We start from the raw sequence: 210,525 nt of genomic DNA, 5'->3' as shown, positions 1-210,525 counted from the left end.
CCGCGCCGACCGGTACGGACGGCAGGGGCGGGGGCATGGCCGGCGGCCTCGGCGGGTCGTGGGGCGGCGGGGGCGGCACCACGGCCACTCCGCGTCCGCCACTGCGGCCGGACGGCGGCTTCGGGGCCGGCCGGCCACCGCGCCGCGTCTCGATCAGGCTCACGGCCCGCTCGGGCAGCCACGCGGACGCGGTACCGCTGTCGTCGGAGCCGGAACCGAAGAGATGGGGTGCCAGCTGGGCCTGGAGGTCGGCCGGGTTGGGGCGGGCCGTCGCGTCCATCTGCATACAGGACTCGATCAGCGGGCGCAGCTCGTCGGGGAGGCCTTCGAGGTCCGGGCCCTCCCGCAGCAGCATGAAGACGGTCTCGACGGGGTTCGCGCCGTGGAAGGGCGCGTGGCCCGTGGCGGCGAAGACGAGCATCGAGCCGAGCGAGAAGACATCGCTCGCGCCGGTGACGCTGCGGGAGTCCTTGGCCTGCTCGGGTGACATGTAGGCGGGGGTGCCGACGGCGACGTTCGTCATGGTCAGGCGCGTGTTCGAGACACCGGAGGCGATACCGAAGTCGATGACGCGCGGCCCGTCCTCGACGACGAGGACGTTCGACGGCTTCAGGTCGCGGTGGACGAGACCGGCGCCGTGGATGGACTGCAGCGCCTCGGCGACACCCGCGGCGAGCCAGCGGACCGCCTGGGCCGGCATCGGCCCGCACTCGGTCACTATCTCTTCGAGGGAGGGCGCGGGTACGTACGCGGTGGCCAGCCAGGGCACGGCCGCGCGGGCGTCGGCGTCGACCACGGCCGCCGTGTAGAAGCCTGAGACGGCACGGGCCGCCTCGACCTCGCGCGAGAAGCGGACGCGGAACAGCTGGTCCTCGGCGAGCTCGGTCCTGACCGTCTTGATCGCCACGCGCCGGCCCGAGGCCGAACGCGCGAGATAGACCAGCCCCATGCCGCCGGCGCCCAGCCGTCCCAGCACCTCGAACGGCCCGATCCGCCGCGGATCGTGCTGTGTCAGCTGATCCACCACTTGCCTGCCACCTCCCCGTACGCGGCCGCGCTTCCAGCCACCGCTCCAGCCGCAGCGTCGCCACTGCGCAGCGTCTCACCACCGAACCGCTCCGGCGGCACGCACCCCGATTCTTCCTGTCCTGCGCTCCGGTTGCGAACCCGGGACCCATTCGGGATGTCTCCCGCCATTCCCGGGCAAAAAGCCCGGGTCTGCCTTGCTTTTCAACGTCGGCCGGGGCTTTTCGGTGCCTTTCAGAGCTTCCCGCACGGGTTTCAGCCCTGGAGCATCGCCCATTTCAGCGGCGCAGAAACCTGAATTTCCGCGCTGGGGCACGCCTCGTCCCCCATCGTGGACGCCTCATCCCCCGTCCCGGCGCTGCAGCAGCGCGAACGACGCCCCCTGATTGTCACTGACGACGGCGACCCGCCCGTACGAGGTGTCGAACGGCGGGGCCTGGACACGGCCGCCGAGCCGCACCACCGCGCCGAGCGCGGCCTCGCAGTCCTGGACCCCGAAGTGCACGAGGAAGTGGGGCGGCATCTCCGCGGGATAGACGTCGGAGATGTGTGCGCGGCCGAATTCACGGGTGGCGCCCGGCCCGAAGAGGGCCTCGCGGAACAGGCCGGGATAGAAGGCGTCGGCGGTGGCGGTGTCCCGGCAGTACAGCTCGACCCAGCTGAAGGTGCCGGTTCCGCGGCTGCTGCCGAAGCCGGGGTGCGTACCGGCCTGCCAGAGCCCGAAGACCGCGCCCTCGGGGTCGGCGGCTAGGGCCCCGACACCGTACGGGCCCACCGGCACGGGTGTCGTGACGATCTGGCCGCCTCCCTTGCGGATGCAGTCGGCCATGTCGTGGGCGTCCGGGGTGGCGAAGTAGACCGCCCACACGGTGGGCATACGGCCGTCCCGCTTCGGCACGAGCGCGGCAACGGGCTCCCCACCGAGCCACGCCCGCACGGCCCCGGCGTAGGGCCCGTCGTCCCACCGCCGCGCCTCGGCGGACGCCGACCGCCCATACCTGGAGTCCCCCGACGGCTCCCCCACCCCACGGCCGCCGGACCCCTGCCCACCCGCGGGGGGCTGCTGCCCGTCCGGGGCAGCCTGCCGCCCTTCCGAGGGAGGCTCCAACCCGCCCGCAGGGGGCTGGTGCCCGTCCGCGGGAGCCTGGCGCCCATCCGAGGGAGGCCTCTGCCCATCCTCGGGAGCCTGCCGCCCGTCCGGGGGAGGCTTCCGCTCGCCCGTAGGGGACCGCTGGCCCTCAGCGGGAGGCCACTGCTCGCCCGCAGGGGCCCCTTGCCCGTCGTCGGCGGACCGTTCCTGCCGCTCCGCCGGAAGGCGCTGCTCGCCGTCGGGAGACAGCCGCCCGCCCCCGGCGGGCCGTCCCGGCCCCTCCGCGGGAGGGCGCTGCCCGCCCTCGGGGGACAGCCGCCCGCCCTCGGAGGACGGGGGCGTGCCCGCAGAGGACGGGGGCCCGCCCTCGGAGGACAGCCGTCCGTCCTCGGTGGGGGCGTACGGTTCGAAGGTCCAGCCGAAGAGTCCGCCGTAGAAGCGCTTGCCCGCCTCGACGTCCGGGAGCTGGGCGTCGATCCAGCAGGGGACGCCCTCGGCGAACGCGGCAGAGTCAGATCCAGCCATGCGGCCAAGCTAACGGCGTTCCACTCATCCCGCAGAGCGGGCGGCTCCACCGCCCCGCAGTCCCGTGCACCCCATTTGCAGTCGGCCGAATCGCGCTCCGATCACCCCTCGGTAAGCTGACGGCATGACAGGACAAGTGCGTACCGTCGACGGCCGTGTGGCCGGTCGGCGCGGGCAGGCGACGCGGCAGAAGCTGCTCGACTGCCTCAGCGAGATGCTCAGCTCCTCGCCCTACCGCGACGTCAAAGTCATCGACGTCGCCCGGAAGGCGGGCACTTCACCGGCGACCTTCTACCAGTACTTCCCGGACGTCGAAGGCGCCGTCCTGGAGATCGCCGAGCAAATGGCGGCCGAGGGCGCCGGGTTGACGGAGCTCCTCGAAGGACGCTCCTGGGTCGGCAAGGCGGGGTGGCAGACCGCGCAGGAACTCGTGGACGGGTTCCTCGAGTTCTGGCGCAAAAACGATGCCATCCTCCGGGTCGTCGACCTGGGCGCCGCCGAGGGCGACAAACGCTTCTACAAGATCCGTATGAAGATCCTCAACTCCGTGAACAACTCCCTCACGGACACGGTCAAGGAGCTCCAGGCCAAGGGCAAGGTCGACAAGGACGTCAGCCCCGCGGCCATGGCGGGCTCCCTCGTGGCGATGCTCGCGGCGGTGGCCTCGCACCAGAAGGGCTTCCAGACGTGGGGCGTCAAGCAGGCTGAACTGAAGCCGAACCTGGCCCTGTTGGTGCACCTGGGCGTGACGGGCAAGAAGCCGACCAAGTAGTTCACGCGTTTCCCGCCGCCCCGCCGTTCCCAGGCACACGTCCTGTCACACAGGCGGCAGTCCACCCCGGTGGACTGCCGCCTGTCGCACTCCCGGCCCCGCTCCCGGCCCCGCTCCTGGACCCAGCCCGGACCGGTCACCTCCGTACCACGATCCGGAACAGCCGGATCTCCCGCTCCACCCGTGCCTGGTACGTCGCGTACGGCGGCCAGAACTCCAGCAGCGCCCGCCACACCGCGTCCCGTTCCGCGCCGGCCAGCAGGCGGGCGGTCACCGGGATGTCCCTGCCCTTCCAGTTGATCTCCGCGTCCGGGTGGGCGAGCAGATTGGCGGTCCAGGCGGGATGGTCCGTACGCCCGAAGTTGGACCCGACGAGAATCCAGCTACCGACCGCACCCTCGCTCCCGTCCCCTCCCCTGCCCCCGCCCTCGACCGCGCCCTCACCCGTACGCCCCTCCGGCATACAGGCCAGCGGCGTACGCCTGGGCAGCCCGCTTCTCGCGCCCCGCGCCGTGAGGATGACGCCGGGCAGCATCTGGGCGCTGAGCAGCACCTTTCCGCGCGTGAGCCGGTGCACCGCACGGTCCAGCGCCGGAACGACATGCGGTGCGATCTTGGCGAAACCCCGGGTCGAGGACACCTTCTGCACCAGCCGCACCCCAGGACGCCGACGGGAGGGAAGCGTGGTCATCGGACCGCCACCTCCCCGCCGCCGCCGAAGAGCCGCGCCTCCTCCGCCGCGTACGCGCGCAGCCGGTGCACCGGCCCGAAGAGCAGTTCGTCGCCGGCCGCCCGCTTGAAGTACAGGTGCGCCTCGTGCTCCCAGGTGAACCCGATCCCGCCGTGCAGCTGAATCGCCTCTGAGGCGCAGACGCGCAGCGCCTCCAGTGCCTGCGCGAGCGCGAGCCCGCCGACCCTCTCCGTCCCCTCGACGGTCGCCCAAGCCGCGTAGTAGGCGGCGGAGCGCGCGCCCTGGACCTGTACGTACAGGTCGGCCAGCCGGTGCTTCACCGCCTGGAACGATCCGATCGCGCGCCCGAACTGCTCGCGCTGCTTGACGTACTCCACGGTCCGTTCCAGTACGCGGTCGGCGCCGCCGACGGCCTCGGCTGCGAGGACGGCGGCGGCCGAGTCCCCCACGGCGGCGAGAACACCGCCGAGATCGACGCCGCCTCCGTCCCCGTCCCCCAGTAACTCGGCCTCGACATCCCGCAATTGGATGCGGCTCTGCGACCGGGTCTCGTCGAGCGAGGTCTGCCGTACGCGGGTCGCCCCGCCCCGGACGAGGAAGAAGAGGGTGCGAGAGCGGGCGAAGCCTCCGGTGTGCGCGGCGACGACCAGCAGCTCCGCGCTGTGCCCGTCCAGCACCTGGTCGGCCTGCCCGTACAGCCGCCACCCGCCGTCGGCCTGCCGCGCCTGTACGCCTCCGGCCCGCCCGCCGCCCGCCCAGTCACCGCGGTTGCCGCCGGTCAGCCCGAGTGCGGTGGTCAGTGCCGCCCCCGGCACGACGAGGGCCGCGGTGAGTTCACCGGAGGCGATACGGGGCAGCAGCGCGGCGCGCTGGCCCGCGCTGCCGAGGGCGCGTACGAGGGGCGCGCTCAGGACGGCGGTGGCGAGGAGGGGGGAGGGGGCGAGGGCCCGTCCCATCTCCTCGGCGGCCAGGGCGAGTTCGGTCGTCGTGCAGCCCACTCCCCCGTACTGCTCGGGGAGCGCGAGGCCGGGCAGGCCGAGTTGCTGGGCGAGGGCTTCCCAGAGGCCGGGATCCCAGCCGTCCGCGGTCCGTACGGCGGCTCTGACCTCCTCCGGTCCACAGCGTTTGAGGAGCAGCTCACGGAGGGTGCGGCGGATCTCGTCCTGTTCCGCGGTGAAGGTGGCGTCCATCGGCGGGCTCCTCCCCGGGCCGGCTGTCCGGCGCCCGGATCCCTGATCTGATGGGCCGTCATGTTAGAGCGGCGACCGGCAGATGCACAGGGCCGCGACGGCACCACACCTCCCGCGCCACCGCGGATCTGATGTACCGTCAGATTCCATGAGTCCGTGCCCGTCAGGGAACCGCAAGGTGGCCGTCGTCGGCGTGGCCCTCTCCGACTGCGGCCGGGTGGACGAGACGACGCCGTACGCGCTGCACGCCCAGGCCGCCCGCCGCGCCCTGGCCGACTCGGGCCTCGACCGGTCGGTGATCGACGGCTTCGCCTCGGCGGGCCTCGGCACGCTCGCACCCGTCGAGGTCGCGGAGTATCTGGGCCTGCGTCCGACCTGGGTCGACTCGACGTCCGTCGGCGGATCGACGTGGGAGGTCATGGCGGCGCACGCGGCCGACGCGATCGCGGCGGGCCGGGCGAACGCGGTCCTGCTGGCGTACGGGTCCACGGCCCGCGCGGACATCAGGGCGGGCCGCCGTACCGGCGACCTCTCCTTCGGCGCCCGGGGGCCGCTCCAGTTCGAGGTCCCGTACGGGCACACGCTCATCGCCAAGTACGCGATGGCCGCGCGGCGCCACATGCACGCATACGGCACCACGCTGGAGCAGTTGGCGTCGGTGGCGGTGCAGGCGCGCCAGAACGCGGCGCTCAATCCCGACGCGATGTTCCGCGACCCGATCACGGTCGACGACGTCCTGTCGGGCCCGATGATCGCGGACCCCTTCACCAAACTGCACTGCTGTCCGCGGTCGGACGGCGGGGCGGCGGTCCTGCTGGTGGCGGAGGAGTACGTACGGGACTGCCGTACGGCCCCTGTCTGGGTCCTCGGCACCGGTGAGCACGTCTCGCACACGACGATGTCCGAGTGGCCCGACTTCACGGTGTCGCCGGCGGCGGTGAGCGGGCGGATCGCGTTCGGGCGGGCGGGAGTCCGGCCGGCGGAGATCGACGTGGCGCAGATCTACGACGCCTTCACGTACATGACGCTCGTGACCCTGGAGGACCTCGGCTTCTGCGCGAAGGGGGAGGGGGGCGCGTTCGTGGAGAAGGGCCGGCTGAGGGTGACGGGCGGGGAGCTGCCGGTCAACACGGACGGGGGCGGGCTGTCGGCCCAGCATCCCGGGATGCGGGGGTTGTTCCTCCTGGTGGAGGCGGTCCGCCAACTCCGGGGAGAGGCGGGGGCCCGCCAGGTCCGCCGCACGTCCGGCGAGCTGCCCGCGCTGGCGGTGGCGTCGGGGACGGGGGGGTGGTTCTGCTCGGCGGGGACGGTGGTGCTGGGGAGGTAAGCGCCTCCAGCTGGGGGTTGGGTGCGGGTCGGTCGGGGTTGCTTCTAGGGGCGCCGGGAACTGCGCAACTCGCCCCCGACGGGCCGCACCCCTTGCGCGACCGGCCCCCCCCCTGCCCCCCTGGCCCGCGCTCAGGCGCGGATCGCTCCCCGCCGGGGTGTGCCTCCGTGGGAGGCGGTGGGGCGGTCACGCAGTGGATCCTGATGCGGCTGTCGGTGTGGGGCCCTTCGGGTAGTGGCGGCGCAAGTTCGTGGCCAGGATGCGGTCCAGGGCGCGGTCGGAGAGGACGCGGACCAGGCGGGTGATCACGGCGGCGTCCCGGCCCGCGGTGTAGCGGGTGCGCGGCCTGCGAGCCCGTACCGCCTTCGCGATGACCAGCGCGGCGGCGTCGGCGGTCAGCCCCGATTCCGTACCCGAGGCCATGAGCGTGTTGTTCGCCCGGACCAAACTCCCGTACCGCGCGTCGTGTTCCGGCGACATCCGGGCGGCGAGCCGGTTCGCCGTCTCGATCCCCCGGGAGGCCATCTCCGTACGGACGCCGCCGGGTTCGACCACGACCACCTGTACGCCCAGCGGCGCCATCTCCCGGCGGAGCGAGTCGCTGACCGCCTCCATGGCGAACTTGGCCCCGGCGTAGGCACCGTACGTGGCCATGGCGACCTTCCCGCCGACCGAACTGATGTTGATCACCCGGCCCTTGCTGCGCAGCAGGGCGGGCAGGAGCGCCTGGGTGAGGGCGATGTGGCCGAACAGGTTGACCTCGAAGACCCGCCGCCACTCCGCCATGGGCAGCGTTTCGACCGGGGCGTTCACCTGGATACCGGCGTTGTTGACGAGCGCGTGCAGCGCGCGCGGGTCGTCGGCGACCCGCGCGGCGAGTGCCGCCACCTGCTCGGGCTCGGTGATGTCGAGGATGACCGGCTCGATGCCGTGCGCGCGGATGGCGTCGGCGTCACGGTCACGGCGTACGCCGGCCAGGACATGGAAGCCCTGGCGGGCCAGTTCTCGGGCGGCCGACGCGCCCAGGCCGGTGGAGGCGCCGGTCACGACGACCAGTCGCTGGGGCTGGGTTTCAGATGACGTTGTCACCTTGGTTACGGTACCGGTTGAGATGACGGTGTCAACTGTATGATGGGCGTCATGGTCACCCGAGCGGAGTCCGCCGCCGCCACCCGCCGTGCTCTGCTCGACGCCGCCGCCGAGCTCCTCGACCTGGGCGGCCCCGAAGCCGTCACCCTGCGGGAGGTGGGCGCGCGGGCGGGCGTGAGCCGTGGCGCGCCGTACCGGCACTTCACGGGCAAGGACAGCCTGCTGACCGCTGTCGTGACCGAGGGCTGGGAGCGGATCGCCGACCAGGTCCACGCGCTGCGGACCGACGAGGCGCTGTCGGCGTCCGAGAAGATGCGCGGCGCACTGCGTGCCCTCATCGGCTTCGGGCGTGAGCAGCCGCATCTGTATCTGATGCTGTTCAGGCGTCGCGGACACCGTCCCGAGGAACTCGGTGAAGGGCTCGACCGCGTCCGGCGTCAGCTGTGCGGGCCGGAGAGCGATCCGATCGCGGAGCGGATGCGGGCGGCGGGTCGCTTCCAGGGCGAGTTCCTGCCCATCGTCACCGACCTCGTGGGCGAGCGGAACACGCGGCACTACGGTGCCCTGCTGCTGGCCGGCGCCCATGGCATCGCGGACATGGAACTGAGCGGCCACCTCAGCACGGAGGGGCTGCGCACCACGGCGGACGACCTGGTCGACACCCTCGTACGCATGGTCGCGGACGTCGGCGAGAACGCGTAACGGGCGCTCCCGACCCCCTCGCCCCCGGGGGGCGAGGGGGCCCTGCACACCCAGCCCGCAAGCGCCCGCAACCAAGAAGCCGCCGCCACCCCCACCCACCCAGGGGCGCGGGGAACGGCACACTCAACCCCGCCCAACCCGCACCCAAAACCCACCGGCGCCCGACTCCCCCAGGGGCGCGGGGAACTGCGCAACCAGCCCCCGCCGGTCCCCCAAAGACGTACGGCAGTAGAAAAGTTGCCTGCGCGCAGGTTGACACGCATGGGGATACAGGGGCCACAGGCACAAGTGGCGGTAGTGTGTTCGAGGGTTGAACGACCCCCCGTACACCAGCAGTCCCGTCCGAGCAGCCCGCACGTGACCTCTGAAAGTGGAGCTGATGAACGTGTCGACCGGCGGCAGACGGCTCCGGAGTCGCGCCACCATAGCCACCCTCGCCCTCGCGATATCCCTGATATCCGGCCCGAGTTACGCGGCCCCGGGCGATCCCGACCCGCAGGTCGACCAGTCGATCGAGGACATCCGCTCCGAACTGGATGGCCTCTACCGCGCCGCGGAAGTGGCCACCGAGGCCTACAACGCCGCGGACGAGAAGGCGACCAAGCAGCAGAAGCGGCTGACCTCGCTCCGCAAGGGCCTGGCCCGCGCCGAGACCCGCGTGGACGATCTGCACGACCTCGGCGGCGCGGCCGCCCGGTCGCAGTACCGCGGAGGCGATCTCGCCGCCACCGGCATCCAGTTGCTGCTCGGCGACCACCCCGAGCAGGCCCTGAACGAGGCGTCCCAGGCCCGTCAGGTCATGCGGGGCCTGGTCAACGTCTCCGAGTCCCAGAAGACCGCCCGCGCGGAACTGAGCCGGCAGACCGACAGCGCCGAGAAGGAACTGCGGAAGCTGAAGAGCAGCCGCGCGGACAAGGCCGAGGCGAAGCAGAAGATCGAGGGGAAGATCGCCGAGGCCGAGCAGATCGAGGCGGGCCTCGAAAAGGAACAGACCCGCGAACTCGCCGAGTTGGAGAGGCAGCGCGCCAAGGAGGCCGAGTCCCGCTGGACCGCCTCGGGCGGCGGCACCGCGTCCGGCAACGGGAGCGGAACCGGCAGCGGAGGCGGAAGCGGAGGCGGAGGCGGTAACGGGGGCGGCTCGGTCGGTGGTGGCGGCGGCGGCGGAACGACGGCGAGCGGGGCAGCCGCGAAGGCCGTCAACTTCGCGATGGCCCAGATCGGCAAGCCGTACGGGTGGGGCGCGGTGGGCCCCTCCGCGTACGACTGCTCGGGACTCACCTCCGTCGCGTGGGCGCGGGCCGGCCACCCCATACCCCGTACCTCGCAGGCGCAGTGGGCGGGATTGACCCGGGTCAGCCTGGCGTCCGCGCGGCCCGGCGACCTGATCATCTACTTCAACGACGCCACGCACGTGGGCATGTACATCGGGGGCGGGAAGATCGTCCACGCCCCGCGCCCAGGACGCACGATCACGACCGCCCCGGCCGCCTCCATGGCGATTCTCGGCGTCGTCCGACCGGGAGTATGAGCGGATGTCCCACTCGCTGACACCCCGTGACACGGGAAACCTGCCCGCGCTCGCCGCACGGCCGCTGATCCGCCTCGACGCCTACGTGGCCGAGGACGGATCGACGGTCGTCAACGGCCATCTGCTCGAAATGGGCGGCACGCGCAAGCCCAACGAGGCGATCCTCGACGCCATCGCCATGTTCGCCCGCACCCTGGGGGCCCCGGTGGCGGCCACCGTCATCGACCGCTCGGTGATGCAGGTGGCGCGCCTGCGGGTGCACCCCGACGGGTCGAGCCGGACCATCGCCGACGAGGACGATCTGCCGCCCGGGCTCGAACGCACCGCGGCGGAAGAGGAGGCGTTCCCTCCGCTGGCGCGCGTCGAGCGGATCATCCAGCACGCGCAGCGGGAGGAGCTGCATGCGGCGTTCGTGCTGGCCAGCGCGTTGCGGGAGCATCTCACGCTGCGCAGGGGGCCGGAGGACGACCTCTCGCTGGAGGCCCGGGCGATAGAGGCGTACCTGGCGTATCTGCGTGCCGACTACACCCTCTCCATCACGCTCGCGCTGACCGTCGCGCGCATCCGGTGCCGTACCGATCTGCACCGGGCGGCGCCCGATGTGGCTCGCGCCACGGCGGCTTGGCAGCGGCTGATGGACGAGGGGCAGGTGGTGACCCGGGGGCAGGAGTTGCTGCACATGTGGGGGCGGTTGTCCGCGGAGGGTGTGTTGCTGGAGCCGGCTCACCAGGCCATGGCGCACACGGTCCGGACCCGCCTCGAACACGGCGCCCGGGCCGTCCCGGCGCCCCCGTCCTCGGCGCCGGCCCTGCCCCCGGCCCAGGAGCCCGTAGCCCCCGAGGACAAGCCCCTCAAACCCACGAGAAGAGGCCTACGCCGCTTCACCCGCAAGGCGAGCAGGACGCCCGCGCCCTAAAGGACGCGGGCCGACCGACGGAGGGCTGGCCACGCAGCCCCCCACGCCCCACGGGTCGGCACGCAGCTCGTCGAGTGCGGGCCGGTCGGGGCTGGCCGCGCAGTTCCCCGCGCCCCTAAAAGCACAAACTGCGCCGGAAGCCTGGACCCTGATCGGCACGCAGCTCGTCGAGTACGGGCCGATGGAGGCTAGCCGCGCAGTTCCCCGCGCCCCTAAAAACAGGCCCGCTCCCCCAAGCCCAACCCACCCAGGGGCACGGGGAACTACGCAACAGCCCTCACCCCACCCACCTAGGGGCGCGGGGAACTGCGCGGGCAACACCGACCGACCCGCACCCAAAACCCACCGAGCGCCCGACCCACCCAGGGGCGCGGGGAACTGCGCACTCAGCCCACAACCACCCGCACCCAAAAGCCCGCCTACCGTCCGCCCTCGGACAAGTGCTCCCGAGCCCCCTCATACGTCGCATCCCCCACCGCACCCCCCGGCCCGTACACAAGACTCAACACCCCCGTCCCGAACGTCTCCGCAGAGATCAGCGTCAGCGGAACAGAGGGCTCCCCCTCGTCGAACAACCGCATCCCCTTGCGCACCGCGATCGGATGCACCAGCAGATGCAGCTCGTCCAACAACCCCGCCGCCAGCAACTGCCGCACCACCGACACGGACCCGCTGAGCGAGATGTCCCCGCCCTCCTCGCTCTTGAGCGCGGTCACGAACTCGACGAGGTCCCCCTCCATCTGCTCGGAGTTGCGCCACTCGAACTCCAGCCGCTTCTTCGACACGACGATCTTGCGCATGTCCCCGAGCTGCTTGGCGAACCCCGCGTCCTCACCCCCGGCGGCCTCCCGCTCCGGCCACGCCCCGGCGAAGCTGTCGTAGGTCTTGCGGCCGAACAGCATGGTGTCCGACGACCCGAAGGTCGCCCCGACGGCCGCGCCCATCTCGTCGTTGAAGTACGGGAAGTGCCACTGGTCGGGCGCCTCGACGACACCGTCGAGCGCGATGAACAGTCCGGCGCTGATCTTCCTCATGATGTTCCTCCAGGGTCCGAAAGAGCCGGTCGGCGAAAGTCCGTGAACCGGTCGCTACTTGGACGGTGAGAACCGGAAAAACTAATCGGTACCCCAGCCCATCACGCCCCGGCCGCGAGGACCAGCGGGGAGCGGGAGACGGGAGCGATCGCCACCGCCACGACCGGAACCGGAGCCACCGAGACCGGGGCCGGAGCCGGAGCCGAAGGATTCGGCCCCATCGAGACCGGGGCGACAGCCACAACCCCCTCGCCCACCTGCCCGAGCCCCTGCCCACGCCCACGCCCACGCCCTTCCGCACTCCCGAAGACGAACAGCCGCAGCACCAGGAACCGCCCCACCCCCGCGAGCCCGGAAGCGCCGAGGTAGACGATCTGCTCGGTGAGCACCCCGGGCGACGCCTGCACCAGGTGCAGGACCAGCACCGCCAGCGAGGTCACCGCGTAGGCGGCCGTGGCCGACCCCGCGGACTGCCAGTGCCGGCGCCACCCGGCCCGCTTCCCCGTCCCGAACGTGAACAGCGCGTGCAACTCGGTGCACAGAACCGTCGACACGACGGTGATCACCGCGTTCGCCACCCCCCACGGCAGCACCCCCGCCAGCAGCACCACCGCACCGCTGGAGAGAACCCCGACACCCCCGCCGCACACCACGAACCGCACGAAGGAGACGAACGCCCCGGAAGCGGCCACGCCCACCGTCTCCGGCTCCGCCGCGAGCTGCGACTTCATGGGGGTCTTCCTTCCGGGGGAAGAGGCTGCGGCCCCTTCGATCAACTGGCTTCGACCGGTTCAACAATGCCGTCGCCCGCCCGCCCCATCGAGACAGTCCGCACCCGGATCCATGGTGGTGCCAGCACCACCCCGGGCCTGCGCTGCACCCCCGTCCCCCGCCCTCACCCTCCCGTACGACGTACCGACGCCAACAGAGACGCGATGCCGCAATGGCGCAATGACGCAATGACGCCGTGGCGTTCCCGGCGTTCCCGGAATACGCGGACGGCCGGTTCACGCTGAAGAGAACTGAAAGAGCTGAAGGAACCACGGAACGACGCCGAAGCCACTCCGGAGGAACCCATGGCCCTGACCCGTGAAGAGCGCGAGAAGCTCCTCGCCGAACCGCACATCGCCGCGCTCGCCGTCGACGCGGGGGCGGGCCGCGCCCCGCTCACGGTGCCGATCTGGTACCAGTACGAGCCCGGCGGCATCGTCTGGATCCTGACCGGGCTGACCTCCCGGAAGAACGAGCTGATCAGCGCCGCGGGCAGGTTCTCCCTGATGGTGGACCGGCTCGAACCCACCATCCGGTACGTGTCGGTCGAGGGGCCGGTCGTCGAAACGACCCCCGCCACCCGCGAACAGCTCCACGAGATCTCGGCCCGCTACCTCCCGGCGGACAAGGTCGACGGGTACGTCGACTTCTCCTGGAAGGAACACGGCGAGATGGTGGTCATCCGGATGCGCCCCGACCGGTGGCTGTCGTCCGACCTCGGTTCGGTCTGAGGCCGCCCACCGCGTGACAATCGGGGCATGAGCGCCGACGCCCCCACCCCGCCCACGCCCGCCTCCCCCGACCCGTCAACCCCCTCCAGCCCCTCCCGTCCCACCGAGTTCGTACGGCTGCTGAGGGCCCAGCGGGTCTGGGACACCGAGCTGCCGGACTTCGCCCCGGCCGCGGCCCCCGCCGATCCGCTGCCGCTCTTCGAGCAGTGGTTCGCCGAGGCCGTGGCCGCCGGGCAGACCGAGCCGCACACGATGTCGCTGGCCACGGCGGACGCCGAGGGCCTGCCCGACGTACGGACCGTGATGCTGCACGGCGCCGACCAGGAGGGCTGGCACTTCGCCTCGCACGCGGGCAGCCGGAAGGGGCGGCACCTGGCGGCCCGCCCGTACGCGGCGCTCGGCTTCTACTGGCCGGCGCAGGGCCGGCAGATCCGGGTGCGCGGCCCGGTGGCCGTCGCCCCGCCCGAGGTCGCGCGGGCCGATCTGCACGCCCGCTCGACCGGCGCGCTCGCCTCCGCCCTGGTGGGCCGGCAGAGCGAAGTGCTGGACTCGTACGAGGAGTTGGAGCGCGCCTCGGACGCGGCCTGGGACCGTGCCCGCCGTGAGCCGGACGCCCCGGCGCCGTCGTGGACGGTGTACGTCCTGGAACCGGACGAGGTGGAGTTCTTCCAGGGCGACGCGCGCCGCCGGCACGTACGCCTGACCTACCGCCGCACGGACGGCACCTGGCGCAAGGACCTGCTGTGGCCCTGACGGCCGTATCCGCCCCGCCCGGACGTACCCACCGCGCCAGGCCGCCGTGGATCACTACGGACCACTACGGACCACTGTGCACCGCTACGGCTGCACGGGCTCAGGCTCAAGATCCGCGGGCGGGTCCGTGGCCAGCCGGGCGTGCAGATGCACGTCCCGGAAGGTGTCCAGGCGCCCCGCCTCGAACATCGCCCCGCGCAGGGTCCCCTCGTAGGGATACCCGCACCGCTCGGCGATCCGGCACGACGCCTCGTGGCCGAGCGCGTGTCCCAACTCCAGCCGGTGCAGGCCAAGTTCCTCGAAGGCCCAGCGTGAGGCCAGGGCGAGGGCACGCGTGGCCACCTGCCGGCCGCGCGCCTCGGGGAGCACCCAGTAGCCGACGCGGGCGACCCGTATGACGTGGTCGATGTCGTTGATCCCGATGTGCCCGAGCGGTACGCCGCCGGTCGCGTCGGTGACGCGGAAGGAGGCGCCCACCCCCTCCTGTGCCGCCTTGATCCGTGCCGCCATCGACTCCTGCGCGTCGACGCGGTCCTCTATCGGCCTGAGCGGCGTGTTCCACCGCTGGAACTCGGGGTCGAGGTATCCCCGCAGCCACGCCTGGACGTCCTCCTCGGTGTCCGCGTCCCAGGGGCGGAGCCACAGGCCGTAACCGTGGATCTCGGGACGGGGCAGGGAGCCGGAGGACTCGTACACGTCGGTCATCGAGCCATTCAACAACGGCCCACGCCGGAACCGAACGAGGGGTCGGGCCGGAACACCGGAACCACGACCGCGCCCGCCGCCCCGCCCTTCGCCTCACCCGCCGCCCCTCCCTGCGCCCTTCCCGCCTCCGCCTCCGCCCGGAAGGTCACCTCCAGCGCCATCCCCACCCGCAGGTCCGCCTCCTCGCACTCCACCACCTCGGTCATCATCCGCGGCCCCTCCGCGAGGTCGACGACGGCGGCGACGTACGGGGTGCGGGCCCCGAAGGGCGGCAGGTCGTTGCGGTGGACGACGGACCAGGTGTAGAGCGTGGCGCGACCGCTCGCCCGCTCCCAGGTCACGGCCTCGCTCCAGCAGTGCGGGCAGAACTCGCGCGGGTAGTGGTGGGCGCGCCCGCACGCGCCGCACCGGCGCAGCAGCAGCCGCCCGTCGGCGGCGGCGTCCCAGTAGGGTCGGCTGAACGCGTCGATCTCCGGCAGGTCGAAGCGGGCCGGTACGCCGGAGCCGGCCGCCATCAGAAGAGCCCCAGCGCGCTGTCCAGGGACCACGTCTGCCAGGACATGCCGAACAGCGCCACCAGGGAGATGAGGGCCATCATCGTGTTCTGCCCCTGCTCGGCCCAGTCGTGGATCATCAGCACGAGGTAGAGGAGGTTGAGCAACAGGCCGCCGACCAGGGCGATCGGGGTGAGGAAGCCCACGACGAGGCCCAGGCCGAGGGCGAGTTCCGCGTACACGACGACGTAGGCCATCGTGCGCGGCCGGGGCGCGACCACCACGTCGAAGCCGCTGCGCACCGTGTTCCACCGGTGCTTCGCGGCGACGTCGGCCGCCCACGCGATCCCGGTGCCCCGCTCGAACCAGCCCTTCTTGTCCTTGTGCCGCCAGCTCTCCAGCCACCACAGCCCGAGCCCGACCCGGAGCACGGCCATCCACTCCGCCCCGGTGAGCCAGATCGCGTCCATGGCACCGCACCCCTCCCGAAACCGTGGATCCGACCGTAGATCTGACGGTACGTCAGTTCAGCGCACCGGGCGCGGGTGCGCAAGAGGCCTACGACCACCCGTCCCGCCGCCGCCACCTCCCCTACCGCACACACGCATGTGGTCTACGACACAAACCTCACACACCCCTCCTACAGCCGTGATCAATTCGCAACCGATTCCGGGCTTGACCGAGACCCATCAAGTGACCACGTGCATACGCTCGGCACATGGCCGACTCTCCCGACCCGACGTCTCAGGCATCCGAGGCGTCCGAGACATCCGAGGCACCCCGGACACCCGGGGCGTCCGAGGCACCCGCACCGACCCCGTCGGCTTCGCCGGCACCACCGGCACCGCCGACGGCAGCCGCGCCGCAGCAGGACCGACCCGTGTACGTCATCGGGGGCGGCCCCGGCGGTCTCGCGGCGGCGCACGCGCTGCGCGCCCGGGGCGTACGGGCCGTCGTGCTGGAGAAGTCCGACCGGGTCGGCGCCTCCTGGCGACGGCACTACGACCGGCTGCGGCTGCACACCACGCGGCGGCTCTCCGGGCTGCCGGGCCTGCCGATGCCGCGTTCGTTCGGGCGGTGGGTGGCACGTGACAACGTGGTGCGCTATCTGGAGAAGTACGCCGAGCACCACGAACTGGAGATCGTCACGGGCGTCGAGGTCTCCCGCGTGCAGCCCTCCGCCGACGGCACCGGCTGGCTGCTGCACGCCACCGGCGGGCGCGAGCTGACCGGCAGCGCGGTGGTCGTCGCCACCGGCTACAACCACACGCCGTACGTACCCGACTGGCCGGGCCGTGACGGGTACACGGGCGAGCTCCTGCACGCGGGCGAGTACCGCAACCCCGCCCCCTACGCCGGGCAGGACGTCCTCGTGGTCGGGGTGGGCAACACCGGCGCCGAGATAGCCGTGGACCTCGTCGAGGGCGGCGCGTCGCGCGTACGTCTCGCCGTGCGGACCGCGCCGCACATCGTGCGCCGCTCGACGGCCGGGTGGGCGGCCCAGTACACCGGCATCCTCTGCCGACGGCTGCCGGTCGCGCTGGTGGACCGGCTGGCCGGGCCGGTGGCCAGGCTCAGCGTTCCGGACCTCTCCGCGAAGGGACTGCCGCGGCCCGACACCGGGCTGTACTCGCGGGTGAAGGACGGGTCCATCCCCGTGCAGGACGTCGGCCTGATCGACGCCGTCCGCAAGGGCCGGGTCGAGGTCGTGGCCGCGGTCGAGGGCTTCGAGGACGGCAAGGTCGTCCTCGCGAACGGCGACCGCGTCGGCCCGGACGCCGTGATCGCCGCGACCGGCTACCGGCGCGCCCTGGAGGACGTCGTCGGCCACCTCGACGTACTCGACGGACGGGGCCGCCCGGTCGTCCACGGCGCCCGCGCGCCGAAGAACGCGCCCGGCCTGTACTTCACCGGCTTCACCAACCCCATCAGCGGCATGTTCCGCGAACTGGCCATCGACGCCGAGAAGATAGCGAAGGCGATCGCGCGCGACGCCGGCCGGAGGAACCCGTCCCGCATCGCGCACTGACCGCCAGTGACCGCCACTGACCGGCACCGACCGGCACTGACCGCCGTCGGGCGCCGCCGCTCGCACCACTCCGCAGTGCTCGTCCGCACGGCCTGTCCTGCTCGTCCCGGCTACTCGCCCTCGTCGGCGGTGAAGTGCGCGAGCGTGGTGATGACCCGTTCCTCGATGTCCGGCGGCCAGGGGAACGAGGGGGCGACCGCCCGCTGGTGGGCGAGTCCGTGCAGCCCGAGCCAGAGCGCGACCGTGTCGGCGGGCACGTCCGTACTGGTGGCGCAGCCAGCGGTGACGCAGTCCTGGAGGGCCTCGGCCAGCCGCCGCATGCTCGCCTCGCCGAGCGCGCCGAGGTCCTCCGCCGTCACGGAACTCGCGTCCGGGTCGGGCATCCAGAACCCGCCGAACATCGTGCGGTAGCGCCCCGGGTGGGCCACGGCGAACCCCAGATACCCCTGGCACAGGGCCGTGAGCCGCGCGCGGGGCGTGTCGTCGGCGGCGTCCAGGGCCGCACCCAACCGCTCGTCCAGCTCGGCGAAGGCGTTGCGTACGACGGCCAGCATGATGGCGGGCTGATCGGGGAAGTGGCGGTAGATCGAGGGGGCGGCGATGCCCACCTTGCGGGCGACGGAGCGCAGGGTGATGGCGCTCTCGTCACCGGTCTCGTCGAGCAGGCCGACCGCCGCCGCCACGATCTCGTGACGCAGACGGTCACCCTCCCCCCGGCGGTTGCGGACGCGGACGGGTGTCGCTGAGGTGTCGTCTCCCATGCCGTTACCTTACAGCGCGAAACTTAAGGGCGTTCGCCTTGCGGTGGACCGACGAGTAACCCCTGGCCGGCCGACATCGTCCAGGGGTCGCCTTCCCCCTCTCCCACCTGGCGTGCCCCCGCAGCACCTGCCAGGAACTCGCGGAGGAGGTCGCCGTTCGCGACGGCCTGCCGGGCCGCGGCGAGCGCGGCCGGGTACTCGCCCAGGCCGTTGTGCAGCACGGCCGCCGCCCAGTGCGTGGTGGCGATCAGCTGCCCGGCGCCGCTCACCGCCGCCGCCTCGGTGGCCGACTCGAACAGGTGCAGCGCCTCCTGGCGACGGCCGCGCAGCGCGGCCAGTTGCAGCCGGTCGTACGTCACCGGGGGCCCGCCCACCGCGTCCGCGATGGCCTCCGCCTCGGCGATCGCCGCCATCGCCTGCCCGAGGTCGCCGGACAGCACCGCCCAGGAGGTCAACTGGGCGAGGCCCAGGCGCAGTACGAGCGGCGAACCCGACTCGCGGCCGGTCCTCATCAGCCACTCGGTGATCGCCGCGTGGGTGTGCGGGTCCCACAGTTCGGCGGCCGGCACGACGGCGAGTGCGGGCCGCCGGGTCCACATCGGGACGCCGTCGCCTTCGAGGGCGCCGCGGATCAGCGGGACCGCGGCCCGGTGTCCTCACCGCGCAGGACCGGCGCCCCGCCCAGCCCCTCGCGGGCGGCACCGGTCAGCTCGTCCATACGCGTCATCTCGGCCTGCCTGCCGATGAGTTGACCGGGAGAGGGAGCCGCCTTCATGGCGCACAGGTCAGGCGAGCCGCCGCCACCCGGGCGGGCGGCCCCTCGGCGGGCGCGGGCCGCCGCCGTGACGGTCACGGCCGCACTCGCCGCCGTCGGCATCCTCGTGAGCACCGGCCCCGCCCAGGCCGCCCCCGCCCGGACGGGAACCGCGCAGCAGACCGGCGGGCTCCGATGCCAGGGCAAGGGCGTGGACCCCGACGCCGTCATCCGCTACCGGAGCGACATCGATCAAGGCTCCGCTGAGCACCGTCTTCAAGCTGCAGACCGACGTCGAGGGCCGGCCGTCGCGGCAGGCACCGGTCCTCTCCGCGCGGGCTCGCAGTTCCGGTGGACGACCCCGGCACCGGCCACCCCCAGCACACCCGAGACCACGCTGAACATCACCTCGACCGTCCGCCAGCTCGACCGCAGTTCCTGCATCCGGTGGAGCGGCCCCGCGGTCGGCGAAGGACTGCGCATCGACGAGGGCGTCCACGTCTGGAACTTCACCAAGGTCAAAGGCGGCGTACGCGTACGGACCGGGGAGACCTGGACCGGCGACCAGGTCGAGGCGGACGCGCCCCTGGCGACCGCGATGCTCGGCGCGGAACTCGAAGAGTGGCTGCGCGAGCTGAAGACGACCGCGGAGGCCCGTAGCGGCGGACCGTGCGCCTGACCGCCCGACGGCACGGCACCGCTACCGCCACCGCAGGACCGAGCATCAAGTACCCAGCACCAGGCCCCAGGCACCAAGCACCAAGCACCAAGCACCAAGCACCACGAAGGATGCATGACGCAGGACGGCAGGACGGCAGGACGGCAGGACGATGTGGCGGCCACACCTGTGGCCGCCACAAGTTCTTTGCATGCAGACCCGTTCCTGACGTGGCGTCAGTTCAGTAATCTGGCCTGATCTGACACTGCGTCAGTTCTTGGCAGCCACACAGGAGCGGGCGGACCGATGCTTGGATCAACCCACGGCACCCTCACCACCGACTCCCGCCGGGCCCGGGTCATCGCCTGCGGCGAGCAACCGGCCCCTGCCGTGCACGGCAGGCCGGCCGCCACCGACGACCTCGACGTCAGCGGCCGGCCGCTGTACGCCGGCGTACCCGATCTGGACCGCTTCTTCCGCCCCGAGTCGGTGGCCGTCGTCGGCGCCTCGGACGCCGAAGGGCGACCGAACACCGGCATCACCCGCCAACTGCTGGCCTGGGCCGAGCGGGTGGGCGCCCGCCTGCACCCGGTGCACCCGACCCGCGAGTCGGTCTTCGGCCTGCCCTGCGTCCCGTCGGTCGCGGAACTGCCGGACCAGGTCGACCTGGCGGTACTGCTGGTCTCCGACCCGCTCCCCGTGATCGAGCAACTCGCCGAGACCAAGGTGCGGTTCGCGGTCGCCTTCGCCTCCGGGTTCGCCGAGACGGGAGCCGTGGGCGCCGCCGCGCAGGCCAGGCTCGCCGACGCCGTACAGCGCTCCGGACTCCGCTCGGGTCTGCGCCTGCTCGGCCCGAACACCAACCTCAACGCCTTCGAGGAGTTCCGTACCGACCTCGACGGGCCGGCGATCGCGCTGATCACCCAGTCCGGCCACCAGGGCCGCCCGGTCTTCACCTTGCAGGAACTGGGCATCCGCGTCTCCCACTGGGCACCCACCGGCAACGAGGCCGACCTGGAGAGCGCCGACTTCATCTCCTACTTCTCCGAGCAGCCCGAGGTGGGCGCCATCGCCTGTTACGTCGAGGGGTTGAAGGACGGCCGCTCCTTCCTCCTCGCCGCCGACCGGGCCGCCCGGCGCGGGGTCCCCGTCGTCGCGGTCAAGGTCGGCCGCACGGAGACGGGCGTGCGTACGGCCGCCTCCCACACCGGCAAACTGACCGGCGCGGACGCGGTGGTGGACGCCGCGATGCGCCAGTACGGGGTCGTACGCGTCGACGGCCTCGACGAACTCCAGGACACCGCGGCCCTGTTGGCGCGCGCCCGCCCGCCGTCCGCCGACGGGGTGGCCGTCTACTCGATCTCGGGCGGTACGGGCGCCCACTTCTCGGACCTGGCATCGGCGGCGGGCCTGCGCCTGCCGGCCCTCTCCCCCGCCAAGCAGGCCGAACTGCATCAGTGGATACCCGAGTACCTGGACGTCACGAACCCGATCGACAACGGCGGCCACCCGGTCGGCGACCGGCGAGGCCGCAAGATCATCGACGCGATACTCGCCGACCCGGCCGTCGGCGTACTGATCTGTCCGATCACGGGCCCCTTCCCGCCCATGAGCGACAAGCTCGCGCGGGACCTGGTGGACGCGGCGGAGGAGACGGACAAACTGGTGTGCGTGGTGTGGGGATCACCGGTCGGCACCGAGCCCGCGTACCGCGAGACCCTGCTGGGCTCCTCCCGCGTGGCGACGTTCCGCACCTTCGCGAACTGCATCACAGCGGTACGCGCCCACCTGGAGCACGCCCGCTTCACCGCCTCCTACCGCTCCCCCTTCGACGAGGCCCCGCGCACCCCGTCCCCCTCCTGCCGCAAGGCCCAGGCACTGATGCGGCCGGGCAGCAGGCTGAGCGAACACGCGGCGAAACAACTGCTGCGGGCGTACGGGATCCGGGTGCCGCGCGAGCAGTTGGTGACCAGCGCGGCGGCGTCCGTACGGGCGGCCGGGCTGGTCGGATACCCGGTCGTCATGAAGGCGTCCGGCGCGCGGCTCGCCCACAAGACGGAACTCGGCCTGGTGAAGATCGGCCTGACCTCGGCCAGCCAGGTACGGGACGCGTACCGGGAGCTGACCGACATCGCACGCTACGAGGACGTGTCGCTCGACGGGGTGCTGGTGTGCCAGATGGTGGAGCCGGGTGTCGAGATGGTGGTCGGCGTGACGCACGACGACCTCTTCGGTCCGACGGTGACGGTGGGGCTGGGCGGGGTTCTCGTGGAAGTCCTGCGGGACACGGCGGTGCGGGTGCCGCCGTTCGGCGAGGACCAGGCGCGGTCGATGCTCGACGAGTTGCGCGGGCGGGCGCTGCTGGACGGTGTCCGGGGGCGTCCTCCGGCGGACCTCGACGCGCTGGTCGAGGTCATCCTGCGCGTCCAGCGGATGGCCCTCGAACTGGACACGGAGCTGTCCGAGCTGGACATCAACCCCTTGATGGTCCTGCCCCGCGGGCAGGGGGCCGTGGCCCTGGACGCGCTGGCATCCTGCCGCTGACTCCGGCGCGGGACGGCGATGCCTCCCACGACCCCACCCACACGGCGGAACCCCACCGGGGGGCAACCGGGGGCACGCTCGCATGTGCGCCCCGACGATGGCTGACCGCGCAGTTCCCCGCGCCCCTGAATCCCCAAAAGTCACACGCGCCCACATCGGCGCCCCAGTCACAGCTGAACGCGCAGTTCCCCGCGCCCCTCAAAACCCAAAAGCCACGCACACCCACACCTGCGGCCCAGTCACGGCTGAGCGCGCAGTTCCCCGCGCCCCTGAAAGCGGGGCTGCGCCCCAGCTTTCATCTCCAGGCGCGAGCAGAACGACGCGCTGCTGCGCAGCCAGCCCCCACCGACCCGCACCCAACAACCCACCCCGACCCCAACCCCCCAGGGGCGCGGGGAACTGCGCAACAAGCACCCCCCAACCCGCACCCGACAAACAACCCCACCCCCGGAGCCCCAGTTGCTGAAACACACGTTCAAGAACAACGTCTCCTGGATCACCCTCAACCGCCCCGAGGCCATGAACGCCCTCACCCCCACCCAACGCGACCACCTCATCCGCCTCCTGGAGGGCGCGTCCGCCGACCCCGACACCCGAGCCGTGGTCCTCACAGCAACAGGCCGCGGCTTCTGCACAGGCGCAGACCTACGCGCAGGCCCACCCCCCAACACCCCCCTCCCCGGCGACATCTCCCGCGTCATCCGAACCGGCGCCCAACGCCTCATCACCGCAGTCCTGGACTGCGAGAAGCCGGTGATCGCCGCAGTGAACGGCACCGCGGCCGGCCTGGGCGCCCACCTCGCCTACGCCTGCGACCTGATCCTCGCCGCGGAATCGGCCAGATTCATCGAGGTGTTCGTCCGCCGCGGCCTCGTCCCCGACGGCGGCGGCGCCTACCTCCTCCCCCGCCTGATCGGCCCGCAACGCGCGAAGGAGCTGATGTTCTTCGGCGACGCCCTGACCGCCGCGGACGCACACCACCTCGGCCTGGTGAACCGCGTGGTCCCGGACGAGGAGCTGGAGGCCACGGCCCGCGCCTGGGCCGAACGCCTCGCCACCGGCCCCACCCGCTCCCTCGCCTTCACGAAGCAACTGGTGAACGCCTCCCTGGACTCCGACCGCGCCACCGCGTTCCGCGCCGAGGCCGCCGCCCAGGAGATCAACATGACGACGTCGGACGCCACGGAAGGCGTAACGGCGTTCGTGGAGCGCCGCACCCCGGACTTCACCGGCCGTTGAACGCCCCTTCCCATCTGACGCCCCGTCACCTTCAATGGAAGGCGTGATGGGACACGCAGGAATGGCCGCGGCAGCCGTCCGCTACCTGAGGTCGGCCGGGAGCCCCAGGACCGCGCAACCGGTCGAACCACTCCCCCGCCCCGACCTGCGCGCGGTCGCCGACGACGAACGCGCCCCGATCGACCCGGCCGAATTCCGCCGCGTACTCGGCAACTTCGCAACAGGCGTCACCGTGATAACAGCCCCGGCCCCGCCGGCCGACCCGGAGACCACAGGCGCCACCCCCTCGGGCTTCGCCTGTCAGTCGTTCGCCGCGCTCTCCCTCGACCCACCCCTGATCACGTTCATGGTCGCGCGTACGTCGACGACCTGGCCGCGTATCGCCCGCGCGGGCGTCTTCTGCGTGAACGTCCTCGGCGCGCACCAGGGCGACCTGTGCCGCGGCTTCGCGGTCAGCGGCGCGGACAAGTTCGCGGGGGTCGCCCACGAACCGTCGCCGGTCTCCGGTTCGCCCCGCCTGGCCGGCGCCACCGCGTGGATCGACTGCACCGTCCACGCGGTCCACCCGGGCGGCGACCACCTGATCGTGGTGGGCAGGGTGAACGCCCTGGGCACACCCGACACCGACACCGAAGCCGAAACCGGCACGGGCGCGGGCACCGGCACCGAGCCCCTCCTCTTCCACCGCGGCCACTTCGGCGGCTTCGCCCCGTTCACGGGCTGAGGACGACCTTCCCCGGCACCGCCCCGCCGCGCCGGATCACCAGCGCCATCAGCGCGGCCACGGCGCACAGCGCCCCGGAGGCGTACCACATCACGTCGTACTCGCCGAAGGTGTCGCGGACGACTCCGCCGAGGAAGGCGACGAGGGCGGCGCCCACCTGGTGGGAGGCGAGAACCCAGCCGAAGACGATCGCGCTGTCGTCGCCGAACCGGTCACGGCACAGGGCGATGGTGGGTGGCACGGTGGCGACCCAGTCGAGTCCGTAGAAGACGATGAAGAAGATCATCGGCGGGTGGACCGAGGGGCCCAGCAGCAGGGGCAGGAAGAGGAGCGAGACGCCACGCAGGGCGTAGTAGACCGCCAGCAGCCGGCGCGGGTCGAAGTGGTCCGTGAACCAGCCGGAGGCGATCGTGCCGACGACGTCGAAGACGCCGATGACGGCGAGCAGCGAGGCGGCGGCCGTGATGGGCATGCCGTGGTCGTGGGCGGCGGGCACGAAGTGGGTCTGGATCAGGCCGTTCGTCGAGGCGCCGCAGATCGCGAAGGTCCCCGCGAGCAGCCAGAAGGGCCCCGTGCGCGCGGCGGAGAGGAGGACCTTCACCGCTCGACGCGCGGCCCCCGGCACGGGCGGCGGCTTCTCGACGAACTCCGTCGCCCCGTACGGCTTGAGGCCCACGTCCGCCGGATGGTCGCGCAGCAGGAGCCAGACGAACGGCACGACGACGAGCGCCGCCAGGGCCACGGTCACGGCGGCCGGACGCCAGTCGTGCTCCTCGACGATCCAGGACAGCACGGGCAGGAAGATCAACTGGCCGGAGGCGGAGGCGGCGGTGAGGATGCCGGTGACCAGGCCGCGCTTCTCGGTGAACCAGCGGTTGGTGACGGTCGCGGCGAAGGCGAGGGCCATCGAGCCGGACCCCAGGCCCACGAGCAGCCCCCAGCACAGCAGCAGCTGCCAGGCCGCGGTCATCCACACCGTGGCGCCGGAACCGACCGCGATCACGACGAGGGCGAGCGCGACGACCCGCCGGATGCCGAACCGGTCCATCAGCGCGGCGGCGAACGGCGCCGTGAGCCCGTACAGCGCGAGGTTGACGGAGACGGCGAGGCCGATCGTGCCGCGCGACCAGTCGAACTCGTCGTGCAGCGGGTCGATCAGCAGGCCGGGCAGCGAACGGAAGGCCGCCGCGCCGATGATCGTCACAAAGGTGACGGCGGCGACGAACCACGCCCGGTGCACCCGCGCACGCCGCCGCCGCCCGGTCGCGTCGGTTCCGAGATCCTGCGCTCGGGCTGTGGTTCCGGAGTCCCGCGCCTGCGCTCGGGCTTCGGTTCCGGAGTCCCGCGCGTCGGTTACCGGGTCCTGCGCGGCTGCCGCCTCACCCGCGGCGTCGGTTGTCTGTGTCACGTCACCGAGCTTCGGTCCTCGGCCCTCCCCGAACGAGTGGCCCGAAGGACAGCATTCGCTAGGATCGGGCCATGGGTACGCACACGCCGGACACCCCGCCCCGTCGGCACCGGGTCGTCGTCCTCGCCCTGGACGGCCTCCTCCCCTTCGAGCTGGGCATCCCGCAGCGCATCTTCGGACGCGCCAAGGACGCCCAGGGCCGCAGGCTGTACGACATCGTCACCTGCTCCGTCCGGCCGCCGGGCCCGGTCGAGACGGACGCCGACTTCTCCGTGCTGGTCGAGAACGGCCCCGAGGCCCTGGCCACCGCCGACACCGTCGTCATCCCGGCCTCGTACGAGCTGGGCCCGGTCCACGACGAGGGCGTGCTCACCGACGACCTGGCCGCGGCCCTCGCCCTGGTCCGGCCGGGCACCCGGCTCGTCTCCATCTGCACGGGCGGGTACGTCCTCGCCGCCGCCGGACTCCTCGACGGGCGCCCGGCGACCACGCACTGGGCGTCCGCCGAACACTTCCAGCGCCTCTTCCCGAAGGTGCGGGTCGACGCCGACGTGCTGTTCATCGACGACGGGGACGTGCTCACCTCCGCCGGGGTCGCGGCGGGCATCGACCTGTGCATCCACATCGTGCGCCGCGACCACGGGACCGCGGTCGCCAACGATGTGGCCCGCCGCACGGTCGTGCCTCCGCACCGTGACGGCGGCCAGGCGCAGTACATCGAACGGCCGGTGCCGGAACCGCAGTTGGCGACGACGATCAGGGCGCGTGCCTGGGCGTTGAGGCGGTTGCACGAGCCGATCCAGTTGCGGGACATGGCTGTGCAGGAGGCGATGTCGGTACGGACGTTCACGCGGCGGTTCCGGGAGGAGGCGGGGGTCAGCCCGGGGCAGTGGATCACCCAGCAGCGGGTCGAGCGCGCCCGTCATCTGCTCGAATCCACGGATCTGTCGATGGACCAGGTCGCGGCGGACGCGGGTTTCGGCACGGCCCAGTCGATGCGCCAGCACCTCCAGTCCGCCCTGGGAGTAACCCCCACGACCTACCGCCGAACCTTCCGCCACCCCTCTTCTCTCGCCCCCGCCGCCCCTACCCACCCCGTCACCCCATAGGGGCTCCGCCCCCAAACCCCCGCTGCGCCGTTCCCCGCGCCCCTAAAAGGGGCGCGGGGAACGGCGCAATCTTTTGTTTTCAGGGGCGCGGGGAACGGCGCAATCTTTTGTCTTCAGGGGCGCGGGGAACGGCGCAATCTTTTGCCTTCAGGGGCGCGGGGAACGGCGCAATCTTTTGCCTTCAGGGGCGCGGGGAACTGCGCAGTCTTTTAGGGGCGCGGGGAACGGCGCAACGTTCTAGAACGTCAGAACAGCCCGGGCCGCAAGCCCGCCCCTCGCGTCAGCGACGGCTTTCTCGAACTCGTCCACCCCATACGTCTCCGTCACCAACTCGTCCAGCAACAACCGCCCCTCCCGATACATCTCCGCATACAGCGCAACATCCCGCTGCGGCCGAGCAGCCCCGTACCGACACCCGAGGATCGACTTGTCGAGGTACATGGACGAGACGACGAAGGACGCCTCGGCCCCGGCACCCGGCACGCCCAGCAGCACCGCCTGCCCCCGCCGGTCGAGCAGATCGACGGCCTGCCGTACCAGCTCCACCCGCCCGACGCACTCGAAGACGTGATCCGCCCCCGTCGGCAGGACGTCCCGCACCCCCTCCGCGGACGTGAAGAAGTGCCCGGCCCCGAACCGCCGAGCCACCCCCTCCTTCGCCGGATTGGAATCCACCGCGACCACCGTGAGCGCCCCGGCGATCCGCGCGCCCTGGATGACGTTGAGCCCGATCCCGCCCGTGCCGATGACGACCACGCTGTCCCCGTGCTCCACCCGCGCCCGGTTCAGCACGGCCCCGACCCCGGTCAGCACCCCGCATCCGATCAGGGCGGCCGACGCCATCGGGATGTCCTCGGGGATCCGTACCGCCTGCACGGCCTTCACCACCGTCCGTTCGGCGAAGGCGGAGTTGGACGCGAACTGGTACAACGGCTGCCCACCCCGCACGAACGGCCGCTGCGGCATCCCGATGGCCTTGCGGCACATGGTGGGCCGCCCCCGGTCGCACTCGGCGCACGCGCCGCAGTTCGCGAGCGTGGACAGGGAGACATGGTCGCCGGGCTCCACATGGGTGACCCCGGCGCCGACCTCCGCCACGACGCCCGCGCCCTCGTGCCCGAGCACCACGGGTACGGGGAAGGGGATGGTCCCGTCCAGCACGGAGAGGTCGCTGTGGCACAGCCCCGCCGCCGAGACCGCGACGAGTACTTCCCCGGGCCCCGGGTCCCGTACCTCCAGGTCGTCCACCACCTGCGCCTGCTTGCCGTCGAAGACCACGCCCTTCATGACCTCAGCCCTTCGCTTCCCTGGGAAGGCCGAGCACGCGCTCGGCGATGATCGTGCGCTGGATCTCGTCCGAGCCGCCGTAGATGGTGTCGGCCCGGCTGAAGAGGAACAGGTGCTGGAGGTCGTCCAGTTCGTAGGGCGCCCCGGCCGACCAGTCCCCGGGACCGACCGCCGCCCCGGCCCCCCGCACCCGCATCGCCAGTTCACCGAGCCGCTGATGCCAGCGCCCCCACATCAGCTTGGCCACACTGGGGGCGCCGCGGTCCGCCGAACTCCCCAGCGTGCGCAGGGCGTTCCACCGCATGGTGCGCAGCTCGGCCCACTGGCGTACGAGCAGATCGCGGACGACCGGGTCGTCGGCCGCCCCCGAGGCGACGGCCGCGTCCACCACCTGTGCCAACTCCTGGGCGAAGCCGACCTGCTGGGCCAGTGTGGAGACTCCGCGTTCGAAGCCGAGCAGGCTCATCGCGACCTGCCAGCCGTTGCCCTCACCGCCGACGAGATGCTCCGCGCGTGCGTGCGCCCCGTCGAAGAAGACCTCGTTGAACTCGCTGGTCCCGGTCATCTGCCGGATCGGCCGGACGTCGATCCGCCCGGGCTGGTCCATGGGTACGAGCAGAAAGCTCAGCCCGCGGTGCCGCCGCGACCCCGCCTCCGTACGGGCCAGTACGAAGCACCAGTCCGCCTCGTGGGCCAGCGAGGTCCAGATCTTCTGCCCGCTGATCCGGTACCCGTCCGCCTCCCGCACGGCCTCCGTACGGATGCCCGCGAGGTCGGAGCCGGCGCCGGGCTCGCTGTACCCCTGGCACCACAGCTCGTCCCCGGAGGCGATGGGCGGCAGGAAGCGGGCCTTCTGCTCCTCGCTCCCGTGCGCGATGAGCGTCGGAGCCAGCAGCTTCTCCCCGATGTGCCCGCTCCGCGCGGGCGCCCGGGCCCGCGCGTACTCCTCGGCCCACACCACCTGCCGCCCGATCCCGACCGCCCGGTTCCCGTACCCCTCCACCCCCCACCCGATCCCGATCCACCCACCGCCCCCGAGCGTCCGCTCCCAGCTCCGCCGGTCCCCGTCCCAGGGGACATGTCCGGCCAGCCACCGCCGAACCTCCCCCCGAAACGCCTCGTCCTCCGCGGTGACCCCGAACTCCATGAACCCCTCCACCGCCCATCGCCCGACTCGCCCAGGGGCACGGGGAACTGCGCAACAAGCCACAGCGAACCCGCACCCGCCAACCACACCAACCCCTACGGCGCCCCCTTCGGCGCCCCCTCCGCCCCGCGAGCCGCACGAGCCGCCCGCTCCATCTCCTCCACCCGCGCGAGCATCGGCATCGGATCCACCCCCACAGTCCCCGGCAGGAAGTCCGCGATCCGCTCCGGCGTCCAACCCCCCTCCGCGTACCCGGCGCGGAGCTCCCGCGGCTGTGCCCACACCGCGATCTTCGGCCCCGCGACCGTGTACACCTGCCCGGTGATGCCCTCCTCCCGGGCCCGCGCGGACAGCAGGTAGACCACGAGCGCGGCCACGTCCTCCGGTTCGCCGATCTCCGTCAGCTCCATCGGCACGTTCGCGGACATCCGCGTACGGGCGACCGGCGCGACCGCGTTCGCCGTGACCCCGTACTTGTGGAGCCCGAGCGCCGCGCTGCGGACGAGCGAGATGACGCCGCCCTTCGCCGCGCTGTAGTTGGCCTGCGAGACGGACCCCTGGTGGTTGCCGCTGGTGAACCCGATCAGCGTGCCGGAACCCTGCCTCCGCATCACGGCCGAGGCCGCGCGGAACACGGTGAACGTGCCTTTCAGATGCGTGGCGATCACCGGGTCCCACTCGTCCTCGGACATGTTGAAGAGCATCCGTTCGCGCAGGATCCCGGCCACGCAGACGACTCCGTCGAGCCGCCCGTACGTCTCCAGGGCCGTGTCGACGATCCGCTGTCCGCCCGCCATGGTGGAGATGTCGTCGGCCACCGCGACGGCCTCCCCGCCGGCCGCCCCGATCTCCTTGACCACGGCGTCGGCGACCGAACTGCTCGGCTCGGAGCCCTCGATCGACACGCCGTAGTCGTTGACGACGACCCGTGCGCCCTCGGCCGCCGCCGCCAGGGCCACCGCGCGTCCGATGCCCCGGCCCGCCCCGGTCACGGCGACGACCCCGCCTTCCAGGAAGTTCCCCACGCCCCGGCCCCTTCCCGCAGTTTCTGACGGTCCGTTAGATTTGCTCCGCAGCAGATTCTACGACCCGTCAGATACCTGGAGACAAGCCCCGGGGAGTACTCATGTCACTGCCGGCCGAGTTCCACGAGATCGCCAAGCGCGTGAACAACTGGGGGCGTTGGGGCGCCGACGACGAGATCGGCACCCTGAACCTGATCACCGACGAGGTCGTGCGCGAGGCCGCCGCGAGCGTCCGGACCGGCCGCCGTGTCCCGCTCGCGCTCCCCCTCCGCCGGGACGGCGTACAGACGGGGATGATCCCGGGCCGGGTCGATCCGCTCCACACGATGGTGCAGATCAACCAGGAGCTGTTCGGCGCCGGCACGATCGCGTGCAGCGACGACGCCGTGACGATGGGCCTCCAGGCGGCCACCCACTGGGACGCGCTCAGCCATGTCTCGCACTCGGGCAGGCTCTACAACGGCCGCCCCGCCGACACGATCACGGCCCATGGGGGTGCCGAGTTCAACGGCATCGACAAACCGGGGCACATCGTCTCGCGCGGCGTCCTGCTGGACGTGGCCCGCGCGCTCGGCGTGGAGCGCCTGGACAGCGGGCACGCGGTGACCCCGGAGGACCTGGAAGCGGCCGAGGAACTGGCCGGCGCGAAGGTCGGCCCGGGTGACATCGTCCTCGTACGCACCGGTCAGATCCAGCTCCTCCTCGCGGGCGACAAGCACGGGTACGCCTTCCCCTCGCCCGGCCTGTCCGTGCGCACCCCGGAGTGGTTCCACGCGCGCGATGTCGCGGCGGTCGCGAACGACACCCTCACCTTTGAGATATTTCCTCCGGAGATGGAGGACTTGTGGCTGCCCGTCCATGGGCTCCACCTGGTGGAAATGGGCATGCTCCAGGGCCAGAACTGGAATCTCGAAAAGTTGTCCACAGCCTGTGGAGAAGTCGGCGGCTTCACGTTCCTGCTGTCGGCGATGCCCGAACCCTTCACCGGCGGCACGGGCACCCCGGTGGCACCGGTGGCGATCCTCTGACCCACCCGAAGCGCGACGACCAAGGCCCGGCACCCCGAACACCAGACCGCCGGCACCCAACCACCCGCCCCCGAGGGCCGGTTGGCGGCGCGTCTCCCCCACGTGCGACCACGCCCGGGCGAGAGGAACCCCCACCCCATCCCGGGCGCCGCATCGCGCGCCGCCATCCGGCTCTCCGGCGCGCCCGCCCCTGGCCCCGCAGGAGCCGACGCCCGATCGCGATCCGCGCTCGCCGAGGGCTTCCGTCACCGAAGACCTCGACGTCCCCTCACGGCGAATCGCTGAACACAAGCGTGACGAAACGGACACGCCGCGTCAACACCTCTTCGGGGATTCATGCCTTTAGCGGCCTTTGTGACGTGTACGGGCGGAAGCACGGCCCGGCGCACTCGGCAGCACCGGACGCCCGGACCCCGGATGCCGTGCCACCCGTGCGCCAGTGGGCGCACCCGTGCCCGAGCGCCCGCTCCCGCGTGACGAGCCCCAGGAGGGAGCCGGTCCCTACACGGCCTCGTACGCCAGATCCCCGTACACCACCGGAGATGCCACCGGCGTCACCACCGGTGCCGCGTCGCATCCCGTCGCGAGAGTGGTCGCCGACGAACATCGGTCCACCTCGCACCAGATGCGCTTCCCGGCACCCTCGGCGCTCCAGCCCCACCGGTCGGCGAGACCGTCGACGAGTGCGAGGCCGCGGCCGTTGGTGTCGTCGCCGTCCGCGCAGCGCGGGCGCGGGGCCCGGGTGCTGGCGTCGACGACCTCCAGGCGGACGGTCGCGACGACCTCCCCGACGGCCCGCTCACCGGCTGTCGGCGCGCTCGCCGCGTCCGGCATGAACAGCCGCAGGACGGCGGGGCGGCCGGTGTGCACCACGGCGTTGGTGACCAGCTCCGAGACGAGCAGGATCAGCGTCTCCGCCAGCGGCTCGTCGGCCTCTATCCCGGAACCCGCGAGCCGGGAACGCGCCCACCTCCGGGCTCGCCCGACCTCTGCGGGGTCGGGCCGGATCTCCAGCTGCACTTGAAGCACCTGCACCGCTCACACCATCCGAACCGGCGGACACATCGCCTCGCGCCTCGCAAGGGCCACGATCGTGGTCAGAAAAGGGCTCACGGAACGTGATTCCCTCAGGAGACAGCATGGTTGACGTACAGTCACCCCAACAAGCGCTTCGGGCATATTCCAGCGCGAAGGAGTACGCGTGCGGCATACTGTGCGACGCTCGCCACGGGGAGTCGAACAGGCAGGAACGGTCCTGCTTCCTGCCCCGCGAGCGGCACGCATCGCCGGATCCGGGGCTGCCCCGGGGGCAACACCGTGATGGCCCGGCCTCAGAACCACTCGCATCCCACACAAGGTACCGGAGCAGGCCGCCGACTCCAGGCCGTGACGAGTCACGCGTAGGACACAACCCGATATCAACGCTCGGTAATTCCGGTATGCCACGTTCCGCGACTTCCGTCCCTCCGGCCCCGTCCCGGCCCTCCGCCGGATGCCACGATCAGCGGCATTCAGCGGTGTCCGGCCAGCGCGGTTCATGTCCCGGGCCGCGCAGCCGACGTCAGCAGCTCCTCCGCCAGAGCCTCCTCGGCCGCCGCGGCGCCCGCCCCGCGACGGGCCCGCGACCAGGCCCGTTTGAGGTGGAGGTGTACATCGGACTCCCAGGTGAATCCCATCCCGCCGTGCACCTGGAGGCAGTCGCGGGCCCCGCGTTCGGCGGCCTCGTCGGCCAGCAGCCGGGCCGCCGCGATGTCGAGCGGATCGCCGGTGACGGCCGCCGCGTACACCGCCGCACGGGCCACTTCCACCCGCACCAGCATCTCCGAGCACAGGTGTTTCACCGCCTGGAACGCCCCGATCGGCTGCCCGAACTGCTCACGGGCCCGGGCGTGTTGCACCGCCAGCGCACAGGTCCACGCGGCCGAGCCGAGCTGCTCGGCGGCGGTCAGCAGATCGGCGACCGGGTCGGGGGGCGCGGCGCGGGGCACCCGGTGCAGCGGGGTCAGCGGGTCGACGGACCGCAGGGCGACGGCTCCGCTCACATCGCCCCGTACGACGTCCGCCTCGTCCAGCCATTCGACGAGATCGCCGTCGACGGCGGCGACGACACACGCGCCGGAGGCCGCCCCGGGCACGTCGCCGGCCGCGAGGTGGGTGGCCACGAGCGGGCCGGGCAGCAGCGCCCGGCCGGCCTCCTCGAAGGCGAGTACCGCCTCGGGCAGTCCGAGCCCGACCCCGCCCCGCGCCTCCGGCAGCCGCAGCGCGAAGAACCCTGCCTCCCCCAACTCGCGCCACAGCGCCCGGTCGAGGCCACCGCCCGCACCCCGCTCACCGGAGCCCTCCCCTGCGCCCCGGTCCACGGCGGCCCGCAGCCGCTCCCGCCCGAACCGGCGCACCAGCAGCTCGCGCACCCCGGCCCGTAACGCCCGTTGATCGTCGGTGAGTTGGAAGTCCATTCGGTCACCGGCCCTTCGGCAGGCCCAGGATGCGCTCGGCCACGATGTTCCGCTGGATCTGCGAGGTCCCGGCCGCGATGGTGTACGAGAGCGACGACAGCCGGTCGACCGTCCACCGACGGCCCAGGTCGAGCGCCTCGGGACCCAGCACCTCGGCCGCCGCGTCGTACAGCTCCTGGCGTGCCTGCGAGTACCGCAGTTTGAAGACCGAGCCGCCCACCCCCGGCACCCCGCCGACCCGCTCCGCCTCGCTCACGTTCCACTGGGTCAGCCGCCACAACGCCCGGAACTCCGCGTTCAGACGACCGAGCCGGCGGCGCAGTGGCACGTCGTCCCACCGGCCGTTCTTCCGTGCCTCGCGCGCGAGCTCGCCCAGCACGCGCCGGCAGGCCACCACCTCACCCACGAAGGCGGTGCCGCGTTCGAAGGACAGCGTCACCATGGTCACGCGCCAGCCGTCGTTCTCCGCGCCGACCCGGTTGGCGACGGGCACCCGCACCTCGTCGAGGAAGACCTCCGCGAACTCGGCGGAACCGGCGAGCGTACGCAGCGGACGTACGGTGATCCCCGGCGCGTCCATCGGCATCGCGAGCCACGAGATCCCCCGGTGCTTCGGCGCGTCCGTGTCCGTCCGCACCAACAGCTCGCACCAGTCGGCGACTTCGGCGTGCGAGGTCCAGATCTTGGAACCGCTGACCACGTAGTCGTCGCCGTCCCGCCACGCGCGCGTGCGCAGCGACGCGAGGTCGGACCCGGCGTCCGGCTCGCTGAACCCCTGGCACCACACCTCCTCGCCCCGCAGCACGGGCGGCAGCCACCGCGCCCGCTGCCGAGCGCTTCCCTCGGCCGCGATGGTCGGCCCGGCGTGCAGCAGCCCGACGAAGTTGGCCCCCACATAGGGGGCGCCCGCCTGCTCGGTCTCCTCCAGGTAGATCAGCTGCCGGGTGGGTGTGGCGCCCCGGCCCCCCGCGTCGACGGGCCAGTGCAGCCCCGCGTACCCGGCGTCGTACAGGAGCCGCTGCCAGCCGAGGTCGTACGCGCGCCGCCCCGGCCAGTCGTCGGCCGGGGGCTTGGGGGGCAGCCCGGGAAGCACCTCACCCAGCCATTCCCGCAGCCGGGCCCGGAACTCCTCGTCCTCGTCCGTGTACGAGAGATCCATTACCTGTCGCGGTCCAGGTCGAGGTCGAGCATGCGGATGGCGTTGCCGCGCATCAGCTTGTAGACGGTCTCGTCGTCGAGGCCCTTCACATGGTCGAGGGCGACCTCCTTGGTGTGCGGGAAGGTCGAGTCGACGTGCGGATAGTCGGTCTCGAAGGTGGCGTTGTCCCGCCCCACCACGTCCAGCGAGGCGACCCCGTGCTTGTCACGGAAGAAGCAGCAGAAGATCTGCCGGTAGTAGTACGTGGACGGCGGCTCGGGGATCAGATCCCTGACCCCGCCCCAGGCGCGATGCTCCTCCCACACGTCGTCGGCACGCTCCAGCGCGTACGGGATCCACCCCATCTGCCCTTCGCTGTACGCCAGTTTGAGCCGGGGGAACTTCACCAGCACCCCGCTGAACAGGAAGTCCATCATCGAGGCCATGGCGTTGTTGAAGCTCAGGGACGCCTGGACGGCGGGCGGCGCGTCCGGCGAGGCGGCGGGCATCTGACTGCTGCTGCCGATGTGCATGTTGACGACCGTGCCGGTCTCCTGGCAGACGGCGAAGAACGGGTCCCAGTAGCCGGAGTGGATGGACGGCAGCCCCAGATGGGTGGGGATCTCCGAGAAGGTCACGGCCTTCACGCCCCGGGCCGCGTTGCGCCGTATCTCGGCGACGGCGAGGTCGATGTCCCAGAGCGGAATGATGCACAGCGGGATGAGCCGGCCCCCGCTCCCCCCGCACCACTCCTCGACCATGAAGTCGTTGTAGGCGCGCACGCAGGCCAGCGCGACCTCCTTGTCGTGCGCCTCCGCGAAGGTCTGCCCGCAGAACCGCGGGAAGGTCGGGAAGCACAGCGACCCCTCGACGTGATTCGCGTCCATGTCCTTGAGCCGCTCGGCCGGATCCCAGCAGCCGGGCCGCATCTCCTCGCGGGTGATGCCCTCCAGGGTCATCTCGTCGCGGTCGAAGCCGACGGCGGCGATGTTGCGCTTGTACGGGAACTTCAGGTCCTCGTAGATCCACCAGTCGGTCGGCGGCCCGTCCGGGTCCATCGTGATCCGGTACTTGCCGGCCTCGTAGGCCAGTTCGCCGATCCCGGCCGTCAGGGGCTTGGGGCCGCGGTCCCGGTACTTCTTCGGCAGCCAGGTCTCGAAGAGGTGGGCGGGCTCGATCACATGGTCGTCGACGCTGATGATCCGAGGCAGTTCGGTCATGAGTCCAGCCCTCTCCCGCAGCACATCTGATGACCCGTCAGAAAGCAGGCTAGCCCCGCACCCCTGGACCGACAAGGCGCCGAGCCCTACGCTCTCCACCCGACCTGACTACCCGTCAGTTGCACCGGTCCGTCAGCGGTGAGGAGCACGGACATGCCCACGGACACCGCGCACGAACTCGGCGCCTCCCGCACCTTCTGGGAACTCGTCGAACGCCGCGCCGCACTCACCCCCGACCGCCCGGTCCTCCTCCAGGACGACCGCACCCTCACCTTCGAAGAGCTGCGCGCGGGCGCGGAGAGGACGGCCGCGGGCCTCCACGCCATGGGCGTACGCCCCGGAACGGTGGTCGCCTGGCAGCTGCCGACCCGCATCGAGACCGTGCTCCTCGCGATGGCCCTGACGCGGCTCGGCGCGATCCAGTCCCCGGTCATCCCCTTCTACCGCGACCGCGAGGTGTCCTTCGCCCTCAAGGCCTCACAGGCGGCGTTCTTCGCGGTCCCCGGCATCTGGCGCGACTTCGACCACACTGCCATGGCCGAACGCATTGCTGCTCCCCACACGTTCGAGGCGTACGACGCACTCCCCACCGGCGACCCCACATGTCTCCCCGCACCACCCTCTTCCGGTACGGATGTGCGCTGGATCTACTGGACGTCCGGCACGACCTCGGACCCCAAGGGCGTCCTGCACACGGACCGTTCACTGATCGCCGGCGGCTCCTGCCTGGCCCACGCGCTGCACCTGTCGGCGTCCGACATCGGCTCGATCGCGTTCCCCTTCGCCCACATAGGCGGCCCCGACTACCTGGTCATGCTGCTGCTGTACGGGTTCCCGGCCGTCCTCTTCGAGCAGTTCGCGCTGCCGGACGCCCTGGAGGGCTACCGCAAGCACGGCGTGACGGTGGCGGGCGGCTCCACGGCCTTCTACTCCATGTTCCTGGCCGAACAGCGCAAGCAGCCGCACACCAGGCTCATCCCGACCCTGCGCCTCCTGGCCGGCGGCGGCGCCCCCAAACCCCCCGAGCTCCATCACGCGGTCGTCCGCGAGATGGGGGTCCGCCTGACCCACGGCTACGGCATGACGGAGGTCCCGATGATCACCATGGGCTCACCGGACGACACGGAGGAGAACCTGGCGACGACCGAGGGAAAGCCCCCGCCGGGCATGGAGATCCGCGTCACGGACAACGAGATACGCCTGCGTGGTGAAGCGGTGTGTACCGGCTACCTCGACCCGGCCCAGACGGCGGAGGCCTTCGACGACGACGGGTTCCTGATCACGGGGGACCTCGGCCACCTCACCCCCACCGGCCATCTCGTCCTGACGGGCCGCCTGAAGGACGTCATCATCCGCAAGGGCGAGAACATCAGCGCCAAGGAGATAGAGGACCTGCTGCACGGCCATCCCGCCGTGGCCGACGTGGCGGTGATCGGCCTCCCCGACGCGGAGCGAGGAGAACGAGTCTGCGCGGTGATCGAACAGCCCCCTGGAAGCAGGCCGCTCACCCTCGAAGCGGTCACCGCCCATCTCCGCGCGGAAGGACTGTCCGTCCACAAGCTGCCCGAGCAACTGGAGGTGGTGGACGCCCTTCCGCGCAACGAGACTCTGCGCAAAGTGCTGAAGTACCGGCTCCGGGAGCGTTACTCGGGCACCGTGAAGTAGCGGGCGAAGGCATTCACGATGTCCGGCTCGGTGACGACACCGTCGGCGTCCGAGTCGAGGGCGCCGGCCGCCGTGGCGGCCGTCTCCCCGGGCACGCCCAGCGCCTTGAGGATCCGCGTGGTCTCGTCGACGGTCACGGAACCGTCCCCGTCGCCGTCCGCGACGGCGAGCGCCGCGTCCAGGAAGGGGCGGGCGATCTCGGCGAACCGGTCGGGATTGTCGCGCAGCCGCTTCACGGCCCCGTTCACGAACTCCTCGCGGGTGATCCGCTGGTCGCCGTCCCGGTCCGCTATGCCGGCCATGCCCTGCCAGAAGGCCTCCGCGCCGATGTACAGGGCCTGGCCCTTGTCGCACCGGGCCGTCGTGCCGAACTCGGCGAGCAGCGCCTTCGTCGCCGTGTTGAAGTCCTCGCGGTCGATATAGCCGTTGCCGTCCTGGTCGAAGCCGGCGAACCGGGCGGCGATCTTCCGCTCGTACTCGGTACTGACCATGTCTTTCGGGCCGCCTTACCTCACGTGGGTGCGTCTGGCAGGAGCGTACGACGACCGGCCCCCTCGGGGAGCGGGAAAACGACGCTTGCGCCAAGACCGGGGAAAATCCGCGACAACGCCGTCACGAACACACTCAACGATCTTCCCCGTGCGTGACGGGAATCACGCCGAAAGTGAACTCGTCTCGTCGTCGACGGCGGCGTCGACATCGGGATACGCCTCGAAGAGCCTGCGCACACCGAGGGCACCCAGCACCCGGTTGACATGGGACCCGTCCACCGCTCCCTGCGCGGGGAGGACGACACGCAGGCGCCCCTGGCAGGACCGGATCAGCCGACGCGAGGCGATGAGCACACTCACGCCGCTGGAGTCGCAGAACAACACCCCGGACAGGTCCAGTACGACATCGTGCCGCCCGTCGGCCACGGCCTCGTGCACCCGCTGCCGCAGCACGGGCGAGGTCACCAGATCCATCTCCCCCGAGACCCGCACGACGGCCCAGCCGCGCTGCTCGCCTTCGGTCACCCTGAGCGTCACGCGTCTGTCCCTCGCTCGACGATGTCGGACCCGGACGGCCCGGTTACGGCCGGACCCGGAAACGGAAGCCGTTACTTCGCTTCCCTGCTGCGTGGCTGCCCCACCCCCAGCTCCATGAAACACGGAATATCGAATCGAAACGCACCCCACCCGACCGCTCCTGATCGGCCCCACTCCCGAACGACCACCCCCGATCAGGACAATCCCTCCCACCTCCGAACCCAAAGTGATAAGCGCCTCACACACCGCAACAAGGGTCCTACCACCCCACCCCTGCGCGGGGCGCGCATTGCCACAAAGGGGCGTGCGTCACCACAGGTGCCGACTACATTCGTGAGGAGACCGGAGAGGAGAATCCGGTGGACACGGGCACAGGCGCACGGCACGAGGGGGCCGCATGGCCAGGAGGGACACGCCACCCCGGTGGGACCGCAAGATGCAACAGCGGCTCGCACGGGGGGAGGCCGCCGCGCTCGGCGAGCTCTATGACCGCTTCGCTTCACTCGTGCACGGTCTCGCCCATCGCGTGCTCGGAGACGAGCAGGCGGCCGACGGCATCACCCGCGAGGTCTTCGCCCACGTCTGGGAGAACCCCGAGTCGTACGACCCCAAGCAGGGCCCCCTGCGCTCCTGGGTCGCCACGCTGACGCACCGCCTCGCCGTGCAGCGCCTGCGCACCACGGAGACCGCCGCGCTCGCCCAGGACGGCACGGACGACACCGACGAACTGGAACGCAAGGTCCGCCGCGCCTCGGTGGCGGCCCGCGCCGACTACATCGTCACGTCGATGCCGACCCCGCTGCGCACCGCCCTGGAACTCGCCTACTTCCAGCGCCGCGACTACCGCCAGACCGCGGCCGACCTCGGCGTCACCGCGGACGAGGCCCGCCGCCGCCTGCGCCTCGGACTCCAGCTCCTTTCCACGGCCCACGACGCGGCCCCTTCCGGAACACCCCCCGAACAAGGGGGCACACGATGAACAGCGCCAACCCCTTCGGCGAGTACGACGACGACCCGGACCCGCACAACGCCCCGCGCATACCGGTCCCCCGCACCTCCATGGAGGACACGGGCCTGCCCCTCCCCACCCCTCCCCTCATCCTCGAACACCGGGTCCTGAAGGCACTGCTCGGCGCCTGGGCGCTGGCAGCCTGCTCGCCCGAGGAGACGGCGGCGGTGGAGGACCACCTCGGCGGCTGCGGCGCCTGCGCGGACGAGGCCCTGCGACTGCGTGAAGCAGTGGGCCTCCTGCACCCGCCGGAGACCCTCGACCTGGACCCGGCCCTGCGCACCCGCGTCCTACAGGCCTGCCTGAGCCGCCGCCCGCCCCGGATCCCGGTCCCCTCCTGGGCCACCCCGTACGACGCGGAGACCGCCCGCCTGGACGCCCTGCTCCAGGACATCGGCGACGCCGAGTGGCACGCCCCGGTGCGACTGCGCTGGTTCGACGGCAAGGAACCCACCAGCCGGCGCACCACCGTCGCCGGAGTCATCGCCCACCTGCTGACCGTGGACGGTCTCGTCGCCGTCGCACTCGGCCTGGACGACCCGCTGGAAACCCCGGCGGACACCCCCACGCCCGCGGCCCGCACCGAGGCCTTCTGGCGCGCCGCCCACTTCCCGCCCACCCGCTCCGTACGCGGCCCCTGGCGCGAGCAGTCCCACAACCTCGTCCGCACGGTGGCCTTCGCGGGCGGGGGCTCCGGCCGCCTCCCCGTCCCGTACGGCGAGTTCGAACTCCCCCTCCGCGACTCGATGCTGGACCGGGCGTTCGAGACCTGGGTCCACGCGGGGGACATCGCCGACGCGGTCGACTACCCCTACGAGCCACCGGCCCCCCGCCATCTGCACGCGATGATCGACCTGGGCGCCCGCATGCTCCCCTCGGCCCTGACGGCCCGCCGCCAGGCGGGCCTCGCGGCCCCCGGCGAGACCCCCCACCTGGTCCCGGCCGGCGCCCCCGGCCGCAGCCTCCGCCCGGAGATCGAGGGCCTGGGCGGCGGCGAATGGCTCATCCCGCTCGACGCGCCCGGCGCCCTGGCCTCCGCCGACCGCGAGGTGGCCCACGTGGCCCTGGACGGTGTGGAGTTCTGCCAACTGGCCGCGGGCCACGTCTCCCCCGAGGAAGCGGCGGCGGGCCAGTCAGGAGACCGAGAGGCAATCAGAGACGTCCTGTTCGCAGCGGCATCACTGAGCCGCATGTAACGCCGGAACGTCGGAACGTCGGAACGTCGGCAAAACAGGGTCAGTCGAACACGACGGTCCGCCGGCCGTTCAGCAGAATCCGCCGCTCCGCATGCCACTTCACGGCCCGGGCCAGCGCCTGGCACTCCACATCCCGCCCCACAGCCACCAGCTGCTCCGGCGTGACCTGGTGCCCCACCCGCTCGACCTCCTGCTCGATGATCGGCCCCTCGTCGAGGTCGGCCGTCACATAGTGCGCGGTGGCACCGATCAGCTTCACCCCGCGCACATGCGCCTGGTGATAGGGCTTCGCACCCTTGAAGCTAGGCAGGAAAGAATGATGGATATTGATGATCCTGCCGCTCAACTGCTTGCACAGATCATCCGAGAGCACCTGCATGTACCGGGCCAGCACCACCAGCTCGACCCCCTGCTCCCGCACCAACTCCAGCACCTGCGCCTCAGCCTGCGGCTTGTTGTCCTTGGTGACCGGAATATGCCGAAACGGCACATGGTACGAATCCACAAGCTCGGCGAAGTCCGTGTGATTGGACACCACAGCCGCAATCTCGACGGGCAACGCCCCGATCCGCGCCCGGAACAGCAGATCGTTCAGGCAGTGCCCGAACTTGCTGACCATCAGCACGACCCGCATCTTCTCGTCGGCCCGGTGGATCTGCCAGTCCATCTGGAAGGAGTCACCGATCGCCGCGAAGCTCGCGCGCAGCTTGTCCACGGTCACCGGCGGCTCCGCCGAGAAGTGGACCCGCATGAAGAACAGCCCCGTGTCGTGGTCACCGAACTGCTGGCTGTCCTCGATGTTGCAGCCGGTCATGAAGAGGTAGCTCGACACGGCGTGCACGATGCCCTGCTTGTCGGGGCAGGAAAGCGTCAGGACGTACTGGTCGTTCATACCGGCCAGGGTCCCACAACGCCCCCCGCGCGCGCCCACACGTCCCGCCCACCGGACCTCCGCGCGCGGCCCCCCGCGCCCCTAAAAGCAGAAGCAGGGGCGCGGAGAACAACACGAAAGGCCCCTGCCGACCGGCACCCGACAACACACCTCAGGCAGAGCGAGTCATGATCTGCAGAACCTCGAGCGTCCGAGGCGGAACGTCCGGATCCTCCCCGTCGCTCACGGCCATCCGCACATGCGCGTCCCGAGCGGCCCGTACCGCGTCGGCCCACCCCGCATGTTCTAGGTACACGGACACAGCCGCGTCAGGCCCCACCTGATGCATGATCCGCAGCACCCGCAATACCGCGGAGTCGACGAGCGCCGCCTCCTGCGAGTCCCGGAAGATCGTGCCGACGTATTTCTCGGCGGACCAGTTGTCCAGCCAGGTGTCCTCGACGAGGCGATAGACGGCGTCGGTCACATCCCCGTACCCGTCGACCCCCGCGAGCCACACCCCCCGCTGGAACTCGGTGTCGGAAAGCATGTGCAGCGCGGAGCGCACATTGCTGCGCCAGCGCCACCACGGCATATCGTTCAGTGGCATGCCGCCCATGGTGGATGAGCGACGCCCGCGACGGGAAGAGTTCTCCGAACCTTGCACGGTCACCGATCGTACGTTCCCGCCGGACCGGCCCGCCCCGCACCCCGGTGTTCACCCGGACGTCACCAGGCGTTGACCGAGGGTCACACCGGCCGTAGCGGTGTGACGGAATCGTGCGTAACCATGACCGGCCGGCGACGCACCCGCAGCTTCCTCCCCGTCCTGCACCTCCGCCCCCGCCTGCGCCTCCCAGCCGCCAGGGCGAGAGTGCTGTCGGCGGGCGCGCTGGCGGTGTGCCTGTCGACGGCCGTCGGCTGCGGTGTCGTCCCCGGTGTCACAGGGGGTTCCGGGGGCGACCCGATCACCGTCATGACGTGGGCGCCCGAGAAGACGAAAACGACCAACAAGCCCGGAATGCCCGCTCTCGCCAAGGCCTACGCACGCTGGATCAACTCGAAGGGCGGCATCAACGGCCGCAAGCTCAAGGTCCTCACCTGCAACGACCACAACGACACGGTGGCGGCCGCGAGCTGCGCCCGCCGCGCCGCCGCGGAGAACGTCGTCGCGGTCGTCGGTTCGTACAGCCAGCACGCCCGCTCCTTCCTCGCTCCGCTGGAGGCGGCCGGCATCCCGTACCTCGGCGGGTACGGCGTCACGGACGACGAGTTCACGAGCCCGCTCTCGTACCCGGTGAACGGCGGCCAGCCGTCCCTGCTGGTCGGCCTCGGCCAGCAGCTCGCCAGGTCCTGCGGCCCGGTGACCCTCATCCGCCCCGACACGATCGCGGGCGACGAGCTGCCCGTACTCCTGGACTCCGGCCTGACTGCGGGCGGCCACCGGGCCTCCGTCGACCAGCGGGCCGCCGAGGACGCCACGGAGTTCTCGGGACACGCCCAGCGGGCCCTGCAACGGGTCACGAAGGACCCGCGGAAGGAGGGCTGCGTGATACCCGCCCTCGGCGACCGCACCGACACCTTCATGGACTCGTTCCGGCGCACCCGCGAGGACTACCCGACGGTACGGACGGCCTCCGTGCTCGGCAGCATCGACCAGTCGATGATCGACGCGACGGGAAGCATGTACGAGGGTTCGTACGTCACCGGCTGGTACCCGGCGTCGAGCGACAAGCGGTGGAGTGCGATGCGCCAGGTCATCCAGAAGGAGGCGTTCGGCGACAACCGCATCGACGCCTCCGATCCCGGCGTGCAGACGACCTGGGTCGCGTACACCGTCCTGAAGAAGGCCATCGAGTCGCTGGGCGAGGGCGATGTGACCGCGCGGTCGCTGCGGCGCACGCTCGACGACGGCCTGAAGGTGGACACGGGCGGGCTCACGCCGACCCTGAACTGGAGCTTCCAGGACCTGATCGCGTCGAGCGGCTTCGCGCGCCTGGTCAACGCGGACGTGACCTTCCAGGTGGTACGCAAGGGCAAGCTGGTCACGGAACGCAAGGGCTTCGTGAACGTCTCGAAAACCCTGGAAACAACACAGACATCCTGACTGAACGAACCGGGCCCGGGCCGGACGGGTCAGACGGGCCGAACGGGCCGGTCAGGTCAGACGGCCGGTCAGGCCGGTGGGGCCCGTCAGGCCAATCGGGCCGAACGGGCCGGTCGGGCCAATCGGGTCGGTCGGGCCAATCGGGCCGGACGGGCCAGTCGGTCAGACGGGCCGGTCAGGCCGGTCAGGTCAGACGGGCCGGTCAGACCGGTGGGGCCGGTCAGGTCAGTCGGGCCGAACGGGCCGGTCGATCAGACGGGCCGGTCGGGCCGGTCGGGCCCGCCGGTCAAAGCTGACCCGGCTGACGTTCCGTGAGCCCGTACGTCTGCGCGATGGAGTTCCAGAGCTTCGCGGCCTTGGCCTTCTGCGTGGTCGCGGTGCCGCTCTCGCGGTTGCCCGCGGCGGTCTGCCCCGTGGACCGGGCCTGGCCCTTGTGGCAGCCCTTCTTGCCCGCGGCCTGGTCCGCCCACGCGGCGTAGTGGGTGTCCGCCGCGGCGGAGGCCTTCCACGCGCTCTTGAGCGCGGCGGTCAGCTGCGCGTGGTTGTCCAGCTTGTCGACGGAGAGTCCCGCGAGACGCGTGACCAGACCGTTGCGCTGCTCGGCGGCGTCGCGCAGGTCGGCGGCCGCCTGCCCGAGGTTGGTGCACCTGCGGACGTTGTCGACGGCCTTGACCACCGCGTCACGGCTGTTGCCGCTGTCCGCCAGGAGCTTGTCCAGGGCCACGGCCTGCTCCTCCTCCGGCCCCGCCGAGGACGAGCCGGAGCCGTCGGTGGCCGGCGCGGTCGCCGCGACCGTCGTGTTCTCGTCGCCCTTGTCCTCCTCGCCCCCGCCACCGCTGAGCAGGGCGCCCGCGCCGATGCCGAGCACGGCTATGCCCACGCCGACGGCGGCGATGAGGGGAACGCGGGAACGGGAACGGCCACCGCGGCCGTGGTCACCGTCGGCCGCGGCGCGGCGTGCGCCACGCCCGCCGGGGCCCTCGGGGCCCGCGGGCGCACCGGCACCACCGGAGGCACCGAAGCCGCCGGGTGTGCCGAAACCGGCCGGCGTACCGAACTCGGGCGAGGCGGCACCCGGTTGTCTGCCCCGTCGCGCCCGCGGCTGGTCCACCGGGGGCAGCTGCTGGGTGGCGCCTGCGGAGTCGGCCCGGAACAGGTTGTCGAACTCCGCGGGCGGCTGCTGCCGGTCCTCCGGCCCCGGACCCGCCCCGGGCCCGCCGGGCCGTACCCCGTATCCGGCCGCGCCGGGCTGCGAGGGCACAGGCGCCATGAACTGGGTGGGCTGGGCGTCGGGATCGACGGCGGCGGGCAGGGGCCCGGGGCCGTCGGACGGAACCCGCCCGAGGTAACGGGTGGAGTCACCGGCCGCACCGTCCGGTGCCGTACCCGCCGCGGGCATCTCCGGAGGCAGCGCCCCGGGCCCCACCGGCGGCAGGAACTGCGTGGCGCCCTCGTCCATGGGCGCGGCGGGGACGGGCGGCAGGAACTGGGTCGCGCCCTCGTCCATGGGGGCGGCGGGCGGCAGTGCGCCCGACCCCGCTCCGGAGGCGGCCGGGTAACCGTAGCCGCCCTGTCCGTGCGAACCGCCGGCATTCTGCGTCTGCGAGACGCCGTACCCGTTACCGGTCCGGCCGTCGTACTGCTGCTGAGGCTGTTGTTGCTGCTGGGGCTGCGGCTGGGACTGGGGTATCGCGCCGCCGGGCGTCTGCGGGGCCGCGCCCCACTGACCGCCCGGGTCCTGCGCCCCGTACGGACCGGAGGGCTCGGTGTACTGCGAGACCTGCCCGCCACCGCCGGACGCGCCCCAGCCCGAGCCCGGCGCACCCTGGCCGCCGGCGCCCTGCGGCCCGGCACTCCAGCTGGAGATCTGCGTATCCGGAGCCTGCGCGGCACCACCGGCGTTGTCGGCGCCACCGGTACCACCCGTGCCGCCCGCGCCACCCCACTCGTCGGCCTGCGGAGCGGGCCGCGGACCCCACGGCTGGTCCCAGGCCTGACCGCCCGCCGGGACCGCGCGGTCGCCGGTCTGGCCCGGCAGGAGGGGCTCGCCGCCGTCGGACGGCAGCACGATGCCTTCGCGCGCGGGTCGCGCCGAGGGCTCGTCGCCCTGTCCGTTGTGCGTCACCGGGACTCCTACGAATGGGGGACCTTCGGAATCGTCGGTTCACGCTACCGGGTCCCCAGGAGCCGGTGCCACGCAGCACGGGAGGTGACACCCGCCACCGGGGACAGTGAGTGACAAACCGCCCCCGGAAAGCTGTTCGAGCCCCCTTTTCGCGCCTCCTTTCACTACGCGTGCTTCTTTTCTCACACGTTCACGCCGAAGAGAGCCGAGGGGAGCCGAGGGGCTCAACTCCCCCTCGGCTCCCCACGACTGCCTCCGGCTGCCCTCGGCCCGTGTGCCTAGGCCGCCGCCTGAAGTTCCATACGTGCGCCGAACTCCCGCACCACGGGCTCGTCCCGGTACGGCTCCAGGCGCTGCTGGAAGTCGTCCAGGTACTCGGCGCCGCGGTTGGACCGCAGCGTGCCCAGCAGCTCGACCGCTCGCAGACCCGTGTGGCAGGCCTCCTCGACCTCGCGCTGCTGCACCTGCGCGCTGGCAAGAAGCACGTACCCGATCGCGCGCCGCCTGGCCCGCGACTCGGGGTGCCCGTCCAGGGATTCCTGCGCGCGCCGCGCGGCGGCCTCGGCCTGCCCCAGGTCGCGGTGACAGTGCGCCAGTTCGTCGGCCAGATAGGCCTCGTCGAAGTGCGCGATCCAGCGCGGGTCGTCCCCGGACTCCGGATCGGCCTGCTCCAGCGCCGCCACGGCCCGGCCGGACGCCGACTGCGCCGAACGCGCGTCGCCGAGCAGGGCATGGCCCCGCGCCTCCGCGGCATGGAACATCGACTCCGCGCGCGGTGTGACCCTCCCGCGCGCCCCCTCCTGCGCCGCCCGCGCCAACTGCGCGATCTCCCGGGGGTTTCCGAGCTGCGCGGCCAGGTGGCTCATGGACGCGGCGAGCACGTATCCGCCGTATCCGCGGTCGCCCGCCGCCTGTGCGAGCCGCAGCGCCTGGATGTAGTAGCGCTGCGCGAGGCCCGGCTGCCCGGTGTCGATCGCCATGTAGCCCGCGAGTTCCGTCAAGCGCGCGACCGCCGCGAAGAGTTCACGCCCGACCGCTTCCCGGTACGAGCCCGCCAGCAGCCCCGAGACGACGCTGTTCAGGTAGTGCACGACGACCGGGCGCACATGCCCGCTGCCGTACTGGTGGTCGAGGTCGACGAGCGCCTGGGTCATCGCGGTCACGGCCGCCACGTCGGACTGCCCGACCCGCGGCCCGGCCGAGCGCGAGACCTGCGCGTCCGGCGACGAGATGAGCCAGTCCCGGCTCGGTTCGACGAGCGCGGAGGCCGCGACGGACGAACCGGACAGGAAGTCCCGGCGGCCCACGTCGCTGCGCCACAGCTCGCAGACCTGCTCGATCGCGCCGAGCACCGTCGGCGAGAACTGCAGACCCACGCCCGAGGCGAGGTTCTTGCCGTTCGCCATGCCGATCTCGTCGATCGTGACGGTCCGGCCCAGCTTGCGGCCCAGCGCCTCGGCGATGATCGCGGGCGCCCGGCCCCGCGGCTGCTGACCGCGCAGCCAGCGCGCCACGGACGTCTTGTCGTAGCGCAGATCGAGGCCGTGTTCCGCGCCGCACATGTTGACCCGGCGGGCCAGACCGGCGTTCGAACAGCCCGCTTCCTGAATGAGCGCCTGCAGTCGTTCGTTCGGCTGCCGCGCGACGAGAGGCCTTGCGGCCATTGGCGTACCCCCTGTGGCTGCGGTGCCTGCCCACGCGCACCGAGTTGATGAGCCCTCAGTGACCGGGCCCTCCCGCCCTCGTGAGAGGAACGAGAAGTCCGGCCTCGAAGATCAATGCCCCGCGGACATACCGAAGATGCGAGACATGCGAGGATTGCCGGGTAAAGGCTGCTGCCCGCCCCACACAGGGCTACCCACCACCCGCTGCCGCCTCCCATGCGCGCCCCCACAGATGCATCCATGCGCCCCACACGTGGGATCGGTGCTCCTCCCCCGCGCGCGTAAGGCCCGTAACCCCTGGTGGGTGCGGGAGTTGAGTTCAGCGTGGAAGAGACGATCGCAGGCCCCGAGACCGCCCAGATCCCGAAGCAGCGCGGCGAGTCGCTGCAGGACACAGCCGTGCGCTATGCCGAGGAACGCCATTGGGACGTGTTCCCCGGCACCTGGCTGGAGGCCGTCGACGGCGTGCAGTGCTGCTCGTGCGGCGACCCGTCGTGCGCGGTGCCCGGCGCGCACCCGGCGCGCGAGGACTGGGCGACGGTCGCCACGGGCAGTGCGACCGTCGCGCGCCGGCTGTGGGCGAAGCAGCCTGCGGCGTCGATCCTGCTGCCGACGGGTCGGACGTTCGACGCGATCGACGTCCCCGAGACCGCGGGGTTCCTCGCGCTCGCGCGGATGCGGCGGATGGAGCTGACGCTCGGTCCCGTGACGTGCACGCCGGACCGGCGGATGCAGTTCTTCGTGCTTCCCGGGGCCGCGGCGAAGGTCCCGGACCTGGTCCGCAAGCTGGGCTGGCCACTCGCCTCCCTCGACCTGGATGTCCTCGGGGAGGGCACGTACGTGGCCGCGCCGCCGACGCGGTTCGGGGCGCGGGGCGCCGTGCAGTGGGCCTGCCGTCCCACACCCGCGAACCGCTGGCTCCCGGACGCGGAGGAACTGATCTCCCCCCTGGCATACGCGTGCGGGCGGGACGCCCGTCGGTAGCGGTGGCACCGGGCGGGGCGGTTCACAGCCGCGGGTCGGCGGGGGTGGGCCGCGCAGTTCCCCGCGCCCCTCAAAAGCGGGGCTGCGCCCCCATGCTTTTGCCCTCAGGCGGACGGGGAACGACACGACCGGCCCCCGCCCACGCGGCATCGCCGTCAGGGGCGCGGGGAACGGCGCACTCCACCCCACCCACCCGCACGGACAAACCCACGGGACTTCCACCCCCTCAGGGGCGCGGGGAACGGCGCGGCCCACCCCGGCCCACCCGCACGGACCAATCGGCCTGGGGCCCAGCCCCGCTCTTCAGGGGCGCGGGGAACTGCGCGGCCCACCCCGGCCCACCCGCACGCACCGATCGGCCTGGGGCCCAGCCCCGTTCCTCAGGGGCGCGGGGAACTGCGCGGAGGGCCACGACGAACCCGCGGAGCGCCCCGTATCGTGCCTCGCATGACGGTCGCGGTGCGCATACACGGGCTCTGGAAGCGATTCGGGGAGCAGATCGCCGTCGCGGGCATCGATCTGGAACTGCCCGCGGGCCAGTTCATCGGCCTGGTAGGCCCCAACGGAGCCGGCAAGACCACCACCCTGTCGATGGTGACCGGACTCCTGCGCCCCGACCAGGGAACCGTCGAGGTGGTCGGCCACGACGTGTGGCGCGACCCCACCGAGGTCAAGGCCCGCATCGGCGTACTCCCGGAAGGGCTGCGCCTCTTCGAGCGCCTCTCCGGCCGCGAACTGCTCGCGTACACGGGCCGCCTGCGCGGCCTGCCCGGCGCGGAGGTCGACAAGCGGGCCACCCAGCTCCTCGACGTACTCGACCTCGCCGGAGCCCAGCACAAACTGGTCGTCGACTACTCCACCGGCATGCGCAAGAAGATCGGCCTGGCCGCCGCACTGCTGCACAACCCCGAAGTGCTGTTCCTCGACGAGCCCTTCGAGGGCGTCGACCCGATCTCCGCCCAGACCATCCGCGGTGTGCTGGAGCGCTACACCGCCTCCGGGGCGACCGTCGTCTTCTCCTCCCACGTCATGGAACTCGTCGAGTCGCTCTGCGACTGGGTCGCCGTGATGGCCGCCGGCCGCATCCGCGCCCACGGCCCGCTCGCCGAGGTGCGCGGCGCCGCCCCCTCCCTCCAGCAGGCCTTCCTCGAACTCGTCGGCGCGAACGGCCGCACCACCGGTTCCGACCTCGACTGGCTGGGCGGCGGCGCCCGATGAGGGCCGACTCCGCCACCCCCGTCACCCCCGTTCTCGTACGGCTGAAACTGGCCCTCCTGCGCAACGGTCTGCGGCAGTCGTCCGGGCGCAGGGCCGCGTACGTGGCCTCGCTCGTCGTCGTCCTCCTCTTCGCCGCACTCCAGCTCCTGGGCCTGATCGCCCTGCGCGGCCACCCGCACGCACTGAACGTCACCGTCCTGCTGACGGCCGTACTGGCACTCGGCTGGGCCGTGATGCCGCTGTTCTTCCCCGGCGGCGACGAGACCCTCGACCCCACGCGCCTGGTGATGCTGCCGTTGCGTCCGCGCCCCCTCGTCCGCGCGCTGCTGGCGGCGTCGCTGGTCGGCATCGGACCGCTCTTCACCCTGATCCTGCTCGTCGGCTCGGTCGTCGCGACGGCACACGGAGCGGCGGCGTACGCCACCGGCGTCGTCGCGATCGTCCTCGCGCTCCTGGTCTGCGTGGCGCTCGCCCGGGCCGTAGCGACCGCCAACCTCCGTCTGCTGACCAGCCGCAAGGGCCGTGACCTGGCCGTACTGAGCGGCCTGGTGATCGCGGTGGGCGCCCAGGTCGTCAACTTCGGCGCGCAGCGGCTCGGTTCGTCGGGACTGTCCACACTGGACCCGGCGGCGGACGTACTGCGCTGGGTGCCGCCCGCGTCGGCGCTCGGCGCGGTGGACTCCGTCAGCGAGGGCTCGTACGCCGTCGCCCTGGCCCAGCTCGCCCTGAGCGGCCTGGCGCTGGCGGCGCTGCTGGGCTACTGGCAGCGGACCCTCACCCGGCTGATGACCTCGCCGGACGGCTCGACCCTCCAGGCCGCCGAGCCCGTACGGGACAAGGCGGGGCGTTCCGCCGGGCTCGGCCGACTGCTGCCCACGGGGCGCACGGGCACGGTCATGGAACGCAGCCTGCGCTATGTGTGGCGGGACCCGAAGACGAAGGCGGCGTGGGTGACATCGCTCGCGATCGGCCTGATCGTGCCGGTGTTCAACGCGTTGCAGGGCACCGGCTCGATCTACTTCGCGTGCTTCGCGGCGGGGATGCTCGGCATCCAGATGTACAACCAGTTCGGGCAGGACACGTCCGCGTTCTGGATGGTCGCGATGACGATCTCCTCGACCAGGGACGCGTACGTCGAACTGCGGGGCCGGGCGCTGGCCCTCCTCCTGATCACCCTCCCGTACACCGCCCTCGTCACCGTCCTGACGACGGCGCTCCTCGGCGACTGGGCCGCGCTGCCCGAGGTGCTCGGCCTGTCCTTCGCGCTGCTCGGCGCGATGCTGGCGACCGGCGCCTGGTCCTCGGCCCGGTTCCCGTACTCGATCCCGCCGGAGGGCTACAAGAACGTCGCTCCCGGGCAGGCGGGGCTGGCCTGGATCTCGATCTTCGGCGGCATGGTCGCGGCCTCGCTGCTGTGCGCGCCCGTCATCGCCCTCACCATCTGGCTGAACGTCTCACCCACCGGCGACGACTGGACCTGGCTCCTGCTCCCCCTGGGCACGGCATACGGCACCCTGCTCACCCTGGCAGGCCTGCGCCTGGCCGCCCCCCGAACCACCCACCACCTCCCAGAAATCCTGACAGCGGTAAGCAAGGGCTGACCCCCCTTCAGGGGCGCGGCGTCTTCAGGGGCGCGGGGACGGCGCAATCTCTTGTCTTTGCCGTCAAGGGGCGCGGGGAACGGCGCAATCTTTCGTCTTTGCCGTCAAGGGGCGCGGGGAACGGCGCAACCCGCCCTCACCACCCGCGCCGCCCCAAGCCACGCCCTACCGAAGCACCTCGTCCAAGAACGGCTCAACAGCCGCCCGCCACGCCTCCGGCTGGTCGTAGTGGACAAGATGCCCCGCATCGACCACCTCCGCATACCGCCCATCGGGCAGCACCCGGACCATCTCCTGGGACTCGGCCCGCCCCAACTCCCCGTCGAGCCCCCGGACGACCAGCGTGGGACACCGCACCTGCGCCAGTTCCTCCCAGTGCGCGTCGTACACCCACGCCTCCCGCGACTTGAGCATCTGCTCGGGCTCGAAGACCGGCCGCCACCCGTCCTCGTACTCGGCCATGACCTCGGCGTAGAACTCACCGCGCGAGGTGTTCGGCCGCTCCACCCACGGGTCGTCCTCGCCGAACCACTTCCGTACATCCGCGAGCGTGGCGAACGGAACCGGCCAGGACTTGAACCACTCCTCCCACTCGCGCTGCGAGGCCGCCCCGAGCGCCGAAGCCCGCATGTCGCAGATGACCAGGCCCCGCACCAGGTCGGGCCGTCTGGCGGCGAGCTGCCAGGCCGTCAGGGCGCCCATGGCGTGCCCGATGAGGACGGCCGGGGCGAGGCCCAGCTCTTCGAGAGCGGCCTCCGCGTCCTCGACGTACGCCCCTCGGGTGTACTCCGTCTCCGGCGGCTTCGCGCTCTGTCCGTGGCCCCGCTGGTCGAGCGCCACGGCCCGGTGCCGCTCGGCGAGCCAGCGGGCGGTGGACGCCCAGTGCGAGGCGCGGCCCATGAGCCCGTGGAGTAAGAGCACACCGGGCGTCCGCTCGCTCCCGCCAGCCCCCGCCGCGCCCGCGCCGCCCCTGCCCGGACCGGTCTTGGGAGGGTCGGCGAACTCCCAGGCAGCGAGACGTATTCCGCTCGCACCGCTCACGTCGATGCGCCGCACCATACGCTGGCACCCCCCTTGATCCGCTCGGCCGGCTCGTCCCGCACGATCCGGCCGGTCCACTCGTACCGTTCGCCGTGCCGCTGCTCCTGCTGGTTGTTCCTGCGTAATCAGTGGTCGATCCGTCACCCACACGCTATCGAATGCGTATTCGAAAGTGGGCTTCTCGGCGGTAACACCCCTCCTTCGAGTGACCTCGCCCGAGGATTGACCGCGTCCGCCGAGGGGAGATCTTCAACGGGAGGCGGACCGCTCGGGGAAAACGGTCCGAAGGGGATGACCCTGGGAGCTCGGGGCTCCGGGTCAGCACAGGGGAGGACAGGCCTCGGCGCCTCAGGGCGCCGGGGCCCTCCTCACGTCCGCGGCACATCCTTGCGCCCCCTCCCCGACCGCGCGTCGCCGCCGCTGCCGCCTCGGTCCAGAGCCCTCAGGTCATATGCCTCTCGCGACAGCCTCGCATGGGAACGGCGGCTTCGCTGCGATTCCGCGCACTGAATCTCTGTTTCTGCGGGAACGCCGAGGTGGGGCAACTGAGGGGCTGGTTAAGGGAGTTGACGACGGGGTTCGGAGCGCGGGGAGCCGGCCGGGAGAGGCCCTGGTCCAGGCCATGCTCCCCCCGTGCGCCCCCGGGTACGCCGAGGCGCGCGAGGGCGCCCGGACAGGCCCACGCGAACCCGCGCCGCGACCCCGGGGCGAGCCCGCGGACGCGCCCGCTCCCCGTCCGGTCCTGTGCGCACAGCGCACAGCGACCCGAGCGGTAGCCCTTCCGACTGCTACCGCCCTACCGCATCAGCGCGTCGCCACTACCGCTTCGCCACGAACACGTGGGACGCCACGTCCGACTCCAGCTCGGCCGCTTCCCCGCCGCTGCCCACGAGCACGCCGCCCGCGGACTCCGTCACGCTCACGACCGAACCGGGCTGTACGCCCGCCCGGCGCAGCGTGTACATCAACTGCGCGTCCGTCTGGATCGGCTCGCCGATGCGGCGCACGACGACCGTCTTGCCGTCGAGACCGGGGTCGAGGTCGGCCAGCGAGACCATGCCGGCGTCCAGGAACGGGTCCGCCACGTCCTTCTCGCCCAGCTCCTCCAGGCCCGGGATCGGGTTCCCGTACGGCGACTCGGTCGGGTGGCGCAGCAGTTCGAGCACCCGGCGCTCGACCGCCTCGCTCATCACGTGCTCCCAGCGGCACGCCTCCGCGTGCACCTGCTCCCACTCCAGACCGATCACGTCGACGAGCAGGCACTCGGCGAGGCGGTGCTTGCGCATCACGCGCGTCGCCAGCCGGCGGCCCTCCTCCGTGAGCTCCAGGTGACGGTCGCTGGCGACGGCCACGAGACCGTCGCGCTCCATGCGCGCCACGGTCTGGCTGACGGTCGGCCCGCTCTGGTCGAGCCGCTCGGCGATCCGGGCGCGCATGGGGACCACACCTTCCTCCTCCAGCTCAAGGATGGTGCGGAGATACATCTCCGTGGTGTCGATCAGTCCGGACATACGTGCCCCTCGATTAGCTCTGCCGGAGGCTGGGTGGCTCACCGGCGTGTGCGCTGGCCCTGGCAACAATTCTGACGCATCCCACTGACAACCGTGCCGCGCCGTTGGAACCACGTGGTGACGAGTGCCTGCGCGATTCGGCCGGGCCCGGCACCCGGCCGGGTGGACAGGGGCCCTCGTAACCCAGTGTCGCCCCTGTGGAGCGTATTGACACAGCAGTGGTCCAGACCGCAACGTGATCCGCGACACGACAGCGGAAGGGGCTTCGCGGATGAGCGAGGGCAAGCTGGCCGGGCAGTTCTTCGACGCCGCGATCGGCCTGCTGCAGCGGGTGCGGGACGAGGAGGCCCCGGCGATCGAGGCCGCCGGGACGCTGATCGCCGACACGGTCGCCGACGGCGGGCGGCTCTTCGCCTTCGGTGCCGGGCACTCGTCGCTGGCCGCGCAGGACCTCGTCTACCGCGCGGGCAGTCTCGCGCTGATGAACCTGCTCGCCGTGCCGGGCGCGGTCGGCGTCGACGTCATGCCCGCGACACTGGGCTCCGCGCTGGAACGGGTCGACGGCCTCGCGAGCGCGGTCCTCGGCTCCAGCCCCGCCCGCTCCGGCGACCTCCTGGTGGTCATCTCCCTCTCCGGACGCAACGCGCTCCCCGTCGAGATGGCGATGAGCGCCCGCGCGCTCGGGCTCAAGGTCATCGGGGTCACGTCGGTCGTGTACGCCTCCGAGACGGCGTCGCGGCACGCCTCGGGGACGTATCTGAAGGACCACTGCGACGTCGTACTCGACTCGAAGATCGCGATCGGCGACGCGGAACTCAGCCTCGACACCATTCCGGCGCCCTTCGCTTCCGCGTCCACGGTGGTGACGTCGGCGCTCCTTCAGTCGGTCATGGCGACGGCGGCGGGCGTCCTCGCGGACCGCGGCTTCGAGCCTCCGCTCCTGCGGTCGGGGAACGTGGACGGCGGACTGGAGTGGAACGACCGCGTCTTCGAGGAGTACGGGGACCGGATCTTCTACTGGCAGCGGTAGCCGACGGGCCGCCGTGCCCGGAACGGGGCTGGGGCCCTGTTCTTCAGCCCGTCCGGCGTTCGAGGACGAGCGCGTTCAGCGCGATGCGGGGGCCGGGGGACTTGGGGGCTTGGGGTCGGCAGCCCCCGGAGACCGGGAGGGGCCCCGCCGTCAGACCCGCCGTTCCAGTACCGCCGCCAGATCCAGCGCCGCCGCGATCCGGACGGCGACATCCTCCGCATACGTCGCGTCGAACCGCTCGAACTGCGTGCGGCTGGCACCGCGCAGGAACGTGACGACACCCAGCGTCCGGCCACGGCTGCGCAGCACGACGCACAGGGCGTGCACCGAGTCGGCGGGCCACTGCCGGGCCACGGCCCAGTCGCGCGTACGGTCGGGCTCGGTCGACCCCGCACTGGCGCGTACGGAACCGATCCGCTCGACGCACTGCAGCGCCGGATGCCCGTCCGAGTACCGGACCGGCAGCCCGGCGCGGCCAGCGGGCAGGCTCGGGCCCGGCGCTCCGGAGGGCGTCGCGGGCCCCCGTACGAGCCGGACCGGACCCTCTCCGTCCGCCACGGACCCCCCGGCCACCCGGTCGATCAGCGCGTGGTCGGCGAACCCGGCCAGCGCGAAGTCGAGGTGGACGGACGCCGCCTCCGCGGGGTCCTCGCACTCGGCGGCGGCCCGCGCGGCCCGGTGCAACTGGTTGGTGCGGAAGCGCAGCAGCGCCGCTTCCTGCTCGGTCTGCTTGGCCTCGGTCACATCCTGGAACAGCCAGCCCACCCCGAGCGGAACCGGTTCCTCCGTGAGCGGCGAGGCGAGCCGCAGGAACCCGCTGCGCCAGCAACGGCGCTGCTCCCCCTCCGCGGTCCGCAGGGTCACCCACATCTCGGCGGGCGCCGGCGGCGCACCCTCCGCGAGAACGTGCGTGAGCGCGCTCTCCAGCTCCTCCACGCCCTGCGCGATCAACTCGCCCAGGGGACGGCCCAGTACGGCCGTACGTCCCGTGCCGAGCGCCCGCGCGGCGTGTCCGTTGACCACGGCGGGCCGCAGGTCGGCGTCGACGAGGACGACACCCCAGGAGGCGTCGTCGAACAACGCCTCGCTCAGGGCGATCGACCGCTCCAGATCGATCTGCGCGTGCACCTCGCTGAAGGCGCAGTACACCCCGGCCGGCTTCCCGTCGGGACCCGGCACGGCGGCCGACTGGGTCCGTACGAGCACCCGGCCGCCCTCCTTGGTGAGCAGCGCGAACTCGTGGACCTGCCGCCCCGGGGCCTGCATCGCCGACAGCAGCCGGCTCTCGACCTCCTCGGCGTCCGCGGTCCGCACGGCCCAGCCGGCGAACCCGTGCCGCCCGACCGCCTCGGCGGCGGTCCAGCCGAGGATCCGCTCGGCCTCCCGGTTCCAGTGCGTCACCACTCCGTCGGCGTCGAACGCGCACAGCGCCGCGTCCATCCCGTCGAGCAGAGCGGCCAGCAGATCGGCCCCGTCCCGCTCCGGCTCGTCCGGCCCGAGCTCGTCCGTCGTCCCACTACGCCGCGAAGCACTCACCTGGCACCCCCTGCAGGCCGTGTCGGCGTGTCCTGCGCGGTGTGCCCGCGCGTCTGTTCACTCACTACGAATCACTCACTAGGAATCATTCAACTCGAACGTGACGCAGCCCACATCTGGTTCCCACAAGATTGAAGAAATCGTTGTGCACGGCCACTTCGTCCGTCCCGGCACCCTTCACAAGATCGCTTCCCCCCGCGATGCCGTCAACGCGTCGCCGCCCGGAAAATCGCCGACCCGGAAAATCACTTGAGCGACGCCGCGCCGCTTCCTAGTGTGTGTCGCACGCCGAAAGGAGGTGATCGGGTACATGTCTGAAACCCGGACCAGCGAGGTGGCTGCGGGCTAGCGGCCCGTCACCACACACAGTGCGGTGCCGGACCAGCGCGTGATACGAGCGTGCGGCCGGCCCAATCTCAGCAGTCACCCGACCCGCGTGCTCGCCGGTAAGTCCGGCCGGCCCCCTCCTCGGAGGGGACCCGAGCACGCGGGTCGTCTGCGTTGCCGGGGCGGTCACGGGCGGCGGGCCCTCCGTAAAATGGCCTTCGATGACACGATGACGGAAGATCGCCAGAGTTCGAGGCCGATTGCGGCCGCGGCTGCCGCTGTTGAGGTGGCGGGCGACGAGGCGCCGCTTCAAGGAGCGGCGTGGCTTCCACACGGGTACCGGCTCGATCCGCACTCGCATGTCCAGGGACAGCTCGTGTACGCCGCCGCCGGCACGCTCGCCACCGCGACGGAGCGCGGGACCTGGGTCGCCCCCGCCAACCGCGTCACCTGGACGCCGCCGCGCTTCGCCCACTCCCATCGCTTCTACGGCGAGACCGACGTCCGCCTCCTCGCCGTACCGGTCGACCTGTGCGGTGCGCTCGTCGACCACCCCAGCGTCTTCGCGGTGAGCCCGCTGCTGCGCGAGGCACTCCTGGCTCTCACCGACAGGCCGGAGCGAAGGCCCGGCGCGCACAGACGGCTGCTCACCGTGATCGTGGACGAGCTCGCCGACGCCGCCGAGCAGTCCCTGCACCTGCCCGAACCCAGGGACGACCGGCTGCGCTCGGCCACCGATCTCCTGCACGAGGATCCCGCCCGGCCGACCACGCTGGCCGGTCTGGGGCGCACGGTCGGGGCGAGCGAGCGCACCCTGAGCCGGCTGTTCCACACGGAACTCGGTATGAGCTTCCACCGCTGGCGCACCACCCTGCGCATCCATCACGCCCTCGGCCATCTCACCGACGGCCTGTCCGTCACCGACACCGCGATGGCGTGCGGCTGGTCCAACCCCTCCAGCTTCATCGACGCCTTCACCGAGGTCGTCGGCCAGACCCCCGGCCGCTATCAGGCGGACCTGCGCAGACACTGAGCATCGAGCACGGAGACGCCCTCATCCCGCGAGGTTGGCGGGTTTCCTGTATTCGGTGTCCCATCACCGGTGGTTCGCGGTCCCGGGTCGCTTCCACAGTGGGGCCATGACTGGAGCACGCACCGGTACACGTACCGGAACGACCGAGAACACCACCGTCGTCATCGTCGGCGCCGGGGTCGCCGGGCTGACGCTCGGCAACTTCCTCCTGCGCAACGGCATCGGCTGCGTCGTCCTGGAGAAGCATTCCCGCGCCTACGTCGAACAGCGTCAGCGCGCCGGGACCATCGACGCCTTCGGAGTGCGCATGTTCCGCGCGTGGGGCCTCGAAGAGGTACTGGAGGGCGACCCCATCCCGCACAGTGAGGGCGGCTTCTACATCGACGGGGAAGCGATGCCGATCGAGATGGACGACGACCACGACGAAAGCCTCTACTGCCCCCAGCAGGTCCTCGTCCGCAACCTCACGGACCGCTTCCTGCGCGACGGCGGGGACCTCCGTCACGAAGCCGCCGACGTGTCCCTGGAGGACATCACCGGTGAGCGTCCCGTCGTCCGCTACCAGGGGGCCGACGGCTCGGCCCGGGCCATCGCCTGCGACCTCATCGCCGGCTGCGACGGCTTCCACGGAGTGAGCCGGCGTACGATCCCGGCCTCCGCGCTGACCGAGTACTCCCACGAGTACGGGTACAACTGGCTCAGCGTCCTGGCCGCGGTACCGGCGAACCCGTCCGGCATGGCGATCCATTCGCTCGGTCTGGCCGGCATGATCCCGCGGGGCCCGCACGCCAGCCGCGTCTACCTCCAGTGCCGGGTCGACGACACCGTCGAGCAGTGGCCCGACGAACGCGTCTGGAGCGAGCTGGGAGCCCGTTTCGGCACACCCGTGACGGGTGGCGAGATCGTCGACAAGCGGATCGTGCCGCTGCGCGGGGTGGTGTTCGACCCCATGAGCTACGGCAGCCTCTACCTCCTCGGGGACGCGGCGCACATCGTCCCGCCGATGAGCGCCAAGGGCATCCACCTCGCCCTCCACGACACGGAGGTCTTCGCCCGCGCCGTCATCCGGCACGTCCAGGAGGGCGATTCCGGTCTCCTCGACAGCTACTCGGAGACCTGTCTGCCCCACATCTGGAACTACCAGGCGTTCGCCACCTGGATCACCGACACGATGCACAACGCCGGTTTCACCGGTTACGAGGGAGAGTTCCGCAAGCAGGTGGCCCGGGCCGAACTGCGACGACAGTTCGCCTCGGACGCGGCGAACAAGCTCTTCAGCGAACTCGCCGCCGGGACCAACTAGAGCTCGGTCCAGCACCCCGTAAGGGCCCCGCCGTGGCCCCGCTGTCACACACGTGTGGCGGCGCCCCATAGCCCCGTAACGCGGGGAGAGCGTCGCCACATGTGCCGCGTACACGTGCGAAATCAGTGGGCGATGTCTCCGTAGCCCTCGATCTCGGCCGGGTTGCGGGTGCCGGGACCGATGTAGCGCGCGGAGGGCCGTACGAGGCGGCCGGTGCGCTTCTGCTCCAGGATGTGCGCGGACCAGCCGGCGGTACGGGCACACGTGAACATCGAGGTGAACATGTGGGCCGGGACCTCCGCGAAGTCCAGGACGATGGCGGCCCAGAACTCGACGTTCGTCGCCAGGACGCGGTCGGGGCGCCGGGCGTGCAGTTCGGCGAGGGCCGCCTTCTCCAGGGCCTCGGCGATCTCGAAGCGGGGGGCGCCCAGTTCCCGGGCGGTGCGGCGGAGCACGCGCGCGCGGGGGTCCTCGGCGCGGTACACCCGGTGGCCGAAGCCCATCAGGCGCTCCCCCTTGTCGAGGGCCTGCTTGACGAACGCCTCGGCGTCACCCGTGCGTTCGATCTCCTCGATCATGCCGAGGACGCGCGAGGGGGCGCCGCCGTGCAGCGGGCCGGACATGGCGCCGACGGCTCCGGAGAGGGCCGCCGAGACGTCCGCGCCGGTGGAGGCGATGACGCGGGCGGTGAACGTGGACGCGTTCATGCCGTGCTCGGCGGCGCTGGTCCAGTAGGCGTCAACCGCCGCCACGTGCTTGGGGTCGGGCTCGCCGCGCCAGCGGATCATGAAGCGTTCGACGACGGACTGCGCCTTGTCGATCTCGCGCTGCGGGACCATCGGCAGGCCCTGGCCGCGGGCGGACTGGGCGACGTAGCTGAGAGCCATGACGGCGGCGCGGGCGAGGTCCGCGCGGGCCTGCTTCTCGTCGATGTCGAGGAGCGGTTTGAGGCCCCAGACGGGGGCGAGCATGGCGAGCGCGGACTGGACGTCCACGCGGATGTCGCCGGAGTGGACGGGGATCGGGAACGGCTCGGCGGGCGGCAGGCCGGGGTTGAACGCTCCGTCCACGAGCAGCCCCCAGACGTTGCCGAAGGAGACGTGGCCGACCAGATCCTCGATGTCGACGCCCCGGTACCGCAGGGCGCCGCCCTCCTTGTCCGGTTCGGCGATCTCCGTCTCGAAAGCGACGACTCCCTCAAGTCCGGGTACGAAGTCGGACATCAGGCGGCTCCTCATGATGTGTGCGACGGACGATGTGTGGGGGTGGGTCCTGCGGCGTGCGTGGTGGGTGCGAACGTGCGGGTACGCGGTCGCCTCGTGGACTCGCGGTCCGTACGTCACTCCGGTCATGCCCCGTGCGGTCGGCGGTCACCCAACCTCTTGGCAGCAGGACGATATCCCTTGGTGTCACCTTTGGGGAGAGTACGCGGCACTCAGTGCCAGTCAGTGATGAAGCCCACGCCCGCCGACGAGTACGGCAGGATGACCGGGTGACCGACAGTGATCCCCTTCTCGGCCCCCCGCTCGACCCCGCGTCGATGCGCAAGCAGTACCGGGCCGCGGGACTCGACGAGACCGAGCTGGCCGACCACCCCATGGAGCAGTTCGCGCGCTGGTTCGCGCAGGCCGCGGCGCACGGCGCGGCGCGGGAGGCGTTGTACGAGCCGAACGCGATGGTCGTCTCCACGGCGGACGCCGAGGGGCGGCCCAGTTCGCGCACGGTGCTGCTGAAGCAGTACGACGAGCGGGGTTTCGTCTTCTTCACGAACTACGAGTCCCGCAAGGCGCGCGAGCTGGCCGGGAACCCGCACGTGTCGTTGCTCTTCCCGTGGCATCCGGTGGCGCGCCAGGTCGTCGTGACCGGGACCGCGCGGCGTACGGGGCGGGACGAGACGGCGGCGTACTTCCGTACGCGGCCTCATGGGTCGCAGCTGGGGGCCTGGGCCAGTGCGCAGTCCTCGGTGGTCGGCTCGCGGGACGAGCTGGACGTGGCGTACGCGGAGTTGGTCGCGCGGTATCCCGAGGGGGCGCAGGTGCCTGTGCCGCCGGACTGGGGTGGGTTTCGGGTGTCGCCCCGGGCGGTGGAGTTCTGGCAGGGGCGGGAGAATCGGTTGCATGACCGGTTGCGGTACGCGGCGCTGGCTGACGGGTCTTGGCGGGTTGAGCGGTTGAGTCCCTGAGGGGCTGTGCCCCTCTGACCCCCTCAAGACAAAAGATTGCGCCGTTCCCCGCGCCCCTAAAGGCAAAGGCCAAAGACTGCGCCGTTCCCCGCGCCCCTAAGGGCAAAGGCCACAGGCTGCGCCGTTCCCCGCGCCCCTTATGGGCCCAGGGCTGTGTCCAGGATGTGGGACCACTGGGTGACCACTCCGGTTCGGCGGGGGGTGTCGTCCGTGAGGAGGTTGGCCAGGCCCAGGCCTCGGGACATGTCCAGGAAGCCCTGGACCGTTTCGCGTACGCCGGGGCGGCTCTCGTCGGCGTTGAGGAGTTCCACGGCTATGCGGTGGGTCTCGCGGCCGACGCGGCCCTCCAGTTCGGTGACGCGGGTGCGCAGCTGGGCCTCGTTCGACGCGGCGACCCACAGGTGGAGGGCCGCTCGGAACAGGGGGCCCGTGTAGAGGTCGACCAGGGCGGCGACGACGGCGCGGCGGTCCGTGGCGCCCTCGGGGAAGAGAGCGCGCAGGGCGGTGGAGCGTTCCTCGGCGACGTACTCGACGGCCGCCGTGAAGAGGTCCTCACGGGTCGGGAAGTGGTGCTGGGCCGCGCCGCGCGACACCCCGGCGTGTTCGGCGACGACGGAGACCGTGGAGCCCGCCCAGCCGCGTTCGGCGAGGCAGGCGACCGCCGCTTCGAGGAGGCGCTGCCGGGTGGCGCGGCTGCGGTCCTGTTTGGGGACGCGCTCCACCGGCGCCTGCGCCGTGCCGTTCACCACACCCATGAGGGATCCCGTCGTTCGAGGAAGGCCGTCATTCCCTCGCGGGCCTGCGCGGAGGAGAACAGCCGGGCCGAGAGCGCGGTCAGGCCGGCCGCGTCCCGGTCGAAGGTGTCCAGCACCTTAGCCGTGAGCAGCCGCTTCGTTTCGGCCAGCCCCTGGGGGGAGGCCCGGCGCAGTCCGTCGAGTACGGGTGCGAGTACGTCGTCGGCGTCCTCCCCCGCCGCTGCCGCGACGGTGACGAGGCCGATGCGGGCGGCCTCGGCCGCGTCGAACTTCTCGCCGGTGAGGTAGTAGCGGGCCACCGCGCGCGGGTCGAGGCGTGGCAGGAGGGGCATCGAGATCACGGCGGGGGCGACTCCGATGCGTACCTCCGTGAAGGCGAAGGTGGCCTCCTGGGAGGCCGCCGCGATGTCGCAGGCGCCGAGCAGCCCGAGGCCGCCCGCGCGGACGTGGCCGGTGACGCGGGCGACGACGGGCTTGGGCAGTTCGACGATCTGCCGCAGCAGCGCGACCAGGACGTCCGGGTGCGGCGGATCGCTCAGGTCGGCGCCGGCGCTGAAGGTGTTGCCGGTGTGGGTGAGGACGACGGCGCGTACGTCTCCGTCCTTGCCCGCGTCCGTGAGCGCGTCCGCCAGGTCCGCCACCAGCCCGGCGGAGAGGGCGTTGCGCCGCTCGGGCGCGTCGAGCGCGAGGGTGGTGATCCCGCGCTCGTACGACCGCCGCACCGTGGTCATGCGCGCTCCCCGGGTTCCCTCGGTGCGCGCAGTTCGCGTCGCAGGATCTTTCCGGAGGCCGCCCTGGGCACCGCGTCGAGGAAGGTGACGTGCCGGACCTTCTTGTACGGGGCGACGCGCTCGGCGACGTACTCCATGACGTCGGTCTCGGTGAGCGGGGTTCCGGTCGTGTCGGGCGGGGCCGGCTGTCGCACCACGTACGCGTGCGGCCTCTCGTTGTTGTCGGTGTCGTACACCCCGATGACGGCGGCGTCGGCGATGCCGGGATGGGTCAGCAGGAGGGCTTCGAGTTCGGCGGGGGCCACCTGGAAGCCCTTGTACTTGATGAGTTCCTTGACCCGGTCGACGACGTACAGCCAGCCGTTCGCGTCGACGTGGCCGACGTCGCCGGTGGAGAGCCAGCCGTCGTCGTCGATCATCGCGGCCGTCTCGACGGGGCGTCCCAGATAGCCCTTCATGACCTGGGGGCCGCGGATGACGATCTCGCCGCGTTCGCCGACGCCGAGGTCCTTCCCGGGGTCGTCGAGGGAGACGATGCGCATCTCCGTGCCGGCGATGAGTTTTCCGACGCTTCCGGGGGGCGGGTCCGTCTCATCCAGAGGGACGACATGGGTGCCGGGCGAGAGTTCCGTCATGCCGTACGCCTGGCCGACCGGCGGCAGTCCGAGGCGCCGCGAGCACGCTTCGGCGAGTTCGGCGTCCAGAGGTGCCGCCGCGCTGATGACGTACTTCAGGGACGACAGGTCGTAGCCCTCGACGGCCGGGTGCTTGGCGAGGGCGAGGACGATCGGCGGGGCCACATAGAGGCCGGTGATGCGGTGTTTCTCGATGGCCGCGAGGAACGTGTCGAGGTCGAAGCGCGGCAGTACGACGACGGTGGCGCCCTGCCTCAGCGGTGCGTTCATGAGGGCTGTCAGCCCGTAGATGTGGAAGAACGGCAGCACGGCGAGGATGCGGTCGCCGGGGCCCATCGGCATGGTGGGCGTCAGCTGCGCGAGGTTGGTGGCGATGTTCCGGTGGGTGAGCATCACACCCTTGGGGGTGCCGGTCGTCCCGGAGGAGTACGGGAGGGCCGCCACGTCCGTCACCGGGTCGATGTCGATCTGCGGCTCGGGGGCGGTTGAGCCCAGCATGTCGAGCAGCGAGCGGTGTCCGGGTGCCTGGTCGCAGACGAGGATCTCCCGTATCCCGCCGGCGAGTTCGGCCGCCGCGCGGGCCGTCTCCAGGAGCGGCGACACGGTGACGATCCACTGGGCGGCGCAGTCCCGCAGCTGTTTCGCGAACTCCTCGGGCGTGGCGAGGGGGTGCACGGTGGTGACCGACGCCCCCGCGCGCGTGGCGGCGTAGAACGCGGTGGGGAAGGCGACGGTGTTGGGGCTGTGCAGGGCCAGTACGTCACCCTTGCGGACACCGAGTTCGGCGAGCGCGGCGGCGATCCGGCGGTGGAACGTGTCGAGTTGGGCGTAGGTGAGCGTCATGCCGTTCACGCCGTCGATCAGCGCGGGTGCGTCGCCCCGGGAGGCGGCGCGGCCCAGCACCGCCTCGTGGATGGGTTCTTCGACGGCGGGAACGTCTTCGTACTCGCTGCGGAACACCATGGCGGGCCCTTTCCGGGAGCCGGGAGTCGTCAGGGAGATAGTGCCTAGTAGGACTTGGGCAGGCCCAGGGTCTGGTGCGAGACGTAGTTGAGGATCATTTCCCGGCTGACGGGTGCGATACGGGCCACCCGGGACGCGGTGATGAGTGACGCGAGGCCGAACTCGCCGGTCAGGCCGTTGCCGCCGAGCGTGTGCACCGACTGGTCGACGGCCTTCACACAGGCTTCGGCCGCGGCGTACTTGGCCATGTTGGCGGCCTCCCCGGCGCCGACGTCGTCCCCGGCGTCGTACAGGTGGGCCGCCTTCTGCATCATCAGGCGGGCCAGTTCGAGGTCGATGTGGGCCTGTGCGAGGGGGTGCGCGATGGCCTGGTGGGCGCCGATGGGCTCCCGCCAGACGGTGCGCTCGCGAGCGTAGACGAGGGCCTTGGACAGCGCGTAGCGGCCCATGCCGATCGCGAAGGCGGCGGTCATGATGCGCTCGGGGTTGAGGCCCGCGAAGAGCTGGAGCAGGCCCGCGTCCTCGTCGCCGACGAGCGCGTCGGCGGGCAGCCGTACGTCGTCCAGGGTCAGCTCGAACTGCTTCTCCGCGCCGTGCAGTTCCATGTCGATCTGCCGTCGCCCGAACCCGGGGGCGTCGCGGGGGACGATGAACAGACAGGGCTTGAGCTTGCCCGTTCGGGCGTCCGCCGTGCGGCCGACGATGAGGGTGGCGTCGGCGATGTCGACGCCGGAGATGAAGACCTTGCGGCCGGAGAGGATCCAGTCCGTGCCGCCTTCCGCGCGGCGGGCGGTGGTGGTGATGCGGTGGCTGTTGGAGCCGGCGTCGGGCTCGGTGATGCCGAAGGCCATGGTGCGGGTGCCGTCGGCGAGGGCCGGGAGCCACTCCTGTTTCTGCTCTTCTGTACCGAAGCGGGCGATCACCGTGCCGCAGATGGCCGGGGAGACGACCATCATGAGGAGGGGGCAGCCTGCGGCGCCGAGTTCTTCGAGGACTATGGAGAGTTCGGCTATGCCGCCGCCTCCGCCGCCGTATTCCTCCGGAAGGTTCACCCCTAGGTAGCCGAGCTTGGCGGCTTCCGCCCAGAGTTCTGTGGGGTGGCTTTTCTCCGCGATGACCTTGGCCAGGTAGGGGTGGCCGTAGCGGTTGCCCAGGGCGGATACCGCTGCGCGGAGGGCTTTGTGCTCTTCTGTTTCCAGGACCTGTGCCATTGGGCTCCTCTGGGGAGGGGGTTGTGTCGTGTGGAGGGGGCGGGTTCTTTGCGGTTTGTTGCGCCGTTCCCCGCGCCCCTGAAAGCGAAAGGACTGCGCCGTTCCCCGCGTCCCTAGGTGGGGGTTACCACCGCCAGCAGGGTGCCTGGCTCTACCTGTTGGCCTGGGGTTACGTGTAGGGCGGAGAGTGTGCCGGTTGTTGGGGCTGTGATTTTGTGTTCCATCTTCATCGCCTCCAGCCAGATGAGCGGTTCGCCGGTTCGGACGGGGGTTCCCGCGCTGAGGCCTTCCGCCAGGCGGACCACCGTGCCGGGCATGGGGGCCAGGAGTGAGCCGGGGGCGTGGTCGGGCTCGGGCGCCGGGAAGCGGGGCAGGGCCGTGAGCGTGGTGTCGTTCACGTGCACCCGGTCGCCGTACCGGGACACCGCGAACTTCCTGCGTACGCCCGCGATTTCGAGTACGACGAGGTCCGGACCCGTCTGCACCACGTGGACGCCGTGGACGCCGTCGGCGGCCGGGCCCTGCCGGGTGTGCCGGTAGTGGACCTCGTGCTCCTCGCCCGCCACGAGGTAGCGCCTGCTCTGCGGCTGCGAGGGCAGGTTCCGCCAGCCGCCGCCGAACCGGGAGCGGCCGTGCGCGTCGGCGAGTGCGGCGGCCAGCGGCGCGTACGGGTCCGGAGCCGCCTTCGTGAGGTCGGCGAGGTGGTGCTCGTAGAAGGCCGTGTTCATCCGGGCCGCCGTGAACTCCTCGTGGCGCAGGGAGCGTACGAGGAGGTCGCGGTTGGTGACCGGGCCGTGGACGGTCGCCCGCTCCAGGGCTCCGGCGAGTCTGCGGATCGCCTCCGCGCGCGTGGGCGCGTGGGCGACGGCCTTGGCGAGCATGGCGTCGTAGTGGACGCCGATCGTGTCGCCGTCGCCGTAGCCGGTGTCCAGGCGGACGCCGGGTACGGACAGCCGGTGCAGGGTGCCGGTCTGCGGGGCCCAGTCCTGGGAGGGGTCCTCGGCGTAGAGGCGGGCCTCGATCGCGTGGCCGGACGGGGCCGGCGGGTCGCCGTCCAGGGTGCCGCCCTCGGCGACGCGCAGTTGCAGGGCGACCAGGTCCGTGCCGAACACGGCCTCCGTGACCGGGTGTTCGACCTGGAGGCGGGTGTTCATCTCCAGGAAGTGGACACGGTCCACGGAGTCGCCGTCCTTGGACACCAGGAACTCCACCGTGCCGGCGCCCGTGTAGGCGATCGTCCGGGCGGCTGCCGTCGCCGCGGAGAGCAGGCGCTGCTCCGCCTCGGCGCCGAGGCCCGGCGCGGGGGCCTCCTCGATGACCTTCTGGTGGCGGCGCTGGAGGGAGCAGTCGCGGGTACCGAGGGCCCAGACGGTGCCGTGGCCGTCGGCGACGATCTGCACCTCGACGTGCCGCGCGTGCTCGACGTACGGCTCGACGAAGACCGTGCCGTCCCCGAAGGCGCTCTCGGCCTCGGCCGAGGCGGCCCTCAACGCGCTTGCGAGGTCGGCGAGTTCGCGGACGACTCGCATACCGCGTCCGCCGCCGCCCGCCGACGCCTTCACCAGGACCGGCAGGTCCTTCCCGGTCACGGCGTCCGGGTCCAGGGGCGCGAGCAGCGGTACCCCGGCGGCCGCCATCAGCTCCTTGGCGCGGGTCTTGGAGGCCATCGCCTCGATCGCCTCGGGGGACGGACCGACCCAGACGAGGCCCGCGTCGAGGACGGCCCGCGCGAAGTCGGCGTTCTCGGAGAGGAAGCCGTATCCGGGGTGGACGGCGTCGGCGCCCGCCGCGACGGCCGCCTGCACGATCAGCTCGCCGCGCAGATACGTGTCGGCGGGCGAGGTGCCCGGCAGGCGTACGGCGGTGTCGGCCACGCGCGCGTGGAGGGCGTTCGCGTCGGCGTCCGAGTACACGGCGACGGTACGGATGCCCAGCTCGTGGCAGGTGCGGAAGACGCGGCAGGCGATCTCGCCGCGGTTGGCGACCAGCAGACTCGAAATCATGGGACCTCTCACATCAGTCACGCCCGTCATGCCTGTCACGTCTGTCACGCCCGTCATGCCCGTCACGCCCATCACATCCGGAAGACGCCGAAGCCGCCGCGTGCGCCTTCGTAGGGGGCCGTGTGGATCGCGGACAGGCACAGGCCGAGGACGGTCCGGGTGTCGCGCGGGTCGATGACGCCGTCGTCGTACAGCCGCCCGGACAGGAACATCGGCAGGGACTCGGACTCGATCTGCTGCTCCACCATGGCGCGCAGGGCCGCGTCGGCGTCGTCGTCGTACGGCTGGCCCTTCGCGGCGGCGGACTGGCGGGCGACGATCGACAGGACGCCGGCGAGCTGCTGCGGGCCCATGACGGCGGACTTGGCGCTGGGCCAGGCGAAGAGGAAGCGCGGGTCGTACGCGCGGCCGCACATGCCGTAATGGCCCGCTCCGTAGGAGGCGCCCATGAGGACGGACAGGTGCGGGACGCGGCTGTTGCTCACCGCGTTGATCATCATCGCGCCGTGCTTGATGATGCCGCCCTGCTCGTACTCCTTGCCGACCATGTAGCCGGTGGTGTTGTGCAGGAAGAGCAGCGGGATGTCGCGCTGGTTGGCCAGCTGGATGAACTGGGCGGCCTTCTGCGACTCCTCGCTGAAGAGCACGCCGCGCGCGTTGGCGAGGATGCCGACGGGATAGCCGTGCAGGCTCGCCCAGCCGGTCGTCAGGCTCGTCCCGTACAGCGGCTTGAACTCGTCGAAGTCGGAGCCGTCGACGATCCGCGCGATGACCTCGCGCGGGTCGAAGGGGTGCTTGAGGTCGCCGGGGACGATGCCCAGCAACTCCTCCGGGTCGTACTTGGGCGGCTCGGCCGGTGCCGGATCGGCGTACGCCTTGCGGTGGTTGAGGCGGGCGACGACGCGCCGCGCCTGCCGCAGGGCGTCCCGCTCGTCGACGGCGAAGTAGTCGGCGAGACCCGACACGCGCGCGTGCATCTCGGCGCCGCCCAGGGACTCGTCGTCGCTCTCCTCGCCGGTGGCCATCTTCACCAGCGGCGGGCCGCCGAGGAAGACCTTCGCGCGCTCCTTGACCATGATCACGTGGTCCGACATGCCGGGGATGTACGCGCCGCCGGCGGTGGAGTTGCCGAAGACGACGGCGACGGTCGGGATACCGGCCGCCGAGAGCCGGGTGATGTCCCGGAAGATGGCGCCCCCGGGGATGAAGATCTCCTTCTGCGAGGGCAGATCGGCACCGCCCGACTCGACGAGGCTGATGCTCGGCAGCCGGTTGGCGTACGCGATGTCGTTGGCCCGCAGTGCCTTCTTCAGGCTCCAGGGGTTGCTGGCGCCGCCGCGCACGGTCGGGTCGTTCGCCGTGATCAGGCACTCGACGCCCTCGACGACACCGATGCCCGTGACGAGCGAGGCGCCGACCGTGTAGTCGCTCCCCCAGGCGGCGAGCGGCGACAGTTCGAGGAACGGCGTGTCGGGGTCGAGGAGCAGCTCGATGCGCTCACGGGCGAGCAGTTTGCCGCGTTTGCGGTGCCGGGCCACATACTTCTCGCCGCCGCCCGCGAGGGCCTTGGCGTGCTCGGTGTCGAGGTCGGCGAGCTTGCCGAGCATGGTCTCGCGGTGGGCCGCGTACTCGGCGGAGGAGGTGTCGAGCGCGGACGCCAGGACCGTCACAGCAGTACCTCCGGTATGTCGAGGTGGCGGGAGCGCAGCCATTCGCCGAGGGCCTTGGCCTGCGGGTCGAAGCGGTGCTGCGCGGCGACGCCCTCGCCGAGGATCCCCTCGACGACGAAGTTCAGGGCGCGCAGGTCGGGCAGGGTGTGGCGTACGACGGTCAAGTCGGCTGTCTCCGGGAGGAGTTCGCGGAACCGGTCGGTGGTGAGGGTGTGGGCGAGCCAGCGCCAGGCGTCGTCCGTGCGCGCCCAGACGCCGACGTTCGCGTTGCCGCCCTTGTCCCCGCTGCGGGCCCCGGCGACGAGACCGAGAGGCGCGCGGCGCACGGCGGAACCGGCCGGGAGGGGTTCGGGGAGCGGCGGTTCCTGCTCGGGCCCGAGAGGCTGGAGTACGAGGGTGTCGTGGGGCGGTGACACAGGGATCCGACGCCCGTCGTAGAGGACTGCCACATGGTCCACGTCCACATGGGGGACGTACACATCCTCGAAGACCCCATAGGGGGCGCCCTTCCCCGGTGGTGCCAACACATGGAATCCGGGGTAGCTGCCGAGGGCCAGTTCGATGGCGGCTCCGCTGAGGGTGCGGCCCACGGCGTCCTGGTCGGGGTCGCGGACGACGAGCCGGAGCAGGGCGCTCGCGGTCTCCTCGGTGGGCGCGTCCGGGTGGTCGGTGCGGGCGAGTTCCCAGCGGACCTCGGCGGGCCGGGACTTGGCGGTCGCGAGCGCGGTCTCCAGCTGGGCTCGCACGAACGCGGCCTTCGCCTCGATGTCGAGCCCGGTCAGCACGAAGACGACCTCGTTGCGGAAGCCGCCGAGCCGGTTGAGCCCGACCTTGAGCGTGGGTGGCGGCGCCTCTCCGCGCACTCCTTCGACCCTTACCCGGTCGGGGCCCTCCTGGGTGAGGCGGACCGAGTCGAGGCGGGCGGTGACGTCGGGTCCCGCGTACCGGGCGCCCGCCGTCTCGTACAGGAGTTGGGCGGTGACCGTGCCGAGGTCCACGACGCCGCCGGTGCCGTCGTGCTTGGTGATGACGCTTGTGCCGTCCTCGTGGAGTTCGGCGACCGGGAAGCCCGGGTGGTGCAGCCGGGCCGGGTCGTGCTCGGCGAAGAAGGCGTAGTTGCCGCCGGTGGCCTGGGTGCCGCACTCCAGTACGTGCCCGGCGACGACGGCTCCCGCGAGCCGGTCGTAGGCGTCGGGCGCCCAGCCGAAGTGGGCGACCGCGGGCCCGGTGACCAGGGCGGCGTCGGTGACCCGGCCGGTGACGACGATGTCCGCGCCCTCGCGCAGACAGGCGGCGACGCCGTGGCCGCCGAGGTAGGCGTGCGCGGCGAGGTTCCCCGGGCCGGGGTGGCGGGCGGTGAGGTCGTCGCCCTCGACGTGGGCCACCCGCGCCGGTATGCCGAGCCGCGCCGCCAACTCCCTTACGGCGTCGGCGAGTCCGGCCGGGTTGAGGCCGCCCGCGTTGGCCACGATCCGCACGCCCCGCTCGTGCGCGAGCCCGAGGCACTCCTCCAGTTGGCGCAGGAAGGTGCGGGCGTAACCGCCGGCCGGGTTCTTGAGGCGGTCGCGGCCGAGGATGAGCATGGTCAGCTCGGCGAGATAGTCACCGGTCAGAACGTCCAGCGGACCGCCGGTGAGCATCTCGCGCATGGCGTCGAAACGGTCACCGTAGAAGCCGGAGGCGTTGCCTATGCGGAGGGGGCGGGTGATTTGGCCGGTCGCCGGGCCGGTCGCGTCGGCGGGCGTGCCGACGGGTCGGCCGTCGGTGGTGGGGCCGTCGGTCATTCCGTGGGCCCCTTCGGTGCGCGGCCCGTACCGGGCGGGCCCGCGAAGGCCTGGGCGATGTCCAGCCAGCGGTCGGCGTCGAGGCCTTCCGCCCGTACCGCGAGGTCGACGCGGTTCGCCCGCTGGGTGACGAGGAGGCAGAAGTCGAGCGCGGGGCCGGTGACGCGCTGGCGGGCGCCCTCGGGGCCGTACGACCACAACTCGCCCGAGGGCGAGGTGAGCTCGACGCGGAACTCCTCCTCGGGCGGGGTGAGTCCCCGTACCCCGAACGCGAAGTCGCGGGCCCGCACACCGATGCGCACCACATGCCGGAGGCGGTCCGTGGGTGGCCTCGTCACATGCAACGTGTCCGCGATGTCCTGGCCGTGGGCCCAGGTCTCCATGAGACGGCCCGTCGCCATGGAGGCGACCGACATGGGCGGCCCGTACCAGGGGAAGCGCGTCCCGGTGGGTGCCGCGCGCAGGGCCTTCTCCAGTGCCTGCCGTCCGGCGCGCCACTCGGCGAGCAGCCGGTCCGGGGGCAGCGCGGCCCCTTGTTCCGCGCCCTCGTCCACGAAGCCGTCGGGTGAGGCCAGCGCCTTCTCGACCTCCCCGGCGAAGGCGTCGGCGTCGGTCACGGCGAGCAGGGCGGACCGGTCGGTCCAGGCGAGGTGAGCGATCTGGTGGGCGACGGTCCATCGGGGGGCCGGGGTGGCGAGCGCCCAGCGCTCCTCCGCCAACTCGCCGACCAGGGCGTCCAGTTGCTCGCTCTCCCGGCTCAGATCGTCGATCACGGACGACGGGTCGGACACGATGGCGCTCCCCTCGGGGCACGACGGTGTGCGGTGCGTTCTGGAGCATGACAGCGGCCGGATAAACAATCAAGCGTGCTTGCATTGATTGATACGTGCGCACGGGATGCGCACGCGGGGGCTCACACAAGCGGGGGCCTGCCACGCGGGATCGCCCACGTGTACTGACACACGTGGACCGGCACACGTGGGTTCATGCCATGGGTTGTCGCGACCTCATGGGTCAGGCAACACAGAAGTGCCTATTGAGGAGTGTTCCAGGCATTGCCGGACACATCACCCAGGAGCACCATGCGGCCTGCGGGGGGGGGCGGAACTGGACACACGACTAGAGAAAGGGCCACATGAGCACTCACACGGAACCCATGCGCAGTCCGGCTCTGGACGCTCTGATCCAGGATGCCGGCGGAGCGGCACTGCCCGACCACACGCCCGACGAGCCGCACTTCGCGGAACTCATGGCCGAATGCGCGGCACTGCTCGACGGGATCAGCTTCGTCAGGACGAGCGACAAACTGGTGGCCCTGGCGTCGTGGACCGCCTCGGGCCCCAAAATCACCTACGACCCGGCTTTCTCGCCGGAGGACCCCAACACGGAGGACGCGCCGTTCCGCACCGCCTGCATCCTGCACGAGATCATGCATGTGAGCGTGGACAACCTCTACGAGCCGCACCCCGACCCGGCCGAGAGGAAGCACTGGCGGTCGTTCAACTTCCACTACACCTCCTCGGCCGGCAAGGACTTCGAGAAGCAGTGCGGGACGGCGTCCGCCAACCTGACGAAGATCCAGGACTGCGCCGAAGCCGACCCCACGCTGGACCCGGCGTTGCGCGCTCACATCAACGGGCGCATCGAGTACGGCCTCTCTTCCTCGCACACCCACTACGACACGATCCTGCTCGACCTTCTCGTCTATCTGCGCATCAAGGGGCACACCAGCAAGAACACCTTCTTCGCCTACCTGACGAAACTGTCACAGCAGGCGCGGACCCACCGCCTGGACCCGCAGCGCGGTCCGGTACCGGTCGCGCCCAAGACCTGACGGCCCGAAGGCTCCCCGGCCCGCACCCCGGGGCGCCTCCGGGCCCCGCGCCCTGGAGCGCATTCGGTCCGCGCCCGCTCGCCCGGCCCCGTGGGCCTGCCTGGCGCCTAGGCCCCAGGGCTCAGGACTCGGGCACGTTCTTGGCTCTGCCGCGCCCCACCTGGGTGCGTACGGCCCCCATGCTCGCCGCGATGACCAGGCCGATCGCGAGCCCTTCGGTGACGGACAGGGTCTGGCTCAGCACCAGGAAGCCGGCGATCGAGGCGACGGCCGGTTCCAGGCTCATGAGGACCGCGAAGGTGGAGGCGGGCATCCGGCGCAGGGCGAGCAGTTCCAGCGTGTACGGGAGGACGGAGGAGAGGATCGCGACGGCTGAGCCGAGGGCAAGCGTCGTCGGGTTCAGGAGTCTGTCGCCCGACTCGACGAGCCCCAGGGGCAGGAACGCCACCGCCGCGACCACCATCGCCAGCGCGAGCCCGTCGGCCTGTGGGAAGCGTCGCCCCGTACGCGCGCTGAAAACTATGTACGCGGCCCACATGGCGCCTGCCGACAGGGCGAAGGCGACACCGGCCGGGTCGAGGGTGCTGAAGCCTCCGCCGCCCAGCAGGAAGACACCGCCGAGGGCGAGGCCGGCCCAGACGAGGTTGACGGCCCGGCGTGAGGCGACCACCGAGAGGATCAGCGGGCCGAGCACTTCGAGGCTGACGGCGGGGCCCAGGGGGATGCGGGCCACCGACTGGTAGAAGAGGCCGTTCATCGCGGCCATCGTGATGCCGAAGACGGCGACGGTGCCCCAGTCGGCGCGGGAGTGTCCGCGCAGTTTGGGCCGGCAGATCACCATCAGCACGATCGCGGCGACCGCGAGGCGCAGGGCGACGACGCCGAGTGCCCCGACGCGCGGCATGAGGGTCACGGCGAGGGCGCCGCCGAACTGGACGCTGATGCCTCCGGCCAGGACCAGGCCCACCGGGCCCAGGGCGCGTATGCCTCGGGGAGTCCCGGGGGTGCCGGGGGCCCCGGGGGTGGCGGCGGAGGGTTCGGACGTGGGGTCCGGGGTCGCCGCGGGGGTGGCGGGGTCGGCGCTGGGGAGGGTCACGGGGGCGTCCAGGAAGTTCGGGTGGGGTACATGTTTTGTACATCGTGATGGACTGGCCAGTCCAGGGTAATGGACTTGGTCAGGGTTGTGAAGCGGGTTTGCAGCTTACGGGGGTGTGGGGGGTGGGCTGTGGGGCCCACGGGGTGGGTCAGGCCGGGGGGAGGGCGGCCGCCAGGAGCTCTGCCAGGTGGTGGGCCCTTGTCTGCGCCGTCTGGTGTAGTTGGGTGCGGCAGGAGAAGCCGTCGGCCAGAACGGCCGTGCCGTCTGGGGCCTCGCGGACCGCGGGGAGCAGTTGTTCCTCGGCGCAGGCCGTCGACACCTCGTAGTGGCCCTTCTCGAAGCCGAAGTTGCCCGCGAGACCGCAGCAGCCGCCCGCCAGGGTGCCGGTCAGGCCGGCCGCCTCGCGCAGGCGGCGGTCCGCCGCGTCGCCGAGGACCGCGTGCTGGTGGCAGTGGGTCTGGCCCACCACCGGGCGGTCCAGACGCGGGGGTGTCCAGTGCGGGGCGTGGCGTTCCAGCGCCTCCGCGAACGTCACCACCGCCGCCGCCAGGCGCCGCGCGCGCGGATCGTCGGGCAGCAGCTCCGGCAGGTCCGTACGCAGGGCTGCCGCGCAGCTCGGTTCGAGGACGACGACGGGCGGGGGCCCCGAAGCGGACGCCGGCTCCGAGAGAGAGCCCGGGAGGGAGTCCAGGAGTGGGTCCATCAGGTCGAGGGTGCGGCGCATCACCGTACGGGCTCGGTCCAGTTGTCCCGTCGAGATGTAGGTCAGGCCGCAGCAGACCCCCGGGCCGCGAGTGGACGGTCGCCCGTCGGCGGTCACCGGCGTCACGTTCAGGCCCGCCGCCTCCAGGACCCGTACGGCCGCCTTGCCGACGGACGGGGAGAGGTGCTCGGTGAAGGTGTCCGGCCAGAGGAGGACCGTCCCTGGTCCGGAGGACTCGGTCCGTGGCTCCGCGGATCCGGTCCTAGGTTCCGTGGGCTGCGGCCCGGCTCCGCCGTTCCGGGCCCACCACCGGCTGAACGTCTCCCCCGCCACCCGCGGAATCTCCCGCTCCGGTGCGATGCCGCCCAGCCGCTTGGCGAGCGCCGCCAGGGGTCGGACGGAGGAGAGGACGTTGACCAGGCGTGCCGTGCGCGTGCGGTCCACCAGGCGGAGCCACAACGGCAGCCATCCCATGGCGTAGTGCGCCGCCGGCCGCCTGCGGCCCTCGTAGTGGTGGTGCAGGAACTCCGCCTTGTACGTGGCCATGTCGACGCCCACCGGGCAGTCCGAGCGGCAGCCCTTGCAGGAGAGGCAGAGGTCCAGCGCGTCGCGTACCTCCGTGGAGCGCCAGCCGTCCGTGATCACCTCGCCGGCCAGCATCTCGTGCAGCAGTCGCGCACGCCCGCGCGTGGAGTGCTCCTCCTCGCCGGTGGCCCGGAAGGACGGGCACATCACCGAGGCGCCCCCCGCCGTCTCGGTGCGGCACTTGGCCACGCCGACGCAGCGGCGTACCGCCGCCGAGAAGTCCCCGCCGTCGGCCGGATAGCCGAACTCGACGTCCACGGGTTCGCGCGGGAGGGCCGCGAAGCGCAGGTTCTCGTCCAGGCGGTGCGGCCTGACCAGCATGCCGGGGTTGAGCAGGCCGTCCGGGTCCCAGAGGTCCTTGACCTGCTCGAGGAGCCCGATCACCCGGGGCCCGTACATCTTCGGCAGCAGCTCCGCCCGCGCCTGTCCGTCCCCGTGCTCCCCGGACAGGGAGCCGCCGTGCGCGACGACCAGTTCGGCCAGTTCTTCGGAGAAGCGGCGGAAGCGGGTCACGCCCGCGGGGGTCAGCAGGTCGAAGTCGATGCGTACGTGGATGCAGCCGTCCCCGAAGTGGCCGTACGGCGCCCCGCGCAGCCCGTGGGACGTCAACAGGCCCCTGAAGTCCCGCAAGTACGCGCCGAGGCGGGCCGGTGGTACCGCGCAGTCCTCCCAGCCGGGCCAGGCCTCGGTGCCGTCCGGCATGCGGGTCGCCGTGCCGCTGGCGTCCTCGCGGATACGCCACAGGGTGCGTTGCGCTGCGGGGTCGGTGACGACCAGGGAGTCCGTCACGTCCGCCACGCGGGCGATCGCCTCGGCACGCGCGCGTGCATGTGCCGCCGTGTCGCCGCCCGTCTCCACGAACAGCCAGGCGCCGCCTCGGGGTAGCTGCGCGTCCGGCGGTACGAGGTCGGCGGCCATCCCCTCCACCGTCATCGGGCCGTGGGGCAGCAGGCCGGGGGCCGCTTCCGCCGCCGCGCTCTCGTCGGCGTAGGCGAGGACGGCGAGCGCACGCGCGCGGGGTGCCTCCACGAGGCGTACGGCCGCCTCGGTGAGGATGCCGAGGGTGCCCTCGGAGCCGCAGAGGAGGCGTGCGACGTCCGCGCCGCGTTCGGGGAGGAGTGCGTCGAGGGCGTAGCCGGAGATACGGCGGGGGAGGGCGGGGAAGCCGGTGCGGAGGGTCTTCAACTCGGCTTCCACCAGGGCCCGTAGGCCGTCGGGGGCGCCGGCCCAGGCGGGGCCCGGGCGGAGGCGGTCGCCGCGTGCGGTGAGTACGGAGAGTTCGCGCACGTTGTCCGCGGTGGTTCCCCAGGCGACCGAGTGGGAGCCGCAGGAGTTGTTGCCGATCATTCCGCCGAGCGTGCAGCGGGCGTGGGTCGAGGGGTCGGGTCCGAAGCGGAGGCCGTGCGGTGCGGCTGCCTCCTGGAGGCGGTCCAGGACGACTCCTGGCTGGACCACGGCGGTGCGGGTGTCGGCGTCCAGGGACACGATCCGGTTCATGTGGCGGGTGAAGTCGAGGACGACGCCCGTGCCGGTCGCCTGGCCGGCGATCGATGTGCCGCCGCCTCGGGGCACTACCGGTACGCCGAGTTCGGCGCACGCGGAGAGGGCCGCCGCTACGTCGTCGGCGTCTCTCGGGGCGACCACGCCGTGGGGGACGCGGCGGTAGTTGGACGCGTCCATGGTGTGCAGCGCTCGCGCGGTCGCGTCGAAGGAGACTTCGCCGCGGACGGTCTTGCGCAGTTCCGACTGCAGCTTCCCGAGATCCGTTTCGGTCATGTGCCCAAGCATGTGCCCTCGCGCTGCCGGGGCCGCTGTGGCCGGGTGCGCAGTTCCCCGCGCCCCTGGCGGGGTTGCCGGGGCGTCCCCCGAAGCGGCGCCCCTAGCTCCCCCCGGGGGCAGGCCTCGCGGGCGGGCTTCGGCTACCCGTGCCGCCGTGGTCGGGTGCGCAGTTCCCCGCGCCCCTGGCGGGGCTGCCGGGAGCGTCCCCCGAAGCGGCGGCCCCAGCCCCCGGGGGCAGGCCTCGCGATCGGACTTCGGCTGCCGGTGCCGCTGTGGCCGGGTGCGCAGTTCCCCGCGCCCCTGGCGGGGCTGCCGGGAGCGTCCCCCGAAGCGGCGCCCCTAGCCCCCCCCGGGGGCAGGCCTCGCGGGCGGGCTTCGGCTACCCGTGCCGCCGTGGTCGGGTGCGCAGTTCCCCGCGCCCCTGGCGGGGCTGCCGGGGGCGTCCCTCGGAGCGGCGGCCCCCGCCCGAGGGGGAACTGGCGATCGGGGGCGCTCTTCTATTTCGTGCGCCCCATTGCGCGCCGGGGCGGCTCCTCAGTTATTCGCGGACGAATTGTGAGAGTGCGCCGGAACGTGCCCGTTCCGATCACGAAGTCCCATATAGTGACCGCCAGTTGAGCACCAGGTGTCGCATCCCGCCCAGGACACGACCGAGGACACGATTCATGACCGCGCCCACCTCGCAAGCGCGCCCCACAAAAGATCGGCCGTCCCTCGCACAACTCGGCAGCGCACGCCCCCGTCTGCGTGCCGTCGCGGTCGCTCCGCTTCTGACGGTCGTACCGGCCGGGTTCGCCGTCGGAGCCGCGGTCGCCCTGGCTCCCGCTCAGGCGCGCGTCCCCCTCGGCTGGGGCCTGGGCGCGGCCCTGCTCCTGCTGTGCGCCGCCGTGGCCGTGGCCGGTCACGCCGCCCAGACCTCCCGATTACTCCTCCGCCGTCTCGAAGCGGTCTCCCAGGACGCCGGCCGATTACTTCAGGAAAAGGCCGCCCTCACGGAGGAATCCGCCAGGGAACACGCCCGCCTCACCGACGAGTTCACCCGTGAACGCGCGCGACTCGCCGAGCAGAACGCCCACCAGAAGGTGCGACTCGCCGCCGAACTCGACCGCGAGCGCACCCGCCTCAGCGCCGAGAACGCGCGCGTGACCGACGAGTTGCGCCAGGCGAGAACCGACCGCGCCACCGCCGTCTCGGCCTCCGCCAACACCGCCGGCCGCCTCCAGGCCCTCACCACCAGCATGCTGGCCGACCTGCGCGCCATGGAGGAGAGGCACGCCGACGAGGACGTACTCGCCGACCTCCTCCACCTCGACCACCGCACCGCCCAGGCGGGCCGTCTCGCCGACTCCGTCGCCGTCCTCACGGGCGCGCGCTCCGGCCGCCGCTGGGCGCGCCCCATCGTCATGGAGTCGATCCTGCGCGGCGCGATGGGCCGCATCGGCGGCTACCAGCGCGTACGCGTCCACTCGGCGAGCGAGGCGGCGGTCGCCGGGCACGCCGCCGAGGCCGTCATGCACGCGCTCGCCGAGATCCTCGACAACGCCGCGACCTTCTCACCGCCGACGGCCGAAGTGCACGTCTACGTGGAGGAGGTACCGGCCGGGGTCATCGTCTCCGTGGAGGACAGCGGCCTGGTGATGAGCGAGGCCCAACTCCGGCGCGCCGAACGGGCCGTCTCGGGTACGGAGACGGGGCTCGGCGGTCTCACCGGCGCCCGGCTCGGCCTCACGGTCGTCGGCCGGCTCGCCCGCAAGTACGGCCTGACGGTCTCCTTCCGCCCCTCGGCGCGCGGCGGCACGGGCGTCCTGGTCCGCATCCCGCAGGACATCCTCGCGACCCCACTGTCGGCGTCGACGTCAGTACCGACTCCAACCCCTGCGTCGGCGTCGACTCCGGCCGCTGCGTCCGCGTCCGCCTCCGATCAGGCGGCTGCGGCCACCTCCGTACCGACCTCCGCGCGGACCTCCGTCCCAACCCCGACACCGCCGCCGTTCCGGGCACCTTCCTCACCCCAGCCCCCGCCCTCGCCCGCCTCGCCCTCGGCCCCGGACCCGGTCGTACGGGGGTCCTCGTCGCCCTTCCCCGGCCCGCGCCCCGGCCCCTGGTCGGTCCCGGACGACCCGGAGGAGTTCCCCTGGTCCGGCTCCCACGGTTCGTACGCGGCCTCCCATGCCGTCCCCGACCTGGACCCGGAGCCGGTGCCCGCCCACGGTTTCCGGCCCCGGCCCGCCGATCACGCCGAACTGCTCCCCCGGCGTCACCGCGGCCGCACCTTCGCCGAGGCCGAAGCCGAAGCCGCGGTCGAAGCCAGGGCCGAAGCCGGGGCCGCGGTCGACGGCACGGCGGAGGCCGACGCCGACCGCGCCGGAACACCCGGTTCCCGAGCGACCTCCCGGGAGACCTCCCACCCCACCCCCGACGACGTCATGAACCGCGCCACCCGCTTCGACAACTTCCGCCAAGCCGTGCGCCGCCCTCCGGCGGACGAGCCCGTACAGGCCCGTACGAGCCCTGCCACTCCCCACCCGGAAGGCGACCCCACGTCATGAGCGTCCACACCGGCACCACCTCCGTCACGTCGTCCACCTCCATCACCTCCGCGACCTCCAGCACGTCGACGACCGAGGAGAAGCTCGGCTGGCTCGTACAGGGGCTGCTGGCGCGCACCCCGGGTGCCCGGCACGCGCTCGTGCTCTCCCGGGACGGCCTCAAGCTGTGCAGTACGCCGGAACTCTCCGTCGACCAGGCCGACCACCTCGCCGCCATCGCCGCGGGGATCCAGGCGCTGTCCCACGGGGCCTCCCTCCAGTTCGGGGACGGCACCGGGGACGTACGGTCGGCCATGACCGAGTTCTACGGCGGGATCCTGTTCATCGTCGAGGCGGGCGAGGGCGCGCACCTGGCCCTGGTCACGACCGAGGAGGCCGACACCGGGATCGTCGGACACAACATGGGCCAACTCGTGGAACAACTCGACGGACACCTGAGCGCGCCACCACGCCGGCCATGAGCCGCCCGGGCAGGGACGACGCGCCCGACCGGCTCTACACCCTCACCCAGGGGCGTACCCGGTCCGCGCCCGGCACGCCCTTCGACCTGTTGACGCTGGTCGTCGCCGAGTGCGACCCGGTGCCGGGCATGCAGTCGGAGCACGCGGCGATCCTGCGCCTCACCGGGCGGCCCACCGCCGTCGCCGAGGTCGCCGCCGAGCTTCGGCTTCCGGTCACCATCACGAAGATCCTGCTCTGCGACCTGCTCGCCGAGGGCCGCGTCAGCGCCCGCCATCCCCGCAGGGCCGAACTCGGCGGCCGTCCCGATCCCCACGTCCTGGAACAGGTGCTCGTTGGACTCCGCAACCTCTGAGGCCGCCCGGTCACGACACCGGACGACGGCCGACGCGACCACCTGTAAGGCCGCCCGGGAGACAACCCGGTGAGCCCGATCCCGAGCAACGGCGCGGGCTCGGACCCGGGCCATGACTTCGGCCCGGGCCCTGGCCCTGGCCCTGGCGCGGGCCCTGGCCCTGGCCCCGTACGCCTGGACAGTCCCCGGTTCCGGTCCGAACCGGCCGCCCTCTACCGGGAGTTGCGGCGTGAGTTCGGCGCGGTGGCCCCGGTGCTGCTCGACGCGGACATCCCGGCGTGGCTCGTCCTCGGCTACCGCGAGCTGCACCAGGTCACCGGGGACGCCGTGCTGTTCAGCCGTGACTCCGGCCTCTGGAACCAGTGGGCGCGTGTCCCCGACGACTGGCCGCTGCTGCCGATGATCGGCCGCGGGCACTCCTCCGTCCTGCACACCGTCGGCGACCGCCATCGCGCGCGCGTGGCGGTGATCGGCGGCGCGCTCGAAGCCGTCGACCCCTTCGAGCTGCGCGCCCACGCCGAACGGCTCGCCGACGAGCTGATCGACGCGGTGTGCGCCGACGGCACGACGGACCTCGTCGCGCGGTACGCGGCCCTGCTCCCCGTACGGGTCCTCGCCACCCTCTACGGCTTCGCCGACGAGCAGGGGCCGGGCCTCGTCGCCGCCCTGAACGACATGGTCGACGGGCGCGGCGACGCCATGGCGGGGCAGTTGCACGTGGCCGCGTGCATGGCGCGGCTGGTGGCCGACCGGGCGGCGCGGCCCGCGGACGACGTGGTCAGCCGCATGCTCGCCTCCGGGCGTACGGCGGCGGGCCCCGCCCTCACGCACGAGGAGATCGCCAAGGATCTGATCGTCATGCTGACCGCGGGCCAGCAGCCGACCGCGGGCTGGATCGGCAACTCGCTGCGGCTGATGCTGACGGACGACCGGTTCGCGGCCTCGCTGTTCGGGGGGCGGCGCAGTGTCGCCGAGGCCATGAACGAGGTCCTGTGGGAGGACACCCCCACCCAGAACGTGGCCGGCCGCTGGGCGTCCCGCGACGCCCGGCTCGGCGGTCGCGCCGTCCGGGCCGGGGATCTGCTGCTCCTCGGTATCCAGGCCGCGAACCACGACCCGCAGATCCGTACCCACGGCACGGCCCTGACCGGCGGCAACAGCGCGCACTTCTCCTTCGGGCACGGGGAGCACCGGTGTCCGTTCCCGGCGCAGGAGATCGCCGAGGTGATCGCGCGTACGGCGATCGAGGTGGTCCTGGACCGCCTCCCCGACCTCGACCTGGCGGTCCCCACCGCCTCCCTGACCCGCCGGCCCTCCCCCTGGCTGGGCAGCCTGACCACCCTCCCGGTCCACTTCACACCGACCGCACCACGAGGTCTCCGACACCCATGACGCCGGACAGCTGAAGACATCCGCCCGTCCGGCGCCCCCTCAGCCCGTCCGGCGTTTGAGGACCGGGGGTTCGGGGGCGGAGCCCCTGAGTACGTAACGGGAACGGGTAGGGGCGGCGGGGACGAGAACAAGCCCGTCGGACCCCCCGCGCGTCTCATCCGACGGACGACGTTTCACCCAGGTTTCCGGGAACGGCTACGCTCCCGTTGTGGCTGATATCCAGATCCCCGCAGACCTCAAGCCCGCCGACGGCCGTTTCGGCGCGGGCCCCTCCAAGGTGCGAACGGAGTCGCTCAGCGCGCTTGCCGCAACCGGCACGTCCCTGATGGGCACATCCCACCGCCAGGCCCCGGTCAAGAATCTCGTGGGCCAGGTCCGCGAGGGTGTGAGCAACCTCTTCCGTCTCCCCGAGGGGTACGAGGTCGTCCTCGGCAACGGCGGCTCCACCGCGTTCTGGGACGTGGCGACCCACGGACTGATCGAGAACAAGTCGCAGCACCTGACGTTCGGCGAGTTCTCGTCGAAGTTCGCGAAGGCGGCCAAGCTGGCGCCCTGGCTGGCCGACCCGGACGTCATCACCTCCGAGCCGGGTACGCACCCGGAGGCGGTGGCCCAGTCCGGCGTGGACGTCTACGCGCTCACCCACAACGAGACCTCCACCGGTGTCGCCGCCCCGGTCAAGCGGGTCGCGAACGCCGACGAGGGCTCCCTCGTCCTGGTGGACGCCACCTCCGGCGCGGGCGGCCTCCCGGTCGACATCGCGGAGACGGACGTCTACTACTTCGCCCCGCAGAAGTCGTTCGCGGCGGACGGCGGTCTGTGGATCGGTATCTTCTCCCCGGCCGCGATCGAGCGCGCCGAGCGCGTCCACGCGAGCGGGCGCCACGTACCGGAGTTCTTCTCGCTCCCGACGGCGATCGACAACTCCCGCAAGAACCAGACGTACAACACCCCGGCCCTCGCGACCCTCTTCCTGCTGAACGACCAGCTGGAGTGGATCAACGGCCAGGGCGGCCTGGACTGGTCGGTCGGCCGCACGGCGACCTCCTCGCGCACGCTCTACACCTGGGCTGAGGACGTCAAGTACGCGAACCCGTTCGTCACCGACCCGGCCAAGCGCTCGCAGGTCATCGGCACGATCGACTTCTCGGACGACGTGGACGCGGCAGCCGTCGCCAAGGTCCTGCGCGCCAACGGCATCGTCGACACCGAGCCCTACCGCAAGCTCGGCCGCAACCAGCTCCGCGTGGCGATGTTCCCGGCGATCGACCCGGCGGACGTAGAGGCACTCACGAAGTGCATCGACTACGTGATCGAGAAGCTGTAGTCGGCACAGCCCGCCGAGTTCTCCTATAGGCCTGGTCCACCAGCCGTTCCGGCTGGTGGACCAGGCCTTTTCCGTGCCCAGGAAGGTTCCGGCCCGTCAGCCGGGCGGTCGGCGACCCCGGTTGCGTACGCCGTGACGCACCGTCATCACCGAGCCCCGGAAGAGCCATTACGCGTTTTCCGTCACTCGAAGGTAGGCTGACGCCATGCAGCTGTCGGCGAGGTTACGAATGCGCATACCCAATCGCCACCGACAATCTGCTACGGTCAATCTGCTACCTGGCAGATTCCGCCTCGCCCATCGTCGACGCGGCGCCGCGCCAGCTGAGCAGGACCCGGAGAGGTAGGAGCACAGGGCCATGGCCACCCCCAAGGACCCGGCACTGGAACGACGCAAGGTCCGCCTGGCCCTGCGCACGTTCCGGAAGAAGGCCGGCCTCAACCAGCCCTATGTCGCTGAAGCCCTGTCCTGGTCCCCGTCGAAGGTCATCCGCATCGAAGGCGGCTCGGTCGGAGTCTCGGTGACCGACCTGCGCGCCCTGTTGGATCTCTACGGCATCGACGACGCCAAGATCCGTGAGGACTTGGAGGAGTCCACCCGGGGCAGTCGCAGGCCCCCGTGGTGGAGCCCTTATCGGGACATCGTTGATCCGCAGTTCGCGATCTATCTAGGACTCGAAGGCACCGCGGACGCGCTGTACGCCTATCACCCGACTTTCATTCCGGGGCTGCTGCAGACAGAGGACTACACCCGCGCCCTGCTGGAGAAGCGCAACTCGCCCGAGCGCCTGGACGCCATCGTCGGCCTGCGCGGCGAGCGCCAGGACCGACTGCTACGCGGGGACGAGAAGCCGGATCTGAACTTCCTGGTGGACGAGGCCGCGCTGCGCCGCTGGATCGGCGGACCGGCCGTGATGCGCGCCCAGCTGCAGCATCTGAAGTCCGCGGCGGAACACTCGCATGTCACCTTGGATGTCGTGCCGTTCAGCGTCGGCGCCCATGCGGTGCTGCGCAGTGGATCGATCGCACTGACCTTCACGGATGACGACGACGTGCTGTTCACGGAGACGGCGAGCGGAGGGTTGACCACCCGCAACGATCAGTCGGCGGTCGACGACTACCTGACTGATTTCCAGAACTCCCGCGCCCGAGCCCTCCACGGGGACCGGATGACCGCCTTCGTCGACGAGATCATCACGCAATACCCGAACGGCCTCGCCGAGCCCTCGGCAGGCCTGCCGGACAGCCCGTCCTAGTAGGAAGCGACATCCCCACTGGCAACAGTCGGGCAGAGACCGGGAGAGGCCCGTGACGGGGTTCTTCACATGGATACGGGACCAACGGATACGGCTCAGCGAGCTTCTCGCCGTGCCCGAGCAGGGACCGGCTCAGCAGCATGGCGACGACACGGAGACGGATGATGTCGAAATTCCTCCTACCGCTCTCCGCGGTCCGCCACCGCTGGTGGGCCGTCCTCCGACGTGGCGCGACCTGATACGTGACGTCCTGTACGAGGACTCGGCCCAGATCAACTTTCGGCGGGCGAGCCTCTGGTTGGTGTGCCTCATATCAGTGGGATCCGCTGTCGCGTACCTGATGGCCGTGGTTCTTTCCGCCATCACCAGGGCCATCGACCCGGCCGCGGTCCCCTCCACGCTCCACCTGACAGGGAGCATCCTCGGCCTGGGCGGACTCAGCGGCTTTGTCGCATGGCGGCGCCTACGAGCGCTGCGCCAGGAACCACCCCCCGGCCCGCCGCCCGCCGCGCCGACTCCTGCCGATCCCGCCCCTACCGATCCGGTGACCGGTAACGGCCATCCGGAGCCCGGCCCACCAGGTTCGGGAAGTGGCGAGCCGCAGCCGTAGTCCCACGTTCAAGGAGCAGCCCCGCACCCCCGGCGGTGAGCGTGCCGACAGCCGCCCAGACCCAGGGCCGAGCCTCAGCTGTAACGGTGAACGACAGAAGCACCCCTGCCGTGGTCGCTGTACCGCCGGCCAGAACACAGAGAACCACCGCTACGACAGCCAGCGGCAATAAGGGCCTCGGTCCGTCCGCTTCACCATTCCGCGTCACATGCGATGGTCCGGTGGAATCCCCCATCATGTCCCCAGCCAGTCTTCCTTTGCGCCTCTGGTGGTGCTCGGGATGCTGCGTCGCCGAGAGCCCCAATCGAACCACATGCACCTTCCGCCCCGCTGGCCCCCTACCCCGAAGGCCGAAAATCGCTCATCCCGTCGTCCGATCCGGACGCCTCCCGAGGAGATCGCACAGGAAGCCACTCCAACTCGCTTCACAGAAAGCCAAGTTGGGCCCAGCCGGCCGCTTGGAGTCGCGGACTCGGACCCTCCCCCTCCCTAAGGCGACCTCGACACAGTCACCCGGATCAGAGACGCTGCTTTTGCGCCAGATGAGCTCGGGAAGGTCCCCATCGGCCACCCTCGACTCCTCCGCGCCATCAGGCAGTTGACTGCACACGTCGAGCAAGCATGTTTGAGATAGTCCAGTATCTCCTGCTATCACCGCCTCCCGCACGCTATTGCATCAATGGGAGTCTCCGCAGGAGGACAGCTGGAGCGGGCAGAGCACGTCATAACCGAGCCGTCGATCACGCAATCCCGCTCTTGTTCCGTCACTCTTCAGGTTAGGGTCTCCAAACTCGCGGAGCCTAGGCTGAAACCGGCCCAGGGGGAGCGGCCGGTGCGCACAGCCAGCCGGCATCAGCCCGTCCGGCCGTGCGCTTCAGTTCACGTGGCCGTGCAACTCACCACGGGTACGCCCCCACCCCCCGGCGCTCCCCCGAACCCGAACGTCGCCGAACCGCCCGCCGCCACCGCTCCGTTGTGGGCGGCGTTCGTGGCCGTCACCGTGGGGCCGGACTGGGTGTGCGACGCGTTCCAGATGTTGGTGATCTTCTGGGTGCCGGGCCAGGTCCAGGTCGTCTTCCAGGACTTGAGCGCGGTCGTGCCGGAGTTGGTCACCTTCACCTCGGCGTTGAAGCCGCCGCCCCAGTCGTTGGTGACCGTGTACGCCGCGGTGCAGGCGGGCTTGCCGCCGCCGGGGTCGCCCGGGTCACCGGGGTCACCGCCGCCGTCTCCCGGCGCGAAGCCCGGTGCCTTCACGCTCGCCAGGTAGCCGTCCTTCACCGTGTCCACGGTCGTCCAGTCGTCCTTCAGGATGCCGCCCGTGTCACCGGAGTTGGGATTCCACGACCAGAAGGTCCAGGAGATGCTGTCGGCGCCGTACGTGCCCGTGGGGCGGAGGTAGTTGACCAGCGCCGCGAGCCACTTCTGGTCGACGGTGGACTGGAGCGTCGTACCGAACTCGCCCACCCACACCGGGGCGATGTTCTGCTTGAAGATGTAGCCCCAGTACTTGTCCCAGACGCCCGGCATGTTGGCGGGGAAGGACGGATCGCCGAACCAGCTCTGCTGGGCCACGCTGGTGGCGTAGTCGTGGGCGGAGTAGACCACCCGGTTCGGGACGTCCAGCTGTACGGGGTACTGCGCGACCCCCATCAGGTTGCCGCCCCACCAGCCCGACACCCCGTCGACCGTCTGCACGCCCTCCACGAAGATCAGCAGCTCGGGATTGGCGGACAGGACCGCGTTCCCGGCGCGCTGGGCGGCGAGCCGCCAGTCCCTCGTCGTGTCGCCGCAGCCCCAGCAGGCCGGATCGTGCGGCTCGTTGTGCAGGTCGATGCCGATCACCGTCGAGTTGCCCTTGTAGCGCGTCGCCAGGGACTTGAGGTTGGTGATCCAGGTCGTCTCGGGGACCGCCGACGTGTACCAGAGCGCCGACTGGCCCGCCGCGTCCGGCCGGTGCCGGTCCAGGATGACCTTCAGGCCGCCCTGACCCGCGTACGCCACGAGCTTGTCCATGATCTGGAGGGGTGTCAGGCCCTGGAGGTCGGCGTTCTTGCCGCCGGAGAAGTCGATGCTGTTGGCTGTGGCACCGCTCTTGAGGATGTCGTCGCTGTACGGCAGCCGGATGGCGTTGTACCCGAGTGACTTCATCTGGTCGATCATGCTCTTGTAGTCGCGCGCCCAGAGTCCGTGCACGACATTGTTGGACGTCTCGAACCCGAACCAGTTGATGCCGGCGATCCGTACCGGCTGTCCTGCGGCGTCCAGGATCTGCCGGCCGCTGGTGTGCCAGTAACCGGCTCCGGGGGCCGCGGCCTCCGCGGCGGCGGACTTCACGACGGTGGACTTCACGACGGTGGACTTCACGACGGTGGACTTCACGACGGCTGCCGTGTCCGCGTGTGCGGCCTGGACCCCGGCCAGCGGTAACAGGAGCGCCGCGGCGGCAGCACCCAGCGCTCTTCGCAAGCTGCGGAACATGTCGCTGCTTCCTCTCGGGGGAGATCTCGGGGGAGATCGGGAAGACGCGGGCCCGGAACGCCGGTGGGAGCGCTCCCACCGCACCGCGCACCCCCATGGAAGGGATCCTTCGTGGACACGTCAAGACGGTGCGCGGCATTCGGGACACTTGAGTTCCCGAACGCCACGCACCGCACGTCGTGTACCGCGCACCGCACACCGCACGTCATGAACCGCGCACCGCGCGGCGGTCGAACCGTCAACCGCTAACCGCTGACCGCTGACCGCTTCACCTGCTGAGCTTCTGGAACCTCCGTACCGCCAGTGGGACGAAGACGAGCGTCAGGGCGACCGGCCACACGCCCGCCATCAGCAGTGCGTGCTGCTCCACCCACGTGTCGCCGCCGCCCACCGGCGTGCCGAACAGTTCGCGGGTGGCCGCCGCCGTCGACGAGATCGGGTTCCACGCGGCCACATGGCCCAGCCAGTCCGGCATCAGCTGCGGCGCGACGAAGATGCTGGAGATCATCGTCAGCGGGAACGCGACCGCGAACAGGCCGCCCGCCGCCTCCGGGTTGGGCACGAGAAGCCCCAGCCACACCCCCAGCCAGATCAGCGCGAACCGCAGCCACAGCAGCAGCCCGAACGCCCCCAGGAAGGCGAAGCCGCCGTCCGGCCGCCAGCCCATGGCCAGCGCGGTGAGCATCAGGATCGTCAGCTCGGCGCAGGCGACGATGAGATCGGTGACCCCGCGCCCGGCCACGACGGCGGACGGCGACATCGGCATGGAGCGGAACCGGTCGATGACGCCCTTCGTGGAGTCGTACACGACGACCGTCGCCGTGTTGATGAACCCGAAGGCCATCGTCATCACGAACATGCCCGGCATCAGGAAGTCCCGGTAGTCGCCGCCGCCCGGGACCGTCATCGCGCTGCCGAAGACGTATCCGTACAGCAGCACGGACAGGATGGGGAAGCCCAACTGCCAGGCGATGTTGACGGGTTGGCGCTGGTAGTGGGTGAGTCCGCGCCGGACGACGTTCCAGCAGTCGGCGAGCACCCAGTACGTACGCCCCCGGCCGTGGACCTCCACCCCGGTCATCCCGGTCGCGCCGGTCACCCCGCCCGTGCCGCCCATGCCGCCCGTGCCGCTCATGCCGCGACCTCCTTCGTGTCGTCGTCGGCGGCGTCCGTGCGGTGGCCGGTCAGGCGCAGGAACACGTCGTCGAGGCTGGGCCTGCGCAGGCCGATGTCCTCCACACGCACTCCCTCGTCCTGGAGGGTCCGCGCCACCTCGGTGAGCGCCGCGACCCGGTCGGTCACGGGCGCGTGCACCCTCAACTCCGTCTCGTCCGACTCCGGTTCACCGTCCGACACGCGGGCGACGACCTTCACCGCCCGTGCGACGTCGGCCCGTTCGGCGACGACGACCTCGATCCGGTCGCCGCCCACCCTGTTCTTCAGCCCGTCCGGGGTGTCGTCGGCGATGGCCCGCCCCTGGTCGATCACGGTGATGTGCGAGGCGAGCTTGTCGGCCTCCTCCAGGTACTGCGTGGTCAGCAGCACGGTGGTGCCGCCCGCCACCAACGCCCGTACGGAGTCCCACACTTCACCCCGTCCGCGCGGGTCGAGCCCGGTCGTGGGCTCGTCCAGGAACAGCACGGCCGGGGTGAGGATCATCGACGCGGCGAGGTCCAGGCGCCGCCGCATGCCGCCGCTGTACTGTCCGACTCCCTTGCCGGCGGCGTCGGTGAGGTCGAACTGTTCCAGCAGTTCCGTCGCGCGCAGCCGTGCCCGGCGCCCGCCGAGGTGGAACAGCCGTCCGAACATCTCCAGGTTCTGCCGGCCGGTGAGCACCTCGTCCAGTGCCGCGTACTGGCCGGTGAGCCCGATCCGCGCCCGTACCTCCGCCGGCCGCGAGGCCACGTCGACACCGGCGACCCGGGCGCTTCCCCCGTCCAGCTTGACCAGTGTGGACAGGATGCGGACGGCGGTGGTCTTGCCCGCGCCGTTCGGTCCGAGCAGACCGTGCACCGTGCCCTCCCGCACGGCGAGGTCGAAGCCGTCGAGGGCCCGCTTCTCCCCGTACCTCTTCTCGAGCCCTTCGGCCCGTACCGCGTAATCGCTCACACCCACAGCACTCCTCCACCCGTGACGTCCGCCGGAGTTCGCCAAACTGAGTACACCGTACCCTTTTCAGAGTACGCCGTACCCAGTTTTCTTGCGGGGGCCTATTCTGAGGCTCATGACAAGCGGCTCGGGCGGTATGGACACCAGCGGCAGCGGAGACATCGTCCGCACGCTCCACCTGCTGTGGGACACGGGGCCGCGCCCCAGCCGCGGCCCCAAACCCGGTCTCACCCTCGACCGGATCGTGGAGGCGGCCGTCCGGGTCGCGGACGCGGAGGGTCTTGAGGCGGTGTCGATGCGGCGGCTCTCCGCGGAGCTGGGCACCGGCACGATGACGCTGTACCGGTACGTCCCCGGCAAGGGCGAGCTGCTCGACCTGATGCTGGACCGCGTCCAGCGCACGGACGACGACCCGTCCGTCTACGGCGACGACTGGCGCTCGGCGCTGGAGGCCCTCGGCCGCGAGAACCTCGCCCTCTACCAGCGCCACCCGTGGCTGCTGAAGGCCAACCAGTCCCGCCCGGTGCTCGGCCCCGGCGCCGTCGAGGGCATGGAGAAGGTGATCTCCCGCATCAAGCCCATGGGCCTGAGCGACCCGGAGCTGGTCTCGGCGGTCGTCATGATCGACTCGTACGTCACCGGGGCCGCCCGTACCCAGCTGTACGCGCAGGAGGCCGAGCGCACGACCGGTCTGACGGACACGGAGTTCTGGGCCGCCCAGTACCCGGTCCTGGAAAAGGCCATGGCCAGCGGGCGCTACCCGGTGATGGCCGCGCTCTCGGAGGACTCCTTCAGCGCGGACTTCGACCACTTCGAATTCGGCCTCCAAAGAATCCTGGACGGCCTAGCGGCCCTGGTAACCCACCGCCGCGAGTCGACCCCCGAAACCCCATAACCCGGCCCCCCCGGGCCCCAAAAGGGGCGCGGGGAACGGCGCGGCCAGCCCTCACCCCCCGACGCCCCACAACCCGGGCCCACCGGAGCCCCGAAAGGGGCGCGGGGAACGGCGCACCCAGCCCCAACCAACCCGCACCAATACCAGCTGAGGCTCACCAGGGCCCCCTAAGGGGCGCGGGGAACGGCGCGGCCAGCCCCGACCCACCCGCACCAACACCGGCTGAGGCCCACCAAGCCCCCCCCAAGGGGCGCGGGGAACGGCGCAACCAGCCCCACAAACCCGCCCCCACCCCCCGGTTCAGCCCCCTGAAAGCGCCCTGAAACCCCGCTGAATGCGCCCCACAGCAACCTGCGGGCATGACGAAAACCGCACCCCACCCACCCCACCCCCACCCCCACGCCATCACGGCCAAGCACCTCCACAAGGCCTACGGCGCCAAAACCATCCTCGACGGCATCGACCTGACCGTGCCCACCGGCACCGTCTTCTCCCTGCTCGGCCCGAACGGCGCAGGCAAGACCACCGCCGTGAAAATCCTCTCCACCCTCATCACCGCCGACGCGGGCGACCTGCACGTAGGCGGTCACAACCTGGCCACCGACGCCCAGGCGGTACGCGCAGCGATCGGCGTCACCGGCCAGTTCTCCGCCGTGGACGGACTGATCACCGGCGAGGAGAACATGCTCCTCATGGCGGACCTGCACCACCTACCCCGCTCCGAAGGCCGCCGCACCGCCGCCGAGTTGCTGGAGCGATTCGACCTGACGGAGGCCGCGAAGAAGCCCGCCTCCACCTACTCCGGCGGCATGAGACGCCGCCTCGACATCGCCATGACCCTGGTCGGCAGCCCGCGGATCATCTTCCTCGACGAACCCACCACCGGCCTCGACCCCCGCTCCCGCCACACCATGTGGCGGATCATCCGCGAACTGGTCACCACGGGCGTCACCGTCTTCCTCACCACCCAGTACCTCGAAGAGGCCGACCAGCTCGCCGACCGCATCGCCGTCCTCCACGACGGCCGCATCGCCGCCGAGGGAAGCGCCGAGGAACTCAAGCGCCTCATCCCCGGCGGCCACGTCCGGCTCCGCTTCACCGACCCGGACGCCTACCGGGCCGCCGCCTCCAGGTTGCGCGAGGCCGTCCGCGACGACGAGGCGCTCACGCTGCAACTCCCCAGTGACGGCAGCCAGCGCGAACTGCGCGCCGTCCTCGACCTGCTGGACTCCGCCGGCGTCGAGGCCGACGAGCTGACCGTGCACACCCCCGACCTCGACGACGTCTTCTTCGCCCTCACCGCCGACACCACCACCGGCACCCCCCGCCGGAGCACCCAGCCCTCCAAGGAGACCGTCCGATGAGTTCGACGAGTTCGACGAGTTCGACGAGTTCGATGAGCGCCCTCCCCCTCACCCTCCGCGACTCGACCACCATGCTGCGCCGCAACCTCCTGCACGCCCGGCGCTACCCGTCCCTCACCCTGAACATCCTGCTGACGCCGATCGTCCTGCTGCTGCTGTTCGTGTACGTCTTCGGCGGCGTGATGAGCGCGGGCATCGGGGGCGGCGGCGCCGACCGGTCCGAGTACATCGCCTATCTCGTCCCGGGCATCCTGCTGATGACGATCGGCGCGACCCCGGCCGGAACGGCGGTCTCCGTGTCCATGGACATGACCGAGGGCATCATCGCCCGTTTCCGCACGATGGCGATCCATCGCGGTTCCGTGCTCATCGGTCACATGGTCGGCAGCGTGCTGCAGGCGCTCATCAGCGTGGTCCTCGTCGGTGCCGTGGCCGTGGCCATCGGCTTCCGCTCCACGGATGCGACGGCCCTGGAATGGCTGGCCGCGTTCGGGCTGCTCGCGCTGGTCTCCGTAGCGTTCACCTGGATCGCCGTCGGTATGGGCCTGGCGAGCCCGAACCCCGAGGCGGCCAGCAACAACGCGCTGCCGCTGATCATCCTCCCGTTCATCTCCAGCGCCTTCGTCCCCATCGACGCGATGCCGGGCTGGTTCCAGCCGGTCGCCGAGTACCAGCCGTTCACGCCGGCGATCGAGACCCTGCGCGGTCTGCTGCTCGGTACGGAGATCGGCCACAGCGGGTGGCTCACGGTCATCTGGTCCGTGGGGCTGACCGCCCTGGGGTACTGGTGGTCGAGGTCGCTGTTCGACCGTGATCCGAAATGAGCGCGCGGGCCGCCTCCCGCAGTTCGTCGCGTCCCAGGGAGGCGTACTCCGACACCGCGTCGGCGTACGCCGCCCCGTCGGCTCGCTCGGCCGCCCGCCGCGCGCGGTCGGCCGACATCGTCGGCTGGAACTCGCGCAGCACCCGCAGCCGTTCGGCCAGCGCGATCTCCCGTACGGCGGAGGTACGGCCGTCCGCGAGCCCCGCCGTCCCCAGCGCGTGCAGCACGGTCCCGAACACCGGAAGTTCCACGGGCGAGCGGGACGGGCCGGAGAGCAGGGCCAGCAGCCGCTGCCGCAACCGCACGACCAGCTCAGCGACGGGATCGAGGCAACCGGCGTGCGCATGCGCCGTAACGGCCGCCGCCTGAACCTGCAACGCCCACGGATCAAGCCACGGATCCCCACCACCGTGCACCGTGCCCCCGCGGGCCCCACTCTCGTGGCCCGCACCACCCTGGCCCGTGTCACCGTGGGTCCCGCCCCCGCCCTCCTGCCCCGCCGCGGCCCCGGCGATCCGCTCCACCGCGTCGCGCCACAGGCCGAGGCCGGTGTCCGTCAGGCCGCGGGTGAGGGCGATCTCTGCGTGGGCTCCGAGGTCGGGGTCGTAGAAGGCCTCCTGTTGCGAGCTGCTGATGCCTTCGGCCTGCCGCAGCCAGTGCTCGGCCTCGTCGGCGTCGCCGCGTTGCAGACAGGCGAGGGCGAGAGCCGAGCGGATGCCGATGTAGTCGTGCTCGTCGCCGAGCCGCGGCAGCGCCCCGAGCGCCTCCGTGAGGTGCCGGTACGCGGCCTCGCCCTCCCCCGTCTTCAGGCACAGCTCGCTCAGCCGGGAGTGGCCCATGACCCGCAGGGACGGGTTGTCGACCGACGTCAGCGCGGTGGCCATCCGGTGGGCGGAGGCGAGCGCGCGGTCCACGTCGTGCTCGTACTCCCAGACGTAGGTGGCGACACACTCGGCGAGGCCGGCGACGAGCGGCTGGTCGCTGCCGCAGAGCCCGTGCAGCACGTCGTAGTCGGGCGGCAGCATCTCGGGTATCGCGCCCAGGACCGCCGCGGTGGCGCGCAGCAGCGTGTCCGGTGGCGCCGGGGGCAGCCGCCGCAGGGTGACGAGATGGCGGCGGACCCCGGCGTTCGCGCTGTAGTCCATGAACAGGCTCGCCACGCACAACACCGCTGCCGCGCGGGCGACTTCGACGTATTCGGGTTCGGGCCGGTAGTGCGAGAGCGGTGGACCGACGTCGGCGGCGAGGGCGGCGAGGCGCGGGTAGTTGGAGTCGGTGGACCACAGCGCGGCGAGGACGGCGGTGAGGGCGGCGACGGTGGGGCCGTCGGTACGGGCCAGGGCGTGCCGCAGGGCCGACACGAGGTTGTCCTGCTCGGCCCTGATCCGCTCCCAGGCGGTCCGTGGTTCCGGGCCGAAGACCCAGTCGTGGTACGCGACCCCGAAGTCCCGCGCCCAGCGGAGGAACGCGTCGACGGCCTCCTCGTCCTGGCCCGCCGCCGCACGCTCGGCCGCGCTGAACTCCCGTACGGTCTCCAGCATCGCGAACCGCACCCCGACCGGGGTGTCGGTGACGGTCAGCAGCGACTGGCCGGCCAGTTGCTCCAGGAGGAGCAGCGCGTCCTCGCCGAGCACCTGTTCCGCCGCTTCGGCCAGGAACCCGCCGGGGAAGACGGACAGCGTGCGCAGCGCGGTCCGGGCGTCCGGGGCGAGCAGGTTCCAGCTCCACTCCACGACCGCGTGCAGGGTCCGGTGGCGTTCCGGCGCGTCCCGGGCCCCGCCCCGTAGAAGGGCGAACCGGTCGCCGAGGCGGCGGGTGATCTCCTCGACCGACAGGACCCGCACCCGGGCCGCGGCCAGTTCCACGGCGAGGGGCAGCCCGTCGAGGTGGCGGCACAGTTCGGCCACCGCGTCGGGCGGCAGGTGCACGCCGGGCCTGGCGGCCCGCGCCCGCTGCATGAACAGTTCGGCCGAGGTGTCGGGACCCAGTTCCGGCAGCGCGTACACCGCCTCCGACGTGAGGCCGAGCGGGGCCCGGCTGGTGACGAGTACGCGCAGGTCCTTCGAGGACGAGACCAGGGCGTGTACGAGGTCGGCGGCGCCCCGGACGACCTGTTCGCAGTTGTCGAGGACCAGCAGGGCGGGCCCGGAGCCGAGCGCGCCGAGGATGCCGGACACCGGGTCGGCGGGGGCGCGGGCGGCCAGGGCGCCGTGCCGGCCCTCTCCGGAACCGAGCGCGGAGGCGACCTCCGCGGCCACGTCCTCGTCCGCGGTGACGCCGGCGAGCGGCACGAAGTACACCACGCGCTGCTCGGCCCGGCGGCTGACGGCGTGCGCGAGGCGGGTCTTGCCGAGGCCGCCGGGGCCGACGACGCTGACGGCGCGGGTCGTGCGCAGCAGTCGCGCCACGGCCGCGATGTCCTCGTCCCGCCCCAGCAGGGGGTTCGGCTCGTGCGGTACGCCGTGTCTGACGACGGGGGCCTCGCCGCGCAGCAGTTCCCGCTGTACGGCCTTGAGCGCGGCGCCCGGCTCGGTGCCCAGTTGCTCGCGCAGGGCGCGGCGGTATGCCTCGTACCGGGTCAGCGCGGCGGACGGGCCCGCCGTCGCCGCTTCGCCGCGCAGCAGCTCGGCGAGCACCTCCTCGTCACGCGGCTGCTCCGCGGCGACCACGGCCAGCGCCCCGACCGCCTCGGCGTACCGCCCGAGCCGGCCGAGCGCGAGACCCCGCGCCCGAACGAGCGCGTCCCGCACGGGTCCGCACTCGGCGCGCAACGCGGCGACCGGGTCGCCGGGGTCGCCGGCCCCGTCAGGGGAAGGTATGCCCTCCCACAGTGCGAGGCCGGCATCGGCCGCGGCCAGGGAGCCCGTGTGGTCGCCCGCTCTGGCTCGGGCCGCGCTCGTCGCGGCGTGCAGCAGCAGGGCGGAGCTGTCGATCTGGTCCTCGGCGAGACCGAGCCGGTATCCGGTCGGCGAGCTGACGACGATGTCGGCGCCCAGCAGCGCCCGGGCTCTGGACACAAGGACCTGGAGCGCTTTTCCGGGCCGTTCCGGCAGCTCGTCGGGCTGCCACAGCCCCGCCACCAGCCGCTCGGTGCTGCACCCCGTGCGCGGTTCGCCCGCGAGGAGCGCGAGGAGGGCGCGCAGCCTCGGCGCGGTGACCTCCTGCCCGCGACAGGCGACACGCGGCAGCAGGATCAGGTCGATGGTCACCCGAGCACATTAACCAAGCCCCGTCCGGCGGAACCCGCCCCCGGGGGCCCTCTCCCGGTCGCGCCCCGATCGGCGCCCCGGTCGGCGCCCCAGTCGGCGCCCCAGTCGGCGCCCCAGTCGGCGCCCCAGTCGGCGCCCCAGTCGGCGCCCCAGTCGGCGCCCCGGTCGGCGCCCTAGTGGGCACCTTGGTCGCGGCCTAGTCGCCGCGCCGGAACAACCGCTTCAGCCCGTACACGACGGCGAAGGCGACAGCGAGGGCGATCGCGCCCATCTTGAAGTTGCCGTTCGCCCCGTCGTCGCCGTCACCGCCGTCCGCCGAACCGCCTTTGCCGGACGAGGACTTGTCGCCCCCGGCGCCCGGCACGCTGCCCGCCTCGACGGAACTCCCCGAGCCCTCGCTCCCGTACAGCAGGGTGGAGCCGTCGGGGGTGTACGTCATCGACTCGCCCTGTCGCTGCAGCGGCACGTTCAACTGCGCCTGGCGCTTGGGCTTCCCGTTGTTCCACTTGTACGCGATACCGCCGAAGTAGCCGCGTACGGCGAGCTGCCGGCCGTCGGGCGAGAAGGCGCCGTCGGTGACCCAGAGGCCGATGTCGGCGGTGCGCCTGAAGGTGTTGGTGCCGGAGGCGGACAGCTCGGCGGGCCCCTCGTACAGGCCGCCGCCGTCCTCGTTCTTCGAGACGATGTAGACCCGGCCGGTCTTGGGGTGGACCATCAGCGCCTCGGCGTCCCGGGCCCCGTCCGCGTACTTCACGTCGTACTGCGTGGCGCGGACGGTCTGGTCCTTGAGCTCCTTCGGCTCGGGCAGTTCGTAGATCCACACGTGGTCCCAGGTGCCGCCGAGGTTGTCGCCGATGTCGCCGACGTAGAGGTGGCCGTTCGGCCCGACGGAGATGGCCTCGACGTCCCGGGGCCGCCCGACGCCCGTCATGGTGACGGTGGCGACGGTCTTGCCGGTCTTGCCGTCGACGGCGTAGAGGAAGGCGCCGTCGTCGCTGTCGTTGTGGGTCCAGTAGACGCCGGGGTGGGCGCGGGAGGCGGCGAGCCCGCTGGACTCGGTGATCCGGGGGTCCTGGAGCGTGAACCCGTCCGACCCGTCCGAACCGTCGGATCCCTCCGCCCCCTCATGATCGGCGGCGACGGCGGGCACGGCGAGCACCCCGGCGAGCAGGGCCCCGGCAAGGAGAACGAACGAGCGACGCATGCCCCCAGCCTGCCACCCCGCCGCCGGTTCGGCGGGCGTGTCCAGCTTCACACCCCGGCCCCGCCGGTGATCGTCCATCATGAGCGGATGCTCAGGTTCATGCCAGTCGGTGATTCCATGACGATCGGAAGCGCCGGCGAACACACGTGGCGCTACCGGATGTGGCAGCACCTGCGCGTGACGCACGGGGGCCCGTTCCGGCTGGTCGGCCCCCGGGAGACGCTGTACGACAAGGCGACGGGCGCCGCCGACTCGTACGAGTACGCCGACCCGGACTTCCCCCGTGCCCACCTCGCCGGTTGGGGCGAGGGCTGGCACCACCTGAGTCCGCTGATCGCCGACGCGGTACGGGACTCCCGCGCGGACGTGCTCCTGGTCTCCCTCGGCCTGATAGACCTCGGCTTCTACACGAACGCGACCCAGACGTCCGAGAACGTCCACGCCTTCATCGCGGCGGCCCGTTCGGCGAACCCGCGTATCTCGATGGTCCTTCTCCCGGTGATCCCGAACATCAGGGCGGAGTCGGACGCCCCCTTCGCCCGGGAGGTCGCCCTCTTCAACGACCTGCTGGCGAAGACGGCGGCGAACCTGGACGAGCCGAACTCCCCGCTCCTGCTGGCCTCGCTCCCCCACGGGTACAACATCCACACGGACACGTACGACGGCACCCACCCCAACGCGGCAGGCGAACACAAACTGGCGGCGGCGTTCGCGGAGGCGATGCACCAAGGGTGGGGCGTGGGTGGCCCCTACGAATCCCACCTGGCCGAATCCGCCTGACCGGATCAGCCGGCTCCTGGTCACCGTACGTATCGTTGTACCGCGCGGCTGTACTCGTCCGAGGGCAGCCGGGGAGGAGCGCCACGATGACCGTCCTTGAAGACAGGATCGAGATGGCCGACGAGAGCAAGGGCCTGACGCTCGACATGCTGTTCGAGCAGCTGGAGCGGATGCCCGTCCCCGAGGGATACAAGGTTGAGATCGTCGAGGGGGCCATCTTCATGTCGCCGCAGCGGGACACTCACTGGGAGATCATCGCGGACCTCTTCGAGCAACTCCGGACCAAGTACCCGCGGAAGCGCGTGAAGTCCGACGTCCGTGTCGACTACCCGGGCCAGCTCAACGGCTTCGCCAGCGATGTCACGTTGATGGCCGAGGGGGCCGCCAAGCCCGACACCGGTTACTGGCGCTACCAGGACGTCGAGTTCGTCGCCGAGGTCATCTCCAGAGGAACCGCCCCTAACGACTACGGCCCCAAGAAGACCGCGTACGCCGTCGCCGAGGTACCCGTCTACCTCATCGTCGACCCGTACCAGGGCAAGTGCCATCTCTACACGCAGCCCAAGGACGGGGAGTACTTCACGGAGCTCTCCGTCACATTCGGCGCGGACATCGACATGACGAACACGGTCCTCGGCCTCACGCTCAAGACGGACGAGTTTCCCCGGGACTGAGCTCGGCCTGGACGAGAGGTTTCGTCGCTTCTCCGTCACGTGACGTGAGGCGTCGCAGGCCGGCCGCCGCAGCCGGTTCTCAGATGATCGTGAGCCTCATGAGGTCCTGCCCCTCAACATGTCCTCGACCTCGGCCTGTGTGAGCGTTCCGCCGCCGGTCGACCTCGCTCGCAGCGCGGTCGCGAGGTCGGCGAAGTCGATCGCGACAGCCTGGGCGTCGGCGTCCGGGGCGGCGTCGACGAGCGCCTGCGTCCACCAGTGGTCGAGAAACGCCTCGAAGGCGGAACCCTCGGAGAGGGTCGCCAGTTCGGCGTCGAGGTCCGGCAGCCGGTCGGAGCGGACGGCGGCCCGGATTCCCTCGAGGTTGCGCGGAACCACCTCCCCGCCGAAGCCCACGGCCTCACGCGCCTCCTGAAGGATGTCGCTCCATGCCGCCATGTCCCTGCTCCTCTCCGAGGCCGCCGTCTCCGCTGCGGCAGCAGCGTATGACGCACTACCCACCGGAGACGCACTTCTGTACGCGCGTCCGCCACGGTTCGGGGACCGGGACCGGGACCGGGACCGGGTGGAGTGTTGACTCGTATGTGGCGGTCGTGCGGCAGCGGGAGCAGTGGGTCTCTTCGGCGCGCGGGCGGAAGACGTGTTCGGTGCCTGGTCCCGGGCAGGTCACCAGGAGCCGCCGGGCCGGGGCGGCGGGCCGTTCGGGCGGCGGTACGGGAGTCAGGGCCTGAGCCCTCGCCGCCGGGAGCTTCTGGAGCAGGCGGTGGCGCAGGAAGCCGACAGCCGAACGGATGCCGTCGGCGGGCAGGCCGGTCGTCAGGGCGCGCCGGAGGTCCGCCGCCGTGACGCCTCTGCGCAGCCACTCCGCTGCCGCGGCGGCCAGCAGCCGGGCCTCACGCACGCCCAGGAGCAGGTCCCGGTTCACGTACCGCAGGGACAGCAACACGCCTTCCGCCTCGGCCAGATCGGACGGCGGCGTGTCGTCTTCGGGTGGGGGGTGGGGAAGGTTCTTCTCTTCCAGTTCTTCTTTCGGGGGACAGTCACCGACCGACCGGTCCCCCGGCCCGCCGACCGTCGGCGGACGCTCACTCGGTGGGGCTGCCACCGCCGCCGCCTCTCCCTCCCGGGACCTGGTCGCCTCCTCACGCGTGAGGGTGACGTTGGCGAGGAGCTGTTCCGTGACCCAGCGGCCCCGCACGCCCTGCTCACGCCACTCGTGCAAGTAACCGCATTCGGTGAGGAGTTGCTTGGCCTTCTGGTACGCCCGGCCCTTCAGGCCCAGCCTGCCCGCGTACTCGCTGAGCGGCTTGGGGGCGGAGTCCTCCGGCAACCCCTGCACGTACAGCAGCAGGACCTTCGCGTCGCTGTTGAGTTGCGGGTGTCGTACGACGTCGTGCGAAGCCTTCGTGTAGCGCCGGACCGGCGCGATAGCATGGCGAAGCATTTCTGGTGGACGTCTCTCCACTGGTAGTGAAGGTCCTCGGGCGGTGTTGGTAGCACCTCCGGGGACCGCTCCGTACACGGATGAGCACAGAGTGTGATTACGCGGTCACCGTACATGACTGATCACACGACTCACGACTTCCGCGAGCAACCCCGCGTCCACGAACGGCACTTCGGGCGTCGACTCCGACCGCCAGTCCAACGGCCAGGTCAGCCCGTCCAGCGCGGGCACCCCCACGTACGCCCATCCCCGCGCGTCCCGGCCCAGCGCCCGCACGCCGGCGGGCCAGCGGTGGCCCGTGGCACTTTGCGGGGGCAACAGGAAGTACATGTACCGGCAGCCTGTTGACCCGCGGACGATCGGGCCCGCCTGGAAGTCCGTGAACTCGATGAGGTCGTACGCCACTTGTTCTGCGAGGACGCCCGCGATGCGAACGGCGTCGAAGTGGATGCCGGCGTGGCGGAGGCTGTGGCCGGAGGCCGGGATCCAGGGGTGCACCCTGCCCGACGCGATTTCCGAGTTCATGGAGCAAATGCTTACGGCCGCTCACATACTGTGACCAGGGTTACGCGCGGTCCGTGCACGTCTGTGCACTTGGGGAGGTCGTTGTGCACGCCGGTGAACAGAGTTCCAGCAACCTGGAGATGTTCGGCTCGTTGCTGCGGTTCTTCCGCGAACGGGCCGGGATGACGCAGGAGGGGTTGGGTGGGCAGGTCGGCTATTCCAAGTCCCAAGTGGCGATGGTGGAGCGAGGTGAACGGCCTCCCAAGGGACGACTCGTCGCGATCGCGGATGAGGCACTAGGTGCACAAGGTGCACTTCTCACGGCGGGCAAGCAGTTGCAGACCAGTCGCTTCCCCACATGGTTCGAGGACTACGCCGAGTTGGAAGCGAAGGCCGCCGCCATCAGCATGTACGCGAACCATGTGGTTCCCGGGATGCTCCAGGCGGAGGGATACGCACGCGCGATCTTCAACTGCCACTGCCCGCCATTGGAGGACGACGAGGTCGAGGCCCGAGTGTCGGCCCGCCTCGAACGTCAGAAAGTCCTGCAGCGCAAGCCCGCACCGCTCGTCGACTTCGTACTGGAGGAGCACACACTGACGCGACCTCTGGGCGGCCCCGCGGCCCTCAAAGAACAGCTGAGCCACATGCTTGAACTCGGGCAACGGCGCAACGTCGGGATCCAGGTGATGCCGCACAACCGCGAGGTCCACGCCGGGCTGAACGGTCCGATGATCCTGGTGGAAACCGCCGAGCGCGACCGACTCGCATACGTCGAGGGCCCCGGCGGAGGCTACTTCGTGGACCAACAGCCCAACCTGGGAGACCTTTTCGCGCAGTATGGCATTCTGCGAGCTCAGGCACTCAGCCCCGAGGAGTCGACGAAGTTGATCGAACGAGTGGCAGACGCACTATGAAAACGGACCTCAAGTGGTTCAAGAGCAGCTACAGCGGCAGCCAGGGCGGCGAATGCCTTGAGATAGCCATACCCCAGACCACCTCCCTCCCCACGATCCACATCCGCGACTCCAAAACCCCCAACGCCCCCACACTCACCATCGCCCGGGCGACATGGGCCGCCTTCCTCCCGTACGCGGTCGCGGTCGGAAGCCGTCAGCCCAACCCGCACTGATCGAGGGCGGTACGGACCCGTTCGAGCCCCTCCGCTCTCCAGTGGTCCCGGTCGGGCATCTGGTCGTCGCGGCGCCAGCGCCAGGCCGAGAACATCGCCCAGTTCAGGGCGCGGCACCGGTGCACGAGGTCGGGGTCGGCCCCCGCATAGAGCCGTCCCACTTCCTCAGGCGCATGGGCGAGGTCGAACTCGACCGGTCCCCGGCAACACGTGCCGAGGTCGACGAAGAGCGGCCCTCGCCTCGTATTCAGGAGGTTCCCCGGGTGCGGCTCGCCGTGCAGCAACTGCTCACCGGCGCCGCCGGAACCGCCGGCACCGCCGGCACCGCCGGAGGCGATCGCGGCGGCCAGTTCAGCGAGCGTGGCGCTGAGGAGTTCCCGGTCGGCACCGGACAGCTCGGGGGACCGTTCGCGGTCGTCGACCTCTCTCAGTGCCACGGCGACCCGGTCGCTGAAATGCGGCGCGGCGGCCAGATCGACCCGCCGCAGGGCCGCGTGGTGTCGCGTGAACGCGTCCGCGTAGGCGGCCGGGGCGATCTCCGGTCCCATGGGTTCGTAGTAGGTCCAGAGCGAGATGGCGAAGCCGTCCCGCAGATGGACACGGGGCGCGACCCGGGGGTCGAGCTCGGCCACCGGAGCGTCGAGGCCGGCGTCGGCGTCGGTGAGACGGCGTGCGACCTCCACCTCGAACTCGGAGTCGGCCAGGTGCCCGAGCGGCGCGACCCGGGCCAGCACCTCGCAGCCGGTCAGGCGCAGGGCCACCCGGTCCGAGTTGTGGACGACGATCACCTCGCCGACCCGTAGACCCAGCTCCGAGGCGGCCGCACGCCCTGCCGCGACGGCACGACGGAGTTCTACTGGTTCCACACCGATCCCCTCATCTGCTTGGAGACAGCCATACCCCGGACCGCTCATGCACAGCCCCCACGTTTCGCGTGCCGGCGCGTACAAAGGTGTTGTACGTTGAGCGCATGGCCGCAAAGCGCAGCATGATCACCTTTGCCACGGACCCGGAGACCAAAGAACGCATCCGCTCCTACGCGGAAGCGGCGGGAGCCGATGTCAGTACGTACGTCATGGCCGCGGTGGGCGTCGCAATGGCGCACGACGACCAGGTCGCCCGGACCTTCGCACCCCTCGACGACCTGATCGCCGAGACGGAGGCGCAGGACGCCACGACCGGCAGGCCGCCGGAGGAGCACGGGCAGGACTCGGTACCGGACGCCGAGCGCGAGGAGATCTCCGCCTCCCTGGACGCCTTCTTCGGTTCGAGCACCAGGCACAGGGGCGTCGCATGACAGCTGTGGTCTACGACGCCGGGATGCTGATCCATCTGGAGCAGGGCCGGAAGAAGGCCGTGAGCCTGCACCAGGAGATCCTTCGTCGCGGGGGGCACCGGCCCATCGTCCCGTTGCCCGTGCTCGGGCAGGTCTGGCGGCCCGGAGCCGGGAACTACACCTGCCTCAAGCCTGTGCTCGCGGGGTGCACGGTGTATGCGGCCCGGGACTCACGGGCCCCGCTGTTCACCGCCAAAGGATGGGACGACCCGCTCCACGCCTGTCGGCCGTGCGTGGCGGGACATACGGAGGCCGACGGCAAGCGCGTGGGCGTGCTCGGTGCCCGGGCCAAGCTTCCCGCGAAGAAGGACTTCGACGTCGTGGACGCGTTGGTGCTCGTGATCGCCGCCCATCACGGCAGAGCCCTGATCGTCACCACCGATCTCGACGATCTGCAGGCCTACCGGGAGGCTCTCGGCGAGCACCACATCGGCATCTGCCATCCGGACGCCCCCCAGCGAATTCTCTGAAGTCGCGGAGCTACGAGAAGCCTCCCGGCGCGACGAAGATCCTCGGCACAACCAGCAGGGTCGCCCCAGTGGACACCGAACTCGAAGACGCGATCAAACGCCGCAAGCGCACCTCCTTCATGCGGTGGCCGGCCGAGGGCGGGCTGCCTGACCTCACTGGCCCCGTGGACCGTCCGGACCCACGACTCGTCAGCCCCGATGCCACGCCAGATCCGACATCACGGCAAGCGGCAGCGACGGATTCGACGCCGCCACCACCCCGGCGCCCGCGCCCACCTCCGGCTCCGCCTCGACCTCGGATTGTCAGACCCGCCCCCTACGCTTCGAAGCACCGTCAACGCGGCCCCCGACGCCGCCCGTTGGAAAGAGTGCTGATCCGTGCGCGTGCTGCCGAAGACCGACGCCGACTACCCGCCCCTGCTGCTCGTCCGCACCGACTACCGGGACGACGACGCCTGGCAGCGGGTGCTGGCCGCCCTCGACAAGCCGTGGGTCTTCGACGAGGACGACGAGGACAACGGCCGTTCCAAGGAGGACATCGTCCGCGTGGACGACCCGGTGTGGGCCGACGCGACCCCCGCCGACGTCCTCGCCGCCCTCACCGCGCCCGAGGACGGGGAGGCTCCCGCCGAGTGCGGGTGGCCGGTGGTCTTCCTCGCGGACCGCGCCAGCATGCGGGGCGCGGAACCGACACTCCTCGCGGTGAGCCCCGACCCGGAGGAGGAAACCGAGCCGTACCGCATACCGGCCCTGGAGACCCCGCACGAGATGCACTGCAACCTGGCCATAGCGAACATGGACTTCGACGAGTTCGGCGAGTAACCCCCTCCGACCGGGGGTCACCCCAGAGCGTGGTGTTGCCTAGAGCGCACTCGACCACGTTGGCTGTGAACCATGAAGTACACGCAGCTGGGACGCACAGGACTCAAGGTCAGCCGGCTCGTCCTCGGCACCATGAACTTCGGGCCGCAGACGGACGAGGCCGACAGCCACGCCATCATGGACGCGGCGCTGGCCGCGGGCATCAACTACTTCGACACCGCCAACGTGTACGGCTGGGGCGAGAACAAGGGCCGTACCGAGGAAATCGTCGGCTCCTGGTTCGCCCAGGGCGACGGCCGCCGCGACCGGACCGTGCTCGCCACCAAGGTGTACGGCAACATGGCCGCCGACGGCGACGCCTGGCCCAACCACGACAAGCTGTCCGCGCTCAACATCCGGCGGGCGGTGGACGCCAGCCTGAAGCGGCTGGGCACCGACTACATCGACATCTACCAGTTCCACCACATCGACCGCGACACCCCGTTCGAGGAGATCTGGCAGGCCATCGACGTCCTGGTCCAGCAGGGCAAGATCCTGTACGCCGGGTCCTCCAACTTCCCCGGCTACAAGATCGCACAGGCCAATGAGATCGCCGCCCGCCGCGGCGGCACGATCGGCCTCGTCAGCGAGCAGTGCCTCTACAACCTCGCCGAGCGCCGCGCCGAGATGGAGGTCATCCCGGCCGCGCAGGAGTACGGGCTCGGCGTCATCCCGTGGTCGCCGCTGCAGGGCGGTCTGCTGGGCGGTGTCCTCAAGAAGGAGATCCAGGGCGGGCGCCGGGCGAGCGGCCGGGCCGCCGAAACCCTCGCCGACCCCGCGGGCCGCGCGCGGGTCCAGTCGTACGAGGACCTGCTCGACAAGCACGGCATCGAGCCGGGCGAAGCGGCGCTGGCCTGGCTGCTGACCCGGCCCGGCGTCACGGGCCCGATCGTCGGCCCGCGCACCGCCGAGCAGCTGGAATCCGCGCTGCGAGCCGTCGAGCTGGAGCTGAGCGACGAGGTCCTGGCCGGCCTGGACGAGATCTTCCCGGGTCCGGGCCCGTCCCCGGAGGCCTTCGCCTGGTAGCCCCGTAGGGGCCCTGAGGCGCGGCGGCCGTCACCGACCGACGGCCGCCGCCAGGGCCACCACAACGAACATCAGCACAAGCACACCGGCCATGATCCGGTTCCGCGTCTTCGGGTCCACGCACCGAGCGTAACCGCCCTGCCTCAGCCACCGCCGACGCGGGGCCCGTCAAAAGCCCGGCCCAGCGGCCACCGGGCGAGCACCTCGTACCGCGGCTGCTCCCCCGGCACCCCCGACACGGGCAGCCTGCTCCGCATCAGGCACAGCCCGCCCACCGTCCACTCCCGCCCCTCGAACCCGTCGAGCGCGGACACGTACGGGGCGAAGTCCGCCGGCTCACGGCTGCTGCGGGCCAGCGTGAGGTGCGGCCGGTACGTCCGGTGCTCCTCCCGCGTCACGCCCGCCCGGCGCCCCGCCGCCTCCGCCCGGTCGGCGAGCAGCCGAAGCGCCCGTACGTCGCCCGCGGCGCCCGCCCACAGCGCCCGTCCCCCGAACCGGCCCCCGCCGCGCAGGGACAGGGGGAAGGCGTCCGTCCGCCGCGCCGCCCGCTCCAGCCGGACCGACAGCTCCGGTACGAGCCCTTCGTCGACCTCGCCGTAGAACGCGAGCGTGAAATGCCACCCGTCCCGGCTCGTCCAGCGCAACCCGCGCCCCGCACCCGGCAGCCCCCGCAGCGCGTCGACCGCGCCACCGAGTTCGTCGGTCACGTCCTCCGGCGGCAGCACAGCGGCGAAGAGTCTCATACGCCCACCCTGCCAGGGCGCGGCCACGGCCCGCCTGAAGGGGCAGGGACAGGGGCGCAGCCCCGTCCTTGAGGGGCGCGGGGAACTGCGCGGCCGGCTCCCACCGGGCCGGCACTGCACCAGCAGACCTGAGCCCACACAGATCCGCCGACCGGCCCGGAGGGCTACGCCGCCGTCGCCAGCTCCCGCTCGCGCGGGACGAAACGGACCTGCGGATGACCGTGGTGCCAGCCCACCGACAGGCGCAGGCCGCCCACCCGGGCCAGGGCCAGGCCGACCGTCGCGGCCGCCAGCGCCGAGACGACTCCGCCCATGGCGAAGCCCACCCGGGGCCCGTACGCGTCCGTGATCCAGCCGACCACGGGCGCGCCCAGCGGCGTACCGCCCATGAAGACCATCATGAACAGCGCCATGACACGGCCGCGCATGGCGGGGTCGGTGCCCATCTGGACGGCGGTGTTGGCCGTGACGTTGACGGTCAGGCCGGCCATCCCGATGGGGACCATGAGGGCGGCGAAGAGCCAGTACGACGGGGCCAGCGAGGCCACGATCTCCAGGACTCCGAAGGCGACGGCGGCGGCGATCAGCACGCGCAGCCGGGCCGTGCCGCGCCGGGCGGCGAGCAGCGCGCCCGCGACCGATCCCACGGCCATCAGTGTGTTGAAGAGGCTGTACGCGCCCGCGCCGCCGTGGAAGACGTCGTCCGCGTAGGCCGAGAGCCAGACGGGGAAGTTGAAGCCGAAGGTGCCGATGAAGCCGACGAGGATGATCGGCCACAGCAGTTCGGGGCGGCCCGCGACGTAGTGCAGGCCCTCGCGGAGCTGACCCTTGCCGCGCGGGGTGCGCTCGACCTGGTTCAGCTCGGAGGAGCGCATCAGGAGCAGGCCCGCGATGGGCGCGACGAACGACAGTCCGTTGAGCAGGAACGCCCAGCCCGTGCCGACGCCGGTGATCAGCAGGCCCGCGACGGCGGGGCCGATCAGGCGGGCGGACTGGAAGTTCGCGGAGTTGAGGCTGACCGCGTTCTGGAGCTGGCCGGGGCCGACCATCTCGGCGACGAAGGACTGCCGTGCCGGGTTGTCGATCACGGTGGCGAGGCCGACGACGAACGCGGCGACGTACACGTGCCAGACCTGGACGTGTCCGCTGAGGGTGAGGAAGGCGAGGGCGATACCGGTGAGGCCCATGGCGGTCTGGGTGACCAGCAGCGTGGGGCGCTTCGGCAGGCGGTCGACGAGGACTCCGCCGTAGAGGCCGAAGAGCAGCATCGGCAGGAACTGCAGGGCCGTGGTGAATCCGACGGCGGCGGACGAGCCGGTGAGGCTCAGTACCAGCCAGTCCTGGGCGATGCGCTGCATCCAGGTGCCGGTGTTCGAGACGACCTGGCCGGTGAAGAACAGCCGGTAGTTCCTGATCTTCAGCGAGCTGAACATCGAGGAACGGGTCTTGGGGGCGTGCGGGGTGTTGTCGGCGGCAGGTGCGGGGGCGGAGTCTGCTCCGGGTCCCGTACTCAACGGCGTTCGCCTCCTTGCGTGGTACGTGCGGTGCGGGGTGGTGCTGGTGGTGCGTGCCGCCTCATAGCCGTCCGCGGGTGCCCACGGACGGCTGATGCCGCCTACAGGTGCGCGAGCTTCTCCAGGACGGGCGCGGCCTCGCGCAGCTTCGCCCACTCGTCCTCGTCGAGGTCGTCGACGAGGGAGGCGAGCCACGCGTTCCGCTTCTTGCGGCTCTCCGCGAGCATGGCCTCCGCGCGCTCGGTCTGCGTGACGACCTTCTGGCGGCGGTCGTCCGGGTGCGCTTCGAGGCGGACCAGGCCCTTCGCCTCCAGCAGCGCCACGATGCGGGTCATCGAGGGCGGCTGCACGTGCTCCTTGCGGGCGAGTTCGCCCGGCGTGGCCGTGCCGCAGCGGGCGAGGGTGCCCAGGACCGACATCTCGGTCGGGCTCAGCGACTCGTCGACCCGCTGGTGCTTGAGTCGGCGCGACAGACGCATCACGGCGGAGCGCAGGGAGTTCACGGCGGCAACGTCGTCGCCATGGGTGAGGTCAGGCATGTTCTTTAGAATAACTCATTACCCTTCCTAAAGACCACCGCGACATCCGGCGAATGCCCGTGAGTCCGGCCACTCACGCCCACCCCCGCCCTTACTTCACCCATACGAGTGAGACGGGCGCGGAAAGTGACACAGGACACCCCCCGGCCGCGACCCTCGTACGCATGGGGACCACAGTGCTCAGCCTGCGGATAGACGAGGAGCTGCTCGACCGGCTCCGGCAGCACGCGGCGAAAAGGGGAATGAGCGTCCAGGACTATGTCGCCCGGACGCTCATTCGCGATGACTTCGACGAGCGGTTCCGTACCGCGGTCGAGGAGACGGAAAGGTTCTACGGGGTTCCGTAGAACCTTTCCGCCTTCACCCTGCTCAGGTCAGGCCCAGCGCCGGCATCAGGTAGTAGAAGGCGAAGACCGCCGACACCACGTACATCGCGACCGGCACGTCACGGCCGCGTCCGGCCGCCAGCCGCAGCACGACGAACGTGATGAAGCCCATGCCGATGCCGTTCGTGATCGAGTACGTGAACGGCATCATCAGCATCGTCACGAACGCCGGGATCGCGATCGTGTGATCGGCCCAGTCGATCTGCCGGATGGAGCCGGACAGGATCAGGAAGCCGACCGCGAGCAGCGCCGGGGTGGCGGCCTGGGACGGGACCATCGTGGCGACCGGGGTCAGGAAGAGCGCGACGGCGAAGAGCGCGCCGGTGACCACGTTCGCGAAACCGGTGCGCGCGCCCTCACCGACGCCCGCCGTGGACTCCACGAAGCAGGTGGTCGCGGACGAGGAGGTCGCGCCGCCCGCGGCGACCGCGATGCCGTCGACGAAGAGCACCTTGCTGATGCCCGGCATGTTGCCGTCCTTGTCGGTCAGCTTCGCCTCGTCGCCGATGCCCATGATCGTGCCCATCGCGTCGAAGAAGCACGACAGCAGCACCGTGAAGACGAACAGCACGCCGGTCAGTACGCCGACCTTGCCGAAGCCGCCGAAGAGGCTGACCTGGCCGACGAGCCCGAAGTCGGGGGTCGCGACCGGGTTGCCGGGCCACTTCGGGGTGGTCAGCCCCCAGGAGGGCACCTTGGCCACGGCGTTGATCACCACGGCGACGACCGTCATCGTGACGATGGAGATGAGGATCGCGCCCGGCACCTTGCGCACGATCAGCGCGAGGGTGAGGAGCGTGCCGAGGACGAAGACCAGGACGGGCCAGCCGTCCAGGTGCCCGGTCGCGCCGAGCTGCAGTGGCACGGTCGTCTGGGCGACGTCCGGGATACGCGAGACGAAGCCCGAGTCGACGAGGCCGATCAGCATGATGAACAGGCCGATACCGATCGCGATGCCCTTGCGCAGGCCGAGCGGTACGGCGTTCATGACGCGCTCGCGCAGGCCGGTGGCGACGAGCAGCATCACCACGAGACCCGCGAGCACCACCATGCCCATCGCGTCCGGCCAGGACATCCGGGGCGCCAACTGGAGCGCGACGACGGTGTTGACACCGAGGCCGGCCGCGAGGGCGATGGGTACGTTGCCGATGACGCCCATCAGGAGCGTGGTGAAGGCGGCGGTCAGCGCGGTCGCGGTGACCAGCTGGCCGTTGTCGAGCTGGTGCCCGTACATGTCCTTCGCGCTGCCCAGGATGATCGGGTTCAGCACGATGATGTAGGCCATCGCGAAGAAGGTGGCGAGACCGCCGCGGATCTCGCGCGGCAGGGTGCTGCCGCGCTCGGAGATCTTGAAGTAGCGGTCGAGGGCGCTGCGGGCGGACGCGGGGTCCGGCTCGTCGGGCGCGGAAGCCTTGGCGGGGGCCGAGGTGGGCATCGAGGACCTTTTTGGAGTTTCGTACGAGCAAAAGTGGCCATGGTCAGGCAGATTCAGTATGAACATATGACGGCTTTGGCGCTATCTCCGCGCGTAGACCGCTGGGGCCGTTGCCCTGCTCGGCCCTGCTCGTAAGCTGTCCCCATGGCGAAGTGGACACCGACACACGAGGCACCGGAACCGCTGGAGGGGCCTGTGGTCGCCACCGTCACGGGCGGTGCGATCCTCTGGTTCGTCCTCTTCCTCGTGCAGCTGCCGTTCTACGGCTGGCTCGACGACAACGGCCACCTGTGGTGGCTGTGGACGTGCCTCGCGGGGGCGGGCTTGGGTTTGATCGGCATCTGGTACGTCCGAGGCCGCGAAGCGGCGATCCGCCGGGCGTCTGCGCCGTAGGGGGTGGTCTGCCTCACCCCGGCGGGCCTCCCCACCGTCGGGGGTGGGCAGTCGCATCGCGGGGTGCGGGCCTCCACACCGTCAGGGGTGGGCGGTCGCGTCTACGGTGCGACCTCCACACCGCACGGGGCGGGCGGTCGCGTCGCAGGTGCGGGTCTCCACACCGTCAGGGGTGGGCGGTCGCATCGCAGGTGGGGGCCGGCGGGGTTGGGCCGCGCAGTTCCCCGCGCCCCTGAGAAGCGGGGCTGCTCCCCTGCTTTTCCCCCGGCCCAGCCCCCGTCGGCCCGCAGGCGACATCCGACGCCACGCCCCCACTCACCTAGGGGCGCGGGGAACTGCGCACCCAGCCCCCACCGCCCGCACACGACAGCCAAGGCTGCACCCCACCCACCCAGGGGCGCGGGGAACTGCGCACCCAGCGCCCGCCGGCCCGCACGCCGCAGGCGTTCCTGGCTCGGGCTTTGAGGGGCGCGGGGAACCGCGTGGAGGGGGCGGCGCCAAGACGCCCGTGGACGCTCGCGTCGATGTACTACCACGGCACCACCCCACCTCCTCCCCTGGTCGGATCTTGCCGCACTCACCGGGTGCACCCGCATATCCCCCCGTACCGTCGAAGACATGACGCACATCGACGCGGGCGCCGAACTCGACCCCGTGCACCCCGTCCCGCTGCCCGCAAGCGCGAGCGCAACCGCGAAAGCGAAGGGCCTCACCTCCGCCGAGGTCGCCGACCGCGTCTCCCGGGGCGAGGTCAACGACGTCCCCGTGCGCAGCAGCCGCTCCACCGCCGACATCATCAGAGCCAACGTCTTCACGAGGTTCAACGCCATCATCGGCGTGCTCTGGCTGATCATGATGTTCGTCGCCCCGTTCCAGGACAGCCTGTTCGGCTACGTGATCCTCGCGAACACCGGCATCGGCATCATCCAGGAACTGCGCGCGAAGAAGACCCTGGACTCCCTCGCGGTGATCGGCGAGGCGAGGCCCACCGTCCGCAGGGACGGCACGGCCACCCCCATCGGCACCTCGGAGATCGTGCTGGGCGACCTCATCGAGATCGGCCCCGGCGACAAGATCGTCGTGGACGGCGAGTGCGCGGAGGCCGACGGCCTGGAGATCGACGAGTCCCTGCTCACCGGCGAGGCCGACCCGGTCGTCAAACAACCCGGCGACCAGGTCATGTCGGGCAGTTTCGTGGTCGCGGGCGGTGGCGCGTTCACCGCGACGAAGGTGGGCCGCGAGGCGTACGCCGCGCAACTCGCCGAGGAGGCCAGCCGCTTCACCCTCGTCCACTCCGAACTGCGTACCGGTATCTCCACGATCCTCAAGTACGTCACCTGGATGCTGATCCCGGCCGCCGTGGGCCTCGCCATCACGCAACTCGTCAGCAAGGACAACGACTTCAAGGACTCCATCGCGCGCGCCGTCGGCGGCATCGTGCCCATGGTCCCGGAAGGCCTGGTCCTGCTCACGTCCGTCGCCTTCGCGATAGGCGTCATCAGGCTCGGCCGGAAACAGTGCCTCGTCCAGGAACTCCCGGCCATCGAGGGCCTCGCCCGCGTCGACACGGTCTGCCTCGACAAGACGGGCACGCTCACCGAGGGCGGCATGGACGTCACCGAGCTGCGCCCCCTGGGCGGCGACCGGGACGGCGACGGGGCCGGCGACGAGGCGTACGTACGCGCGGTCCTGGGCGCCCTCGGCGCCTCCGACTCCCGCCCGAACGCGTCCCTCCAGGCCATCATCGACGCCTACCCGGACAGCGGGGACTGGCGCCAGGAGGCCGCACTGCCCTTCTCCTCCGCGCGCAAGTACAGCGGCGCGTCCTTCGTGGAGGACGAGGCCGACGGCCGGGTGACCACCTGGCTGCTGGGCGCCCCGGACGTACTGCTGGCCGACGACGACCCCGTACTCGCGGAGACCGAACAGCTCAACGAGCAGGGGCTACGGGTCCTGCTGCTCGCCCGTGCCGACCGGGCCCTCGACGATCCCCGCGTGCAGGAGGGCGCCCGGCCGGCCGCGCTCGTCGTCCTGGAGCAGCGGCTGCGGCCCGACGCGGCGGACACGCTGCGGTACTTCGACGAGCAGGACGTACGCGCCAAGGTGATCTCCGGCGACAACGCCGTGTCGGTCGGCGCGGTCGCCGCCAAGCTCGGTCTGCCCGGCGCCTCCGCCACGGTCGACGCGCGCCGGTTGCCCGCCGGGCAGGAGGAGATGGCCCAGGCGCTCGACGAGGGCTCGGTGTTCGGGCGGGTCACCCCGCAGCAGAAACGCGAGATGGTGGGCGCGCTCCAGTCGCGCGGCCACACCGTCGCGATGACCGGCGACGGCGTGAACGACGTGCTCGCCCTCAAGGACGCCGACATCGGGGTCGCGATGGGCTCCGGGTCGGAGGCCACCAAGGCGGTCGCCCAGATCGTGCTGCTCAACAACAGCTTCGCGACGCTGCCGTCGGTGGTCGCGGAGGGGCGCCGGGTCATCGGGAACATCACGCGGGTGGCGACGCTGTTCCTGGTCAAGACGGTGTACTCGGTGCTGCTCGCGGTGCTGGTGGTGTGCTTCCAGGTGGAGTACCCGTTCCTGCCGCGGCACTTGACGCTGCTGTCGACGCTGACGATCGGCGTACCGGCGTTCTTCCTGGCGCTGGCGCCCAACAAGGAACGGGCTCGGCCGCATTTCGTGCGCCGGGTGATGCGGTACTCGATCCCGGGCGGGGTGGTGGCGGGGCTGGCGACGTTCACGACGTACCTGCTCGCCCGGCACCACTACACCGGGGAGGGGGCGTTGGACGCGGAGACGAGCGCGGCGACGCTGACGCTGTTCCTGGTGTCGATGTGGGTACTGGCGATCATCGCGCGGCCGTACACGTGGTGGCGGGTGGGTCTGGTGGCAGCGATGGGGCTGGGGTTCCTGCTGGTACTTGTGGTGCCGTGGCTGCAGTCGTTCTTCGCGCTGAAGCTGGTGGGGACCACTATGCCGTGGACTGCCGTCGGGGTGGCGGTGGTGGGGGCGACCACGCTCGAACTGGTCTGGAGATGGGTGGACCACCGCATCCCGGCGTAGCCCGGCGGACGCCCGCCTGCGCAGTTCCCCGCGCCCTTTTGGGGGCGCGGGGAACTGCGCAGCCAGCCACAACGGGCCCTCACCTGGTGAACGGGCCGGGGCCCGGTGTAACGCGTAGGCCCCACGTCCGGGAGGGCGTGGGGCCTGTGGTGCGTGGAGCGGGAGGACGTTACTTCACGTCCACGAAGTCACCCGCGGCCTTGACCGCAGGAGTGGTCGTCGTACCCGCGAAGTTGTACCGGAAGTACCCGTCAGCCGCAGCCTTGACCGTGGTCTTCAGCGCCCCCGCGGACCCGGACTTGACCGTCTTGACGTCCGTGTACGTCGAAGAGCCCTTCTTCTTGAACTGGAGCTTCACCGACTGCACGGTGTACCCCGCGTACTTGTTCGTCTCCCAGTTCGCACGCGTCAGCGCACCCGTGACCGTGATGGTCTTGCCCTTCTTCACGGGCTCCGGCGACGCGTTCACGGTCAGCTTGGAGTAGCGCTGCAGCGAGGTGCTGCCGACCTTCGCCTGCTCGGCGACGCCGACCTTGGTGATGTCGAAGTCGGCGGCGGACGGGTCCTCGCCGTTGAAGGCGATGGCGTAGGCGTTCGCCGACCACGCACCGGCGTCGGAGTTGAACAGCTCACCCTCGCCCGGGTACGCGTCGATGGTGCCCTTGCAGGTGGCGACCGTGGTGGAGACCGCCGTGCAGGTCGGGTACAGGTCACCGAACAGGTAGTTGTCCGGCTCCTCGTACGACCCCTTGTAGATCTCCAGGTCGACGATGAAGTCGGCGGCGTCGATGTCCACGTCGGCGCCGTGCGTCAGCGTGAACGAGGTCGGGACGCTGACCTTCTTGGTGGTGCCGGCCACGATGGCCTTGCCACTGTTGATCTTCACGTTGGAGATGCTCGCGTCGAGGGCGTACGGCGCGTCGGCCGCGGCGGCGGCGACACGGGAGCCGGACTTGGCGGCAGCGGCGTGAGCGGCGTCGAGAACCTTCGCGGTGTCCTCGCGCGAGATCGCCGAGCCGTCCGCCTGTGCGGCGGGCACGGCGAAGGCGGAAAGGGCCAGGGCGCCGGTGACGGCGGCCACGGTGGCACGTATGCGCATGCGTTCCCCTGATGGAGAAAGGGGCCCCGACGGCAGGTCTTCACATTGGGGCCCGAGTGATCGGGGAGTCTGTTGACTCAGGTGATCAGATCCGGGACGGGGGTGAATGGTTGTACGCGTGGTGAATGCTTTGCAAACTCGTGATCACCCCGTCGCCCCGGCCCTCAGTCGAACCAGCGGTCCCGCTCCAGTTCCGCCGTCCTGGACGGGTCCTCAAGGAGTGCGGCGACCTCGAAACGGCGGGGCCACTGCCCGGCCGCCCACGCGAGACCGGCGGCGACGCCTTCGAGCGTGGCGGCGTGCAGCACCCCGTCCCGGGTGCGGCGCCAGTCCAGCTCCGTGCCGTCGACGACCAGCTCCTCGTGCTCGACATAGGTCGCGGGGGTCGAGGGGCCCAGCAGAACCCGTACGGACTCCGGTACGTCGTGTTCCGCGCCCTCGCTGGTCACCTCGCCGGTGACTGACTCGCTGAGGCGCCGGACCTGGAACAGCTCGGCGAGGTCGGCGGCCCGCGCGGGCCGTACCGGGAGCAGGGGCGTGCCCGCCGTGAAGGGCAGCAGGTCGGGCGAGTCGACGACCACGGCGTCGGCCGCGTCCACGACCCGCACCTCGCCGTCCACCACGGCCCGCAACTCGTCCGGCAGGGTCACCTGGTCGGGGTCGAGGTCCGCCAGCGCGCCGTACAGGGCGTGCAGTTGGGCGGCCGAGACCTCGCGGTCTGGGTCGGCCAGCCGGTCCAGCAGCTCGGCGCCGCCGCCCGGTTCGGCGAGCAGCGCGGCCACGGACGTACGGACGCCGAGGGCCCGCAGCACCTGCTCGTCGTCGAAACCGGCCGCGTCGGCGGCGTCGTACAGGCCGTGCAGGAGCGGGTCGCCGCCCTCGGCGCGCAGGCCGGCCGGACGGCGGCCGTCGAGGACGGGGTGGCCGCGCAGCCACCAGGCGGTGTAGGAGCGGATGATCTCGTGCGTGCCGTCCGGCAGCAGGACGCGGACCGGCTGGGTGAGGGCGTCCCGCAGCGGCGGCCGGGAGAGCAGGGCGAGGGCCTCGGGCCAGCGGTCGTCGTCGACGAGGTCGAGGTCGCGCACGGCGACGATCTCGGTCGCGACGGGCGGCACCGGCGATTCGGGCAGGCCGTCCAGGGCGTCCTCGCACCACACGTCCACGGCGTCGAGCAGCCCGGCGTCGTCGGGTTCGGCGAAGTCGCCGTCCCTCGGCTCCAGTTCGTCGGGGTCGAGGACGACGTCCGTGGCGCGTACGAGCTGGAAGTTCGCCAGGACGCCACAGGCGGCGAGCGGCTGCTCGCCCCAGCGTTCGGCCAGTTCGGGGTCGACGGAGGCGAGTTCGTCCTCGCGCATCACCTGGGCGAAGGGGCTGCCGGGCAGGACGAGTTCACCGGCCGGGACGAGTTCGCCCTCGTCGTCGGGGAGCGCGAGGGCACCGAGCCAGGGTTCGTCGCCGGGTTCGAGATCGGCGTCCCGGACGAGCGCGAGGACGGTGTCGGCCAGTTCCTCGGCGTCCGGGGTGGTGTCGTCGTCCCAGGCGCCGCGGTCGTCGTCGAGGGAGCCGGCGACGGCCGCGCGGACCTGCGGGGTGGTGAGGACGGCCCGCGCGGTGGCCGGCAGGGCGCCCAGCTTCTCCAGGAGCGGATGGACGGCGTCCGGATGGGCGACCTTGAGGCCGAGCCGGGCGAGGGCGTCGGGCGCGGCCTGGGCGCCGTCGGCGGTGGGCAGCAGGACCTGCCGGGGGCCGATCGTCGTCCGGCCGTCGGCCAGCGGCACGGGCAGCCCGGACAGCCGGTCCGGGTCGACCCCGGCGAGGCTGTCGTACAGGCGCCGCCACCACTCGGGGGCCTTCTCCAGACCCGCGAGCCGGTCGACCGCCTCGGCCAGCGGGACCCGCGCGACCCCGAGGGTGCGCAGTTCCGCCCGCCGTTCGAGCCCGGCGGGCAGGAGGCTGGGCAGTACTTCCGCGAGTACGCGTACGGTGTCGGCGCCCGCGCCCTCCACGACCTCGGCGTCACGGGGACGCAGGGCCTCGGGCAGGTCGGAGTCCTCGGAGTCGGGTTCGGCGTCGGCGTCCGGCTCGACAGCGGGCGGCAGGAAGGCGGTGCGCGGCAGCCGTTCGAGGATCGCCTGCCGCAGGGCCCCGTCCAGTTCGCCCTTGCCGAGCGGGCCCGGCACCAGGCCGATGATCCCGGCCGTCACGGGCCGCCAGGCGGCGAGCAGTTCCACGTACGCCTCCGCCGCGCGCCGCACCAGGAAGTCGGTCAGCGGGCCGGGGGCGGCGTGGCGGCGGGTGGTGTCGAGCGGCAGCGAGGCGATGAGCAGCGCGGGTACGCCGAGGGGTTCGTCGCTGGGGGTGGGCGCGTGCACGACGGGGCCCGTGCGGGGGCGGCCCGGGGTGCCGTCGGCGTCGACCGGGACGGCCCAGGTGACCGACCAGTGGGGGCGCAGGCGCTCCTCGACGGGCCGGTCGGCGAGCAGGGCGGGCTCCAGGGACCCGTGCGCGGAGACGGTACGCCACCGGGTCGTCCCGTCGCGGGAGTCCTCCACGACCACATCGACCACACCGACCGCACCGCCGTCGTCCTCGGCGCGCCGCCGGACGGTCCGTACGCCGCCGTCGCCGGTCTCGACGACCACTTCCTCAAGGCCGGGCAGGGCGAGCAGCAGGGCGTCGTCGACGCCGTCGAGGAGCCGTTCGGCGAGCGCTTCGGCGGCGGGGTCCCTCAGCGGCAGGACGACGACACTGTCGTACGAGTCCGGCGCGGAGCCCTCGGCCGCGAACGGCAGCCTGAGCAGCGGCACATGGCCGTCGCGGCGGCGCAGTTCGTCGCCGAGACCGGGGCTGTTGCGGGCGGTGTCGACGGCGAGGTCGCGGGCCTCGGCGAGGGACCAGCGGACGCCGCCGTGCCTGCCGAGGAGGGCGGGTTCGTCGGTGACGGCGAGGACGGCCGCGAAGCCGACGCCGAAGCGGCCGACCGCGCTGTCGCTGTCGTCGCGCTTGGCGGAGGCGCGCAGGGTGGAGAGGGATTCGACGCCGGTGGCGTCCAGGGGGGCGCCGGTGTTGGCGGCGGCGAGGACTCCGTCGCGGAGGGTGAGGCGCAGACGGCCGGGGACGCCGGCGCGGGAGGCCGCGTCGGCGGCGTTCTGGGCGAGCTCGACGACGAGGCGGTCGCGGTAGCCGCCGAGGACGAGGTCCTCCTCGGAGTTCGCGTCCTCGCGGAACCGCGCCGGGCTCGTCGCCCAGGCGTCCAGCACCCCGCGTCGCAGCCGGGCCGACCCGAACGGGTCCGCGCCGTCGGCAGCCGGTCGCACGAAGTTGCTCACGCTTGACACTCCCTCATCGTCGTACGCCCGCGCGCATCGGGCGGCCGCCGCAAGAAGGTACCGCGCGGGTCTCTTGGCAGGGGGCCAGGGTTGTGGGCGTCGGGGGACGGGCCGGTCGTCGGGTGCGGGCCGTGTGTGCGCGGCTGCGCGGTTCCCCGCGCCCCAAAAAGCCAAAGACTGCGCCGTTCCCCGCGCCCCCAAGAAGCCAAGCAGCCGACCCGCCCCCGTCAGGGGCGCGGGGAACTGCGCAGCCAGCACACACAACCCGCACATCACAGGCGGGGCCCAGCCCCAACTAAGGGGCGCGGGGAACGGCGCAATCTTTTCGCCTTGGGGCGCCGGGGGGGGGGACGGCCAAGGGGCGCGGGGAACGGCGCAGTCCTTTGGGTTTTTGGCGTCAGGGACTGCGCGGCCAGCACACACAACCCGCACATCACAGCCGGGGCCCAGCCCCGATGAGGGGCGCGGGGAACGGCGCAATCTTTTGGCCTTGGGGCGCCGGGGGGACGGCCAAGGGGCGCGGGGAACGGCGCAGTCTTTTGGGTTTTTGGCGGCAGGGACGGCGCGGCCAGCACACACAACCCGCACATCACAAGCGGGGCCCAGCCCCGATAAGGGGCGCGGGGAACGGCGCAATCTTTTCGCCTTGGGCGCGGGAGGCGGCGCGATCGGGCCGAGGCGACCCCGCGCCACGGCCGAGGCCGGCCCGAACAGGCCAGCCGGCCAGCCGCTAGCTGTGGCCGTACTCCGACGCCGAGCCGTCCGGCCCCACCGGAACCGAGCCCGAGTCCGGCGAAGGACGAAGCGGGAACGGATCCACCCGCGTCTCGTCGATCACCGGCGGCGCAGGCCGCGCAGGCGTAGGCATGACCGCCGCCTCGGAATGCCCCCCACACCCGTAGGACAACGCGACCACCCGCCCGTCCGCAGGCGAGAACTCATTCGCACACACACCGAACGCCTGTCCGAGCGACCCCCCGATGGGGTTCAGGAACCCACAGCTGACACACGTCGCGGGAGCGGCCTGCGCCATCGCGGTCTTCGCCCCGTACGACTCCTCCCACCGGTCCGCCGCGACATGCAGCCCGTACCGGGACAGCACGCGCGCCCGCCGCATCCCCAGCTCCTCGGCCACGGACGCGATCGACCCGCGGGACGGCACGAGCGGCAGCGCGGCCGGCGCCTGCGGCGTGATCTCGGCGTCCTCCGCCTCGGCCAGCTGGGCCATCTCCTCGGAGATCGGCGCGTTCGGAGCGGGCTCGTCCTCGCCGGAGTAACCGGGTTCCAGACGCAGGTCCTCCGCGTCCGTGGGCAGCAGGTCCCCGGGACCCATGTCCCCGGGCCGGAGCCGCTCGCTCCACGGCACCCACTCGGGTGCCAGCAGGGCGTCGGAGCCGGGCAGCAGCACGGTCTCGTCGAGGGTGACGACCTTCGCCCGGGAGGCCCGGGCCACGGTCACGGCCCACCGCCAGCCGCGGTAGCCCATCTCCTTGCACTCGAAGAAGTGCGTGACGACGCGGTCCCCTTCACTGACCAGTCCCGCGTGCTCCCCCACCACGCCGGGAGCGGCGGCCTCCTCGGCGGCTGCCCGGGCGAGGTCCACGGCCTCGGCACACAGACGGTCGGGGGTTCGGCTTCGCGTTGTCGCGCTCACAGGTATCGCTTCTCTCCTACGCCGTCTCACGAGTGCGCCATCCCTCGACGGGGGTGCGGACGGAGCGGACCGGAGGGCCGCGTCGACGTCCGCGCCCGATCGCACTCGGGCGCACCTACGTCATCCATTCTGCGGGATGACCGAGAGGCGCGCGGCCGAGAACAACCGCCGCGGGCGCGCTACGCACGCTACCGTCTCGTCGGCGCTGGGCCTACACCGGCGTTGCCTTCATACTGTCGCGGCGTTTCCCGGACCGGGTGCGCGAGCCACTCAGGACCGGCTCCACGGGACGCTTCCGGCAGGGTGCGCGGGGCGCTCACGGCCGGTGCGCGACGCGCCCTTCGCGCATGTCCGGCACCCGGTCCACCGCGCCCACTCAGCCGCTATACGGGCGGTAACCGCGCTACATCCGCCGTTCTCGGGGCACTATTGCGGAGTGGCAGCCGCGAGGTCGCCCCAAGGCGCCACCGGAATCGGTGGGACCGGGGCAGGACGTAAGAGCGGGTCGGGTCCGGTGCGCGGGGCCGTCCGTTCCGTCGGGCATGCCCTGCACCTGCCGTTCAGCGGTACGGCGAGAGGCATCAGAAAAGCGACACACGCGCACGGCGCGGGCGAGTCGGGCCTCGGAAAACTGATCGAGCTGCACGGGGTGAACGGCGCGGGCGACATGTTGATCACCGTCGCGCTCGCCTCGACGGTCTTCTTCTCGGTCCCGACGGACGAGGCCCGCGGCCGGGTGGCGCTCTACCTGGCGATCACGATGGCCCCGTTCACGCTGCTCGCCCCGGTCATCGGCCCCCTCCTGGACCGCCTCCCGCACGGCCGGCGCGCCGCGATGGCGGGCGCGTTCATGGCGCGCGCGTTCATGGCCCTGCTGCTGTCGGGCGCGGTCGTCACGGGCAGCATCGAGCTGTACCCGGCGGCCCTCGGCGTCCTGGTGGCCTCGAAGGCGTACGGCGTGGTCAGAAGCGCCGTGGTGCCCCGGCTCCTGCCCCCCGCGTTCTCCCTGGTGAAGGCGAACTCACGGGTCACGCTCGGCGGTCTGCTGGCGACGGGCGTGGCGGCCCCGATCGGAGCGGGCCTCCAGGCCCTCGGCCCCCGCTATCCGCTCTACGGCGCCTTCCTGATCTTCGTGGCGGGTACGTTCCTGTCGTTCTCCCTGCCCCACAAGGTCGACTCCGCCAAGGGTGAGGACAAGGCCCTGCTCGCGGCGGACGAGCAGCATCTGCACGGGCCGCACCTCAAGCAGCCCAAGCGCCCGGGGCTGCGTACGGTCGGTACGGCGGTCACGCACGCGCTCGCCGCGAACGCCGCGCTGCGCGGGCTCTCCGGGTTCCTGATCTTCTTCCTGGCGTTCCTGCTGCGCGAGCACCCCCTCGCGGGCGCCAGCGCGGCGGTCTCACTGACCATCGTCGGCGTGTCGGCGGGCGTGGGCAACGCGCTGGGCACGGCGGTCGGGGCGGCCCTGAGATCCCGGGCGCCGGAGCTGATCATCGTCACCGTGGTCGCGGTGGTGCTCGGCGTGGCGATCACGGCGGCGGTGTTCTTCGGGGTGCTCCTGGTGGCGGTGCTCGCCGCGTTCGCCGGGTTCGCCCAGGCGCTGTCCAAGCTGTCCCTGGACGCACTGATCCAGCGTGACGTACCGGAACTGGTGCGCACGTCCGCGTTCGCGCGCTCGGAGACGATCCTTCAGATGGCCTGGGTGGTCGGCGGGGCGATCGGTATAGCGCTGCCGCTCATCGGCACGCTCGGGATGGCGGTGGCCGCCGGAATCATCGCGCTCGGCTGGCTCACCACGGTCCGCGGACTGCTGAGCGCGGCCCGGCACAGCGGCCGGCAACACGCCCACGTCTCCTGAGCCGACCGCCCCACCGTCCGACCCGCCCGCCGCCCCCGCCGTCCGCCTCACCGGCCGACCCGCCGACCGACCCACCGGCCGACCCGCCGACCGACCCACCGGCCCACCGGCCGACCGCCCGCCGGTAGACCCACCTCCCGACCCGCCAGCCGGGCCCCACCCCATCGCCACCGTCGCCACCGTCGCGATCCGCCGCCACCCGTCACCGCCCGATCACCGCCTGGCCGCCGCCCGATCGCAGCCTGACGGCCGCCCGATCGCCGTCTGATCACCACGCGGCCGACGCCCGACCCGCGCCCGACCCGCGCGTGATCAGCACCCGGCCAATACCCGACCAGCGCTTGATCGGCGCTTGATCGGCGCTCGTTCGCCGCTCGATCGGCGTCCGCGGCACGCCGCATAGCCCACCCACATAGCCGGGCCGCGCGACCCGCCCGATAACCTTCGCCCATGAGCTCCCAGCGTCCCCTTGCGCGCCGTCGCCGCGCCGTCGCCGCCGCAAGTGCCGTTTCCGCCGGACTTCTCGTGCTGTCCGCCTGCGACAAGCCGACGCCGATGGCCACGGTCACGGTCGGCAAGAACTCGGTCAGCGTCGAGGCCGAGTGCTACGAGGACGGCAAGACCATCGGCAAGGAGGAAGCGACCAAGTGCGCCCTCAAGAAGTCCTCCGACACGATCAGCGTCTCGCAGGGTGAGACGCTGCGCATCGGCGTCGACCCGGAGATCGCCGACGAGGGCTGGGCCTTGTGGCTCAACGGCCAGCAGGTCACCTCCCCCTTCAAGAAGACGTACTACGCCTTCGAGGGCGTCGACCTCTTCGCCGAGCAGTCGGGCCAGGCCGCCCCGAAGACGATCTACATCAGCGTCGTCCAGCAGAACAAGGCCGGCACGCAGGTCAAGGGCGTCTGGAACTTCAAGCTTGAGAACGCGGACGCCTGAGCCCCCGCTGAGCCGCCCGATCCTCATGGAGCGCCGCTCATGCGTGTCCTCGTAACCACCGCGGTCCCCGCCGAACGGGACGCGGTGGCCGCGGCGTTCACGGCCCCCGGGCCCGCGTCGGCGTCGGCGCACACGGTTCCGGGAGCGGTCCTGAGCCGGGTGGCGCTCCCGGCGCCCTCGGGGGGCGGTGACCAACTCGTCCTCGATCTTCTCGCCGGTGGCGTGGGCCCGGCGGCCGCCGCCGCGTCGACCGCCGCCGCGCTCACCGCGGCCACGCTGAACGGTGAGCCGTACGACGTGGTCGTCTCCGCCGGTATCGGCGGCGGCTTCCAGCCCGACGCACCCGTCGGATCGCTCGTCCTCGCCGACGAGATCACCGTCGCGGACCTCGGCGCCGAGACGACGGAGACCGCAGGGGCTGCGGGGGCTGCGGGGGCCACAGGAACCCCTGAGGTCCCTGAGCCCGCCCACGGGTTCATCCCGGTCACCGAACTGGGGTTCGGGACCGTCACGCACCGGCCGCCGAATTCACTCGTACGAGAGATCGCGGCCGTCACAGGAGCACGTCAGGGGTCCGTCCTCACCGTCAGCACGGTGACCGGAAGCGCGGCGCGCGCGGTGGAGCTGCGCCGCCGCCACCCGAGGGCGCTCGCCGAGGCCATGGAGGGCTTCGGGGTGGCGGAGGCGGCCTCGGCGCACGGCGTCCCCGTCCTGGAGATCCGTGCCGTGTCCAATCCCGTGGGCCCCCGGGACCGCGCCGCCTGGCGGATCGGGGAGGCCCTCGCGGCACTCACCGGGGCCTTCGGGAAGCTTGCGCCCGTACTGGAGAGTTGGAACCCACATGACCTCACCCACTGAGCCCACGCGGAACACGCAGACCTCGCCGACCTCGCAGCCCGCGCGGAACACGCAGACACAGCCGCTGAAGATCGCGTACTCGCCCTGTCCGAACGACACCTTCGTCTTCGACGCCTGGGCGCACGGCCGGATCCCGGGGGCGCCCGCGCTGGACGTGACGTTCGCGGACATCGACATCACCAACGGCATGGCCGAACGCGGCGAGTTCGACGTCCTGAAGGTGTCGTACGCCGTCCTGCCGTACGTGCTGGACGAATGGGCCCTGCTGCCCTGCGGGGGCGCTCTGGGGCGGGGCTGCGGGCCGCTGGTCCTCACCCGGGAGCCGGGTGTGGACCTCACCGGCCGCACGGTCGCGGTGCCGAGCGAGAGGTCGACCGCGTACATGCTGTTCCGCCTGTGGGCCGCGGACACGGTGCCCGGCGGGGTCGGCGAGATCGTGGTCATGCCGTTCCACGAGATCATGCCCGCGGTACGGGACGGCAAGGTGGACGCCGGACTGGTCATCCACGAGGCCCGTTTCACGTACCAGAACTACGGCCTGCACAAGCTCGCGGACATGGGCGAGCACTGGGAGCGCACGACGGGCCTGCCGATCCCGCTGGGCGCGATCATCGCCAGGCGGTCACTGGGCGAGGCCACGCTGGAGCTGCTCGCCGAGTCCGCCCGGGCGTCCGTGCGCGCGGCCTGGGACGAACCCGAGGTCTCCCGCCCCTACGTGATGGAACACGCGCAGGAGATGGACGCGTCGGTCGCCGACCAGCACATCGGGCTGTACGTCAACGAGTTCACGGCGGATCTGGGTGAGGACGGTTACGCGGCGGTCCGCGGTCTGCTCACGCGGGCGGCGGCCGAGGGGCTCGTGCCCGCTCTCGCGCCGGGGGCGCTGCGGTTTCCCTGACCGGGAGCGTGAGGGGCGTCTTACAGACCGGATTGCGGGTGCGGGTGCGGGTGCGGTCCGGGTGCGGGTCCGGTGAGGGCCGGTCGCGTAGTTCCCCGCGCCGGTCGCGCAGTTCCCCGCGCCCCTGAAAGCGGGGCTGCGCCCACGGGGGCGCAGCCCGGCGTGCTAGACGTCCAACTGGTCGGCCACCGCGCGCAGAAGGCCCGCGATCTTTTTCCCCGAGGCCTTGTCGGGGTAGCGGCCCCTCTCCAGCATCGGGGTGATGTTTTCCAGGAGGGTCGTCAAATCCTGGACGATGGACGCCAGTTCGTCGGGCTTGCGGCGCTGGGCCGCCGCGACCGAGGGCGTGGGGTCCAGGAGCGTCACCGAGAGTGCCTGGTCACCGCGCTGTCCGGCGACCACTCCGAACTCCACGCGCTGACCCGGCTTGAGAACATCGACTCCGGCGGGCAGGACCGAGGAATGAACGAAGACGTCGCCGCCGTCGTCGCGGGAGAGAAAGCCGAAGCCCTTCTCACTGTTGAACCACTTGACCTTGCCGGTAGGCACGTCTGTCCTCGTCCTCGTACTCGTCGGAAACTGCGTCGGAAAGACTTCAAGACTTCGGCTGAAACTGCTCGGGAAACAGGTCCGTACAGCACTACAGCGGGTCGTCGGACCCGCCGGTACCAAGGCTAATGGTCCGGCGGCTGCTGACAAGACGTCGCCGGATTGTTCCTCAGGGCAGGGAACTACCCTGGTCGAGTGCGTGACAAAACCCAACCGAATTCCGCCGCGGCCGGAGAACGACTCATCCGTGCCGGTGCCATCGTGTTCTTCGTCGGAGCTGTGGCCACTCTGGTCACCGTGGCCCCGCTGCTGCTCGACACGACGCCCTTTCCTACGTACATGTTCGGTCTGAGCATGTTGATGGGCGTCGGATTCCTCATCGCGGGAGCGGGGGTGTTCCAGTCGATCGCGGACGGCCGCCGACAGGCGCGCGGGAGTTCGTGACCGCTCGGCGCTCGCCTACCGGTGGGCCGCCAGCCAGGCCGGGAACTCCAGCAGGTCCGTGAGGACCACGTCGGCGCCGGCCGCGCGCAGTTCGTCCTCGTCGCACGGGCCGGTGGCCACCGCGACGGACAGTGCTCCGGCGGTACGCGCGCCGCGTACGTCGCCGGTGTGGTCGCCCACGTAGACGCCCGCGTCGTACTCGCGCAGGGCTTCCGCCTTGCGCTCGGCCCACAGGTCGCCGATGACCGCGTCGGCGTCGATGCCGAGATGGCCAAGATGCAGCTTGGCGTTCGGCTCGTACTTGGCGGTGACGACGATCGCCCGGCCCCCGGCCGCCCGTACCGCCGCTATCGCCTCACGGGCGCCGGGCATCGCGGGCGTCGGAGCGATGGCGTGGGCGGGATACATCTCCCGGTAGACGTCCGCCATGGCCGGGACCTCTTCGGCCGGAAACCAGTTGACCAACTCCTCCGCGAGCGGCGGCCCGAGCCGGGTGACGGCCAGATCGGCGTCGATGAAGGTTCCCGTCCGCGCGGAAAGGGCCTGATAACAGGCCCGGATACCGGGCCGGGAGTCGATAAGGGTCATGTCGAGGTCAAAGCCGACGGTCAGCACAGGAGAAGTCATATGGCTCATTGTGCCCATCCGGCACGGCGCTCAGAACTCCACAGGGGCCGGGGTCTTTCAGGGGTGCGGGGAACCGCGCGAGCGGCCCCCACCGGAGTCGCACCGGACAAGCGGCCCACTTGCCGGCCAGGAAGGACGGCCGGATCGTCCGCGCCCGTGGTCGCCGCCGGGAAGGGCCGGGCCGGTGGGGCCGGCCCGGAAGGAGCCGTCACTTCCGGAGCCGTCACCTCCGGCGCTGCGACCGCCACACCAGGTACAGCGCCGAAGCGATCGCCGCGCTCCGCAGGACCCACGGCCAGGTCTCGGCGATCGCGTCGCTCATCTGGTCCTGCGCGATCGGCTCGCCCCAGCGCCCCTCCGTACGGCCCCAGATCCAGACGATGCCGCCCGAGGCGACGATGCCGGGTACGACGAGGACGGCCCACTTCGCCTCGGTGGGGCTCAGGCGGCGCGAGAGGTAGGCGATGAGCCAGCCGAGGCCCAGCATGACGAGGTTGCCCATGACCGCGCCGGCGACCAGGAGGGCTGCGGCGAGCAGCAGCAGGGGGTTGGACCAGCCGCCGCCGACACCGCCACCGCCGCCGAGGGGGCGCAGGCGGGGGAGGTAGCGACGGCGTACGCGCCCGGCGGGCTCGGCCTCGACGACCTCCGCCGCGGCGGCCTTCGGCTCCGGGTCGCCCGGTTTCTCGGCCTTGTCGGGTTCGTCGAGCGGCGGCGGCTTGAACATCTCCGGGATCTCCACGCCGCCCGTGAACCCCGGCACGCTGTCCGTCGCCCCGAACGGGCCGTTCTCCACCCGCCACCAGTCGGGCTGGGGCCCGGTGCCCAGCTCTTCCGTGCTGGCGAGATGGGGCGGGGTGGGCGGGGAGCCGACCATCCCGGTGGACTCCGACTCGGCGAGCTCCCGCTTGGCGAGTTCCGGGTTGGCGGAGCGCGGCCGGGGCACCGCGCGGCGCAGGCGCCTGGGGCGGGGTGCCGGTTCCTGGGCGCGCTGCGCGGGGACGGCGGACCGCTTGGGCGGGGAGGGAGTCGCGCCGACGCCCTTGTCCGTACTCGCGCCCGTACCCGTACCTGCGCTCGCACCCGTACCCGCACCTGTACCCGTGCTGTCGGTCCGGGAGTTGGCGGCCGCTACCACCGACTCGGGGGTGCCGATCCGGTCGAGGATGCGGCGGACCGCGGCCGGGCTGTCGAGGGTCGCCTTGGTCCGGCGCCGGTCGATCTCGCCGCGCAGCTCGGACACGAGCCGCATACGCGTCCCCGACGGCAGCTGCCTCTGCTGGGCCAGGTCGCCGACCCGGCTCAGATAGTCGAATACGAGCTGGTCGCTCTCGATCCCCACGAAGTCCCCTCCGGGGCGCCCGCGTTGTCATTTCCCCGTCCGACCGACGGTACCTCGCCCGCCGCCGGTGGCGGGTCCCGGCACGACCATGGCTCACGCCAACGGGAACGGCGGCGGGGCCCCACCCGCTACCGTGGATCGGATGAGCGTCCAGGAGCAGTCGTCAGAGGAGCCCGGCGGGGCTTCCACAGAGGAGCCCGCCCCCGCCGGGGCACACCCTCGTTCGCTCGCGGAGGACCTGCGGGCCCGCGACGACTCCTCCCTGTCCGCGCTGCTGCGGGCCCGCCCCGACCTCATCACTCCCGTACCGACCGATCTGACCCAGCTGGCCACCCGGGCCGGTACGCGGGCCTCCGTGATCCGGGCCCTGGAGCGCCTGGACCGGTTCGCCCTGCAGACCGCGGAGGCGCTGGCCGTGGCCCCGGAACCGGCGCCGTACGGCACGCTCCGGGACCTGCTGGCGGGCGACGCGGGCGACCCGGTGGTCGTCGAGGCGCTGCCGCGCGCCGTGGCCGTCCTGCGCGAGCAGGCCCTGGTGTGGGGTTCGGACGACCGGCTGCGGCTGGTGCGCACGGCCCGCGAACTGCTCGCGCCCTCGCCGCAGCACCCCTCCCCGACGGGTCTCGGCCCGACGGTCGCGGAGGCCACCACGGGCATGTCCCCGGGCCGGATCCAGGAACTCCTGACGACGGCCGGACTGCCCACGACGCACGACGCGGTGTCCGCCGTGGAGTCGCTCACGGAGCTCTTCACCGACCGGACCCGGATGTCCGCCCTGCTCGACTCGGCCCCGCCGGAGTCCCTGGAGGTCCTGTCCCGGCTGGTCTGGGGGCCGCCGTACGGCCAGGTGACCGCCGATCCGGCGGCCCGGCTGCGCTGGCTCCTCGACCGCGGGCTGCTGCTGCCGACGGCACCCGGCACGGTCGTACTCCCCCGCGAGGTGGCCCTCCATCTGCGCGCGGGACGGGCGCACCAGAAGACCGAACCGCTCCCTCCGCCGGTCGAGCCGGTGTCCGTGCACCGTCCACAGGTTGTGGACAGTACGGCGGCCGGACAGGCGTACACGGCGCTCGCCACCGTCGAGGAGCTGCTGAAGGACTGGGACGAGGGCGGCCCGTCGGCGCTGCGCGCGGGCGGTCTGAGCGTGCGCGACCTGAAGCGGACGGCCGTGGCCCTGGACGTACCGGAGCCGGTCGCCGCCTTCTGGGTGGAACTCGCCTACGCGGCCGGCCTGCTGGCCCCGGACGGCGAGGCCGACGAACGGTACGCGGCGACGCCCGCCTACGACGAGTGGCTGGAGCTCCCGGCGGCCGAGCGCTGGACGCGGCTGGCCACGGCCTGGCTGTCGGCGACCCGCACGGCGGGCGTGGTCGGCGGACGCGACACCAAGGAACGCACCCTGGCGGCGCTCGGCCCGGGACTGGACCGCTCGGCGGCGCCCGAGGTCCGGCACCGGGTCCTCTCGCTGCTCGCCGCGCTGCCCGAGGGCGGCTCCGCGTCCCCCGACGCCCTCGTCGCCCGCCTCCACTGGGAACGCGCCCTGCGCGGCGCCGCCTCCTCGGACGACCTGCGGTCCCGTATCGCCCGGTGGACGCTGACCGAGGCCGAGTCCCTGGGGATCACCGGCAGGGGCGCGCTGTCCGCGCACGGACGGGCGCTCATGGGGGCGCCGCCCGGCGCCGCCGCCCCGGAGTCGGCGGGCGGCCCGGCGTCCGCCGCCGGCGGCCCCGGCGACAAACTCCCCGTCCACCACCGGCATCTCCACCCCCCGGTGTCCCCGCCGGAACCCCGCTCCCCCGCCGAACTGGCCTCCGCCGCCGCCCTCGCCGGCCGGCTGCTGGCGCCGCTCCTTCCCGAGCCCCTCGATCACGTCCTCCTCCAGGCGGACCTGACGGCGGTGGCCCCGGGTCCGCTGCGCCGCCCGCTGGCCGATGTGCTGGACGTCCTCGCGGACGTGGAGTCCAAGGGCGGGGCCACGGTCTACCGCTTCACACCGGGCTCGGTCCGCCGCGCCCTGGACGCGGGCCGCTCGGCCTCCGACCTCCAGGCGTTCCTCACCGCCCACTCCCGTACGCCGGTACCGCAGCCGCTCGCCTACCTGATCGACGACGTGGCACGCCGCCACGGCCACCTGCGGATCGGCGCGGCGTCGGCGTACGTGCGCTGCGACGACGACGCGGTCCTGAACGAGATCATCGCCGACAAGCGTGCGCAGGGGCTGCGGCTGCGCCGGCTCGCACCCACGGTGCTGGCCGCGCAGGCCGATCCGGCCACGCTCCTCGAAGGGCTGCGCGCGATGGGCTTCGCGCCGGCCGCCGAGTCCGCCGAGGGCGATGTGCTGATCACCCGCGCGCACGCGCACCGCACGCCCCCGCGCACGGCGCCCGAGCCGGTCCCGGACGGACCGCCGGCCCCCGACACCACCCTGCTGGGCGCCGCGATCCGGGCCATCCGCGCGGGCGACCTGGCCTCCACGACCCCGCGCAAGCCGTCCTCGTCCGGCTCCGCCGGTTCAGCCGGTGCCGGTGCCTCCGCCGGTTCCGACCGGAACGGCGCGCTCCCGCGCACCACCTCCGCCGAGACCCTCGCCACCATGCAGGCCGCCGTCCTCACCGGCGGCACCCTGTGGATCGGTTACGTGAACGCCGAGGGCGCCGCCAGCCAGCGCGTGATCGCCCCCGTCCGGGTGGAGGGCGGCTTCGTCACGGCGTACGACCACACCGCGGACGAGGTCAGGACGTACCCCCTGCACCGGGTGACGGGTGTGGCGGAACTGGCGGACGACCAGGCCTGAGCCCGCTCGCCCGCCGGGCCCCGGCTCACTCGTCCGGGTGTAGGCGGTGGTTCATGCGCGCCACGCCGGACACTTCCCACCCATGAGGGACCTTGCGGGTTCTGCGGCATTCCCCGGCGAGCCGTTGGGCAGCCACTGGGCGTCCTGCTCACGCAACGAACCCACGCGAAGAAGAGGGAATCCCATGCGTACTGCCCGTCGTGTCGCCACCGTCCTGATCGGTACCGCCGCGCTGCTCGGCGCACTCGCCTCACAGGCCGCGGCGATCGGTATCGATCTCGGCGGGGGCCTGACGCTCTGAGCCGCCCTGACGCGCCTCGTCCGTCGTACCCCGTGAGCCCCGATCCCCCGTAAGCCTCGACTCGACTCGTACGGCTCATACGGCTCGTACGGCTGGCTCATACAGCTCGTATGCCTCGTACATCTCGTGTGCCTCGTACGTCCCGCGGGCCGGACCCGGCCGTTCCGGGGCCGGCCCGCGTGCTCCGTCGCCCCCTCCGTCGTCCTCTCCCTGGGCCCCGCCCCGGGCTCAGCAGCACCCGAAAGGTTCCGTAGCTCTCATGCGTCCCATCCGCCTCATGCTGCAACCCGCCTGTCCCGCGGCCTCCGTGCCCTCCGTGAGCCCTGAGCGCCGCACCCACCACGCGCGCACCGCGGCCACGGTCGCCCTCATCGCCTCGGCCGTGCTCATCGGCGTACTGGCCCCGCAGGCCGCCGCGGCCCGGGCCGCCGCCCGGGCTCCCCAGTCCGCCCCGGTCATCTCGACCGCCTCGTCCGCGCTGCCCCTGCCTCTGCCGGCGACCGCCGTCGAACCGCTGGTGACCGAGGGGATCGGCATCGAGGGGCCGCTGATCAACAACCTCACTCTGCCCACGCTGCGGTGACCCGGCGCAGCCGGTAGCTGTCCCCTTCGAGACGCACGATCTCCGCGTGGTGCGCCAGCCGGTCGACCATCGCGGGGGCGGCACCGCCGAAGACCTCCTCCCAGCGGCCGAGCGGGCGGTCGGTGGTCACGATCAGGGAGGACCGCTCGTAGCGGTGCGCGACCAGCTGGAAGAAGAGCTGGGCGGTGTCCGGGTCGAACGGGGTGTAACCGACCTCGTCGACGATGAGGAGCGGGCAGGCGTCCAGGTCCGCGAGTTCCTCGGCGAGGCGGCCGGCCGACCGGGCCCCCGCCAGCCGTGCGGCCCACTGCGCCGCGGTCGCGAAGAGCACCTGGTGGCCCGACTGGCACGCGCGCACGCCGAGACCGACGGCGAGATGCGTCTTGCCGGTGCCGGGCGGGCCGACGAACACCACGTTGCGCCGGGCCTTGACGAAGTCCAGGCCGCCGAGCCGGCCCAGGGCCTCCCGGTCGAACACCCGGGGGTACTCGTCGTCGAACTCCTCCAGCAGCTTCCGGGCGGGGAAACGGGCGTCACGGATCCGGGCCTCGACCCCGGGCTCGGCGGAGTCGTACACGTCGTAGGGCTCGTGCGAGTCGAACGGGGAGGAGACCGTCTGCGCCGGGATGGGGGCGGTGCCGTGCGCGGCGGACGGGCTCACGCCCGGGAGGGAACCCCGTGCCGCGGGCACGGCCCTGGCCGAGAAAGCGAACTCGGCCGGGGCGGAGGGGGTGGCGGGGGTGGCGGGGCCGGAAGGGCCGGAGGGTGCAGAGGGGGCGGAGGGGGCGGAGGCCTCGTATCCGGCCCCCCTTGCGGCGCCCTCGGGTCCGATCCCGTGCCCGTCCCCCAGCCCGGGTACGAGCCCATGTCCTCGGTGCAGGCGTTCCCCGTGCGCCGCCATCGGTCCCGACATGTACGCCAGGATCGCCGCCGAGGCGATGAACGCCATGTGGATGACCGTGCCCCACAGCAGCGAGTGGTGCGAGGTGTGGTGCACGTCCACGAACATCTGGAGCAGGTGCACGGACGAGATGCCCACGATGGCGGTGGCGAGCTTCACCTTCAGCACGTTGGAATTGACGTGCGAGAGCCATTCCGGCTGGTCCCGGTGGCCCTGGAGACCGATGCGCGAGACGAACGTCTCGTAACCGCCGACGATCACCATGATCAGCAGATTGGCGATCATGACGACGTCGACGAGTTTCAGGACGGCGAGCATCACGTACGTCTCGTCCGCCTGCCCGGTCACGCTCCTGATGATTAAAGTCCACAGCTCTCTGAAGAACTTGTAGACGTACACACCCTGCGCGGCCACCAGCCCGAAGTACAGCGGGGCCTGGAGCCAGCGGGTGGCGAAGAGCGAGTAACCGAGGATCGCGCTCGGCTGCGAGGGGCGGGGCGACGGCTCCGGCGACGGCTCGGGCGGCGGGACATGGCCGTGATGAGGCAACAGTGACTCTCCCTGGGCGGCGAACCGGGCGGTGACCTGGAGCGGTGACCTGCGGGATCGCCATTCTTCGGGGCGGCGACCGTAAATCTGAATTCCCACCACTCATTGGAATTAATAGACATCCAGTAGGACAGGACCGGGGGCGGCGGTCGTTCGCGACAGCGGGCACCGGCCATCAGGCACACTGGACGTTTGGCCGTGCACATCGCACGGCTGTGCAGAAGGGGACGCGCGTGAATGGTCCACTCATCGTCCAGTCCGACAAGACCCTGCTCCTGGAGGTCGACCACGAGCTGGCGGACGAGTGCCGCCGGGTCATCGCTCCCTTCGCCGAGCTGGAGCGTGCGCCCGAGCACATCCACACCTACCGGGTGACCCCGCTCGGGCTGTGGAACGCGCGCGCGGCCGGACACGACGCCGAGCAGGTCGTGGACGCGCTCGTGCAGTACAGCCGTTATCCCGTGCCGCACGCGCTGCTGGTCGACATCGCGGAGACGATGGGCCGCTACGGGCGTCTCACGCTGAGCAAGCACCCGGCCCACGGGCTCGTCCTGACCACCACCGACCGGCCCGTCCTGGAGGAGATCCTGCGCTCGAAGCGGATCACCCCGCTCGTGGGCGCCCGGCTCGACCCGGACACCGTGGCCGTGCACCCCTCGGAGCGGGGGCAGATCAAGCAGACGCTGCTGAAGCTGGGCTGGCCGGCCGAGGACCTCGCCGGGTACGTGGACGGGGAGGCGCACGCCATCGGCCTCGCCGAGGACGGCTGGTCCCTGCGGCCCTACCAGAAGCAGGCGGTCGAGAACTTCTGGCACGGCGGGTCGGGCGTCGTCGTACTCCCCTGTGGCGCCGGCAAGACGCTGGTCGGCGCGGGTGCCATGGCCGAGGCGAAGGCCACCACGCTCATCCTCGTCACGAACACCGTCTCGGCCCGGCAGTGGAAGCACGAGCTGGTCAAGCGCACGAGCCTGACCGAGGAGGAGATCGGCGAGTACAGCGGTACGCGCAAGGAGATCCGCCCGGTCACCATCGCGACCTACCAGGTGCTGACGACGAAGCGGAAGGGTGTCTACCAGCACCTGGAGCTGTTCGACTCCCGGGACTGGGGGCTGATCATCTACGACGAGGTGCATCTGCTGCCCGCGCCGGTCTTCAAGTTCACCGCCGACCTCCAGGCGCGCCGCCGGCTCGGTCTGACGGCCACGCTGGTGCGTGAGGACGGCCGCGAGTCGGACGTGTTCTCCCTCATCGGGCCGAAGCGTTTCGACGCGCCCTGGAAGGAGATCGAGGCGCAGGGGTACATCGCGCCGGCCGACTGTGTCGAGGTCCGGGTGAACCTCACGGACTCCGAGCGGCTGGCGTACGCGACCGCCGAGGCGGAGGAGAAGTACCGCTTCTGTGCCACGACGGCGACGAAGCGCAAGGTCACGGAGGCGCTGGTCCGGCGGTTCGCGGGGATGCAGACCCTCGTCATCGGGCAGTACATCGACCAGCTCGACGAACTGGGCGAGCATCTGGACGCGCCGGTCATCAAGGGCGAGACGTCGAACGCGCAGCGGGAGAAGCTCTTCGAGGCGTTCCGTCAGGGCGAGATCAGTGTGCTGGTCGTCTCGAAGGTCGCCAACTTCTCGATCGACCTGCCGGAGGCGACGGTCGCCATCCAGGTGTCGGGCACCTTCGGCTCCCGTCAGGAGGAGGCCCAGCGTCTCGGCCGGGTGCTGCGTCCGAAGGCGGACGGCCACCAGGCGCACTTCTACTCGGTCGTGGCCCGCGACACCATCGACCAGGACTTCGCGGCCCACCGCCAGCGCTTCCTGGCCGAGCAGGGTTACGCGTACCGGATCGTGGACGCGGACGAGCTGCTGGCCGACAACTAGCCGGTCGGCGCGGCCCCTACCTGCGGCGGACGCCCGCCTCCTCGCCGTACTCGCCGAGGAGGACCACGCCGAGGGCGGCGCCGGTGAAGACCTTGACGGCGCGCAGGGCGTCGCCGAGCCGGTGCCGGTGACCGTCCCGCGCGTCCCGCAGGGCGGTCGCGCCGGTCGGCGGACGGGGGCGGACAGGGGCCTGGGTGAAGGTCGCAGTGCTCATGTATCCATAGTGGAATTCGAGCGCTCCGCTTTCATCGGCCTGCGGACCGAGCCTCCGTCGTCCCCGCGTACGACTTCGGGGCGACCTCCACCCCGTACGTGGGGGCCGGTATCCCCTAGGGGATGCCGGGCCGGGGATGCACGGGGCGCGAAAACGGTTGGCCCCGGGTGCCCCCGTTCGCCTAGGATCTCCGCTCTTGCCCGCCTCCCGTCGTGGAGCGCCGCCGTCCGGACGGAAACCGGCCGGTTCACCGCCACAGTCAGCGGGGCCCGCCCGGCCCCGCGGTTCTCGCAGGCCCGGAGGCAACACCCGTGTCCACCCCGTCCGACTCCGCCGTCATGCCCTCCGACGACCCCCTCTCCCGTGAGCGCGCCCACCTCGCGCACTCCCGCGCCGCGCTGCGTTCGATGCGCGAGGACGTCCAGTCCCTCGACATCCGGGACGTCACGGCGAACTGGGTCAACGCGGAGGTCCTGACCCGCCAGATCGACGAGCGCATCAAGGCACTCGCCGATCTGTCCCACACCCCGCTGTTCTTCGGCCGCCTCGACTACCTGCACGCCCCGGGCGCCGACCAGGCGGAGGGCGCCGATGGGGAGCGCTTCTACATCGGCCGCCGGCACGTGCACGACGCCGGCGGCGACCCGATGGTGATCGACTGGCGCGCCCCGGTGTCCCAGCCGTTCTACCGGGCTTCGAAGAAGTCGCCGATGGACATCGCGCTGCGCCGCCGCTTCGGCTACACCGGCGGCGACCTCACCGCATACGAGGACGAGCACCTCTCCGACCCCGCCGAGACCGCCGCCACCAGCAAGCTGCTCCAGCAGGAGATCGAGCGCCCGCGCGTGGGCCCGATGCGCGACATCGTGGCGACGATCCAGCCGGAACAGGACGAGATCGTACGGTCCGGTCTGGGCGGCACGGTCTGCGTTCAGGGCGGCCCCGGCACCGGCAAGACGGCCGTCGGCCTGCACCGGGTCGCGTACCTCCTGTACGCCCATCGCGACCGGCTCGCCCGCACCGGCACCCTCGTCATCGGGCCGAACGCGTCCTTCCTCCACTACATCGAGCAGGTGCTGCCCGCGCTGGGCGAGCTGGAGGTCAAACAGGCCACGGTCGCCGACCTGGTCGCACACGTAGAGGTGCGGGGCACGGACGAGGCGGCCACCGCCGTCGTGAAGGGCGACGCGCGGATGGCGGAGGTGCTGCGCCGGGCGGTCCGCGCGCACGTCACCCTGCCCACCGAGCAGGTCGTGGTGGTCCGCGGCTCCCGGCGCTGGCGCGTACCGGAGTACGAACTGACCGCCATCGTGCAGGAGTTGCTGGACCGGGACATCCGGTACGGCGCGGCCCGCGAGGCCCTGCCGCAGCGCATCGCGCACGCCGTGCTGGTTCAGATGGAACGGGCCGGCGAGGCACCGGACGACCGGGTGCAGGACGCCGTCGCGCGCAACCCCGCCGTGAAGGCGGCCGTGAAGGCGATCTGGCCGCCGGTCGACCCGGCGAAGCTGGTCTTCCGGCTGCTCTCGGACGCGGACTTCCTGGCGCTGCACGCGGAGGGCGTCCTCACCGAGGACGAGCAGGAGACGATCCGCTGGGCCAAGCCCGTCCGGTCGGTGAAGTCCGTCAAGTGGGCCGCCGCGGACGCCGTGCTGATCGACGAGGCCACCGACCTCGTACAGCGCACGCACTCCCTCGGGCACGTGGTGCTCGACGAGGCGCAGGACCTGTCGCCGATGCAGTACCGGGCGGTGGGGCGGCGCTGCACGACCGGTTCGGCGACCGTGCTCGGCGATCTGGCGCAGGGCACCACCCCGTGGGCGACGCGGAGTTGGGAGGAGGCGCTGGCACACCTCGGGAAGCCGGAGGCGGTGGTGGAGGAGCTGACGGCCGGTTTCCGCGTACCTACGGACGTGATCACGTACGCGTCCCGACTGCTTCCGCACATCGCGCCGGGGCTGGCGCCGGTGGCGTCGGTGCGGGAGAACCCGGGCTTCTTCGAGATCCGCGCGGCGGCCACCACGGACGGCGGTGAAGTGGTGTCGGCGTGCGAGGAGTTGCTCGCGCGGGAGGGGTCGGTCGGGCTGATCGCGGCGGACGAGCGGGTGCCGGTGCTGGCCGAGGCGCTGGCGAAGGCGGGGCTGCCGTATCTCGCGCCCGGTGAGGAGACGACCGCCGCGGCTCGTCTGACGCTGGTGCCGGCGTCCCTCGCGAAGGGGCTGGAGTACGACTACGTGGTGCTGGACGAGCCGCGGTCCGTCGTCGATGCCGAGCCTGATGAGCGGACGGGGTTGCGGCGTCTGTACGTCACGCTGACGCGGGCGGTCTCGGGGCTGATCGTGCTTCACGCTGGCGCGTTGCCGGCGCAGTTGGTGGACTAGACGGGCCGCGCCCCGAAAGGCAAAGGATTGCGCCGTTCCCCGCGCCCCTGGTCTTTAGGGGCGCGGGGAACGGCGCAATCCTTTCGCCCTCAGGGGCGCGGGGAACGCGCAACCCCCACAATCACCCCGCGTCCAGCGCGGAGCGCCACGTCCGAACCGCCGCCGCGGACACCACCCCCTCCCACCCCCCGACCCGCGCCGCCCCACCGATGTGAAACGCGTCAACCCCCGCCCCCCGCAACCCCGGCACGTGCTCCAGCCGAAGACCACCCCCGACGAGAAGCTGAGGCTCATACCCCGCCTCCCCCCGCCGCCCCGCCTCCGCGAGCAACGTCGGCAGCCCTTCGTCCACGCCCCCCACCGCCCCCGCCGTGAGGTACGTGTCCAGACCGGGAAGGTCGGAGAGCCGCTTGCGCAGGGCGTCCCGGTCGGCCGCCCGGTCGATCGCCCGGTGGAACGTCCAACGGCAGCCGTCCAGTTCGGCGAGCACGGACTCCAGCGCGGCCAGGTCGGGCTCCCCGTTCTCGTCGAGGAACCCGAGCACGAACTCGTCCGCCCCCGCACCCCGCAACTCCCGCGCCGCCCGTACGAGCGCGCCCACGTCCCCGGCCGCGAAACCGTCCGCCAGACGCAGCATCACGCGCAACGGGATGCCGACGGCGGCCCGGATCCCGGCGAAGGTCGCGACCGGCGGGGTGAGCCCGTCGGCGGCCATGTCGGTGACCAGTTCCAGCCGGTCCGCGCCTCCGGCCTCGGCGGCGACCGCGTCCTCGACGTCGAGGGCGATCACCTCCAGGACTGCACGCTTGCTCATAGGACCTCTTCCCTAGGGCGGCTACAGATGACGGGCTACAGGTCTAGTCCAATACTCAGCCTACGCGCCCCGCGACGGAGATCAACGGATATCACCATTCGCGCACACACCGTCACTGTGCGCAATTACCCTCGACCTGGCGACGTCCGACAACGCCAGCCGCGCGAGAGGGAGTTGTGCCATGCCCGAGACCGAGCGACTCGACCCGCACCCGCATTCGCACCCGCACCCGCACCCGCCGGAATACGCGCGACCGGCGTCGGCGGACGTCGTCGCCTTCGAGAGCCTGGCGCGGTCGGTCAAGGACTGGGCACCGGACCTGGTCCCCGGCCTGCTCAGAACCGCCGACTACAGCGGCGCGGTGCTGGAGGCGTACGAGCCGGTCGGGACGGACGAGGCCACCGACGGCCGGCCGGCTTCCCGAGAGACCCGACAAGCCCGGCAGGTCCGCGCCCGTATCTTCGACAACCCGGCGGGCCCCCGCTACTGGGTGATCCTGGACGAGGTCGTCATACGGCGTCCGGTGGGCGGCCCGCACACCATGGCCGAGCAGCTCCGCCACATCGCCGCGCTGGTCCGCCGCCACCGGATCATCGCCCAGGTACTGCCCCTCTCGGAAGGCGCGCACGCCGGGCTCGAAGGCCCGTTCAAGCTGATGACCTTCGACGACGCCCCGCCCGTCGCCTACGTCCAGGTCGCCGGAACCGGCCGCCTGTCGGACGATCCGGCGGTGGTCACCCGCTGCACGCGCACCCACGAACTGCTCGGGACCGCCGCCTTGCCCCCTCTCGCGTCCCTCGCCCTCATCGAGCAGGCGGCCGAGGAGTACGAGAGCCCGGAGTACGGGAACAACGAGTACGAGAGGGAGGCGGACGCGCGGGAGGAGTACGGGCGGGAGGAGTACCGGAGGTACGAGGAGCCCGAGGCCGCCCACCCCCTCTGAACGAGCGGAGCTACGGGCGGAGCGCCGGGCGGACAATGGACCGGGCGGACAATGGGAGGCATGCCCGATCTCGACGCCCTGCGCACCCGCTGGTCCCACGCCCTCGACCGGAGCCGTGGGGCGGCGGCCCCCGACCCCACCGTCTACGCCGACAACCTCCTCGCCCGCTGGTCGGAGCCGCAGCGCCGCTATCACACGCTCGCCCACCTCACGGCGGTGCTGGACCACGTCGACGTGCTGGAGGAGGCCGCGGACGACCCGGATCTGGTCCGGCTGGCCGCGTGGTTCCACGACGCGGTCTACCTCCCCGACCGTTCCGAGAACGAGGAACGGTCGGCCCGGCTCGCCGAGCGCGCGCTTCCCGAGGCCGGTCTCTCCGCCGCCGCCACGGCCGAGGTCGCCCGCCTCGTCCGGCTGACGGTCACGCACGCCCCGGCCGGTGACGACCCGAACGGCCAGGTCCTGTGCGACGCCGACCTGGCGGTCCTCGCCTCATCCTCCGACGCGTACGCCGCCTACACGGCGGCGGTCCGCGAGGAGTACGCCTTCGTACCCCCGGACGCCTTCCGTGACGGCCGCGCCGCGATCCTCAGGCAGCTCCTCGACCTGCCCCGCCTCTTCCACACCCCTTACGGCACAAGGGAATGGGAGGGTCCGGCCCGTGCCAACCTGACGAGCGAGCTGGCCCTGTTGACGGCCTGAACGCCACCCGGTGGAATGGGCTGTCCACCGTCAAGGTTGGCACCTGATATGCCCGTCCCCACGAGCCCCGGCTCACCCACGCCCGCTCGCACGCCAAAAACCAAGCCCGCGCCCATGCCCCTGGCCGTCTACATCCTCGGGCTCTCCGTCTTCGCCCTGGGCACCAGCGAGTTCATGCTCTCCGGTCTCCTGCCGGCGGTCGCGGACGACATGCACGTGTCCATTCCGCGGGCGGGCCTGCTGATATCCGCCTTCGCGGTCGGCATGGTCGTCGGGGCGCCCCTGCTGGCCGTGGCCACGCTCCGGCTGCCCCGCCGCACCACCCTCATCGCGCTCATCTCCGTCTTCGGCCTCGGCCAGATCGCGGGCGCCCTCGCCCCGAACTACGCCGTGCTCTTCGCGTCCCGGGTCGTGAGCGCGCTGGCCTGCGCCGGGTTCTGGGCCGTCGGCGCGGCCGTCGCCGTCGCCATGGTCCCGGTGAACGCCCGGGCCCGCGCGCTCGCCGTGATGATCGGCGGCCTGTCGATCGCGAACGTCCTCGGCGTCCCGGCGGGCGCTTTCCTCGGCGAGAGCCTCGGCTGGCGCTCGGCGTTCTGGGCGGTCGGCGCGGCCAGCGCGGTCGCGCTCGTCGGAGTGGCCACCCTCATCCCCCGTATCCCGCTGCCCGCCGAGAGGCCCCGGCTCAGGAACGAGCTGCGGATCTACCGCGACCGGCAGGTCTGGCTCACCATCTCGCTGATCGCGTTCTCCGCGGGCGGGGTCTTCTGCGCGTTCAGCTATCTCGCCCCGCTGCTCACGGACGTGGCCGGGCTCGACGAGGGCTGGGTGCCGGGCGTGCTCGCGCTGTTCGGGATCGGCGCGCTCATCGGGACGACGATCGGCGGCCGGATCGCGGACGCGCACCTCTTCGGAGTGCTGCTGTCCGGCATCGCGGCCTCGACGGTCCTGCTCGTGACGCTCGCCCTGCTCGCGCAGTACGCCGTCGCGGCAGCCGCGCTCGCCTTCCTCCTCGGCGTCTCCGCCTTCTACACCGCCCCGGCGCTCAACGCCCGGCTGTTCAACGTCGCGACCGCCGCCCCCACGCTGGCCGCCGCGACCACCACGGCCGCCTTCAACCTCGGCAACACCGGCGGCCCCTGGATCGGCGGCGCCGCCATCGACGCGGGCCTCGGCTTCGCCTCCCCCGCGTGGGCGGGAGCGGCCCTGACCGTCGCGGCGGGCGTACTGACCGCGATCTCGCTGCGCCTGTACCGGCGCGGGACGTCGTCGCGCGTGGTCACCGGAGCCGGCCCCCGGGTCGAGGTCGGAACCGAGGTCGGAACGGAGGCCTGAATTGAGGTCCGGACCGGAGCCGAGATCGAGGCCGGAACCGAGATCAGGGCCGGAACCGGAACCGAGGCCGGAACCGGGACCGACGCCGGGGCGGACATAAATAGGAACCGCTCCGCGAACCGATCACCTATCCTCACCGGCATGCGAGCCATGGGTGGGGACCAGGTGGAAGAGGCCGTCTCGGGTGCGGTGGCGGCCCTGCGGGGCGCGACCGACCGGGACTGGGACGTCAGGGCGGGCCGTCTCGAATGGAGTTGCCGCAGGACGGCGGAGCACATCGCGTCGGACCTCGTCGCGTACGCGGGCCAGCTGGCGGGCCGCCCCACCGACCGGTACGTACCCTTCGACATCACCTTCGACGAGTGCGAGAGCCCCGAGGACGTCCTCCAGGTCATCGAGGCGACCGGCGCCCTGTTCGCCGCCGCCGTGCGCACCACCCCGCGAGAGGCGCGGGCCTTCCACCCGTACCCCTTCCGCAGCGCGGACCGTGAGGGTTTCGCCGCGATGGGTGTCACCGAGGTCCTCGTGCACACGCACGACGTGGCGGAGGGGCTGGGCATCGCGTACGAGCCGCTGGCCGCGCTCTGCGCCGACGTACTGACCCGGATCTTCCCGCACGTGCGCCCCGAACCAGGCCCGGACCACTGGCGGACCCTCCTGTGGGCCACGGGCCGCGGCGAACTGCCCGGCCGCGCGCCCCTCACCGGCTGGAAGTGGAGCAACAACCTCGTCATACCGGCCGAGCGCCTCACCCTCCAGGGCGTCACCCCCGCGGCCGCCGCCGACCTCAGCGCGGGCGGCACCGGGGGTTTCGTGTGGATCGAGGGCGGTCCCTTCCAGGGCACGCGGGACGCCGCGGGCATGGTCGTCAAGGCGTACGAGGCCGGCGTGCACCGTCCCGAGTGGGGCATGTTCGTCCTGGTCAGGCGCGAGGACGGCCGCGCGGTCGGCGGCATGGGCTTCCACGGCGCCCCGGACGACGAGGGCCGCGCCGAGGTCGGCTACGACCTGGCCGAGTCGGCGCGCGGCAAGGGGTACGCCACCGAGGCCCTGCGCGCCATGACCGCCTGGGCGCTCGCCCGCGAGGACGTCACGTACCTGCTCGCGACGGTGGACCGCGCCAACTCCCCTTCCCAGGGCGTGATCTCCCGCGTCGGCTTCACCCGGGTGGGCACGGTGGGCGACGACGGAGAGCAGTACGCGTACGAGCTACGCGGCTGAGCCGGGTCGCCCCTTCGGCCTGCGCAGCCCGGACGCGTGCAGGATGCGTACGACCTCGCGGCTGCGCACCCGCACCGCGCCGGCCCGCACGGCGTCCTCGTACCGGTGGGAGGGGATGTCGTAGTGGTCCCGCTCGAAGGCGCGGGCGGGGGCGCCCAGCCGCCGCGCGAACTCATGAAGCTCCTCGAAGGACACATCACTCACGAGGTGGGACCACATGCGGCCGTGCCCCGGCCAGTCGGGCGGGTCGATGTACACGGTCACGAAGAACTCGCTCCACTCCCCAGGGCCGGTCCGAGCGCCCCCACCGGTGCGACGCTCACACCGGCCTTGTGACACACCCAGTGCGGGTCGGGCCCCAGCTCCGGCTCCACCTCCAGGGCGTGGGGATCACCGTCACCGCAGACGGGACACAGCGGCCACCGCCCGTACGTCTCCAGCAACGCGTCCTGTACGTCCTGGGCGACCAGCCCGGCCACGTACGCGACGCCCTCGGGCCACTGCTCCACCCACCACCGCCGCTGCACGACGGACTCCTCGACCATCGACACGACATCGGCCTCCGCGACCTCCGCCGCGACAAGATCGGCGATCACCAACGCCCGAGCCGCATGAAGAGCCTGTTCCAGCGGAGCAACGGAGGATTCCATACACCCATTGTGCGCCACCACCACCACCCGACCCCTGGCGCCCCAGGGGCGCGGGAACCTAGGGGCGCGGGGAACGGCGCAGTCTTTCGTCCTTCGCCTTCAGGGGCGCGGGGAACGGCGCAGTCTTCTGCCTTTCGCCTTCAGGGGCGCGGGGAAGCATCCGGTCCAGCCAGTTCGGCAGCCACCAGTTGCTCCGGCCGAGGAGTGTCATGGTCGCCGGTACCAGCACCATGCGTACGACCGTGGCGTCGATGAGGATCGCGGTGGCCAGGCCGAGCCCGAACATTTTGGTGGAGGGGTCCTCGGCGACGGCGAAGGACAGGAAGACCGCCACCATGATGAGGGCGGCCGAGGTGATGATCCGGGCGGTGCGCGAGATGCCCTCGACGATCGCCGTGCCGTTGTCGCCGGTGCGCAGGTACTCCTCGCGTACGCGGGACAGGAGGAACACCTCGTAGTCCATCGACAGGCCGAACAGGATGGCGAAGAGGAACATCGGGATGAACGACACGATCGGAACCGTCGCTTCCAGCCCGATGAGTGCACCTCCCCAGCCCCACTGGAAGACCGCGACCATGATGCCGTAGGCCGCCCCGATGCTCAGCAGATTCAGCAGTACCGCCTTGAGCGGTACGAGTATCGAGCGGAAGACCAGCATCAGCAGCAGGAACGACATCGCCAGCACGGCGGCGACGAACACCGGCAGGCGTTGGCTGGTGCGTCGGCCCACATCGGACAGGCTCGCGGCGGCGCCACCGACGTGGGCCCTGGCCGGACCGGGCCCGGTCGCCGTGGGCAGCACGTCGGTGCGCAGCCGGGCGATGGTGTCGGCCGTGGCCTTGTCCTGAGGGCTGGTGGTCGGGAACACCACGAGGGTCGCGATGCCGGTGGCCCGGTCGATGTGCGTCGGCGCGACGGACGCGATGCCCGGATCCGCCGCGACCGCCCCGACGAGTCGGTCCAGCACTCCCGGATCACCGGTGGGGTCCGCGGCGATGACGAGGGGACCGTTGGTGCCCGGGCCGAACCCCTCGGCGACGAGGTCGTAGGCCTGGCGCTCGGTACGGCTGGGGGGCAGTGAGCCGTCGTCCGGCAGGCCGACGCGCAGGCCGAGCACGGGCAGCGCCGCGGTCAGCAGCAGCCCCGCCGCGCCGACCGCGTACGGCACCGGGTGCCGGCTGACGTGCCCGATCCAGCGACGCCACCCGGCGGCGTGGGCGACGCCCGCCGCCGGGTCCCGCCGCCGTGCGAGTCGGCCCGGCTTCCTGGTCCGCAGAGCCCGGCCGATCCGGCCGATCCGGCCGGCCCGGGCCAGCCGCGGGCCCGCCGCGCCGAGGAAGGCCGGCAGCAGCGTCACCGACGCGAGCACCATGATCATGACGACGATCGAGACGGCGAACCCGCCCACCGTCATGAACGGCACGTTCGCGACCGCCAGGCCGAGGATCGACACGACGACGGTGCCGCCGGCGAAGACCACCGGCCGCCCCGCCGTTGCCACCGCCCGGCCGGCCGCCTCGTGCGGATCGAGCCCGCGCGCGAGGTACTCCCGGTGCCTGGCGAGCACGAACAGCGCGTAGTCGATGCCCACTCCGAGCCCGACCATGCTGCCCAGGACAGGGGCGAAGGTCGGGACGTCCGTCACCCCCGCCAGTACCGTCATGGTGGCGACCCCGACGGTCAGCCCGAAGACCGCCATGCCGATCGGCAGCGCGGCGGCGACGAGCGAACCGAACGCCAGGAACAGGATCGCGGCCGCGGCGAGGAGGCCGATCAGCTCGCTCGTGCCGCCGTCGGCGTCGGAGAAGGCGTAGAAGAGGTTCCCGCCCATCTCGATGCGCAGGGGGAGTTCGGCGCGCAGCCGGTCGCCGAGATCGACGAGTGCGTCGAGGTCGTCGGCCGACAGCCGGCTCTGGTCGGGGTACTGCACCCGGACGACCGCGATCCGCCCGTCGGCCGAAACGAGGCCGCCGCGCACGGCGGTGTCCCCGCCCGCGTCGAGCGCCCCCGCCGGGTCGCTCGTGCCGAGCACGTGCGGCAGCCGCTCCACCTCGGTCCGCAGCCGCGTGAGAGCGGTGCGCGCGCTGTCATGGCCGAAGAACGTCACAGCGCCGTCGAGGGGGGTGACGACCACTTGGGCGGTCATCCCCTCCTGGCCGGTGCGGGCCCGCTCGATCAGTTCCGCGGCCCGCTGGGAGTCCAGTCCCGGAGCGGTCATCGAGTCCGACGTCCGCCCGCCGAAGGCGACGGCGGCGAGGACGGCGAGCGTGGCGGCGACCAGCCATGCCGCGATCACCCGCCAGGGATGGCGGGCGGCGTTCGCGCCCAGGCGCAACAGAACTTTCGAGAGCATCGGGTCCTCCAAGAACCTCGTCGGCCGTCCATGTACGGCCGCCGATGCCGAGGCTCGCCGCCACGGCGCTGTGCGGCATCGGCCCGCGGGCCGCGGATCCGTCGGCCCCTGGGAGGACTGACGACCCGTCCTTTCGGCCGATGCGCTGCACGCTGCGGTCCCTAGGCTGAGAACCGTGCTCCGAGACGACCTGCGAACCCTGTGGACCGAACCCCGGCCGCCCGGCGCGCCCGCCCGGGTGCGGCGGGACTGGGCGCTGCTCGCCGCGGGCCTTGCCGGTGTGGCGCTGGAGGCCACGCTGCGCGAGAACGTCGTGTGGCGGCCGGTGGCGGTGGTGTTCGCCGTATGGCTGTGCCTGCTGCCCCTGTGGCGCCGGACCCGCCCGCTGGCGACGGTGACGCTGGCGTTCGGCTCGGTGATCCTGCTTCAGATGGCCTCGCTCGTCACCGCACCGCGCGAGTCCGTCGGCCTGTACACCGGCGTGGTCGTGCTCGTGCTGGTGTACGCGCTGCCCCGGTGGGGGTCCGGACGCGAGATCGTGCTGGGCGGCGCGGTGATCCTCGCGGCCGGCGCGCTGTGCTCCGTCACGGACGAGACCCCGGTCGTCGAAAACGTCGTGGGCTTCGTCTTCCTGTTCCTGCCCGGCGTGGTCGGGGCCGCCGTGCGGTTCCGTGTGACCGCTCGCGAGCGGCAGGTGGAGCAGGTGCGCTCCCGCGAACGCGAACAGCTCGCCCGGGAACTGCACGACACGGTGGCCCACCACGTGTCGGCCATGGTGATCATCGCCCAGGCGGGCCGGGTGCTCGCCGACATCGACCCGTCCGCCGCCGTCGAGGCGCTGGAGGGGGTCGAGGAGGAAGGGGCGCGCACGCTGGAGGAAATGCGCGCCATGGTCGCCACGCTGCGCGACCGCGGGGTCGGCGCCGAGCTGGCGCCGCCTGCCGGAGTCGCGGATCTGGAGCGCCTCGTGCGCACCCCGGGTGGTCGCCTCAGGGTCGACCTGGGGCTCGACGGCGAACTGGACGCGCTGCCCCCGGCCGTGGACGCGGCCGTCTACCGCATCGTGCAGGAGTCGGTGACCAACGCGCTGCGCCATGCGGTCGACGCGACCGAGGTCGTCGTCCGCGTCGCCGCGGAACGGCACACGGTACGGGTGAGCGTGCGCGACAACGGCCGGCGCACCGGCCGGGGCCGCGACGGATACGGACTTACCGGACTGCGCGAGCGCGCGACGCTGCTCGGCGGCACACTACGAGCCGGCCCGGGCACCGACCGGGGCTGGCATGTCGAGGCCGAACTGCCGAGAGCGAGGAACGAGAGCGGTGTCCATTCGCGTCCTCGTCGCTGACGACCAGACGATCATCCGCACCGGGTTGCGGATCATGCTGAACGCCCAGCCCGGCATCGAGGTGGTCGGCGAGGCCGCCGACGGGCAGGAAGCGGTACGTCTGGCCCGCGAACTACGCCCCGACGTCTGCCTCTTCGACATCCGCATGCCCGTGATCGACGGGCTGGAGGCCACCCGGCTGGTCGCCGGCCCGGGCGTCGCCGACCCGCTGGCCGTGGTCGTCATCACCACGTTCGACCTCGACGAGTACGTCTACGGCTCACTGCGTGCCGGCGCCCGCGGATTCCTCCTCAAGGACACGGGACCGGACCTCCTGGCCCAGGCCGTACGGTCGGCGTCCGACGGTGAGGCGCTCATCGCGCCCAGCGTCACCGTCCGTCTGCTCCGGGCGTTCGCGGACCTGCCCGCCGGCCGGCCCGCGGGCCGGCCGGTCTCCCCCGTCACCGCCCGCGAGGAGCAGGTACTCCTCGCCGTCGCCCGCGGGCTGACCAACACCGAGATCGCCGACGCGCTGCACATCAGCCTCAGCACGGTGAAGACGCATCTGGCCAGCCTGATGGCCAAACTCGGCGCCCGCAACCGGGTCGAGATCGCGATGTGGGCCTACGAAACGCGCCGTATCCTCCCCGGGACCTGAGCCGGGCGCCGGGCCATGTCCCATGAGCCCCCGTCCGGGCACGCCTCGATGATCTGGATCGAAGACCTCACCAGGACCACCCGAGGATCATGACTCGATACGCCCCCTAGGGGCGCGGGGAACGGCGCAGCCACCCCCGCCGATCCGCACCCGACACCCCACCCCTTGACCCTCCCCCCACCCGAAAATATCTTTCATACGTGACCCAAGAAGTGAAGGAAATTTTCGCGGGCGAACCCCCGCCACCCCCCGCAGCCCTCGCCGCAAAGGTCCGCACCCTGGCCCCCTCGATGACCCGCTCCATGCAGCGGGTCGCGGAGGCCGTGGCCAACGACCCCGCAGGCTGCGCGGCCCTCACGGTCACCGGCCTCGCAGAACTGACCGGCACCAGCGAGGCGACCGTCGTCCGCACGGCCCGCCTCCTCGGCTACCCCGGCTACCGCGACCTGCGCCTCGCCCTCGCCGGCCTCGCCGCCCAGCAGCAGTCGGGCCGCGCCCCCGCCGTGACGGCCGACATCGCGGTCGACGACCCGATCGCGGACGTCGTCGCCAAGCTCGCGTACGACGAGCAGCAGACGCTCGCCGACACCGCCGCCGCACTGGACACGGTGCAGCTGGGCGCGGCGGTCGGGGCGCTCGCGGCGGCCCGCCGTACCGACGTGTACGGCGTCGGCGCGTCCGGCCTCGTCGCCCAGGACCTCACACAGAAGCTGCTGCGCATCGGCCTCATAGCCCACGCGCACAACGACCCCCACCTCGCCGTGACCAACGCCGTGCAGCTGCGGGCCAAGGACGTGGCGATCGCGATCACGCACTCCGGGGCCACCGGCGACGTCATCGAGCCGTTGCGGGTCGCGTTCGAGCACGGGGCCACGACGATCGCGATCACAGGACGGCCGGACGGCCCCGTGACCCAGTACGCGGATCACATCCTCACCACGTCCACGGCCCGCGAGAGCGAGCTGCGGCCGGCGGCGATGTCGTCCCGGACGAGCCAACTACTGGTGGTGGACTGCCTGTTCATAGGGGTCGCCCAACGGACGTACGAGACGGCGGCGCCGGCGCTGTCCGCGTCGTACGAGGCGCTGGCCCACCGCCATCGGAGCACGCCGCGTTAGCGGGGCGGGGGGTTCCTCCGCGGCCCGGTGGGGGCCGGTCGCGCAGTTCCCCGTGTCCGCGTCCGCGCCCCTGAAGGGCTCCGCCCCCTGAAGACAGAAGACTGCGCCGTTCCCCGCGCCCCCGAAGCGGGACGCGGCCCCGCCCGCACCGGAAAACGCACCAGAAAGAGTCGCCGTACATGACCTCAAGCGCCGACGCCACCGACGCCCCCTCGCCCTCCGGGTACCGCGATGTGCGGTCCGAGCTGGAGGGCCTGACCACCGAGGCGTTCCGCCCCGAGCACTCCGACATCGACCGACTGCCGACGCTCGACATCGCGAAGCTCATGAACGGCGAGGACGCCACCGTGCCGACCGCCGTCGCCGCACAGCTGCCGAACATCGCGGCAGCGATCGACGCCATCGCGGAGCGCATGGGGCGCGGCGGCCGACTCGTCTACGCGGGCGCCGGCACCGCCGGCCGGCTCGGCGTGCTGGACGCCTCCGAGTGCCCGCCGACGTTCAACACGGACCCGGCCGAGGTCGTCGGGCTGATCGCGGGCGGCCCGGCCGCGATGACGACGTCGGCCGAGGGGGCGGAGGACTCCGCGGAACTGGCCGTCGCGGACCTGTCCGCGCTGAACCTCACGGCGGACGACACGGTCGTCGGCGTCTCCGCCTCGGGCCGCACCCCGTACGCGATCGGGGCCGTCGGGCACGCCCGCGCGCTCGGCGCCCTCACCGTCGGCCTGTCCTGCAACGCCGGCAGCGCGCTGGCGGCGGCGGCGGACCACGGCATCGAGGTCGTGGTGGGCCCCGAACTGCTCACGGGCTCCACCCGTCTGAAGGCGGGCACGGCGCAGAAGCTCGTCCTCAACATGCTCTCGACGATCACGATGATCCGCCTGGGCAAGACGTACGGGAACCTGATGGTCGACGTACGCGCCTCGAACGAGAAGCTGCGGGCGCGTTCCCGCCGTATCGTCGCGCTCGCCACGGGCGCCTCCGACGAGGAGATCGAGGCGGCACTGGCCGCGACGGACGGCGAGGTCAAGAACGCGATCCTCACGATCCTGGGCACAGTGGACGCCCCCACAGCAGCCCACCTCCTAAAACAAACAAACGGCCACCTACGAGAGGCCCTGACCTACCGCTCTTAGGGGCACGGGGAACGGCGCAATCTTTCGCCTTTCGCCTTCAGGGGCGCGGGGAACGGCGCAGTCCTTCGTCTTTCGCTTTTAGGGGCGCGGGGAACGCCGCAGTCTTTCGCCTTTCGCTTTTAGGGGCGCGGGGAACGGCGCAATCTTTGGCCTTGAGGGGGGCGGAGCCCCCTAGGGGCGCGGGGAACGGCGCAATCTTTGGCCTTGAGGGGGGGGCCGAGCCCCTCAGGGGCGCGGGGAACGGCGCAACCAGCCCCACCGACCCGCACCCGACACCACCCCCCCCACACTGTCAGTGGCCCGTGCGACCCTGGCCAAGCCAAGAGGAAGGGACCCCAAGACCGTGAACCACGCGCAACTGACCGCCCTGGGCAGAGCCCTCCGCGTGCTGGGCGAACACGGAGACGCCCTCTCCACCGAGATGCCGGACGCCAAGCTCCACGAGGTGAAGGCGGACCTGAAGCGCGCCCTGGACCTCCTGGACGAGACCGTCACCACCGCGGCCCCCACCACCCGCTGCGCGGAACACCCCACGGGCCCGGTGGACGAGGACGCCCCCGACCTGTGCCTGCTCTGCGAGACCCGTCGCCGCCTGGCCCGCCGCTCGAAGGTGAACGACTCGTTCCAGGGCTCCTTCCCGCAGGGCGGCCCGACCGCCCCGGACGGGAGTTCGGAACGCACCACGTCCCGTTACGGCGTCCGGGGCGACCGGCCCCAGCCCCAGCAGCGCTGGCTCCCGGAGATGTGGACCGGCCAGGCCTGGCAGCTCTGCGGCACGCCCCGCCGCGACAAGCAGGAGGCCGAGCTGTATCTCTCCGCCCAGCGCCGGAGCCCTCGCCCGAGCATGGCCTACCGCCTGGTCCACGAGTTCACGGACTACGAGGTGCTGCGCATCTGGGGCACACCGGTGAAGGTCGACATCGAACCGATGGGGAACCTCTAGAGCGCGCGCCGGTAGCCCGAGACCTCCCCGATCCACTCGACGAAGGCGCCCGGATCGAGGTCGGCCCCGTGCCCCGCGTCCCAGTAGTACGCGGTGTCGACGTCGTCACCCAGGCTCGTCAGCCGGGCCGAGAGGTTGCCCGCGACCGAGAGCGAGGTGTCGGTGTCCTTGGTGCCGAGGCGTATCCACCAGTGCTTGGCGCGGCCGCGGTTGAGGTTCTCGACGAGGTGGTGCATCGGGTTCATCAGGTCGAGCTTCGCGGGGATGTCGGCGTCCAGACGCGCGCTGTCGCCGCTCTCGTGCCGCAGGCTGTAGAGCGTGAAGTGCCGGGCCTTCGTGGTCCCCGTACCGAACAGGTTGTTCTCGGGGGTGGCCAGGGTGAAGCCGTCGAAGGACGGCGCGTTCTTCTTCCGGGTGCCCACGTGCGTGAGGAAGTCGGCCCAGGAGAAGGTGGCCCGCCCGCCGGAACCGCCGCCGGAACCGCCGCCCGACGCCCCGCCGGTCCAGGTGATGAAGGGGTTCGCGGCCAGATAGGCGGCCCGGTCCGCGTCCGGCATTGCCGCCAGGAACCGCGTGGCCGACGGCTCCAGATGCGTCCTCAGCAGGTACGCGTCCAGGTTGCGCGCGGTGAGGGCGCCGAAGCCCTTCGCCCGCAGCCCGAGCGAGGCCAGATGCTCGGCGTACGCGGCCTTCAGCTCCCCGGAGACGGCCGGATCGACCTGCGCGCCACCGCTCAGCGGGTTGCCGCCCCAGCACCACTCGTACGCCATGTCGGCGTGTTCGAGGTCGATGATCGGACACCAGGAACCGACGGCGAAGATCGCGTCGCTCGCGTCGGCCGCGCCGAGCGCCCTCAGATACGGCTCGTAGCGCGGACTGTCCCCGGACGCGCCGAGCAGGGCGGACAGGGCCCCGCCCGCGCTGACCCCGGACGAGACGATCCGCCGTACGTTCCCGGGGACGCGGCCCTCGTTGAACTTCAGGTACCGCACGGCGGCCTTCAGATCCACGATGGCGGCCGGCGCCGTGCCGTAGTAGATCCCCGAGGCGTCGACGAGCGTACGACCACGGGCGCCGGGCTCCACCACGACGTACCCGGCGGCCAGCGCGAGCGCCTGACGGCTGGTTCCGCCGCCCATCCCGGACGCGACGATGCCGGTGTTGTTCGCCACGGACGACGGCATGTACCCGCCGATGCCGTTGGCGAGGAGGATGGGTGCGCCCGAGGCGTCGACGGCCGTGCCGTCGATCCGAACCGGCACGCTGACGTTCAGGGACTGGTAGGTCGCGTCGACCGGGTCGGCCACGTAGGAGGCGACCTTGTGGAATCGGTACACGACCTCGTGGGCGACACCGCCCGTGTCCTTGACGGTGAGGGTCGACTCGGTAAAGGCGTCCGGATCGAAGACCAGATCCGCCGAAGCCCCGCTCCCCGCTCGGGCTTCCGCTCCGGCCCCGGTTCCGGCTCCGGCCCGCCGGTCCCGTGTGGCGGCCCGCGCTCCGGAGGCGAACCCGGCCGCCGTTCCCACGGTCGCCGCGGTAAGCCCCATGACCACTGCTCTGCGCTTCACGTCCGTCTCCTGTCATCAAGCACGGCTCGAAGCACCCAGTGCACCAGCCGTTCCTGAGGACTTCCCCTGCCCCTGCGGCAGCAGCACAGGGAACCGGCCACCGGCCCGAACACCCGCGTCCTGCCTGGTCCGCCGCCATACCGAGCGAATCGCCCACAAAATTGTCAGCAATTTTGGCGCAAATCTGTAGGGGCTACCGCGCCGCGACCCCGACCGTGGCGCCGACGCCCGCGTCCCCGACTTCGACATGGTTTTCGGCGCCGGGCCGACCCTCGATGAGATCGCGGCACAGACAGGTACGAACAAGGGCGGCCTCGCCCTCCAGGGGAGCGGAAAGTGCGAGAAACCCTCGTGACGCGAGAGACGCGAGTTACGCAAGCTACGCGAGAGATGCGAGAGATACGGGAAGCCTTCGCGCCCGGCGCGGTGCCCTCCCCGCCGCCCGGTTGATCAGGTCCGCGCCCCGCCCAGGGGGCTCAGCCCCACCACCGCCAGCCGGAACAACCGGTCCGCCTCCGCCGCCGGGTCCCGGCGGTGTTCCGTGGCCAGGACGATGCCGACCGCGAGCGTGATCAGGTCGGCGACCGTGACGTCCGCCGCCATCGCGCCGTCCCGCACGGCGCGGTGGAGCAGCGGACCCCCCGCCTCCTCCAACGACCGCGAGCACGAGTTCTCGTGCACCGGGTCGGCCGGGGACCCGTCGTACGTCAGCGCGGCGGCCAGCCCCCGCGCGGAGACGCAGTAGGCGACGACGTCGCCCATCCACTCCAGCAACGCGTCCCTGCTGTCACCCCGGCCCGTCAGCTCCTCCGCGCGCACGCACAACGCCTCGATCCGCGTCCGCGACACCGCCTCCAGCAGCGCGCGACGCGTCGGGAAGTGCCGGCGGACCGTCGCGGACCCGACCCCCGCGGTACGCGCGATCTGCTCCAGCGAGGCGTCGGCTCCCTGGGCGGCGACCTCTTCCTCGGCCACGGCCAGAATGCGCGCGTAGTTGCGCCTGGCGTCGGCGCGCTGATGCTCGGGCATCGGATCTCACCTCGTGCTTTGTCAAACGGCGGGCCCCGCCATATCTTAGGCGAAGAGGAAACGGCGGGCCCCGCCGTTTTGATGCGCCAGCGCCTCGGAGGAGCACCCCCATGCCCAAAACCACAGACCCAGGCCCCAACTCGGGCTCGGACGCGGGCCCGAAGTCAGACCCGGACTCCAGCTCAGACTCCGCACCCGTCCTGGTCACCGGTGCCACCGGCAGACAGGGCGGCGCCACCGCCCGCGCCCTGCTCGCGGCGGGCGTGCCCGTACGGGCGCTGGTACGCGACCCGGCCACGGCCCGCGCCAAGGCCGTCGAGGCGCTCGGCGTGGAGCTGGTCACCGGTGATCTCCACGACCGCGACTCCGTGACGCGAGCCGCGGAAGGCGTCCGCGCGGTCTTCTCCGTACAGATGCCCGGCATCACGGAGGACGGCTTCGACTTCGACGGAGAGGTGCGGCAGGGCGTCAACCTCATCGAGGGCGCCAGGGCGGCCGGGGTCTCTCAGTTCGTGCACACCTCGGTCAGCGGCGCCGGGCAGCACACCGAGGACCCCGGCTGGGCCGAGGGCCGGTGGGCGTCGACGGCGGCCACGCTGGAGGCCAAGCGGGCGATCCAGGACCGGCTCCGCGAGGCCGGCTTCCCGCGCTGGACGCTGCTCAAGCCGGGCTTCTTCATGGAGAACTTCCTCCCCTCGATGCGGTTCCTGTTCCCGCGCGGCGTCGAGGGCGGGATCGTGAGCGTCCTCAAGCCGACGACGCGTCTGTCGCTCGCCGCGGTGGACGACATCGGCGCGGCGGCCGCCGCGGCCTTCGCCGCGCCGGAACGGTTCGACCGCGTCGAGCTGGAACTGGCCAGCGACTACCTGTCGATGGCGCGGATCGCCGAGATCCTCTCCGGGGTCCTGGGTACGCGCCTGTCCGCGCCGGACATGACGGAGGAGGAGGCGCTGGCTGCGGGCATGCCGCCGATGGGGGCCTCGCACGAGCGGTTGAACGTGGTGGGTCAGCCGGGTCGTCCCGAGTACGCGACGGCCCTCGGCATCCCGCTCACCCCCTTCGAAGAGTGGGCGCGACACCACCTGCCCCCAACGGCCTGACCCCGTATGGGGGCTCCGCCTCCGCCCCCCGCTGCGCAGTTCCCCGCGCCCCTAAAAACCCTCCGGCAGACTCGGGGGCGCGGGGAACGGCGCAATCTTTTGTCTTTAGGGGTAGGGGTCGGGGTGCGAGGAACCGCGCAAACCAGCCGCCCCACTCACCCGCACCCACCATCAGCTGAGCGAGCGCAGCGCCCCCGCGTTGAACGCGTCCAGTTCGCCGAACCGCCCGCCCAGCACCTTCAGGGCCCACTCCGGGTCCTGGAGCAGCGCGCGGCCGACCGCGATCATGTCGAACTCCTCGTTCTCCAGCCGGTCGAGCAGGTCGTCGATGCCCTTGACCGGCGCGCCCTCACCGCGGAACCCCTTGAGGAAGTCCCCGTCGAGGCCGACCGAGCCGACGGTGATGACGGGCTTGCCGGTGAGCTTCTTCGTCCAGCCGGCCAGGTTCAGGTCGGAGCCGTCGAACTCCGGCAGCCAGTAGCGGCGCGTCGACGCGTGGAAGACGTCCACGCCGGCCGCGGCCAGGGGCTCCAGCAGGGACTCCAGCTCCGCCGGGGTCTCCGCGAGCCGCGCCTTGTAGACGTCCTGCTTCCACTGCGAGTAGCGGAACAGGACGGGGAAGGTCGGCGAGACGACCGCCCGCACCGCGGCCACGATCTCCGCGGCGAACTTCGTACGGGCGACGAGGTCACCGCCGTACCCGTCCGTGCGGCGGTTGGTGCCCGCCCACAGGAACTGGTCGAGCAGGTAGCCGTGCGCGCCGTGCAGCTCGACCCCGTCGAAGCCGATGCGCTCGGCGTCGGCCGCCGCGTCGGCGAAGGCCTGGACGACGTCGTCGAGGTCGGCCTGGGTCATCTCCTTGCCCTGGCCGGCGGTGCCGTCGAGGCGCAGGCCGGAGGGGCCGACCGCGGGCGCGTCCGTGAACGGCTGCTCCCCGGCCGAGCGCACCATGCCGATGTGCCAGAGCTGCGGCATGATCGTGCCGCCCGCCGCGTGCACGTCAGCCGCGACCTTCGCCCATCCCGCGAGCTGCTCCTCCCCGTGGAACCGCGGGACCCGGTCGCTGTTCCCGGCCGAGGCGTGGTCCACGTACGTGCCCTCGGTGACGATCAGACCGACACCGGCGGCGGCACGGCGCGCGTAGTACGACGCCACGTCCTCCCCCGGTACTCCGCCCGGCGAGAACTGCCGGGTCATCGGCGCCATCGCGATCCGGTTCGGAACGGTCAGACCGTTGAGGGACACGGGCCGGGAAAGAACCTCGGCGGCGCGGGAGGCGGAGGGGGCGACAGTCACGTGGGGACTCCTCGTGGGGGGAGGGGAAGGGAGCATGCATCCCATTGGGTATGTGCATGCGCATGGATAACTCCCCCGAACAACCAACTCGGCGCGCACGGCATTCCTCCGCTCCCCCACACCCCGCTGTGACCCCGGACACGGTCCGGGAAACGCCCGAGGGCGGCACCCCCACACGGGGTGCCGCCCTCGGTTCGTACAGCGGTGAACCGCCGATCCGTCTCCGGATCAGAAGTCCATGTCACCGCCCGGCATGCCGCCGCCGGCGCCGGCGCCGGCCGAAGCCTTCTCCGGCTTGTCGGCGATGACGGCCTCGGTGGTGAGGAACAGCGCGGCGATGGAGGCGGCGTTCTGCAGGGCAGAGCGCGTGACCTTCGCCGGGTCGATGATGCCTTCGGCGATCATGTCCACGTACTCACCGGTCGCGGCGTTCAGACCGTGACCGACGGGCAGGTTGCGGACCTTCTCGACGATGACGCCACCCTCGAGACCGCCGTTGACGGCGATCTGCTTGAGCGGGGCCTCCAGGGCGAGCTTCACGGCGTTCGCGCCGGTCGCCTCGTCACCCGTGAGCTCGAGCTTCTCGAACACCGAGGAAGCCTGGAGCAGAGCCACGCCACCACCGGCGACGATGCCCTCCTCGACGGCCGCCTTCGCGTTGCGAACGGCGTCCTCGATGCGGTGCTTGCGCTCCTTGAGCTCGACCTCGGTGGCGGCACCGGCCTTGATGACGGCCACGCCGCCGGCCAGCTTCGCCAGGCGCTCCTGGAGCTTCTCGCGGTCGTAGTCCGAGTCCGAGTTCTCGATCTCGGCACGGATCTGGTTGACCCGGCCCTGGACCTGGTCGGCGGAGCCGGAGCCGTCCACGATCGTGGTCTCGTCCTTGGTGATGACGACCTTGCGGGCACGGCCCAGCAGGTCCAGACCCGCGTTCTCCAGCTTCAGGCCGACCTCCTCGGAGATGACCTCGCCGCCCGTGAGGATGGCGATGTCGCCGAGCATGGCCTTGCGGCGGTCACCGAAGCCCGGAGCCTTGACGGCGACGGACTTGAAGGTGCCACGGATCTTGTTGACGACCAGCGTCGACAGCGCCTCGCCCTCGACGTCCTCGGCGATGATCAGCAGCGGCTTGCCGCCCTGCATGACCTTCTCGAGGAGCGGGAGCAGGTCCTTGACGTTGGCGATCTTCGAGTTGGCGATCAGGATGTACGGGTCGTCGAGGACGGCCTCCATACGCTCCATGTCGGTGGCGAAGTACGCCGAGATGTAGCCCTTGTCGAAGCGCATACCCTCGGTGAGCTCCAGCTCCAGACCGAAGGTCTGGGACTCCTCGACGGTGATGACGCCTTCCTTGCCGACCTTGTCCATCGCCTCGGCGATGAGCTCGCCGATCTGGGTGTCGGCGGCGGAGATGGAGGCCGTGGAAGCGATCTGCTCCTTGGTCTCGACATCCTTGGCCTGCTCAAGAAGGGCACCGGAGACGGCCTCGACGGCCTTCTCGATACCGCGCTTGAGAGCCATCGGGTTGGCACCGGCGGCTACGTTGCGCAGACCCTCGCGGACCAGCGCCTGGGCGAGCACGGTCGCCGTGGTCGTTCCGTCGCCGGCGACGTCGTCCGTCTTCTTGGCGACTTCCTTGACCAGCTCTGCGCCGATCTTCTCGTACGGGTCCTCGAGCTCGATCTCCTTGGCGATGGAAACACCATCGTTGGTGATCGTGGGGGCGCCCCACTTCTTCTCTAGGACGACGTTGCGACCCTTGGGACCAAGGGTGACCTTGACGGCGTCGGCGAGCTGGTTCATCCCGCGCTCGAGACCGCGCCGTGCCTCCTCGTCGAACGCGATGATCTTGGCCATGTGAAGTGGTCCTCCCGGACTGGGGTGGAATCTCCAGGACCGCGCCCGCGCCCGCGACGGACGGCCTGCAGACCTCGTGGTTCCTTGCCCCACCCGGCCTGCGGGCCTCACTGACCCGGTCCTCGTTGTCACTCTCACCTTCAGAGTGCTAACGCCAATGATTAGCACTCGACCCATGCGAGTGCAAGCGCCTCTCAATGATCCGCAGGTGGGAGGGGGTGAGAGGCGAGGGCGTCCGATGACCTTGAGGCCCCTCCGCCGGCCGCGACCGGCACGCGGACATGCCGAAGGGCCCGTACCCGGGAGGCACGAGCCCTTCGGAAGAAGAACGTCGCTGCAGTAAGTCGGCGCGTGCTTCAGCCGGTCGCCAGCCGGACCATGTCCGCCTGCGGCCCCTTCTGGCCTTGCGAGATCTCAAAATCGACCCGCTGACCCTCTTCCAGGGTGCGGTAGCCGTCCATCTGAATCGCGCTGTAGTGGACGAATACATCCGCACCACCGTCGACCGCGATGAAGCCGTACCCCTTCTCCGCGTTGAACCATTTGACGGTGCCCTGAGCCATGCCTAACTCCCCTATTACTGGCCCTTGCACAGACCCGCACTTCGCGGATCCGGGTCAGACCTCACCCCCCAACGGTTGGGGGTGTGCGCCGGAACGCGTCGACCGCGGCTGAATGTATCCGTCCAACTGCCGTCTGCAACAGGTCAATCCGACGAGAATTCCGGGCACGGCTGATCGGAAATATGTGAAGGATTTACGAAGATTCAGGGCAAGTCGGGCCCGGTAAATGCCATAAACGGCTCAAAAGGACCAGTTACTTTGGCTGCTTCTTGTCGGGCCCCGGGCGCGAACTCATATGCGCCGACCTTGCGAAGCGAAGCAGGTTCCCCAACTGTACCGCGCTCAACCATACAGAATTGCCCCCTCCGCTTCGGGCGCGGAGGGGGCAATTCGATGAACTCTGCGTGTTCGGCATTACCAAGGGTAATGATCAGGCCGCCGAACGGACCCACCGGACGGGGCCTTCGGACGGGGCGCTCAGCCGCCGGCGACCGCCGGGATGATCGAGACGCCGACGCCGTCCGGCGTGGCCGTCTCAAGACCCTGCTCGAAGCGGACGTCGTCGTCGTTCACGTACACGTTGACGAACCGCCGCAGCTTGCCCTGGTCGTCCAGGACACGGGCCGCGATACCGGCGTGGTTCTTCTCCAGATCGGCGATGACCTCGGCGAGGGTCGCACCCTCGGCGGCCACCTCGGCCTGACCACCCGTATAGGTACGCAGAATGGTGGGGATGCGGACGTTGACGCTCATGGAACAGGACCTCCGGTCGGGGTGCGAAGCGCCCGGTCAAGGGCGCGGGGCGGTGACACGTGCGGCTCCGCCGCGGGACGCGGCCGGCCCCCACCGGCCCGCGGCGTACGAACAACGATCAGGAACCGAGACCGGCCTCGTGGAAGGAGTCGAGGTTCGGACGGATGGTCGCGGTCAGCCCCGTGTCGGAGGCGACGGCGTCCAGCGTCTTCAGACCGTCCCCGGTGTTGAGGACGACAGTCGTCAGCGTCGGATCGAGCAGACCCGCCTCGATCAGCTTCTTCGCGACCCCCACCGTCACCCCGCCGGCGGTCTCCGCGAAGATCCCCTCGGTACGCGCCAGCAGCTTGATCGCGTCGACGACCTGGTCGTCGTTCACGTCCTCCACGGCCCCGCCCGTGCGGCGGGCGATGTCGAGCACGTACGGCCCGTCGGCCGGGTTGCCGATGGCGAGCGACTTCGCGATCGTGTTCGGCTTCTGCGGGCGTACGACGTCGTGCCCGGCCTTGTAGGCGACGGACACCGGCGAGCAGCCCTCGGCCTGGGCGCCGAAGATCTTGTACGGCTTGTCCTCGACGAGGCCGAGCTGGATCAGCTCCTTCAGCCCCTTGTCGATCTTCGTCAGCTGCGAACCGGAGGCGATCGGCACGACCAGCTGGTCCGGCAGCCGCCAGCCGAGCTGCTCGCAGATCTCGTACGCCAGGGTCTTGGAGCCCTCCGCGTAGTACGGCCGAAGGTTGACGTTGACGAAGCCCCAGCCCTCGCCGGCCGGGTCGCCGATCAGCTCGGAGCAGAAGCGGTTCACGTCGTCGTAGTTGCCCTCGATGCCGACCAGCTCGCCGCCGTAGACCGCGGCCATGACGACCTTGCCCTGCTCCAGGTCGTGCGGGATGAACACGCAGGAACGGAAGCCGGCCCGCGCGGCGGCGGCGCCCACCGCGCCCGCGAGGTTGCCGGTGGAGGAGCAGGAGAGCGTGGTGAAGCCGAAGGCGCGCGCGGCCTCCAGCGCCTGGGCGACGACGCGGTCCTTGAAGGAGTGCGTCGGGTTGCCGGAGTCGTCCTTGACGAAGAGCTTGCCGGCGTCGACGCCCAGCTCACGCGCCAGGTTGTCGGCCTGGACGAGCTTGGTCCAGCCGGGGTTGATGTTCGGCTTGTCCGCCACGTCCGCGGGGACGGGCAGCAGGGGCGCGTACCGCCAGATGTTCGCCGGGCCGGACTCGATCCGCTTGCGCAGCTCTTCGGTGTCGTAGCCCGAGAAGTCGTACGCGATCTCCAGCGGGCCGAAACACTCCTCGCAGGCGAAGACCGGACCGAGCGGTACGCGGTGACCGCACTCGCGGCAGGAGAGCGCGGCGGCCGGACCGAGGTCCACGGAGTTCGTGGAGCTCGCGGAGTCCGCGGCGGGGGTGGGGTTCGTGGTGCTTGCAACTGTCTGCGCAGCCATGGAGGCGAGGCCCTTTCCTCATCTTCCTCACGACGCACTTCGCCATGAGACGGATTTGGCACCTTCCCGAGCCGGGAGCCTCGCGGCACTGATCAGCGATGATCAGGACGAGACCGGCTGGAGGGTTGCCGGGGCTTCAACGGGCCGTATCCCTCTGCCCCTCTGGATGAGCGGTATTCAGTTGTGGTCCTGCACGTGATTTTAGTTGTACACGCAACGACCCCCGACATGCGATGGTCATCAGCGTTGTTCAAGACTGTAACCGACGGCATGGATGGTGGAGAGAGCCGTCCGAACCGCGAGATGACCGTCACACCGGTTTCCGTCGCGGCGGGACGCACGCATCCCGATGAACGCAAGGGAGAGCCGCACGTGCTGGAAGACGTCGAGCGCTGGCTGAGCACGCGCTCCTGGTCCGTCGAGGACCGCCCGCTCAAGAAGCTGATCGCCGCGAAGCGGTCCACGGGCTCCACGGTCAGTGTCGTACTGCCCGCGCTCAACGAGGAGGAGACGGTCGGCGAGATCGTCGCCGTGATCCGCCGTGAGCTGATGACCACGAGAGTGCCGCTCGTCGACGAGATCGTGGTGATCGACTCGGGTTCGACGGACCGCACCTCCGAGGTCGCCGCCGCCGCGGGCGCGCGGGTCGTGCACCGGGACGAGATCCTGCCCCGGATCCCGGCCGTGCCCGGCAAGGGCGAGGTGCTGTGGCGCTCGCTGCTCGTCACCCGCGGGGACATCGTGGCCTTCGTCGACGCGGACCTGAAGGAGTTCTCGGCGGACTTCGTCTCCGGGATCGTCGGCCCGCTGCTCACGGATCCGGGCGTGCACCTCGTCAAGGCGATGTACGACCGCCCGCTGGGTTCCGCCGCGGGTCAGGGGGGCCGGGTGACGGAACTCATGGCCCGGCCGCTGCTCAACATGCACTGGCCGCAGCTGGCCGGCTTCGTGCAGCCGCTGGGCGGGGAGTACGCGGCCCGCCGCTCGCTCCTCGAACGACTCCCCTTCCCCGTCGGCTACGGCGTGGAGCTGGGCATGCTGGTCGACTCCCTGCACCTGGTCGGGCTCGACGCCCTCGCGCAGGTCGACGTGGGCGTGCGCAGGCACCGGCACCAGGACGGGCAGGCGCTCGGACGGATGTCCGCGGCGATCTACCGCACGGCTCAGCTGCGGCTGGCGCGCGGCCACATGATCAGGCCGGCGCTGACGCAGTTCGTCCGGGGGGATCACGGCTTCGAGCCGCGCACGCACTCGGTGGACATGGAGGAACGCCCCCCGATGACGGACATCAGAGAGTACGTCTCACGCCGCGCGGCATAACAGAACCAGAAGATTGCGCAGTTCCCCACGCCCCTTGACAGGGGCGTGGGGAACTGCGCGGGCCACCCTTACCGGCCTTCGGTTGACCCAGTTGCTTCCGCCACGGCCAGTGGGAACGTTTGAGCGGATAGCCCTGCGGCTAGATTTCGAGTCATGGCTTCCACCCACGGCACACACCCCGTCCTCGTCGCGTCCAACCGCGGCCCGGTCTCGTACACGAAGGACGAGTCCGGCGAGCTCACGGCCAAGCGCGGCGGAGGCGGACTCGTGTCGGGCCTCTCCGCGATCGGCCCCGACGCCGGCGCCCTGTGGGTCTGCTCGGCCCTCACCGACGGCGACCGCGAGGCCGTACGGCGCGGCGTCGGCGAGGACGGCGTCCGGATGCTCGACATCGACGCCGACACCCACGCCGCCGCCTACAACGGCATCGCGAACTCCGCGCTGTGGTTCGTCCACCACATGCTCTACCAGACCCCCCTGGAACCCGTCTTCGACGCGGAGTTCCGGCGCCAGTGGGCGGCCTACGAGACGTACAACCAGGCCTTCGCCGACGCACTGGCCGAGGAGGCGGCGGACGGCGCCGCGGTCCTCGTACAGGACTACCACCTCACCCTCGTGCCGCGGATGCTCCGCGAACTCCGTCCCGACCTGCGCATCGGGCACTTCTCGCACACCCCGTGGGCCCCGCCGGACTACTTCCGTCTCCTCCCGGACGACATCGCGGCGAAGGTCCTCGACGGGATCCTCGGCGCCGACCGGGCCGCGTTCCTCACCCGGCGGTGGGCGGACGCGTTCACGGAGTGCTGTCGGACCGTCCTCGGGAACGACTTCGACCCGGACACCCGCATCGGCGTGCACGGCCTCGGCGCCGACGCGGACTTCCTGCGCGAGCGCTCGCACCGCGAGGACGTCGACGAGCGGATGGCCGCGCTGCGCGAGCAGATCGGCACCGCGCCCGACGGCAGCCCCCGCAAGACCGTCGTGCGGGTGGACCGCACCGAGCTGTCCAAGAACATCGTGCGCGGACTGCTGGCGTACCGGCAGCTGCTGGACGACCGGCCCGAGTGGCACGAGCGGGTGGTGCACGTGGCGTTCGCGTACCCGTCGCGCCAGGACCTCGCGGTGTACCGCGACTACACGGCCGAGGTGCAGCGGGTCGCCGACGAGATCAACTCCGTGTACGGGACGGCCGGCTGGACCCCGGTCGTGCTGCACGTGAAGGACGACTTCGCGCGCTCACTGGCGGCGTACCGGCTGGCCGACGTGGCCCTCGTGAACCCCATCCGCGACGGTATGAACCTCGTCGCGAAGGAGGTGCCGGTCGTGTCCGACGACGGCTGCGTGCTGGTGCTGTCGCGGGAGGCGGGGGCGTACGAGGAGCTGGGCGAGGACGCGATCGTGGTGAACCCGTACGACGTGTCGGGCACCGCGGGGGCGTTGCACGAGGCGTTGACGGTTCCCCTGGGGGAGCGGGCGGAGCGGACGAAGCGGCTGGCCGCGGCGGCTACCGCGCTGCCTCCGGCGCAGTGGTTCCTGGACCAGCTGCACGCGCTGCGCTCGTAGCTGCGTTCGCTGACGCGAGGTCGGCCGGAGCTGCGGGCCGGTGGGGCCGGCCGCGCAGTTCCCCGCGCCCCTCAAAAGCGACAAGACTGCGCAGTTCCCCGCGCCCCTTGAAGGGGCTACGCCCCCTGGAGGCGGTTGGCCAGGGTCGTCAGTAGGTGTGCGACCCCCTCCGGGCCGGCCACCACCAGGTCGGAGCGGTCGGCGAGTTCGGTCACCTCTGTGCTGCCGCTGCAGACCAGGAGGCCCGGGATGCCGTCGGAACGGAGCTTCTCCACGGCGGCGAAGGCCGGCAGGTCGCCGAGGTCGTCACCGCAGTACATGACCGACTCGGCGCCGACCTCACGCACGTACTCGCCGAGGGCGACGCCCTTGTCCATGCCCGCCGGACGCAACTCCAGGACCAGCCGCCCCGGTTCGACGATCAGGCCGTGCTTGTGGGCCAGCCGGGCCAGCGGTTCGCGCAGTGCCTCGAAGGCGGCCTGGGGGTCCTGGGCGCGGCGGGTGTGGACCGCGACGGCCCGGCCCTTCTCCTCGATCCAGCTGCCCTGCCAGGCGCCGATGCCGTCGAGGAAGCCGGGCAGTTCGGCGCGGGCGGCGGCGACACCGGGGTGCGGCGCGGGGGCCCGGACCGTACCGGTGACCGCGTCCCAGCGCTCGGCCCCGTAATGGCCCAGCACGACGAGGTGGTCGAGGCCGGGAACTCCCCCGAAGCCGCCGTACCGCACGGCGACCGACGCGGGCCGCCCGGTGACGACGGCCACCGACGCCACCTTCGGGGCCAGCGCCGCCAGGGCGGGTACGGCGTCCGGGTGGGCGCGGGCCTGCTCGGGGTCGGGGACGATCGGCGCGAGCGTGCCGTCGAAGTCGAAGGCGAGGACGGCCTTGTGGGACCGCGCGAGGATGGCGGCGAGGCCGTCCCGGCCCGCCGTGGTCGTGGGGCTCGGCAACGACGATGAGTCGGGGTGACTGGCCATGTTTCGACCCTATCCGCCGAGGTGGCGTCTTACGCCTCCCGCTGAGTCCTGCGTACCTCACGAACGCGCCGCAAACGGTTGACCGTCACGGGGTCGTGCGCGAGGGCCCGCGGCGCGTCCAGGAGGGCATTCAGCAACTGGTAGTAACGAACCGGGGCAATCCCCAGCTCCTCCCGGATGGCCCGCTCCTTGGCCCCGGGCGACTCCCACCCCCGCGCCTCCAGAGCAAGCACCCCCCGCTCCTGCGCACTCAACCCCACATCACCCATCCCCCCACGCTAACCCCCACCCCAAGGGCCGCGGGTTTCAGGAGCGCGGGGAACGGCGCAATCTTTCGCCTTTCGCCTTTGGGGGCGCGGGGAACGGCGCAGTCTTTCCGCCTTGAGGGGCGCGGGGAACGGCGCAACAAGCACTCGCCGCCCCACCCCCGCCAACCGACGGAGTCACCCCGCGTTCTGCGCCGCGGAAGCGGCCCGCTGCAACTGCCCCAGCACAGCCGCCGGCCGCCCCTCCGGGCTCACCGCCTGCCCGATCTGCCGCTTGATCTCCGCGCTGACCGCCGCCCAGGACGTCTGCCCGACGGGATACAGCTCCGCGTTGGGCAGTTCGCCGAGGAAGTCGACGAGGTCCGCGTCGTCCTTGTCGAGGGCCATCGCCTCGGACGCGGACGTCGTCACGGGCAGCAGGTCGTACTCGTGGGAGAACTCGAGGACGTTCTTGTCGCTGTACACGTAGTCGAGGAAGTCCCCGATCTGCTCCGCGTGCCCGTTCTTCTTGAACGCCATCATCCAGTCGGCGACACCCATGGTGGCCTTGGAGCGCCCCTTGGCGCCGGGCATCGGCACCATGCCGAACTTCACGCCCTTCGCGGCGGCGGCCTTCATCAGCGTGGGGTGGCCGTTCAGCATGCCGACCTCGCCGCGCGTGAACGCCGCGAAGGCGTCGGCCCGGTTGAGCTTCCCGGGCGCGACCGGCCCGGTGAGCCCCTTGTCGACGAGCTTCTCCTTCAGCCAGGTGAAGGTGTCGACGTTCTGCGGGGAGTCGAGGCTGTAGGAGCCGACCGTGTCGGTGTATCCGTCACCGCCGCTGAGCAGCCACATCATGGTCTCGGCCTGCGCCTCCTCCGGCCCGAGCGGCAGCGCGTACGGGTACTTCACGCCCTTGGCCTTGAGGGCCGCCGCGTCGGAGGCGAGGTCGCTCCAGCTCTCCGGCGGGGTGAGGCCGGCGTCGGCGAAGAGGGTCTTGTTGTAGAAGAGCAGCCGGGTGGAGGAGGCGAACGGCATGCCGTACTGCGTCCGGTTTATCTCCCCCGCCGCGGACAGCTGCGACACGAAGTCCGCCTGGGTGTCTATGGAGAGCACGTCGCCCGCGCGGTAGAGCTCGCCCGCGTCGGCGTAGTCGGCGTACGCGCCGATCTGCGCCAGGTCGGGCGGGTCGCCCGCGTCGACCATCGCCTTGACCTTGGCGTCCACGTCGTTCCAGGAGTAGACGCTGACCTGGACGTCGACGCCGGGGTGCTTCGCCTCGTAGGCCCGGGTCAGCTTGTCCCAGTACTTCTGGGAGCTGTTCGCCTTGGAGTCGCCGTAGTCGGCCGCCACGAGTTTCAGCGTGACGTCCCCCGACCCGGCGGAGCTGCCGCAGCCTCCGAGGGCCGCGGTCACACCCAGTGCGGACGCCACCGCGATCAGACTTGTCACTCGCCGCTGCACTACTGCCGTCCCCAACCCTGTTCGCCCCATGAACGCGTCCGCGCGTCCGCGGGCCCAAGTACCCGCGCGCGCACCGATTCGCTCATGCGATCCCAAACTTTCGATTCGCAATTTTCGCTCTAAGGTCTACACCACGTAAGTGGACTAGACCTCTCACGGGGTAAGGGGCGACACTGTACGTGTGAGACACGTCATCGCCCTGGATGTGGGCGGCACCGGAATGAAGGCCGCCCTCGTGGGGGCGGACGGCGAGCTGCTGCACCAGGCCCGCCGTTCGACGGGCCGCGAGCGCGGCCCGGACTCCGTCGTCGAGTCGATCCTCGCCTTCGCCGCCGACCTGCGTGCGCACGGCGAGGACCACTTCGGGGAGCCCGCGGCGGCGGCGGGCGTCGCCGTCCCCGGCATCGTGGACGCCGACCGCGGCATCGCCGCCTACGCGGCCAACCTCGGCTGGCGCGACGTACCGCTGCGGAACCTGCTCAGCGAACGGCTGGACGGGGTGCCGGTCGCCCTCGGCCACGACGTACGCACCGGTGGCCTCGCCGAGGGCCGCATCGGCGCCGGCCGGGGCGCGGACCGCTTCCTGTTCGTACCGCTGGGCACGGGCATCGCGGGCGCGATCGGCATCGACGGCCGGGTGGAGGCGGGCGCGCACGGTTTCGCGGGCGAGATCGGCCATGTCGTCGTACGCCCCGGAGGCGCCCCCTGTCCGTGCGGGCAGCACGGCTGCCTGGAGCGGTACGCGTCGGCGGCGGCGGTCAGCGAGGCGTGGGCCAGGGCCACGGGCGACCGGGACGCGGACGCGGCGGACTGCGCGAAGGCCGTCGAGTCCGGCGACGCCCGGGCGCGGGCGGTCTGGCAGGACGCCGTGGACGCGCTCGCCGACGGACTCGTCACCGCGCTCACTCTGCTGGACCCCCGCGTCCTGATCATCGGTGGCGGTCTCGCCGAGGCGGGGGAAACCTTGTTCACACCACTGCGGGCCGCGGTCGAGCGGCGCGTCACCTTCCAGAAACTGCCGTCCATCGTCCCCGCCGCACTGGGGGACACGGCCGGCTGCCTCGGCGCGGGCCTCCTCGCCTGGGACCTGCTCGCCACCCCCACCCACCCCGCTTCGGAGGTATCCGCCTGATGACCACTGAGCGCACTTCTCCGGACGGGGTACACCAGGGCGCCCCCGACGGGGCGCGGGCCGAGACATCATGCGGCTCCGCCGCGAGGGCGCGCCCGGCCGCCACCGGCCCGCAGGTCACCGTCCTCACCGGAGCGAACGTAGTTCTCCCCACAGGCACCGTGCCCAACGGCCGCGTGATCGTCGACGGCACCCGCATCGCCGGGAGCGCTCCCGAGGGCGCCCCCCGCAAGGACCTCTCGGGCCACTACCTGGTGCCCGGCTTCGTCGACATGCACAACCACGGCGGTGGCGGAGCCTCGTTCACCTCGGGCACGGTCGAGGAGATCCTCCAGGGCATCCGCACCCACCGCGCGCACGGCACGACGACCCTCGTCGCCTCCACGGTCACCGGCGACATGGACGGCCTGGCCCAGCGCGCGGGGCTGCTCTCCGAGCTGGCCGAGCAGGGCGACATCGCGGGCGTCCACTTCGAGGGCCCGTTCATCTCCCCGTGCCGCAAGGGAGCGCACTCCGAGAAGCTGCTGCGCGACCCCGACCCGGCGGAGGTCCGCAAACTGATCGACGCGGCGCGCGGCCAGGCCCGGATGGTCACCCTCGCCACCGAGCTGCCGGGCGGCATCGACTCCGTACGCCTTCTCGTCGAGCACGGCGTCATCGCGGCGATCGGGCACACGGACGCCACGTACGAGCAGACGGTGGAGGCCATCGACGCGGGCGCGACCGTGGCGACGCACCTGTTCAACGCGATGCCCGTACTCGGCCACCGCACCCCGGGCCCGATCGCGGCCCTCCTGGAGGACGAGCGGATCACCGTCGAGCTGATCAACGACGGCGTGCACCTGCACCCGGCCTCGCTCCAGCTGGCGTTCCATCACGCCGGCGGCGGGCGGGTGGCGTTCATCACGGACGCGATGGACGCGGCGGGCTTCGGCGACGGCCGCTACATGCTCGGCCCGCTGGAGGTCGAGGTCGCGGACGGCGTGGCGCGTCTGGTGGAGGGCGGCTCGATCGCGGGCTCCACGCTCACCCTGGACCGGGCCTTCAAGCGCGCGGTGACCGTGGACCGGCTGCCCGTCGAGGACGTCGTCGCGGCCATCTCCGCCAATCCGGCACGGCAGTTGGGCCTGTACGACCGGGTGGGTTCGCTGGAGCCGGGCAAGGACGCCGACCTGGTGGTCCTGGACTCCGGTTTCGAGGTCAAGGGCGTGATGCGCCGCGGCGAATGGCTGGTCGAACCTCAGACCGCCTGAGCCGGGGGCTGGGCCGACAGCCGTTGCCTTTGGCATGATCGGACTTTCGCACGAGCACACCCGTGGCACACGCACGCACACCAGGCGGGCGCGTCCACATCGAGGGAGGCAGGCCCAGGTGATTCTCACGGTCACGCTGAACACCGCTCTCGACATCACGTACCGCGTACGGGAGTTGCGGCCCCACACGTCCCACCGGGTCGACGAGGTGACCGAACGGCCCGGCGGGAAGGGCCTGAACGTGGCCCGGGTACTCGCGGCCCTCGGCCACGAGGTGACCGTGACGGGCTTCGTGGGCGGCGTCACCGGGCGGGCCCTGCGGGGCCTGCTCACCCGGACGCCGGATGTCGTCGACGCGCTGGTCCCGGTGAGCGGCTCGACCCGCCGCACGATCGCGGTGGCCGACACGACGACCGGTGACACGACTCAACTCAACGAACCGGGCCCGGAGATCACCCCCGCGGAGTGGGCGGACTTCCAGGAGGCGTACGAGGTCCTGCTGCGGTCCTCGTCCGCGGTCGCCCTGTGCGGGAGCCTGCCGCCGGGGGTGCCGGTCGGGGCGTACGCCCAACTTGTGCGTACCGCGCGCGCGTTGGCGATTCCGGTGCTGCTCGACACGAGCGGGGAGCCGTTGCGGCGGGGGATCGCGGCCCGTCCCGACATCGTCAAGCCGAACGCGGACGAACTGGCCGAGCTGACCGGCTCGCACGACCCCTCGCAGGCCACGCGTGACGCGCGGCGGCGTGGGGCGCACGCGGTGGTGGCGTCCCTCGGCGCGGAGGGGCTGCTCGCCCGCACACCCGAGGGTGACTGGCGGGCGGCCCCGCCCCGGCCGGTCCGCGGGAACCCGACGGGCGCGGGGGACTCCGCTGTCGCGGGGCTGCTGTCGGGGCTGGTGGAGAAACTGCCGTGGCCGGAGCGGCTGGCCCGGGCGGTCGCGCTGTCCGCGGCGACGGTGCTGGCGCCGACAGCCGGCGAATTCGACCGCCCCGCTTACGAAGAGCTGCTGGCCCGAGTATCTGTGACGGGCCAGCCAACCGCGGCCTAGCGCTCCGCGGGTCGTCCGTCGTGTGCCGGCCGGTGAGGGCTGTTCGCGCAGTTCCCCGCGCCCCTAAAAGATTGCGCCGTTCCCCGCGCCCCCATCAGGGGCGCGGGGAACGGCGCAATCTTTTGTCTTTCAGGGGGCGCAGCCCCCAAGGGGTGCGAGGAACTGCGCGAACGGCCCCCACCGGACCCGCACCCGACCACCACGGCAAGTGGAAGGCCCGAATCAACGCTCAGTTCTTGACCTGGCCCGCCTTCAGCCGAAGCTGGTCCAGGAGGATGTCGCAGGTGTCGCCCTGCTGGCAGGAGATGGAGATCGTGTTGGTGCCCTTGGTGAGGGTGGGGTAGGAGTAGGTCTCCGTCCAGCCCTTGTCCCACTCGTTCTCCTTGGCCTGGGCGAAGTTGCCCAGGTTCAGCTTGGTGCCGAACTCCTTGCCGTTCACGGTGAGCGTCATCTTCGCGTCCTTGCCGGGGACGCTGTACTTCGTGAAGAGGGTGTACGCGCCGGCCTTCGGGATGCCGTTGACGGTCCAGGTGACCTCGGCGCCGACCTGGTTGAGGCCGGTCACGTAGATACCGCCCGCCGCGGTCGCGCCGTCGATGTCCGAGGCGGTCGTCACACCGGCGCCGAGCTTCAGGGCCTTCGCGTCGATCTCGGGCAGTTCGGCCGGCTCCGCGGCGTCCTTGGTGGACGTCTCGCTCGGCTCGGCGCTCTGGCCGGCCGACGCGGTCGGACCCGCGGTGTCGTCGCCGCCCTTGTCGTCGTCCGAGTCCCCGCCCGTCATCGCGATGGCGATGCCGATCACCACGGCCGCGACCACGGCGACGGCGCCGATCAGCAGACCCTTGGTGTTGGGCCCGCGGCCCCGGCCGCCACCGCCCCGGCCGCCGTGCGTCTGCTGGTGCGAGGTGGGCGCGCCACCGGAGAAGTTCTCGGACGTGGCGTAGTTCGCGTTCGCGTTCGGCTGCCCGTACTGCCCCTGCTGCCCGTACGTGCCCTGCTGCTGCGGCACCTGCCCGTACTGCGCGGTGGGAGCGGCCTGCGCGGCCGACTGGCCGTACTGGCGCTCACCGACCGGACGCACCCGGTTGACCGAGCCGGGGTAGCCGTAACCACCACCGCCGCTCGGCGGCTGGGCTCCGGCGGCCTTCCCGTCCTCGTACAGATAGCCGAACGGGTCGTCGTCCTCGGGCGTGCTCGCGCCGTTGTTGCCGGGCGTCATCCCTTGGTCTCCTAGCGGGTGCGGTACAGATGCGGTACGGGGGATCGAAAGGCGAGCCTACCCGGTCCCGGTGCCCCAAACGGGTGACTCAGCTCGCACGGCAGCGCTGACCTGCGGATCAGCCGGCACGCCTGTGCGCTTTGGGACGAGAACGTTTCTCTACGTACATCCGCTCGTCAGCGGACTGCAAGACCTCGTCCGCCGTCATGCCGCAGTGCGCCCACCCGATGCCGAAGCTGGCGCCGACCCGCATGGCCCGTCCGTCGACCCTGATGGGCTGGATTATCTCGTTGCGCAGCCGCACCGCGAGGTCCTCCGCGTCGGCCCGGCCGAGCCCGTCGGCGAGCACCACGAACTCGTCGCCGCCGAGCCGGGCGACCGTGTCCCCGTCGCGCACGGCACCGCCCAGCCTGCGGGCCACCTCGATCAGGACGTAGTCACCGGCGTTGTGCCCGAAGCGGTCGTTGATCGACTTGAAGCCGTCGAGGTCGCAGAAGAGGACCGCGAGTCCCTTCGTGCCGTCGTCCCGCTCCCCCTCGGGTGTGACGGTGTGCACATGGTGGTCGTACGCGCCCAGGGCGTCCGGGACCGGCCGGTAGTCGAAGCCGTGCCCGTTGACGTCGTAGGCGTTCACGTCGTACCCGTTGGCGCTCGCGTTGCGCGCGGCCACCACTTCCCCGTACGCCGCGTCGATCGTGTCGACCACGCCGGGTTCCGTCGCCGTGGGGCGCGCGCACAGCCGGGCGGCGAGCCGGGAGCGCAGCTCCGCGGAGTTCGGCAGGCCGGTCAGCGAGTCGTGGGAGGCGCGGTGGGCGAGCTGCAGCTCACGGCGCTTGCGCTCCTCGATGTCCTCGACGTGGGTGAGCAGGAAGCGCGGCCCGTCGGCGGCGTCCGCGACCACGCTGTTGCGCAGCGACACCCACACGTACGTACCGTCGCGGCGACAGAGCCTCAGCTCGGCGCGCCCGCCCTCGGCTGAGGTCCGCAGCAGGGTGCCGATGTCCTCGGGGTGGACGAGGTCGGAGAACGAGTAGCGGCGCATCGAGGAGGCGGGGCGGCCCAGCAGCCGGCACAGCGCGTCGTTCGTGCGCAGGATCCGGCCGTGCTGGTCGCCGCCCATCTCGGCGACGGCCATGCCGGAGGGCGCGTACTCGAAGGCCTGCCGGAAGCTTTCCTCACTGGCCCGCAGTGCCTGCTGCTCGCGCTCCAGGCGGACCAGCGCACGCTGCATGTTGGCGCGCAGCCGCGCGTTGCTGATGGCGATGGCGGCCTGGAACGCGTACATCTGCAGGGCCTCGCGGCCCCACGCGCCCGGACGCCGTCCGTTGCGCGGACGGTCCACGGACAGGACGCCTATCAGCTCGCCGCAGGAGCCGCCCGGGACGCTCGGGGTGTACATGGGGGCGAAGAGCCGGTCGGCGGGGTGCCACTCGTCCTCGAAGCGCGGTTCGGGTCCGTCGGTGTACCACTGCGGGACGTCGTCCTCGTCGAGGACCCAGCCCTCGGTGTGCGGTATGAACCGCAGGTCGCCCCACGCCTCGCCCATGTTCAGCCGGCGCTCCCAGGACTCGCGGGAGCCCGTGCGGCCGGTGATGAGCGCTTCGGCGGCGGAGTTCCCGGCGAGGGCGGCGACCACCAGGTCGCCGTCGGGTCGGACGAGGTTGACGCAGGCCAGTTCGTAGCCGAGGCCGTTGACGACGCCGTCGGCCACGGTCTGCAGCGTGTCGGCCAGACTGCGGGCCGTGTTCATGTCCGCCATGACCGTGTGCAGCTGCCGCAGGGTCGCAAGGCGGACGTACGGCTCCGACTCGGTCTCCATTCGCCCTCCCCTCGAAGACCTCGACAGCAACTCCAGGGCTCTACTCCCCGCCTACTCCCTGCCAGCTTCCCCGCCACTGAATCACAGCGCGCTGCCCACTCGGTACACAGGGTCAACAAAATATGGCACCTGTGACTCAAGTCACAGGTGAAGATGAACAATTGAGTAGAGTTTCTGTGTTTTCGCGGTGCGTTTACTGAACGCAAATTTGTGGAACATGTGCGCGCGCCTGGTAAGAGATCCGAGTCACACTCCCACTTCAGTCCTAGGACCCGGTTCGGACGTTGGTCGGATGTGTCCACCGACGGCGGAGAATAGCGTCTTCGTGTGCTGAACACTCCCTCCGCCGCTCCGCCCGCCCCGCCCGTGCATGCTGTGGGGGTGAGCAACGACGAGTTCCGCGCGGCCATGTCCCGGCTGGCCGCCGGCGTGGTCCTGGTGACCGCGCACGAGCCGCAGACCGACCCCGACGCCCCGAGCGGCGAGGACGTCGGCATGACGGCGACCTCCTTCATGTCCGTGTCCCTGGACCCGCCCCTGGTCCTCATCGGCCTGCGCGAGGGCTCCCGCATGGACGACCTGCTCGACGAGCAGCCCCTGTGGGCGGTCTCCCTGCTGGCCGAGAGCCAGAGTTCCGTCGCGAGCCGCTTCGCCATGAAGAACCGCATCTCGGACCGCCTGCTCTTCGCGGACGTGCCGTACGTCAGCGGGAAGGTGTCCGGTGCGCCGCTGCTCGACGGCGCCCTGGCGACCCTGGAATGCCGCACCGAGCAGCGGGTCACCGCGGGCGATCACACCCTGGTCATCGGCCGGGTGCTGACGTCCTCGCTGCCGGGCGCCGACGGCGGACCGCTCACGTATTTCCGGGGCCGTTACCGGCAGTTGGGCTAGCGCCGAATCGGGAACTCCGACAAAGGTCCGACCGTGTACGACTGTGAAGTCGGGCGGGTGCGCGCCGCACTTGTCCCGAGGCTTGTCTTTCGCCGTCAGAAAACCCGCGCGGGGCGCTACGGCATTACGAACGGAGCGGTCGGGGCGGAGAAGTGCCGGGCCCGCCCGACGGCCCTTTCCCTCATCCCCAGTCGCGCCCGGAACGCCCGCGCTTCGTGTCGCCCCGCTGTTTCTTCTCGCGAAGCCGACGCTCATTGATGCCGCGCGGAATACGCGTGGCCCGGCGGGGCCTGGGCGGCGGGGCGCTCGCCTCGGCGAGCAGGGAGGCGAGCCGCACGGCCGCCGTCTCCCGGTTGCGCCACTGGGACCGGTGCTCGGAGGCGCGCACGGCGACGACCCCGTCGACCAGCCGGTCGGCGAGCTTGGCGAGTGCCCGCTCCTTCCACACCGGCGGCAGCGACTCCGTCTTCGCGAGGTCGAAGCGCAGTTCGACCTGCGAGTCGGTCGTGTTGACGTGCTGGCCGCCCGGCCCGGAGGAACGCGAGAAACGCCACATCAGCTCGGCCTCGGGCAGCGAGACGGAGCCACGGATGACGTAGGGACCGGACATGGACCCATGGTCCCTTGTCTGTCCGGTCCACGTCACCAGCTTTTCGCCACCGAACGGCCACGGCCCTACGCCGGCCCCGCGCCCCAGCCCACGAGACGCGCCCTCCTGCCCCCCAGGTAAAGAAAGTAAAGGGGAGCGGAACCCTGGGGACCCCCATCGGCGTTCTTAGGGATGGCGGTAGCTTCGTCCCGTACGAAGCCCGCCGCGCAGCACCGCACGACCCGTACGTACTGATAACGAGGGAAGGACTCCCAACCATGGCTGTAAGCCTGTCCAAGGGTGGCAACGTCTCGCTGACCAAGGAGGCTCCGGGCCTGACCGCCGTCACCGTGGGCCTCGGCTGGGACGTCCGCTCCACCACGGGAACCGACTTCGACCTGGACGCCTCGGCCATCGCGGTCAACCCCGAGGGCAAGGTCTACTCGGACGCCCACTTCATCTTCTTCAACAACAAGCAGACCCCGGACCAGACGATCGTCCACACGGGCGACAACCGCACGGGTGAAGGCGCGGGCGACGACGAGGCCATCAACGTCAACCTCGCGGGCCTCCCGGCCGACATCGACAAGATCGTCTTCCCGGTCTCCATCTACGACGCCGAGACGCGCTCGCAGAACTTCGGCCAGGTCCGCAACGCGTACATCCGCATCGTGAACCAGGCCGGCGGCGCCGAGATCGCGCGCTACGACCTCTCGGAGGACGCGGCCACGGAGACGGCCATGGTCTTCGGCGAGCTGTACCGCAACGGCGCGGAGTGGAAGTTCCGCGCGGTGGGCCAGGGCTACGCGTCCGGCCTGACGGGCATCGCCAAGGACTTCGGCGTCAACGTCTGACCCACCCCGCACCACACCCGAGGGCCCCGGACCGGCAACAGCCGCCCGGGGCCCTCGGGCGTTACGGCCTTGACCCCCACCTGCTTCCCCGGCCCCGGCGACCCGGGCCCGGGCCCCGACGGGCCCAGCCCTCCTGACCCGGCCCCCCCAGCCCGCCCGGGCCCCAAAGGGGCGCGGGGAACTGCGCGGCCAGCCCTCACCGCCCCGCCCTCTCAGGCCCAGCGAGCACTGAAGGGGCGCGGGGAACTGCGCAACAAGCCCCCACCGCCCCGCGGACAACACCCGACGCCCCGCCCCAAACCCGCACCAGCCAACCCCCGCAGCCCGCCCGGGCCCCAAAGGGGCGCGGGGAACTGCGCGGCCAGCCCCCACCCACCCGCAGTCAAAAGCGACCCCGAACCCAAACCCACCGCCCCCACCCCAAGCGGAGCGCTTACCCTTCGCGACGTGATCCTCGAACCCCTGACCCTCTCCCCGGACCACGCCCTCCCGGGCCCCCTCCTCACCGAACTCACCGCCCTCTACGCCTCGAACCACGCCTTCTACGCCCTCAGCGGCGACTTCCCCGACCCCCACGACATCCGCCCGGAACAGGTCGCGAAGGCACTGGCGGACGAACTGGCCAACCCGGACGTGGAGGTCCTCCAGGCCCGCAGCGCCGGACAACTCGTCGCGATCGCGATCACGCTCGCCCACCACCCCGACCCGGGCGACCCCGACCCCTGGATCGGCCTGCTGCTGGTCGACGCGGCCCACCAGGGCAAGGGCCACGGACGGCAGCTGGCGGCCTACATCGAGGACCGCTTCCGCGAAGCCGGCCGGGACGCCGTACGCCTCGCGGCCCTGGACAACAACCCCGGCGCCTTCGCCTTCTGGACGACCATCGGTTACGAGACGATCGGCCACCGCAAGGACCGCCAACTGGGTCGCCCCTGCGCGGTAATCCGCAAAATCCTGCACCAGTAGCGCGACTCCAGCCGTGCCACCGCACCAGCCCCTCCCTCAGCCCGTCAGGGACTCCAGGGGCTCCCTCAGGGACTCCCGGGCCGCCCCTCCCCGTACAGCCAGTCGTCCCAGATCCCCGAGAAGTCCTCGTCCGGCGCCGCCTTCTCCACGAAGGCGGTGAAGTCGTCCGTGTCGGCGTTGCCATGCCGCCGACCCGCGGCCCACCCCCGCAGGAGGTCGAAGAACACCTCGTCGCCGACCGTCTGCCGGACCTTGTGCAGCACCATGGCGCCCCGCTCGTACACCGGGCTGTCGGAGATCCGCGCGGCATCCGGCGGCCGCGCGGGCGGAAAGGCCCAGACGGCCTCGCTGTCCGCCTTCTTCTCGAAGTACTCGCCCTCGTACAGCGCGTCGAAGACGTCCTGTACGGAATCCCCGCCGTGGTCCTCGTCCCACAGCCACTCGGCGTACGTGGCGAACCCCTCGTTCAGCCACATGTCCCGCCACGACTTCGGGGTGACGGAGTTCCCGTACCACTGGTGGACCAGCTCGTGCACGAGAAGCTCCACCCCGGGCGCACCGGGGAACACGGGCCGGTTCTGGGTCTCCAGGGCGTACCCCGCGTCGTCCTCCCGCTCCACGATCGCGCCCGTGGACGAGAACGGATACGGCCCGAAGGTCCGCCGGCCCCACTCCATGATCTCGGGAATCCGGTCGAGCACCTCACGACCGGCCGCCGCCTGATCGGGATCGACGGCCACATAGACGGGCAGCCGCCCCGCCTTCGACCGCCGGATCTCGAACTTTCCCACGGCCACCGTCACCACGTACGAGGCCATCGGCTCCCCGACATGCCAGTCGAAGACAGCGCGCCCGCCGTTCACGGTCTTCCTACGCAACTCCCCGTTGGAGACGGCCTCCAGCCCCTCGGGCACGGCAACGCTGATGTCGTACGAGGCCTTGTCACCGGGGTGATGGTTCCCGGGGAACCACGCCATGGACCCGGTGGGCTCCCCCAGCCCCAGAGCCCCGTCCTCGGTGGGCAGCCACCCCTCCTCCGATCCGTCGGGATCGGTGACGACCTCCGGCACCCCCTCGTAACGCACCACCGCCACGAAGGAATCCCCGCCGCCCAGATCCTCGCGCGGCCGGACGGTCAGCTCATGATCACCGCTGCGATTGAACCGCGCGGGCTTCCCGTCCACCTCGACGGACCGCACCTCCATCCCCTTGAGATCGAGGTTGAACGCGCTGAGGTCCTTCTCCGCCCGGGCCCGGATCTCCGCCTTCCCCACCAGCCGCCTGGTCCTGGGCTCGTAGTCGAGCGTGAGCCCGTAATGCGTGACGTCGTACCCACCGTTCCCCGCCTTGGGGAAGTACGGATCCCGCACCCCGGGAGCCCCCGCGACACCTGTCACACCCCCCACACCCCCGTCACAGCCGGTCGCGGCACACGCCAGCAGGACGACGACAGGGGCAAAGAGCACAGACCGGGGCATGGCGGCGATCCTAGAACGGCGTGACACCATCACCCACGTGCTCGACATCGGCTACGCCCTCTCCTCCCGCTTCCCGGACCCCCCGCAGACCGACTACCGCCGTGCGGACGTCCACGCTCTGCGCCACGACCTGTTCTGCGGAGACGTCTACCTCGCCGACACGAAGGCGGACCGGGAGCTGTCCACAGGCTGGGGATGGGTACCCGTACTCGACTTCGCGTGGGCCCTGTGCGACATCGTCGAGCAACTCGACCAGGACCCCTTGGGAAGCAGGGCCTCCCGCCCCCAGCGTGCCGAACTGGACTTCACCGAGTCCACCGACCGCATGCTCTTCGAGCGCCGCTTCGGCTGGGTGGACATCGAGTCGGACTGGATGCCCGTGGACGAGCCCCCGCTGACCTTCTCCCACTCCGAACTCCGCCGTGAGGCACGGGACTTCCTCCACGACGTCCTGGCCGACCTGACGGACCTCCACGAGGGGCTCCGGGACAACCCGGCCATCTGGAATCTAGAGGCCCGCTTCCCCCGCCTGCCTTAGCCAGATCCCCTGGGGGCTGCGCCCCCAGACCCCCCTATCGGCCTGAACGGCCTCGTCCTCAAACGCCGGACGGGCTAAAAAGACGGCCAGCCGGCACCCGCCAACACCGGACGGGCTGAAAAAACTGACACCCGACACCCGCCGACACCGGACGGGCTAAAAAACTCCCAGCCGGCACGCGACGACGCCGGACGGGTTGCAAACCTGCGACCGGCACCCGACGGCGTACCGGGAGCGGGCCGTGCCGGTGCGTCGGAAGTCCGCCGCGTAGGGCTCCTCCAGGAAGGGGCGCCCTCAGAGACGGAGAGCAGTACACCCGGGGGCGGCGGACTCGACGTACCGGCACGGCCCGCTCCCACCCCCCACTCACCCCCGATCGCCCCCGGGAACCCGTCACACCTCAACCCCCACCACCCGAACCCCCACCTCCGCGGCGAACACCCCCGCCAGATCCAGCAACTGAGCCGGACTGATCACAGCCCCCGCCAGCCGGTCGACCCCGCGCGCGAACGACACCTCCGCCGCCCGCCGCAGATCCACGTCCGTCAACGACACCCCGCTGAAGTCCGCCCCCTTCAGCACACAGTCCACGAACTCCACCCGCTCCAGCCGAGCACCCCCGAAGTCCGGCTCGACCAGCACGCACCCCTCGAACACCACATCCCGGATCCGGGCCTCCCGCAGATTCAGGTAGTCGATCTTCCCCCCGCGGAAGACCACCCGCTCCAGCACGGCACCATGCAACTGCACCCCGCCCAGCCGGGCGTCGACCACCTCCACGTCCCGGAAGGTCGCCGCCCCGAGGTCCGTCCCCACCCCCCGCATCCCGGTGAGCACGCAGTCCAGCACCCGCGCATGATGCAGCCGCGTCTCGTCGACCGCGCACCCCGTCAGCGCGCAGTCCATGAACCGCGCGCCCCCGCCGTCCTGCCCCACCAGATCCAGCTCGCTGAACAGCAGCCCGTCATAGTCCCCGTCGGGCTCCAGCTCCCCGCCCTCGTACGGCTCCAGCGACGGCAGCCGCACCTCGGGCCGCCGAGCCCCCTTGACCCCCGCGCCCGCCTTCACCGCTCTGCTCACCATGCCCCCATCCTGCACCCCGCCACTGACACCCCCGCCTGACCGGCCCATTCGCCCCCGCATGTCACATTCCAGGCGCTCGGCGAGTCGTAGGGACGACACAAGTCGTAGGGACAACACCAGAAGACACCCCGGCGGAAAGGGAGACCCCCTCCATGCACCGCATCACGATCATCGGCGGCGGCTTCGCCGGCCTGACCGCCGCCATCACCGCCGCGGAAGCGGGCGCCAAGGTCACCGTGTACGAGGCCCACCACACCCTCGGCGGCCGGGCCCGCACCGCCGAGGGCCCGTACCGGACGAACGAGGGCCCCCACGCCCTCTACAAGCGCGGCCCGCACTGGACCTGGCTCACACAGCGCGGCCTGCTCGGCGAACTGGCCCCGCTGCCACCCCTGGAAGCCGCCCGCCTGCGCCTCCGCCACCAGGGCGCCCTGCGCCGCACCCCACCCCTAGCCCTGCTGAAACTCCTGCGCCGCACACCCCAACAGGCCCCCGTCGACCAGGACTTCGCCACCTGGGCCACGAACATCGCGGGCGAGGAGGGCGCGACCGCCGCCGCCCACTACTCCGCGGTCGCCCTCTTCCACCACGCCCCCGGCACCCTCTCCGCCGCCTTCGTCCAGGAACGCCTGCGCCGCGCCACGAAGCTCCCCCCGGAAGCGCACTACCCGCGCGGCGGCTGGGCGAGCGTGATCGACAGGATGGCGGGCCGCGCCTGGAACCTCGGCGTACGAGTGGAAACCCTCGCCCGCGTCGACACCCTCCGCGCCCTGCCCGCCGGCCACGGCCCGGTCATCGTCGCCACCTCCCTCGACGCGGCCCGCACCCTCCTCCAGGACACCTCCCTGACCTGGCCGAGCGGCCGCACGGCCCTCCTGGACCTCGCGGTCCGCACCCGCCGCGGCGACCCGTTCGCCGTCTCCGACCTGGACGCCCCCGGCTGGATCGAGCGCTTCACGGCCCAGGACCGCACCCTCGCCCCACCCGGCGAACAGCTCCTCCAGGGCCAGTTCCCGATCGCCCCGCACGAGTCCCGCGCGGACGGCATCGCCCGCGCCGAGCACCTCCTCGACCTCGCCCTCCCGACCTGGCGCGACCGGGTCACGTACCGCCGCGAGGCGCTCGCGAACGGCCGTACGGGCGCCGTCGACCTCCCCGGCACGAGCTGGCGGGACCGCCCACGGGTGGACCGCGGCGACGACGTCTACCTCGCGGGCGACCAGGTGGCGGCCCCGGGTGTGCTCTCCGAGGTGTCGTTCAACAGCGCGCTGGAGGCGGTGTCCCTGGCCTTCGGGATCCGCAGCAGGGCAGGCCTTGACCTCAAGCACGCTTGAGGTCAAAAGCTGGGAGCCGCACACCCCGCCCAACGCCCGACGCGACTCCACCTCCCAGGGGGACCCATGCACGCCACCCGCCTCCACACCTTCGGCCCGCCCGAGAACCTCACGTACGAGCGAACAGAAGCCCCCCGCCCCGCCCCCGGCCAGGTCCGTATCGAGGTCGCGGCCGCCGGCGTACATCTCCTGGACACCGCGCTCCGGGCAGGCGTCAAGGGCCCGTACCCCCAGTTGCCCGACCTCCCCACGATCCCCGGCCGGGAGGTCGCCGGCACGGTCGAATCGCTCGGCGAGGGCGTGGCCGCCCTGTGGCTCAGCAAACAGGTCGTGGCCCACCTCGGCCTGAACCCCGGCGGCTACGCGGAACTGGCGGTCACAGACGTCGACCGTGTCCACGAGATCCCCGAGAACCTGGACTTCGCCCAGGCGGTCGCGATGATCGGCACGGGCCGTACGACGATGGGGATCCTCCAGTTCGCCGACCTGACCCCCGACGACGTGGCCGTCGTCCCCGCCGCCGCGGGCGGCATCGGCACCCTCCTCGTGCAGTACGCGAAGCACGCGGGCGCCACGGTGATCGGCCTGGCGGGCGGCCCGGACAAGGTGGCGCGGGTCGAGAAGAACGGCGCGGACCTGGCAGTCGACTACATGAACCCCGACTGGCCGGACCAGGTACGGCGATTCCTGGGCGACCGTCGGGCCACGGTCGTCTTCGACGGCGTGGGCGGCGACACGGCCCGCGAGGCGGTCGCGCTCCTCGCCCGCCCCGGCGGCAGCCACATCGTCTTCGGCTGGTCGGGCGCGGGCCTGCACGACGGCACCCCCTACCTCGTCGAAGGCGTGTCCCAGTCGGTCCTCGGCCCCGCCATGCTGCAGAAGGCGGGCGGCCCCCACCCGATCCGCACCCTGGAACTGCGCGCCCTCGCCGAAGCAGCCGAGGGCCGCCTGGTCCCGGCCATCCACCGCTTCCCCCTCGCGGAAGCGGCCGCAGCGCACCGCGCACTGGAGACCAGGGCCACCTACGGCAAGGTGATCCTGGAACCCTGACCGCGCCCTGCCTCCCCCTCAACGCCCCAGCAGCAGCCGCGCGATGGCGACCTGGTCCTCGTCCAGCCCCTGCCCCTCCTCGACCCGCCACAACGAGTTCTGCAGCACCCGCCCCAGGGTCCAGGCCCGCGCCCGGGCCCGGTCCACCCCCAGCACCTCCGTCATCAGGTCGAAGCGGCGCTCCGACGCCCCCTCCTCGCACCGGTTCCACAGCGCGGGCAGCAGCTCGAAGCAGGGGTCCCCGGCGAGCGGCTTCGGGTCGATCACGAGCCAGGGTTCACGGTCGGCCGCGAGGATGTTCTCGAAGTGCAGATCCCAGTGCAGCAGCCGGTCCCCCGGCTCGTCCGCGACCTCGCGCACCGCCGCCGCGCAGTCCGCCAGCAGCCGCCGGTCGTCCTCCGCGGCCAGGGACTCCAGCACCGCGGGCAGCCGCCCGAACATGTCCGCGACCACGGAGTCCAGCCGCCGCAGCCCCGCCGGCGCCGGCACGGTCGAGATCCGCGCCAGCAACCCGGCCAGGATCGAGGTCGCCTTCATCACATCCGGCACACCGGCCAGCGGCCGGCCCTCGTCGAGCCGCTCCAGCAACAGCGTGCCGCTCTCCACGTCCTCGTCCAGCAGCCGTACGACCCCGTCACCGCCCCAGGCCCGCAGCGCCAGCCCCTCGCCGGCGGTCTCCTCGTCGAGGTCCTGCAGCTTCAGCACGGCCCGCGTCCCGTCGCCCCGCACCACGGGCAGCACCACCGAGACCTGCCCGCTCATCGGCGCGCCCTCCTGCCGCAGCCCCCACCGCTCCAGGAACCCCTCACCACGCTCCAGCAGCCGCCCAAACCCCACCTTCACCACCCCCACCCTCTCCAGAACCACGAAATCCGAAGGAGACACCCACCGCCCGGAGAAGCTAACGTCACCGCGCATGAGCAGCACGGAGAACGCGGACGGCGCGTCCGGCCAGGACAGCGCGGCCGGCACGGACAGCGCCGCCGGCACGGACCGCACACCCCCCGCGCCTTACGCGCCCCCCAAGCCCCGGACACCACCCCTGCCGCAGCCGCCCCCGGGCGCGCCCCGCACCACCGTGAACGGCGGCATATCGTTCTGGTACGCCGAGGAGGGCCTGCCCGCCCCCCGCGAGCCCCTTCGGGGTGACGCGAACGCCGACGTGGTGATCGTCGGCGGCGGCTACACCGGGCTGTGGACCGCGTACTACCTGAAGAAGGCCGCCCCCTTCCTGCGGATCACCGTCCTGGAGCAGAAGTTCTGCGGCTACGGCGCCTCCGGCCGCAACGGCGGCTGGCTCTACAACGGCATCGCGGGCCGCGACCGGTACGCGCGCCTGCACGGCCACGAGGCCGCCGTACGCCTCCAGGAGGCCATGAACGCCACGGTCACCGAGGTCGTCAGGGTCGCCGGCGAGGAGGGCATCGAGGCGGACATCCACCGCGGCGGCGTACTCGAAGTCGCGTACACGCCTGCCCAGCTGGCCCGCCTGAAGGCCTTCCACGAGACGGAACTCTCGTACGGCGAGAAGGACCGCGAGCTGTACGGGGCCCGCGAGACCGCCGACCGTGTCCGGGTCGCGGACGCGGTGGGCTCCACGTGGACCCCGCACGGCGCCCGCCTGCACCCGGTGAAACTGCTCAAGGGCCTCGCGACGGCCGTCGAGGCGCTCGGCGTCACGATCCACGAGTCGACACCCGTCACCGAGATCAGGCCGAAGCACGCCGTCACCCCGTACGGCACCGTCCGCGCCCCTTACATCCTGCGCTGCACGGAAGGCTTCACGGCCTCCCTCAAGGGCCACAAACGCACCTGGCTCCCCATGAACTCCTCGATGATCGCCACCGAGCCCCTGACGGCCGCCCAGTGGGAATCGGTCGGCTGGGAGGGCCGCGAAACCCTCGGCGACATGGCCCACGCCTACATGTACGCCCAGCGCACCGCCGACGACCGCATCGCACTCGGTGGCCGCGGAGTCCCGTACCGCTACGGCTCCCGCACGGACAACGACGGCCGTACGCAGCCGGCGACGGTCGAGGCCCTGCGCGAACTCCTCTTCCGCCTCTTCCCCCAGCTCTCCGGTGTCCCCGTGGCGCACGCCTGGTCGGGCGTGCTCGGCGTACCGCGCGACTGGTGCGCGTCGGTCACCCTCGACCGCGCCACCGGCCTCGGCTGGGCGGGCGGCTATGTGGGCTCCGGGGTGGCCACGGCCAACCTCGCCGCACGTACACTCCGGGATCTGATCCAGCGGGACTCGGGCCAGTCGGGCGAAACGGACCTCACGACTCTTCCCTGGGTCGAACACAAGGTCCGCAAGTGGGAACCCGAACCTTTCCGCTGGCTCGGGGTACACGGCATGTACGCGACGTATCGAGCCGCCGACCGCCGCGAAGTCACCACCCATGCCGCACAGTCGTCCCGGATCGCGCGCATCGCCGACCGGGTCGCGGGCCGCTGAGAGACAGGGGAACCCCATGAGCACCGCAGTCATGGACACCGTCCGCTACTCGTCCGACGGCCAGCTCCTCGACATCCACCGAGCCGCCGCCCCGGACGCCCCGACCGTCCTGCTCTGGCACGGCCGTGGCCCCGCCGAACGGGACGTCCTGGGCGCCCTCGCGGCGGAGGTCGCCCGGCTGGGCGCCACCGTCATAGTCCCCGACTGGCACCCGGACGCCCCCGACGGCGGCCGCCCCCAGCTCGCCGCGTCCCTCCGCTTCACCTGGGACTTCGTCCGGGACCCGGCGGAGGTCGTCCTCGTCGGCTGGTCCCTGGGCGGGCGCGCGGCGATGGCGACGGCCCTGCGCCCGGACCCGCCGGAGGGCTGGCGCCCGGCCGCCGTGGTCGGCATCTCGGCCCGCTACAACCAGCCCGAACCGCTGCTCGGCCTGCCTTCCCCGATGGAGGTCTGCGCCTCGGCTCCGCCCCTGCCCATCCACCTGGTGCACGGCACGGAGGACACGGTGTGCGACTTCGCCAACGCGGGTGAGTTCCAGCGCGTCCTGGCCGCCTCCGGCCGCAAGGCCCCGCTCACGGAACTCACCACGGACCACCCGGGCGCGGTCATGGCCGAGTACTCCCCGGAGTGGGGCCGCTGCCGCCCGGCCCACTCGGGCTCGGCCCACCGGGAGGGCCTGCGCACGGCCCGGGTCATCGCCCAGGCGGCAGGCATCCCCACGCAAAAGGCCCGAGCCACCAAGTGACCCGGACCTCCCACCGCAAAAAGAAGAGCCCCCTGTCGGATTCGAACCGACGACCTACGCATTACAAGTGCGTTGCTCTGGCCGGACTGAGCTAAGGAGGCCTGCACGCGAGCGTGCCTGCGCGTACCCGCAGGCACGCCCGAAGCAGTGTACCCACGTCACAGCGGGGTCCCGCCGAAAATTATCTCGAACTTCATTACCCACCGAGTACTGACAGAACGTGTGAACGCGGGGTAGCGTCCTGAACCAGTCCGCTCGTGTGGACTACACCACTACGGATCGTTCCGTAGCGGTACACCACCTTTACAACGGATCGTCCGGCACGTTCCTGCCGGTGAAGGGGGCCCCTCACCATGGCCACTGTCTCGTTCAACAAGGCGACCCGCATCTACCCGGGTGGCGACAAGCCCGCCGTCGACCAGCTCGAGCTCGACGTCGCGGACGGCGAGTTCCTCGTCCTCGTCGGTCCCTCCGGCTGCGGAAAGTCCACCTCCCTGCGCATGCTCGCGGGTCTCGAGGACGTCAACGGCGGTTCCATCCACATCGGTGACCGCGACGTCACGCACCTGCCGCCCAAGGACCGGGACATCGCCATGGTGTTCCAGAACTACGCGCTGTACCCGCACATGACGGTCGCGGACAACATGGGCTTCGCGCTCAAGATCGCCGGCGTCAACAAGGCCGAGATCCGCCAGAAGGTCGAGGACGCGGCGAAGATCCTCGACCTCACCGAGTACCTGGCCCGCAAGCCGAAGGCCCTCTCCGGCGGTCAGCGCCAGCGTGTCGCCATGGGTCGCGCCATCGTGCGTGAGCCCCAGGTGTTCCTCATGGACGAGCCGCTGTCGAACCTCGACGCCAAGCTCCGCGTCTCGACCCGTACGCAGATCGCGTCGCTGCAGCGCCGCCTCGGCATCACCACGGTGTACGTGACCCACGACCAGGTCGAGGCCATGACGATGGGCGACCGCGTGGCGGTCCTCAAGGACGGTCTGCTCCAGCAGGTCGACTCGCCGCGCAACATGTACGACCGCCCGGCGAACCTCTTCGTCGCCGGCTTCATCGGCTCCCCCGCGATGAACCTCGTCGAGGTCCCGATCACCGACGGCGGCGTGAAGTTCGGCAACAGCGTGGTGCCCGTCAACCGCGAGGCCCTCAAGACCGCCTCCGACAAGGGTGACCGCACGGTCACCGTCGGTGTCCGTCCCGAGCACTTCGACATCGTCGAGCAGGGCGGCGGCGCCGCGGCGAGCCTGTCGAAGGAGACCGCGGACGCCCCGGCCGGCCTCGCCGTCACCGTGAACGTCGTCGAGGAGCTCGGCGCCGACGGTTACGTCTACGGCAGCGCCAAGGTCGGCGACGACCTCAAGGACCTGGTCGTCCGCGTCAGCGGTCGCGCGGTCCCGGAGAAGGGCTCCACGCTGCACGTCGTGCCGCGCGCGGGCGAGACCCACGTGTTCTCGACCTCCACCGGTGAGCGCCTCACCGACTGATCGCGCAAACTCACCGACCGGCCGGGCGGATCCCGGAGAATTCACCCAGGTTGACGAAGAAGGCCCCGCAGACCACTGCGGGGCCTTCCTCGTTGTCGACAAATACCCCGGCAGACCGGTCATTTCGACAACTGTTCGTCAACATCAAACTCGAAAACGGTCGCTCCCCCGTCCCCCGAACTGATTACTAAATGTCGCCAAATCATCACCCCGCGCTACCCTCACTCGCGTGAAGCACTCCACTAACCACTCGACGCGACACGGCCACGGCCCCTCCGGCCGACCGATCCGACACGGCCGCGGTCCGGCCCACCGGATCGGCCGTACCCTCGCCCTCGTTCTGCCCGTCGTCCTGGTTCTCTCCGGGACGCTCGCGGTGACCCGGGTCGACTGGTCGGGGAACGACTCCTCGACGTCGGCTCTCGCCGCCTCCGCCGAGGACGTCTCCCGGCGTGCCCCGTCCCGCGCCCCGCAGGACGTGCTGCGCGACAAGCTCCTGCTGGAACTCCAGGAGAAGAACCCGGGAGTCGCCCTCACCCATCTCCAGGAGGCCGTGAACGGCCGCCCGTCCCTCGGCAGGCACTGCGCCTCCATCGCCCGCGCCCTCGGCCGCGCGGCGGTCCGCGCGTACGGCCCCACCCGCGCCCAGTCGTTCGCCCGCCCGGTGTGCGACACGTCCTTCGCCACGGGCGTGGCAGCCCAGCACACCTGAGCCGGCAGGGGGCACGGACCCGTTGGGGGCGCCGGGCCGCACCCCGGCCCCGCAAGGGGCACGGGGCTGTGACACGTGCGGCTCCGCCGCGGGGGCGCGACCAGCCCTCACGGACCCGCAGCCATCCACCCGCTCAGCCAGTCCCACACCCACCCGCAAAACCCGCGGGGCGCCACGTAAAGTTCGGGCATGACCGATCCGAACGCCGCGTCGCGCCCCGTTCAAGCCGTCGTCCTGGCCGGCGGCCAGGGCTCCCGGCTGCGTCCCTACACCGACGACCGTCCCAAGCCGATGGTCGAGATCCCCGGCACCGGGACTCCGATCATCGGCCATCAGCTGACCTGGCTCGCCGAGGAGGGCGTCACCGACGTCGTCGTCTCCTGCGGTCATCTCGCCGAAGTGCTCCAGGAGTGGCTGGAGTCGGCGGATCTGCCCGTCTCCGTGACCACCGTGGTCGAGTCGGAGCCCCTGGGCCGTGGTGGCGGCCTCAAGTACGCCGCCAAGCACCTGCCGCACCCCGACCGCCCCTGGTACGCGACGAACGGTGACATCTGGACCCGTTTCTCGCTGCGCGACATGGCGGACTTCCACACCGAGCGCGACGCCGTGGCGACCCTCGCGCTGGCCCGCCCCCGCCTCCCGTGGGGCGCCGTCCAGACCGACGACTTCGGTCACATCACGGACTTCATCGAGGCTCCGCCCACCGCGCACGGCATCAACGCGGGTGTGTACGTGTTCTCCCCCAAATTCGCCGACCTGCTGCCCGCGCTCGGTGACCACGAGCGCTCCACGTTCCCGCGCCTGGCCCGCGAACGCCGCCTGGCCGGCTATCCGATCCCGCAGGGTGCCTACTGGCGTGCCATCGACACCGCCAAGGACCTCACGGAGGCGGCCAAGGAGCTGGCGGCGCTGGGCCGTTGAGCGCCTTCTGAAACACCCCAGGGGCAGCGACCTGTCTGCGGGCCGGTGGGGGTGGGTCTCAGACACAAGCGAAACGACCGGCCCGTACGCCGATGGGCCCCGCACCGGTCAGGTGCGGGGCCCATCGGCGTCGTACGGGTTCCTCAGCCGAGCAGGCCGCCCACGAGCTTGGAGTTCCCTCCGGAGCCACCGGAGCCGCCCGTCCCGCCGCCTGTACCGCCTCCGGAGCCGGTGCCGCCGCCCGTGCCCGTGCCGCCGCCCGTGGCGGTACCGCCGCCGCCTCCCGAGGAAGACGGTCCCGCGGTGGTGGCGGGCGCCTGCGGGGGCGCCGACTGCTGCGGCGGGGCCTGGTTCGAGCCCTGCGTCTGGCTGGGCTGGCCCGCGGTGGCGCCTGCCGTCTCGCGGGCCGTCGCGCCGGGCGTGGTCGCGGCGCCCGACGGGCTCGCCGAGGCCGCGCCCCGGGTGGGCGAGCCGGACGACGCCGAGGGGCTCTGCTTGTCGCGGCGCGCACCGGGCTCCTCCGGGAGCGCGGAGCCGGGCAGTTCGTTGCGCGGGGCCTCGCCCGGACCGGGGACGACCACGCGGTCGGAGTCGCGGACGGCGCCGCCGAGCATCGATCCGATGAGCAGCGTGAGTCCGACGACGATGGTCGCGACGAGCGCCCCGCGCCGCAGTACGCGCCGACGCAGCTCCCAGATCTCGGTACGCGGTCCGAGGGTGCGCCAGGCCTCGCCCGCGAGGCGGCCGTCGATGGAGTAGACGGGGGCGCCCGCGATGATCAGCGGCGACCAGGCGGCCAGGAAGATGATGTCGGGCGCGTCGTAGACGGGCACGGACTTCCAGCTCACGGTGAGCAGCAGCGCCGCCGACAGCGACGCGCCGACGACCGCCGCGACCCGCTGCCACAGTCCGAGGACGGTGAGGACGCCGACGATCACCTGGAAGAAGGCGATGAGGAGTCCGGCGCCGACGGGGTGCTGCAGCGCGAACTCCCGCAGGGGCTCGGCGAGTTCCCAGGGGTGCAGCGAGTTGAGCCACTTGACCATGGAGCCGCGCTTGCCGCCGTCGAAGTAGACGGGGTCGCAGAGTTTGCCCATGCCGGCGTAGATGGAGATGAAGCCGAGGAAGACGCGCATCGGGAGCAGGACGACGCCGAGGTTCATCCGGCGGCCGGGGTAGTAGCCGTGCCGGACGGGGGCGGCGCCGTGCCGCTTGAGCGCCCCGTCGTCCTCGTCCCGGTAGTCGTCGTCCTCGTACGAGTCGTCCTCGAAGTCGCCCTCCGCGTACGGGGGTTCGTCGAGCTCCTCGTAGGCGCTGCCCGCGCTGCGCAGTTGCTGCGGCAGGAGGCGGGTCTCGGGGCCGCGGACCGTCGGGGTCTCGACCGTGGCGTCGACGTCGAACCCGGAAGGGGTCTCACCGTCGACGCGCGGGATGACCTGGGTCGCGCCGCCTTCGCCCACCGGTTCCTCGGCGCCGTGCCGAAGGCTCGTGCTGCGCACGGCCTGCAACAGCCGGGTGGCGCCGGTGTCGTCGGGGGCGGACTTCCCGCTCCAGACGACGGGCGCGCGGCGGCGGGTTCCTGCGGCGGTTCCGACGACGGGGATGCGCGCGGTGTCGCCGCCCGAGCTCAAGTCCCGCGCGGCACGCGGGGACTGGGCCCGCGGCGCGGTGTTCAGCTGCACGCGGAAGCTCGCATGATTGACGATGACCTGCGCCGGATCGCTCGGCACCTTCACCATGCTCAGCGCGGGAACGTCGTCGAATCCCAACGAGCGGTCCCCCGTGGGTGTGCGGGGTGTTCTGGTGTCCACACTCATCTAACCGAGTGACGTGTGTTTAGGACACTGCTTTGACCGCGTCGATCTGTCCGGACCCCGTCAAGATCAACCCGGCCCCCGTCAGGGGCGCGGGGCCGTGACACATGCGGCTCCGCCGCGGGTGCGCGCCCAGCCCCCACGCACCCGCGGACGACCGACCGCCCGGAGGCGGCCAAGCCTCCGACTAGCCCCGCTTGCGCGCAGCCTCGTACAGCACAACTCCCGCCGCCACACCCGCGTTCAGCGACTCGGTGCCACCCGGCATGGGGATCCGCACCCGGAAGTCACAGGTCTCCCCGACCAGTCGGGAGAGCCCCTTCCCCTCGCTGCCGACGACGATGACGACGGGCCCGCCGAGGGCCTCCAGGTCACCGACCGTGGCCTCGCCGTCGGCCGCGAGACCGACCACGACGAGCCCGGCCTTCTTGTACGCCTCCAGGGCCCGCGTCAGGTTGGACGCGCGGGCGACGGGCGTACGGGCCGCGGCGCCCGCGGACGTCTTCCACGCACCGGCGGTCATGCCGGCCGCGCGGCGCTCGGGCACGACCACGCCGTGACCGCCGAACGCGGACACGGACCGGACGACGGCACCGAGGTTGCGCGGGTCCGTCACCCCGTCGAGGGCGACGATCAGCGGGTCCCTGCCCTCGTCGTACGCGGCGGCCGCGAGGTCCTCCGGGTGCGCGTACTCGTACGGCGGGACCTGGAGGACGAGACCCTGGTGGTTGAGCCCGTTGGTCATGCGGTCCAGCTCGGGACGCGGGGCCTCCATGAGGTGGATGCCACCGCGGTCCGCGGCGAGCTGCAGCGCCTCGCGCACCCGCTCGTCGTTGTCGATGAACTGCTGGACGTACAGCATCGTCGCGGGTACGCCCTCGCGCAGCGCCTCGACGACGGAGTTACGTCCGACGACCATCTCGGACGTGCCCTTGCCGCCCCGGCCGCCGCGCGGCGAGGGCTTGCGCACGAGCTGCTTGGACTTGGCGCCGGCGATGCGGTTCTTCTTGTGTCCCTTGCGCGCCTCGGCGGGCGGGGTGGGGCCCTTGCCTTCTAGGCCCCGGCGTCGCTGGCCGCCACTGCCGACCTGCGCGCCCTTCTTGCCGGACATGCGGCGGTTGTTAGCGGCCATGACCTACCTGTCTGTGTGAACGCGTACGGGTGTACGACTGTGGTCTACGGGCGTACGTCTCCGCCGCGCGTGCCGAAAACCACGCCTGCGAAATGACGTACGTACATGAAGTGTGCCGCCCGGACACCCGGACGGCACAATCGATCAAGAAATGGTCAGCGCGGGCCGAGGGTCCAGCGCGGTCCCTGGGGGCCGTCCTCGATGACGAGCCCGGACTGGTTGAGCTGGTCGCGGATGGCGTCGGCGGTGGCCCAGTCCTTGCGGACACGGGCGGACTCGCGCTGCTGCAGCACCAGCCGTACGAGCGTGTCGACGACTCCGTGGAGGTCCTCGCCGCGGTCGCTCTCGCCCGCCCAGTGCGGGTCGAGCGGGTCGAGGCCGAGGACCGCGAGCATGGCCCTGACCTCGGCGAGCCGGGCGACGGCCGCCTCCTTGTCGTCGGCGGCCAGCGCGGAGTTGCCTTGGCGGACCGTGGTGTGCACGACGGCGAGGGCCTGCGGGACGCCCAGGTCGTCGTCCATCGCCTCGGCGAACGCCGGCGGCACCTCGGCCGCGGGCTCGACCGGCCCTCCGGCCTTCTCCACCACGCGCTGCACGAAGCCCTCGATCCGCGCGAACGCCGACTCGGCCTCGCGCAGTGCCTCTTCGCTGTACTCGATGGTGGAGCGGTAGTGCGGGGTGCCCAGGTAGTAACGGAGCACGATGGGCCGCCACGCCTTGACCATCTCGCTGACCAGCACGCTGTTGCCGAGCGACTTCGACATCTTCTCGCCGCTCATGGTCACCCATGAGTTGTGCACCCAGTAGTGCGCGAACTCGTCGCCGAAGCCGACGGCCTGGGCGATCTCGTTCTCGTGGTGCGGGAAGATCAGGTCGATGCCGCCGCCGTGGATGTCGAAGGCGGAGCCCAGGTACTTGTGGGCCATGGCACTGCACTCCAGGTGCCAGCCGGGCCGGCCGCGTCCCCAGGGCGTCTCCCAGGACGGCTCGCCGGGCTTGACGGCCTTCCACATGGCGAAGTCCCGCGGGTCCCGCTTGCCGGTCTCGCCGTCCTCGGAAGGCTGACGCAGCTCGTCGAGGTCCTGGTTGGACAGGGAGAGGTAGCCGGGCAGGGACCGTACGTCGAAGTAGACGTTGCCGTCGGCCTCGTACGCGTGGCCGCGCTCGATGAGCCCGCGCATCATCTCGACCATCTCGGTGATGTGGCCGGTGGCGCGCGGTTCGTACGTGGGAGGGAGGCAGCCGAGCGCCGTGTAGCCGTCGTTGAAGGCGCGCTCGTTCTCGTAGCCGATCGCCCACCAGGGCCTGTCCTGCTCCGCGGACTTCCTGATGATCTTGTCGTCGATGTCCGTCACGTTGCGGACGAACGTGACGTCGTAGCCGCGGTACTCGAACCAGCGGCGCATGATGTCGAAGTTGAGGCCCGAGCGGATGTGGCCGATGTGCGGGGCCGCCTGCACCGTGGCGCCACACAGGTAGATCGAGACACAACCCGGTGTGATCGGGGTGAAGTCGCGAATCTGCCGGGCGCTGGTGTCGTACAGGCGAATAGTCACCCCACCAGGGTAGTGGGCGGGGACCCGTGCCCCGCGACCCTTGTCCCGTATGGGACACGTATTCGTGACATCCACGGCCCGACGGTGACGCCGAGGGGATTTTCTTCCGCCCCCGCCGCCCCTACCCGTTCCCGTCACTGACTCAGGGGCGCAGCCCCCGAAACCCCGCTCCTCAAACGCCGGAGGGGCTAGTCCTTCAGCCCGTCCGGCGTTTGAGGACGAGGTGGCGAGGGGGCGCAGCCCCCATGCGGGACGGGAACGGGTAGGGGCGGCGGGGCGAGGAAAAGGCCCGTCAGGCCACCCGCGCCACCAGCGCCGTCGCCACCGCCATCAGGCCCTCGTCCCGGCCGGGAAACCCCAGCCCGTCCGTCGTCGCCCCCGACACCGACACAGCCGCCCCCACCGCCTCGGAGAGCACCCCCTCCGCCTCCCCCCGCCGTTTCCCGATCTTCGGCCGCGGCCCGACGACCTGCACGGCGACGTTGCCGATCGTGAACCCCGCCGCCCGCACGATCCGCGCCGCCTCCGCGAGCAGCGTCACCCCGGACGCCCCGGACCACTCGGGCCGCCCCGTACCGAAGTGCTGGCCCAGGTCGCCGAGCCCCGCCGCGGAGAACAGCGCGTTGCACGCGGCGTGCGCGACGACGTCAGCGTCGGAGTGGCCCGCGAGCCCGGGCCCCTCGCCCTCCCACAGCAGGCCGGCACACCACAGCTCCCGGCCCTCCTCGAAGGCGTGGATGTCGGTGCCGATGCCGACCTGCGGCAGCAGGGGCGCCACCGGGGAGGTCTCAGAAGCCATCGTTCAGCCTCCGCCGCGTCAGGACCGCCTCCGCGAGGATGAGGTCCAGCGGGCGCGTCACCTTGAACGCCTCCTCGTGGCCGGGCACGACCACGACCCGCAGTCCGAGCTGCTCGACCATGCTCGCGTCGTCGGTGACGTTGTCGGTGACCGTCGCGTGGGCCCGTACGAGGGTGTCGCGGTCGAAGCCCTGCGGTGTCTGGACGGCCCGCAGCCGCGCCCGGTCCGGGGTGGCGACCACGGGCTCGGGGTCCCCTACGGTGTCCGCGGGCTCGACCTGCTTGACGGTGTCCGTGAGCGGCAGCGCGGGCACGACGGCGGGGGCCCCGTCGCGTACCGCCTCGATGACGCCGTCGACCGTGTCGACGGGCACGAGCGGGCGGGCCGCGTCGTGCACGAGCACGATGTCGATGCCGGGCGGCAGCGCTTCGAGGCCGAGCCGCACGGAGTCCTGGCGGCTGTCGCCCCCGGGCACGACGTGGAATTCGGTGCGCTCGGGCAGCGCGTGCGAGTCGAGCAGCGTCTTGACCTCCGCGGCCCCGTCGGGCGGTGCCACGACGACGACCAGGGAGACGGCACGGGACGCGGCCATGGCCCGGACCGCGTGGATCAGCATGGGCGTGCCGTTCAGCGTGCGGAGCGCTTTGGGAGCGCCCGGGCCGAGGCGTACGCCCCGGCCTGCGGCCGGAATCACGGCCGCGGTACGGGCCCCGGGAGGCGTGGGGCGCGAATCGTCAGACATCGGTTCCTGTCAGGTTTGTATGCTCGGCCGACGTGGGTATGGCCTGGGCGTACCCCGGCCGACGGGCTGGGGGAGTGCCGGGCGCGACGCTTTGACCGGACCCTTCCGTGAAGATGGTCGAGCCAGCTGTCCGGGCCCGGCACTCCAAGTATCGGATCCCTGAATTGTCGAGGGCCGTCCGAGTGCACGGTGTGCACAGTGTGTGCGCACGGTTTCCCGGTATGGACATGCCCCGGGTGGGAACAGCGCCCGGGTACGAACATGCCGCAGCGCCCGGCGACAGTGAATACGTCATCGGGCACCGCGGCATTTCATTGCGCCGAGCAGCTCGTTTCGCCTCTGGTCAGAAAGCGATCAGAGCGTGACGGGCATCAGGACGCGAGGACCTCGTCGAGCAGGGCCTCGGCCTTGTCCTCGTTCGTGTTCTCCGCGAGGGCGAGCTCGCTCACCAGGATCTGGCGGGCCTTGGCGAGCATGCGCTTCTCGCCGGCGGAGAGTCCACGCTCACGCTCACGACGCCACAGGTCACGGACTACCTCCGCCACCTTGATGACATCGCCGGAGGCGAGCTTCTCAAGATTTGCCTTGTAACGACGCGACCAGTTAGTGGGCTCCTCGGCGTACGGCGCGCGCAGTACCTCGAAGACCCGGTCCAGCCCGTCCTGACCGACCACATCACGTACGCCGACGAACTCCGCATTGTCCGCTGGCACACGCACTGTCAGGTCGCCCTGGGCGACCTTCAGCACCAAGTAGGTCTTGTCCACGCCTTTGATCTGGCGAGTTTCGATAGCCTCGATCAGCGCGGCCCCGTGATGGGGATAGACCACGGTGTCGCCAACCTTGAACGTCATGTGACAGGTACCCCTTCCGTGGCTATCCAGGGTAACACGGAAACCGCGTGTTCTGAATGGCGTTTTCGCAGGTCAGGGCATATCTCGGGGCTTGACAATCCCAACAGGAACGTGCTGCGGAGGGGTCGCGGACGACGGTATTCGCAGGTCGGAGCGGCTCTTCCGGCGACGGGAAACGCGCACGTTACAACACCCCCGATCCCCGTCCGCGTGCCTGATCGTCCAGATTTGTCGGGTTCCGGGAGCCCATCTTCCGCTACTCCGTTCGGTCGACGGAGTCACGTACGAGACGAATCCGGAATTGATCACGCGGTCCGGAGATCGGCATCGGATCGGCCGGAGATCAGCCCGGAGATCGGCCGGAGATCGGCCGAAGATCAATTTCCGGGGGCGCCACGCATTCCTTACGAGAAATCCGCAAGGCCGCGCCGGAGGCTTGTTCGCGTCTTGTTCGCGACTTAGCGAGGGTTCTTATGTGAAAGACGGACGAGTGTGTGGCAGATGAGTCGGTGTGACATGCAAGTACACCGGGAGACATGAGAGTCGGGGCGGCACGGAAGCGGCGTACGGGCGCGGTCGGGGAGCCGTAGGGGCGGGTCGGGTGCGGCGGCACGGGAACGGCTCGGTAACCTGAGGCCGCTGACTGACCCTTAGGGCGGCTTTACAAATGAGCTGCCCTGTTCCGCCCACGTTCTAGGAGTTGCCGCCGCCGTGAGCAGCAGCCTTCGACGCGGCAGCCTCGCCGCCGCCGCCATCGCGTTCTCGATCGCCTCGCTCGCCGCGTGCGGTGCCGGCAACAAGGCCCAGACGCTGGAGATCAAGCCGGACAACGCGGCCGTCACCGTCGGCCCGATCAAGATCCAGAACGCCGTCGTCATCACGCAGCCCGAGTTGGAGTCGACCGGCCCGGCCGCGGTCTCCGCGACCCTGTTCAACAGCGGCGACACCCCCCAGACCCTGGAGTCCGTCAAGGTCGAGGGCATCGGGCAGGCAGCCGAGCTCAAGCCCGCCAAGGGCTCGGGCAAGCTGACCGTCCCGGCCGGCGGCTCGCTGGTCCTCGGCGGCAAGGGCAACGCCTCCGCCTCCCTGGAGAGCAGCCGCGAGGCGTTCGCGGACGGCGACGCGCAGCCGGTCACCTTCACCTTCAGCAAGACCGGCGACGTGAAACTGGAGGCGTTCGTCGTGCCCGGCCACGGCTACTACGCCGAGTGGGGCCCGAGCGCGGCGGCGCCGAGCACCGAGCCCTCCGCCGAGGAGTCGGAGTCCGGTGCGGCCACCGGCTCGCCGTCGCCCTCCGGTTCCGCGTCCGCGTCCGCCTCGGGTGAGGCGGAGGAGCCGGGCGAGGAGACGGGTGAGGCGGGCACGCAGGCCACCGACGCGGCCTCGGCCAGCGCCGACGCCGCGGAGTCGGCAGCGGGCCACTGAGCGGCTCACAGCCACCGTTCGGCCGTACGGGCAGGTCCCGTACGTACGCATGACGAAGGGCGGGACCCCCGAGCCGGGGTCCCGCCCTTCGTCATGCCCGTCGTGCCGCTGTGCGCCGTGCGGTCTACGGCTCGAACTTGTAGCCGAGGCCGCGGACCGTCACCAGGTAGCGGGGCGCGCCCGGGTCCGGCTCGATCTTCGCCCGCAGGCGCTTGACGTGGACGTCCAGCGTCTTGGTGTCGCCCACGTAGTCGGCGCCCCACACCCGGTCGATGAGCTGCATACGGGTCAGGACGCGGCCCGCGTTGCGCAGCAGCATCTCCAGGAGGTCGAACTCCTTGAGCGGGAGGTCGACCTTGGAGCCGGAGACGGTGACCACGTGGCGGTCGACGTCCATCCGGACCGGGCCCGCCTCCAGGGCGGCCGGGCTGACCTCCTCCGGCTCGCCGCGGCGGCGCAGGACGGCCCGGATACGGGCGACCAGCTCACGCGACGAGAAGGGCTTGGTCACGTAGTCGTCGGCTCCTATTTCGAGCCCCACTACCTTGTCGATCTCACTGTCCTTGGCGGTGACCATGATCACCGGAACGTTCGAACGGCTGCGCAGCTGACGGCACACCTCGGTGCCCGGCAGTCCGGGCAGCATCAGGTCGAGCAGGACGAGGTCGGCGCCGTTGCGCTCGAACTCGTCCAGGCCGTCGGGCCCGGTGGTCGCGATGGCGACCTCGAAACCCTCTTTGCGAAGCATGTAGGACAGAGCGTCGCTGAAGGACTCCTCGTCCTCGACGACGAGCACTCGGGTCACGGGTGGACCTCCGGGGCAGAAAAGGGTTCGTACGGGGATGAGACGGTGGTCGTCCCGTCGGTCTGACCGGTCTCGTCGTCTTCGTCGAGGCCGGGCATCTGGTCGCCGCTCGCGCGGTCGCGGGCGGCGCCCGCCTCCGGCAGCCGCAGGGTGAAGGTGGAGCCCTGACCCTCGGAGCTCCACACCGTGACCTCCCCGCTGTGCGAGGCTGCCACGTGCTTGACGATCGCGAGCCCGAGCCCCGTACCGCCGGTTGCGCGGGAACGGGCCGGGTCGACGCGGTAGAAGCGCTCGAAGACGCGCTCCTTGTCCTTCTCGGAGATGCCGATGCCCTGGTCGGTCACGGCGATCTCGATGAGGTCTCCGCCGGGCGCGGTCACCCTGCGCGCGGCTATGCCGACCCGGGTGCGGGCGGGCGAGTAGTTGACGGCGTTCTCCACGAGGTTGCCGAGTGCCGCCGCCAGCTGGCCCCGGTTGCCCCACAGGCGCAGGTCGGCGGTGCCGCCGGCGGCCATGGTGATCTGCTTGGTGCCGGCCTGGTGGCGGCAGCGGTCGATCGCCTCGGCGACCAGCTCGTCGACGCGTACGGGCTCCGCGTCCTCCAGCGGGTCGTCGTTCTGGACCCGGGAGAGGTCGATGAGCTCCTGGACGAGGTTGGTGAGGCGGGTCGCCTCTATCTGCATGCGCCCGGCGAAGCGCTCCACGGCCTCCGGCTCCTCCGAGGCGCCCATGACGGCCTCGGAGAGGAGCGAGAGCGCGCCGACCGGGGTCTTGAGCTCATGGCTGACATTGGCCACGAAGTCGCGTCGTACGGCTTCGATCCGGCGGGCCTCGGTGAGGTCCTCGACCAGGAGCAGGACGAGCCGGGAGCCGAGCGGCGCCACCCGGGCGGACACGGCGAGTGCCTCGCCCCGGCCGGTGCCGCGCCGGGGAAGGTCCAGTTCGACCTGGCGTATCTCCCCGTCCCTGCGCGTGTCGCGGGCCATGATGATCATCGGCTCGACGGCCAGTTTCCCGCCGCGCACGAGACCGAGGGCGTACGCGGCCGAGCTGGCCTTGACCACGGCGTCGGACTCGTCGAGTACGACGGCGGAGGAGCGGAGCACGGACAGAACCGTGTCGACGCCCGGCGGCAGGACCGGGTCGGTGTGCAGAGAGGTGCGGGTGGGGCGTTTCTGTTCCCGCTCACTCCAGCGGAACGCCAGCACGGCGATGACGCCGGTGAGTACACCGGCGATCGCTGCCGCTGCGGCGACAGCCGCGTTCACGTCCATGGCCCCAGGTTAGGCACGGTGTACGCCCCGGTCACAGCCGTCCGAGGGTGGACTCGAACACTCGTCGCCCAGAGTTCACCCTGGGGACCCGGCTGGTTCACTTCGTACGACCGGGCCGCGCACCCTTCCCACCTGCGGGAAGAGGTGGCGTCGCCCAGAATTCACCTGGGTGCCGGTGATGGTTCATTTGAGGGGACGTAAACCGACGCGTTCAGGCCGGAGCGTGGGACCGTGGGGTTCACGAGCCCCAGTGAACCTCCGAAGCAGACGTAGGAAAGGGACATCCAGATGCGGGACGCGTACCACGAGGAACTTGACTCGATCGGCGAGGGCCTGGTCGAGATGGCCCGCCTCGTCGGGTCGGCTATCGGTCGCGCCACGACGGCGATCCTCGACTCCGATCTGAAGCTGGCGGAGAGCGTGATCGCGGCCGACCAGAAGGTCGACGATCTCCAGCACGACCTTGAGGCACGGGCGATAACCCTGCTGGCCCGGCAGCAGCCCGTGGCCACGGACCTGCGGATCGTCGTCACCTCGCTCCGTATGTCGGCCGACCTCGAGCGCTCCGGCGACCTCGCCCAGCACGTGGCGAAGCTGGCGCGGCTGCGCTTCCCGGAGCGTGCCATTCCGCAGGACCTGCACGCCACGATCCTTGAGATGGGCCAGCTCGCGCAGCGGCTGATGGCGAAGGCGGCCGAGGTCATCGTCACCAAGGACGTCGACCTCGCCCTCCAGCTGGAGCAGGACGACGACGCGATGGACCTCCTCCACCGCACGCTCTTCCAGCACCTCCTGGACGACCGCTGGAAGCACGGCATCGAGACCGCGGTCGACGTGACGCTGCTGGGCCGCTACTACGAGCGCTTCGCGGACCACGCGGTGTCGGTGGCGAACCGTGTGGTGTACCTGGTGACGGGCGAGCACGCCGACGGGCTGCAGACCGCTCCGCAGGTCGAAGGGGCGTAGTCCGGGGGCAGCTGCGGGGGTTGCCGCGAGGGGGCGCGTCGGGTGCGGGCGGGGGTGCGAAAGCCTCCGTGCGCCGTTGATGCGCCCGGCCTCGTGGGAATGCAATGGGAGTAGGCACAAGCCTTCGAGGAGGGACCCATGGCCGATTCCCCCACCACGCCCGACCCGACCCAGGAACGTGAGACGCAGCAGCCAGTCGAGATCAAGAGCCTGCCGCTCTTCGGCGCCTGCGGCTGCGGCTCGGGCTGCGGATGCGGGTGCCAGTCCGGCAATCCCTGTCAGTGCGGCTGACGCGGCGACAGCGTGACGCGGGCACCGTGACGGCCGAGCGCATGACGCGGGAACCGTGACGGCCGACCGCGTGACGCGGGAACCGTGACGTAGGAACGCGGAAGGGCCCCGCTTCAGGTGCGGGGCCCTTCCGTTCGTTCATGAACCTTTGCGGTTGCCTGTCGGCTACCGGTTCGGGTTCGTGGTCCGCACCGAGTCCAGGTCCGGGTGGGGCGCCGTGCTTCCGGCGGTGCCCGTCGTGCCGCGCGGGAGCGCCGCCGGGCCGGTGTCGCTCGCGGCGCCGGGCGCGGCCGAGCGTACCGACGACTGCTGGGCGGCCGGGAGGACACCGTTGTAGTACGGCCGGTACTCGACCAGCGAGCTGCCCGCGCTGATGGCGGAGCCCGCCGCGGTCAGCTCGGCCGCGGAGACCGAGCCGGTTCCGCCGAAGGCGATGACGGAGTTGACGCCGGCCGCCTGCTGACGCAGGTAGGTGGCGCTCGTCTCCGACAGGGTCGTCTCGTCGGTCCACAGGATTGGGCCGTAGTTGAGCATGCCGGTGCTCGCGGAGACCCCGCCGCGCCAGCTGTCCGTCCAGGCCAGCCCGACCTGGAACGGGGAGCTCCACCAGAACCGGGCCAGCTCGGCGGACGTACCGTCGTGGCCGCTGCCGCTGATCGGGTAGTACGAGAAGGTGCCGGGCCAGTTGGAGAAGGCCGTGTGCGTGAGCGCGTACTGCGCCGAGGCGCCGACCGGGACGATCACGGTTTGGTCGGGGTCGATCGAGTTGAGGTACGACTTCACCGACGACGACAGCTTGTTGCCCTCGTTGAGGACGACCGTGCCCTTGCCGCCCGTACCGAGGGCGCCGGCCGCCGCGGAGGCCGCGATCGCCGAGTGGTAGTCGGTGCCGGTGGCGATGAACACGTACTCCGGGGAGCTCGTGACCGCCTTGGCGACCGCCACGGAGGTGGAGTAGCGCGAGGTGCCCGACAGCCGCTTCGGTGTGAAGCCGAGCGAGCTGACCTTGGTCGCCACCGCGCTGGACAGGATGTCCGTGCCGCCCACCAGGTAGACCGTGGCGCCGGGCTTCAGCGCGCGCTTCAGCTCGCTCTGCACGGCGGCCGACACCGAGGTCTTCGACGTCATCAGCAGGGGGCCCTGCTTCTGGCCGGCGAGGGTCTGCCCGGTCAGGGCGTAGGACGGGCTGTCCTTACTAATGAGGACGGCGGTCTTCGCGTCGATCAGGCCGGGCTCGCTCTGGCCGGTGGTGTTCCAGGTCCAGCGGGACGCGGCGACGTTCGTGGCGTACGAGTCGGCGCCCCAGACCCGGCCGACACTCTGGCTGCGCAGCGGCTGCCAGGCCGGGTCGAGGGCCGAGGACGTACCCGGCGGGAGCGCCACCTTGGTGACCTCACCGGTGGCGACGTCCACGATGCGCGGGATGGCCACGTCCTCGTCGGTGCCGTTGGTGACGACGATCCGGTTGCCGGTGGGCGCCCAGGCCGGGGCGTACGCGGCGTCGGTGAAGGTGAGCTGGCGCTCCCCGGTGCCGTCGGTGTTGACGACGAAGAGGCGGCTCTGGCCGTCCGCCTCGCGGACGAAGGCGACCTGGGTGCCGTCGGGCGAGATCGCCGGGTTGGTGCCGGAGTCGGCCAGCTTCGTGAAGCCGCCGTTGGTGTCCTCCCACAGCCAGATCGCCGAACCGGTCGGCGAGCCGCAGGTGTCGCCGGTGCGGACGAAGGCGACCAGGCCGTTGACGGAGGCGCTGGGCTGGCGGTCGCAGCCGTCCTCCGTGGTGGAGAACAGCGGCTGGGCGTAGCGGGAGCCGTCCGAGGACGCGTACCGCAGCCGGCCGCCGCCGGAGTACACGACGGTGTTGCCCGAGCGCAGGAACGTCGGGTGGCCGACGCTGCTCATCGAGCCCTGCTCCTGGATCTTCACCAGGGTGGAGCCGGTGTAGCGGCGGGTCTCGATCCGGTTGTTCTTCACGTACGCGACCCGGCTGCCGTCGGGCGACCAGGCCGGCTGGCGGGCGTCGGCGAGGAAGTCGGTGTAGGTGTTGCTGCCGGGGTCCTGCGTCTGGATGACGTTGCGTGCGCCGTTGACGAACGTCAGCTTGCCGTCGGCGGCCTGCCAGGTGACGGGTTCCGCCGCGACCGCGCCGGGCGTGGCGGTCGCCATGCCCGCGGCCACGGCGACGACGGTGCCCAGTGCCGCGAGCACGCGGCGTCTGTGAATCTTCATGTGCCCCCACAAGAATGATGCCGAGCAAGAATGCTGCTGAAAGTGATGAAAACGGGCTGTCGTTCGCCTCCCCGACGTGGAACGGCAACCTCACGTTCCTTTACGACAGCTGGGTCACTGTAGCGGCATACATGATCAGAAAGGAACAGCTTTGAACGACCGTTGCGAGGAGGGGCGGGTCGTCCTCTTCCTCGACGTCGACGGCCCGCTGATCCCGTTCGGCCCGTCGGTCGACGGGCCACGCGGGGCTTCTGGTTCACCGGCTTCCGGGTCCGGGAGTGCAGCGTGCCGCCCGGCTCCGGGGAACCCGCTGCTCGGGCGGCTCGATCCCCCCGTGGGGCCGCGCCTGCTGGCGCTGGGATGCGACCTGGTGTGGGCGTCGACCTGGCTGGACGACGCGAACGAGGTCGTCGCTCCACGGATCGGGCTGCCGGAGCTGCCCGTGGTGCGGTGGCCGGACACGCCGGCGGACACGTCCACGGCCGCCGGCCCCGAGGGTCCGCGCGGCCTGCACTGGAAGACGCGGCACATCGTCGAGTGGGCCGGCCGCCGCCCGTTCGTCTGGGTCGACAACGAGATCGGCGCGATGGACCGTTTCTGGGTCGACGCGCAGCACCGGGGGCCGTCGTTGCTGCACCGCGTCGACCCGGGCAAGGGTCTGGCCGACGAGGATTTCGGGGTACTGGCGGACTGGCTCCGTACGGCCGTACCGCGGCATCGCAGTACAGCCGTACGGGAGCACGGCAGCACGGCAGCACGGCAGCACCTGAGGCCTAACCGGCGTGCCGGGCAATAGCGTTGAGGCCATGATCGTATGGCTCAACGGCACGCACGGCGCGGGCAAGACGACGACCAGCGCGCTCGTGCAGCAACTGATCCCGGATTCGCGGGTGTTCGACGCGGAGAAGGTCGGTGAGACGCTCATGGACATCACGCCGGGACTGCCCGGTCCCGGGTCGGACAACTTCCAGCACTGGCCGCCGTGGCGCCCGCTCGTCGTCGAGACCGCCCGCCGGGTACTGGACTACGCCGGCGGCGTACTGGTGATGCCCATGACCGTCCTGGTGGAGCAGTACTGGCGCGAGATCAGCACAGGCCTCGCCGAACACGGGATCCCCGTACGGCACTTCGTACTCCACGCCGACCAGGACACCCTGCGGGAACGCATCGCGAAAGACCTGGTTCTCGGCCCCGACTCCCCGTTCCGCCTCCGCTACCTCCAGCCCTACGCGGAGGCGGCCCGCACGTGGCTGCACGCCGAGGCCGAGGTCGTGGACACCACGCATCTCACGCCTGCGGAGGCGGCGTTGCGGATCGCGGAGTCGGTCAAGAACTGAGACGCGCCCGCCACAGTCATGAGGAGTACTGGGCCGGCTTCTACTCCTGATGTGCCGGTGCTCCGGTGGTGCTCGGGCTTCCGGTCGTCCGGTGGCCGTAGGGCAAGATGCGCGGCAGACCATGGGCGGATGGACGGGGAGAGGCGAACAGTCGGTGGAGAGACTGCGGCAGGCGTTCCTGCGTTTCGACCGGCGCCACGGCGGGGCCGATCCACCGCCCCGGGTGCAGGTGTTCATCGCACGGCATCCGGTGGGTTCGGGAGTGGTGCACGGCGTCCTCCAAGGACTGCTGTTCGCCTGGGCCCTGTCCGGCTTCGGTGATCCGCGTCGCATGCTGCAGGCAGTGCTCGTGGGCGTGGTGGCCGGGCTGCTCTCCTGGCTCTTGTGCCGCTTCGAACGCCGACGGCAGGCGCACTACGAGCGCAACGGAGGTTTCAGGCGGGCCCCTGTTCCGCCTCCCCCCACGGACGAGGAACTGCCCGTGTGGTTCGAGGGCTTGCAGTGGATCTGCTACTGGGCGGTCGTCACGGTGTTCGTGTGGCTGCTCGGACAGCTCAGGAACCCGCCGGACAGCTGGCTGAGCAGTGCGGTCCTGGCCGGGATCATCATCGTCGCGGGCTGGGCGGCCCGGCGGTACAAGGAACGCGGACGCCGCTGAACGCGGGAGCCCCTGCCTCTCAGCTGCCCTTCCGGCCATCCCCGGCTCGGCTACCAGTCCCGCCAGTCATCCGTGATCTCGGTACGCCCGGGATCTGGCCCGGTCAGGCTTTGCCGGTACTCCGCAGGCCTCTACAGATCAACACGTGTCTCGGCGTCACCCCGTCTGAGAAGGACATGCGCCGGCCGGAACGGCAGACTGCGCAGAGTGGGCTCCAGGACCTTGAACAAGGCATCGGCGTCGGGGCCGTAGGCGTACACGACGGCTTCGCCTCCTCCGAACTCGTTCCCGTCGACCTCCCCGACGCCTGCCTGCTCGGTCTCCGCCTGCATAGCCTGTTCGGCCTCGTAGATCTGTTCGCGCTGATCGGCGTCGCCGAAGCCGTCACGCGCAAGCCGGAAGTGCGCGATGACGGCGTGCTCCTCATCCGCGCCGTCGGGGGCAGTGGGTGTCTCCATGTCGGACACAGTGTCATCAGGGTCTGACAGTCACACTCCGGTGCCCGACTCGAATCCGCCTCACCAGCACGCCTACCAACTGTGGTGATGGTGGATGCGGGGCGCCGTCCGATGTGGGTGTACCGGATGACACCCGGCGAGAACGGTTGCGAAGTCGTTCGCGTGCGCCCTCCCGTCTCAACCGACAGCCCAGCAGTGGATCACGTGAGCGGCATCAGTCGGCGGATGCAGTCCGCCACTGGGCGGTGACGCACCCCTCTTCCATGTGCCACCACTCCTTGGCCACACCATGGTTGAGCAGCTTCCGCACCTTGGCGAGATCGACGGTGGGCGGGACGTCCAGGGCGACCATCCGGAACCGTTCTATGCCCTCGCCGCAGACTCCGAGGTCGTGGAACGCGTTGAGCACGCTCTGCCGTGCGGCTCCTGAACCGCCGTCGCGGAGCACGATGAGGCGGATGGTGCAGTTCTCCGAACGGCGAACCACCTCGCCGGCCCATCGCACGCCCTCCTCGTCGGGTTCGGTGGCCACGATGTCCCCGCAGGCAATGCCTCGAACGAACCAGGGGGTGTTGTCGAGCCGTGCGGTGCCGTCGCCCTGGTCGACCGCCCACAGGCTCTCCACCGATGCCGGGGGCCAGTCGTCCGTGATCTCAAGCCGGAAGTGCACCTTCACGTACGGGCCCTCGGAGTTCGTCATGGTGCCCAGGATGCAGAACCCTGAAGCGTCGGCCACAGGTGGGTGGGCGGCTGGTGACGTCTGCTCAGAGCTGGATACGAGCCCGTCTGTGCCTCAGCCGACGACAGTCAGCCACGACGGCAGGGACGCCGAACGATCACGCGCGCGTATGCCTTGATGGAGGTGCCGTTCGCTGTCGTTGCCGACCCTGCCACCGATACCCGAGCGCGCGACCATCGCATCTGTGTATGGCATGACGAAGCCCCCTGGCAGCGGGAAAATCGCTGGCAGGGGGCTTGATCAGTAGGGCTACTTCTTCTTGCCCTGGGTCTGGCGGGCCCGGCTTTCGGCCCTGGTCAGGACACCGCGCACCTCAACTGACCTGCGGTTGAGCCGTCGTTGCTGGTCGTTAATGGTCATCGCCGGTTGACCTCGGAGGTCCCAGAGAGGGCCCAGCGGACCAACCCTGGCCGCGCAAGACGAAGAGGAGCAGCCTGCGTGGAGGGCGGATCTTTCACTCATCCGTAGACAGGCGAGCCGATCGGCGTTTCACTGGTTGCCATTTGAACGCTGAACGGCTCCCTCTACAGACCAAATCTTCGGAAGTGTCGCATTCAGGTCGGAGCAAAGCTTTTCGACCTCCGCGTAGCTGACAAGGGTTGGACGAGGAAGCGACCGTCGCTTACTCACCAGCGAAAGGGCTTCACTACGAGATTCTTCATAAAACGAAGGAAACCAAGGCGCATGGACGATGTTATTGCGCTGCGCAAACAGCGGCTTCACTGACCGCAGTAGTCCCAATGCGCTTTCTCGCACCTTTTCACCGATCTCCTCGTTCGCCTGAATCAGGGCGATACAGTTTTCAATCAGATCGGTCGCGCTCTGGCCTGCGGCAATAATGTCTCCATATTTCGAGTTTAGCAGTTTGGCCATCAGAGATCGAAGGCACATTTCGACAGATGCGCTTTCCTGAGCCACCCGCCCAACCAGGGACCAAATTCTCTCGCGGACCGCATCCTGTTCGGCCTCTGAGAGTTCTTTTCTTTCCGATGCAGAGTTCTCCACACAGTCAAGGTAGACCCTGCCTTGTGTAGTCTGCTTCGATTTTCTCATCCTGCCCACGAGGTCGACGTAGCAACGAACCTAGTCAGGGGGGAGCAGGGGACGCATGGTGCCCGGCCTGTAGTCGTACGCGGCTGCCTTGCTCCTGTGCTCTTCGATGACATCCGGCAACTGCGGCAGAGCATCATCACGTAGATAAGCTGTCAGAGCTTCGATGATCTCGAAAACTGCGTCGGCCATGAAAATCGTTCCGAGCAGGTACCGGTTTCCTGCGCATCTCCAAGCGCCTCCCAGCCTGACGAGCATCATTACCCGGTCGTAAACACTGCGGTTCGGGATGCGCCGCGCACTCATGGCGATACTGGCCAGGTGGTCACTGGTAGCTGCTACCCAAGGCAGGTCATACCTCTCCATTGAGGCGTTCAGCTCTCGCCCAGTGAGAGACGAGCAGAGATCAAGGATCTGGTCGCAATGCGACAGAGCGGTCTCGGCAGCAACCTCTCCAAGCTCCCTCAGCCGATCTTCTCGCGCCAAGGCCCTCTGGTGACTAAGAGTCAACTTAACGCTGAGCAGGGAAGTACCGCCGCCGATGAGGGCGCCGAGAATAGCCCCGCCGAAGCCGAACAGTCCGGCCATGGTCTCCGCTTCCATGTCAGCATTCTGGCCAGCGGAGCAAGGCCTGATGCATCATCACCGGCTTTTCGCTCAAGCCACGAATCGAAGCCGCTCGGGGGCTGGCGTACGGTCCGTGAACCCATGATCCGCTGACAGCCGTGCAGTCCGTTGCGCGAGCCAGCCGGAAACCCGTGGTCCGCCGTTCACCGCCGTGCCCTGGTGAACGGTGCGAACGTGCGTGAAGCCTTGCGTGAGGTAGTACTGCTGGAGACCCTCGTTCGTCGTCCAGGCGTCCAAGCGGAGCCAACGGGCACCGGCACGACAGGCCCGGTCACTGGCCCAATCGAGCAGACGACCACCTAGGTTCTGGCCAGCGTATTCACGGGCAACGGTGAGCTTGTTGATGAACATGGAAGGCTCAGCCAGTTCCTCGTCAGTCCACAGCCCTTCTTCGGCATCCGGGGTGAGCGTGATCGTTCCAGCGGTCGTGTGTCCGTCCCGCAGCATGAAGACGGTGTTCGCTTCGATCGTCGCCAGAAGCTTGTCAGCCGGGTACGGGCGGCTCCACTGGTCGGAGCCGAGGTCGCGCAGCCAAGCTGCTGCTTCCCCTCGGAAGGACAGCAACGTGGCCAAGTCGTGTGGTTCTGCGGGAGTGATGATCACTGGCTCTCGTCTCGGTTGGCTAGGGCGCTGACCTCGTAATTCATTCGGTTCAGATCGCCACGCAGGGTGGTGAGGGTGCAGCGGATCGGCCGATCGTCCGCGTACCCGGTGCGCGTCCACAGGAGAACCGGCACCCCCGCGCTCATTTCGAGCAAGCGAGTCTCGTCCGGAGTTGGCATGCGGGTTGAGATCTCATCGAAGTACCCGGCCTGCTCGATACCGAGGCCGGCGAGGTAACGGGTGGTCCCTTCCGCGATGTCCCCTGGCTCCGTCAGACGGGGAGCTTTGTTGACCAGCCACTCCGGGTAGTACGTCGCCTGCGTCGACCAGGGCACGTCATCCACGAAGCGATGACAGAAACGCAGGACAGTGGTCGATGCGGGTTCCACCTTCAGACGCTCCGCGATGTCCGGAGGTGCTGGCTTCAGCTCAACTCGAAACGTCTGGTGCGGATGCCGTCCAGCGTTCCGCACATCGGTGTTGTAGGCGTCTCCCTGCTGCGGAAAGCTCAGGTTCTCGAACCGTGAGGCGTTCAGTTCAAAGACCTCGTGCGACCGCACCTCGTACCCGAGTCCCTGGCTAGACGTAATCAGCCCTTCGCTGACCAACTGCATCAAGCCGGACCGCACGGTGTTGCGAGACGCACTGAATCGCTCGGTCAGGTCGTTCTCGGATGGCAAGCGCGAACCGGGCGGGAACTTACCGTCGCTGATCTCCCGGCGGAGTGCATCGGCCACCTGTCGGTACTTCGGCTGCTTGCTCATGCGCCCATCATCGCGCACTCGCGCAACTCGTTGGTACATGTTCCCTCCAAGCGCTTGACGGCTCACGTTCCGTGGGTGCAGCATCACTAGCGTCAGCTTGTTCAAACAAGTTGAGCAAGCAGTGCGACTCGTACGAGTATGCCCTGCCTGGCTGGCGCTGTATCGCCCGGAGGAAAACCCGTGAGGGCCAGTACGAAGGAGGCGGCCGTTGTTTGAAAACTGAACAGAGTGCCGATCCAGCCGCCTGCACACGGGCGGTCGATGAGTCGCAGTGAGCCCGAGTGCTCACGGTCCTTGACGCCCGGCTTCCGGGCGCCGGGGGCCGTGTCTGCTCGGCAGGCAGATCAATCCATCAACGGCGCGCGGCCCCGGTGCTCGAACACCGGGGCCGCTGTTCGGGCCGTTCCCCCTTGCGAGAGGAACCACGACCCATGAAGCACATCGGTGCTGTTCAGGCGGTTGTTACCGCCGACGAGTTGGACCGCGAGCCCTCTGCTGCGGAGCTGGACGCGATCGAGCAGGAAATGCCTGTGATTCGGGCGGAAGTCGAGTTGCTGGACGCGCAGATCATCGCGCTGGACCACACGCCGAACGAGCTGGACACCCGGCGGATCCGCCGGGCCCGCCGCAAGGTACTGGCCGCCCGCCTCGCGGCGGCCAACCTGACGACGATGCACATTCCGGGGGTGGGCGCGTGAGCACCCCCCAGACCCTTGCCTCCGCGCATGCGGAGGTGAAGGCAGAGATCGTTCGGACCGACACGAAGACCGGTCTGCTGCTGGCGTTCGTCGGTGCGGTGCTCGCCGGATCGTGGACGGTCGCCAAGGATGTGCCCCTTACCGCCCCCGTGTACGTCGCGGGTGGTCTCGGCATGGGGGTGCTGGTCGTGGCGGCGGGTCTGCTGCTGCGGTCGGTCCGGCCGAACCTTCGGGGCGGGCACGGCTTCCCGCTGTGGGCCACCCTCACCGCCGACCAGATCACCGCCACGCTCTCAGGGGATCTGAGCGCGGACATCGCGAACCTGTCCCGTATCGCGCTGGCCAAGTTCACCGGCCTGCGCCGCGCGGTCGACCTCACGATGGCCGGCGGGGCGCTGCTCATCCTGGCCGCGCTGCTCGCCCTCGGGGGTGCGGCATGAGTGCCCGCCTCGCAGGGCTGCTGAACAGGGTGGCGGATCTGTTCACGGCACCGTCCGTACCGCTCACGGTGGGGCCGGACGACGGCGACTCCGAGGAGTGGATGGGTGAGCGGTTCATCTGGGAGCCGGGCGACCTCGACACCGAGGGGGTGCCGGAATGAACGCCGTTCACATCCGTTCAGCCGAGCGCGCGCTGTCGGTCGGCACGTGGCTGATCGTGGCGGGTGCGATGCTCTACTCGATCCTCACCGTCACCCCGCTCGCTGCCGCGCACACCCCGGACCGGTGGGACTGGACCGCACCCATCCTTCCCCTGGTCGTGGACGCGGCTGTGGTCATCGTGGTCCGCCTGGACGCGGTGCTCGCACGGCTGGGGGGCAACGGCGGGCGGTGGCCCATCGCGCTGCGGGGGATGACCGGCTGCATGACCCTCGCCCTGAACGTGGCGGACTCCGCGCTCAAGAACGACCTGGTGGGCGTGGCCGTGCATGCGGTCGCGCCGCTGCTGCTGATCGTCACGGCAGAGACCGGACTCGCCTACCGGCGCGCCATCACCGCCGCCGTGATGGAGCTGGAGGCCAAGCAGCACGCCGAGCGCGAAGCCCGTGAACGCGCCGCCATCGAGCGGCGCGAGGAGAGCGCCCGGCGGGCCCGCGAGGAGCGCGAGCACGCCGCCGCTCTGGTGCGTGAACAGCGCGAGCACGAAGCACTGATGGCCCGTGAACAGGCCGAGCGGGAGGCCGCCGCACGGCGCGAGGAACGCGAGCAGCAGCAGGCGCGGGAGGCTGCCGAGCGGGCCGAGCGTGAACGCTCGGAGCGCGAGCGTGAACAGTCCCGGCGCGAGCGTGAACGCCGTGAACGCGAGGCCGCTGAACGCGCTGAGCGGGAGCGGACCGAGCGGGAGCAGCGCGAGCGCCGTGAGCAGGCTGAGCAAGCCGAGCGGGCGGCGCGTGAACGCGCAGCGCTGCTGTCCGCCGGTCCGGTCACGGACAAGCTGCCCGAGGACGACGCACGTGCCATCGTGGCCGCCGCCCACGGCGAGGGCATGTCGGTGCGGACCGCTGCGGAGTTGTGCGGCTGGTCGGTGGGCTGGGTCTCGACCCGGTACGCCGAACTGCGCGGCCCCGTCAACGGCACCCCGGTCAACCTCGCCGGTACGAGCCGCTGATGCCCGCCACGCTCGCCAGTGGCTCGCTGCCGGTCTACCGGTGGCGCCTCGCCCCTGACGGTCTGGCCACCCGGCGTCAGCTTCGTGCGTTGGGGCTGCGTCCGGGTGGTCAGGACGTGGCCGCCGAACTCCAGCGTCCCCGCCGACGGCGCGGCCCGCTGGTCGCCTACCTCTACCGCATCGAGCACGCCAAACCGGTCCGGCCGATGACCCCGGGCCGGTGGGCGGCACTCGCCAGGGCCAACCGTGCCCGCCGCATCTGTCCCGCCTGCCGGCGGGATGCCGGATACGTCATCCCCACCTCGCTCGGTGCCTGCGTTCCCTGCACCGACACCCCACCTGACCTCAGGAAGGAATCCTGATGGCCCACCGCGACCCGCCGGGGATCATCGCCCCGCACATCCCCGCCGACGCCTACCGTCGCGCCGAAGCCACCGGGCAACCGGTCGTCATCGTCGTACACACCACCGACCACACCGGGCGTCCGCTGCGGCACTACCTGTTCCCGATCGTCATCGCGGGCGCGGGAGTTGTGGGGGTGTTCGGTCTGGTGGCCGCGTTCCTCGCACTGCTCGACTTCGCCGCCCACACTGCCGCTGCGATCGGCGGCGCCGCCGGGACGCTCGGCATCGGCGGCATCACCCTGCGCCTGACCCGCCCCAAGGACTGAACGGAGCGGTCCCCGCTTCTCCGGAAACGGGGCGAGAGCCGCAGGCGGCCTTTAGGGCGCCCCGACCCCCTTGCGCGTGGGGCGAGAACCCCCGCCCCGCGTACGGCCGTTCAGGACCCCGCTGGAGGGTTGCACGACCCGAATTTCCGCCGCCCAACGCGCGCGTGCGCGTAGGGCCCCCACCCCTCCCCATCGCTCAACTCTGCAACTTCGCAGGTCAGATGTGGTTGCGGGGGTTCAACCGGTGCTGTCGACGCAACCGACAGCGCTGCTCCCTGCAACTCGGGCGGGCCGGTGACGCCATGCGACGGCGCACCGGCCCTCATCCACGGTCTTGGAGGACTCATTCGTGGACTGGAAACAAGCATGGTCGACCACCGCCAACACAACCAACAGCGCTCTCGATTCACTCACCCCCGTGTGCGCGCCGTTCGCCACCCGCTGGGATCTTGAGGCGGACCGGCGGAACAAGCTGCGCACCCCGGAGCACTTGAAGGTGCTCATGGGTGCGCAGAAGGAGCACAACGCCGCGCGGTCCACGCTGTCCACGGCCAAGTCTCAGAAGCTCACCGCGCGGGCCGCGTCGAACAATCCGTTCGCGGCCGGCCGCCGCGCCGCCCGGGTGGCGAGCAAGGCAGCCTCTCGGCACGAGCGGGACACCCGCGTGAAGCTGAAGGCCGCGCGGGTGAACTACCCGAGCACGCTCAAGGCCCGGGCGATTCAGGCGCATTCGGTGCACGCTGTGCCCGGCGTCGTGACGTCTGCGCTCATGTCCACCTCGCAGCTCACCGTCTGGCCGGCCGCCACCTCGGCTCTGCTGGTCGGGGCGAACGTGGCTGCTCTCGCGCTCGGGCGGCGCAGGCTGCGGGTGGTGGTGGATGAGTCGGTGTCGC

The 210,525-nt window shown here is 71.3% G+C and carries 192 protein-coding genes, 1 tRNA gene, 2 pseudogenes and 1 riboswitch (1 of these 196 running past the window's edge); of the genes and pseudogenes, 94 read left to right on the top strand and 101 right to left on the bottom strand.

Translation table 11 applies throughout. The features are described 5' to 3' along the window. The 3 genes and pseudogenes from IE278_RS13620 to IE278_RS43395 all read right to left on the bottom strand — a co-directional run. Window positions 1-1,027, bottom strand: a 1,027-nt coding sequence (locus IE278_RS13620) for a serine/threonine-protein kinase (protein WP_189771993.1), incomplete at its 3' end; no start/stop codon positions are given. A 339-nt stretch (window positions 1,028-1,366) separates the two neighbouring features. After that, complete coding sequence (gene kbpA, locus IE278_RS13615) at window positions 1,367-2,050, bottom strand: AfsK-binding protein KbpA (RefSeq protein ID WP_373311989.1); 684 nt, start codon at window positions 2,048-2,050, stop codon at window positions 1,367-1,369. Window positions 2,051-2,521: 471 nt separating this feature from the next. Further along, window positions 2,522-2,641 (bottom strand): annotated as a pseudogene (locus IE278_RS43395) (VOC family protein); the annotation flags it as partial. Window positions 2,642-2,765: 124 nt separating this feature from the next. On the opposite strand from IE278_RS43395, the gene IE278_RS13605 reads away from it, so the two are divergent. Continuing rightward, a complete protein-coding gene (locus IE278_RS13605) occupies window positions 2,766-3,413 on the top strand; it encodes a TetR family transcriptional regulator (RefSeq protein ID WP_107015451.1) in 648 nt (215 codons plus the stop codon). Window positions 3,414-3,549: 136 nt separating this feature from the next. On the opposite strand, the gene IE278_RS13600 is transcribed toward IE278_RS13605, so the two are convergent. After that, a complete protein-coding gene (locus IE278_RS13600) occupies window positions 3,550-4,104 on the bottom strand; it encodes a nitroreductase family deazaflavin-dependent oxidoreductase (protein ID WP_189771991.1) in 555 nt (184 codons plus the stop codon). After that, window positions 4,101-5,294: an acyl-CoA dehydrogenase family protein gene (locus IE278_RS13595; protein ID WP_189771990.1), complete on the bottom strand. Its 1,194-nt coding sequence runs from the start codon at window positions 5,292-5,294 to the stop codon at window positions 4,101-4,103. The genes IE278_RS13600 and IE278_RS13595 overlap by 4 nt, the downstream gene beginning before the upstream one ends. A gap of 148 nt (window positions 5,295-5,442) precedes the next feature. Here IE278_RS13595 and IE278_RS13590 point away from each other — a divergent pair, with 148 nt between their 5' ends. After that, window positions 5,443-6,621 carry a thiolase C-terminal domain-containing protein gene (locus tag IE278_RS13590; RefSeq protein ID WP_189771987.1) on the top strand — a complete coding sequence of 393 codons (1,179 nt, stop codon included), beginning with the start codon at window positions 5,443-5,445 and terminating at the stop codon, window positions 6,619-6,621. A 186-nt stretch (window positions 6,622-6,807) separates the two neighbouring features. Here the strand turns inward: IE278_RS13590 and IE278_RS13585 are convergent, their stop codons facing one another. After that, window positions 6,808-7,710 carry an SDR family oxidoreductase gene (locus tag IE278_RS13585; RefSeq protein WP_189771985.1) on the bottom strand — a complete coding sequence of 301 codons (903 nt, stop codon included), beginning with the start codon at window positions 7,708-7,710 and terminating at the stop codon, window positions 6,808-6,810. 51 nt (window positions 7,711-7,761) lie between these two features. Between IE278_RS13585 and IE278_RS13580 the strand changes: the two genes are divergently transcribed. From IE278_RS13580 to IE278_RS13570, 3 genes are all read left to right on the top strand, one after another. Next, on the top strand, window positions 7,762-8,412 hold the full coding sequence (locus IE278_RS13580) for a TetR/AcrR family transcriptional regulator (RefSeq protein WP_213089719.1): 651 nt from the start codon (window positions 7,762-7,764) through the stop codon (window positions 8,410-8,412). A 379-nt stretch (window positions 8,413-8,791) separates the two neighbouring features. Further along, on the top strand, window positions 8,792-9,940 hold the full coding sequence (locus tag IE278_RS13575) for a C40 family peptidase (protein ID WP_189771981.1): 1,149 nt from the start codon (window positions 8,792-8,794) through the stop codon (window positions 9,938-9,940). Window positions 9,941-9,944: 4 nt separating this feature from the next. After that, entirely contained in the window at window positions 9,945-10,856 is a 912-nt protein-coding gene (locus tag IE278_RS13570; protein WP_189771979.1) for a hypothetical protein, read from the top strand. 419 nt (window positions 10,857-11,275) lie between these two features. Here IE278_RS13570 and IE278_RS13565 read toward each other — a convergent pair whose 3' ends face one another. Together IE278_RS13565 and IE278_RS13560 are read right to left on the bottom strand one after the other, a co-directional pair. After that, window positions 11,276-11,890 carry a dihydrofolate reductase family protein gene (locus IE278_RS13565; RefSeq protein WP_189771977.1) on the bottom strand — a complete coding sequence of 205 codons (615 nt, stop codon included), beginning with the start codon at window positions 11,888-11,890 and terminating at the stop codon, window positions 11,276-11,278. A 101-nt stretch (window positions 11,891-11,991) separates the two neighbouring features. Further along, window positions 11,992-12,621, bottom strand: a complete 630-nt coding sequence (locus IE278_RS13560; protein WP_246570297.1) for a GtrA domain-containing protein — start codon at window positions 12,619-12,621, stop codon at window positions 11,992-11,994. Between the two features lie 345 nt (window positions 12,622-12,966). Between IE278_RS13560 and IE278_RS13555 the strand changes: the two genes are divergently transcribed. Together IE278_RS13555 and IE278_RS13550 are read left to right on the top strand one after the other, a co-directional pair. After that, entirely contained in the window at window positions 12,967-13,392 is a 426-nt protein-coding gene (locus IE278_RS13555) for a pyridoxamine 5'-phosphate oxidase family protein (protein WP_189771976.1), read from the top strand. A 27-nt stretch (window positions 13,393-13,419) separates the two neighbouring features. Beyond that, a complete protein-coding gene (locus IE278_RS13550) occupies window positions 13,420-14,145 on the top strand; it encodes a pyridoxine/pyridoxamine 5'-phosphate oxidase (protein ID WP_189771974.1) in 726 nt (241 codons plus the stop codon). Window positions 14,146-14,229: 84 nt separating this feature from the next. On the opposite strand, the gene IE278_RS13545 is transcribed toward IE278_RS13550, so the two are convergent. Genes IE278_RS13545 through IE278_RS13535 form a run of 3 tightly spaced genes read right to left on the bottom strand, consistent with a single transcriptional unit; the run spans window position 14,230 to window position 15,814 of the window. Then, on the bottom strand, window positions 14,230-14,850 hold the full coding sequence (locus IE278_RS13545; protein ID WP_189771972.1) for a GNAT family N-acetyltransferase: 621 nt from the start codon (window positions 14,848-14,850) through the stop codon (window positions 14,230-14,232). An 8-nt stretch (window positions 14,851-14,858) separates the two neighbouring features. Next, window positions 14,859-15,365, bottom strand: a complete 507-nt coding sequence (locus IE278_RS13540; RefSeq protein WP_189771970.1) for a Zn-ribbon domain-containing OB-fold protein — start codon at window positions 15,363-15,365, stop codon at window positions 14,859-14,861. Beyond that, a complete protein-coding gene (locus tag IE278_RS13535) occupies window positions 15,365-15,814 on the bottom strand; it encodes a DoxX family protein (RefSeq protein WP_189771968.1) in 450 nt (149 codons plus the stop codon). The genes IE278_RS13540 and IE278_RS13535 overlap by 1 nt, the downstream gene beginning before the upstream one ends. A gap of 410 nt (window positions 15,815-16,224) precedes the next feature. On the opposite strand from IE278_RS13535, the gene IE278_RS13530 reads away from it, so the two are divergent. Then, window positions 16,225-17,373 (top strand): flavin-containing monooxygenase, encoded by a 1,149-nt coding sequence (locus IE278_RS13530; RefSeq protein WP_246570302.1) that lies wholly within the window; start codon window positions 16,225-16,227, stop codon window positions 17,371-17,373. Window positions 17,374-17,483: 110 nt separating this feature from the next. Here the strand turns inward: IE278_RS13530 and IE278_RS13525 are convergent, their stop codons facing one another. The 3 genes from IE278_RS13525 to IE278_RS13515 are packed head-to-tail and all read right to left on the bottom strand — an operon-like array spanning window position 17,484 to window position 18,909. Next, window positions 17,484-18,134: a TetR/AcrR family transcriptional regulator gene (locus IE278_RS13525; protein WP_189771965.1), complete on the bottom strand. Its 651-nt coding sequence runs from the start codon at window positions 18,132-18,134 to the stop codon at window positions 17,484-17,486. A gap of 23 nt (window positions 18,135-18,157) precedes the next feature. Next, window positions 18,158-18,733 (bottom strand): hypothetical protein, encoded by a 576-nt coding sequence (locus IE278_RS13520; RefSeq protein WP_189771963.1) that lies wholly within the window; start codon window positions 18,731-18,733, stop codon window positions 18,158-18,160. Between the two features lie 32 nt (window positions 18,734-18,765). Continuing rightward, window positions 18,766-18,909, bottom strand: a complete 144-nt coding sequence (locus tag IE278_RS13515) for a hypothetical protein (RefSeq protein WP_189771962.1) — start codon at window positions 18,907-18,909, stop codon at window positions 18,766-18,768. Between IE278_RS13515 and IE278_RS13510 the strand changes: the two are divergent. The 4 genes and pseudogenes from IE278_RS13510 (at window position 18,908) to IE278_RS13495 (ending at window position 24,053) form a co-directional block, all read left to right on the top strand. After that, a pseudogene (locus tag IE278_RS13510) lies at window positions 18,908-19,567 on the top strand (SRPBCC family protein). The gene IE278_RS13515 and the pseudogene IE278_RS13510 overlap by 2 nt on opposite strands. A 285-nt stretch (window positions 19,568-19,852) precedes the next feature. Next, on the top strand, window positions 19,853-22,090 hold the full coding sequence (locus IE278_RS13505; protein WP_189771960.1) for an acetate--CoA ligase family protein: 2,238 nt from the start codon (window positions 19,853-19,855) through the stop codon (window positions 22,088-22,090). Between the two features lie 519 nt (window positions 22,091-22,609). Continuing rightward, a complete protein-coding gene (locus IE278_RS13500; protein WP_373311988.1) occupies window positions 22,610-23,329 on the top strand; it encodes an enoyl-CoA hydratase/isomerase family protein in 720 nt (239 codons plus the stop codon). 46 nt (window positions 23,330-23,375) lie between these two features. After that, window positions 23,376-24,053 carry a flavin reductase family protein gene (locus IE278_RS13495; protein ID WP_189771958.1) on the top strand — a complete coding sequence of 226 codons (678 nt, stop codon included), beginning with the start codon at window positions 23,376-23,378 and terminating at the stop codon, window positions 24,051-24,053. On the opposite strand, the gene IE278_RS13490 is transcribed toward IE278_RS13495, so the two are convergent. After that, window positions 24,043-25,293 carry an MFS transporter gene (locus tag IE278_RS13490; RefSeq protein WP_189772064.1) on the bottom strand — a complete coding sequence of 417 codons (1,251 nt, stop codon included), beginning with the start codon at window positions 25,291-25,293 and terminating at the stop codon, window positions 24,043-24,045. The two genes, IE278_RS13495 and IE278_RS13490, sit on opposite strands and share 11 nt — an antisense overlap. Window positions 25,294-25,532: 239 nt before the next feature. On the opposite strand from IE278_RS13490, the gene IE278_RS13485 reads away from it, so the two are divergent. Then, complete coding sequence (locus IE278_RS13485; protein ID WP_189771956.1) at window positions 25,533-26,570, top strand: GlxA family transcriptional regulator; 1,038 nt, start codon at window positions 25,533-25,535, stop codon at window positions 26,568-26,570. A 237-nt stretch (window positions 26,571-26,807) separates the two neighbouring features. On the opposite strand, the gene IE278_RS13480 is transcribed toward IE278_RS13485, so the two are convergent. The 3 genes from IE278_RS13480 to IE278_RS13470 form a co-directional block, all read right to left on the bottom strand. Then, window positions 26,808-27,857 carry a Zn-dependent alcohol dehydrogenase gene (locus IE278_RS13480; protein ID WP_189771954.1) on the bottom strand — a complete coding sequence of 350 codons (1,050 nt, stop codon included), beginning with the start codon at window positions 27,855-27,857 and terminating at the stop codon, window positions 26,808-26,810. A 4-nt stretch (window positions 27,858-27,861) separates the two neighbouring features. After that, window positions 27,862-29,004, bottom strand: a complete 1,143-nt coding sequence (locus tag IE278_RS13475; protein ID WP_189771952.1) for an acyl-CoA dehydrogenase family protein — start codon at window positions 29,002-29,004, stop codon at window positions 27,862-27,864. 95 nt (window positions 29,005-29,099) lie between these two features. Then, a complete protein-coding gene (locus IE278_RS13470; protein ID WP_189771950.1) occupies window positions 29,100-30,029 on the bottom strand; it encodes an SDR family NAD(P)-dependent oxidoreductase in 930 nt (309 codons plus the stop codon). 101 nt (window positions 30,030-30,130) lie between these two features. Here IE278_RS13470 and IE278_RS13465 point away from each other — a divergent pair, with 101 nt between their 5' ends. Next, window positions 30,131-31,057: a cyclase family protein gene (locus IE278_RS13465; RefSeq protein ID WP_189771948.1), complete on the top strand. Its 927-nt coding sequence runs from the start codon at window positions 30,131-30,133 to the stop codon at window positions 31,055-31,057. Window positions 31,058-31,558: 501 nt separating this feature from the next. Here IE278_RS13465 and IE278_RS13460 read toward each other — a convergent pair. From IE278_RS13460 to IE278_RS13445, 4 genes are all read right to left on the bottom strand, one after another. Next, window positions 31,559-32,077, bottom strand: coding sequence for an ATP-binding protein (locus IE278_RS13460; protein WP_189772062.1), 519 nt, complete (start codon window positions 32,075-32,077; stop codon window positions 31,559-31,561). Between the two features lie 515 nt (window positions 32,078-32,592). Beyond that, on the bottom strand, window positions 32,593-33,513 hold the full coding sequence (locus IE278_RS13455) for an acyl-CoA dehydrogenase family protein (protein ID WP_189771947.1): 921 nt from the start codon (window positions 33,511-33,513) through the stop codon (window positions 32,593-32,595). Between the two features lie 4 nt (window positions 33,514-33,517). Further along, complete coding sequence (locus IE278_RS13450; RefSeq protein ID WP_189771946.1) at window positions 33,518-34,672, bottom strand: acyl-CoA dehydrogenase family protein; 1,155 nt, start codon at window positions 34,670-34,672, stop codon at window positions 33,518-33,520. Beyond that, window positions 34,672-35,871 (bottom strand): amidohydrolase family protein, encoded by a 1,200-nt coding sequence (locus IE278_RS13445; protein WP_189771945.1) that lies wholly within the window; start codon window positions 35,869-35,871, stop codon window positions 34,672-34,674. The genes IE278_RS13450 and IE278_RS13445 overlap by 1 nt, the downstream gene beginning before the upstream one ends. Window positions 35,872-36,024: 153 nt before the next feature. Between IE278_RS13445 and IE278_RS13440 the strand changes: the two genes are divergently transcribed. Next, on the top strand, window positions 36,025-37,536 hold the full coding sequence (locus tag IE278_RS13440; RefSeq protein WP_189771944.1) for a class I adenylate-forming enzyme family protein: 1,512 nt from the start codon (window positions 36,025-36,027) through the stop codon (window positions 37,534-37,536). Here IE278_RS13440 and IE278_RS13435 read toward each other — a convergent pair. Then, complete coding sequence (locus tag IE278_RS13435; protein WP_189771943.1) at window positions 37,515-38,027, bottom strand: EF-hand domain-containing protein; 513 nt, start codon at window positions 38,025-38,027, stop codon at window positions 37,515-37,517. The two genes, IE278_RS13440 and IE278_RS13435, sit on opposite strands and share 22 nt — an antisense overlap. A 162-nt stretch (window positions 38,028-38,189) precedes the next feature. Then, entirely contained in the window at window positions 38,190-38,564 is a 375-nt protein-coding gene (locus tag IE278_RS13430) for an STAS domain-containing protein (RefSeq protein WP_189771942.1), read from the bottom strand. A gap of 397 nt (window positions 38,565-38,961) precedes the next feature. Here IE278_RS13430 and IE278_RS13425 point away from each other — a divergent pair, with 397 nt between their 5' ends. Further along, on the top strand, window positions 38,962-39,543 hold the full coding sequence (locus IE278_RS13425) for a sigma-70 family RNA polymerase sigma factor (RefSeq protein ID WP_189771940.1): 582 nt from the start codon (window positions 38,962-38,964) through the stop codon (window positions 39,541-39,543). Further along, window positions 39,540-40,769 carry a zf-HC2 domain-containing protein gene (locus IE278_RS13420; RefSeq protein WP_189771938.1) on the top strand — a complete coding sequence of 410 codons (1,230 nt, stop codon included), beginning with the start codon at window positions 39,540-39,542 and terminating at the stop codon, window positions 40,767-40,769. Before IE278_RS13425 ends, IE278_RS13420 begins: the two co-directional genes overlap by 4 nt. Window positions 40,770-40,809: 40 nt before the next feature. Here IE278_RS13420 and purU read toward each other — a convergent pair whose 3' ends face one another. Together purU and IE278_RS13410 are read right to left on the bottom strand one after the other, a co-directional pair. Beyond that, window positions 40,810-41,661, bottom strand: a complete 852-nt coding sequence (purU, locus tag IE278_RS13415; protein ID WP_189771937.1) for a formyltetrahydrofolate deformylase — start codon at window positions 41,659-41,661, stop codon at window positions 40,810-40,812. Between the two features lie 151 nt (window positions 41,662-41,812). Continuing rightward, window positions 41,813-42,313: an SCO4402 family protein gene (locus tag IE278_RS13410; RefSeq protein WP_189771936.1), complete on the bottom strand. Its 501-nt coding sequence runs from the start codon at window positions 42,311-42,313 to the stop codon at window positions 41,813-41,815. Between the two features lie 117 nt (window positions 42,314-42,430). On the opposite strand from IE278_RS13410, the gene IE278_RS13405 reads away from it, so the two are divergent. After that, on the top strand, window positions 42,431-43,747 hold the full coding sequence (locus IE278_RS13405) for an ABC transporter substrate-binding protein (protein ID WP_189771935.1): 1,317 nt from the start codon (window positions 42,431-42,433) through the stop codon (window positions 43,745-43,747). Between the two features lie 286 nt (window positions 43,748-44,033). On the opposite strand, the gene IE278_RS13400 is transcribed toward IE278_RS13405, so the two are convergent. Together IE278_RS13400 and IE278_RS13395 are read right to left on the bottom strand one after the other, a co-directional pair. Beyond that, complete coding sequence (locus IE278_RS13400; RefSeq protein WP_189771934.1) at window positions 44,034-45,872, bottom strand: hypothetical protein; 1,839 nt, start codon at window positions 45,870-45,872, stop codon at window positions 44,034-44,036. Between the two features lie 278 nt (window positions 45,873-46,150). Further along, window positions 46,151-47,536 (bottom strand): NsdA family TPR-like regulatory protein, encoded by a 1,386-nt coding sequence (locus IE278_RS13395; RefSeq protein WP_189771933.1) that lies wholly within the window; start codon window positions 47,534-47,536, stop codon window positions 46,151-46,153. Window positions 47,537-47,860: 324 nt separating this feature from the next. Between IE278_RS13395 and IE278_RS13390 the strand changes: the two genes are divergently transcribed. From IE278_RS13390 to IE278_RS13380, 3 genes are all read left to right on the top strand, one after another. Continuing rightward, on the top strand, window positions 47,861-48,520 hold the full coding sequence (locus tag IE278_RS13390) for a bifunctional DNA primase/polymerase (protein ID WP_189771932.1): 660 nt from the start codon (window positions 47,861-47,863) through the stop codon (window positions 48,518-48,520). Between the two features lie 447 nt (window positions 48,521-48,967). Next, complete coding sequence (locus IE278_RS13385) at window positions 48,968-49,738, top strand: ABC transporter ATP-binding protein (RefSeq protein ID WP_189771931.1); 771 nt, start codon at window positions 48,968-48,970, stop codon at window positions 49,736-49,738. Beyond that, window positions 49,735-51,339, top strand: coding sequence for a transporter (locus IE278_RS13380; RefSeq protein ID WP_189771929.1), 1,605 nt, complete (start codon window positions 49,735-49,737; stop codon window positions 51,337-51,339). Before IE278_RS13385 ends, IE278_RS13380 begins: the two co-directional genes overlap by 4 nt. Window positions 51,340-51,504: 165 nt before the next feature. On the opposite strand, the gene IE278_RS13375 is transcribed toward IE278_RS13380, so the two are convergent. Continuing rightward, window positions 51,505-52,398 (bottom strand): alpha/beta fold hydrolase, encoded by an 894-nt coding sequence (locus IE278_RS13375; RefSeq protein ID WP_189771927.1) that lies wholly within the window; start codon window positions 52,396-52,398, stop codon window positions 51,505-51,507. An 800-nt stretch (window positions 52,399-53,198) separates the two neighbouring features. Continuing rightward, on the bottom strand, window positions 53,199-53,891 hold the full coding sequence (locus tag IE278_RS13370; protein WP_189771925.1) for an iron-dependent transcriptional repressor DtxR: 693 nt from the start codon (window positions 53,889-53,891) through the stop codon (window positions 53,199-53,201). Window positions 53,892-54,162: 271 nt separating this feature from the next. On the opposite strand from IE278_RS13370, the gene IE278_RS13365 reads away from it, so the two are divergent. After that, window positions 54,163-54,921, top strand: a complete 759-nt coding sequence (locus IE278_RS13365; RefSeq protein ID WP_189771923.1) for an SIS domain-containing protein — start codon at window positions 54,163-54,165, stop codon at window positions 54,919-54,921. A gap of 150 nt (window positions 54,922-55,071) precedes the next feature. Here the strand turns inward: IE278_RS13365 and IE278_RS13360 are convergent, their stop codons facing one another. Continuing rightward, complete coding sequence (locus IE278_RS13360) at window positions 55,072-56,457, bottom strand: PAS domain-containing protein (protein WP_189771921.1); 1,386 nt, start codon at window positions 56,455-56,457, stop codon at window positions 55,072-55,074. A gap of 556 nt (window positions 56,458-57,013) precedes the next feature. Between IE278_RS13360 and IE278_RS13355 the strand changes: the two genes are divergently transcribed. After that, window positions 57,014-57,817 carry a helix-turn-helix domain-containing protein gene (locus IE278_RS13355; protein WP_189771919.1) on the top strand — a complete coding sequence of 268 codons (804 nt, stop codon included), beginning with the start codon at window positions 57,014-57,016 and terminating at the stop codon, window positions 57,815-57,817. A 106-nt stretch (window positions 57,818-57,923) separates the two neighbouring features. Next, window positions 57,924-59,120, top strand: coding sequence for a 4-hydroxybenzoate 3-monooxygenase (locus tag IE278_RS13350; protein WP_189771917.1), 1,197 nt, complete (start codon window positions 57,924-57,926; stop codon window positions 59,118-59,120). Between the two features lie 122 nt (window positions 59,121-59,242). On the opposite strand, the gene IE278_RS13345 is transcribed toward IE278_RS13350, so the two are convergent. Then, complete coding sequence (locus tag IE278_RS13345) at window positions 59,243-60,343, bottom strand: citrate synthase 2 (protein WP_189771916.1); 1,101 nt, start codon at window positions 60,341-60,343, stop codon at window positions 59,243-59,245. Between the two features lie 317 nt (window positions 60,344-60,660). Between IE278_RS13345 and pdxH the strand changes: the two genes are divergently transcribed. Next, window positions 60,661-61,302 (top strand): pyridoxamine 5'-phosphate oxidase, encoded by a 642-nt coding sequence (gene pdxH / locus IE278_RS13340; RefSeq protein WP_373311987.1) that lies wholly within the window; start codon window positions 60,661-60,663, stop codon window positions 61,300-61,302. Between the two features lie 137 nt (window positions 61,303-61,439). On the opposite strand, the gene IE278_RS13335 is transcribed toward pdxH, so the two are convergent. From IE278_RS13335 to IE278_RS13300, 8 genes are all read right to left on the bottom strand, one after another. Beyond that, complete coding sequence (locus IE278_RS13335) at window positions 61,440-62,057, bottom strand: TetR/AcrR family transcriptional regulator (protein ID WP_189771914.1); 618 nt, start codon at window positions 62,055-62,057, stop codon at window positions 61,440-61,442. After that, complete coding sequence (locus IE278_RS13330) at window positions 62,045-62,788, bottom strand: enoyl-CoA hydratase family protein (RefSeq protein WP_189771913.1); 744 nt, start codon at window positions 62,786-62,788, stop codon at window positions 62,045-62,047. The genes IE278_RS13335 and IE278_RS13330 overlap by 13 nt, the downstream gene beginning before the upstream one ends. Beyond that, window positions 62,785-64,383: a 4-coumarate--CoA ligase family protein gene (locus IE278_RS13325; RefSeq protein ID WP_189772060.1), complete on the bottom strand. Its 1,599-nt coding sequence runs from the start codon at window positions 64,381-64,383 to the stop codon at window positions 62,785-62,787. The genes IE278_RS13330 and IE278_RS13325 overlap by 4 nt, the downstream gene beginning before the upstream one ends. 47 nt (window positions 64,384-64,430) lie before the next feature. Then, window positions 64,431-65,597 carry an acyl-CoA dehydrogenase family protein gene (locus tag IE278_RS13320; RefSeq protein ID WP_189771912.1) on the bottom strand — a complete coding sequence of 389 codons (1,167 nt, stop codon included), beginning with the start codon at window positions 65,595-65,597 and terminating at the stop codon, window positions 64,431-64,433. 113 nt (window positions 65,598-65,710) lie between these two features. Then, window positions 65,711-67,600: an acetyl/propionyl/methylcrotonyl-CoA carboxylase subunit alpha gene (locus IE278_RS13315; protein WP_189771911.1), complete on the bottom strand. Its 1,890-nt coding sequence runs from the start codon at window positions 67,598-67,600 to the stop codon at window positions 65,711-65,713. 71 nt (window positions 67,601-67,671) lie between these two features. Then, a complete protein-coding gene (locus IE278_RS13310) occupies window positions 67,672-69,270 on the bottom strand; it encodes an acyl-CoA carboxylase subunit beta (protein WP_189771910.1) in 1,599 nt (532 codons plus the stop codon). After that, entirely contained in the window at window positions 69,267-70,919 is a 1,653-nt protein-coding gene (locus tag IE278_RS13305) for an acyclic terpene utilization AtuA family protein (protein ID WP_246570301.1), read from the bottom strand. The genes IE278_RS13310 and IE278_RS13305 overlap by 4 nt, the downstream gene beginning before the upstream one ends. A 131-nt stretch (window positions 70,920-71,050) precedes the next feature. After that, window positions 71,051-71,845, bottom strand: coding sequence for a TIGR03084 family metal-binding protein (locus IE278_RS13300; protein ID WP_189771907.1), 795 nt, complete (start codon window positions 71,843-71,845; stop codon window positions 71,051-71,053). A gap of 344 nt (window positions 71,846-72,189) precedes the next feature. Here IE278_RS13300 and IE278_RS13295 point away from each other — a divergent pair, with 344 nt between their 5' ends. Beyond that, window positions 72,190-72,888: a hypothetical protein gene (locus tag IE278_RS13295; RefSeq protein WP_189771906.1), complete on the top strand. Its 699-nt coding sequence runs from the start codon at window positions 72,190-72,192 to the stop codon at window positions 72,886-72,888. Window positions 72,889-73,009: 121 nt separating this feature from the next. On the opposite strand, the gene IE278_RS13290 is transcribed toward IE278_RS13295, so the two are convergent. Together IE278_RS13290 and IE278_RS13285 are read right to left on the bottom strand one after the other, a co-directional pair. Beyond that, window positions 73,010-73,984 (bottom strand): EamA family transporter, encoded by a 975-nt coding sequence (locus IE278_RS13290; RefSeq protein ID WP_189771905.1) that lies wholly within the window; start codon window positions 73,982-73,984, stop codon window positions 73,010-73,012. Between the two features lie 148 nt (window positions 73,985-74,132). Next, entirely contained in the window at window positions 74,133-77,048 is a 2,916-nt protein-coding gene (locus IE278_RS13285) for an FAD-binding and (Fe-S)-binding domain-containing protein (RefSeq protein ID WP_189771904.1), read from the bottom strand. 668 nt (window positions 77,049-77,716) lie between these two features. Here IE278_RS13285 and IE278_RS13280 point away from each other — a divergent pair. The 6 genes from IE278_RS13280 (at window position 77,717) to IE278_RS13255 (ending at window position 84,388) form a co-directional block, all read left to right on the top strand. Beyond that, window positions 77,717-79,600, top strand: a complete 1,884-nt coding sequence (locus IE278_RS13280) for a sensor histidine kinase (protein WP_189771903.1) — start codon at window positions 77,717-77,719, stop codon at window positions 79,598-79,600. Next, the gene (locus tag IE278_RS13275) at window positions 79,597-80,061 is read left to right on the top strand and encodes a roadblock/LC7 domain-containing protein (protein WP_189771902.1); all 465 of its coding nucleotides are present in this window, start codon (window positions 79,597-79,599) and stop codon (window positions 80,059-80,061) included. The genes IE278_RS13280 and IE278_RS13275 overlap by 4 nt, the downstream gene beginning before the upstream one ends. Beyond that, window positions 80,058-80,414 carry a DUF742 domain-containing protein gene (locus tag IE278_RS13270; protein WP_189771900.1) on the top strand — a complete coding sequence of 119 codons (357 nt, stop codon included), beginning with the start codon at window positions 80,058-80,060 and terminating at the stop codon, window positions 80,412-80,414. The genes IE278_RS13275 and IE278_RS13270 overlap by 4 nt, the downstream gene beginning before the upstream one ends. Window positions 80,415-80,588: 174 nt before the next feature. Beyond that, window positions 80,589-81,806 carry a cytochrome P450 gene (locus tag IE278_RS13265; protein WP_189772048.1) on the top strand — a complete coding sequence of 406 codons (1,218 nt, stop codon included), beginning with the start codon at window positions 80,589-80,591 and terminating at the stop codon, window positions 81,804-81,806. A gap of 208 nt (window positions 81,807-82,014) precedes the next feature. Then, window positions 82,015-83,133: a phosphoserine transaminase gene (serC, locus tag IE278_RS13260; RefSeq protein ID WP_189771898.1), complete on the top strand. Its 1,119-nt coding sequence runs from the start codon at window positions 82,015-82,017 to the stop codon at window positions 83,131-83,133. Between the two features lie 358 nt (window positions 83,134-83,491). After that, window positions 83,492-84,388: a helix-turn-helix domain-containing protein gene (locus tag IE278_RS13255; RefSeq protein ID WP_189771896.1), complete on the top strand. Its 897-nt coding sequence runs from the start codon at window positions 83,492-83,494 to the stop codon at window positions 84,386-84,388. 971 nt (window positions 84,389-85,359) lie between these two features. Here the strand turns inward: IE278_RS13255 and IE278_RS13250 are convergent. From IE278_RS13250 to IE278_RS13235, 4 genes are all read right to left on the bottom strand, one after another. Continuing rightward, window positions 85,360-85,569: a DUF397 domain-containing protein gene (locus IE278_RS13250; protein ID WP_189771894.1), complete on the bottom strand. Its 210-nt coding sequence runs from the start codon at window positions 85,567-85,569 to the stop codon at window positions 85,360-85,362. Between the two features lie 308 nt (window positions 85,570-85,877). Continuing rightward, entirely contained in the window at window positions 85,878-87,476 is a 1,599-nt protein-coding gene (locus tag IE278_RS13245) for a cellulase family glycosylhydrolase (protein WP_189771892.1), read from the bottom strand. 268 nt (window positions 87,477-87,744) lie between these two features. Continuing rightward, window positions 87,745-88,557 (bottom strand): ABC transporter permease, encoded by an 813-nt coding sequence (locus IE278_RS13240; RefSeq protein ID WP_189772045.1) that lies wholly within the window; start codon window positions 88,555-88,557, stop codon window positions 87,745-87,747. Window positions 88,558-88,607: 50 nt separating this feature from the next. Beyond that, the gene (locus IE278_RS13235) at window positions 88,608-89,585 is read right to left on the bottom strand and encodes an ATP-binding cassette domain-containing protein (protein ID WP_189771891.1); all 978 of its coding nucleotides are present in this window, start codon (window positions 89,583-89,585) and stop codon (window positions 88,608-88,610) included. A 115-nt stretch (window positions 89,586-89,700) separates the two neighbouring features. On the opposite strand from IE278_RS13235, the gene IE278_RS13230 reads away from it, so the two are divergent. The 3 genes from IE278_RS13230 (at window position 89,701) to IE278_RS13220 (ending at window position 92,668) form a co-directional block, all read left to right on the top strand. Further along, window positions 89,701-90,480, top strand: a complete 780-nt coding sequence (locus IE278_RS13230) for a TetR/AcrR family transcriptional regulator (RefSeq protein ID WP_189771890.1) — start codon at window positions 89,701-89,703, stop codon at window positions 90,478-90,480. A gap of 359 nt (window positions 90,481-90,839) precedes the next feature. After that, window positions 90,840-91,844, top strand: coding sequence for an ATP-binding cassette domain-containing protein (locus IE278_RS13225; protein WP_189771889.1), 1,005 nt, complete (start codon window positions 90,840-90,842; stop codon window positions 91,842-91,844). A 32-nt stretch (window positions 91,845-91,876) separates the two neighbouring features. Next, entirely contained in the window at window positions 91,877-92,668 is a 792-nt protein-coding gene (locus tag IE278_RS13220; RefSeq protein WP_189772043.1) for an ABC transporter permease, read from the top strand. On the opposite strand, the gene IE278_RS13215 is transcribed toward IE278_RS13220, so the two are convergent. Continuing rightward, a complete protein-coding gene (locus IE278_RS13215) occupies window positions 92,595-95,876 on the bottom strand; it encodes an ATP-binding protein (protein WP_189771888.1) in 3,282 nt (1,093 codons plus the stop codon). The genes IE278_RS13220 and IE278_RS13215 overlap by 74 nt on opposite strands. A 196-nt stretch (window positions 95,877-96,072) precedes the next feature. Beyond that, on the bottom strand, window positions 96,073-97,080 hold the full coding sequence (locus IE278_RS13210; protein WP_189772041.1) for a WD40 repeat domain-containing protein: 1,008 nt from the start codon (window positions 97,078-97,080) through the stop codon (window positions 96,073-96,075). Between the two features lie 87 nt (window positions 97,081-97,167). On the opposite strand from IE278_RS13210, the gene IE278_RS13205 reads away from it, so the two are divergent. Together IE278_RS13205 and IE278_RS13200 are read left to right on the top strand one after the other, a co-directional pair. Further along, a complete protein-coding gene (locus IE278_RS13205; RefSeq protein ID WP_189771887.1) occupies window positions 97,168-97,860 on the top strand; it encodes a GDSL-type esterase/lipase family protein in 693 nt (230 codons plus the stop codon). An 86-nt stretch (window positions 97,861-97,946) separates the two neighbouring features. Next, a complete protein-coding gene (locus IE278_RS13200; protein WP_189771886.1) occupies window positions 97,947-98,534 on the top strand; it encodes a Uma2 family endonuclease in 588 nt (195 codons plus the stop codon). 96 nt (window positions 98,535-98,630) lie between these two features. Here the strand turns inward: IE278_RS13200 and IE278_RS13195 are convergent, their stop codons facing one another. From IE278_RS13195 to IE278_RS13185, 3 genes are all read right to left on the bottom strand, one after another. Next, the gene (locus IE278_RS13195; protein ID WP_189771884.1) at window positions 98,631-98,972 is read right to left on the bottom strand and encodes a hypothetical protein; all 342 of its coding nucleotides are present in this window, start codon (window positions 98,970-98,972) and stop codon (window positions 98,631-98,633) included. A 55-nt stretch (window positions 98,973-99,027) separates the two neighbouring features. Next, on the bottom strand, window positions 99,028-99,978 hold the full coding sequence (locus IE278_RS13190) for a hypothetical protein (protein ID WP_189771882.1): 951 nt from the start codon (window positions 99,976-99,978) through the stop codon (window positions 99,028-99,030). Window positions 99,979-100,083: 105 nt separating this feature from the next. Next, window positions 100,084-100,503 carry a hypothetical protein gene (locus tag IE278_RS13185; protein WP_246570295.1) on the bottom strand — a complete coding sequence of 140 codons (420 nt, stop codon included), beginning with the start codon at window positions 100,501-100,503 and terminating at the stop codon, window positions 100,084-100,086. An 83-nt stretch (window positions 100,504-100,586) separates the two neighbouring features. On the opposite strand from IE278_RS13185, the gene IE278_RS13180 reads away from it, so the two are divergent. Both IE278_RS13180 and IE278_RS13175 read left to right on the top strand, forming a co-directional pair. Beyond that, the gene (locus IE278_RS13180) at window positions 100,587-101,399 is read left to right on the top strand and encodes a helix-turn-helix domain-containing protein (RefSeq protein ID WP_246570294.1); all 813 of its coding nucleotides are present in this window, start codon (window positions 100,587-100,589) and stop codon (window positions 101,397-101,399) included. Beyond that, window positions 101,396-101,614: a DUF397 domain-containing protein gene (locus IE278_RS13175; protein ID WP_189771880.1), complete on the top strand. Its 219-nt coding sequence runs from the start codon at window positions 101,396-101,398 to the stop codon at window positions 101,612-101,614. The genes IE278_RS13180 and IE278_RS13175 overlap by 4 nt, the downstream gene beginning before the upstream one ends. Here IE278_RS13175 and IE278_RS13170 read toward each other — a convergent pair. Beyond that, window positions 101,596-102,480, bottom strand: a complete 885-nt coding sequence (locus tag IE278_RS13170; protein WP_189771878.1) for a phosphotransferase — start codon at window positions 102,478-102,480, stop codon at window positions 101,596-101,598. The genes IE278_RS13175 and IE278_RS13170 overlap by 19 nt on opposite strands. A gap of 104 nt (window positions 102,481-102,584) precedes the next feature. On the opposite strand from IE278_RS13170, the gene IE278_RS13165 reads away from it, so the two are divergent. The 4 genes from IE278_RS13165 to IE278_RS13150 all read left to right on the top strand — a co-directional run bounded on the left by IE278_RS13165 (window position 102,585) and on the right by IE278_RS13150 (window position 105,307). Then, a complete protein-coding gene (locus IE278_RS13165; RefSeq protein WP_189771876.1) occupies window positions 102,585-102,911 on the top strand; it encodes a hypothetical protein in 327 nt (108 codons plus the stop codon). Then, window positions 102,908-103,420, top strand: a complete 513-nt coding sequence (locus tag IE278_RS13160; RefSeq protein ID WP_189771874.1) for a hypothetical protein — start codon at window positions 102,908-102,910, stop codon at window positions 103,418-103,420. The genes IE278_RS13165 and IE278_RS13160 overlap by 4 nt, the downstream gene beginning before the upstream one ends. Window positions 103,421-103,798: 378 nt before the next feature. Then, entirely contained in the window at window positions 103,799-104,242 is a 444-nt protein-coding gene (locus IE278_RS13155) for a DUF6924 domain-containing protein (protein WP_189771872.1), read from the top strand. 72 nt (window positions 104,243-104,314) lie between these two features. Next, window positions 104,315-105,307: an aldo/keto reductase gene (locus tag IE278_RS13150; protein ID WP_189771870.1), complete on the top strand. Its 993-nt coding sequence runs from the start codon at window positions 104,315-104,317 to the stop codon at window positions 105,305-105,307. A gap of 143 nt (window positions 105,308-105,450) precedes the next feature. On the opposite strand, the gene thpR is transcribed toward IE278_RS13150, so the two are convergent. The 3 genes from thpR to IE278_RS13135 all read right to left on the bottom strand — a co-directional run bounded on the left by thpR (window position 105,451) and on the right by IE278_RS13135 (window position 108,103). Next, window positions 105,451-106,050: an RNA 2',3'-cyclic phosphodiesterase gene (thpR, locus tag IE278_RS13145; RefSeq protein WP_189771868.1), complete on the bottom strand. Its 600-nt coding sequence runs from the start codon at window positions 106,048-106,050 to the stop codon at window positions 105,451-105,453. A gap of 164 nt (window positions 106,051-106,214) precedes the next feature. Beyond that, complete coding sequence (locus IE278_RS13140) at window positions 106,215-107,564, bottom strand: MFS transporter (protein WP_246570293.1); 1,350 nt, start codon at window positions 107,562-107,564, stop codon at window positions 106,215-106,217. Between the two features lie 101 nt (window positions 107,565-107,665). After that, entirely contained in the window at window positions 107,666-108,103 is a 438-nt protein-coding gene (locus IE278_RS13135; RefSeq protein WP_189771866.1) for a MarR family winged helix-turn-helix transcriptional regulator, read from the bottom strand. A 164-nt stretch (window positions 108,104-108,267) separates the two neighbouring features. Here IE278_RS13135 and IE278_RS13130 point away from each other — a divergent pair, with 164 nt between their 5' ends. Further along, window positions 108,268-108,450 (top strand): ribbon-helix-helix protein, CopG family, encoded by a 183-nt coding sequence (locus IE278_RS13130; protein WP_189771865.1) that lies wholly within the window; start codon window positions 108,268-108,270, stop codon window positions 108,448-108,450. A gap of 22 nt (window positions 108,451-108,472) precedes the next feature. Here the strand turns inward: IE278_RS13130 and IE278_RS13125 are convergent, their stop codons facing one another. Beyond that, window positions 108,473-109,924, bottom strand: coding sequence for an NCS2 family permease (locus IE278_RS13125; RefSeq protein WP_189771863.1), 1,452 nt, complete (start codon window positions 109,922-109,924; stop codon window positions 108,473-108,475). Between the two features lie 144 nt (window positions 109,925-110,068). On the opposite strand from IE278_RS13125, the gene IE278_RS13120 reads away from it, so the two are divergent. Together IE278_RS13120 and IE278_RS13115 are read left to right on the top strand one after the other, a co-directional pair. Beyond that, window positions 110,069-110,317 carry a DUF2530 domain-containing protein gene (locus IE278_RS13120; protein WP_189771861.1) on the top strand — a complete coding sequence of 83 codons (249 nt, stop codon included), beginning with the start codon at window positions 110,069-110,071 and terminating at the stop codon, window positions 110,315-110,317. A 618-nt stretch (window positions 110,318-110,935) separates the two neighbouring features. Further along, a complete protein-coding gene (locus tag IE278_RS13115; protein WP_189771860.1) occupies window positions 110,936-113,380 on the top strand; it encodes an HAD-IC family P-type ATPase in 2,445 nt (814 codons plus the stop codon). Between the two features lie 169 nt (window positions 113,381-113,549). Here the strand turns inward: IE278_RS13115 and IE278_RS13110 are convergent, their stop codons facing one another. The 3 genes from IE278_RS13110 to IE278_RS13100 form a co-directional block, all read right to left on the bottom strand. Next, entirely contained in the window at window positions 113,550-114,479 is a 930-nt protein-coding gene (locus tag IE278_RS13110; protein WP_189771859.1) for a hypothetical protein, read from the bottom strand. Window positions 114,480-114,643: 164 nt separating this feature from the next. Beyond that, complete coding sequence (locus IE278_RS13105; RefSeq protein ID WP_189771858.1) at window positions 114,644-117,808, bottom strand: sacsin N-terminal ATP-binding-like domain-containing protein; 3,165 nt, start codon at window positions 117,806-117,808, stop codon at window positions 114,644-114,646. Between the two features lie 730 nt (window positions 117,809-118,538). Next, window positions 118,539-119,462, bottom strand: coding sequence for a DUF3027 domain-containing protein (locus tag IE278_RS13100; protein WP_189771857.1), 924 nt, complete (start codon window positions 119,460-119,462; stop codon window positions 118,539-118,541). A gap of 436 nt (window positions 119,463-119,898) precedes the next feature. On the opposite strand from IE278_RS13100, the gene IE278_RS13095 reads away from it, so the two are divergent. The 4 genes from IE278_RS13095 to IE278_RS13080 all read left to right on the top strand — a co-directional run bounded on the left by IE278_RS13095 (window position 119,899) and on the right by IE278_RS13080 (window position 124,015). Beyond that, on the top strand, window positions 119,899-121,320 hold the full coding sequence (locus tag IE278_RS13095) for an MFS transporter (protein ID WP_189771856.1): 1,422 nt from the start codon (window positions 119,899-119,901) through the stop codon (window positions 121,318-121,320). Between the two features lie 450 nt (window positions 121,321-121,770). Further along, window positions 121,771-122,259 carry a hypothetical protein gene (locus IE278_RS13090; RefSeq protein ID WP_189771855.1) on the top strand — a complete coding sequence of 163 codons (489 nt, stop codon included), beginning with the start codon at window positions 121,771-121,773 and terminating at the stop codon, window positions 122,257-122,259. A gap of 39 nt (window positions 122,260-122,298) precedes the next feature. Next, window positions 122,299-123,117: a futalosine hydrolase gene (gene mqnB, locus IE278_RS13085; RefSeq protein WP_189771854.1), complete on the top strand. Its 819-nt coding sequence runs from the start codon at window positions 122,299-122,301 to the stop codon at window positions 123,115-123,117. 70 nt (window positions 123,118-123,187) lie between these two features. After that, window positions 123,188-124,015, top strand: a complete 828-nt coding sequence (locus IE278_RS13080) for a 1,4-dihydroxy-6-naphtoate synthase (RefSeq protein WP_189772031.1) — start codon at window positions 123,188-123,190, stop codon at window positions 124,013-124,015. A gap of 165 nt (window positions 124,016-124,180) precedes the next feature. On the opposite strand, the gene IE278_RS42925 is transcribed toward IE278_RS13080, so the two are convergent. Continuing rightward, entirely contained in the window at window positions 124,181-124,564 is a 384-nt protein-coding gene (locus tag IE278_RS42925) for a cold-shock protein (RefSeq protein WP_149509302.1), read from the bottom strand. A gap of 195 nt (window positions 124,565-124,759) precedes the next feature. Between IE278_RS42925 and IE278_RS13070 the strand changes: the two genes are divergently transcribed. Beyond that, entirely contained in the window at window positions 124,760-125,008 is a 249-nt protein-coding gene (locus IE278_RS13070) for a hypothetical protein (protein ID WP_189771853.1), read from the top strand. A 15-nt stretch (window positions 125,009-125,023) separates the two neighbouring features. Here the strand turns inward: IE278_RS13070 and IE278_RS13065 are convergent, their stop codons facing one another. Beyond that, entirely contained in the window at window positions 125,024-125,644 is a 621-nt protein-coding gene (locus IE278_RS13065; protein WP_189771851.1) for an HAD family hydrolase, read from the bottom strand. 214 nt (window positions 125,645-125,858) lie between these two features. Then, complete coding sequence (locus IE278_RS13060) at window positions 125,859-126,977, bottom strand: hypothetical protein (protein ID WP_189771849.1); 1,119 nt, start codon at window positions 126,975-126,977, stop codon at window positions 125,859-125,861. Between the two features lie 142 nt (window positions 126,978-127,119). On the opposite strand from IE278_RS13060, the gene IE278_RS13055 reads away from it, so the two are divergent. Further along, window positions 127,120-129,771, top strand: a complete 2,652-nt coding sequence (locus IE278_RS13055; protein WP_189771847.1) for a helicase-associated domain-containing protein — start codon at window positions 127,120-127,122, stop codon at window positions 129,769-129,771. Between the two features lie 560 nt (window positions 129,772-130,331). Beyond that, the gene (locus IE278_RS13050) at window positions 130,332-130,655 is read left to right on the top strand and encodes a hypothetical protein (protein WP_246570292.1); all 324 of its coding nucleotides are present in this window, start codon (window positions 130,332-130,334) and stop codon (window positions 130,653-130,655) included. Here IE278_RS13050 and istB read toward each other — a convergent pair. Continuing rightward, window positions 130,633-132,030 (bottom strand): IS21-like element helper ATPase IstB, encoded by a 1,398-nt coding sequence (istB, locus tag IE278_RS13045; protein ID WP_189772027.1) that lies wholly within the window; start codon window positions 132,028-132,030, stop codon window positions 130,633-130,635. The genes IE278_RS13050 and istB overlap by 23 nt on opposite strands. Window positions 132,031-132,338: 308 nt before the next feature. On the opposite strand from istB, the gene IE278_RS13040 reads away from it, so the two are divergent. After that, complete coding sequence (locus IE278_RS13040) at window positions 132,339-133,982, top strand: DNA repair helicase XPB (RefSeq protein WP_189771844.1); 1,644 nt, start codon at window positions 132,339-132,341, stop codon at window positions 133,980-133,982. A 16-nt stretch (window positions 133,983-133,998) separates the two neighbouring features. Here the strand turns inward: IE278_RS13040 and IE278_RS13035 are convergent, their stop codons facing one another. Further along, complete coding sequence (locus IE278_RS13035) at window positions 133,999-134,196, bottom strand: hypothetical protein (RefSeq protein ID WP_189771842.1); 198 nt, start codon at window positions 134,194-134,196, stop codon at window positions 133,999-134,001. A gap of 338 nt (window positions 134,197-134,534) precedes the next feature. Between IE278_RS13035 and IE278_RS13030 the strand changes: the two genes are divergently transcribed. Further along, window positions 134,535-136,577 (top strand): HelD family protein, encoded by a 2,043-nt coding sequence (locus tag IE278_RS13030; protein ID WP_189772025.1) that lies wholly within the window; start codon window positions 134,535-134,537, stop codon window positions 136,575-136,577. A 121-nt stretch (window positions 136,578-136,698) separates the two neighbouring features. Here the strand turns inward: IE278_RS13030 and IE278_RS13025 are convergent, their stop codons facing one another. Continuing rightward, on the bottom strand, window positions 136,699-137,391 hold the full coding sequence (locus IE278_RS13025) for a copper homeostasis protein CutC (protein ID WP_189771840.1): 693 nt from the start codon (window positions 137,389-137,391) through the stop codon (window positions 136,699-136,701). Window positions 137,392-137,572: 181 nt separating this feature from the next. On the opposite strand from IE278_RS13025, the gene IE278_RS13020 reads away from it, so the two are divergent. The 4 genes from IE278_RS13020 (at window position 137,573) to IE278_RS13005 (ending at window position 141,589) form a co-directional block, all read left to right on the top strand. Further along, window positions 137,573-138,334, top strand: coding sequence for a DUF5753 domain-containing protein (locus IE278_RS13020; RefSeq protein WP_189771838.1), 762 nt, complete (start codon window positions 137,573-137,575; stop codon window positions 138,332-138,334). Window positions 138,335-138,394: 60 nt separating this feature from the next. Next, on the top strand, window positions 138,395-139,036 hold the full coding sequence (locus tag IE278_RS13015; RefSeq protein WP_189771836.1) for an HD domain-containing protein: 642 nt from the start codon (window positions 138,395-138,397) through the stop codon (window positions 139,034-139,036). Between the two features lie 114 nt (window positions 139,037-139,150). Then, window positions 139,151-140,368: a Cmx/CmrA family chloramphenicol efflux MFS transporter gene (locus tag IE278_RS13010; protein WP_189771834.1), complete on the top strand. Its 1,218-nt coding sequence runs from the start codon at window positions 139,151-139,153 to the stop codon at window positions 140,366-140,368. Window positions 140,369-140,509: 141 nt separating this feature from the next. After that, the gene (locus IE278_RS13005) at window positions 140,510-141,589 is read left to right on the top strand and encodes a GNAT family N-acetyltransferase (protein ID WP_246570291.1); all 1,080 of its coding nucleotides are present in this window, start codon (window positions 140,510-140,512) and stop codon (window positions 141,587-141,589) included. On the opposite strand, the gene IE278_RS13000 is transcribed toward IE278_RS13005, so the two are convergent. The 3 genes from IE278_RS13000 to IE278_RS12990 are packed head-to-tail and all read right to left on the bottom strand — an operon-like array spanning window position 141,578 to window position 144,592. Continuing rightward, window positions 141,578-141,853: a DUF4031 domain-containing protein gene (locus IE278_RS13000; protein WP_189771833.1), complete on the bottom strand. Its 276-nt coding sequence runs from the start codon at window positions 141,851-141,853 to the stop codon at window positions 141,578-141,580. The genes IE278_RS13005 and IE278_RS13000 overlap by 12 nt on opposite strands. After that, window positions 141,850-142,239, bottom strand: a complete 390-nt coding sequence (locus IE278_RS12995) for a DUF8819 family protein (RefSeq protein ID WP_189771832.1) — start codon at window positions 142,237-142,239, stop codon at window positions 141,850-141,852. The genes IE278_RS13000 and IE278_RS12995 overlap by 4 nt, the downstream gene beginning before the upstream one ends. 58 nt (window positions 142,240-142,297) lie before the next feature. Beyond that, complete coding sequence (locus IE278_RS12990) at window positions 142,298-144,592, bottom strand: MMPL family transporter (RefSeq protein ID WP_246570290.1); 2,295 nt, start codon at window positions 144,590-144,592, stop codon at window positions 142,298-142,300. Window positions 144,593-144,767: 175 nt separating this feature from the next. Here IE278_RS12990 and IE278_RS12985 point away from each other — a divergent pair, with 175 nt between their 5' ends. From IE278_RS12985 to IE278_RS12965, 5 genes are all read left to right on the top strand, one after another. Continuing rightward, the gene (locus IE278_RS12985; protein ID WP_189771831.1) at window positions 144,768-145,940 is read left to right on the top strand and encodes a sensor histidine kinase; all 1,173 of its coding nucleotides are present in this window, start codon (window positions 144,768-144,770) and stop codon (window positions 145,938-145,940) included. Further along, window positions 145,915-146,577 carry a response regulator gene (locus IE278_RS12980; protein ID WP_189771830.1) on the top strand — a complete coding sequence of 221 codons (663 nt, stop codon included), beginning with the start codon at window positions 145,915-145,917 and terminating at the stop codon, window positions 146,575-146,577. The genes IE278_RS12985 and IE278_RS12980 overlap by 26 nt, the downstream gene beginning before the upstream one ends. Window positions 146,578-146,777: 200 nt before the next feature. Continuing rightward, a complete protein-coding gene (locus tag IE278_RS12975) occupies window positions 146,778-147,695 on the top strand; it encodes a MurR/RpiR family transcriptional regulator (protein ID WP_189771828.1) in 918 nt (305 codons plus the stop codon). Window positions 147,696-147,874: 179 nt separating this feature from the next. Next, window positions 147,875-148,834 (top strand): N-acetylmuramic acid 6-phosphate etherase, encoded by a 960-nt coding sequence (gene murQ / locus IE278_RS12970; RefSeq protein ID WP_189771827.1) that lies wholly within the window; start codon window positions 147,875-147,877, stop codon window positions 148,832-148,834. Window positions 148,835-149,177: 343 nt separating this feature from the next. Continuing rightward, complete coding sequence (locus IE278_RS12965) at window positions 149,178-149,777, top strand: hypothetical protein (protein WP_189771826.1); 600 nt, start codon at window positions 149,178-149,180, stop codon at window positions 149,775-149,777. Here IE278_RS12965 and IE278_RS12960 read toward each other — a convergent pair. Both IE278_RS12960 and IE278_RS12955 read right to left on the bottom strand, forming a co-directional pair. Continuing rightward, window positions 149,774-151,348, bottom strand: coding sequence for a subtype B tannase (locus tag IE278_RS12960; RefSeq protein ID WP_246570289.1), 1,575 nt, complete (start codon window positions 151,346-151,348; stop codon window positions 149,774-149,776). The genes IE278_RS12965 and IE278_RS12960 overlap by 4 nt on opposite strands. 450 nt (window positions 151,349-151,798) lie before the next feature. Then, complete coding sequence (locus IE278_RS12955; RefSeq protein WP_189771825.1) at window positions 151,799-152,377, bottom strand: TetR/AcrR family transcriptional regulator; 579 nt, start codon at window positions 152,375-152,377, stop codon at window positions 151,799-151,801. A 110-nt stretch (window positions 152,378-152,487) separates the two neighbouring features. Between IE278_RS12955 and IE278_RS12950 the strand changes: the two genes are divergently transcribed. Further along, window positions 152,488-153,477 carry an NmrA family NAD(P)-binding protein gene (locus tag IE278_RS12950; RefSeq protein WP_189771823.1) on the top strand — a complete coding sequence of 330 codons (990 nt, stop codon included), beginning with the start codon at window positions 152,488-152,490 and terminating at the stop codon, window positions 153,475-153,477. Window positions 153,478-153,648: 171 nt separating this feature from the next. Here the strand turns inward: IE278_RS12950 and IE278_RS12945 are convergent, their stop codons facing one another. The 5 genes from IE278_RS12945 to thrC all read right to left on the bottom strand — a co-directional run bounded on the left by IE278_RS12945 (window position 153,649) and on the right by thrC (window position 159,390). Next, a complete protein-coding gene (locus tag IE278_RS12945) occupies window positions 153,649-154,773 on the bottom strand; it encodes an NADH:flavin oxidoreductase (RefSeq protein WP_246570288.1) in 1,125 nt (374 codons plus the stop codon). A gap of 228 nt (window positions 154,774-155,001) precedes the next feature. Beyond that, window positions 155,002-156,630 (bottom strand): chaperonin GroEL, encoded by a 1,629-nt coding sequence (gene groL / locus IE278_RS12940; protein WP_107015329.1) that lies wholly within the window; start codon window positions 156,628-156,630, stop codon window positions 155,002-155,004. Between the two features lie 356 nt (window positions 156,631-156,986). Further along, a complete protein-coding gene (locus IE278_RS12935) occupies window positions 156,987-157,193 on the bottom strand; it encodes a cold-shock protein (protein WP_007493268.1) in 207 nt (68 codons plus the stop codon). Between the two features lie 477 nt (window positions 157,194-157,670). After that, window positions 157,671-157,946 (bottom strand): MoaD/ThiS family protein, encoded by a 276-nt coding sequence (locus IE278_RS12930; protein ID WP_189771820.1) that lies wholly within the window; start codon window positions 157,944-157,946, stop codon window positions 157,671-157,673. Window positions 157,947-158,064: 118 nt separating this feature from the next. Further along, the gene (thrC, locus tag IE278_RS12925) at window positions 158,065-159,390 is read right to left on the bottom strand and encodes a threonine synthase (RefSeq protein ID WP_189771818.1); all 1,326 of its coding nucleotides are present in this window, start codon (window positions 159,388-159,390) and stop codon (window positions 158,065-158,067) included. A gap of 15 nt (window positions 159,391-159,405) precedes the next feature. Then, window positions 159,406-159,563: riboswitch (SAM riboswitch) on the bottom strand. 199 nt (window positions 159,564-159,762) lie between these two features. Between thrC and IE278_RS12920 the strand changes: the two genes are divergently transcribed. Both IE278_RS12920 and IE278_RS12915 read left to right on the top strand, forming a co-directional pair. Then, window positions 159,763-160,710, top strand: coding sequence for a glucosyl-3-phosphoglycerate synthase (locus IE278_RS12920; protein ID WP_189771816.1), 948 nt, complete (start codon window positions 159,763-159,765; stop codon window positions 160,708-160,710). A gap of 153 nt (window positions 160,711-160,863) precedes the next feature. Further along, window positions 160,864-162,273, top strand: a complete 1,410-nt coding sequence (locus IE278_RS12915) for an alpha,alpha-trehalose-phosphate synthase (UDP-forming) (RefSeq protein ID WP_189771814.1) — start codon at window positions 160,864-160,866, stop codon at window positions 162,271-162,273. Between the two features lie 116 nt (window positions 162,274-162,389). Here the strand turns inward: IE278_RS12915 and otsB are convergent, their stop codons facing one another. From otsB to IE278_RS12900, 3 genes are all read right to left on the bottom strand, one after another. Beyond that, window positions 162,390-163,247 carry a trehalose-phosphatase gene (gene otsB, locus IE278_RS12910; protein ID WP_189771812.1) on the bottom strand — a complete coding sequence of 286 codons (858 nt, stop codon included), beginning with the start codon at window positions 163,245-163,247 and terminating at the stop codon, window positions 162,390-162,392. A 29-nt stretch (window positions 163,248-163,276) separates the two neighbouring features. Beyond that, complete coding sequence (locus tag IE278_RS12905; RefSeq protein ID WP_189771810.1) at window positions 163,277-163,516, bottom strand: DUF3263 domain-containing protein; 240 nt, start codon at window positions 163,514-163,516, stop codon at window positions 163,277-163,279. 174 nt (window positions 163,517-163,690) lie between these two features. Then, entirely contained in the window at window positions 163,691-164,956 is a 1,266-nt protein-coding gene (locus tag IE278_RS12900; protein WP_444546109.1) for an extracellular solute-binding protein, read from the bottom strand. 181 nt (window positions 164,957-165,137) lie between these two features. Here IE278_RS12900 and IE278_RS12895 point away from each other — a divergent pair, with 181 nt between their 5' ends. The 3 genes from IE278_RS12895 (at window position 165,138) to IE278_RS12885 (ending at window position 168,389) form a co-directional block, all read left to right on the top strand. Beyond that, the gene (locus IE278_RS12895; protein ID WP_189771806.1) at window positions 165,138-166,088 is read left to right on the top strand and encodes an ROK family protein; all 951 of its coding nucleotides are present in this window, start codon (window positions 165,138-165,140) and stop codon (window positions 166,086-166,088) included. Further along, complete coding sequence (gene nagA / locus IE278_RS12890; protein WP_189771804.1) at window positions 166,088-167,341, top strand: N-acetylglucosamine-6-phosphate deacetylase; 1,254 nt, start codon at window positions 166,088-166,090, stop codon at window positions 167,339-167,341. The genes IE278_RS12895 and nagA overlap by 1 nt, the downstream gene beginning before the upstream one ends. A 118-nt stretch (window positions 167,342-167,459) precedes the next feature. Continuing rightward, window positions 167,460-168,389, top strand: coding sequence for a 1-phosphofructokinase family hexose kinase (locus IE278_RS12885; protein ID WP_189771803.1), 930 nt, complete (start codon window positions 167,460-167,462; stop codon window positions 168,387-168,389). Window positions 168,390-168,618: 229 nt separating this feature from the next. Here IE278_RS12885 and IE278_RS12880 read toward each other — a convergent pair whose 3' ends face one another. Both IE278_RS12880 and cdgB read right to left on the bottom strand, forming a co-directional pair. After that, window positions 168,619-169,608 carry a carbohydrate-binding protein gene (locus tag IE278_RS12880; RefSeq protein WP_189771800.1) on the bottom strand — a complete coding sequence of 330 codons (990 nt, stop codon included), beginning with the start codon at window positions 169,606-169,608 and terminating at the stop codon, window positions 168,619-168,621. A 118-nt stretch (window positions 169,609-169,726) separates the two neighbouring features. Then, on the bottom strand, window positions 169,727-171,427 hold the full coding sequence (cdgB, locus tag IE278_RS12875) for a diguanylate cyclase CdgB (RefSeq protein WP_189771798.1): 1,701 nt from the start codon (window positions 171,425-171,427) through the stop codon (window positions 169,727-169,729). Between the two features lie 327 nt (window positions 171,428-171,754). Between cdgB and IE278_RS12870 the strand changes: the two genes are divergently transcribed. Further along, a complete protein-coding gene (locus tag IE278_RS12870; RefSeq protein WP_246570287.1) occupies window positions 171,755-172,318 on the top strand; it encodes a flavin reductase family protein in 564 nt (187 codons plus the stop codon). 181 nt (window positions 172,319-172,499) lie between these two features. On the opposite strand, the gene arfB is transcribed toward IE278_RS12870, so the two are convergent. Beyond that, window positions 172,500-172,928: an alternative ribosome rescue aminoacyl-tRNA hydrolase ArfB gene (arfB, locus tag IE278_RS12865; RefSeq protein ID WP_189771791.1), complete on the bottom strand. Its 429-nt coding sequence runs from the start codon at window positions 172,926-172,928 to the stop codon at window positions 172,500-172,502. Window positions 172,929-173,185: 257 nt separating this feature from the next. Here arfB and IE278_RS12860 point away from each other — a divergent pair, with 257 nt between their 5' ends. After that, window positions 173,186-173,761, top strand: a complete 576-nt coding sequence (locus IE278_RS12860) for a TerD family protein (RefSeq protein WP_189771789.1) — start codon at window positions 173,186-173,188, stop codon at window positions 173,759-173,761. 447 nt (window positions 173,762-174,208) lie between these two features. Further along, window positions 174,209-174,727: a GNAT family N-acetyltransferase gene (locus IE278_RS12855; protein WP_189771787.1), complete on the top strand. Its 519-nt coding sequence runs from the start codon at window positions 174,209-174,211 to the stop codon at window positions 174,725-174,727. A 65-nt stretch (window positions 174,728-174,792) separates the two neighbouring features. On the opposite strand, the gene IE278_RS12850 is transcribed toward IE278_RS12855, so the two are convergent. After that, the gene (locus tag IE278_RS12850; protein WP_189771785.1) at window positions 174,793-176,205 is read right to left on the bottom strand and encodes a M1 family metallopeptidase; all 1,413 of its coding nucleotides are present in this window, start codon (window positions 176,203-176,205) and stop codon (window positions 174,793-174,795) included. Between the two features lie 37 nt (window positions 176,206-176,242). Between IE278_RS12850 and IE278_RS12845 the strand changes: the two genes are divergently transcribed. Further along, window positions 176,243-176,743 carry a hypothetical protein gene (locus IE278_RS12845; RefSeq protein ID WP_189772017.1) on the top strand — a complete coding sequence of 167 codons (501 nt, stop codon included), beginning with the start codon at window positions 176,243-176,245 and terminating at the stop codon, window positions 176,741-176,743. A gap of 393 nt (window positions 176,744-177,136) precedes the next feature. Here IE278_RS12845 and IE278_RS12840 read toward each other — a convergent pair whose 3' ends face one another. Further along, entirely contained in the window at window positions 177,137-177,826 is a 690-nt protein-coding gene (locus tag IE278_RS12840; RefSeq protein ID WP_246570286.1) for a pentapeptide repeat-containing protein, read from the bottom strand. 152 nt (window positions 177,827-177,978) lie between these two features. Between IE278_RS12840 and IE278_RS12835 the strand changes: the two genes are divergently transcribed. Then, window positions 177,979-179,160, top strand: a complete 1,182-nt coding sequence (locus IE278_RS12835; protein ID WP_189771783.1) for an FAD-dependent oxidoreductase — start codon at window positions 177,979-177,981, stop codon at window positions 179,158-179,160. A gap of 66 nt (window positions 179,161-179,226) precedes the next feature. Next, entirely contained in the window at window positions 179,227-180,210 is a 984-nt protein-coding gene (locus tag IE278_RS12830; protein WP_189771781.1) for a zinc-binding dehydrogenase, read from the top strand. An 18-nt stretch (window positions 180,211-180,228) separates the two neighbouring features. Here the strand turns inward: IE278_RS12830 and IE278_RS12825 are convergent, their stop codons facing one another. Next, the gene (locus IE278_RS12825; protein WP_246570285.1) at window positions 180,229-181,053 is read right to left on the bottom strand and encodes an aminoglycoside phosphotransferase family protein; all 825 of its coding nucleotides are present in this window, start codon (window positions 181,051-181,053) and stop codon (window positions 180,229-180,231) included. Window positions 181,054-181,288: 235 nt separating this feature from the next. On the opposite strand from IE278_RS12825, the gene IE278_RS12820 reads away from it, so the two are divergent. Together IE278_RS12820 and IE278_RS12815 are read left to right on the top strand one after the other, a co-directional pair. Continuing rightward, window positions 181,289-182,668, top strand: a complete 1,380-nt coding sequence (locus IE278_RS12820) for an NAD(P)/FAD-dependent oxidoreductase (protein WP_246570300.1) — start codon at window positions 181,289-181,291, stop codon at window positions 182,666-182,668. A gap of 16 nt (window positions 182,669-182,684) precedes the next feature. Next, complete coding sequence (locus IE278_RS12815) at window positions 182,685-183,413, top strand: alpha/beta hydrolase (RefSeq protein WP_189771774.1); 729 nt, start codon at window positions 182,685-182,687, stop codon at window positions 183,411-183,413. A 26-nt stretch (window positions 183,414-183,439) separates the two neighbouring features. Here IE278_RS12815 and IE278_RS12810 read toward each other — a convergent pair. Next, window positions 183,440-183,514: transfer RNA gene (locus IE278_RS12810), tRNA-Thr, on the bottom strand. Between the two features lie 252 nt (window positions 183,515-183,766). On the opposite strand from IE278_RS12810, the gene IE278_RS12805 reads away from it, so the two are divergent. The 3 genes from IE278_RS12805 to IE278_RS12795 all read left to right on the top strand — a co-directional run bounded on the left by IE278_RS12805 (window position 183,767) and on the right by IE278_RS12795 (window position 186,536). Then, entirely contained in the window at window positions 183,767-184,903 is a 1,137-nt protein-coding gene (locus tag IE278_RS12805; protein WP_189771772.1) for an ABC transporter ATP-binding protein, read from the top strand. A gap of 229 nt (window positions 184,904-185,132) precedes the next feature. Further along, a complete protein-coding gene (locus IE278_RS12800; RefSeq protein ID WP_246570284.1) occupies window positions 185,133-185,615 on the top strand; it encodes a hypothetical protein in 483 nt (160 codons plus the stop codon). A 189-nt stretch (window positions 185,616-185,804) separates the two neighbouring features. Then, the gene (locus IE278_RS12795; protein ID WP_189771770.1) at window positions 185,805-186,536 is read left to right on the top strand and encodes a nucleotidyltransferase family protein; all 732 of its coding nucleotides are present in this window, start codon (window positions 185,805-185,807) and stop codon (window positions 186,534-186,536) included. 143 nt (window positions 186,537-186,679) lie between these two features. On the opposite strand, the gene IE278_RS12790 is transcribed toward IE278_RS12795, so the two are convergent. From IE278_RS12790 to IE278_RS12765, 6 genes are all read right to left on the bottom strand, one after another. Beyond that, complete coding sequence (locus IE278_RS12790; RefSeq protein WP_246570283.1) at window positions 186,680-188,353, bottom strand: DoxX family protein; 1,674 nt, start codon at window positions 188,351-188,353, stop codon at window positions 186,680-186,682. Between the two features lie 184 nt (window positions 188,354-188,537). Beyond that, window positions 188,538-189,482 carry a 23S rRNA (guanosine(2251)-2'-O)-methyltransferase RlmB gene (gene rlmB / locus IE278_RS12785; RefSeq protein ID WP_189771768.1) on the bottom strand — a complete coding sequence of 315 codons (945 nt, stop codon included), beginning with the start codon at window positions 189,480-189,482 and terminating at the stop codon, window positions 188,538-188,540. Between the two features lie 155 nt (window positions 189,483-189,637). Further along, window positions 189,638-191,038 carry a cysteine--tRNA ligase gene (gene cysS / locus IE278_RS12780; protein WP_189771766.1) on the bottom strand — a complete coding sequence of 467 codons (1,401 nt, stop codon included), beginning with the start codon at window positions 191,036-191,038 and terminating at the stop codon, window positions 189,638-189,640. A gap of 292 nt (window positions 191,039-191,330) precedes the next feature. Further along, window positions 191,331-191,837, bottom strand: coding sequence for a 2-C-methyl-D-erythritol 2,4-cyclodiphosphate synthase (gene ispF / locus IE278_RS12775; protein ID WP_189771764.1), 507 nt, complete (start codon window positions 191,835-191,837; stop codon window positions 191,331-191,333). Then, window positions 191,827-192,579: a 2-C-methyl-D-erythritol 4-phosphate cytidylyltransferase gene (ispD, locus tag IE278_RS12770; RefSeq protein ID WP_189771762.1), complete on the bottom strand. Its 753-nt coding sequence runs from the start codon at window positions 192,577-192,579 to the stop codon at window positions 191,827-191,829. The genes ispF and ispD overlap by 11 nt, the downstream gene beginning before the upstream one ends. Before the next feature lie 371 nt (window positions 192,580-192,950). Then, a complete protein-coding gene (locus IE278_RS12765; protein ID WP_003953493.1) occupies window positions 192,951-193,433 on the bottom strand; it encodes a CarD family transcriptional regulator in 483 nt (160 codons plus the stop codon). A gap of 711 nt (window positions 193,434-194,144) precedes the next feature. Between IE278_RS12765 and IE278_RS12760 the strand changes: the two genes are divergently transcribed. Next, the gene (locus IE278_RS12760; protein WP_189771760.1) at window positions 194,145-194,858 is read left to right on the top strand and encodes a copper chaperone PCu(A)C domain-containing protein; all 714 of its coding nucleotides are present in this window, start codon (window positions 194,145-194,147) and stop codon (window positions 194,856-194,858) included. Window positions 194,859-194,982: 124 nt separating this feature from the next. Here IE278_RS12760 and phoP read toward each other — a convergent pair whose 3' ends face one another. Together phoP and phoR are read right to left on the bottom strand one after the other, a co-directional pair. Continuing rightward, the gene (phoP, locus tag IE278_RS12755) at window positions 194,983-195,663 is read right to left on the bottom strand and encodes a two-component system response regulator PhoP (RefSeq protein ID WP_189771758.1); all 681 of its coding nucleotides are present in this window, start codon (window positions 195,661-195,663) and stop codon (window positions 194,983-194,985) included. After that, complete coding sequence (gene phoR / locus IE278_RS12750) at window positions 195,660-196,937, bottom strand: two-component system sensor histidine kinase PhoR (RefSeq protein ID WP_189771756.1); 1,278 nt, start codon at window positions 196,935-196,937, stop codon at window positions 195,660-195,662. Before phoR ends, phoP begins: the two co-directional genes overlap by 4 nt. Window positions 196,938-197,225: 288 nt before the next feature. On the opposite strand from phoR, the gene phoU reads away from it, so the two are divergent. Beyond that, window positions 197,226-197,903: a phosphate signaling complex protein PhoU gene (gene phoU, locus IE278_RS12745; protein ID WP_189771754.1), complete on the top strand. Its 678-nt coding sequence runs from the start codon at window positions 197,226-197,228 to the stop codon at window positions 197,901-197,903. Window positions 197,904-198,041: 138 nt separating this feature from the next. Continuing rightward, window positions 198,042-198,194: a hypothetical protein gene (locus IE278_RS12740; protein ID WP_188113919.1), complete on the top strand. Its 153-nt coding sequence runs from the start codon at window positions 198,042-198,044 to the stop codon at window positions 198,192-198,194. Between the two features lie 165 nt (window positions 198,195-198,359). Here IE278_RS12740 and IE278_RS12735 read toward each other — a convergent pair whose 3' ends face one another. Next, the gene (locus IE278_RS12735; protein WP_189771752.1) at window positions 198,360-200,420 is read right to left on the bottom strand and encodes an LpqB family beta-propeller domain-containing protein; all 2,061 of its coding nucleotides are present in this window, start codon (window positions 200,418-200,420) and stop codon (window positions 198,360-198,362) included. Between the two features lie 151 nt (window positions 200,421-200,571). Here IE278_RS12735 and IE278_RS12730 point away from each other — a divergent pair, with 151 nt between their 5' ends. The 3 genes from IE278_RS12730 (at window position 200,572) to IE278_RS12720 (ending at window position 202,415) form a co-directional block, all read left to right on the top strand. Next, window positions 200,572-201,216, top strand: coding sequence for an HAD domain-containing protein (locus tag IE278_RS12730; protein WP_246570282.1), 645 nt, complete (start codon window positions 200,572-200,574; stop codon window positions 201,214-201,216). Window positions 201,217-201,226: 10 nt separating this feature from the next. Further along, on the top strand, window positions 201,227-201,757 hold the full coding sequence (locus IE278_RS12725; RefSeq protein ID WP_189771750.1) for a P-loop nucleotide/nucleoside kinase family protein: 531 nt from the start codon (window positions 201,227-201,229) through the stop codon (window positions 201,755-201,757). 121 nt (window positions 201,758-201,878) lie between these two features. Further along, window positions 201,879-202,415, top strand: coding sequence for a hypothetical protein (locus IE278_RS12720; RefSeq protein ID WP_189771748.1), 537 nt, complete (start codon window positions 201,879-201,881; stop codon window positions 202,413-202,415). Between the two features lie 131 nt (window positions 202,416-202,546). On the opposite strand, the gene IE278_RS12715 is transcribed toward IE278_RS12720, so the two are convergent. From IE278_RS12715 to IE278_RS12685, 7 genes are all read right to left on the bottom strand, one after another. After that, window positions 202,547-202,873, bottom strand: a complete 327-nt coding sequence (locus tag IE278_RS12715; protein ID WP_246570281.1) for a hypothetical protein — start codon at window positions 202,871-202,873, stop codon at window positions 202,547-202,549. 214 nt (window positions 202,874-203,087) lie between these two features. After that, the gene (locus tag IE278_RS12710) at window positions 203,088-203,573 is read right to left on the bottom strand and encodes a DUF4265 domain-containing protein (protein ID WP_189771746.1); all 486 of its coding nucleotides are present in this window, start codon (window positions 203,571-203,573) and stop codon (window positions 203,088-203,090) included. 93 nt (window positions 203,574-203,666) lie between these two features. Continuing rightward, window positions 203,667-203,807 (bottom strand): hypothetical protein, encoded by a 141-nt coding sequence (locus tag IE278_RS12705; RefSeq protein WP_189771744.1) that lies wholly within the window; start codon window positions 203,805-203,807, stop codon window positions 203,667-203,669. Between the two features lie 294 nt (window positions 203,808-204,101). After that, window positions 204,102-204,617, bottom strand: coding sequence for a hypothetical protein (locus IE278_RS12700; protein WP_189771742.1), 516 nt, complete (start codon window positions 204,615-204,617; stop codon window positions 204,102-204,104). Between the two features lie 78 nt (window positions 204,618-204,695). Then, window positions 204,696-205,265, bottom strand: a complete 570-nt coding sequence (locus tag IE278_RS12695) for a hypothetical protein (protein WP_189771739.1) — start codon at window positions 205,263-205,265, stop codon at window positions 204,696-204,698. Between the two features lie 54 nt (window positions 205,266-205,319). Next, entirely contained in the window at window positions 205,320-205,892 is a 573-nt protein-coding gene (locus IE278_RS12690; RefSeq protein ID WP_189771737.1) for a GNAT family N-acetyltransferase, read from the bottom strand. Then, window positions 205,889-206,656: a GntR family transcriptional regulator gene (locus IE278_RS12685; protein ID WP_189771735.1), complete on the bottom strand. Its 768-nt coding sequence runs from the start codon at window positions 206,654-206,656 to the stop codon at window positions 205,889-205,891. The genes IE278_RS12690 and IE278_RS12685 overlap by 4 nt, the downstream gene beginning before the upstream one ends. 431 nt (window positions 206,657-207,087) lie before the next feature. On the opposite strand from IE278_RS12685, the gene IE278_RS12680 reads away from it, so the two are divergent. The 7 genes from IE278_RS12680 to IE278_RS12650 form a co-directional block, all read left to right on the top strand. Next, window positions 207,088-207,354 (top strand): DUF6284 family protein, encoded by a 267-nt coding sequence (locus IE278_RS12680; protein ID WP_189771733.1) that lies wholly within the window; start codon window positions 207,088-207,090, stop codon window positions 207,352-207,354. Then, complete coding sequence (locus tag IE278_RS12675) at window positions 207,351-207,794, top strand: Pycsar system effector family protein (protein WP_189771731.1); 444 nt, start codon at window positions 207,351-207,353, stop codon at window positions 207,792-207,794. Before IE278_RS12680 ends, IE278_RS12675 begins: the two co-directional genes overlap by 4 nt. Beyond that, window positions 207,791-207,955: a hypothetical protein gene (locus tag IE278_RS12670; RefSeq protein ID WP_189771729.1), complete on the top strand. Its 165-nt coding sequence runs from the start codon at window positions 207,791-207,793 to the stop codon at window positions 207,953-207,955. The genes IE278_RS12675 and IE278_RS12670 overlap by 4 nt, the downstream gene beginning before the upstream one ends. Beyond that, window positions 207,952-208,962: a DUF2637 domain-containing protein gene (locus tag IE278_RS12665; RefSeq protein ID WP_189771727.1), complete on the top strand. Its 1,011-nt coding sequence runs from the start codon at window positions 207,952-207,954 to the stop codon at window positions 208,960-208,962. The genes IE278_RS12670 and IE278_RS12665 overlap by 4 nt, the downstream gene beginning before the upstream one ends. Beyond that, window positions 208,962-209,324, top strand: coding sequence for an RRQRL motif-containing zinc-binding protein (locus IE278_RS12660; protein ID WP_189771725.1), 363 nt, complete (start codon window positions 208,962-208,964; stop codon window positions 209,322-209,324). The genes IE278_RS12665 and IE278_RS12660 overlap by 1 nt, the downstream gene beginning before the upstream one ends. After that, window positions 209,324-209,632 (top strand): hypothetical protein, encoded by a 309-nt coding sequence (locus tag IE278_RS12655; RefSeq protein WP_189771723.1) that lies wholly within the window; start codon window positions 209,324-209,326, stop codon window positions 209,630-209,632. The genes IE278_RS12660 and IE278_RS12655 overlap by 1 nt, the downstream gene beginning before the upstream one ends. A 349-nt stretch (window positions 209,633-209,981) precedes the next feature. Continuing rightward, window positions 209,982-210,525 carry the start of an FtsK/SpoIIIE domain-containing protein gene (locus IE278_RS12650; protein WP_189771721.1) on the top strand. 1,298 nt of this gene lie beyond the right edge of the window, so the window shows 544 of its 1,842 coding nt (coding positions 1-544); the start codon lies at window positions 209,982-209,984; the stop codon falls past the right edge of the window.

The organism is Streptomyces tauricus (assembly GCF_014650955.1).
GTDB classification, from domain to species: domain Bacteria; phylum Actinomycetota; class Actinomycetes; order Streptomycetales; family Streptomycetaceae; genus Streptomyces; species Streptomyces tauricus.
Note: the sequence above shows the minus strand (reverse complement) of the source record. Positions and strands in the feature narration are given on the sequence as shown.

What these genes read in the sequence shown, in the direction of transcription:
- IE278_RS13605 (WP_107015451.1), top strand. Translation starts at nt 2,766, where the DNA reads ATGACAGGACAAGTGCGTACCGTCGACGGCCGTGTGGCCGGTCGGCGC.
- IE278_RS13600 (WP_189771991.1), bottom strand. Translation starts at nt 4,104, where the DNA reads ATGACCACGCTTCCCTCCCGTCGGCGTCCTGGGGTGCGGCTGGTGCAG.
- IE278_RS13595 (WP_189771990.1), bottom strand. Translation starts at nt 5,294, where the DNA reads ATGGACGCCACCTTCACCGCGGAACAGGACGAGATCCGCCGCACCCTC.
- IE278_RS13590 (WP_189771987.1), top strand. Translation starts at nt 5,443, where the DNA reads ATGAGTCCGTGCCCGTCAGGGAACCGCAAGGTGGCCGTCGTCGGCGTG.
- IE278_RS13580 (WP_213089719.1), top strand. Translation starts at nt 7,762, where the DNA reads ATGGTCACCCGAGCGGAGTCCGCCGCCGCCACCCGCCGTGCTCTGCTC.
- IE278_RS13575 (WP_189771981.1), top strand. Translation starts at nt 8,792, where the DNA reads ATGAACGTGTCGACCGGCGGCAGACGGCTCCGGAGTCGCGCCACCATA.
- IE278_RS13570 (WP_189771979.1), top strand. Translation starts at nt 9,945, where the DNA reads ATGTCCCACTCGCTGACACCCCGTGACACGGGAAACCTGCCCGCGCTC.
- IE278_RS13565 (WP_189771977.1), bottom strand. Translation starts at nt 11,890, where the DNA reads ATGAGGAAGATCAGCGCCGGACTGTTCATCGCGCTCGACGGTGTCGTC.
- IE278_RS13560 (WP_246570297.1), bottom strand. Translation starts at nt 12,621, where the DNA reads ATGAAGTCGCAGCTCGCGGCGGAGCCGGAGACGGTGGGCGTGGCCGCT.
- IE278_RS13555 (WP_189771976.1), top strand. Translation starts at nt 12,967, where the DNA reads ATGGCCCTGACCCGTGAAGAGCGCGAGAAGCTCCTCGCCGAACCGCAC.
- IE278_RS13550 (WP_189771974.1), top strand. Translation starts at nt 13,420, where the DNA reads ATGAGCGCCGACGCCCCCACCCCGCCCACGCCCGCCTCCCCCGACCCG.
- IE278_RS13545 (WP_189771972.1), bottom strand. Translation starts at nt 14,850, where the DNA reads ATGACCGACGTGTACGAGTCCTCCGGCTCCCTGCCCCGTCCCGAGATC.
- IE278_RS13540 (WP_189771970.1), bottom strand. Translation starts at nt 15,365, where the DNA reads ATGGCGGCCGGCTCCGGCGTACCGGCCCGCTTCGACCTGCCGGAGATC.
- IE278_RS13535 (WP_189771968.1), bottom strand. Translation starts at nt 15,814, where the DNA reads ATGGACGCGATCTGGCTCACCGGGGCGGAGTGGATGGCCGTGCTCCGG.
- IE278_RS13525 (WP_189771965.1), bottom strand. Translation starts at nt 18,134, where the DNA reads ATGGGAGACGACACCTCAGCGACACCCGTCCGCGTCCGCAACCGCCGG.
- IE278_RS13520 (WP_189771963.1), bottom strand. Translation starts at nt 18,733, where the DNA reads ATGTGGACCCGGCGGCCCGCACTCGCCGTCGTGCCGGCCGCCGAACTG.
- IE278_RS13515 (WP_189771962.1), bottom strand. Translation starts at nt 18,909, where the DNA reads ATGAAGGCGGCTCCCTCTCCCGGTCAACTCATCGGCAGGCAGGCCGAG.
- IE278_RS13505 (WP_189771960.1), top strand. Translation starts at nt 19,853, where the DNA reads ATGCTTGGATCAACCCACGGCACCCTCACCACCGACTCCCGCCGGGCC.
- IE278_RS13500 (WP_373311988.1), top strand. Translation starts at nt 22,610, where the DNA reads ATGAACGCCCTCACCCCCACCCAACGCGACCACCTCATCCGCCTCCTG.
- IE278_RS13495 (WP_189771958.1), top strand. Translation starts at nt 23,376, where the DNA reads ATGGGACACGCAGGAATGGCCGCGGCAGCCGTCCGCTACCTGAGGTCG.
- IE278_RS13485 (WP_189771956.1), top strand. Translation starts at nt 25,533, where the DNA reads ATGGGTACGCACACGCCGGACACCCCGCCCCGTCGGCACCGGGTCGTC.
- IE278_RS13480 (WP_189771954.1), bottom strand. Translation starts at nt 27,857, where the DNA reads ATGAAGGGCGTGGTCTTCGACGGCAAGCAGGCGCAGGTGGTGGACGAC.
- IE278_RS13475 (WP_189771952.1), bottom strand. Translation starts at nt 29,004, where the DNA reads ATGGAGTTCGGGGTCACCGCGGAGGACGAGGCGTTTCGGGGGGAGGTT.
- IE278_RS13465 (WP_189771948.1), top strand. Translation starts at nt 30,131, where the DNA reads ATGTCACTGCCGGCCGAGTTCCACGAGATCGCCAAGCGCGTGAACAAC.
- IE278_RS13455 (WP_189771947.1), bottom strand. Translation starts at nt 33,513, where the DNA reads ATGGACTTCCAACTCACCGACGATCAACGGGCGTTACGGGCCGGGGTG.
- IE278_RS13450 (WP_189771946.1), bottom strand. Translation starts at nt 34,672, where the DNA reads ATGGATCTCTCGTACACGGACGAGGACGAGGAGTTCCGGGCCCGGCTG.
- IE278_RS13445 (WP_189771945.1), bottom strand. Translation starts at nt 35,871, where the DNA reads ATGACCGAACTGCCTCGGATCATCAGCGTCGACGACCATGTGATCGAG.
- IE278_RS13440 (WP_189771944.1), top strand. Translation starts at nt 36,025, where the DNA reads ATGCCCACGGACACCGCGCACGAACTCGGCGCCTCCCGCACCTTCTGG.
- IE278_RS13435 (WP_189771943.1), bottom strand. Translation starts at nt 38,027, where the DNA reads ATGGTCAGTACCGAGTACGAGCGGAAGATCGCCGCCCGGTTCGCCGGC.
- IE278_RS13425 (WP_189771940.1), top strand. Translation starts at nt 38,962, where the DNA reads ATGGCCAGGAGGGACACGCCACCCCGGTGGGACCGCAAGATGCAACAG.
- IE278_RS13420 (WP_189771938.1), top strand. Translation starts at nt 39,540, where the DNA reads ATGAACAGCGCCAACCCCTTCGGCGAGTACGACGACGACCCGGACCCG.
- purU (WP_189771937.1), bottom strand. Translation starts at nt 41,661, where the DNA reads ATGAACGACCAGTACGTCCTGACGCTTTCCTGCCCCGACAAGCAGGGC.
- IE278_RS13405 (WP_189771935.1), top strand. Translation starts at nt 42,431, where the DNA reads ATGACCGGCCGGCGACGCACCCGCAGCTTCCTCCCCGTCCTGCACCTC.
- IE278_RS13395 (WP_189771933.1), bottom strand. Translation starts at nt 47,536, where the DNA reads ATGGCCGCAAGGCCTCTCGTCGCGCGGCAGCCGAACGAACGACTGCAG.
- IE278_RS13385 (WP_189771931.1), top strand. Translation starts at nt 48,968, where the DNA reads ATGACGGTCGCGGTGCGCATACACGGGCTCTGGAAGCGATTCGGGGAG.
- IE278_RS13380 (WP_189771929.1), top strand. Translation starts at nt 49,735, where the DNA reads ATGAGGGCCGACTCCGCCACCCCCGTCACCCCCGTTCTCGTACGGCTG.
- IE278_RS13375 (WP_189771927.1), bottom strand. Translation starts at nt 52,398, where the DNA reads ATGGTGCGGCGCATCGACGTGAGCGGTGCGAGCGGAATACGTCTCGCT.
- IE278_RS13370 (WP_189771925.1), bottom strand. Translation starts at nt 53,891, where the DNA reads ATGTCCGGACTGATCGACACCACGGAGATGTATCTCCGCACCATCCTT.
- IE278_RS13365 (WP_189771923.1), top strand. Translation starts at nt 54,163, where the DNA reads ATGAGCGAGGGCAAGCTGGCCGGGCAGTTCTTCGACGCCGCGATCGGC.
- IE278_RS13355 (WP_189771919.1), top strand. Translation starts at nt 57,014, where the DNA reads ATGACGGAAGATCGCCAGAGTTCGAGGCCGATTGCGGCCGCGGCTGCC.
- IE278_RS13350 (WP_189771917.1), top strand. Translation starts at nt 57,924, where the DNA reads ATGACTGGAGCACGCACCGGTACACGTACCGGAACGACCGAGAACACC.
- IE278_RS13345 (WP_189771916.1), bottom strand. Translation starts at nt 60,343, where the DNA reads ATGTCCGACTTCGTACCCGGACTTGAGGGAGTCGTCGCTTTCGAGACG.
- pdxH (WP_373311987.1), top strand. Translation starts at nt 60,661, where the DNA reads ATGCGCAAGCAGTACCGGGCCGCGGGACTCGACGAGACCGAGCTGGCC.
- IE278_RS13335 (WP_189771914.1), bottom strand. Translation starts at nt 62,057, where the DNA reads ATGGGTGTGGTGAACGGCACGGCGCAGGCGCCGGTGGAGCGCGTCCCC.
- IE278_RS13330 (WP_189771913.1), bottom strand. Translation starts at nt 62,788, where the DNA reads ATGACCACGGTGCGGCGGTCGTACGAGCGCGGGATCACCACCCTCGCG.
- IE278_RS13320 (WP_189771912.1), bottom strand. Translation starts at nt 65,597, where the DNA reads ATGGCACAGGTCCTGGAAACAGAAGAGCACAAAGCCCTCCGCGCAGCG.
- IE278_RS13315 (WP_189771911.1), bottom strand. Translation starts at nt 67,600, where the DNA reads ATGATTTCGAGTCTGCTGGTCGCCAACCGCGGCGAGATCGCCTGCCGC.
- IE278_RS13305 (WP_246570301.1), bottom strand. Translation starts at nt 70,919, where the DNA reads ATGCGCGAGATGCTCACCGGCGGTCCGCTGGACGTTCTGACCGGTGAC.
- IE278_RS13295 (WP_189771906.1), top strand. Translation starts at nt 72,190, where the DNA reads ATGAGCACTCACACGGAACCCATGCGCAGTCCGGCTCTGGACGCTCTG.
- IE278_RS13285 (WP_189771904.1), bottom strand. Translation starts at nt 77,048, where the DNA reads ATGACCGAAACGGATCTCGGGAAGCTGCAGTCGGAACTGCGCAAGACC.
- IE278_RS13280 (WP_189771903.1), top strand. Translation starts at nt 77,717, where the DNA reads ATGACCGCGCCCACCTCGCAAGCGCGCCCCACAAAAGATCGGCCGTCC.
- IE278_RS13275 (WP_189771902.1), top strand. Translation starts at nt 79,597, where the DNA reads ATGAGCGTCCACACCGGCACCACCTCCGTCACGTCGTCCACCTCCATC.
- IE278_RS13270 (WP_189771900.1), top strand. Translation starts at nt 80,058, where the DNA reads ATGAGCCGCCCGGGCAGGGACGACGCGCCCGACCGGCTCTACACCCTC.
- IE278_RS13255 (WP_189771896.1), top strand. Translation starts at nt 83,492, where the DNA reads ATGGCCACCCCCAAGGACCCGGCACTGGAACGACGCAAGGTCCGCCTG.
- IE278_RS13245 (WP_189771892.1), bottom strand. Translation starts at nt 87,476, where the DNA reads ATGTTCCGCAGCTTGCGAAGAGCGCTGGGTGCTGCCGCCGCGGCGCTC.
- IE278_RS13240 (WP_189772045.1), bottom strand. Translation starts at nt 88,557, where the DNA reads ATGACCGGGGTGGAGGTCCACGGCCGGGGGCGTACGTACTGGGTGCTC.
- IE278_RS13230 (WP_189771890.1), top strand. Translation starts at nt 89,701, where the DNA reads ATGACAAGCGGCTCGGGCGGTATGGACACCAGCGGCAGCGGAGACATC.
- IE278_RS13225 (WP_189771889.1), top strand. Translation starts at nt 90,840, where the DNA reads ATGACGAAAACCGCACCCCACCCACCCCACCCCCACCCCCACGCCATC.
- IE278_RS13220 (WP_189772043.1), top strand. Translation starts at nt 91,877, where the DNA reads ATGAGCGCCCTCCCCCTCACCCTCCGCGACTCGACCACCATGCTGCGC.
- IE278_RS13210 (WP_189772041.1), bottom strand. Translation starts at nt 97,080, where the DNA reads ATGCGTCGCTCGTTCGTTCTCCTTGCCGGGGCCCTGCTCGCCGGGGTG.
- IE278_RS13205 (WP_189771887.1), top strand. Translation starts at nt 97,168, where the DNA reads ATGCTCAGGTTCATGCCAGTCGGTGATTCCATGACGATCGGAAGCGCC.
- IE278_RS13200 (WP_189771886.1), top strand. Translation starts at nt 97,947, where the DNA reads ATGACCGTCCTTGAAGACAGGATCGAGATGGCCGACGAGAGCAAGGGC.
- IE278_RS13195 (WP_189771884.1), bottom strand. Translation starts at nt 98,972, where the DNA reads ATGGCGGCATGGAGCGACATCCTTCAGGAGGCGCGTGAGGCCGTGGGC.
- IE278_RS13190 (WP_189771882.1), bottom strand. Translation starts at nt 99,978, where the DNA reads ATGCTTCGCCATGCTATCGCGCCGGTCCGGCGCTACACGAAGGCTTCG.
- IE278_RS13185 (WP_246570295.1), bottom strand. Translation starts at nt 100,503, where the DNA reads ATGAACTCGGAAATCGCGTCGGGCAGGGTGCACCCCTGGATCCCGGCC.
- IE278_RS13175 (WP_189771880.1), top strand. Translation starts at nt 101,396, where the DNA reads ATGAAAACGGACCTCAAGTGGTTCAAGAGCAGCTACAGCGGCAGCCAG.
- IE278_RS13165 (WP_189771876.1), top strand. Translation starts at nt 102,585, where the DNA reads ATGGCCGCAAAGCGCAGCATGATCACCTTTGCCACGGACCCGGAGACC.
- IE278_RS13160 (WP_189771874.1), top strand. Translation starts at nt 102,908, where the DNA reads ATGACAGCTGTGGTCTACGACGCCGGGATGCTGATCCATCTGGAGCAG.
- IE278_RS13150 (WP_189771870.1), top strand. Translation starts at nt 104,315, where the DNA reads ATGAAGTACACGCAGCTGGGACGCACAGGACTCAAGGTCAGCCGGCTC.
- thpR (WP_189771868.1), bottom strand. Translation starts at nt 106,050, where the DNA reads ATGAGACTCTTCGCCGCTGTGCTGCCGCCGGAGGACGTGACCGACGAA.
- IE278_RS13135 (WP_189771866.1), bottom strand. Translation starts at nt 108,103, where the DNA reads ATGCCTGACCTCACCCATGGCGACGACGTTGCCGCCGTGAACTCCCTG.
- IE278_RS13130 (WP_189771865.1), top strand. Translation starts at nt 108,268, where the DNA reads ATGGGGACCACAGTGCTCAGCCTGCGGATAGACGAGGAGCTGCTCGAC.
- IE278_RS13125 (WP_189771863.1), bottom strand. Translation starts at nt 109,924, where the DNA reads ATGCCCACCTCGGCCCCCGCCAAGGCTTCCGCGCCCGACGAGCCGGAC.
- IE278_RS13120 (WP_189771861.1), top strand. Translation starts at nt 110,069, where the DNA reads ATGGCGAAGTGGACACCGACACACGAGGCACCGGAACCGCTGGAGGGG.
- IE278_RS13115 (WP_189771860.1), top strand. Translation starts at nt 110,936, where the DNA reads ATGACGCACATCGACGCGGGCGCCGAACTCGACCCCGTGCACCCCGTC.
- IE278_RS13110 (WP_189771859.1), bottom strand. Translation starts at nt 114,479, where the DNA reads ATGCGCATACGTGCCACCGTGGCCGCCGTCACCGGCGCCCTGGCCCTT.
- IE278_RS13090 (WP_189771855.1), top strand. Translation starts at nt 121,771, where the DNA reads ATGAGCTCCCAGCGTCCCCTTGCGCGCCGTCGCCGCGCCGTCGCCGCC.
- mqnB (WP_189771854.1), top strand. Translation starts at nt 122,299, where the DNA reads ATGCGTGTCCTCGTAACCACCGCGGTCCCCGCCGAACGGGACGCGGTG.
- IE278_RS13065 (WP_189771851.1), bottom strand. Translation starts at nt 125,644, where the DNA reads ATGAGCCATATGACTTCTCCTGTGCTGACCGTCGGCTTTGACCTCGAC.
- IE278_RS13055 (WP_189771847.1), top strand. Translation starts at nt 127,120, where the DNA reads ATGAGCGTCCAGGAGCAGTCGTCAGAGGAGCCCGGCGGGGCTTCCACA.
- IE278_RS13050 (WP_246570292.1), top strand. Translation starts at nt 130,332, where the DNA reads ATGCGTCCCATCCGCCTCATGCTGCAACCCGCCTGTCCCGCGGCCTCC.
- IE278_RS13035 (WP_189771842.1), bottom strand. Translation starts at nt 134,196, where the DNA reads ATGAGCACTGCGACCTTCACCCAGGCCCCTGTCCGCCCCCGTCCGCCG.
- IE278_RS13030 (WP_189772025.1), top strand. Translation starts at nt 134,535, where the DNA reads ATGCCCTCCGACGACCCCCTCTCCCGTGAGCGCGCCCACCTCGCGCAC.
- IE278_RS13025 (WP_189771840.1), bottom strand. Translation starts at nt 137,391, where the DNA reads ATGAGCAAGCGTGCAGTCCTGGAGGTGATCGCCCTCGACGTCGAGGAC.
- IE278_RS13020 (WP_189771838.1), top strand. Translation starts at nt 137,573, where the DNA reads ATGCCCGAGACCGAGCGACTCGACCCGCACCCGCATTCGCACCCGCAC.
- IE278_RS13015 (WP_189771836.1), top strand. Translation starts at nt 138,395, where the DNA reads ATGCCCGATCTCGACGCCCTGCGCACCCGCTGGTCCCACGCCCTCGAC.
- IE278_RS13010 (WP_189771834.1), top strand. Translation starts at nt 139,151, where the DNA reads ATGCCCCTGGCCGTCTACATCCTCGGGCTCTCCGTCTTCGCCCTGGGC.
- IE278_RS13005 (WP_246570291.1), top strand. Translation starts at nt 140,510, where the DNA reads ATGCGAGCCATGGGTGGGGACCAGGTGGAAGAGGCCGTCTCGGGTGCG.
- IE278_RS12995 (WP_189771832.1), bottom strand. Translation starts at nt 142,239, where the DNA reads ATGGAATCCTCCGTTGCTCCGCTGGAACAGGCTCTTCATGCGGCTCGG.
- IE278_RS12990 (WP_246570290.1), bottom strand. Translation starts at nt 144,592, where the DNA reads ATGCTCTCGAAAGTTCTGTTGCGCCTGGGCGCGAACGCCGCCCGCCAT.
- murQ (WP_189771827.1), top strand. Translation starts at nt 147,875, where the DNA reads ATGACCTCAAGCGCCGACGCCACCGACGCCCCCTCGCCCTCCGGGTAC.
- IE278_RS12955 (WP_189771825.1), bottom strand. Translation starts at nt 152,377, where the DNA reads ATGCCCGAGCATCAGCGCGCCGACGCCAGGCGCAACTACGCGCGCATT.
- IE278_RS12950 (WP_189771823.1), top strand. Translation starts at nt 152,488, where the DNA reads ATGCCCAAAACCACAGACCCAGGCCCCAACTCGGGCTCGGACGCGGGC.
- groL (WP_107015329.1), bottom strand. Translation starts at nt 156,630, where the DNA reads ATGGCCAAGATCATCGCGTTCGACGAGGAGGCACGGCGCGGTCTCGAG.
- IE278_RS12935 (WP_007493268.1), bottom strand. Translation starts at nt 157,193, where the DNA reads ATGGCTCAGGGCACCGTCAAATGGTTCAACGCGGAGAAGGGGTACGGC.
- IE278_RS12930 (WP_189771820.1), bottom strand. Translation starts at nt 157,946, where the DNA reads ATGAGCGTCAACGTCCGCATCCCCACCATTCTGCGTACCTATACGGGT.
- thrC (WP_189771818.1), bottom strand. Translation starts at nt 159,390, where the DNA reads ATGGCTGCGCAGACAGTTGCAAGCACCACGAACCCCACCCCCGCCGCG.
- IE278_RS12915 (WP_189771814.1), top strand. Translation starts at nt 160,864, where the DNA reads ATGGCTTCCACCCACGGCACACACCCCGTCCTCGTCGCGTCCAACCGC.
- otsB (WP_189771812.1), bottom strand. Translation starts at nt 163,247, where the DNA reads ATGGCCAGTCACCCCGACTCATCGTCGTTGCCGAGCCCCACGACCACG.
- IE278_RS12905 (WP_189771810.1), bottom strand. Translation starts at nt 163,516, where the DNA reads ATGGGTGATGTGGGGTTGAGTGCGCAGGAGCGGGGGGTGCTTGCTCTG.
- nagA (WP_189771804.1), top strand. Translation starts at nt 166,088, where the DNA reads ATGACCACTGAGCGCACTTCTCCGGACGGGGTACACCAGGGCGCCCCC.
- IE278_RS12880 (WP_189771800.1), bottom strand. Translation starts at nt 169,608, where the DNA reads ATGACGCCCGGCAACAACGGCGCGAGCACGCCCGAGGACGACGACCCG.
- cdgB (WP_189771798.1), bottom strand. Translation starts at nt 171,427, where the DNA reads ATGGAGACCGAGTCGGAGCCGTACGTCCGCCTTGCGACCCTGCGGCAG.
- arfB (WP_189771791.1), bottom strand. Translation starts at nt 172,928, where the DNA reads ATGTCCGGTCCCTACGTCATCCGTGGCTCCGTCTCGCTGCCCGAGGCC.
- IE278_RS12860 (WP_189771789.1), top strand. Translation starts at nt 173,186, where the DNA reads ATGGCTGTAAGCCTGTCCAAGGGTGGCAACGTCTCGCTGACCAAGGAG.
- IE278_RS12850 (WP_189771785.1), bottom strand. Translation starts at nt 176,205, where the DNA reads ATGCCCCGGTCTGTGCTCTTTGCCCCTGTCGTCGTCCTGCTGGCGTGT.
- IE278_RS12840 (WP_246570286.1), bottom strand. Translation starts at nt 177,826, where the DNA reads ATGGTGAGCAGAGCGGTGAAGGCGGGCGCGGGGGTCAAGGGGGCTCGG.
- IE278_RS12835 (WP_189771783.1), top strand. Translation starts at nt 177,979, where the DNA reads ATGCACCGCATCACGATCATCGGCGGCGGCTTCGCCGGCCTGACCGCC.
- IE278_RS12830 (WP_189771781.1), top strand. Translation starts at nt 179,227, where the DNA reads ATGCACGCCACCCGCCTCCACACCTTCGGCCCGCCCGAGAACCTCACG.
- IE278_RS12815 (WP_189771774.1), top strand. Translation starts at nt 182,685, where the DNA reads ATGAGCACCGCAGTCATGGACACCGTCCGCTACTCGTCCGACGGCCAG.
- IE278_RS12805 (WP_189771772.1), top strand. Translation starts at nt 183,767, where the DNA reads ATGGCCACTGTCTCGTTCAACAAGGCGACCCGCATCTACCCGGGTGGC.
- IE278_RS12795 (WP_189771770.1), top strand. Translation starts at nt 185,805, where the DNA reads ATGACCGATCCGAACGCCGCGTCGCGCCCCGTTCAAGCCGTCGTCCTG.
- IE278_RS12790 (WP_246570283.1), bottom strand. Translation starts at nt 188,353, where the DNA reads ATGAGTGTGGACACCAGAACACCCCGCACACCCACGGGGGACCGCTCG.
- rlmB (WP_189771768.1), bottom strand. Translation starts at nt 189,482, where the DNA reads ATGGCCGCTAACAACCGCCGCATGTCCGGCAAGAAGGGCGCGCAGGTC.
- ispF (WP_189771764.1), bottom strand. Translation starts at nt 191,837, where the DNA reads ATGGCTTCTGAGACCTCCCCGGTGGCGCCCCTGCTGCCGCAGGTCGGC.
- ispD (WP_189771762.1), bottom strand. Translation starts at nt 192,579, where the DNA reads ATGTCTGACGATTCGCGCCCCACGCCTCCCGGGGCCCGTACCGCGGCC.
- IE278_RS12765 (WP_003953493.1), bottom strand. Translation starts at nt 193,433, where the DNA reads ATGACGTTCAAGGTTGGCGACACCGTGGTCTATCCCCATCACGGGGCC.
- phoR (WP_189771756.1), bottom strand. Translation starts at nt 196,937, where the DNA reads ATGGACGTGAACGCGGCTGTCGCCGCAGCGGCAGCGATCGCCGGTGTA.
- phoU (WP_189771754.1), top strand. Translation starts at nt 197,226, where the DNA reads ATGCGGGACGCGTACCACGAGGAACTTGACTCGATCGGCGAGGGCCTG.
- IE278_RS12740 (WP_188113919.1), top strand. Translation starts at nt 198,042, where the DNA reads ATGGCCGATTCCCCCACCACGCCCGACCCGACCCAGGAACGTGAGACG.
- IE278_RS12735 (WP_189771752.1), bottom strand. Translation starts at nt 200,420, where the DNA reads ATGAAGATTCACAGACGCCGCGTGCTCGCGGCACTGGGCACCGTCGTC.
- IE278_RS12725 (WP_189771750.1), top strand. Translation starts at nt 201,227, where the DNA reads ATGATCGTATGGCTCAACGGCACGCACGGCGCGGGCAAGACGACGACC.
- IE278_RS12720 (WP_189771748.1), top strand. Translation starts at nt 201,879, where the DNA reads ATGGGCGGATGGACGGGGAGAGGCGAACAGTCGGTGGAGAGACTGCGG.
- IE278_RS12715 (WP_246570281.1), bottom strand. Translation starts at nt 202,873, where the DNA reads ATGGAGACACCCACTGCCCCCGACGGCGCGGATGAGGAGCACGCCGTC.
- IE278_RS12710 (WP_189771746.1), bottom strand. Translation starts at nt 203,573, where the DNA reads ATGACGAACTCCGAGGGCCCGTACGTGAAGGTGCACTTCCGGCTTGAG.
- IE278_RS12705 (WP_189771744.1), bottom strand. Translation starts at nt 203,807, where the DNA reads ATGCCATACACAGATGCGATGGTCGCGCGCTCGGGTATCGGTGGCAGG.
- IE278_RS12695 (WP_189771739.1), bottom strand. Translation starts at nt 205,265, where the DNA reads ATGGAAGCGGAGACCATGGCCGGACTGTTCGGCTTCGGCGGGGCTATT.
- IE278_RS12685 (WP_189771735.1), bottom strand. Translation starts at nt 206,656, where the DNA reads ATGAGCAAGCAGCCGAAGTACCGACAGGTGGCCGATGCACTCCGCCGG.
- IE278_RS12680 (WP_189771733.1), top strand. Translation starts at nt 207,088, where the DNA reads ATGAAGCACATCGGTGCTGTTCAGGCGGTTGTTACCGCCGACGAGTTG.
- IE278_RS12670 (WP_189771729.1), top strand. Translation starts at nt 207,791, where the DNA reads ATGAGTGCCCGCCTCGCAGGGCTGCTGAACAGGGTGGCGGATCTGTTC.
- IE278_RS12665 (WP_189771727.1), top strand. Translation starts at nt 207,952, where the DNA reads ATGAACGCCGTTCACATCCGTTCAGCCGAGCGCGCGCTGTCGGTCGGC.
- IE278_RS12660 (WP_189771725.1), top strand. Translation starts at nt 208,962, where the DNA reads ATGCCCGCCACGCTCGCCAGTGGCTCGCTGCCGGTCTACCGGTGGCGC.
- IE278_RS12655 (WP_189771723.1), top strand. Translation starts at nt 209,324, where the DNA reads ATGGCCCACCGCGACCCGCCGGGGATCATCGCCCCGCACATCCCCGCC.